Annotated in this window: 222 protein-coding genes, 3 tRNA genes, 4 rRNA genes, 1 other RNA gene, 1 pseudogene and 1 riboswitch (1 of these 232 running past the window's edge); of the genes and pseudogenes, 79 read left to right on the top strand and 152 right to left on the bottom strand. The window is 55.5% G+C overall.

The genetic code is table 11. The annotated features are described in order from the left end of the window. Positions 1-26 carry the 3' end of a pirin family protein gene (locus QOT07_RS22105; RefSeq protein WP_099062120.1) on the top strand. Its footprint begins 676 nt before the window's first position, so only the last 26 of its 702 coding nucleotides appear in the window; the start codon falls outside the window, past its left edge; its stop codon occupies positions 24-26. A gap of 58 nt (positions 27-84) precedes the next feature. On the opposite strand, the gene rnpB is transcribed toward QOT07_RS22105, so the two are convergent. Beyond that, positions 85-463, bottom strand: an RNA gene (rnpB, locus tag QOT07_RS22110) — RNase P RNA component class A. A 41-nt stretch (positions 464-504) separates the two neighbouring features. Next, positions 505-1368, bottom strand: a complete 864-nt coding sequence (rsmI, locus tag QOT07_RS22115; RefSeq protein ID WP_085119140.1) for a 16S rRNA (cytidine(1402)-2'-O)-methyltransferase — start codon at positions 1366-1368, stop codon at positions 505-507. Positions 1369-1430: 62 nt separating this feature from the next. On the opposite strand from rsmI, the gene QOT07_RS22120 reads away from it, so the two are divergent. From QOT07_RS22120 to dolP, 4 genes are read left to right on the top strand one after another with little or no spacing between them, the layout of a single operon-like run. Next, positions 1431-3461: a penicillin-binding protein activator gene (locus tag QOT07_RS22120; RefSeq protein ID WP_283603930.1), complete on the top strand. Its 2031-nt coding sequence runs from the start codon at positions 1431-1433 to the stop codon at positions 3459-3461. Next, the gene (locus tag QOT07_RS22125; protein ID WP_170925084.1) at positions 3458-3811 is read left to right on the top strand and encodes a YraN family protein; all 354 of its coding nucleotides are present in this window, start codon (positions 3458-3460) and stop codon (positions 3809-3811) included. The genes QOT07_RS22120 and QOT07_RS22125 overlap by 4 nt, the downstream gene beginning before the upstream one ends. Before the next feature lie 51 nt (positions 3812-3862). After that, complete coding sequence (diaA, locus tag QOT07_RS22130; protein ID WP_004948462.1) at positions 3863-4453, top strand: DnaA initiator-associating protein DiaA; 591 nt, start codon at positions 3863-3865, stop codon at positions 4451-4453. A 9-nt stretch (positions 4454-4462) separates the two neighbouring features. Beyond that, positions 4463-5038, top strand: coding sequence for a division/outer membrane stress-associated lipid-binding lipoprotein (dolP, locus tag QOT07_RS22135; protein WP_099062118.1), 576 nt, complete (start codon positions 4463-4465; stop codon positions 5036-5038). A 45-nt stretch (positions 5039-5083) separates the two neighbouring features. Here the strand turns inward: dolP and mtgA are convergent, their stop codons facing one another. The 4 genes from mtgA to mnmL all read right to left on the bottom strand — a co-directional run bounded on the left by mtgA (position 5084) and on the right by mnmL (position 10073). Continuing rightward, positions 5084-5815 carry a monofunctional biosynthetic peptidoglycan transglycosylase gene (mtgA, locus tag QOT07_RS22140; RefSeq protein ID WP_099062117.1) on the bottom strand — a complete coding sequence of 244 codons (732 nt, stop codon included), beginning with the start codon at positions 5813-5815 and terminating at the stop codon, positions 5084-5086. Then, entirely contained in the window at positions 5812-6465 is a 654-nt protein-coding gene (gene elbB, locus QOT07_RS22145) for an isoprenoid biosynthesis glyoxalase ElbB (protein ID WP_112347108.1), read from the bottom strand. The genes mtgA and elbB overlap by 4 nt, the downstream gene beginning before the upstream one ends. A 237-nt stretch (positions 6466-6702) precedes the next feature. Beyond that, on the bottom strand, positions 6703-9042 hold the full coding sequence (gene arcB / locus QOT07_RS22150) for an aerobic respiration two-component sensor histidine kinase ArcB (RefSeq protein ID WP_283603931.1): 2340 nt from the start codon (positions 9040-9042) through the stop codon (positions 6703-6705). A 92-nt stretch (positions 9043-9134) separates the two neighbouring features. Beyond that, positions 9135-10073 (bottom strand): tRNA modification radical SAM protein MnmL/YtqA, encoded by a 939-nt coding sequence (mnmL, locus tag QOT07_RS22155; RefSeq protein WP_099062114.1) that lies wholly within the window; start codon positions 10071-10073, stop codon positions 9135-9137. Positions 10074-10764: 691 nt separating this feature from the next. Between mnmL and gltB the strand changes: the two genes are divergently transcribed. Together gltB and QOT07_RS22165 are read left to right on the top strand one after the other, a co-directional pair. Beyond that, entirely contained in the window at positions 10765-15225 is a 4461-nt protein-coding gene (gltB, locus tag QOT07_RS22160) for a glutamate synthase large subunit (protein WP_207977355.1), read from the top strand. Between the two features lie 10 nt (positions 15226-15235). Then, positions 15236-16654, top strand: a complete 1419-nt coding sequence (locus QOT07_RS22165; protein WP_099062112.1) for a glutamate synthase small subunit — start codon at positions 15236-15238, stop codon at positions 16652-16654. Positions 16655-16772: 118 nt separating this feature from the next. Here QOT07_RS22165 and sspB read toward each other — a convergent pair whose 3' ends face one another. From sspB to zapE, 5 genes are all read right to left on the bottom strand, one after another. Then, positions 16773-17270: a ClpXP protease specificity-enhancing factor gene (gene sspB / locus QOT07_RS22170; protein WP_283603932.1), complete on the bottom strand. Its 498-nt coding sequence runs from the start codon at positions 17268-17270 to the stop codon at positions 16773-16775. Between the two features lie 5 nt (positions 17271-17275). Continuing rightward, a complete protein-coding gene (sspA, locus tag QOT07_RS22175; RefSeq protein WP_085119652.1) occupies positions 17276-17917 on the bottom strand; it encodes a stringent starvation protein SspA in 642 nt (213 codons plus the stop codon). A 459-nt stretch (positions 17918-18376) separates the two neighbouring features. After that, positions 18377-18769, bottom strand: coding sequence for a 30S ribosomal protein S9 (rpsI, locus tag QOT07_RS22180; protein WP_085119653.1), 393 nt, complete (start codon positions 18767-18769; stop codon positions 18377-18379). Positions 18770-18784: 15 nt separating this feature from the next. Then, positions 18785-19213 (bottom strand): 50S ribosomal protein L13, encoded by a 429-nt coding sequence (gene rplM, locus QOT07_RS22185; RefSeq protein WP_012147045.1) that lies wholly within the window; start codon positions 19211-19213, stop codon positions 18785-18787. Between the two features lie 276 nt (positions 19214-19489). After that, complete coding sequence (gene zapE, locus QOT07_RS22190; protein ID WP_283603933.1) at positions 19490-20617, bottom strand: cell division protein ZapE; 1128 nt, start codon at positions 20615-20617, stop codon at positions 19490-19492. 231 nt (positions 20618-20848) lie between these two features. Between zapE and zapG the strand changes: the two genes are divergently transcribed. From zapG to degS, 3 genes are all read left to right on the top strand, one after another. Beyond that, complete coding sequence (gene zapG / locus QOT07_RS22195; RefSeq protein WP_085119655.1) at positions 20849-21250, top strand: Z-ring associated protein ZapG; 402 nt, start codon at positions 20849-20851, stop codon at positions 21248-21250. A gap of 194 nt (positions 21251-21444) precedes the next feature. Then, positions 21445-22815, top strand: a complete 1371-nt coding sequence (degQ, locus tag QOT07_RS22200) for a serine endoprotease DegQ (RefSeq protein ID WP_099062109.1) — start codon at positions 21445-21447, stop codon at positions 22813-22815. Between the two features lie 96 nt (positions 22816-22911). After that, a complete protein-coding gene (degS, locus tag QOT07_RS22205) occupies positions 22912-23970 on the top strand; it encodes an outer membrane-stress sensor serine endopeptidase DegS (protein ID WP_099062108.1) in 1059 nt (352 codons plus the stop codon). A gap of 70 nt (positions 23971-24040) precedes the next feature. Here the strand turns inward: degS and murA are convergent, their stop codons facing one another. From murA to mlaF, 7 genes are all read right to left on the bottom strand, one after another. Continuing rightward, a complete protein-coding gene (gene murA / locus QOT07_RS22210; RefSeq protein ID WP_099062107.1) occupies positions 24041-25300 on the bottom strand; it encodes a UDP-N-acetylglucosamine 1-carboxyvinyltransferase in 1260 nt (419 codons plus the stop codon). Between the two features lie 55 nt (positions 25301-25355). Continuing rightward, the gene (gene ibaG, locus QOT07_RS22215) at positions 25356-25610 is read right to left on the bottom strand and encodes a BolA family iron metabolism protein IbaG (RefSeq protein WP_012147051.1); all 255 of its coding nucleotides are present in this window, start codon (positions 25608-25610) and stop codon (positions 25356-25358) included. Between the two features lie 140 nt (positions 25611-25750). Further along, entirely contained in the window at positions 25751-26053 is a 303-nt protein-coding gene (gene mlaB, locus QOT07_RS22220; RefSeq protein WP_099062106.1) for a lipid asymmetry maintenance protein MlaB, read from the bottom strand. Continuing rightward, a complete protein-coding gene (mlaC, locus tag QOT07_RS22225; protein ID WP_099062105.1) occupies positions 26053-26682 on the bottom strand; it encodes a phospholipid-binding protein MlaC in 630 nt (209 codons plus the stop codon). Before mlaC ends, mlaB begins: the two co-directional genes overlap by 1 nt. Before the next feature lie 14 nt (positions 26683-26696). After that, a complete protein-coding gene (mlaD, locus tag QOT07_RS22230; protein WP_112347120.1) occupies positions 26697-27230 on the bottom strand; it encodes an outer membrane lipid asymmetry maintenance protein MlaD in 534 nt (177 codons plus the stop codon). Between the two features lie 4 nt (positions 27231-27234). Next, positions 27235-28017: a lipid asymmetry maintenance ABC transporter permease subunit MlaE gene (gene mlaE, locus QOT07_RS22235; protein ID WP_099062103.1), complete on the bottom strand. Its 783-nt coding sequence runs from the start codon at positions 28015-28017 to the stop codon at positions 27235-27237. Positions 28018-28021: 4 nt separating this feature from the next. After that, positions 28022-28837 (bottom strand): phospholipid ABC transporter ATP-binding protein MlaF, encoded by an 816-nt coding sequence (gene mlaF, locus QOT07_RS22240; protein ID WP_099062102.1) that lies wholly within the window; start codon positions 28835-28837, stop codon positions 28022-28024. A 4-nt stretch (positions 28838-28841) separates the two neighbouring features. Here mlaF and QOT07_RS22245 point away from each other — a divergent pair, with 4 nt between their 5' ends. The 12 genes from QOT07_RS22245 (at position 28842) to npr (ending at position 37183) form a co-directional block, all read left to right on the top strand. After that, positions 28842-29120 (top strand): hypothetical protein, encoded by a 279-nt coding sequence (locus QOT07_RS22245; protein WP_157765416.1) that lies wholly within the window; start codon positions 28842-28844, stop codon positions 29118-29120. A 20-nt stretch (positions 29121-29140) separates the two neighbouring features. After that, positions 29141-30118 (top strand): calcium/sodium antiporter, encoded by a 978-nt coding sequence (locus tag QOT07_RS22250; RefSeq protein ID WP_099062101.1) that lies wholly within the window; start codon positions 29141-29143, stop codon positions 30116-30118. 16 nt (positions 30119-30134) lie between these two features. Beyond that, positions 30135-31121, top strand: coding sequence for an arabinose-5-phosphate isomerase KdsD (kdsD, locus tag QOT07_RS22255; RefSeq protein ID WP_085119664.1), 987 nt, complete (start codon positions 30135-30137; stop codon positions 31119-31121). Positions 31122-31138: 17 nt separating this feature from the next. After that, a complete protein-coding gene (kdsC, locus tag QOT07_RS22260; RefSeq protein WP_085119665.1) occupies positions 31139-31693 on the top strand; it encodes a 3-deoxy-manno-octulosonate-8-phosphatase KdsC in 555 nt (184 codons plus the stop codon). Beyond that, positions 31690-32268, top strand: a complete 579-nt coding sequence (gene lptC / locus QOT07_RS22265; protein ID WP_085119666.1) for an LPS export ABC transporter periplasmic protein LptC — start codon at positions 31690-31692, stop codon at positions 32266-32268. The genes kdsC and lptC overlap by 4 nt, the downstream gene beginning before the upstream one ends. Continuing rightward, positions 32237-32776, top strand: coding sequence for a lipopolysaccharide ABC transporter substrate-binding protein LptA (gene lptA, locus QOT07_RS22270; RefSeq protein WP_283603934.1), 540 nt, complete (start codon positions 32237-32239; stop codon positions 32774-32776). Before lptC ends, lptA begins: the two co-directional genes overlap by 32 nt. Positions 32777-32782: 6 nt before the next feature. Next, positions 32783-33508, top strand: a complete 726-nt coding sequence (gene lptB, locus QOT07_RS22275) for an LPS export ABC transporter ATP-binding protein (protein WP_085119668.1) — start codon at positions 32783-32785, stop codon at positions 33506-33508. A gap of 50 nt (positions 33509-33558) precedes the next feature. Beyond that, a complete protein-coding gene (rpoN, locus tag QOT07_RS22280) occupies positions 33559-34992 on the top strand; it encodes an RNA polymerase factor sigma-54 (RefSeq protein ID WP_283603935.1) in 1434 nt (477 codons plus the stop codon). 23 nt (positions 34993-35015) lie between these two features. Then, a complete protein-coding gene (hpf, locus tag QOT07_RS22285; protein ID WP_012147063.1) occupies positions 35016-35303 on the top strand; it encodes a ribosome hibernation promoting factor in 288 nt (95 codons plus the stop codon). A 163-nt stretch (positions 35304-35466) separates the two neighbouring features. Further along, entirely contained in the window at positions 35467-35928 is a 462-nt protein-coding gene (gene ptsN / locus QOT07_RS22290) for a PTS IIA-like nitrogen regulatory protein PtsN (RefSeq protein ID WP_099062098.1), read from the top strand. Positions 35929-36059: 131 nt separating this feature from the next. Next, positions 36060-36914: an RNase adapter RapZ gene (gene rapZ, locus QOT07_RS22295; protein WP_012147065.1), complete on the top strand. Its 855-nt coding sequence runs from the start codon at positions 36060-36062 to the stop codon at positions 36912-36914. Next, a complete protein-coding gene (gene npr / locus QOT07_RS22300) occupies positions 36911-37183 on the top strand; it encodes a PTS phosphocarrier protein NPr (protein WP_012147066.1) in 273 nt (90 codons plus the stop codon). The genes rapZ and npr overlap by 4 nt, the downstream gene beginning before the upstream one ends. 53 nt (positions 37184-37236) lie before the next feature. On the opposite strand, the gene QOT07_RS22305 is transcribed toward npr, so the two are convergent. The 10 genes from QOT07_RS22305 to QOT07_RS22350 all read right to left on the bottom strand — a co-directional run bounded on the left by QOT07_RS22305 (position 37237) and on the right by QOT07_RS22350 (position 46190). Further along, on the bottom strand, positions 37237-39153 hold the full coding sequence (locus QOT07_RS22305; protein ID WP_207977349.1) for a BglG family transcription antiterminator: 1917 nt from the start codon (positions 39151-39153) through the stop codon (positions 37237-37239). 51 nt (positions 39154-39204) lie between these two features. Beyond that, a complete protein-coding gene (locus tag QOT07_RS22310; protein ID WP_283603936.1) occupies positions 39205-40419 on the bottom strand; it encodes a lactonase family protein in 1215 nt (404 codons plus the stop codon). Positions 40420-40635: 216 nt separating this feature from the next. Further along, the gene (gene dagF / locus QOT07_RS22315; RefSeq protein WP_099062095.1) at positions 40636-41376 is read right to left on the bottom strand and encodes a 2-dehydro-3-deoxy-phosphogluconate aldolase; all 741 of its coding nucleotides are present in this window, start codon (positions 41374-41376) and stop codon (positions 40636-40638) included. Continuing rightward, a complete protein-coding gene (locus QOT07_RS22320; protein WP_283603937.1) occupies positions 41373-42491 on the bottom strand; it encodes a DgaE family pyridoxal phosphate-dependent ammonia lyase in 1119 nt (372 codons plus the stop codon). The genes dagF and QOT07_RS22320 overlap by 4 nt, the downstream gene beginning before the upstream one ends. Continuing rightward, positions 42475-43614, bottom strand: a complete 1140-nt coding sequence (locus QOT07_RS22325) for an amidohydrolase/deacetylase family metallohydrolase (RefSeq protein WP_283603938.1) — start codon at positions 43612-43614, stop codon at positions 42475-42477. Before QOT07_RS22325 ends, QOT07_RS22320 begins: the two co-directional genes overlap by 17 nt. A gap of 63 nt (positions 43615-43677) precedes the next feature. Further along, positions 43678-44328, bottom strand: coding sequence for a DUF4310 family protein (locus QOT07_RS22330; RefSeq protein WP_037416299.1), 651 nt, complete (start codon positions 44326-44328; stop codon positions 43678-43680). An 11-nt stretch (positions 44329-44339) separates the two neighbouring features. After that, positions 44340-45116: a DUF4311 domain-containing protein gene (locus QOT07_RS22335; protein WP_012147073.1), complete on the bottom strand. Its 777-nt coding sequence runs from the start codon at positions 45114-45116 to the stop codon at positions 44340-44342. Between the two features lie 30 nt (positions 45117-45146). Next, positions 45147-45443, bottom strand: coding sequence for a DUF4312 family protein (locus QOT07_RS22340; protein WP_099062091.1), 297 nt, complete (start codon positions 45441-45443; stop codon positions 45147-45149). Continuing rightward, positions 45443-45808 carry a glycine-rich SFCGS family protein gene (locus QOT07_RS22345; protein WP_012147075.1) on the bottom strand — a complete coding sequence of 122 codons (366 nt, stop codon included), beginning with the start codon at positions 45806-45808 and terminating at the stop codon, positions 45443-45445. The genes QOT07_RS22340 and QOT07_RS22345 overlap by 1 nt, the downstream gene beginning before the upstream one ends. A 34-nt stretch (positions 45809-45842) precedes the next feature. Continuing rightward, a complete protein-coding gene (locus QOT07_RS22350; RefSeq protein ID WP_099062090.1) occupies positions 45843-46190 on the bottom strand; it encodes a glycine dehydrogenase in 348 nt (115 codons plus the stop codon). A 426-nt stretch (positions 46191-46616) separates the two neighbouring features. On the opposite strand from QOT07_RS22350, the gene rnk reads away from it, so the two are divergent. Beyond that, positions 46617-47027 carry a nucleoside diphosphate kinase regulator gene (gene rnk / locus QOT07_RS22355; protein WP_085119679.1) on the top strand — a complete coding sequence of 137 codons (411 nt, stop codon included), beginning with the start codon at positions 46617-46619 and terminating at the stop codon, positions 47025-47027. A 43-nt stretch (positions 47028-47070) separates the two neighbouring features. On the opposite strand, the gene QOT07_RS22360 is transcribed toward rnk, so the two are convergent. The 3 genes from QOT07_RS22360 to QOT07_RS22370 are packed head-to-tail and all read right to left on the bottom strand — an operon-like array spanning position 47071 to position 50184. Further along, positions 47071-47859 (bottom strand): sulfite exporter TauE/SafE family protein, encoded by a 789-nt coding sequence (locus tag QOT07_RS22360; protein ID WP_099065074.1) that lies wholly within the window; start codon positions 47857-47859, stop codon positions 47071-47073. Continuing rightward, positions 47852-48733, bottom strand: a complete 882-nt coding sequence (locus tag QOT07_RS22365; RefSeq protein WP_283603939.1) for a formyltransferase family protein — start codon at positions 48731-48733, stop codon at positions 47852-47854. The genes QOT07_RS22360 and QOT07_RS22365 overlap by 8 nt, the downstream gene beginning before the upstream one ends. Beyond that, positions 48730-50184, bottom strand: coding sequence for an FAD/NAD(P)-binding protein (locus tag QOT07_RS22370; protein WP_219017069.1), 1455 nt, complete (start codon positions 50182-50184; stop codon positions 48730-48732). The genes QOT07_RS22365 and QOT07_RS22370 overlap by 4 nt, the downstream gene beginning before the upstream one ends. Positions 50185-50465: 281 nt before the next feature. Here QOT07_RS22370 and QOT07_RS22375 point away from each other — a divergent pair, with 281 nt between their 5' ends. Then, complete coding sequence (locus tag QOT07_RS22375) at positions 50466-51251, top strand: AraC family transcriptional regulator (RefSeq protein WP_262261885.1); 786 nt, start codon at positions 50466-50468, stop codon at positions 51249-51251. Here QOT07_RS22375 and cybC read toward each other — a convergent pair. The 4 genes from cybC to QOT07_RS22395 form a co-directional block, all read right to left on the bottom strand. After that, positions 51248-51634: a cytochrome b562 gene (gene cybC / locus QOT07_RS22380; RefSeq protein ID WP_085119680.1), complete on the bottom strand. Its 387-nt coding sequence runs from the start codon at positions 51632-51634 to the stop codon at positions 51248-51250. The genes QOT07_RS22375 and cybC overlap by 4 nt on opposite strands. 156 nt (positions 51635-51790) lie before the next feature. After that, positions 51791-53131, bottom strand: a complete 1341-nt coding sequence (gene pmbA, locus QOT07_RS22385; RefSeq protein ID WP_099065079.1) for a metalloprotease PmbA — start codon at positions 53129-53131, stop codon at positions 51791-51793. Positions 53132-53307: 176 nt separating this feature from the next. After that, the gene (locus QOT07_RS22390; protein WP_085119682.1) at positions 53308-53646 is read right to left on the bottom strand and encodes a helix-turn-helix domain-containing protein; all 339 of its coding nucleotides are present in this window, start codon (positions 53644-53646) and stop codon (positions 53308-53310) included. Next, entirely contained in the window at positions 53643-53993 is a 351-nt protein-coding gene (locus QOT07_RS22395; protein ID WP_219017070.1) for a type II toxin-antitoxin system RelE/ParE family toxin, read from the bottom strand. The genes QOT07_RS22390 and QOT07_RS22395 overlap by 4 nt, the downstream gene beginning before the upstream one ends. A gap of 188 nt (positions 53994-54181) precedes the next feature. Between QOT07_RS22395 and yjgA the strand changes: the two genes are divergently transcribed. Then, positions 54182-54730 carry a ribosome biogenesis factor YjgA gene (yjgA, locus tag QOT07_RS22400; RefSeq protein WP_085119683.1) on the top strand — a complete coding sequence of 183 codons (549 nt, stop codon included), beginning with the start codon at positions 54182-54184 and terminating at the stop codon, positions 54728-54730. A 30-nt stretch (positions 54731-54760) separates the two neighbouring features. On the opposite strand, the gene QOT07_RS22405 is transcribed toward yjgA, so the two are convergent. From QOT07_RS22405 to aaeX, 5 genes are all read right to left on the bottom strand, one after another. Continuing rightward, positions 54761-55060, bottom strand: coding sequence for a barstar family protein (locus QOT07_RS22405; protein ID WP_037416266.1), 300 nt, complete (start codon positions 55058-55060; stop codon positions 54761-54763). 5 nt (positions 55061-55065) lie between these two features. Next, positions 55066-55515: a ribonuclease gene (locus QOT07_RS22410; RefSeq protein ID WP_085119684.1), complete on the bottom strand. Its 450-nt coding sequence runs from the start codon at positions 55513-55515 to the stop codon at positions 55066-55068. Between the two features lie 243 nt (positions 55516-55758). Beyond that, entirely contained in the window at positions 55759-57726 is a 1968-nt protein-coding gene (aaeB, locus tag QOT07_RS22415) for a p-hydroxybenzoic acid efflux pump subunit AaeB (RefSeq protein ID WP_099065081.1), read from the bottom strand. Beyond that, the gene (gene aaeA / locus QOT07_RS22420) at positions 57726-58661 is read right to left on the bottom strand and encodes a p-hydroxybenzoic acid efflux pump subunit AaeA (protein WP_085119165.1); all 936 of its coding nucleotides are present in this window, start codon (positions 58659-58661) and stop codon (positions 57726-57728) included. Before aaeA ends, aaeB begins: the two co-directional genes overlap by 1 nt. Before the next feature lie 7 nt (positions 58662-58668). Further along, positions 58669-58872, bottom strand: coding sequence for a p-hydroxybenzoic acid efflux pump operon protein AaeX (aaeX, locus tag QOT07_RS22425; protein WP_012147087.1), 204 nt, complete (start codon positions 58870-58872; stop codon positions 58669-58671). 308 nt (positions 58873-59180) lie between these two features. Here aaeX and aaeR point away from each other — a divergent pair, with 308 nt between their 5' ends. Then, complete coding sequence (aaeR, locus tag QOT07_RS22430; protein ID WP_207977331.1) at positions 59181-60092, top strand: HTH-type transcriptional activator AaeR; 912 nt, start codon at positions 59181-59183, stop codon at positions 60090-60092. On the opposite strand, the gene QOT07_RS22435 is transcribed toward aaeR, so the two are convergent. Then, positions 60055-60432: a hypothetical protein gene (locus QOT07_RS22435; RefSeq protein WP_207977329.1), complete on the bottom strand. Its 378-nt coding sequence runs from the start codon at positions 60430-60432 to the stop codon at positions 60055-60057. The two genes, aaeR and QOT07_RS22435, sit on opposite strands and share 38 nt — an antisense overlap. Positions 60433-60434: 2 nt before the next feature. Next, on the bottom strand, positions 60435-60716 hold the full coding sequence (locus tag QOT07_RS22440) for a zinc ribbon domain-containing protein (RefSeq protein WP_085119170.1): 282 nt from the start codon (positions 60714-60716) through the stop codon (positions 60435-60437). Positions 60717-60924: 208 nt separating this feature from the next. Between QOT07_RS22440 and uriH the strand changes: the two genes are divergently transcribed. Beyond that, positions 60925-61869, top strand: coding sequence for a uridine-preferring nucleoside hydrolase UriH (uriH, locus tag QOT07_RS22445; RefSeq protein ID WP_207977325.1), 945 nt, complete (start codon positions 60925-60927; stop codon positions 61867-61869). An 80-nt stretch (positions 61870-61949) separates the two neighbouring features. Here uriH and QOT07_RS22450 read toward each other — a convergent pair whose 3' ends face one another. From QOT07_RS22450 to csrD, 14 genes and pseudogenes are all read right to left on the bottom strand, one after another. Continuing rightward, positions 61950-62627, bottom strand: a complete 678-nt coding sequence (locus QOT07_RS22450; protein WP_283603940.1) for a hypothetical protein — start codon at positions 62625-62627, stop codon at positions 61950-61952. 632 nt (positions 62628-63259) lie between these two features. Further along, positions 63260-63421, bottom strand: a pseudogene (locus QOT07_RS25915) (hemagglutinin repeat-containing protein); the annotation flags it as partial. Positions 63422-63798: 377 nt separating this feature from the next. Beyond that, positions 63799-64143, bottom strand: a complete 345-nt coding sequence (locus QOT07_RS22465; RefSeq protein WP_207977319.1) for an immunity 8 family protein — start codon at positions 64141-64143, stop codon at positions 63799-63801. Between the two features lie 2 nt (positions 64144-64145). Then, positions 64146-73709: a hemagglutinin repeat-containing protein gene (locus QOT07_RS22470; protein ID WP_283603943.1), complete on the bottom strand. Its 9564-nt coding sequence runs from the start codon at positions 73707-73709 to the stop codon at positions 64146-64148. A gap of 26 nt (positions 73710-73735) precedes the next feature. After that, complete coding sequence (locus tag QOT07_RS22475) at positions 73736-75409, bottom strand: ShlB/FhaC/HecB family hemolysin secretion/activation protein (protein WP_283603944.1); 1674 nt, start codon at positions 75407-75409, stop codon at positions 73736-73738. Positions 75410-75699: 290 nt separating this feature from the next. Then, a complete protein-coding gene (tldD, locus tag QOT07_RS22480; protein WP_099065514.1) occupies positions 75700-77145 on the bottom strand; it encodes a metalloprotease TldD in 1446 nt (481 codons plus the stop codon). Between the two features lie 7 nt (positions 77146-77152). Next, positions 77153-78013, bottom strand: coding sequence for a deaminated glutathione amidase (gene nit1, locus QOT07_RS22485; protein ID WP_099065513.1), 861 nt, complete (start codon positions 78011-78013; stop codon positions 77153-77155). Continuing rightward, positions 78010-81825 (bottom strand): AsmA2 domain-containing protein YhdP, encoded by a 3816-nt coding sequence (yhdP, locus tag QOT07_RS22490; RefSeq protein ID WP_283603945.1) that lies wholly within the window; start codon positions 81823-81825, stop codon positions 78010-78012. The genes nit1 and yhdP overlap by 4 nt, the downstream gene beginning before the upstream one ends. A gap of 104 nt (positions 81826-81929) precedes the next feature. Further along, positions 81930-83399: a ribonuclease G gene (gene rng, locus QOT07_RS22495; protein ID WP_012147102.1), complete on the bottom strand. Its 1470-nt coding sequence runs from the start codon at positions 83397-83399 to the stop codon at positions 81930-81932. Positions 83400-83437: 38 nt separating this feature from the next. After that, positions 83438-84022 carry a Maf family protein gene (locus QOT07_RS22500; protein WP_207977309.1) on the bottom strand — a complete coding sequence of 195 codons (585 nt, stop codon included), beginning with the start codon at positions 84020-84022 and terminating at the stop codon, positions 83438-83440. 137 nt (positions 84023-84159) lie between these two features. Beyond that, positions 84160-84648 carry a rod shape-determining protein MreD gene (gene mreD, locus QOT07_RS22505; RefSeq protein ID WP_012147104.1) on the bottom strand — a complete coding sequence of 163 codons (489 nt, stop codon included), beginning with the start codon at positions 84646-84648 and terminating at the stop codon, positions 84160-84162. Next, entirely contained in the window at positions 84645-85649 is a 1005-nt protein-coding gene (gene mreC, locus QOT07_RS22510) for a rod shape-determining protein MreC (RefSeq protein ID WP_099065510.1), read from the bottom strand. The genes mreD and mreC overlap by 4 nt, the downstream gene beginning before the upstream one ends. A 94-nt stretch (positions 85650-85743) precedes the next feature. Next, positions 85744-86787 (bottom strand): rod shape-determining protein MreB, encoded by a 1044-nt coding sequence (gene mreB / locus QOT07_RS22515; protein WP_085119693.1) that lies wholly within the window; start codon positions 86785-86787, stop codon positions 85744-85746. Between the two features lie 412 nt (positions 86788-87199). Continuing rightward, the gene (gene csrD / locus QOT07_RS22520; RefSeq protein ID WP_099065509.1) at positions 87200-89131 is read right to left on the bottom strand and encodes an RNase E specificity factor CsrD; all 1932 of its coding nucleotides are present in this window, start codon (positions 89129-89131) and stop codon (positions 87200-87202) included. A 286-nt stretch (positions 89132-89417) separates the two neighbouring features. Here csrD and acuI point away from each other — a divergent pair, with 286 nt between their 5' ends. The 13 genes from acuI to lpxP all read left to right on the top strand — a co-directional run bounded on the left by acuI (position 89418) and on the right by lpxP (position 101251). After that, complete coding sequence (gene acuI / locus QOT07_RS22525) at positions 89418-90395, top strand: acrylyl-CoA reductase (NADPH) (RefSeq protein ID WP_099065508.1); 978 nt, start codon at positions 89418-89420, stop codon at positions 90393-90395. Between the two features lie 123 nt (positions 90396-90518). Further along, a complete protein-coding gene (gene msrP / locus QOT07_RS22530; protein ID WP_099065507.1) occupies positions 90519-91520 on the top strand; it encodes a protein-methionine-sulfoxide reductase catalytic subunit MsrP in 1002 nt (333 codons plus the stop codon). After that, positions 91521-92120 carry a protein-methionine-sulfoxide reductase heme-binding subunit MsrQ gene (msrQ, locus tag QOT07_RS22535; protein ID WP_099065506.1) on the top strand — a complete coding sequence of 200 codons (600 nt, stop codon included), beginning with the start codon at positions 91521-91523 and terminating at the stop codon, positions 92118-92120. Positions 92121-92361: 241 nt separating this feature from the next. After that, a complete protein-coding gene (gene aroQ, locus QOT07_RS22540; protein WP_219017085.1) occupies positions 92362-92814 on the top strand; it encodes a type II 3-dehydroquinate dehydratase in 453 nt (150 codons plus the stop codon). 32 nt (positions 92815-92846) lie between these two features. Further along, complete coding sequence (gene accB / locus QOT07_RS22545; protein WP_099065505.1) at positions 92847-93311, top strand: acetyl-CoA carboxylase biotin carboxyl carrier protein; 465 nt, start codon at positions 92847-92849, stop codon at positions 93309-93311. A gap of 10 nt (positions 93312-93321) precedes the next feature. Beyond that, on the top strand, positions 93322-94671 hold the full coding sequence (gene accC, locus QOT07_RS22550) for an acetyl-CoA carboxylase biotin carboxylase subunit (protein WP_012147113.1): 1350 nt from the start codon (positions 93322-93324) through the stop codon (positions 94669-94671). 140 nt (positions 94672-94811) lie between these two features. Continuing rightward, entirely contained in the window at positions 94812-95054 is a 243-nt protein-coding gene (locus QOT07_RS22555) for a YhdT family protein (RefSeq protein ID WP_099065504.1), read from the top strand. Then, positions 95044-96489, top strand: coding sequence for a sodium/pantothenate symporter (gene panF, locus QOT07_RS22560; RefSeq protein ID WP_112347146.1), 1446 nt, complete (start codon positions 95044-95046; stop codon positions 96487-96489). Before QOT07_RS22555 ends, panF begins: the two co-directional genes overlap by 11 nt. Positions 96490-96501: 12 nt before the next feature. Further along, entirely contained in the window at positions 96502-97383 is an 882-nt protein-coding gene (gene prmA / locus QOT07_RS22565) for a 50S ribosomal protein L11 methyltransferase (RefSeq protein WP_099065502.1), read from the top strand. A gap of 186 nt (positions 97384-97569) precedes the next feature. After that, positions 97570-98304 carry a carbonic anhydrase gene (locus tag QOT07_RS22570; protein ID WP_219017086.1) on the top strand — a complete coding sequence of 245 codons (735 nt, stop codon included), beginning with the start codon at positions 97570-97572 and terminating at the stop codon, positions 98302-98304. Positions 98305-98690: 386 nt separating this feature from the next. Continuing rightward, positions 98691-99656, top strand: coding sequence for a tRNA dihydrouridine synthase DusB (gene dusB, locus QOT07_RS22575; protein ID WP_037410551.1), 966 nt, complete (start codon positions 98691-98693; stop codon positions 99654-99656). A 21-nt stretch (positions 99657-99677) separates the two neighbouring features. Continuing rightward, positions 99678-99974, top strand: a complete 297-nt coding sequence (gene fis / locus QOT07_RS22580) for a DNA-binding transcriptional regulator Fis (protein WP_000462905.1) — start codon at positions 99678-99680, stop codon at positions 99972-99974. Positions 99975-100330: 356 nt separating this feature from the next. Then, entirely contained in the window at positions 100331-101251 is a 921-nt protein-coding gene (gene lpxP / locus QOT07_RS22585) for a kdo(2)-lipid IV(A) palmitoleoyltransferase (RefSeq protein WP_219017087.1), read from the top strand. A 38-nt stretch (positions 101252-101289) separates the two neighbouring features. Here lpxP and QOT07_RS22590 read toward each other — a convergent pair whose 3' ends face one another. After that, positions 101290-102627 (bottom strand): IS4 family transposase, encoded by a 1338-nt coding sequence (locus tag QOT07_RS22590; protein WP_219017319.1) that lies wholly within the window; start codon positions 102625-102627, stop codon positions 101290-101292. A gap of 183 nt (positions 102628-102810) precedes the next feature. On the opposite strand from QOT07_RS22590, the gene QOT07_RS22595 reads away from it, so the two are divergent. Then, on the top strand, positions 102811-103509 hold the full coding sequence (locus QOT07_RS22595) for a CTP synthase C-terminal region-related (seleno)protein (RefSeq protein ID WP_430523285.1): 699 nt from the start codon (positions 102811-102813) through the stop codon (positions 103507-103509). A gap of 59 nt (positions 103510-103568) precedes the next feature. On the opposite strand, the gene QOT07_RS22600 is transcribed toward QOT07_RS22595, so the two are convergent. Together QOT07_RS22600 and QOT07_RS22605 are read right to left on the bottom strand one after the other, a co-directional pair. Continuing rightward, a complete protein-coding gene (locus QOT07_RS22600; RefSeq protein WP_207977301.1) occupies positions 103569-104258 on the bottom strand; it encodes an LrgB family protein in 690 nt (229 codons plus the stop codon). After that, on the bottom strand, positions 104251-104673 hold the full coding sequence (locus QOT07_RS22605; RefSeq protein ID WP_099063569.1) for a CidA/LrgA family protein: 423 nt from the start codon (positions 104671-104673) through the stop codon (positions 104251-104253). Before QOT07_RS22605 ends, QOT07_RS22600 begins: the two co-directional genes overlap by 8 nt. Before the next feature lie 138 nt (positions 104674-104811). Here QOT07_RS22605 and QOT07_RS22610 point away from each other — a divergent pair, with 138 nt between their 5' ends. Beyond that, positions 104812-105699 (top strand): LysR family transcriptional regulator, encoded by an 888-nt coding sequence (locus QOT07_RS22610; protein WP_099063570.1) that lies wholly within the window; start codon positions 104812-104814, stop codon positions 105697-105699. A 29-nt stretch (positions 105700-105728) separates the two neighbouring features. On the opposite strand, the gene QOT07_RS22615 is transcribed toward QOT07_RS22610, so the two are convergent. From QOT07_RS22615 to QOT07_RS22635, 5 genes are all read right to left on the bottom strand, one after another. Beyond that, positions 105729-107378, bottom strand: a complete 1650-nt coding sequence (locus QOT07_RS22615; RefSeq protein WP_099063571.1) for a Na+/H+ antiporter — start codon at positions 107376-107378, stop codon at positions 105729-105731. Between the two features lie 196 nt (positions 107379-107574). Next, positions 107575-108936, bottom strand: a complete 1362-nt coding sequence (locus QOT07_RS22620) for an NCS2 family permease (RefSeq protein WP_099063572.1) — start codon at positions 108934-108936, stop codon at positions 107575-107577. 336 nt (positions 108937-109272) lie between these two features. Then, entirely contained in the window at positions 109273-109680 is a 408-nt protein-coding gene (locus QOT07_RS22625; RefSeq protein ID WP_099063573.1) for a VOC family protein, read from the bottom strand. A gap of 47 nt (positions 109681-109727) precedes the next feature. After that, entirely contained in the window at positions 109728-110396 is a 669-nt protein-coding gene (locus QOT07_RS22630) for a glutathione S-transferase family protein (RefSeq protein ID WP_219017090.1), read from the bottom strand. Then, entirely contained in the window at positions 110393-110836 is a 444-nt protein-coding gene (locus QOT07_RS22635) for a lipocalin-like domain-containing protein (protein WP_283603946.1), read from the bottom strand. Before QOT07_RS22635 ends, QOT07_RS22630 begins: the two co-directional genes overlap by 4 nt. A gap of 211 nt (positions 110837-111047) precedes the next feature. On the opposite strand from QOT07_RS22635, the gene bhsA reads away from it, so the two are divergent. Then, positions 111048-111308, top strand: coding sequence for a multiple stress resistance protein BhsA (gene bhsA / locus QOT07_RS22640; protein WP_099063576.1), 261 nt, complete (start codon positions 111048-111050; stop codon positions 111306-111308). A gap of 56 nt (positions 111309-111364) precedes the next feature. Here bhsA and QOT07_RS22645 read toward each other — a convergent pair whose 3' ends face one another. Next, positions 111365-112282 (bottom strand): LysR family transcriptional regulator, encoded by a 918-nt coding sequence (locus tag QOT07_RS22645; RefSeq protein ID WP_207977294.1) that lies wholly within the window; start codon positions 112280-112282, stop codon positions 111365-111367. A gap of 129 nt (positions 112283-112411) precedes the next feature. Here QOT07_RS22645 and QOT07_RS22650 point away from each other — a divergent pair, with 129 nt between their 5' ends. Next, positions 112412-113161, top strand: a complete 750-nt coding sequence (locus QOT07_RS22650) for a 3-oxoacyl-ACP reductase family protein (protein ID WP_219017092.1) — start codon at positions 112412-112414, stop codon at positions 113159-113161. Positions 113162-113244: 83 nt separating this feature from the next. Next, positions 113245-114795, top strand: a complete 1551-nt coding sequence (locus QOT07_RS22655; protein ID WP_283603947.1) for an MltF family protein — start codon at positions 113245-113247, stop codon at positions 114793-114795. Between the two features lie 78 nt (positions 114796-114873). Here the strand turns inward: QOT07_RS22655 and ssb1 are convergent, their stop codons facing one another. Then, the gene (ssb1, locus tag QOT07_RS22660; protein WP_099063580.1) at positions 114874-115419 is read right to left on the bottom strand and encodes a single-stranded DNA-binding protein SSB1; all 546 of its coding nucleotides are present in this window, start codon (positions 115417-115419) and stop codon (positions 114874-114876) included. Positions 115420-115696: 277 nt separating this feature from the next. On the opposite strand from ssb1, the gene uvrA reads away from it, so the two are divergent. Both uvrA and QOT07_RS22670 read left to right on the top strand, forming a co-directional pair. Then, positions 115697-118528 (top strand): excinuclease ABC subunit UvrA, encoded by a 2832-nt coding sequence (gene uvrA, locus QOT07_RS22665; protein WP_099063581.1) that lies wholly within the window; start codon positions 115697-115699, stop codon positions 118526-118528. A 222-nt stretch (positions 118529-118750) separates the two neighbouring features. After that, on the top strand, positions 118751-119803 hold the full coding sequence (locus QOT07_RS22670; RefSeq protein WP_099063616.1) for an NAD(P)-dependent alcohol dehydrogenase: 1053 nt from the start codon (positions 118751-118753) through the stop codon (positions 119801-119803). 33 nt (positions 119804-119836) lie between these two features. On the opposite strand, the gene maa is transcribed toward QOT07_RS22670, so the two are convergent. From maa to QOT07_RS22695, 5 genes are all read right to left on the bottom strand, one after another. Next, positions 119837-120394 (bottom strand): maltose O-acetyltransferase, encoded by a 558-nt coding sequence (gene maa, locus QOT07_RS22675; RefSeq protein ID WP_272931549.1) that lies wholly within the window; start codon positions 120392-120394, stop codon positions 119837-119839. Between the two features lie 166 nt (positions 120395-120560). After that, positions 120561-120914: an MmcQ/YjbR family DNA-binding protein gene (locus QOT07_RS22680; RefSeq protein WP_012147137.1), complete on the bottom strand. Its 354-nt coding sequence runs from the start codon at positions 120912-120914 to the stop codon at positions 120561-120563. 4 nt (positions 120915-120918) lie between these two features. Next, entirely contained in the window at positions 120919-121335 is a 417-nt protein-coding gene (locus tag QOT07_RS22685; protein WP_017894193.1) for a secondary thiamine-phosphate synthase enzyme YjbQ, read from the bottom strand. Positions 121336-121470: 135 nt separating this feature from the next. Next, on the bottom strand, positions 121471-122664 hold the full coding sequence (locus tag QOT07_RS22690; protein ID WP_219017095.1) for an amino acid aminotransferase: 1194 nt from the start codon (positions 122662-122664) through the stop codon (positions 121471-121473). 81 nt (positions 122665-122745) lie between these two features. Next, complete coding sequence (locus QOT07_RS22695) at positions 122746-123213, bottom strand: Lrp/AsnC family transcriptional regulator (RefSeq protein WP_099063584.1); 468 nt, start codon at positions 123211-123213, stop codon at positions 122746-122748. A 214-nt stretch (positions 123214-123427) separates the two neighbouring features. Between QOT07_RS22695 and QOT07_RS22700 the strand changes: the two genes are divergently transcribed. Next, positions 123428-124195, top strand: coding sequence for a transporter substrate-binding domain-containing protein (locus QOT07_RS22700; protein ID WP_099063585.1), 768 nt, complete (start codon positions 123428-123430; stop codon positions 124193-124195). Positions 124196-124237: 42 nt separating this feature from the next. Here QOT07_RS22700 and alr read toward each other — a convergent pair whose 3' ends face one another. Both alr and dnaB read right to left on the bottom strand, forming a co-directional pair. Beyond that, the gene (alr, locus tag QOT07_RS22705; RefSeq protein WP_099063586.1) at positions 124238-125317 is read right to left on the bottom strand and encodes an alanine racemase; all 1080 of its coding nucleotides are present in this window, start codon (positions 125315-125317) and stop codon (positions 124238-124240) included. A gap of 17 nt (positions 125318-125334) precedes the next feature. After that, positions 125335-126759: a replicative DNA helicase gene (gene dnaB, locus QOT07_RS22710; protein WP_085119722.1), complete on the bottom strand. Its 1425-nt coding sequence runs from the start codon at positions 126757-126759 to the stop codon at positions 125335-125337. A 179-nt stretch (positions 126760-126938) separates the two neighbouring features. Between dnaB and QOT07_RS22715 the strand changes: the two genes are divergently transcribed. After that, complete coding sequence (locus QOT07_RS22715; protein WP_207977284.1) at positions 126939-127928, top strand: quinone oxidoreductase; 990 nt, start codon at positions 126939-126941, stop codon at positions 127926-127928. Positions 127929-128046: 118 nt separating this feature from the next. Further along, positions 128047-128478, top strand: coding sequence for a lysozyme inhibitor LprI family protein (locus tag QOT07_RS22720; protein ID WP_283603948.1), 432 nt, complete (start codon positions 128047-128049; stop codon positions 128476-128478). A gap of 314 nt (positions 128479-128792) precedes the next feature. On the opposite strand, the gene pspG is transcribed toward QOT07_RS22720, so the two are convergent. Together pspG and dusA are read right to left on the bottom strand one after the other, a co-directional pair. Then, positions 128793-129011: an envelope stress response protein PspG gene (gene pspG / locus QOT07_RS22725; protein ID WP_085119725.1), complete on the bottom strand. Its 219-nt coding sequence runs from the start codon at positions 129009-129011 to the stop codon at positions 128793-128795. Between the two features lie 158 nt (positions 129012-129169). Next, on the bottom strand, positions 129170-130180 hold the full coding sequence (gene dusA, locus QOT07_RS22730; protein ID WP_207977280.1) for a tRNA dihydrouridine(20/20a) synthase DusA: 1011 nt from the start codon (positions 130178-130180) through the stop codon (positions 129170-129172). A 205-nt stretch (positions 130181-130385) separates the two neighbouring features. Here dusA and QOT07_RS22735 point away from each other — a divergent pair, with 205 nt between their 5' ends. The 4 genes from QOT07_RS22735 to zur all read left to right on the top strand — a co-directional run bounded on the left by QOT07_RS22735 (position 130386) and on the right by zur (position 132898). Further along, entirely contained in the window at positions 130386-130919 is a 534-nt protein-coding gene (locus QOT07_RS22735) for a tetratricopeptide repeat protein (protein WP_099063591.1), read from the top strand. 37 nt (positions 130920-130956) lie between these two features. Next, positions 130957-131457 (top strand): RNA polymerase sigma factor, encoded by a 501-nt coding sequence (locus QOT07_RS22740; RefSeq protein WP_198404438.1) that lies wholly within the window; start codon positions 130957-130959, stop codon positions 131455-131457. Next, entirely contained in the window at positions 131454-132212 is a 759-nt protein-coding gene (locus QOT07_RS22745; protein ID WP_261416451.1) for an anti-sigma factor family protein, read from the top strand. Before QOT07_RS22740 ends, QOT07_RS22745 begins: the two co-directional genes overlap by 4 nt. 173 nt (positions 132213-132385) lie before the next feature. Next, entirely contained in the window at positions 132386-132898 is a 513-nt protein-coding gene (gene zur, locus QOT07_RS22750; protein WP_012147151.1) for a zinc uptake transcriptional repressor Zur, read from the top strand. A gap of 108 nt (positions 132899-133006) precedes the next feature. Here zur and QOT07_RS22755 read toward each other — a convergent pair whose 3' ends face one another. From QOT07_RS22755 to QOT07_RS22770, 4 genes are all read right to left on the bottom strand, one after another. Next, a complete protein-coding gene (locus QOT07_RS22755; protein WP_012147152.1) occupies positions 133007-133216 on the bottom strand; it encodes a CsbD family protein in 210 nt (69 codons plus the stop codon). A gap of 303 nt (positions 133217-133519) precedes the next feature. Further along, positions 133520-134866 carry an MATE family efflux transporter DinF gene (dinF, locus tag QOT07_RS22760; protein WP_283603949.1) on the bottom strand — a complete coding sequence of 449 codons (1347 nt, stop codon included), beginning with the start codon at positions 134864-134866 and terminating at the stop codon, positions 133520-133522. A 101-nt stretch (positions 134867-134967) separates the two neighbouring features. Then, positions 134968-135576 carry a transcriptional repressor LexA gene (gene lexA / locus QOT07_RS22765; RefSeq protein ID WP_012147154.1) on the bottom strand — a complete coding sequence of 203 codons (609 nt, stop codon included), beginning with the start codon at positions 135574-135576 and terminating at the stop codon, positions 134968-134970. A 121-nt stretch (positions 135577-135697) separates the two neighbouring features. Next, positions 135698-136066, bottom strand: coding sequence for a diacylglycerol kinase (locus tag QOT07_RS22770; protein ID WP_085119730.1), 369 nt, complete (start codon positions 136064-136066; stop codon positions 135698-135700). Between the two features lie 149 nt (positions 136067-136215). Here QOT07_RS22770 and plsB point away from each other — a divergent pair, with 149 nt between their 5' ends. Continuing rightward, positions 136216-138681 carry a glycerol-3-phosphate 1-O-acyltransferase PlsB gene (gene plsB / locus QOT07_RS22775; protein ID WP_283603950.1) on the top strand — a complete coding sequence of 822 codons (2466 nt, stop codon included), beginning with the start codon at positions 136216-136218 and terminating at the stop codon, positions 138679-138681. A 59-nt stretch (positions 138682-138740) separates the two neighbouring features. Here plsB and ubiA read toward each other — a convergent pair whose 3' ends face one another. Both ubiA and ubiC read right to left on the bottom strand, forming a co-directional pair. Then, on the bottom strand, positions 138741-139613 hold the full coding sequence (gene ubiA / locus QOT07_RS22780) for a 4-hydroxybenzoate octaprenyltransferase (RefSeq protein WP_112347176.1): 873 nt from the start codon (positions 139611-139613) through the stop codon (positions 138741-138743). Positions 139614-139630: 17 nt separating this feature from the next. Then, a complete protein-coding gene (ubiC, locus tag QOT07_RS22785) occupies positions 139631-140155 on the bottom strand; it encodes a chorismate lyase (RefSeq protein WP_283603951.1) in 525 nt (174 codons plus the stop codon). A gap of 396 nt (positions 140156-140551) precedes the next feature. On the opposite strand from ubiC, the gene QOT07_RS22790 reads away from it, so the two are divergent. From QOT07_RS22790 to QOT07_RS22800, 3 genes are read left to right on the top strand one after another with little or no spacing between them, the layout of a single operon-like run. Next, positions 140552-141934, top strand: coding sequence for an MFS transporter (locus tag QOT07_RS22790; RefSeq protein ID WP_283603952.1), 1383 nt, complete (start codon positions 140552-140554; stop codon positions 141932-141934). Between the two features lie 22 nt (positions 141935-141956). Further along, the gene (locus tag QOT07_RS22795; protein WP_207977271.1) at positions 141957-142958 is read left to right on the top strand and encodes a LacI family DNA-binding transcriptional regulator; all 1002 of its coding nucleotides are present in this window, start codon (positions 141957-141959) and stop codon (positions 142956-142958) included. A gap of 22 nt (positions 142959-142980) precedes the next feature. Beyond that, positions 142981-143964, top strand: a complete 984-nt coding sequence (locus QOT07_RS22800; protein WP_219017103.1) for a nucleoside hydrolase — start codon at positions 142981-142983, stop codon at positions 143962-143964. A 55-nt stretch (positions 143965-144019) separates the two neighbouring features. On the opposite strand, the gene malM is transcribed toward QOT07_RS22800, so the two are convergent. The 4 genes from malM to QOT07_RS25875 all read right to left on the bottom strand — a co-directional run bounded on the left by malM (position 144020) and on the right by QOT07_RS25875 (position 148422). Then, positions 144020-144928 carry a maltose operon protein MalM gene (gene malM, locus QOT07_RS22805; protein ID WP_283603953.1) on the bottom strand — a complete coding sequence of 303 codons (909 nt, stop codon included), beginning with the start codon at positions 144926-144928 and terminating at the stop codon, positions 144020-144022. A 95-nt stretch (positions 144929-145023) separates the two neighbouring features. Beyond that, positions 145024-146319, bottom strand: coding sequence for a maltoporin (locus QOT07_RS22810; protein WP_129936894.1), 1296 nt, complete (start codon positions 146317-146319; stop codon positions 145024-145026). 29 nt (positions 146320-146348) lie between these two features. Next, positions 146349-147458 carry a maltose/maltodextrin ABC transporter ATP-binding protein MalK gene (gene malK / locus QOT07_RS22815; RefSeq protein ID WP_099063603.1) on the bottom strand — a complete coding sequence of 370 codons (1110 nt, stop codon included), beginning with the start codon at positions 147456-147458 and terminating at the stop codon, positions 146349-146351. Next, positions 147451-148422 (bottom strand): alpha-amylase family glycosyl hydrolase, encoded by a 972-nt coding sequence (locus tag QOT07_RS25875; protein WP_346823274.1) that lies wholly within the window; start codon positions 148420-148422, stop codon positions 147451-147453. The genes malK and QOT07_RS25875 overlap by 8 nt, the downstream gene beginning before the upstream one ends. A 358-nt stretch (positions 148423-148780) precedes the next feature. Between QOT07_RS25875 and malE the strand changes: the two genes are divergently transcribed. The 3 genes from malE (at position 148781) to malG (ending at position 152517) form a co-directional block, all read left to right on the top strand. Continuing rightward, the gene (gene malE, locus QOT07_RS22830; RefSeq protein ID WP_037416088.1) at positions 148781-149974 is read left to right on the top strand and encodes a maltose/maltodextrin ABC transporter substrate-binding protein MalE; all 1194 of its coding nucleotides are present in this window, start codon (positions 148781-148783) and stop codon (positions 149972-149974) included. A gap of 63 nt (positions 149975-150037) precedes the next feature. Continuing rightward, positions 150038-151615, top strand: a complete 1578-nt coding sequence (gene malF, locus QOT07_RS22835; protein ID WP_099063605.1) for a maltose ABC transporter permease MalF — start codon at positions 150038-150040, stop codon at positions 151613-151615. An 11-nt stretch (positions 151616-151626) separates the two neighbouring features. Continuing rightward, the gene (gene malG, locus QOT07_RS22840; protein WP_112347184.1) at positions 151627-152517 is read left to right on the top strand and encodes a maltose ABC transporter permease MalG; all 891 of its coding nucleotides are present in this window, start codon (positions 151627-151629) and stop codon (positions 152515-152517) included. A gap of 89 nt (positions 152518-152606) precedes the next feature. On the opposite strand, the gene psiE is transcribed toward malG, so the two are convergent. After that, positions 152607-153014 carry a phosphate-starvation-inducible protein PsiE gene (gene psiE, locus QOT07_RS22845; protein WP_099063607.1) on the bottom strand — a complete coding sequence of 136 codons (408 nt, stop codon included), beginning with the start codon at positions 153012-153014 and terminating at the stop codon, positions 152607-152609. A gap of 225 nt (positions 153015-153239) precedes the next feature. Between psiE and QOT07_RS22850 the strand changes: the two genes are divergently transcribed. After that, entirely contained in the window at positions 153240-154676 is a 1437-nt protein-coding gene (locus tag QOT07_RS22850; RefSeq protein WP_283603954.1) for a capsule assembly Wzi family protein, read from the top strand. 62 nt (positions 154677-154738) lie between these two features. Here the strand turns inward: QOT07_RS22850 and pgi are convergent, their stop codons facing one another. Then, positions 154739-156385, bottom strand: a complete 1647-nt coding sequence (pgi, locus tag QOT07_RS22855; RefSeq protein WP_283603955.1) for a glucose-6-phosphate isomerase — start codon at positions 156383-156385, stop codon at positions 154739-154741. Positions 156386-156657: 272 nt separating this feature from the next. Between pgi and QOT07_RS22860 the strand changes: the two genes are divergently transcribed. The 5 genes from QOT07_RS22860 to QOT07_RS22880 all read left to right on the top strand — a co-directional run bounded on the left by QOT07_RS22860 (position 156658) and on the right by QOT07_RS22880 (position 168187). Next, the gene (locus QOT07_RS22860) at positions 156658-158466 is read left to right on the top strand and encodes a cation:proton antiporter (RefSeq protein ID WP_099063610.1); all 1809 of its coding nucleotides are present in this window, start codon (positions 156658-156660) and stop codon (positions 158464-158466) included. A gap of 52 nt (positions 158467-158518) precedes the next feature. Further along, positions 158519-158712: riboswitch (Lysine riboswitch) on the top strand. 108 nt (positions 158713-158820) lie between these two features. Then, positions 158821-160188, top strand: a complete 1368-nt coding sequence (gene lysC / locus QOT07_RS22865; protein WP_261428160.1) for a lysine-sensitive aspartokinase 3 — start codon at positions 158821-158823, stop codon at positions 160186-160188. A gap of 158 nt (positions 160189-160346) precedes the next feature. Then, on the top strand, positions 160347-161264 hold the full coding sequence (gene panS / locus QOT07_RS22870) for a ketopantoate/pantoate/pantothenate transporter PanS (protein WP_112347189.1): 918 nt from the start codon (positions 160347-160349) through the stop codon (positions 161262-161264). A gap of 385 nt (positions 161265-161649) precedes the next feature. Further along, positions 161650-163326 (top strand): ShlB/FhaC/HecB family hemolysin secretion/activation protein, encoded by a 1677-nt coding sequence (locus QOT07_RS22875; RefSeq protein ID WP_207977259.1) that lies wholly within the window; start codon positions 161650-161652, stop codon positions 163324-163326. Between the two features lie 49 nt (positions 163327-163375). Further along, positions 163376-168187: a hemagglutinin repeat-containing protein gene (locus QOT07_RS22880; protein WP_283603956.1), complete on the top strand. Its 4812-nt coding sequence runs from the start codon at positions 163376-163378 to the stop codon at positions 168185-168187. Between the two features lie 51 nt (positions 168188-168238). Here the strand turns inward: QOT07_RS22880 and QOT07_RS22885 are convergent, their stop codons facing one another. From QOT07_RS22885 to QOT07_RS22910, 6 genes are all read right to left on the bottom strand, one after another. Continuing rightward, a complete protein-coding gene (locus QOT07_RS22885; RefSeq protein WP_085119750.1) occupies positions 168239-169888 on the bottom strand; it encodes a Na/Pi cotransporter family protein in 1650 nt (549 codons plus the stop codon). A 127-nt stretch (positions 169889-170015) separates the two neighbouring features. Next, complete coding sequence (locus QOT07_RS22890) at positions 170016-171008, bottom strand: ABC transporter ATP-binding protein (protein WP_085119751.1); 993 nt, start codon at positions 171006-171008, stop codon at positions 170016-170018. 4 nt (positions 171009-171012) lie between these two features. Continuing rightward, positions 171013-171798, bottom strand: coding sequence for an ABC transporter permease (locus QOT07_RS22895; RefSeq protein WP_085119752.1), 786 nt, complete (start codon positions 171796-171798; stop codon positions 171013-171015). 17 nt (positions 171799-171815) lie between these two features. Then, positions 171816-172655 (bottom strand): ABC transporter permease, encoded by an 840-nt coding sequence (locus QOT07_RS22900; RefSeq protein ID WP_012147180.1) that lies wholly within the window; start codon positions 172653-172655, stop codon positions 171816-171818. A 9-nt stretch (positions 172656-172664) separates the two neighbouring features. Beyond that, positions 172665-173462, bottom strand: a complete 798-nt coding sequence (locus tag QOT07_RS22905) for an alkaline phosphatase family protein (protein ID WP_099065629.1) — start codon at positions 173460-173462, stop codon at positions 172665-172667. Positions 173463-173473: 11 nt separating this feature from the next. Beyond that, a complete protein-coding gene (locus tag QOT07_RS22910; RefSeq protein WP_099065628.1) occupies positions 173474-174535 on the bottom strand; it encodes an ABC transporter substrate-binding protein in 1062 nt (353 codons plus the stop codon). Between the two features lie 192 nt (positions 174536-174727). On the opposite strand from QOT07_RS22910, the gene QOT07_RS22915 reads away from it, so the two are divergent. Beyond that, entirely contained in the window at positions 174728-175438 is a 711-nt protein-coding gene (locus QOT07_RS22915; RefSeq protein ID WP_099065627.1) for a UTRA domain-containing protein, read from the top strand. A 36-nt stretch (positions 175439-175474) separates the two neighbouring features. Here the strand turns inward: QOT07_RS22915 and metH are convergent, their stop codons facing one another. Then, complete coding sequence (gene metH / locus QOT07_RS22920) at positions 175475-179170, bottom strand: methionine synthase (RefSeq protein WP_430523296.1); 3696 nt, start codon at positions 179168-179170, stop codon at positions 175475-175477. Between the two features lie 198 nt (positions 179171-179368). Here metH and iclR point away from each other — a divergent pair, with 198 nt between their 5' ends. The 5 genes from iclR to QOT07_RS22945 all read left to right on the top strand — a co-directional run bounded on the left by iclR (position 179369) and on the right by QOT07_RS22945 (position 184945). Next, positions 179369-180199 carry a glyoxylate bypass operon transcriptional repressor IclR gene (iclR, locus tag QOT07_RS22925; protein WP_099065625.1) on the top strand — a complete coding sequence of 277 codons (831 nt, stop codon included), beginning with the start codon at positions 179369-179371 and terminating at the stop codon, positions 180197-180199. Positions 180200-180448: 249 nt separating this feature from the next. Next, entirely contained in the window at positions 180449-180988 is a 540-nt protein-coding gene (gene gntK / locus QOT07_RS22930; protein ID WP_099065624.1) for a gluconokinase, read from the top strand. Further along, complete coding sequence (gntU, locus tag QOT07_RS22935) at positions 180985-182322, top strand: gluconate transporter (RefSeq protein ID WP_207977248.1); 1338 nt, start codon at positions 180985-180987, stop codon at positions 182320-182322. The genes gntK and gntU overlap by 4 nt, the downstream gene beginning before the upstream one ends. 110 nt (positions 182323-182432) lie before the next feature. Next, positions 182433-184247 (top strand): phosphogluconate dehydratase, encoded by a 1815-nt coding sequence (gene edd / locus QOT07_RS22940; RefSeq protein WP_283603958.1) that lies wholly within the window; start codon positions 182433-182435, stop codon positions 184245-184247. 56 nt (positions 184248-184303) lie between these two features. Then, the gene (locus QOT07_RS22945; RefSeq protein WP_283603959.1) at positions 184304-184945 is read left to right on the top strand and encodes a bifunctional 4-hydroxy-2-oxoglutarate aldolase/2-dehydro-3-deoxy-phosphogluconate aldolase; all 642 of its coding nucleotides are present in this window, start codon (positions 184304-184306) and stop codon (positions 184943-184945) included. Between the two features lie 30 nt (positions 184946-184975). Here QOT07_RS22945 and aceK read toward each other — a convergent pair whose 3' ends face one another. The 11 genes from aceK to QOT07_RS23000 form a co-directional block, all read right to left on the bottom strand. After that, positions 184976-186730 (bottom strand): bifunctional isocitrate dehydrogenase kinase/phosphatase, encoded by a 1755-nt coding sequence (gene aceK / locus QOT07_RS22950; protein ID WP_283603960.1) that lies wholly within the window; start codon positions 186728-186730, stop codon positions 184976-184978. A gap of 70 nt (positions 186731-186800) precedes the next feature. Beyond that, positions 186801-188108 carry an isocitrate lyase gene (gene aceA, locus QOT07_RS22955; protein ID WP_099065619.1) on the bottom strand — a complete coding sequence of 436 codons (1308 nt, stop codon included), beginning with the start codon at positions 188106-188108 and terminating at the stop codon, positions 186801-186803. Between the two features lie 46 nt (positions 188109-188154). Further along, positions 188155-189753, bottom strand: a complete 1599-nt coding sequence (aceB, locus tag QOT07_RS22960; protein WP_283603961.1) for a malate synthase A — start codon at positions 189751-189753, stop codon at positions 188155-188157. 387 nt (positions 189754-190140) lie between these two features. After that, positions 190141-191070 (bottom strand): homoserine O-acetyltransferase MetA, encoded by a 930-nt coding sequence (gene metA / locus QOT07_RS22965; protein WP_099065617.1) that lies wholly within the window; start codon positions 191068-191070, stop codon positions 190141-190143. A 376-nt stretch (positions 191071-191446) separates the two neighbouring features. After that, positions 191447-191562 (bottom strand): 5S ribosomal RNA (gene rrf / locus QOT07_RS22970). A gap of 50 nt (positions 191563-191612) precedes the next feature. Then, positions 191613-191688: transfer RNA gene (locus QOT07_RS22975), tRNA-Thr, on the bottom strand. Positions 191689-191701: 13 nt separating this feature from the next. Beyond that, positions 191702-191817, bottom strand: a 5S ribosomal RNA gene (gene rrf, locus QOT07_RS22980). 100 nt (positions 191818-191917) lie between these two features. Beyond that, a 23S ribosomal RNA gene (locus QOT07_RS22985) occupies positions 191918-194827 on the bottom strand. A 194-nt stretch (positions 194828-195021) separates the two neighbouring features. After that, positions 195022-195097 (bottom strand) — tRNA-Ala (locus QOT07_RS22990). Positions 195098-195222: 125 nt separating this feature from the next. After that, a tRNA-Ile gene (locus tag QOT07_RS22995) sits at positions 195223-195299 on the bottom strand. 102 nt (positions 195300-195401) lie between these two features. Further along, a 16S ribosomal RNA gene (locus tag QOT07_RS23000) occupies positions 195402-196944 on the bottom strand. Together the 16S, 23S and 5S rRNA genes with 3 tRNA genes alongside form the textbook arrangement of a ribosomal RNA operon. 537 nt (positions 196945-197481) lie before the next feature. Here QOT07_RS23000 and QOT07_RS23005 point away from each other — a divergent pair. Continuing rightward, positions 197482-198024: a gamma carbonic anhydrase family protein gene (locus QOT07_RS23005; protein ID WP_085119627.1), complete on the top strand. Its 543-nt coding sequence runs from the start codon at positions 197482-197484 to the stop codon at positions 198022-198024. 37 nt (positions 198025-198061) lie between these two features. On the opposite strand, the gene aroE is transcribed toward QOT07_RS23005, so the two are convergent. Genes aroE through dprA form a run of 5 tightly spaced genes read right to left on the bottom strand, consistent with a single transcriptional unit; the run spans position 198062 to position 201606 of the window. Further along, a complete protein-coding gene (aroE, locus tag QOT07_RS23010) occupies positions 198062-198880 on the bottom strand; it encodes a shikimate dehydrogenase (protein WP_099065726.1) in 819 nt (272 codons plus the stop codon). Positions 198881-198891: 11 nt separating this feature from the next. Beyond that, positions 198892-199461: an L-threonylcarbamoyladenylate synthase type 1 TsaC gene (gene tsaC, locus QOT07_RS23015; RefSeq protein WP_283603962.1), complete on the bottom strand. Its 570-nt coding sequence runs from the start codon at positions 199459-199461 to the stop codon at positions 198892-198894. 7 nt (positions 199462-199468) lie between these two features. Continuing rightward, the gene (locus QOT07_RS23020) at positions 199469-200014 is read right to left on the bottom strand and encodes a DNA topoisomerase family protein (RefSeq protein ID WP_099065716.1); all 546 of its coding nucleotides are present in this window, start codon (positions 200012-200014) and stop codon (positions 199469-199471) included. Positions 200015-200039: 25 nt separating this feature from the next. Next, positions 200040-200513 carry a DUF494 family protein Smg gene (gene smg / locus QOT07_RS23025; protein WP_012147203.1) on the bottom strand — a complete coding sequence of 158 codons (474 nt, stop codon included), beginning with the start codon at positions 200511-200513 and terminating at the stop codon, positions 200040-200042. After that, a complete protein-coding gene (dprA, locus tag QOT07_RS23030; protein ID WP_283603963.1) occupies positions 200485-201606 on the bottom strand; it encodes a DNA-protecting protein DprA in 1122 nt (373 codons plus the stop codon). The genes smg and dprA overlap by 29 nt, the downstream gene beginning before the upstream one ends. 133 nt (positions 201607-201739) lie before the next feature. Here dprA and def point away from each other — a divergent pair, with 133 nt between their 5' ends. The 5 genes from def to mscL all read left to right on the top strand — a co-directional run bounded on the left by def (position 201740) and on the right by mscL (position 206585). Then, the gene (def, locus tag QOT07_RS23035) at positions 201740-202249 is read left to right on the top strand and encodes a peptide deformylase (protein ID WP_085119631.1); all 510 of its coding nucleotides are present in this window, start codon (positions 201740-201742) and stop codon (positions 202247-202249) included. A 17-nt stretch (positions 202250-202266) separates the two neighbouring features. Then, on the top strand, positions 202267-203211 hold the full coding sequence (fmt, locus tag QOT07_RS23040; protein WP_283603964.1) for a methionyl-tRNA formyltransferase: 945 nt from the start codon (positions 202267-202269) through the stop codon (positions 203209-203211). Between the two features lie 73 nt (positions 203212-203284). After that, positions 203285-204574, top strand: a complete 1290-nt coding sequence (gene rsmB, locus QOT07_RS23045) for a 16S rRNA (cytosine(967)-C(5))-methyltransferase RsmB (protein ID WP_085119633.1) — start codon at positions 203285-203287, stop codon at positions 204572-204574. A gap of 77 nt (positions 204575-204651) precedes the next feature. Next, positions 204652-206028, top strand: coding sequence for a Trk system potassium transporter TrkA (gene trkA, locus QOT07_RS23050; RefSeq protein ID WP_099065720.1), 1377 nt, complete (start codon positions 204652-204654; stop codon positions 206026-206028). A gap of 140 nt (positions 206029-206168) precedes the next feature. Then, on the top strand, positions 206169-206585 hold the full coding sequence (mscL, locus tag QOT07_RS23055; RefSeq protein WP_085119635.1) for a large-conductance mechanosensitive channel protein MscL: 417 nt from the start codon (positions 206169-206171) through the stop codon (positions 206583-206585). Positions 206586-206642: 57 nt separating this feature from the next. Here the strand turns inward: mscL and QOT07_RS23060 are convergent, their stop codons facing one another. The 42 genes from QOT07_RS23060 to fkpA form a co-directional block, all read right to left on the bottom strand. Then, positions 206643-206849 carry an alternative ribosome-rescue factor A gene (locus QOT07_RS23060; protein ID WP_085119636.1) on the bottom strand — a complete coding sequence of 69 codons (207 nt, stop codon included), beginning with the start codon at positions 206847-206849 and terminating at the stop codon, positions 206643-206645. A gap of 84 nt (positions 206850-206933) precedes the next feature. Next, on the bottom strand, positions 206934-207365 hold the full coding sequence (gene zntR / locus QOT07_RS23065) for a Zn(2+)-responsive transcriptional regulator (RefSeq protein ID WP_099065721.1): 432 nt from the start codon (positions 207363-207365) through the stop codon (positions 206934-206936). Next, positions 207365-207739: a DnaJ family domain-containing protein gene (locus QOT07_RS23070; RefSeq protein ID WP_219017120.1), complete on the bottom strand. Its 375-nt coding sequence runs from the start codon at positions 207737-207739 to the stop codon at positions 207365-207367. Before QOT07_RS23070 ends, zntR begins: the two co-directional genes overlap by 1 nt. A gap of 147 nt (positions 207740-207886) precedes the next feature. After that, positions 207887-208276, bottom strand: a complete 390-nt coding sequence (rplQ, locus tag QOT07_RS23075) for a 50S ribosomal protein L17 (RefSeq protein WP_004929726.1) — start codon at positions 208274-208276, stop codon at positions 207887-207889. Between the two features lie 40 nt (positions 208277-208316). Continuing rightward, a complete protein-coding gene (locus tag QOT07_RS23080; protein ID WP_002919219.1) occupies positions 208317-209306 on the bottom strand; it encodes a DNA-directed RNA polymerase subunit alpha in 990 nt (329 codons plus the stop codon). A 25-nt stretch (positions 209307-209331) separates the two neighbouring features. After that, positions 209332-209952, bottom strand: coding sequence for a 30S ribosomal protein S4 (rpsD, locus tag QOT07_RS23085; protein ID WP_012147212.1), 621 nt, complete (start codon positions 209950-209952; stop codon positions 209332-209334). A gap of 30 nt (positions 209953-209982) precedes the next feature. After that, entirely contained in the window at positions 209983-210372 is a 390-nt protein-coding gene (gene rpsK / locus QOT07_RS23090) for a 30S ribosomal protein S11 (RefSeq protein WP_004951128.1), read from the bottom strand. 16 nt (positions 210373-210388) lie between these two features. Next, positions 210389-210745 carry a 30S ribosomal protein S13 gene (gene rpsM, locus QOT07_RS23095; protein ID WP_085119639.1) on the bottom strand — a complete coding sequence of 119 codons (357 nt, stop codon included), beginning with the start codon at positions 210743-210745 and terminating at the stop codon, positions 210389-210391. Between the two features lie 146 nt (positions 210746-210891). Continuing rightward, positions 210892-211008 carry a 50S ribosomal protein L36 gene (gene rpmJ / locus QOT07_RS23100; RefSeq protein WP_002227352.1) on the bottom strand — a complete coding sequence of 39 codons (117 nt, stop codon included), beginning with the start codon at positions 211006-211008 and terminating at the stop codon, positions 210892-210894. 32 nt (positions 211009-211040) lie between these two features. Further along, complete coding sequence (gene secY, locus QOT07_RS23105; RefSeq protein WP_004929740.1) at positions 211041-212372, bottom strand: preprotein translocase subunit SecY; 1332 nt, start codon at positions 212370-212372, stop codon at positions 211041-211043. A 7-nt stretch (positions 212373-212379) separates the two neighbouring features. Beyond that, positions 212380-212814: a 50S ribosomal protein L15 gene (gene rplO / locus QOT07_RS23110; protein ID WP_012147214.1), complete on the bottom strand. Its 435-nt coding sequence runs from the start codon at positions 212812-212814 to the stop codon at positions 212380-212382. 3 nt (positions 212815-212817) lie between these two features. Further along, positions 212818-212997 carry a 50S ribosomal protein L30 gene (gene rpmD, locus QOT07_RS23115; RefSeq protein WP_002213339.1) on the bottom strand — a complete coding sequence of 60 codons (180 nt, stop codon included), beginning with the start codon at positions 212995-212997 and terminating at the stop codon, positions 212818-212820. A gap of 2 nt (positions 212998-212999) precedes the next feature. Continuing rightward, on the bottom strand, positions 213000-213503 hold the full coding sequence (gene rpsE, locus QOT07_RS23120; RefSeq protein WP_004951140.1) for a 30S ribosomal protein S5: 504 nt from the start codon (positions 213501-213503) through the stop codon (positions 213000-213002). A gap of 14 nt (positions 213504-213517) precedes the next feature. Then, complete coding sequence (rplR, locus tag QOT07_RS23125) at positions 213518-213871, bottom strand: 50S ribosomal protein L18 (RefSeq protein WP_037425856.1); 354 nt, start codon at positions 213869-213871, stop codon at positions 213518-213520. 9 nt (positions 213872-213880) lie between these two features. Continuing rightward, on the bottom strand, positions 213881-214414 hold the full coding sequence (rplF, locus tag QOT07_RS23130) for a 50S ribosomal protein L6 (RefSeq protein ID WP_012147217.1): 534 nt from the start codon (positions 214412-214414) through the stop codon (positions 213881-213883). Positions 214415-214428: 14 nt separating this feature from the next. Further along, the gene (gene rpsH / locus QOT07_RS23135) at positions 214429-214821 is read right to left on the bottom strand and encodes a 30S ribosomal protein S8 (RefSeq protein ID WP_004951149.1); all 393 of its coding nucleotides are present in this window, start codon (positions 214819-214821) and stop codon (positions 214429-214431) included. Between the two features lie 30 nt (positions 214822-214851). Further along, entirely contained in the window at positions 214852-215157 is a 306-nt protein-coding gene (gene rpsN / locus QOT07_RS23140) for a 30S ribosomal protein S14 (protein WP_012147218.1), read from the bottom strand. A gap of 13 nt (positions 215158-215170) precedes the next feature. Beyond that, positions 215171-215710 carry a 50S ribosomal protein L5 gene (gene rplE / locus QOT07_RS23145; RefSeq protein ID WP_004951155.1) on the bottom strand — a complete coding sequence of 180 codons (540 nt, stop codon included), beginning with the start codon at positions 215708-215710 and terminating at the stop codon, positions 215171-215173. Positions 215711-215724: 14 nt separating this feature from the next. Next, entirely contained in the window at positions 215725-216039 is a 315-nt protein-coding gene (gene rplX / locus QOT07_RS23150; RefSeq protein ID WP_004951158.1) for a 50S ribosomal protein L24, read from the bottom strand. 10 nt (positions 216040-216049) lie between these two features. Then, positions 216050-216421 (bottom strand): 50S ribosomal protein L14, encoded by a 372-nt coding sequence (gene rplN, locus QOT07_RS23155; RefSeq protein ID WP_004951161.1) that lies wholly within the window; start codon positions 216419-216421, stop codon positions 216050-216052. A gap of 165 nt (positions 216422-216586) precedes the next feature. Then, entirely contained in the window at positions 216587-216841 is a 255-nt protein-coding gene (gene rpsQ, locus QOT07_RS23160; protein ID WP_012147219.1) for a 30S ribosomal protein S17, read from the bottom strand. Continuing rightward, on the bottom strand, positions 216842-217033 hold the full coding sequence (rpmC, locus tag QOT07_RS23165; RefSeq protein ID WP_004951169.1) for a 50S ribosomal protein L29: 192 nt from the start codon (positions 217031-217033) through the stop codon (positions 216842-216844). Then, the gene (gene rplP, locus QOT07_RS23170; RefSeq protein WP_004951171.1) at positions 217033-217443 is read right to left on the bottom strand and encodes a 50S ribosomal protein L16; all 411 of its coding nucleotides are present in this window, start codon (positions 217441-217443) and stop codon (positions 217033-217035) included. The genes rpmC and rplP overlap by 1 nt, the downstream gene beginning before the upstream one ends. 12 nt (positions 217444-217455) lie before the next feature. Continuing rightward, positions 217456-218154: a 30S ribosomal protein S3 gene (gene rpsC / locus QOT07_RS23175; RefSeq protein ID WP_012147220.1), complete on the bottom strand. Its 699-nt coding sequence runs from the start codon at positions 218152-218154 to the stop codon at positions 217456-217458. A gap of 17 nt (positions 218155-218171) precedes the next feature. After that, positions 218172-218504, bottom strand: a complete 333-nt coding sequence (gene rplV, locus QOT07_RS23180; protein WP_004391423.1) for a 50S ribosomal protein L22 — start codon at positions 218502-218504, stop codon at positions 218172-218174. Positions 218505-218518: 14 nt separating this feature from the next. After that, positions 218519-218797, bottom strand: coding sequence for a 30S ribosomal protein S19 (gene rpsS / locus QOT07_RS23185; RefSeq protein WP_004929772.1), 279 nt, complete (start codon positions 218795-218797; stop codon positions 218519-218521). Between the two features lie 14 nt (positions 218798-218811). Further along, positions 218812-219636, bottom strand: coding sequence for a 50S ribosomal protein L2 (gene rplB / locus QOT07_RS23190; RefSeq protein ID WP_099065724.1), 825 nt, complete (start codon positions 219634-219636; stop codon positions 218812-218814). An 18-nt stretch (positions 219637-219654) separates the two neighbouring features. Continuing rightward, entirely contained in the window at positions 219655-219957 is a 303-nt protein-coding gene (gene rplW, locus QOT07_RS23195; RefSeq protein ID WP_012147222.1) for a 50S ribosomal protein L23, read from the bottom strand. Further along, positions 219954-220559 carry a 50S ribosomal protein L4 gene (gene rplD, locus QOT07_RS23200; RefSeq protein WP_085119645.1) on the bottom strand — a complete coding sequence of 202 codons (606 nt, stop codon included), beginning with the start codon at positions 220557-220559 and terminating at the stop codon, positions 219954-219956. Before rplD ends, rplW begins: the two co-directional genes overlap by 4 nt. A 10-nt stretch (positions 220560-220569) precedes the next feature. Then, the gene (gene rplC, locus QOT07_RS23205) at positions 220570-221199 is read right to left on the bottom strand and encodes a 50S ribosomal protein L3 (RefSeq protein ID WP_085119646.1); all 630 of its coding nucleotides are present in this window, start codon (positions 221197-221199) and stop codon (positions 220570-220572) included. Between the two features lie 32 nt (positions 221200-221231). Beyond that, positions 221232-221543 (bottom strand): 30S ribosomal protein S10, encoded by a 312-nt coding sequence (gene rpsJ / locus QOT07_RS23210; protein WP_001181005.1) that lies wholly within the window; start codon positions 221541-221543, stop codon positions 221232-221234. Between the two features lie 406 nt (positions 221544-221949). Further along, positions 221950-222414 carry a bacterioferritin gene (gene bfr, locus QOT07_RS23215; RefSeq protein ID WP_099065725.1) on the bottom strand — a complete coding sequence of 155 codons (465 nt, stop codon included), beginning with the start codon at positions 222412-222414 and terminating at the stop codon, positions 221950-221952. A gap of 74 nt (positions 222415-222488) precedes the next feature. Beyond that, positions 222489-222683 carry a bacterioferritin-associated ferredoxin gene (bfd, locus tag QOT07_RS23220; RefSeq protein WP_017894251.1) on the bottom strand — a complete coding sequence of 65 codons (195 nt, stop codon included), beginning with the start codon at positions 222681-222683 and terminating at the stop codon, positions 222489-222491. Between the two features lie 132 nt (positions 222684-222815). Beyond that, positions 222816-224000: an elongation factor Tu gene (tuf, locus tag QOT07_RS23225; RefSeq protein ID WP_208718396.1), complete on the bottom strand. Its 1185-nt coding sequence runs from the start codon at positions 223998-224000 to the stop codon at positions 222816-222818. Between the two features lie 70 nt (positions 224001-224070). Continuing rightward, on the bottom strand, positions 224071-226185 hold the full coding sequence (fusA, locus tag QOT07_RS23230) for an elongation factor G (protein WP_085119770.1): 2115 nt from the start codon (positions 226183-226185) through the stop codon (positions 224071-224073). Positions 226186-226282: 97 nt separating this feature from the next. After that, on the bottom strand, positions 226283-226753 hold the full coding sequence (gene rpsG, locus QOT07_RS23235; RefSeq protein WP_012147229.1) for a 30S ribosomal protein S7: 471 nt from the start codon (positions 226751-226753) through the stop codon (positions 226283-226285). 96 nt (positions 226754-226849) lie between these two features. Beyond that, on the bottom strand, positions 226850-227224 hold the full coding sequence (rpsL, locus tag QOT07_RS23240; protein WP_025122329.1) for a 30S ribosomal protein S12: 375 nt from the start codon (positions 227222-227224) through the stop codon (positions 226850-226852). A 142-nt stretch (positions 227225-227366) separates the two neighbouring features. Then, a complete protein-coding gene (gene tusB / locus QOT07_RS23245) occupies positions 227367-227654 on the bottom strand; it encodes a sulfurtransferase complex subunit TusB (protein ID WP_099063558.1) in 288 nt (95 codons plus the stop codon). Positions 227655-227663: 9 nt separating this feature from the next. Then, positions 227664-228023 carry a sulfurtransferase complex subunit TusC gene (gene tusC, locus QOT07_RS23250; RefSeq protein ID WP_112349085.1) on the bottom strand — a complete coding sequence of 120 codons (360 nt, stop codon included), beginning with the start codon at positions 228021-228023 and terminating at the stop codon, positions 227664-227666. An 8-nt stretch (positions 228024-228031) separates the two neighbouring features. Further along, the gene (tusD, locus tag QOT07_RS23255) at positions 228032-228421 is read right to left on the bottom strand and encodes a sulfurtransferase complex subunit TusD (protein WP_099063556.1); all 390 of its coding nucleotides are present in this window, start codon (positions 228419-228421) and stop codon (positions 228032-228034) included. Next, entirely contained in the window at positions 228421-229143 is a 723-nt protein-coding gene (locus tag QOT07_RS23260) for a helix-turn-helix transcriptional regulator (protein WP_165366404.1), read from the bottom strand. The genes tusD and QOT07_RS23260 overlap by 1 nt, the downstream gene beginning before the upstream one ends. 394 nt (positions 229144-229537) lie before the next feature. Continuing rightward, positions 229538-230371 (bottom strand): FKBP-type peptidyl-prolyl cis-trans isomerase, encoded by an 834-nt coding sequence (gene fkpA, locus QOT07_RS23265; protein WP_099063554.1) that lies wholly within the window; start codon positions 230369-230371, stop codon positions 229538-229540. Positions 230372-230686 lie beyond the last annotated feature (315 nt).

The following is a 230686-nucleotide window of genomic DNA, read 5'->3' on the forward strand; positions in this document are numbered from 1 at the left end:
CACTGCTGATCGATTTGCCGGTGTAAGTCGGATCCAGAAAGGAAAAAACCCCGCGTAACTTGCGTTACGCGGGGTTTTCTTTATAGAGGGAGTTGACCGGTAAGCCGGGTTCTGTCGTGGACAGTCATTCCTCTAGGCCAGCAATCGCTCACTGGCTCAAGCAGCCTACCCGGGTTCAGTACGGGCCGTACCATGTGAACCCCTATTTGGCCTTGCTCCGGGTGGAGTTTACCGTGCCACGAACTGTTGCCAGTCGCGCGGTGCGCTCTTACCGCACCCTTTCACCCTTACCTGATCCCGCTTGCGCGGGCCATCGGCGGTTTGCTCTCTGTTGCACTAGTCGTAGGCTTGCGCCTCCCAGGCGTTACCTGGCACCCTGCCCTATGGAGCCCGGACTTTCCTCCCCTCCATCTGTCTCCCCCGAAAGGGACGGCAATGAAGCGGCGACTGTCTGGTCAACTCCGGCGCGGATAGTAGCGTTGCGCTCACGGCAGGTCAACCGCTTTACTGTTCTTGTTGCTCTAACGCGTATTTATACAACGCATTTTTCTTCACGCCGTGGATCTCCGCCGCCAGCGCCGCCGCCTTTTTCAACGGCAGCTCTTTTTGCAGCAACGCCAGGGTCCGCAGCGCTTCCAGCGGCAATGCATCGTCCTGCGCCTTATGACCTTCGACGATCAGCACCATTTCGCCACGACGACGGACTTCATCTTCCTGCACCCAGGCCAGCAGTTCGCCAACCGGCGCGCCGGTGATCGATTCCCAGGTTTTGGTCAGCTCACGCGCCAGCACCACATAACGTTGCGGCCCCCACACGGTGACCATGTCCTGCAAACTTTCCAGCAAACGGTGGGTTGATTCGTAGAAAATCAACGTACGCGGTTCCTCTGCCAGCGCCATCAGCGTATCCTTACGGCCCTTGGTTTTCGCCGGCAGGAACCCTTCGTAGCAGAAGCGGTCAGAAGCCAGACCTGCGGCACAGAGTGCCGTGGTTGCTGCACAAGCGCCCGGCAGCGGCACCACGCGGATGCCGGCTTCGCGGCAGCGGCGTACCAGGTGATAACCGGGATCGTTGATCAAAGGCGTACCGGCGTCGGAAACCAGCGCTATGCTCTGGCCTTCCTGCAGTTTCGCCAGCAGTTGATCGGCCTTTTGTTGTTCGTTATGGTCATGCAGCGCAAACAACCGCGCGCTAATCGCAAAGTGTTGCAACAGCAACCCGGTATGGCGCGTGTCTTCGGCCGCAATCAGATCAACGCTTTTCAGTACCTCTAACGCGCGGTGGGTAATATCCCCTAAATTGCCGATTGGGGTGGGCACCACATACAGCGTTGATGCAGAAATGACTGATTGTTGGTGTTGATTCATTGTTTCATCCGGGTTGCCGATTTAATATTGAGCATCTTGAAAAAAACATCACTGGATACAGTATGCTTTCCTCAACATTCGTTCGTACCAAAGCAGGGCGTTCAAAGCCTGTCCGACTTACCGCAGTGATCGCAGCAGCCCTTTTCCTTGCAGGCTGTCCGAGTCAGGCCCCGCAGACGCCGCCCGCCAATATACAGGACGAAGCGAGCGCCAGTTCCGATTACTATCTGCAGCAGCTGCAGCAAAGCAGCAATGATAACAAGGCTGACTGGCAATTACTTGCTATTCGCGCGTTGTTACGTGAAGGGAAACTGCCGCAGGCCAGTGAACAACTGAAGCAACTGCCGAAAAACCTCAGCAGCGTGCAGCAGGTGGAAAGCCAGTTGCTGACCGCAGAACTGCAGGTGGCAAACAAAAGCTACGTCAGCGCTCGCAGTACGCTGGGGCATCTGGATACCGGCTCACTGTCGGCCAACCAGTTGGTACGTTTCTATCAGGCGCAGATCGCCGCCAATCAGGGTAAACCCTCCCTGCCGCTGATCCGCGCTTACATTGCGCAAGAGCCGTTGCTGACCGGCAAGCCACATCAAACCAACCTGGACCAAACCTGGCAGTCGCTGCTGCAACTGACGACGCAGGACATGAACAGCCTGGTGATCAACGCTAATGAAAATGTGTTGCAGGGCTGGTTGGATCTGCTGCGTGTCTATCAGGACAACAAGCAGGATCCCGATCTGCTGAAGGCCGGGATTAAAGACTGGCAGAATCGCTATCCACAGAACCCGGCGGCGAAAACATTACCGACCCAGTTGAACCAGGTGCTGAACTTCACCCAGGCATCCACTTCAAAAATCGCACTGCTGCTGCCGCTGAATGGCCAGGCAAAAGTGTTTGCCGATGCGATCCAAAAAGGCTTTGAAGCAGCCAAGAACGGTGTGACCCCTTCGGCCCCGGTGCAGCAACAGCAATCACAGCCTGACAGCGCGCCAGTGCAGAGCGCAGATCCCGCGTCAGCAGACCAGAACGCCAACGGTGCAGTCAGCACCTCGGCGCCGGATGCTGCCCCGGTGACGGCTGCCCAGCCTGCTGCATCTTCCACTGCGCCGATTACTCCGCCGCAGGCCGCTAACGCGCAGATTAAAGTGTATGATACCTCCAGCCAACCGCTGGCCGCGTTGCTGACGCAGGCACAGCAGGATGGCGCAACCCTGGTAGTCGGCCCGTTGCTGAAAGAAAACGTCGATCAACTTGCCAGCAGTACTACCACGCTGAACGTGCTGGCGCTCAATCAGCCGGAAACGCCGAAAGATAACCCGAACATCTGTTACTTCGCGCTTTCACCGGAAAATGAAGCACGTGACGCCGCCCGCCACATTTGGGAACAACAGAAACGGCAGCCGCTGTTGCTGATCCCTCGCGGTGCCTTCGGCGACCGCGTTGCCAAAGCCTTTAACCAGGAGTGGCAGAGCCTGGGCGGACAGACCGTGCTGCAGCAGAACATTGGCTCCGCCAGTGAACTGCGCCAGATGGTCAACAGCGGTGGTATTCGCATGTCCGGGACGCCAATCTCCGCCGCACCGGCACCGCAGGCCGTGACCATTGCCGGGCTGACCATTCCGGCGCCGCCAAGCGATACGCCTGCAACCAGTGGTGGCAGCGTAGACTCGGTCTATATCGTCGCCACCCAGTCCCAGTTGACGCTGATCAAACCGATGATCGACATGGCCACCAACTCACGCAGCAAGCCGGCAATGTATGCCAGCTCACGCAGCTACCAGGCCGGGGCCGGTCCGGACTTCCGTCTGGAAATGGAAGGCCTGCAGTTCAGTGATATTCCGTTGTTGGCCGGTGCTAACCCGCAGTTGTTACAGCAGGCAAGCAGCCAGTTCCGCAACGATTATTCGCTGGTGCGTCTGTACGCAATGGGGATGGATGCCTGGACATTGTCCAACCACTTTGCTGAAATGCGCCAGTTGCCCGGTTTCCAGGTCTCCGGCACGACTGGCATGCTCACCGCCGCACCGGGCTGTGTGATCAACAGAAAACTGCCTTGGCTGCAATACCGTCAGGGCATGGTCGTTCCGGTCTCTTGAGTCAACGCGCCATAGGGGCGGGCTATGAGTTACAGGCCCGCCACTATCTGGAACGCGCCGGGCTCACCTTCTGCGCTGCCAATGTGGCGCTGCGCGGTGGTGAGCTCGATCTCATCATGCGCGATGGTCAAACCTGGGTGTTCGTTGAAGTCCGCTACCGCCGCAGCGATGCTTTTGGCGGTGCGGCGGCCAGCGTCACTTATCGCAAGCAGCAGAAGTTGCTGCATGCCGCCGCCGTTTGGCTGGCGGGACGCGGAGCCAGTTTTGACACATCGTCTTGCCGTTTTGATGTTTTGGCCATCACAGGTAGCCAGTTAGAATGGATACCCAACGCCTTCAATGCGGATTAATCGTGGTTTACCGGTGCAGACCGGCCCTTTGACTTAGTGGATTAATACAACGTGCTGGATAGAATTAAAGCCTGTTTTACCGAAAGCATCCAAACCCAGATTGCGGCGGCGGAGGCCTTGCCCGACGCCATCTCGCGTGCCGCGATGACGCTGGTTCAATCCTTACTTAACGGTAATAAAATTCTGTGCTGCGGCAACGGCACCTCGGCAGCCAACGCGCAGCATTTCGCCGCCAGCATGATCAACCGCTTTGAAACCGAGCGCCCAAGCTTGCCGGCCATTGCGCTAAATGCCGATAACGTGGTGCTGACGGCGATCACCAACGATCGGCTGCACGACGAAGTCTACGCCAAACAAGTGCGCGCGCTCGGCCATGCCGGCGACGTGTTGCTGGCAATTTCCACCCGCGGCAACAGCCGTGATATTGTGAAAGCGGTCGAAGCCGCGGTAACGCGCGACATGACGATTGTCGCGTTGACCGGTTACGACGGCGGTGAACTGGCCGGCTTGCTCGGTCAACAGGATGTAGAGATCCGCATCCCATCACACCGCAGTGCACGCATTCAGGAAATGCATATGCTTACCGTAAATTGCCTATGCGACCTGATAGATAGTACGTTGTTTCCCCACCAGGACGAATAAGGAACTGAGATGAAGCTGAAAGCCACATTTGCAGTGCTGTCCAGCGCCCTGCTGTTACAAGGCTGTATTGCAGGCGTTGTCGTTGGCAGCGCTGCCGTTGCCACCAAAACCGCCACTGACCCACGCAGCGTGGGCACTCAGGTAGACGATGGCACACTGGAAGCCCGGGTTGAAAACGCCCTAAGCAAAGATCAGCAGTTGAAGAAAGATGCCCGGGTGGTTGCGACCGCCTATCAGGGTAAAGTGCTGCTGACCGGCCAGGCGCCAAATACCGATCTGGCCGCCCGCGCCAAGCAGATCGCGATGGGTGTTGAAGGCACTACCGAAGTGTACAACGAGGTCCGTCAGGGGACGCCGGTCAGTCTGAGCACCGCGTCTTCCGACACCTGGATCACCACCAAGGTCCGTTCGCAATTGCTCACCAGCGATGCAGTGAAGTCGTCCAATGTGAAAGTCACCACCGAAAATGGTGAAGTGTTCCTGCTGGGTCTGGTCACGCAACAGGAAGCACAATCTGCGGCGCAGACAGCCAGCCAGGTGGGCGGTGTGAAACATGTCACCACCGCCTTTACCTACGTGAAATAGCAAGTGCTCAATCCTCCTCTCCCACGGGAGAGGGGAAAAGCTCACTCAATCCAGATTATGTTCTTTCAGAAACCCTTCCCCGCCCAACTGACGCATTTGACGCATGATCCACTGCTGCCGTTGTACCACGTAACCGGAAGGCGCATTGGCCTTGAAGCGGTGCGGGTTAGGTAATACCGCTGCCAGTAATGCAGCTTCTGACGCGGTCAGACGCTTGGCCGGTTTATTGAAAAAGCGCTGTGACGCTTCCTCCACGCCGAAAACACCGTCGCCGAATTCGACGATATTCAGGTATACCGTCAGGATCCGTCGCTTGGTCCACACCAGCTCAATCCCCGATGTCAGCCCGGCCTCCAGCCCCTTGCGCAGCCAACTGCGGCCATCCCACAGGAACAGGTTCTTTGCCGTTTGCTGGGACAGCGTAGAGGCGCCACGAATGCGCGTGGGCCGACGCTCATTGTGACTGAGCGCCTTTTCGATCGCCGCCACGTCAAAACCCCAGTGCTCCGGAAATTTCTGATCCTCCGCGGCCATCACCGCCAACGCCATCTGCGGGGAAATATCGTCCATCGACACCCAGTCGGAATGTGCCACATAGCCAAAATCGCCACTCAGCCAGGCGCCAAGCTGCCGTTCAACCATCACCGCAGAAAAAGGCACGGGCAGAAAAGCAAAGGCGACGATCCCCAGTAGCCACACGCCGACCAGCGTAATTAATCCGCGTTTCAGCCAAAACCAGGGCCGGGAAAAAATCGATTTGCCCGCAGATTTTCTCATTCAGTCAAATCCAGCACCCGTGAAACCAGCTTATCAATTCCGCTGGCCGCCTCACCGATCGATTTTGCCAGCATATAGGCCGGCGTGGTCACCACTTTGTTCTCAGCATCCACCACGATGTCATCAACCGGACAAATCACCGGCTCACCGCCCATGGCATCAATCACTTCACCCAGGTCGGGATCGTTGCCAATGGTCAGCCGCACTTGTTGATCCAACAGTTTCGGTAGCAACGCGGGGGCAATACACATGAAACCAATTGGTTTATTTGCCTTATGCATTTGCTGCGTTAACTTAGCCAAATCCTTATCAATCCAGCATTCCGCCCCTTCACTGGCGAAACTGCTGAGGTTCTTTGCCGCGCCAAAGCCACCGGGGACGATCAGGGCATCCAGTTGGCTGGCGTCGGCCTGTGAAAGCGGCTGGACTTTCCCTCTGGCAATGCGCGCAGACTCCACCAGAACATTGCGAAACTCTGGCACCTCATCACCGGATAAGTGATTAATAACATGAAGTTGAGGTTTATCAGGGGCAAAGCATACCGCCTGCGCCCCTGCCCGGTCCAACGCCAGCAGCGTCAGGACGGCCTCATGGATCTCCGTACCGTCATAAACCCCACAGCCGCTCAGCACTACGCCAACGTTTTTCATCACCCTTCCTCCTGTCGATACTGTCAACTGGTAAGTGCTCTGAGTTGACAAACACTAATCTACATCACACATTTTAATGAATCTTCTAACAAGAGCGCTTACATTTGCTATGTTGTTGGCTGTATGATGTTTAGGAATTCTCTACAACCTGCTCGACCAGAACATTAAAACCAATACGCAGGTTCACAATTTCCCTGGTGTTGGCGCAATATTCGCGCACCCCGGCCTAGGTCGGGGTCATTTTTTTTCAGCTTCCGCTACCCACTCACGCAGTACCTGCACATCGTTGCGCCACTCCAGCTTCAACTCATCAACCCAATCCTGCACGTTATCCCACCATGCCGGCAGCGTCGGGGTTTGAATTTGCTGTGCAATCTGTTGCAAATGACGCAGGCCAACCGAGCCGGCGGCACCTTTGATTTTATGCCCCTCTTCGGTGATGCCCTTCTGGTCGCGTGCCGTCATATTGGACTCCAGCACCGCCAGATAACCCGGCATCATCTGCTCAAACATCTCCAGGCTCTGATGAATCAACTGCGGCCCCACCAGGTCCATGTACTGTTCCAGCATGGTGGTATCCAGTAAAGACTCATTAATCTTCATCGTCTTTTGCTCCGTTTTCTTTGTGGTGTGAGAGGGTTGATGATCCCAGTAATGTTTTATCACCTTGGTCAGCGCCGGTACGGACAACGGCTTGCTCAGCACATCGTCCATTCCCGCGTCGAGGTACTCTTTTTTGTCTTTCAGCACGTTGGCGGTCAGTGCAACCAACGGCGGCAGCGCCTGCCCGGCATAGCGTTCACGCAGTATCCGGGCGATATCCAGCCCGGTCATGTCCGGCAACTGGATATCCAGCAGCACCAGATCGAACTCGTCCGGATCGAACATCGTCAGCGCATCCTGGCCGTTCATCGCCACTTCAACGCTGTTGCCCAGCTTCTCCAGCACCGAACGCGCCACAATCACGTTCAGCTCAATGTCTTCCACCAGCAGGATATGCAGCGCCGGCAATGGCAGCGCCTCTTCGACGGCGGTCTCACTTTCCGCTTCCTGTACCGCCGGTGCCTTGATGGATAAGGTAAAGCAAGAACCGTGCCCCTGTGCGCTGCTGACGGTGATATCGCCGCCCATGCTCTGCGCCAGACGCTTGGAAACCGCCAGCCCAATGCCCGTCCCGGTCGCCGGACGGCCGCCGTGCTGATCCTTCACCTGATAATACATGGCGAAGATTTTGTCCTGTTCATCCTGCGGAATGCCCATGCCGGAGTCTTCCACTTCAAACACCAGCCGATCCTGCTCTTCGCGCCGTACGCGCACCACAATCCGCCCCTGCGGGGTAAACTTCACCGCGTTGCCGATCAGGTTCCACAGAATCTGTCGCAGGCGGGTGCCGTCGGCGATGATTTGTTGCGGCAGCGGTTGTTGCGGCTCCATCACAAACTGCAGCCCTTTCGGCTGTACCAACAGGCCGGAGAGATTTTCCAGATCGGCCAGGAAGCCGGTGAAGTCTACAGGTTGGTTGTCGAGCTGCACTTTACGGCGCTCGAGCTTATCCATCTCGATAATGTCATTGAAGATATTACCCAGCGTGATGGCGCTGACATGGATGGTTTTGAGGTATTTCAGCTGTTCGTCGTTTAATTCGGTATCGAGCAGAATGCGACTCAGGCCGACGATGCCGTTAAGCGGCGTACGAAGCTCGTGGCTGATCGTTGAGATGAAGGTGGTCTTGTCCCTGCTGGCATTCTCCAGCGCGTCCTGGTAGCGCTTACGCTCGGTTATATCGCGACCAAAGCCCATCAGGCCGTGGCGTTTGCCCACGCGGTCGTAAAACGGCACCTTGCGCAGCTCAAAACAGGCCTTGCGGCCATCCGGGTAAACCAGCCACTGTTCATAGGTCAGTGAGACGTTGTGACGGAACACTTTCTCGTCGGTTTCGATCACCTTCTCGGCGATTTCCTGACCGTAGACGTCAAATGGCGTCAGGCCGATCAGCTGTTTTTCGCTTTTGCCGGTCAGCAGTTCCATCGCCCGGTTACAGCCGGAGAACTCTTTGTCTTCATTGCGGTAATAGACCAGATCCGGCGAAGCATCGAGGAAGGAACGCAACAGCGCCGACTGCTGACCCAGTTCAATCTGCGCCAGTTCACGCTGCTCCATCTCTCCCGTCAGCTTGTCCATCACCTGCTGACGCTCTTCTTCCGCCTTGATACGGTCGGCAATTTCCTGATTCAGTTGGCTGATGTTGTCCTTCAACTGCTGGTTAAGCTCCAGGTCGCGGTGGCGCATCTCTTCCAGCTTATCCACCAGCCGCGTCAGGCGCTGGCGTGACTCCTCAAGCTGTTCGACCACCACCGACAGAAAGTAGACCGCCCATGGCGTAATCAGCAGGCCGAAGAAGATGGAACGCACCACGTCGATGCTTTCTACTTCCCCGCGCAGCAGCATGGTGACCGCCATCTGTACCACCATCGCCAGCACCACCAGTGCCGATGCCAGCAGCAGCGAAAAGCGTACCAGCCCCAGTTTTACCATTAAATCAACGTAGTACTGGGCTAACACCCGGATTTGCTTCATAGCCGCTCCCATCAGACAGAATCTTGTAAATCATACCGTAAAACCCCGATGAGATAAGAAAGCAAACGCCGAAGTGTGGGAAAGATTGCAAATCAAAACAGTGCGCAAGGACGATATTGCTGCTTTTCTGTCAATGCACTGCCCTGACCGCCATGCTGTTGCAGATAGCCCCCCACCGCCTGCATGCCGTTCCAACGGTTTTCGCACCATAATGGTGCCAACAGCGTCGGCCGGCGCGCGCTGGCGGAGATACGGTGATATATCACCTCTTTCGGCGTATGGCGGATCATCTCACCGGCGCTGGCGGCATAATGCTCGAGCGACAGTTCTGGCAATCGCCCGGCCTGCCAGGCCCGCGCCAGGGTGCTGCCGGTCACGATATGCAGCGGGTGCAGCTTGATGCCGTCCACACCGCTGTCCACCACTTGCTTCAGGGTCGCCAGATGGTCGGCGGCCGTTTCCCCCGGCAGCCCGACAATCAGGTGGCTGCACACCTTCAGCCCGCGTTCACGTGCCAGCCGGGCGGTGTGCTGATAACAGGAGAAATCATGGCCGCGATTGATGCGTTTCAGAGTTTTATCGTGCGCCGTCTGTAGCCCCAGCTCCAGCCACACCTCATACCCCTGCTCAAGGTAACCCGCCAGCAGATCAAGCGCCGCGGGCGGTACGCAGTCCGGACGAGTCCCAACGCAGATGCCAACCATGTCGGCCTGCGACAAAGCCTGCTGATACATCTGTGCCAGCAGGCTCACTTCTGCATAAGTACTGGTGTAGGCCTGAAAGTAAGCCAGATAGCGCTTAGCGCGGTTGACCCTGACCGCCTGCAACGCCAACTGTTCGGCGATACTTTGCTGCTGCATCTGTTCATCGGCGAAAGAGGCCACATTGCAGAAGGTACAACCACCGCGCCCCAGAGTGCCATCGCGGTTCGGACAACTGAAACCGCCGTGCAGCGTGAGTTTATGGATCTTTTCACCATAGCGGCGCTGGAGATCGGCGCCAAACATATTGACTAATTGCGGCAACTGCATAATCTTGGAGATCTCTGTGCTCAAAGCCCGTGATGCTAATAAGAAACGGCTTTTCCCGCGATGACAGAGATCAACGCTTTCCCCGCAAGGCTTCACCAGGCATAACTATTCATTATAAATGCAAATAAAATCACTCAGGCCGAGATGAATTTTTCTTATTCTCGCGCAACCGTTCACGTCAATATGACAAAGCGATGAAAAATAGTTATAAACAACGAAAAAGATTAACTTATTAGAATAAAACTCCGACATTCACACCCGCACTAGCATGGTGCAGAGATTCAGGCATTGCACTATAGTGAGACAGCTCACATTTCTTCGGGGTTCACCACTCCCCTACGCAAGCTCAAAAATTGCAATAACATATTAAATATCAATTAATTGACCACAATAAATCCCATAAGAAACCCCCTTAGGCCTATAGTTGACCTGCGTATTCTTTCTCGCTAAGTTGGAAGTCCGCTGGAAGCTTTCTGGACGGGCAAACGTCTCGTCATATTTATGCAGTAATTTAAGACTCCCTCTTAAAACAAGTCATTTACCACTTGTGAGAACCGTCACGAGAGGCCATTAACGGAGGGCGGAAAAGCAGATCGGCGCTATTAACCTTGCTGATTGGACTTCTGCCTGAAGGGAAGCCCCCTCGTGAAAGGTTGTGAGAGTCACGCAGAGCCTGGGGAGGTTCACTGATATGTTGTACGATAAATCCCAAGAGCGGGACAACTGTGGTTTCGGCCTGATCGCCCACATAGAAGGCGAACCTAGCCATAAGGTGGTGCGTACTGCTATTCACGCGCTGGCCCGTATGCAGCACCGTGGCGCAATCCTTGCTGACGGCAAGACTGGCGACGGTTGCGGCCTGTTATTACAAAAGCCTGACCGCTTTTTCCGCATGGTGGCGGAAGAACGCAGCTGGCGTTTAGCCAAGAACTACGCCGTAGGCATGATGTTCCTCAGCCAGAATGAAGAGGAAGCACGTGCCAGCCGCCGCATTGTCGAAGAAGAACTGCAGAATGAAACGCTGTCAGTGGTCGGCTGGCGTGAAGTACCGACCAATCCGGACGTATTGGGTGAGATCGCCCTCTCTTCTTTGCCACGCATCGAACAGATCTTTGTTAACGCCCCGGCCGGTTGGCGTCCGCGCGATATGGAACGCCGCCTGTTTATCGCGCGTCGCCGTATCGAGAAGCGCGTCCAGGACGATAGCTTCTATGTCTGCAGTTTCTCAAACCTGGTAACGATCTATAAAGGCCTGTGCATGCCTGCGGATCTGCCACGTTTCTATCTTGATTTGGCGGACCTGCGTCTGGAATCGGCCATCTGCCTGTTCCATCAGCGTTTTTCCACCAACACCGTGCCGCGCTGGCCGCTGGCACAGCCGTTCCGCTATCTGGCGCACAACGGCGAGATCAACACCATCACCGGTAACCGCCAGTGGGCACGGGCCCGTACTTATAAATTCCAGACGCCGCTGATCCCGGATCTGCAGACTGCCGCGCCGTTCGTTAATGAAACCGGCTCCGACTCCAGCTCGCTGGATAACATGCTGGAACTGCTGCTGGCGGGCGGGATGGATCTGATCCGTGCCATGCGCCTGCTGGTGCCACCGGCCTGGCAGAACAACCCGGACATGGACACCGACCTGCGCGCCTTCTTCGACTTCAACTCGATGCACATGGAGCCGTGGGACGGCCCTGCCGGCATCGTGATGTCCGATGGCCGCTACGCCGCCTGTAACCTGGACCGTAACGGTCTGCGTCCGGCGCGCTACGTCATCACCAAAGACAAGCTGATTACCTGCGCCTCGGAAGTCGGGATCTGGGATTACCAGCCCGATGAGGTGGTAGAGAAAGGCCGCGTGGGCCCTGGCGAGCTGATGGTGATCGACACCCGCAGCGGCAGGATCCTGCACTCCGCCGAGACCGACAACGATCTGAAAAGCCGCCACCCGTATAAAGAGTGGATGGAAAAGAACGTCAAGCGTCTGGTGCCATTCGAAGACCTGCCGGCCGATCAGGTCGGTAGCCGCGAACTTGACGACTCGCAGCTCGAGACTTACCAGAAACAGTTCGGCTACAGCAGCGAAGAACTGGATCAGGTGATCCGCGTGCTGGGTGAAATTGGCCAGGAAGCCACTGGCTCAATGGGTGACGATACCCCGTTCGCCGTGCTCTCCAGTCGTCCGCGCATCATTTATGACTATTTCCGTCAGCAGTTCGCCCAGGTGACCAACCCACCGATCGATCCACTGCGTGAAGCGCATGTGATGTCACTGGCGACCAGCATCGGCCGCGAAATGAACGTGTTCTGCGAGGCCGAAGGTCAGGCGCACCGTTTAAGCTTCAAATCGCCGATCCTGCTGTACTCCGACTTCAAACAGCTCACCACACTGGAAGGCGAATATTATCGCGCCGACACGCTCGATCTGACCTTTGATCCGGCCAAGCAAGACCTGGAGCAGACCATTCGCGCCCTGTGCGACGAAGCGGAACGCAAAGTCCGCGACGGTGCCGTACTGTTGGTGCTGTCCGACCGCGCTATCTCCACTAGCCGTTTGCCGGTGCCTGCACCGATGGCCGTAGGCGCGATCCAGACCCGTCTGGTAGATAAGAACCTGCGTTGCGACGCCAACATTATCGTTGAAACCGCCAGCGCCCGCGATCCGCACCATTTCGCCGTGCTGCTGGGCTTCGGCGCGACGGCGGTCTACCCGTACCTGGCCTACGAAACCCTGGCCAAACTGGTAGATACCCAGGCGATCGACAAGAAATACCGTGAAGTGATGCTGAACTACCGTAACGGCATCAACAAAGGCCTGTACAAGATCATGTCCAAAATGGGCATCTCGACGATTGCTTCTTACCGCTGCGCCAAATTGTTCGAGGCCGTCGGTTTGCATCGAGATCTGTCCGATTTGTGTTTCCAGGGCGTGGTCAGCCGCATCGGCGGCGCCAGTTTCAGCGATATCCAACAGGATCTGCAGAACCTGTCCAAGCGCGCGTGGCTGAAACGCAAGCCGCTGGAACAGGGTGGGCTGCTGAAGTTTGTCCACGACGGCGAGTACCATGCGTACAACCCTGACGTGGTGAGCACGCTGCAAACCGCGGTTCACAGCGGCAAATACAGCGACTATCAAACTTACGCCAAACTGGTGAATGAACGTCCGGTGGCAATGCTGCGCGACCTGTTGGCCATTACGCCGAAGGGCACGCCAATTCCGGTCGATCAGGTTGAACCGGCCGAATCGCTGTTCAAACGTTTCGATACCGCAGCCATGTCTATCGGTGCACTGAGCCCGGAAGCGCATGAATCGCTGGCGATTGCCATGAACAGCCTCGGCGGCTTCTCCAACTCCGGTGAAGGCGGCGAAGATCCTGCGCGCTACGGCACCAACAAGGTGTCACGCATCAAGCAGGTGGCGTCCGGCCGTTTCGGCGTGACCCCGGCCTACCTGGTGAATGCCGATGTTATCCAGATTAAAGTGGCTCAAGGGGCCAAGCCGGGTGAAGGCGGTCAGTTGCCTGGCGATAAGGTAACCCCGTATATCGCCAAGCTGCGTTACTCGGTGCCGGGCGTGACCCTGATATCCCCACCGCCACACCATGACATCTACTCGATCGAAGATCTGGCACAGTTGATCTTCGACCTGAAACAGGTCAACCCGAAGGCGATGATTTCGGTGAAACTGGTTTCCGAACCGGGCGTCGGCACCATCGCCACCGGCGTGGCGAAAGCCTATGCCGACCTGATCACCATCGCCGGCTACGATGGCGGTACCGGTGCCAGCCCGCTGTCTTCGGTGAAATATGCCGGTTGTCCGTGGGAACTGGGCCTGGTGGAAACCCAGCAGGCGCTGGTGGCTAACGGCCTGCGTCATAAAATCCGCCTGCAGGTGGATGGCGGCCTGAAAACCGGCGTGGATATCGTCAAAGCGGCGATCCTCGGTGCAGAGAGCTTTGGCTTCGGCACCGGCCCTATGGTGGCGCTGGGTTGTAAATATCTGCGTATCTGTCACCTGAATAACTGCGCAACCGGCGTGGCAACTCAGGATGAAAAACTGCGCCGCGATCACTATCACGGCCTGCCGGAACGTGTGGTTAACTACTTCCAGTTTATCGCGCGTGAAACCCGCGAAATCATGGCGCAACTGGGTGTCAGCCAACTGGTCGATCTGATTGGTCGCACCGAGTTCCTGACCGAACTGGACGGTATTTCTGCCAAGCAGAACAAACTGGATCTGTCGCCGTTGCTGCAAACCGCTACGCCGCACCCAGGCAAGGCGCTGTACTGCACTGAAAGCAGCAACCCACCGTTCGACCAGGGGTTGATGAACAAAGATCTGCTGGCGCAGGCGGAACCGCATATCGAAGCCAAGCACAGTAAGGCTTTCTACTTCGATATCCGCAATACCGACCGCTCAGTGGGCGCTACCCTGTCCGGTGCCATCGCTACCGTGCATGGCGATCAGGGTATGGCAGCCGATCCGATCAAGGCGTACTTCTCCGGTACTGCAGGCCAGAGCTTCGGCGTCTGGAATGCGGGTGGGGTTGAACTGACCCTGACCGGCGACGCCAACGACTACGTCGGTAAAGGCATGGCCGGTGGCCGTATCGCCGTACGCCCACCGATTGGATCTGCATTCCGCAGCCACGAAGCCAGCATCATCGGTAACACCTGTTTGTACGGCGCTACCGGCGGCAAGCTGTTCGCCGCAGGCCGTGCCGGTGAGCGTTTCGCCGTGCGTAACTCCGGTGCCATCACCGTAGTCGAAGGCATCGGTGACAACGGTTGTGAATACATGACCGGCGGCATCGTCTGCGTGCTGGGGAAAACCGGCATCAACTTTGGTGCGGGCATGACCGGCGGCTTCGCCTACGTGCTGGATGAAGACGGCGAGTTCCGCAAACGTGTGAACCCGGAGCTGGTGGAAGTGTTGGATGTCGAACAACTGGCGATTCATGAAGAGCACCTGCGTGGCTTGATTACCGAGCACGTTCAGGCGACCGGTTCTTCGCGTGCGGAAGAGATTCTGGCTAACTGGCCGGAATGGGCGCCGAAGTTCGCTCTGGTCAAGCCGAAGTCCAGTGATGTCAAAGCATTGTTGGGTCACCGTAGTCGTTCCGCAGCCGAGCTGCGGGTTCAGGCGCAGTAAGAGGTCATTAATGAGTCAGAATGTTTATCAATTTATCGACCTGCAGCGCGTTGATCCGCCAAAGAAACCGCTCAAGATCCGTAAAATTGAGTTTGTAGAGATTTACGAGCCGTTTTCGGAAACTCAGGCGAAGTCGCAGGCGGACCGCTGTCTGTCTTGCGGTAACCCGTATTGCGAATGGAAATGCCCGGTTCACAACTACATCCCGAACTGGCTGAAGCTGGCGAACGAAGGCCGCATCATGGAAGCTGCGGACCTGGCGCACCAGACCAACAGCCTGCCGGAAGTGTGCGGCCGCGTTTGCCCACAGGATCGTCTGTGTGAAGGCTCCTGCACCCTGAACGACGAGTTCGGTGCGGTGACTATCGGTAACATCGAGCGCTATATCAGCGATAAAGCGATTGAGATGGGCTGGAAACCGGACATGTCCCACGTGCTGCCTACCGGCAAACGCGTAGCAGTGATCGGTGCTGGCCCTGCCGGCCTGGCCTGTGCCGACGTACTGACTCGCAACGGCGTGAAAGCGGTGGTTTACGATCGTCATCCGGAGATCGGTGGCCTGCTGACCTTCGGTATCCCGGCTTTCAAGCTGGAAAAAGAAGTAATGGTGAAACGCCGTGGCATCTTCAGCGAGATGGGCATTGAGTTCCAACTCAATACCGAAGTGGGCAAAGACATCACCATGGAGACGCTGCTGAGTGAGTATGACGCGGTGTTCCTCGGTGTCGGTACCTATCAGTCCATGCGCGGTGGCCTGGAGAATGAAGAAGCGCCGGGCGTCTATGACGCACTGCCGTTCCTGATCGCCAACACCAAGCAGCTGATGGGCTATCAAGCCGAGCAGCACGAGCCGTATATCAACATGGAAGGCAAACGCGTGGTGGTACTGGGCGGTGGTGATACCGCGATGGACTGCGTGCGTACCTCTGTCCGCCAGGGGGCAACCGACGTTATCTGTGCCTACCGCCGTGATGAAGCCAACATGCCAGGCTCCAAGCGTGAAGTGAAAAACGCGCGTGAGGAAGGGGTTGATTTCAAATTCAACCTGCAGCCGCTGAGCATCGAACTGAACAGCGCCGGTCGCGTGGCCGGTGTAAAAATGGTTCGTACCCAGTTGGGTGCACCGGATGCCAATGGCCGCCAAACGGCGGAGCAGGTACCGGGCTCCGAGCACATCATCGATGCCGATGCCGTGGTTCTGGCCTTTGGTTTCCGCCCGCATAAGATGGACTGGTTGGCCGCTCACGACGTTGAGCTCGACAAACAGGGCCGTATTGTGGCGCCGGAAAGCACCGATAATGCCTTCCAGACCAGCAACCCGAAGATCTTCGCCGGTGGCGATGCGGTGCGCGGTTCAGATCTGGTAGTGACCGCGATTGCCGAAGGCCGTAAAGCAGCCGATGGCATCATGAGCTACCTGGAAGTCTAAGCTCCTCAGCTTCCCCCCAAGGGCCCGCGGTTAACTCTGCCGGGCCCTTTGTTTTTTCCCGGGGCGCAGGCAATAAAAAAGGTCGCCAAAGCGACCTTTCGTGTTCACCACTGCGGGGTTATTTCACCACGCGCAGTGCCGGGCGACCACCACGTGGCGGCGGTGGTGGCTCATCATCCGGATCGTTACCTTCATCCAGATCAGGGCGATCACCATCAATTACCGACATCAGGCTTTCCGAAGGGATCGTCTCATTGTCCAAACCTTCAAACGTGCCTTCCGCTTCATAAGCGGCTTCCGGTTCGAACATGGTGTCTGCACCGTTTTCACGGGCATAAATTGCCAGCACCGCTGCCATTGGCACCAGGACCTCACGTGGCACACCACCGAAACGCGCGTTGAAATGCACTTCGTCGTTGCCTAATTCCAGGTTGCCTACTGCACGCGGCGCGATGTTCAGAACGATCTGGCCATCACGGGCGAATTCCATAGGTACCTGCACGTCAGGACGCGTCACATCCACCACCAGGTGCGGTGTCAACTGATTGTCCAGCAACCAGTCATAGAACGCCCGCAGCAGGTACGGACGGCGTGGAGTCATCTGAGACATATCCATAACGCTTAGCCCCGAGTCTGCAGGCGCATTTCGCGCTCGGGTTCGGTCAGGGAGGCCAGGAAGGCATCACGCTCGAACACGCGAGTCATGTAGCCTTTCAGCTCTTTGGAACCGGCACCGCTCAGTTCAATGCCCAACTGCGGCAAACGCCACAGCAGCGGCGCCAGGTAGCAATCTACCAGGCTGAACTCTTCGCTCATGAAGTACGGGGTCTGGCCAAAGATAGGGGCAATCGCCAGCAGTTCTTCGCGCAGTTGACGGCGTGCTGATTCAGCTTCCTGACCGTTGCTCTGCTCGATTTTGTACATCAGCGAATACCAGTTTTTCTCGATACGCAGCATCATCAAGCGGCTCTCACCGCGAGCAACCGGGTAGACCGGCATCAATGGTGGGTGCGGGAAGCGCTCATCAAGGTATTCCATGATGATACGGGATTCATACAGGGTCAGTTCGCGATCGACCAGGGTAGGCACCGTCTGGTACGGGTTGAGGTCAATCAGATCCTGCGGCAGGTTATCCAACTCAACCTGCTCAATCTCAACGCTGACACCTTTCTCCGCCAGTACGATACGTACTTGATGGCTAAAAATGTCGGTCGGGCCAGAGAACAGCGTCATTACCGAACGTTTGTTGGCAGCGACAGCCATGAAAACCTCCAAGTTATCTAGAAAATACTGCGAATAGCCAACTTCCCTTCATCTTTCACGGCGCAGCGGTGTTGGCTTCCCTTTCTCACCCCAGTCACTTAGCACGCTAAGCTCCAGGGGATTCGTTCGGTTGCCGCCTTGCCGCACCATGAAATCTATCGGGTATATCAGGCTGCTATCCTGAATGATCTTGACCGCAGGCCAGCAACTTGCAGCGAAACCTTAGGTCATAAAAACGGCCTCGGAGGTAGACTGATAACTGCTGCATGGCGAACAGGCGCAAAAGTGGATGATAGTTTACCAGATTTTGCTTGTTTTGTGGGGGCTGTACGGTGATTTCGTATTGAATTGTCTGATATACCAAAGATTTTAGTAGCGACAAGTTGATTTTCAGGCATAAAAAAACCCGGTGAAGCACCGGGTTTTTGGCGTAAATTCCACTGCCGAGGCAGTAAAAAATTAACGCTTGGAGAACTGCGGACGACGACGTGCTTTACGCAGGCCGACTTTCTTACGTTCTACCTTACGGGCGTCACGAGTAACGAAGCCAGCTTTACGCAATTCACCGCGCAGAGTCTCGTCGTACTCCATCAGTGCACGGGTGATACCGTGACGGATAGCGCCAGCCTGACCAGAGATACCACCACCTTTAACGGTGATGTACAGGTCAAATTTACCAACCATATCGGTCAGTTCCAACGGTTGACGAACTACCATGCGGGCAGTTTCGCGACCGAAGTACTGTTCCAGGGTACGCTGGTTAATTACGATGTTACCACTGCCCGGCTTGATGAAAACGCGAGCTGCGGAGCTTTTGCGGCGACCAGTGCCGTAGTATTGATTTTCAGCCATTGCCTATAATCCCGATTAGATGTCAAGAACTTGCGGTTGCTGTGCCGCGTGAGTGTGCTCGGTGCCCGCGTAAACTTTCAGTTTACGGAACATTGCACGACCCAACGGACCCTTTGGCAGCATGCCTTTAACCGCGATTTCAATCACACGCTCTGGATTGCGGGCAATCATCTCTTCAAAGGTCGCTTGCTTGATACCACCGACGTAGCCGGTGTGACGGTAATACACTTTGTCTGTACGCTTGTTGCCGGTTACAGCAACTTTTTCTGCGTTCAGAACGATGATGTAGTCACCGGTATCAACGTGCGGGGTGTATTCCGCTTTATGCTTGCCGCGCAGACGACGAGCCAGTTCAGTAGCGAGACGGCCTAAAGTTTTACCATCTGCATCAACAACGTACCAGTCGCGTTTTACGCTCTCTGGTTTAGCTGTAAAAGTTTTCATTAGAAAGCTTACCCAATAATTAGTTACACGTTGGTGAACACCCAAACGCTCGAAAACAGTTGAGGCTCACACGACCATACAAGTCCAGCAAACCTACCCCTTCGAATAGCCATTGCCGGCACTAAAAAGTTTTTGGGAAAAAAACTTTGTTGTAACGTGGGGTCGCAAGATTATAGAGAAGTCGCTCACAAAGATCGAACGCTTTTTGAATAGAAACGCAATTTAGCGCTAACGGCGGAAATGCGGGGACACCGGCGGTCGGGGTCCCCCTGGGCGTCACGGCAGATGCGGCAACTTCAGATACTCCTCGCTCTGCATTTCCTGCAGCCGCGACAGGCAGCGTTGGTACTCAAACTTCAGCCGTTCCCCCTGGTAGATATCGAACATCGACACTTCGGCGGCGATCACCAGCTTGACGTGACGTTCGTAAAATTCATCCACCAACGCCAGGAAGCGACGTGCAGTATTTTCCTTCAATGGGCCCATTACTCGCACATTATACAGGATCACACTGTGATACAGGCGCGACAATGCAATATAGTCCAACTGGCTACGCGCCTCTTCGCACAACGTGTGGAAATCTACCGCCAGTACGCCGTCTACCGCGCGGATCGCCTGCAACGGCCGGTGATTGATCTGCAATACCGGCGCCGACTCCCCTTCCTTGCCGGCCAGCTTCACAAACATCCGGTCCATGGTCTGCCGGGTCTGCTCATCAAGCGGCGTCAGGTACAAATGGGCCTGAGTCAAAGTGCGCAGGCGGTAATCAATGCCAGCGTCAACGTTCATCACGTCACAATACTGGTTAATCAGGTCGATCGCCGGCAGGAAACGCGCACGCTGCAGGCCGTTGCGGTACAGATCGTTCGGCGGAATATTGGAGGTCGCCACCAGCGTAATGCCACGGGCAAACAGCGCCTGCAACAAGGTTGCCAGCAGCATGGCGTCGGTAATATCGGAAACAAAGAATTCGTCGAAACACAGCACGTCGGTCTGCGCCTTGAAACCGTCAGCGATGATTTCAAGTGGGTTTTCCTGCCCCTGCAGCTCCGTCAGCTCTTCGTGCACCCGCAGCATAAAACGGTGGAAATGCAGACGCAGTTTGCGGTCCCCCGGCAGGCTGTGGAAGAACATATCCATCAGCCAGGTCTTGCCGCGGCCAACGCCGCCCCACATATATAAGCCCTGAGCCGGGCGCTGCTGAGCCGTTTCACTGCTCTTGCCCAGCCAACGGTTGAACTTGCCGCGCAGGCCACCGACCGACGCATTGACAGCAGGCGTCTGCTGCAATGCCTGATAGATATGATCCAGTTGAGTCACGGCCTGACATTGCACCGCATCGGCCTGATATTCTCCCGCATCCAGCACCTGCTGGTAGCGTGATAATGGTGATTGTGCCTGCATCTGTTCGATGTTCCCTAACAACGCTTAGAAATTATTTAGCCCATTTTCGCGGCAATTTTACGGGGCTTCTTGCCCTTATCGCTACAAATACCCACTCAGGGCGCTACTGAAAACCCTGAAGAAAACAGGTCATGGCTCATCAGGATTCCACTCGGACAAGGTTAACGGTTATAGTGGATATTATTAAGTGAAAAATCCCTGCGGAACAACGAAGTCAAAATAGGAGTCATCATGACCTGGGAGTATGCGCTGATTGGTTTGGTGGTCGGTATCGTCATTGGTGCGGTAGCGATGCGTTTTGGTAACCGTAAATTACGTCAACAACAAGTTTTGCAAAATGAGTTGGACAAGAGCAAAACCGACCTGGAAGAGTATCGCCAGGAGTTGGTCGGCCACTTTGCCCGTAGCGCTGAGCTGCTGGACAACATGGCACGCGACTATCGCCAGCTGTATCAGCACATGGCGAAAAGCTCCAACAACCTGCTACCGGACCTGCCAATGCAGGAAAACCCGTTCCGTTATCGCCTGAGCGAAGCCGAAGCGGATAACGATCAAACGCCGGTAGAGATGCCACGCGATTACTCTGAAGGCGCATCTGGCCTGCTGCGTGGCGAACGTCCGCGCCGCGACTAAACGCCGTTCTTCGCCCGTGGGCCAGTCCCACGGGTCTTTGCTTTCCCCGGTTTTTCTTCCCCACGCTGAGCTATTCTTAAAGCTGGCGCCTGAGTGAACTTTTCACGCAAATTCACGGTCTTATCCTTCACTATGGTAGTGCTGCTGCATTATCATCACCCTTTCACCGGCAGGTATTGAGAGAGTTATAATCAATGAATAAAAAGTCGTTAATTCTTAGTGCATTGGCAATGAGTATTGGCCTCACACTGACCTCCGTACCGGCAGCCACCGCGGCGATGCCCGTCGCCGTTCAGGGACAACCGCTGCCAAGCCTGGCACCGATGCTGGAAAAAGTCCTGCCCGCCGTCGTCAGCGTGCATGTTGAAGGCACACAGATACAGCGCCAGCAGGTTCCGGAGGAATTCAAACGCTTCTTCGGCCCTGATGCCCCAGGGCAGCAACAAAGCTCACGTCCGTTTGAAGGGTTGGGTTCTGGCGTCATCATCGATGCCGCCAAAGGCTATGTGTTGACCAACAACCACGTGATCAACAACGCCGACAAAATTAGCGTGCAGTTGAACGATGGCCGTGAAGTGGACGCCAAGCTACTCGGTCGTGACGAGCAATCCGATATCGCCCTGTTGCAGCTCAGCGACGTGAAAAATCTGACCGCGATTAAAATGGCGGACTCCGACCAACTGCGGGTCGGCGATTTTGCCGTGGCCGTCGGTAACCCGTTCGGCCTGGGTCAGACCGCGACTTCCGGCATTATTTCTGCGTTGGGCCGCAGCGGCCTGAACCTGGAAGGGCTGGAAAACTTCATTCAGACCGATGCTTCCATCAACCGCGGTAACTCCGGCGGCGCACTGGTTAACCTCAACGGTGAGCTGATCGGCATCAACACCGCCATTTTGGCGCCAAGCGGCGGCAACGTGGGCATCGGCTTTGCCATCCCAAGCAACATGGCGCAGAACCTCAGCCAACAGCTGATCGAGTTTGGCGAAGTCAAACGCGGCCTGCTGGGCATCAAAGGCAGTGAAATGACCGCCGATATGGCCAAGGCATTTAATACCGATACCCAACGCGGCGCCTTTGTCAGCGAAGTATTGCCTAAATCCGCCGCTGCCAAGGCGGGTATCAAGGCCGGTGACATTCTGGTTTCCGTCGACGGCAAGGCCGTCAGCAGCTTCGCGGAGCTGCGTGCCAAGGTGGGGACCACCGCGCCGGGCAAAATCATCAAGATCGGGTTGCTGCGCGACGGTAAGCCACAGGAAGTTTCCGTTACGCTGGATAACAGCGATGGTGCCTCCACCAATGCCGAAACGCTTTCTCCGGCCTTGCAGGGTGTTTCACTCAGCAACGGTGCCATTCCAAGCGGCGACAAGGGCGTGAAGATCGACAGAGTCGATAAAGGTTCTGTGGCTGCGCAGATCGGACTGCAGAAAGATGATGTGATCATTGGCATCAACCGCCAGCGTATTGAGAACATCACGGCGTTACGCAAGGTACTTGAAGCCAAACCCCCGGTGATGGCACTGAACATCGTGCGCGGCGGTGAAACCATTTATCTGCTGTTGCGTTAATCGGTAATTTGTTTAAAAACCGGGCTCGGTGACATACTGCGCCCGGTATTCTCATGTTATCCTCCGTGTATCTTTTACCTCACGTACTAAAACTCCATGTTTGCTAAGCTCTTGCGTTCCGTCGTTATTGGTCTAATCGTTGCCGGCCTGCTGCTGGCTGCGCTTCCCGTGCTACGTTCCTCCAATACCCTGTTCGCAGAAAAACATGACAGTACCCGTGACGAAACACCGGTCAGCTACAACAAAGCGGTACGCCGCGCTGCGCCTGCCGTCGTGAATATCTACAACCGCAATATAAATGGCACCACCAACGTTTTGTCGCTGGGTTCCGGGGTGATCATGAACGATCGCGGTTATATCCTGACCAATCGCCATGTGATCAAGGATGCGCAACAAATTACCGTGGTCGTCCAGGATGGCCGCCGCTATGAAGCCTTGTTGGTCGGCTCTGACAGCCTGACCGATCTGGCGGTGTTGAAAATAGATCCGGGCAACCTGCCGGTTATCCCAATCAATACCGCCCGTACCGCTCACGTGGGTGACGTCGTGCTGGCTATCGGCAACCCCTATAATCTCGGCCAGACGGTTACTCAGGGGATCCTCAGCGCCACCGGTCGTATCAGTATGAGCACCACCGGTCGCCAAACCTTCCTGCAGACCGATGCCTCGATTAACCGCGGCAATTCGGGTGGCGCGCTGGTCAACTCGCTGGGTGAGTTAATCGGTATCAATACCCTGACCTACGATAAAGTCACCGATGGGGAAACGCCGGAAGGTTTGGGCTTCGCTATTCCCATCGAGCTGGCTACCAAGATCATGGATAAACTGATCCGTGACGGCCGCGTCATTCGTGGTTATTTCGGTATTCAGGGTAAAGAAATTATTCCCCTGCGCTCGTCCAATTCCGGCATCGATCGCCTGCAGGGCATTATCGTGACCGAAATTACGCCGAACGGACCGGCAGGTAACGCCGGCTTCCATATCAACGACGTGATTATCAATGTCGACAACAAACCGGCAATATCGGTATTGGAGACCATGGATCAGGTGGCGGAGATCCGCCCCGGTACAGAAATTCCGGTGGTCGTACTGCGCGAGGGCAAACGCATCACGCTGAAGATGACGGTGGGTGAATTCCCGGAAGATAACAATTAAAAAGGGCCCGGCAAAGCCAGACCCTTCAATACTGCATTTCCGCCGGGGCAACACCCCGGCATCCAACAGATTATTCGCCTTTCACACGCTCGATATTCGCACCCAGCGCACGCAGCTTGTCTTCAATACACTCATAGCCACGGTCAATGTGATAGATACGATCGACTACGGTTACACCGTCAGCGATACAACCCGCAATCACCAGACTGGCTGAAGCGCGCAGATCGGTCGCCATCACCTGTGCACCGGACAGTTGCTCAACGCCGTGACAAATCACAGTGTTGCTCTCGATCTCGGCGTGTGCGCCCATGCGGATCAGTTCAGGCACATGCATGAAGCGGTTTTCGAAGATGGTCTCGGTGATCACACCGGTGCCTTCTGCGACCAGGTTCAGCAAGCTGAACTGGGCCTGCATATCGGTCGGGAACCCCGGATGCGGCGCAGTACGAATGGTCACCGCTTTCGGACGCTTGCCATGCATGTCCAGGCTGATCCAGTCTTCGCCTACTTCGATATCCGCACCGGCTTCACGCAGCTTGGCCAGCACCGCATCCAGCGTATCTGGACGAGTATCACGGCACATCACTTTACCACCGGAAACCGCGGCAGCGATCAGGAAGGTACCGGTCTCGATACGGTCCGGCAGCACGCGATAAACACCGCCGCCCAGGCGCTCAACGCCCTCGATGGTGATGCGGTCACTGCCTGCTCCGGTGATTTTCGCACCCAGCGTGTTAAGGAAGTTGGCGGTATCGACAATTTCCGGCTCGCGAGCCGCGTTCTCAATCACGGTGGTGCCGGTCGCCAGCGTTGCCGCACTCATGATGGTCACGGTAGCGCCAACGCTCACCTTGTCCATAACGATGTGTGCGCCCTTCAGGCGGCCGTCAACGGAAGCTTTAACATAGCCTTCTTCCAGTTTGATCTCAGCACCCAGCTGTTCCAGACCCGTGATGTGCAGATCGACCGGACGTGCCCCGATCGCACAGCCACCCGGCAGGGAAACCTGGCCACGGCCAAAGCGAGCGACCAGCGGCCCCAGTGCCCAGATAGAAGCACGCATGGTTTTCACCAGGTCATAGGGGGCGCAGAATTCATTCACACCGCTGGCGTCAACAAACACCGAGCCATTGCGTTCAATCTTGGTGCCTAACTGGTTGAGTAGCTTAATGGTGGTATCGATGTCCTTCAGCTTCGGGACATTCTGCAGCTCGACCGGCTCTTCCGCTAATAATGCGGCGAACAGGATCGGCAGGGCGGCATTTTTAGCCCCGGAAATAGCAACTTCACCGCTGAGGCGGGTCCGGCCCTGCACACGAAATTTATCCATTTGACTACTCTCTATTATCTAAACTGACGCTGCCCGCCCCGCTGGGCAAACAGCCTTAAAATCCGTTGAGTTTGCGGTCTCGCTGCCACTCTTCAGGGGTGTATGCCTTAATCGACAAGGCATGAATACGGTTGTCCGCAATGTATTCCATCAGCGGTGCATACACTGTCTGTTGTTTCTTGACGCGGCTCATGGCGGCAAACAGCTCACCGACCACAATCACCTGAAAATGGCTACCGTCGCCAGTAACATGTGCTTCATCCAGTGCCAATGCACGCATCAACACGTCTTTAATCTCGTTATTTTCCATAGTATCCAGTTCTGCATCAAAAGGATCATAATCAGCCTGACATCTTAGTGGAATCAGACGTTTTCTTAAACTAAAGAAAAAGCCCCTGTGTAACAGGGGCTTTCTGAGGCGAAACCGTCTATAGCCAGCCGAAAGTAGGGCTAACCAGCGGTATCAACAGGCATTATTGCTTGCAGGTTGTACAGCGTGATCAAGGTTTTCAGGCGATCGCTGACGCCAGAAATTTTTAATTCCACACCGCGCTGACGCTGCTGTTCACGCAGATGTACCAGCAATGCCAGCCCGGAAGAGTCCACACGCTGCAGTTGAGTAACGTCGAGGACGGTTTTATCCGCCAGCAACGTTTCCCGCTGTTCCCACAGCGGCAACAGAGTTTCCCGATCCAGTTCACCGCGCAGGATCAGGGTCTGCTGCTGCGATTCAAAGCTGAGGGCCGTGGTCATCAGTTTTTCTGATCCAGCGTGATTGGACGCTGCGCCGCTGCCTGTAGCTGTTTGGTCAGGCCGTCAATCCCTTGGGTACGCAGGGTAGATGCCCACTCGTTTTGCTTGGTGGTGATCATGCTGACGCCTTCGGCGATCATGTCATATGCCTGCCAGTAACCCGTCTTGCTGTTTTTGCGCCATTGGAAATCCAGACGCACCGGCGGACGACCGCCCTGATCAATGATGGTCACGCGAATGGCCACAATGTCGGCATTATCCAGCGGCTTTTCAGGTTCAATCTGGTAAGTCTGGCCGTGGTACATCGCCAGCGCCTGGCCGTAGGCCTGCTCCAGATAAGCCTGGAATGCGGTGAAGTAAGCTTCACGCTGTGCCGGCGTCGCGTCTTTGTAATAACGGCCCAACACCAGCGCACCGGCGTATTTGACCTGCACAAACGGCATCAGTTCCTGATGCACTACGGAACGCAGGTAGTTAGGATCCTGCTTGATCTTTGGCTGTTCGGTTTTCAGACGGGTGAAGGTCTTTTGAGCCGCGTCTTGCATCAGGCTATAAGGATTGGTTTGATCGACCGCATTCGCCAGCGGCGCAACCACCAGCAGAGCAACCATAAGTAAACGTTTAAACATGCAGGTTTCCTCTCTTAATGAATAGGGGCAGCAGGTTGCGGCGCAGCAGTCGCGTCGCCCGCTTTGGCTGCGTCATCCTGACCGCCGCTCTTATACAGGAACTGGCCGATCAGATCTTCCAGTACCATGGCTGATTTGGTGTCCTGAATAGTGCCGCCATCTTTCAAAATGGCGGTGCCCATATCCGGATCTTCAAAACCGACGTTCAGTGCCAGATATTGCTCCCCCAGCAGGCCGGAGGTGCGGATCGCCAGCGAGCTGGTGTCCGGGATCTGGTCGAATTTATCCTGGATGTCCAGGGCGACGCGCGGCGTATAGGTTTTAGGATCAAGCGAGATATCGGCCACCCGGCCTATCATTACCCCGCCGATCTTCACCGGTGAACGCGCTTTCAGACCGCCGATATTATCGAAGGTCGCGTAAATACGGTAGGTCGGTTCGTTACCAATCGACTTAATGTTCGCCACTTGCAGGCACAAAAACACGATGGCGCACAGCGCAATCAGCATAAATGCCCCAACCCAGATTTCACTCTTCTTCGTTTGCATCGAATCAATTCCCAAACATCAGTGCTGTCAGCACGAAATCCAATCCCAACACCGCCAGTGACGAATGTACCACGGTACGCGTTGTTGCCCGGCTAATCCCTTCAGAGGTCGGTACCGCATCATAGCCGTTGAAGATGGCAATCCAGGTCACGGTAATGGCAAAAACCACGCTCTTGATCAGGCAGTTGAGCAAGTCTTTTTTCCACTCTACCGCGCCCTGCATCGCCGACCAGAAGAAGCCGCTGTCAATGCCCTTCCAGTCCACGCCAACCACCGAGCCGCCCCAGATGCCCAGCGCGACAAAGATAAGCGTCAACAATGGCATACTGATCAAACCGGCCCAGAAACGCGGTGCGACAATACGTCGCAGCGGATCGACCGCCATCATTTCCAGGCTGGATATTTGCTCGGTCGCCTTCATCAGACCAATTTCGGCCGTCAGCGCGGAACCGGCTCGACCGGCAAACAACAGTGCGGTGACCACCGGGCCCAGTTCACGCAGCAGCGATAACGCCACCATCATGCCCAGACTGGCTTCGGCGCTGTAAGTGGTCAGCACCAGATAGCCCTGCAGGCCCAGCACCATGCCGATAAACACCCCGGAAACCATGATGATCAACAGCGACTGTACGCCCACACTGTGCATTTGCTTGAGCAACAGCGGCCACTGCTTACGCGGTTCAGGCCGCCCGACCAGCGCGTTGAACAACATCAATCCGGCGCGCCCAAAACTGGCGCTGGTGTTGATGCCACGGCGTCCTAACGACGCTAACGCCTGTAATAACATCAGCTTATTTACTCCCTAAACCTAACAGCTCGGCCTGATAATCGCCGGCCGGATAACGGAAAGGTACCGGCCCATCGGCAATACCATCCAGGAACTGGCGCACGCGCGCATCAGGATTGTTCTGTAATTCTTGCGCCGTGCCTTCGGCAATCACCCGATGATCGGCAACAATGTAAGCGTAGTCGGCGATGCTCAGCACCTCCGGTACGTCGTGCGAAACCACGATGCAGGTGATGCCCAGCGCGTGATTGAGCTCATCGATCAGCTTCACCAGCACGCCCATGGTGATCGGATCCTGGCCGACGAAAGGCTCATCGAACATGATCATCTCTGGGTCGAGCGCAATCGCCCGCGCCAACGCGGCACGCCGCGCCATACCGCCTGACAACTCATTGGGCATCAGCTCAGCCGCACCACGCAGCCCAACCGCCTCCAACTTCATCATCACCGTGCTACGCAGGATCGGTTCCGGCAAACGGCTGTGTTCACGCAGCGGATAAGCCACGTTTTCAAATACCGTCAGATCGGTAAACAGCGCGCCGGACTGGAACAGCATGCTCATTTTTTTGCGCGCTTCATACAGCTGATGGCGGGACAACGCGGGAATGTTATCGCCATCAAACCAGATCTCACCGCTGTCCGGTGCCAGCTGGCCGCCAATCAGACGCAGCAGCGTCGTTTTACCAATACCGGACGGCCCCATGATCGCTGTCACCTTGCCACGGGGAACCGTCAGGTTGATGTCTTCGAATATCAGTCGATCGCCGCGCGAGAAAGTCATGTCGCGAACTTCGACCAGATTCTCTGCCTTCTGGTGCATGTTAATGGATCCTTTACGGCTCATTTTTGCCAAATCTACCCGCGATGTTAAAGCAACGGGCGCAATGCGTCTCATCTTTACAAAAACTTACCGGCATTTCGCTACCAATGGTGCCATAGGTTTTACTTTTACGCGCCACCCGGTCAAAATTGGCGCCATAACGAAAAAAAACGAAAGTGTTCATATATTAGCCGGGAAATCCCGTTGCTGCGGCTTTAGCCTGCGCAACGGAGGGCAAAGCAAGATAGCCGAATTACGGCTTTTAACCAACGAACCGGGATAATTCCCAACAAAGGACCCTGCATGTTTCTCGCGATAGCTTTATTAATCGTTGGTTTATTTTTACTGGTATATGGTGCAGACCGCTTAGTTTACGGTGCTGCGGTCATTTCTCGTTCACTTGGTGTACCACCGCTGATTATCGGCATCACCATCGTCGGTATCGGCACCTCACTGCCGGAACTGTTTGTGTCGACCACCGCCGCGCTGAACGGGCAAATAGATATGGCGGTGGGGAACGTATTGGGTTCCAACATCACCAATATTTTACTGATCCTTGGCGTTGCCGCGTTGATCCACCCGCTGGCTGCGCGTTCCGAAGTATTGCGCCGCGAACTGCCGCTGATGTTGGCGGTCACAGTATTGTGCGGTTTTGTGCTGATGGACGGCACGCTGAGTCGGTTGGATGGCGTGGTGCTGTTGGCCGCCGCCGCCGTATTCATTCTGTTGATGTTGAAAATTGCCCGGCTGGCGCAGCGCGAAGGCAACGACAGCCTGACCGTGGAACAAATGGCCGAACTGCCGCAGGACAGCAGCAACACCGTGGCGGTGTTGTGGCTGGTGCTGGCCTTTATCATTCTGCCGCTGTCTTCCAAAATGGTGGTCGATAACGCCACGGTGATTGCGCACTATTTCGGCATGAGTGAGTTGGTGGTCGGTTTGACCATTATCGCTATCGGCACCAGCCTGCCGGAGCTGGCCACCTCCATTGCCGGGGCACTAAAGGGGGAGGATGATATGGCGATTGGTAATATCATCGGCTCCAACATTTTCAATACGGTGATCGTACTGGGCGTCCCCGCCCTGCTGTCTCCGGGCAGTGTCGATGGTGCCGCCTTCCACCGCGATTACTGGGTGATGCTGGCGGTCAGCATTGTGCTCAGCGCCCTGTGCATTGGGCGGAAACATCGTATCGGTCATCTGGCAGGCGCTCTGTTATTATGTGGTTTTATTGCGTATCTTGCGGTGCTGTTTTTTAACCCTTTCAATACTTTCGGCTAAACCGACGGGAATGAGCATGTCGAACATTCAGTTGCAACCAGGCTTTGATTTTCAGCAGGCAGGCAAAGAAGTGCTGCAGATTGAGCGTGACGGGCTGGCCCAGCTCGATCAATACATCAATGCAGACTTTACTCGCGCCTGTGAGTTGATCGCCGACTGCACCGGCAAAGTGGTGGTGATGGGCATGGGTAAATCCGGTCATATCGGCTGCAAGATTGCCGCCACCTTCGCCAGCACCGGCACGCCTTCGTTCTTTGTTCATCCTGCGGAAGCCAGCCACGGCGACCTCGGCATGGTGACCGCACAGGATATCGTGCTCGCCATCTCCAACTCGGGTGAGTCCAACGAAATTCAGGCGCTGATCCCGGTATTGAAACGCCAGCAAATCCCGTTGATCTGCATGACCAACAATCCGGAAAGTTCGATGGGCAAAGCGGCGGATATTCATCTGTGCATTAAAGTGCCGCAGGAAGCCTGCCCGCTTGGCCTGGCGCCGACCACCAGCACCACCGCTACCCTGGTGATGGGCGATGCGTTAGCCGTCGCCCTGCTGAAGGCCCGTGGTTTTACGCCGGAAGATTTTGCACTGTCGCACCCAGGTGGCGCGCTGGGCCGCCGACTGCTGCTACGCGTGAGCGACATCATGCACAGCGGCGATGAAATTCCCCATGTCAGTGCCGATGCTTCGCTACGTGATGCTCTGCTGGAAATCACCCGCAAAAATCTGGGCATGACGGTCATCTGTGACGATCTGATGAAGATCGCCGGTATCTTTACCGATGGTGACCTGCGGCGGATATTTGATATGGGTATCAATCTCAACGAAGCCAAGATTGTCGATGTCATGACGCTCGGCGGCGTGCGAGTGCGCCCGAACCTGCTGGCGGTAGACGCGCTGAACCTGATGCAGCAACGCCATATCACCGCAGTGCTGGTTGCCGATGGCGACCAATTGCTGGGTGTGGTACATATGCATGACATGCTGCGCGCCGGCGTCGTTTAATTATGGAAGAGAACTCAATGAGTCTGGTTGAAACCTGCTACGGGCCTGTAGAACAAGACGTCATGGCGCGTGCCGGCAAAATCCGCCTACTGATTTGTGATGTCGATGGCGTGCTGTCAGACGGCCTGATCTTCATGGGCAACAACGGCGAAGAGTTAAAAGCCTTCAACGTACGTGACGGTTACGGCATCCGCTGCCTGAAAACCTCGGATATTGAAGTGGCGATCATCACCGGCCGCTCTGCCAAGCTGCTGGAAGATCGGGCAAAGACCCTCGGTATTACCCACCTTTATCAGGGGCAATCCGATAAGCTTTTGGCCTTCCGCGAACTGTTGGATACACTGTCGCTAACGGCAGATCAGGTAGCCTATATTGGCGACGACCTGATTGACTGGCCGGTGATGGCGCAGGTTGGCCTGTCGGTTGCGGTGGCAGATGCACACCCGCTGCTGTTGCCACGCGCCCACTATATTACCCGCATTGCCGGCGGCCGCGGTGCGGTGCGCGAGCTGTGTGACATTATTCTTTTGGCTCAGAACAAGCTGGAGGACGCCAAAGGGCTGTCGATATGAGTAAAACCAAACTTTGGATCACCATCCTGCTGGCGGTGATCGCATTGGCGCTGATTGGCTGGAACATGACTGATGTCAATGACGATGCCGCGCCGGGACCGGCTAACAGCCAGGATCCGACTTATCAGAGCCAGCATACGGTCACCATAGTGTACAATCCGACCGGCAAGCTGAGCTACAAGCTGGTGGCGGAAGACGTCAAGTATTATACCGCCGATGAATTAAGCTGGTTTACCCAGCCGGTGATGACGCTGTTTGATGAAAACGCGGTGGCTACCTGGTCAGTTCGCGCCGATCGCGCCAAACTGACTAAAGACCGGATGCTGTATCTTTACGGCCATGTCGAGGTGAACAGCCTGACCACCACCTCACAGCTGGAAAAAATTAAAACGGACAATGCTCAGGTGAACCTGGTGACCCAGGATGTGGCTTCGGATGACGAAGTGACGCTCTACGGGACGAACTTCACCTCTAACGGCATGAAAATGCGTGGGAACCTGCGGGCCAAAACCGCTGAGTTGATTGATAAGGTTAAGACCAACTATGAAATTCAGAACCAACAAACAAAGCCGTAATCTGTTGATCGGCAGCTTGATTTTGGCCGCCAGCGCCCCAGCCTGGGCACTGAAGTCCGACTCCAACCAACCGGTGAGCATCGACTCGCTGAAACAGTCTCTGGATATGCAGAGCAACGTCAGCACCTTTACCGATAACGTGGTGATCAAGCAGGGCACTATCGATATCAAAGCGGACAAGGTGGTGGTGACCCGGCCGGACGGCGATCAGAACAAGACTTATATCGAAGCCTTTGGTAATCCGGTCACCTTCTATCAGATGCAAGACAGCGGCAAGCCGGTAAAAGGCCATGCGCAGAAAGTCCGTTACGATGTGGCGTCGCAGTTGGTGACCCTGACCGGGAACGCCTATCTGGAGCAGCTCGACAGCAACGTAAAAGGCGATCGCATCACCTATCTGGTGCAACAGCAGCAAATGCAGGCGTTCAGCGATAAAGGCAAACGCGTGACTACGGTTCTGGTACCGTCGCAGTTGCAAGACAAAAACGGGCAAAAGAAGAGTAACTAATCACCTATGGCTACACTCATCGCAGAAAACCTGGCGAAAGCCTACAAGGGCCGTAAAGTTGTTGAAGACGTCAGCCTGAAAGTGAAATCCGGCGAGATCGTCGGCCTGCTGGGGCCAAACGGCGCCGGCAAGACCACCACTTTCTACATGGTGGTAGGTATCGTTCAGCGTGATGCCGGACGTATCGTGATTGACGAAGAAGACATCAGTCTGCTGCCATTGCACGCCCGTGCGCGTCGTGGCATCGGCTATTTGCCGCAGGAAGCGTCGATCTTCCGCCGCCTCAGCGTGTATGACAACCTGATGGCCGTACTGGAGATCCGTGACGATCTCAGCAGTGAGCAGCGTGCAGACCGTGCGGTAGAGCTGATGGAAGAATTCCATATCACCCACCTGCGCGACAACCTGGGCCAGGCGCTGTCCGGTGGTGAACGCCGCCGCGTCGAGATCGCCCGTGCCCTGGCGGCTAACCCGAAATTCATCCTGTTGGATGAACCCTTCGCCGGGGTTGATCCGATTTCCGTTATCGACATTAAAAAAATTATCGAGCACTTGCGTGACAGCGGCCTGGGCGTGCTGATCACCGACCATAACGTGCGCGAAACGCTGGACGTGTGTGAACGCGCCTATATCGTCAGCCAGGGCAAACTGATTGCTCACGGCACGCCGGATGCTATTCTGGCCGATGAGCAGGTGAAACGCGTTTATCTGGGCGAAGAATTCCGCCTCTGAGTGCCAGCGCGTCCTGATGGACGACTGTTAACGGAAGTAGACTGAAGATTATGAAGCAAGGTTTGCAACTCAGGTTTAGCCAACAACTGGCCATGACCCCCCAGCTCCAGCAGGCTATCCGCCTGCTGCAGTTGTCCACGCTTGAGCTCCAGCAGGAGATACAGCTGGCGTTAGAGAGCAACCCATTGCTTGAACAGACCGATCTGCACGAAGAAGTCGACGCCAAAGAGACCGTCGAAACCGAAGGTTTGGATACCCGCGAGGCGCTGGAACAGAAGGACATGCCCGAAGAGCTGCCGCTGGACGCCACCTGGGATGAAATCTACACCGCCGGTACGCCATCCGGTACCCGTACCGATTACAGTGACGATGAACTGCCGGTGTATCAGGGCGAAACCACCCAGACCCTGCAGGACTACCTGATGTGGCAGGTGGATCTGACGCCGTTCTCCGATACCGATGCCGCTATCGCCACCTCGATCGTCGACGCCGTTGATGACACCGGCTATCTCACCGTGCCACTGGAAGACATTCTGGAGAGCATCGGTGACGAGAATGTGACAATGGACGAAGTCGAAGCGGTATTGAAGCGCGTACAGCGTTTTGATCCGGTTGGCGTCGCCGCGCGCGATCTGCGCGATTGTCTGCTGGTTCAGCTTTCCCAGTATGCCAAAGACACGCCATACCTGGCTGAAGCACGCCTGATCATCAGCGAACATCTGGACTTGCTGGCTAACCACGACTTTCGCAGTCTGATGCGAACAACCCGCTCAAAAGAAGATACACTGAAAGAAGCGATGCAGCTGATTCAGTCTCTCGATCCGCGTCCGGGCCAGTCGATCAATACCGGCGAATCCGAGTACGTGATCCCGGACGTGTTGGTGCGTAAGGTGCAAGATGTTTGGACGGTTGAGCTCAATAGCGACAGCATTCCACGCTTGAAGATCAACCAGAAGTACGCCGCAATGGGTAACAGCGCGCGTAACGACAGCGACGGCCAGTACATCCGCAGCAATCTGCAGGAAGCAAAATGGCTGATCAAAAGCCTGGAAAGCCGAAACGACACCCTGCTGAAAGTCTCACGCTGCATCGTCGAGCAGCAACAGGCGTTCTTTGAACAGGGTGCTGAATTTATGAAGCCCATGGTGTTGGCGGATATCGCCCAGGCCGTGGAGATGCATGAATCGACAATTTCACGCGTGACCACGCAGAAGTTTTTGCACAGTCCGCGCGGCATTTTCGAATTGAAATATTTCTTCTCCAGCCATGTGAATACCGACAGCGGAGGCGAAGCTTCCTCTACGGCGATCCGGGCAGTAGTGAAGAAAATGATCGCGGCGGAAAACCCCGCCAAACCGCTCAGCGACAGCAAGCTGGCTACCCTGCTCTCCGACCAGGGGATCATCGTGGCGCGGCGTACCGTCGCCAAGTACCGAGAGTCTTTGTCCATCCCGCCGTCCAACCAACGTAAACAGTTGGTTTGACCTCTATTGAGAAGGAAGACATTATGCAGCTCAACATTACCGGACACCACATCGAAATCACCGAACCTTTGCGTGAGTTCGTGAACACCAAGTTCGCTAAACTCGAACAGTATTTTGATCGCATAAATCAGGTGTATGTCGTTCTTAGTGTGGAAAAAGTGCAGCAGATTGCGGAAGCAACGGTGCACGTGAATGGAGGCGAGTTGCACGCCACCTCGGAAGACGAGAACATGTATGCCGCAATTGACAGCCTGATCGACAAGCTGGCACGTCAATTGAACAAACATAAAGACAAACTGAAACAACACTGACATTCTGGGCCGTTTCCGTCAGCGGGTACGGCTCAAACGTAGCCTCGGCCATCGGCGCGTTACCTGTATGGGTATCGCGCCGATAAGCCATCAAGGGTTAAACAAGGCGAAAAATCACCTCACAAGCCTCCTGCTTGCTGGTGTGGTTTTAAGTGAAGATGAGATGAACAACGAAACAATGCAATTAAGCTCGGTGTTAAACATCGAGTGCACCAGAAGTTCCGTCCATTGCACCAGCAAGAAACGGGCTTTGGAAATTATCAGCGAACTGGCCGCCAAGCAGCTCAACCTGTCACCACAGGTGGTGTTTGACGCGGTTCTCACCCGCGAGCGCATGGGCAGCACCGGTATCGGCAACGGTATCGCGATTCCCCACGGCAAACTGGAAGAGGACACACTGCGGGCCGTTGGCGTGTTTATCCGTCTCGACCAACCTATCGCCTTTGACGCCATTGATAACCAGCCGGTCGATCTGCTGTTCGCCTTACTGGTGCCGGCCGACCAATGTAAAACCCATTTGCATACCCTGTCGCTGGTCGCCAAGCGCCTGGCCGACAAAACCGTATGCCGCCGCCTGCGGGCAGCGCAAAGTGACGAAGAGCTTTACCAAATCATCACCGAGTAACGCCCGGCTGGCGTGACTTCCAGCCCGGATAACGATACTGTTTAGCCACGATGGATCCCGGTTCAGATCGGGATCATAAAGTTTCTAGCGGTGGCGATAAACGCCACTGAGATGCCAGGGGGAGTTGCCACATGGTGCTGATGATTGTCAGCGGCCGTTCCGGTTCAGGGAAATCCGTCGCCTTGCGGGCGTTGGAAGACATGGGTTTTTACTGCGTTGATAACCTGCCCGTGGTACTGCTGCCGCAGCTTGCCAATACGCTGGCGGAACGCAATAGCTCCGCTGCGGTAAGCATCGACGTGCGTAACATGCCGGAATCGCCGGAAGTGTTTGAATATGCGATGACCCAACTGCCGGACAGCTTTTCACCGCAGTTGCTGTTCCTCGACGCCGACCGTAATACGCTGATCCGCCGCTACAGTGATACTCGCCGTCTGCACCCGCTATCCAGCAAGAACCTGTCGCTGGAAAGCGCCATCGATGAAGAGAGCGACCTGCTTGAGCCACTGCGCTCCCGGGCCGATCTAATCATCGATACCTCGGAAATGTCGGTGCATGAGCTGGCCGAAATGCTGCGTACCCGCCTGTTGGGCAAACGCGAGCGCGAGCTGACCATGGTGTTCGAATCCTTCGGCTTTAAGCACGGCATCCCGATTGACGCCGACTACGTGTTCGACGTGCGTTTCCTGCCAAACCCACACTGGGATCCGAAACTGCGTCCGATGACCGGCCTGGATAAGCCCGTCGCCTCGTTCCTCGATCGCCACACTGAAGTGCATAACTTTATCTACCAGACCCGCAGCTATCTGGAACAGTGGTTGCCGATGCTGGAAACCAACAACCGCAGCTATCTGACGGTCGCCATTGGCTGTACCGGCGGTAAACATCGTTCAGTCTATGTAGCGGAACAGTTGGCCGACTACTTCCGCTCACGCGGCAAAAACGTGCAGTCACGCCACCGCACGCTGGAAAAACGCAAACAATGACGGTCAAGCAAACGGTTGAAATCAAAAATAAACTGGGCATGCACGCGCGCCCGGCGATGAAGCTGTTTGAGCTGGTGCAGAGCTTTGATGCCGAGGTGATGTTGCGCAATGACAGCGGCACCGAGGCCGAAGCCAGCAGCGTGATTGCGCTGCTGATGCTGGACTCCGCACAGGGCCGTCATATCGAAGTGGAAGCCACCGGCCCGGATGAAGCCAAGGCACTGGCCGCCGTGATCGAACTGATTAATTCTGGTTTTGACGAAGACTAACCGCCAGGGGCGCTGCATGCTGCGCCCTCTGACTTACACCCTATAATTCTCCACTAGATCCGGCTTAAACAGTCCAGCGCCACCGCTTTGAAACTGTCGAAATTATCACTGCCCAACAGGCGGCTCATCGAACGCTCGCGCACAAAGGTGACGAACAGCTCGTAAATCGCCATCGCCTCTTCGTAATCGCTCTTGCTGATCGCCAGCAGGAAAATCACATGGGCAACCTCGCCCTCTCCCCAGGCCACGCCCTGCGGCGCCAGCAGCGTCACTACCACGGTTTTTTTCGCCAGCAGCCCCAGTGAGTGCGGCAGTGCAATCCCTTCGCCCAGCAGGGTAGAGACAATCGCCTCGCGCTCCACCACCGACGGATAAAAATCATCGCCGACGTAGCCTTCACGTTCAAGCTGGCTGCACACCTTCTGGAACAATTGCGCCTGGGTCAGCGGCTCGTTGACCAGCATAAAATGCTCGGCGTCGAAGAATTTCTCCAGCATATAGGGCTTGGTACGATCCACCAGCACCAGCTTGCCCAGCTGTTCGAGCTGGTATTCGGTAGGGAACGGCGACATCACCACCACCGGCTTGTTCTTCTCGCTGACCCGCGCGTTGGAAATCACAAAGTCTTCGTCGATGTGGTTGAGCACCTCGTAATCACGCAGCGAAACGATGCGCGTCATCACCAGTTGCGGGTATTTACGTGCAATCTGCGCCTGGATCATACGTACCGTCGAGTTACCGGTATCGCACACCAGCATCACCTGCGGATGCCGTTCATAGCCGATGTTGTAATGCCGCTCCAGCCCAACGCCAATGTGCAGCACCAGATAGCCGATCTCGTTTTCGCTCAGGGTATAAGGCGTGTATTTCCCCCAGCTGGAGACCGCGGCCAGCGTCACGTCATAGGCCATCGGGTAGTGCTGTTTAATGTTCGCCAACAGCGGGTTAGGGATATTAATCTGGTACTTCACCCGGGTGATCATGGTCTTGATATGGGTCAGCAGATCGGCGCGCAGCTGCTTGTCGCCCTGCAGATTGTAGTTATAGTGCGCGTTGATATACGAAAGGATGTAATCCACCAGCGCTTCTTCGTCATCGGCATTGATCTCGGTCGGCTGTACCTCCTGCACCCGCCGCGCGGCGATATTCACCCGCAGATAGGCCTCCTCCGCCATCGACACCTCTTTGCCGCTGGCTTTGCGCAGCTCCCCCGCCAGCCAGGTCGATACCTTGCGCACCGCGTCATCGCCGTCCTCAACGTCAAAGTCCGGCAGCGGATAACCGTCGGTAATGCGCCGCAGCGCCACCGCACAGTAGAAAATCAGATATTGCTCGCCTTCGTCGGTCAGGCGGATGGCATATTGCGACAACAGTGGATGCAACAGCCCGGCAAAGTTCGCCACCTGCGGTTGCAGCAGGATCTCATTGTTGAGCAGCGGATTCTCGGTGTCGGCCAGGTGCAACTGGAATAACAGATCCGTCAGACAGGCGCGGATCGCCATCTCCGAACCAAATAGCTTCATGCCGTAGCGCGGTTTGGTTTCAATGGTCAACTGGTAGTGCGCCAGGCGCTCTCTCACCTCAGCCATGTCGTTTTGCAGCGTACCGCGGCTGACAAACCATTCATCGGCTAAATCTTCAAGCTTCAGAGAAAAGGCTGAGGTCAAAAAACGAATCAGCAGATAGTGCACCCGTTCCTGCGCACTGCGTGGCGTAGCGTGTTTTTTACGTTCCCGATGCTGCAGGGCGCTGAACAGCACGGCATCATCGACCTGCAGGCGATAGCCCGCCCCACGGCTATGCACAAAGTGGGCGCCGTATTTTTCCAGAATATCGTTCAGCGCGGTGATGTCGGCGCGCACGGTTCGGGTGGACACCGCAAAGCGCTTCGCCAGCTCATCCTGGGGCAAAGTCTCAGATTGCAGAGCATCGAACAGATAGGCCAAACGCGGGTAGGGAAATCGCACCATTCTCTTTCCGTCAATTAAGGTGCCCGCCTGGGGAATCAGGCGGGCAACGGGTTACTTCGCCACCGGCAAGAACACCATTTGCGAGGGGCTGCCCACCGGCGTATAGCCTTCAACAAAGCTGAGTTTGCCGCTGGCCTTGTCTACGCTGAAGCGGGTGACGTTATCGCTGCGTTGGTTCATTGCATAAAGATAATGTCCGTCCGGACTTAGCGTCAACGAGCGTGGATAATCGCCGCGAGTCCAGGTTTCCGCCACCGACTGCAATTCACCGTCACTGCCGACGCTGAACTGCGCGATGCTGTTATGCAGCCGGTTGGCAACATACAGATTTTTGCCGTCTTCGCTGAGAACCAGACCGGCAGCAAAGTTGGTGCCCTTATAGTCGGCAGGCAGCGAAGAGACGACATGTAACTGTTTCAGAGTACCTTTTTGGTTATCAAAACGGTAGCTGGTCAGCGTCGAGGCCTCTTCGTTCACCAGCAGCACAGTTTTACCGTCCGGATGGAATACAAAGTGACGCGGACCGGCACCCGCGGAAGACGCGGCGATCCACGGTGGATCGTTCGGCGTCAGCGTGCCGCTGGTATCGTCAAAGCGCCACTGGTAGATCCGATCCAGCCCCAGATCGGTGGAGAATACAAACTTGCCGCTCGGATCGCTGGTGATCATATGCGCATGCGGCCCATTGTGATCGCTGATAGCGAAACTGCCTTCCACCGCGCCTTCTGGCTTGCCGGCACCTGCCGGCCCCTGCTGTTGCTGCACCGAACTGGCGTTGCCCAGCTTGCCGTCGCTCTCGATCGGGAAGGCGGCCACGGTGCCGCTGACGTAGTTCGCTACCAGCAGATAACGGCCGTTTGGCGTAGGAGAAAGGTAAACCGGCCCCGCGCCTTGTGAATCGACCTGGTTCAGCTGCGTCAAATTGCCATCGGATGGATTGATACGGTAAGCGATAATGCCGCCGTGTTTAGTGCCGTTAAAATTTGCCACTTCGCTGGCGACATACAGCGTCTGGCCTTTGGCATCCACAGTGAGCTGCGCCGGATTGCCCTGTTTGCTGACCAGCGTTCTGGCGCTCAGCGCTCCGCTGGCTGGGTCAATCTGCACCCGGTAAATGCCTTCACCGTTGGGATTATAGGTACCGATATAAGCGAAATGAGATGACGTAGATTTCATTGCATCCTCAGCATGCAGCGCCGGGCTGGACATCGCCAGTAGCGCCAGGGTTAACGCGGTGCGTAGGGTTGGAGACTGCCAGTTTCGCATAGTTATCCTGATTATAGATAGCGGCGCGGTGTGTCCGCGCCTGTGGATACAGAGCCTCTCGCCTCCCTGCCTTACGTCATCCGATCTTTCCCTTCTTACTTGGTGCTGCAGTGTTGTTGGCTGCTAGCGCTTACCCCAGTCACTTACTCAAGTAAGCTCTTGGGGATGTACGCTCTGGCCGCCTAACTGCAACTCCAATTCATCGGGATAAACCCATTAGCCCACCAGCTTTTTGGTGATTGCCAGCAGGGTTTTGACATCCTGTGGGCGGGTATTGCCGGTAGCGGAATCGATGATTGAGCTGTAGATATGCGGGATCACCCGTTTCACACCGGCGGCCAGTGCGATCTCGACGATCGGCTCGAAGTTTTCCAGATCGATACCGCCGGTCGGCTCCAGCATAAAATCATGCTCGGCGCAGGCCTGGGCCACATACTGGTATTCTTCTTTGCATGCCAGCCCACCCATCGGGAAATACTTGATTGAGCTTCCGCCCATGTCTTTTAGCAGGGCGATGGCGGTTTCCACCGGCACAATGCCGTCTGGCGCAGCGGCGCTCAGTGGGCCCGTCGAGATCTTCACCCAGCCGACGCGGCCGGTAGGCGACACCAGACCGTTCACCACGCTGTCATTTTGCCCCAACAGCGCGCGGCTGGCCCCGACACCGGTAAACACCTGGTTCACGTGCTGTGGTTGCACCCGTTGGGAAATCAGGCTGACCATCGTCGATTGTTTCGGATCGCCCGCGCCCAATCCCACTGACAGCGCATTTTCAATCAGCCGTGCATAGTGCTGCATGTCAGCCACCGCACTGTCGACGTCCGGGTAGTTCTTGGAGAGAACGCCCACCAGCACATGCCCTTCCGCTGCCGAATAGATGTCCTGCGCATTGTCTTTCGAGCCGGCCAATACGTTGAGGCACACGCGATCGCGATAGTAGTTAGGTTGCAGCTTCATGCTTGTTTCTCCGTAAACAGATTTTTAATACAGGTGAAGACGGTCATCAGCTGTTGTTGGTCAACGCTGCGCACGTCCACTTCAATCTTGCCTTCGTTGGCCTTATAGCCACGGAAGTAGATGGCGATCTCGCCGGTTTTCAGCGCCTGCACAATGTCGTAGGTCGAACGCCCGAGCACCGCTTCGTCAAAGGTGATTTCCGCCCGCGCAATGTCGCGGCCGGCGCTGTCCCAGACGGTTTTGGCGCTGATGCCGGTCAGGGTGTTCAGACTGTCGATAAACGGCGTCATTCTTTCTACCATTTGCTGGCCGGTGGTTTTCTCCAGCGTCAGATAGCTTTCGATCGCCTGCGTCAGACCGAGGATGCCCTCTTTGCCGACCTTCATCGCCCGGCCGATGCCGCCGGATTGCAGCTTCACCCACTCAACGTATTGCTTCTTGCCAATCACCAACCCACTGGTTGGCCCTTCGATGGCTTTGGCGCCGCTGTAAACCACCAGGTCGGCCCCCATCTGGTAGTAGCACAGCAAATCTTCTTCCGCCGCGGCGTCGACGATCAATGGCAGGTTATGTTTGCGCGCCACCACCACCGCCTGTTCAACGGAAAGAATGCTTTTCTGCACGCAGTGGTGCGACTTGATGTAGAGAATAGCGGCGGTCTGCGGCGTAATGCAGGCTTCGAGCTGCTCGGCAGAACACTCGTTGGCGTAACCCGCTTCGACCACCTTGCCGCCCCCCAGCGCAACCATGGTGTCGACTGGCGCGCCAAAGTTAACGTTATGGCCACGCGGCAGCACAATCTCACGCGGAACGGTGATCGGCGTGGAATGCAGATTCACCAGCAGGTTGGCGTTGTCTTTGACGATCAGGGCCGCCACCGACTGGGCGATGCCCGCCGAGGCGCAGGAAACGATCACCGCATCTTCGACGTTCAGCAAATTAGCGATATAGGCACCGGTCTTGTCGACCAGATCCTTGATTTCAAAATAGTGATTCAGGCCGTAGTCAACGGCGTCAATGACGTCCTGCCGTGGCGTGGACACGCCGAGCATGGTCATACGACCGGAAGTGTTAATGACCTGCTTTAAATTATATTTTTCATAAATCGAAGACATGAGCGGCTTTCCCTTCATCGGTTAATAGGATTTCCCCGGCCACCACGGCGGCCAGCGGAACCAGCAACTGTTGGCCGGTGGCTGATTGCCCTTCTGAGTCGGCAAATACCTGCGGCCCCTGGCGGAGATCAAACAGGGTGAAATCGGCATCGCAGCCCACGTCGAGCCGGCCCTTGTTGACCAGGCGCAGCGCCGAGGCGGCGTTCTCAGTCACGCAGGCGATCACCTGCGGCAGCGACAGCCCAACGCTGAAGAATTTGGACATCACCGTCGCCAGGCTGTGTACCGGCCCGGCCATGCGGTTGCGGCAATAAATGTCGGAACTGATGGTATGCGGCAAAATGCCCAGCGCAATCGCCTGCCGGGCGACTTCAAAGCTGAAACTGGCGGTACCGTGACCAACGTCAAGCAACACACCACGCTTCAATGCACGCTGGATAGACTCACGCAGCGTGCCCGCCGGGGTCAGAATGCGGTTCGGTTTGCCGTTGTAGCAGTGGGTGATAATGTCGCCACGGGTCAGCAGATCGGCAATCTCGTCCAGATCCGGCGGGTTATTGCCGATATGCACCATCAGTGGCAATAGGTTGTTTTCCTGCTGGATCTCTTTGGCGAGTACCAGCGGCCGGGTGCCATTCTGCCCAACCACGCTGCTGCTCATACGCGCCTTGATGCCGATGATAAAACCCGGGTGCTCACCGATCGCCTGGCTGACTTTCTGCTTATCGATATCCGCCAGATCGGCCAGTTCGTTCTGCCGCAGCAGGCCAATACGTGAAATATTCAGGAAGGCGAAGACGTTGGTTTTGGCACTGCGTGTCAACGCATAAAACGCATCGATATCATCGGTGCCGGTGCTACCTGCGTCGACCACCGTGGTGACTCCGCAGGCGGTGCCGACCAAATCCGGTTGGTCGTGGTAAATCGGCGAAGAGGGGTAACAATGCACGTGGGAATCGATCCAACCCGCGCTCAGGTGGTGCTGACCCACCAGATCCCAGAGCCGATGAGCACTAACGTCGTCAGCCAACTGCCCTACCTCGGCAATCTTGCCATCCTGCACCGCCAAATCGACCAACCGGCCATCCGCCAGTCTGGCGCGTCTGATCACTAAGTCATACATACTGCATTACTCCTTTTCAAGCAGGGGAGCGGCGAACCGCTCCCCCGACAATCACAGTCGCATTTAAGCGATGGCTACCGGGAAAATAGCCCCTAACAGCATCGCCCCGAGGATCGCCCCGCCGGTGATTGGCTTATTCCAGATATAGAACAGCAGTGCGCCGAGCAGTGAACCAATGCCAATAGGGATCGAGGCGGTCATCGCAGACAGGATGATCAACGGCCCCAGGAAGCGACCGGAGGAGTTACCGGCCCCCATCATCACGTCCGCCCCGTAGGTGGAGTTGCTCTGATTGATGGTGAATTTACGCGCCAGAATGATCAGGTAGCCAATCGCCAGACCAATCACCAGACCCGTTATCAGCGAGGCAGCAAAGTTGGCGACCGGGAAGATAATCCCCGCCCCCAGCAGCAGTGCCGGCACCCCCAACCCTACACCGGTCTGGATCGCACCGCCGATGTCCAGGATCCCCACCAGCGAGCCTTCGATGATGCGCGCAAACAGGAAGCTGGCACCGAATGCCGCCACCGCGCCATAAACGCCGGTATCCATTCCTGCCCGCAGCATGGATACGAAGGCCACTTCGTTAAAGGCACCGATGCCGTACAGGTAGTACATGTGCGTCCCGGCGAACACGCCGGAAGAGAGCAGGCCAACAAAAATCGGGAATGACCAGTCGGCATACCAGAAGCCTTTTTGGGTTTGTTCTTCCATCATCCAGCTCCTTATTTACCGCTCAGGGTATTGTGAATGGCATCCAGCCAGCCCGGCACGCCGAGGCTGAAGGACTCGAGGACTTTCATGTCGAAGCCGCGGAAGAAACCGCTCAGCACGAACAACAGCACGATCACCGCCATCATGATCTTGGTGATTTTGTTCCAGCCACTCTCTTCCACGCCTTTACCGATCAGGATACCCAGCACCAGACCCGGTACGGCGTTACCCATGATCAACTGCGCCAGGCCGCCGAAGATGGTGCCCCAGAAGCCGGAGCGACGCCCGGCGTCGATCGCCGCCAGCCAGAAGATCACCGGCATCACGGTGTTCACCAGCAGGTTAGCGGCCGGTACCAACACTTTAATCGCCGTGACCTGCAGCGCAGCAGGCACTGCGGAGGCGGTGGTATTGAGGAAGGCCACCACCAGCATGCCGATAATGCCGCAGGCGATAGCCATTTTTTTCGGATCGTGCAGCGTTTGCGCCAGGTTGCGGTTTTTGACCATCAACGCCGCTGCCCCCCAATGTGGGATGATGCGGTGGTCAACGTCCTGCGTGAAGGCCCCCGCCGCCACGGAAGACGCCCAGGCGTTGAAGAAGAAGCCCAGACCGAATGAGAAATGGGAAGCCGGATCGCCCTCGCAGGAGTTCAGCTCGCCCAGGGTGCGGAAAGCGCCCATGCCCTGTGTGGTCGGAGCATGGAACATACGTGCGGCGCCGGCCCCTACGCCAACCCCCACCAGTCCGCCTATAATAAGCGACTTAAATAAGATGATTAAAAACATCAGTATACCCTTTGATTTATGCTAACGTTTTTATTTCGCGACGAAGACAACTTTTTCTGTATTGATGATTGTCACGTTCACGGTTATTTCCAGAGTAACGGAATAGTTCTTTCTTTCGCGCGGCAGAAAGAAGAACAGAAACTTTTCTTTTGTTATTTTCTCTTCCGCTTTTAATACGCTGACATCCTGCGGTTCAATACGCAGCAGAATATTACTGGTGGATTTTAATACCGCGCCCTGCACATTGGCCAAGGCGGAAGCAAAAGCTTTCGCTTTGCTGTCGCCCTTACCCTCCACCTTTACCGACGTTGTATATTGCTCTTTCATTACGGATTGCCGTGTTTTTTAACGTAGGCTTCAACCAGCCTCTGGCCCAGTTCTTCTTTATCCATAAAACCGAAACCTAACACGGTGCAGCCTTCGTTAATTGCCGTCACGCCCTCATCAATCGAGCGCATGCCGTATTTGGCTTTATAGCCGTATTTGGTCTGAGCGGTAATCGCACCAGCACCGCCGCTGCCGCAGAAAGAAATACCCAACTGCGCGCCTTCCGCTTTCATCACGTCGCCGAGCTTCATGTCTGCCGCTACGCCTGGGATCACAATGGCTTTTCCGCCTGCGTTTTCAATGCCCTGACCCACTTTCTGACCTTTACCCAAACGATCGCCAATCACTACGGTAATCTGACCCATGGTATTTCTCCTGATTAAATTAATTCGTTAACTGCTATTGGTTATTATCTTTTGCCACTTCAAAATGTACGGAAAGCAAATAAGCTTCTTCTATCGGTAGAGTGCTAAAGGGATCCACGACTCTTTCCGCCATTTTCATTGATTCCTCTGAGATTTCATCAAACAACGATTTATCCACCTCAGGCAAAGGCTCACCGGTTATTGAGCGTAGCACCATGGCACGAATATGCGATTCCAGCATCTGTTGCTGTACGGCATTGGTATAAATGCCTTCTGCGCTCAGCATCGCGGTAATATCAGCCAGTACCTGCTCGGTTATCGCCCCGGCCTGACTGATATCGGGTTGCTCACTATTTTCTCTCGCAGCAGATCCATCATTCACTTTTCAGTACCCCTAGATCCAAACATGATTCTGTCAATCGCATAGCGCATCACCTGAATAACCCGCCTTCTCTGATGCCTTTACCCTAACCCCGGGAAGATTTTCTGTGTAGCGTGTTTTTTTCCAGTTGGAAGTGGAAATTCAGTGACCGTCAGGGATCCATTTCGCAAAATAGGCATTTGCCAGATAATTCAATTAAATTACAAAAAGATAACACCACAAACTGTTTCCAGTTCGCGCAGCGGTGGTGAAAAGCTTCGTGATCGGGATCTCTTTCTTTTCCCCGCTTAACCGCCTACTATCGGTAAGACAATTCGACATCAACAACACCCCCCGCTCCTCTGGCGCGGGGGGTGTTGCTTTTGTGCTGTTTTTCCGAATTTATGGGCGCGTAACCTGCGCCCTTTGATTTGACTGGAGAGTGGAATGACCAAACCAACCATTACTATTAATGAGCTGGATGCGGAGCGCCTGGATGCGCTATTGGCACAACCGGCCTATGCCAACACCGATGTCGCCGCTGCGCTGAACATCGAACTGGATCGCGCCGAAATCCTGCCGCCGTCCCAGATCCCAGCCAGCGTGGTGACCATGAACAGCCGCGTGCGTTTCCGCGACCTGCATACGGCAGAAGAACACGTGCGTACGCTGGTTTACCCGGCTTCGCTGAAGGATAGCCACGAGCAGCTTTCGGTGATGGCGCCACTGGGCGCAGCGCTGCTGGGCATGCACATAGGTAACCAGATTACCTGGCAGTTGCCAAACGGTGAAGAAGCGCATATCGAAGTGCTGGAACTGTTGTACCAGCCGGAAGCGGCGGGTGAATACCACCGCTAAGTGGTTATCGGGGCGGTACCTTACCGCCCTTTCTGTCTGTGTCTTACAAGCTGATGGCGATCAAAACCAGGATCAACAGCAACACGTAAATTCTGGCATGCAGCCTGTCGTTGACCTTCGGCAACCACCTTTTGGCAAACAGGATCCCCGAAATACCTGCAGCCACCAGCAGCCCAAGAATGGTGAGATTGACATAGCCCAGGTATTGCGGCCCGGTCATTTCCTTCCAGCCCAATCCGACATACATCAATGCACCAATGACGGCGACCGGGATCGACAACGGATTGGCCGCGCTGACGCAATGCTTCATTTCATAGCCATGCCGACGCAATAAAGGCACCGTCAGCACACTTCCCCCCACGCCGAGCATGGTGGCAATCACCCCGATTAACGGCCCCCCGATCCACAGGGTCGCCTTTGACAGCACCGCACGAGCCGGCTTGACTAAAAAACCCTGTCTGAACAGGCAGTCTGCGATCGTCACCAGCATATAAATTACAAACAGCAGCCTAACCACTCCGTCTTCCAGCAAGCTGGAGGCAAAAGCCCCCAACGCAGCGCCAATGCCGATAAAATAGATCAGCGGGACGATGGTTTCACGCAGCAGGTTGCCGCTGCGCCAGTTGGTGAAGGTGGCATAGCCCGAATTCAGGATCATCACCGCCGTCGAGGTCGCCACCGCGATATGCATTGCCTGACCTGACTGCTCGCCCGAAGCGGCAACCAAATGATAAACAAAGGGCACCACCACAAAGCCACCGCCAAAACCGAACAAAATGGTGGTGATGCCGGTAATAAAACCGGCACCGAGGATGACCAGCGTCTCAATCATGGCTATACGCCCGAATGAAATCATCAAAACCGGCTGCGAACTGACCGGCCAACACATGGAATTCATCGCCGACAAACAACGCCAGGTAATGGCGGCGAATAGCATCATGGTCGACGAGTTCAATCCCCACCGCCTGTGCCTGTTCCAGGGTTTGTGCATCCGGGAACCCCCAATAACGGTAGTCGCCTTGCCGTTCCAGGGTTATCGGTTTCCGCTCACCCACCCGCATTAACTGATTCGCCAAAAAGGCGCCGGAACGGATCCCCAGCAGCAGCATATTTTCCAAAAATGAAAGGTCATAGCGCAGTTCTGCGGGCTGGCGAGCGATCACCGGGCCGGCATCCCATTGCTCATCCATCTCGTGCAACGTTAATGCGCAGCGTTCCTCACCGTTCATCATGGCGCGAAAGAGCGTCATGACGCCGCGATAATGCGGCAAATCCCCTGGATGCAGGTTCCACAGCAATTTACCGCGCTGGCTGAAAGCCCGTACATAATCGGCAGAAAACTTCTGATAACAGCGCAATGAAATCACCGCATCCATATTGCCCAAGCTGCTGATAAAGGCGCGGTCATTGATATCCGTAATACGATGCGCATTCACCCCGGCACCCGCCAGGAAAACCTGCGGTGCCTGATAAGCCCCCTGGCAAACATCGGTATGTCGGCTGGCAAAGGGAAAGACGAAGTCATTCAGCACCTGACGCTCATAAAGCCCCAGTTGCCGCACCGCCGGCTCCTGTAAACGACCCGACGCTTTCGCCAGCGGAAAATAAACCGTAAAAGTACACTCCTTGTTTAAGGCGCTAATAACATCCTGACATGCCAACCAGGAAAAAATATCGTTGCCAACAAATAGCGCTACGTTTTTCATACTGTTGCCTTCTTGGTATTAAATATGCTGTTATTGAAAACTATTTTACTGATATCCCGGGTTATGGATTCCATTGCCGAGGTATAAAAAAGATCGCCTTTCGCCGGAGCACCCAGAGAGTAAAGGTTTTGTTCATTGCCCTGTTCGTCCGGGATTTTTAGTGTCAGGGGATTACACTTCACGCCACCAAATATATTTTCTTGCACCAGGCCACCCTGCAACAAAGTGTCGTTTAACCGGTTTGGTTTCATTTGATAAGAAGGGGCCGTGCAATTAAGCAGATATTGGGTATGTACCGCCGTATTATGGCAAAAAGCTTTAAAACCTTGATCGTTCTTCTCGATATTGATCACACCGCCAAAAGCACGCAGCCGTTGGCATTCAAATGCAGTGATAATTTTATTGGCATTTTTTAATGGCATGGCGTGCCGGTTGCGCATCCAGGACGAATTATAGAAGCGCATAAATACCTGTCGATTATTTTCATCCATTTTTACCCAAGCCTCACATACTGCAGGATGGATAGCGGCCAGGTAGCTACAAATATGCTCACGGGCGAAGCGCGCCCGGCTCAGGCTTTCAGCCAGATCGCGATAACAATCCTTACCGGCCCCCATCGCCGACAGCACCGTCAGCCGCTCCGGACCTGGGTAGTATTGCTCCAGCGCCGCGTTAATCACATGAACCAACTGATGGGCGTCGATATAGCTATGGTCGGCGACGAAACGGACCAGCCGTTGCCTGAATGCGGGTGGCGGTGCGCGCATCAGTGCAGGCTGCACGCTGGGGAACAAGCCGGAACGCGACAAAGCGGATATATCACTCGCGCCCACCCGTTCAATCAGCTCGATAATCGCGTCTATCGCCGTCAGACTACAGCCAATCACACCGACTGCTGAAGCAGGGCTGATAGCCGGCAATTCCCGATTAGCCTGGTAGGCAATAACGCCATCAATCGGATACAGGCTTTCCGCTTCATTATGCCCCGAACACAACACTAACGCGTTCATCTGCTCCGCAGCGCCACCGGCGGTGGTCAACAAATACCCCCCGGAATGCGAGCCGATCGCTTCGACTTCAGCGGTAATAAAATTCAGCGTAACGTTGCTGTCAGCCGCCATAAACACCGACATATCACGAATAAAATCGAGATAATCTTTATAAACCCAGCGAGGCGGATAGCGGTCTTTACAGTAGCGAGGGAAATGCATCGAGATCCAATCAGAAAAGTGCGCACGGTCAAAAATATCCGCCGACATGTTCTCCGGCGTCATATTGAGGATATGGCTATCGAAGTCACTACTGTAAGCCATACCACCATTAAAGCCTTGCTTGTCATAAACCTTCAGCGAAAGATGCTTATTGCAATTATTAATCGACTTATTCTTAATAAAGTTATACGCAAAAGAAATACCCGCCGCTCCACCACCAATCACACCGATCTTATACATGAAATATCACCTTATAGTCACAGCATTAAAAGAATAACTATTGCTTCAGGTGTTGGAATAAACAGTCATTTATTCCTTATTAACTTCTTGTATTGCACAGGTGAGATAACCCACCCCGCCCCGGCGTTTAAAATAATGAGGGTTCAATCAACAATAAAATACCTCGCCACCAAGGCAGCGTTATTTTTCTGCCCTGATAGTAGAGTGATGGCGACTGGCTTGCTTTATATGAAAGGCCAACTATCATTGCGTTTCGGCCAAACTGCACAACGACAGGGTTTATGCGCAACGTACGTATTGATGACCTCGACCATGTGCCGAGGCCGGTGATTGCCATAGGGACCGACTACCCTTCAGGCCATCTGTTGCCCATGCACAGCCACAGGCGCGCTCAGCTACTCTATGGTGCCACCGGGGTGATGCACGTCTTTACCCTCCAGGGTAACTGGCTGGTGCCACCACAGCGGGCGGTGTGGCTGCCGCCACAGATGCCGCACGAGGTGAGAATGGTCGGCGTCACCACCCGCAGCCTGTACATTGAACCGACGGCGCTGCTGGCCTCTCAACCTCAGGTTTGTCAGGTGGTTAGCGTGACACCGCTGATGCGCCAACTGTTGATGGCGGCGGTCGATATGCCCCTCGAGTATCAGCAGCAAGGCCGGGATGGTGCGCTGGTCAGTTTGCTGTTACATGAGCTGGCCCAGTTGCAGTCCCTGCCGCTGCACATCCCGCTGCCTGCCGATCGACGACTGGGGGAACTGTGCCAGAGATTCCTGCAACAGCCCGACGCGCACGACTCACCGCAGGTGTGGGCTACACGCCTGTATATGAGTATCCGCAGCTTCAGCCGCTTGTTCCGGGATCAAACCGGCATGTCATTCTCACAATGGCGTCAGCGGGCCTGCGTGGTGTTGGCGCTGGCCCAATTGGCCGAAGGCCGTAGCGTTACGCAGGTGGCTCTGGAATTGGGTTATGAAAGCAGCGCGGCGTTTGCAACCATGTTTCGCCGCGTGCTGGGGCAGGCGCCGTCCTGCTATCTGGCTTCAGAACGGCGCGAAAGGGCTTAACGGAATTTCTTGTGGTTGGTGTCGCGAGTTTGCTTGAAGCCCTGCGCGACCTGTTTGGCTTCTGCCAGCTTGCCCTGGTTGGCCAGCGCCAGCGACTGATCGATCTGGCCGATCAACGTATCCAGTCCGTGGTGAAAATCTTTTATCTCTGGGCTATCGTTGGCTTTGTCTTCCATTTTCGGCGGCTTGCTTTGCTTGGCATCTACCGCCGCGGCGCGCATATTCTGCAGGCTTTGTTTGAGAGTATCCGTGGAATCGGTGCTCAGCACCTTTTTGTAATTGCCTGCGATGGTATCCATATCGTCGGCCAGATCGGCCGCGACCGCCAGTGTACTGGCACCCAGCAGCGCCAACGCCAACAGCGCTTTCAGTTTGTTCGACATGCTTGCTCACCTTCCGGTTATTGTTTTATTTGACCCAGCCTAACCATAGGCAAGGGCGCTGAAAACCGAAACCGAAGATTTGTAAGCAAGGTTAAAACAGGGGAAGGAAAGGAGAGAGATGCGGCTGGCAACCGAAGCGGCCAGCCGTAGCAGAGATTACTGACCGGCGATTTTCATGTCCGGCAACAATACGGAACCGCACTGGATATTGCTGCGGGTTTCGATATCGCTGCCCACGCTGACAATATTACGCAGCATGTCTTTCAGGTTACCGGCGATGGTGATCTCACTGACCGGATACTGGATCTCCCCATTTTCCACCCAGAAACCGGCAGCACCGCGTGAGTAGTCACCGGTAATGCCGCTGACACCCTGGCCCATCAGCTCGGTAACCACCAGGCCGGTACCCAACTGCTTGAGCATGCCGGCAAAGTCATTACCCTGCCCGGCAATACGCCAGTTGTGGATGCCGCCCGCATGGCCGGTGCTGTGCATGCCGAGCTTACGCGCCGCGTAGCTGGTCATCAGCCAGGTTTGCAGCACGCCATCTTTAACAATGTCACGCCGTTGGGTACGTACACCCTCGCTGTCGAACGGCGTGGAGGCCAGCCCTTTCAGCAGGTGCGGGTGCTCTTCGATGGTCAGCCAGTCCGGCAGGATCTGCTTGCCCAACGAATCCAGCAGAAAGGTCGATTTACGATAGACGCTGCTGCCGCTGATGGCACCAACCAGGTGGCCGAACAGACCGGTCGCCACTTCAGAGGCGAACAGGACCGGGGCGGTCATGGTCGACAGCTTGCGCGGTGCCAGACGCGACAAAGTGCGACGGGCACATTCCTGGCCCACCCATTCAGGGCTTTCCAGATCGCTCATGGCACGGCCGATGGTATAGGCGTAATCACGCTCCATATCACCGCCCTGCTCGGCAATCACACAGCTCGACAATGAATGTCGACTCGAGCAATAGCTTTGCAGCATGCCGTGGCTGTTGCCGAACACCTTGATACCGTAGTGGCTGTTAAAACTGCCGCCTTCAGTGTTGGTGATGCGTTTATCCGCCGCCAGTGACGCCTGTTCGGCGCGAGCAGCCAGTTCGATACCGCGATCGGCGTCCAGCTCTGCCGGGTGGAACAAGTCCAAATCCGGTGCTTCAAACGCCAACAGGTCTTTCTCTGCTGGACCGGCATGCGGATCCACCGAGGTATAGCGGGCGATATCCAGCGCCGCCTGCACGGTGCGGGCAATGGCATCCGGGCTGAGATCGGTAGAAGAAGCACTGCCTTTGCGTTGCTGATGATAGACGGTAATGCCCAACGCACCATCGCTGTTGAACTCAACGTTCTCCACCTCGCCGAAGCGGGTGCTGACGCTGATACCGGTTGATTTGGTCACGGCAACTTCTGCCGCATCGGAGCCGGCGCGCGCCAGTTCCAAAGCCTGTGAGACGGCCTGTTCCAGCGCCTTGCGCTGTTCTGCAACTTGAGTGACTACTTTCATCAATCTGCCATACTTAATCAGAAAATCGTTGAGAAAAGTGCCGTGGCGGCGTGGTTGCGCGCGGAGTCACGCGCAAAAATCATGAGATTTATGCTTTTGAGTCTAACAGGAACCGCGTGGAATTTCGCATAAAGCAATTGCAGGGGCATAGAAGGGTCGCTAAACCAGCAGGTTTGTCACTCAATGACCAACTTTACTGATTTGCCTATATTGGCAAGCATGTTGATCAATGCATCGAGAGTGAATTTGTCTGTTTTCTGATTTACCACGTCAGACACACGGGGCCGGGAAGTATGCAAATAGCGTGCGGCCTCCTCTTGCCTATACCCTTCACCTTCTATCCATGCACTGATTTCTCCCATCAGCTGTTTTTTAAGTGCAATAAGGTGTTCAATCTCTGCATTGGATTGCGCCTGCAGTTGCCCTGCCTCATCGGCAGCAAACCCCAGGTCAGCGAACACATTGCCACCTCGTGGCGTAACATGCCGGGAATGAGTATCAATAGGCTTGGTCATTTCTTTTTACCCCGCTCTTCTATTACAGCGTCATAACGCGTTTTGATAATCTGAATATCGTGCCGACTGGTTTTGGCTGTCTTCTTTTGAAAACTGTGCAAAACATAAATAACCTCATTGAACTTAGCCACGTAAACCACTCTGAATGCACCAGCAAAAGCATATAAGCGGATCTCGCAAACACCGGCACCGCATCCACTCATGGGCTTCCAATTGCCGGGTTCAACGCCTCTTTGTACTTTACTCAATTCAAACCCGGCAGCCTTTCGCGCGTCGGCCGGAAACGCTAATAGATCCACCAACGAGGATCCACGCCAATCAATGGCTTTTTCATTCTCATCGTCCATGAGCATCGCCTCCATTTGTATAAAATTTTATACTCACATACTGATAAAAACAACAAATCAAAAATAATTATCAGCTAATAAGGGCAATTTTTCGTCGCTTCGACAGCTATACTCAATCTGCTCTGGTGCGTAATTGGCGGGTTGCTGGACAACCTGTTAGGATTAGCCTCTTTTTAACGGAGCCTACCATGAACAAACAGCCTGAAGACTGGCTCGACGATGTCCCGGAGAACATTGACGAGGAAGATGACGAGATTATCTGGGTCAGTAAAAGTGAAATTAAACGTGATGCCGAAGCGCTGAAAGACCTGGGTGTCGAACTGGTCGAGCTGGGTAAGAACGCGCTGGAACGCATCCCGCTGGATGAAGATTTGCGCGCTGCGATTGAACTGGCGCAGAAGATCAAGAAAGAAGGCCGCCGTCGTCAGCTGCAACTGATTGGCAAGATGCTGCGTGCCCGCGACATAGAGCCGATTCAGACCGCGCTCGACAAGCTGAAGAACCGCCATAACCAACAGGTTTCGCTGTTCCACAAGCTGGAAGCGCTGCGTGACCGCCTGGTGGAAGAAGGCGATGATGCGATCCCGCCGATCCTGGCGCTGTATCCGGAAGCCGATCGTCAGCAGCTGCGCTCACTGGTGCGTAACGCACAGAAAGAGAAAGCCGCTAACAAGCCGCCGAAAGCTTACCGTCAAATATTCCAATACCTGCGCGATCTGGCCGAGACCGCCCAATGATCGCCGCCGTCACCACGGGATGAACTCGATTCATCCCCGGTGATGTGCAGGTTCACCGCTGCTTTCACGAATATTGAAACGCAGGCTGCCTTCCAGCTCTTCCTCCGCCTCTTCAAACAGCAGGATAATCGCGCCAAAGCGTCGTTTGCTGCGGGCGTTGAGATGGGTGAATTCTATCTCCACCGGCAAGCCGATGTCGGCAGTCACCACGTCCCACAGTGCGTCCAGATTGGCGCCAAACGCCTCATCCAGCGCAAACTTATGCGCAAAGTCGCGGTAAAACGCCGGCAAATCGTTAATCTGATTAAAATCGAACTCTACTTTTGCCATCAAGCTCACTCCACCCGAATGAAGTTTTTATAATGGTCACGCGTGACAAAAATCAGGCCATCGCTGGAATACAGCAAGCGATCGGCGCCGCGCCGGCCGCATTGATAATTGATATCCGCCTCGCGCCATACCCGACTGCGGGCCGTGGGCAATTGCCCTTCTCGGTTTGAGAAACGGTCGCCGCCAATCGCCTTGCCCGGCAGTACCGAACACAGATTACCGTTACGTGCATCCCATCCCTGCTCACGCGCCTGCTTCTTGGTGAGGTAATAGTCCGGCAACCGCTGATGCTGCTGCAGGTAGCTCACCACCCTTTTCTGCTGCGTCAGTTGGTCAATACTCTGACCTTCGGCCACCGCCGGCACGTTGGCAATCACTCGATCGTTACCGCGCAATGCGTTAAAACCGGCTATCACAACGGCGATAACTATCGCCACGAGGATCCGCTTGTTCATTGCTGTCCCTGATTTATGGCCTACAGGGGTGCATCAGCACCCATGCTGGTTGGATTTATAGATGAAAAGGATGAAGCAGAGATGACTGGCATGTAACGTTTTCACTTCAGGGAAACCGCGCCGAACAACCTGCATCACCCGTTCAAGCTAATCATGCCATTTTGCCGCGCGTCTGGCACTCAGTGCAACTCTGAAACAGGGCTATCTCAGGCAAGTATAGCCCCGGCAGGGGTATTTGAGGTATCAGTCAATCAACGCATGACGATAGCGGTGCAGCATGTCGGCCAGGCGTTTTACCGGCCCGGTGACGCTGAGCGGTGCCTGATAATCAACCAGCTTCTGCTGATAATCGTTCATTTCGCTCAACAGCCGATCGTAATAATAAGCACGTTTTACGTCGTTCTTCGCCGAGACCATATGGTCGGCGGTATTGCGGATCTGTTTATGGAACGCCGAAAGCTCCTCGCTGACCGGGATCTCCGCTCGCTGCATACGCTGGTGAGCAATGATCAGGTTCAGCGCCAGCCGGTACTTGGCGATATCGTTCGGGAACATCATCAGCAGTTGATTCAACTGCTGATACAGCGCGGGCAGGTGGTTTTGCTGACGACGTGAGGTCTTGGTGGTCAGCGCCGATACCGCACTGCCGACAAACTGGTTCAGCAGCGTACGACCGGTGCGTTCGCGAGAGTTATCACGGATCAGCAACAGCACCATCAGGCCCACGCAACTGCCGAGGAACTGGCCGAGCGCGCCATCGAGGAACTGTGTGACGTTGAACTCCATCGGGTTACTCAACACCAGAATATTGATGGTCCCCGCCAGCAAGCCGAGCGAACCCAACCGCCGTTTTTGCACTTCGATACCGATGAAAAACGCCAGCAGACCCAGGCTGAGGCACAGCAGTAAAATACTTTGCTGAGTCGCCGGCAGGATCACCATAAAGAACAGCGAGCCGACCGGGATCGCCGCCAACATACCCAGGATAAAGTCCATCGCCACCATACGTGGTGCCGGGGTACGCATCGCCAGCGAGGTGATCACCGCGATGATCACCATAAAACCGCTGCCGGAGGTCCAGCCGGTCCACAGCCACAGCAGGCTACCAAACGCCGTCGCCACAAAGGTGCGCAGGCCGTTAATCATCGCGTGGTGACCTTCCGCCGAGGTCGGTTTAACCACCACCTCACTGCTCAGCACACCCTCTTCAACCGCACTGATACTGCTGTTGGTGTGCACGCCTTTAGCCAGCAACAGGTAACGGGTAGCCGCCCCCACCCAACTGGTGATGGTCAGCAATGTTTCGTCGGTGCGGTTGGTGGTCAACACCTGCCGCAACAGCTTCATTCGTTTATGAATTTCCTGCGGCGTTGCCGCCGGGACCATCAGTAACTCACGGATATTTTCCTTCAGTGCATCCGGGTGGTTCAACAGGATTAAATAGGTTTCACAGGCCTGGGTTATCAGCGTCAGCGACAGCGTATGCATCGCCAGCACGCGCCGGTTTACTTTCTGCCAGCGTGATGACTCCATCATCAGGTGACTGCGCATGCCGTTCAGCGCAGTGGTGCTCTTCACCAGATTGCTCCAGGCACGGTCGATGTCTTCTTTCTCGGCGTTGCTGATGCACATCTGCATCAACAGGTACTGATCCACCAGCAGTTTATCCACCGCCCGGTCGATATCCTGTTTGATCGAACGTGGTGAGAACAGCAGGTCCGCCAGCACGGCGCTGACGATCCCCAGCACGATCTCGCTGCAGCGCTCAATGGCGAACTGCGGCGCTTCCAGCAGGTGAGATTCACTGCTGGCAACGGTCACGATAATGATCAGCGCGGTATAACCCGCCAAACCCCAGGCATAGGAGTTTTCAACTTTCACCAGAGAGGAAACCCAGGTGCAAAAACCGGCCCAAATGCAGCACAACAACAACATCACCACCGGTGCACGCGCCGTAGTGACGATAATCACGATGCCAACAAAACAGCCGATAAAGGTGCCGATAATACGCAGCCAGCCGCGATGGCGAATCGCACCGGAAAAAGGCTCGCCACCCGCCGCAAAGGCCGTGCCGGCGGCCACGATGGCAGCGGTCATTGCCGACCAGCGTGGGGTTTCCAGATTGAGATGGAAACCGACAAACAGGGCAAACACAATCGCGAAACTGAGCTTGAAGGCAAATCTCAGCCGGATAAAGGTTGGGTTATTCATTAACCGAACTCACGCAGCCGATGCATCAAACGCACAAAAGGCGAGCCGCTGTCGGTAGCACGATCGTTCTTGCCGGTGATCACCACCGTGGCGGTGGTCCCCGCCGGATACGGATGCAACTGGTCTTTGTCGTCCAACAGGATCTTCACCGGCACGCGCTGGGCCAGGCGTACCCACTCCAGGTTGCTGTCGATCGACGCCAGCCCTTTGCTGTTCACGGTGCTGCTGCTGTTGTTGACGGCGGCAGCCACGCTGTCGACGGTGCCGTGCATGATGCGATTGCTGCCCAGCGGGGTGATTTCTGCACGATCGCCCTTGTTCAGGCCATTCAGCTTGGTTTCTTCCAGGTAGGCCAGAATGTAGAAACTGTTTTTCTTCACCAGCGCCACGGCGACTGAACCCCGGGTGATATATTCACCGGCATGTACGTTCAGGTTGGTGATCCAGCCATCGGCCGGTGCGCGCACTGTGGTGCGTTCCAGATCCAATTTAGCCAGTTCACGGGTCGCCACTGCCTTCGCCAACTGATGCTCTACGGTTTGCAGCACGTTGTTAGCCTGGTCGATCTCTTCCTGCGACATTGCCTGCACACCGAGGCGCACACGGCGACCGGCTTCACGTCTCTTTTCCGCTGCCAGCGTCTGGTAATAGGCAACATCGGCGCTGGCTTCTGCCAGGGCCTGTTGGTAGCGCGGCTGGTCGATAACCAGCAGCACCTGCCCTTTCTTCACCAGTTGGTTGTCCACCAGAGGCACGTCGGTCAACAGGCCGGTGACGTCCGGGGCAATGGCCACCACGTCGGCGGTGAACTTGGCGTCACGCGTCCAGGGGGATTCTGTGTAGAACACCCAGGCTTTGAATATGGCGACGATCCCCAGCAGGACCAGAATCAGAGTGATCGCGATTCGGGTTATTTTTATTGAAAAATTTTTCACAGCGACCTCAAACGAAAAGACAGGTAATCAGATAGAACAAACAGCAGTACAGCGCGGTGTTAAACAGCGCTGGATGCCAGACAAAATCGTAAATCCCGGTGGGTTGCAGCAGGCGGCGCAGTAAAAAAAACAGCGCCAGCGAAAGCAGCAACTCAAAAAATATCGGGGGAAACGACAGTCCGAAAATGACCATAACCGGAAGCAAACTCATCAATTTTTCCTTATTGTTCACTGCACCGGGCTTTGAGACCTATATCCATTCACATTCTCTTTACATTTTAGCTGACGCGCACCACAAATTCCGGCCCAGGCAGGTCAGGAACCTGAAATAAGAGTAAACTCTGGAGCGTACATCCGCGATAGGGACTGCGAGGATACCGGAGGGATCGGCCATTATGGCGCTGCCGATCGCGCTCGCGCGTTGGTAAGGTCTTTCCACCCGACCGGTTTATATTAGCGTGCTTACTATCAACTCATCAACAATCTGTGATCTAAATCACTTTTAAGCCAGAGTGAATAATGGAAAGACTAAAACGGATGTCGGTATTCGCCAAAGTGGTTGAATGCGGGTCATTTACTGCGGCAGCGCGCCAATTGGATATGAGCGTTTCGTCTATCAGCCAGACCGTCTCCAAACTGGAGAATGAGCTGCAGGTCAAGCTGCTCAACCGCAGCACGCGCAGCATCGGCCTGACGGAGGCCGGAAAAATCTATTATCAGGGCTGTCGCCGCATGTTGCTGGAAGTCAGCGAAGTGCACGAGCAGCTGTATGCGTTTAATAATACACCGACCGGCACGCTGCGTATTGGCAGTTCCTCCACCATGGCACAAAACGTGCTGGCGACCATGACCGCCGATATGTTGAAAGAGTACCCTGGCCTGACGGTGAACCTGGTGACCGGCATCCCCGCCCCGGATCTGATTGCTGACGGGCTGGACGTAGTGATCCGTACCGGTGCGCTGCAGGATTCCAGCCTGTTCTCCAAACGCCTGGGTTCAATGCCGATGGTGGTGTGTGCCGCCAAAAGCTATCTCAGCCAGTACGGCACGCCACAAAAACCGAGCGACATGGTCAATTTTTCCTGGCTGGAATACAGCGTGCGACCAGATAGCGAATTCGAGCTGATCGCGCCGGAAGGCATCAGCACGCGCATCGCACCACAAGGGCGCTTTGTCACCAACGATTCACAGACAATGATCCGCTGGCTAAAAGCCGGGGCCGGTATCGCCTATGCGCCGCTGATGTGGGTGATCGAAGAGATCAAACGCGGAGAGATCGAGATCCTGTTCAAAAGCTATCATGCGGATCCTCGCCCGGTGTACGCGGTGTACACCGAGAAAGATAAACTGCCGCTCAAGGTACAGGTGTGTATCGATTACCTGACCGAGTACTTTAAGCGCGTGGGGGAAGTCTATCAGGGCTATCGCTGAGCAAAACACGGCGCGCCAAAGCGCCAAGTACCAGCAGTGCCAGCATGCCCAACCCCCAGATGAGCCAGACGGCATATCCCGCCCAGGTAAGCAGCAACGGGAAAGATCCCGCCAGCCAGCCGCCCAGTTGCTGCAACAGCGGCAGCCAACTGTCCAATAATGCCTGCGGCACCAGGCTGAGCCAGCCGGTAAGCTGCGGTGCCAACTGGGCCGAACCGCTCTGCGCCAGCTCCGTCAGCGCAGGCAACCAACCCAATATGCCAGAGACACCCCAGGCCAGCAGCGTCCACACTGCCATTGTCGCCAACAGTACTGCCACACTCCATCCACGCTTGGTCATGGCTATCCCCCGTTAGCGGCCTTGCCGCATTGCTGACAAAAACGGCTGCCCGGCGGCAAGGGTGCGGAACATCCGCTGCATTGTGCCGCTGCCGCCTCAAAAGGCTGACCGCAACGGTGGCAATAACGGGCACCGGGCTTGTTAGGTGCCTGACATTGCAGGCATTGCGGCCCCTGATCGCCATGCTGATTATAACGGTTGCCATGATGCCCACTACGGTGCCCCGCACGTTGATGCCCGCCACCAAAACCGCCTTGCCCCAAAAGCTTTTTCAACAAGCTCATCGCGCTTCTCCTTAGTGCTTTACGCCAGGTTGCAGAATAAACCCTGGAGTAAACTCCAGGGTAAAGCGCGCCAAGGGGGATTTACGTTTAATTACACCGCTAAATCAGCAACGCTTTGATGTGGTTAGCAAAAAGCATCTTCGGTCATTACCTCGCCCACCACCGGTGCGCTATGCTGCGGAGACCTCTCCCTGCATCAGGAATAACAATGAAAAAAATCATACTGGACTGTGACCCGGGACATGACGACGCGATCGCCATGCTGCTGGCCTGGGGTAACCCGCAGATCGATCTGCTGGCCGTGACCACCGTGGTGGGCAATCAAACGCTGGATAAGGTCACCCGCAACGCGCTGGCCGTCGCACGCATCGCCAATATCACCGGCGTACCCTTTGCCGCCGGCTGCCCGCGCCCGTTGGTACGACAAATAGAAGTCGCCCCTGATATCCATGGCGAGTCGGGCCTGGATGGCCCGGTGCTGCCGGAGCCGACATTAAAACTGGAACCCTCCCATGCGGTAGATCTGATCATCGACACCATCATGGCTCACCCGCCGGGCAGCGTGACGCTGGTGCCGACCGGCGGCCTGACCAACATCGCTATGGCGGTGCGCAAAGAACCACGCATTGCCGAACGAGTGAAAGAAGTGGTTTTGATGGGCGGCGGCTACCACGTGGGTAACTGGAGCGCGGTGGCAGAATTCAATATCAAGATCGATCCGGAAGCCGCGCACATCGTGTTCAATGAAAAGTGGCCACTGACCATGGTCGGGCTGGATCTGACCCATCAGGCTCTCGCCACGCCAGAAGTGTGCGCCCGCATCGCTGCTATCCCTACCGGGCCAGCCAGGTTTGTCGGCGAACTGCTCGAATTCTTCGGAAAAATGTATCAACAAGCGCAGGGCTTTAGCGCACCGCCGGTGCACGATCCTTGTGCGGTGGCTTATGTGATCGACCCCGACGTGATGACAGTGCGTAAAGTCCCGGTAGATATCGAACTGACCGGTACCCTGACGCTGGGCATGACGGTGGCCGATTTCCGCGCCGCACCGCCGCCGGACTGCCACACCCAGGTGGCGGTAAAGCTGGATCAGGATAAGTTCTGGGATTTGGTGGTGGATGCACTGGAGAGGATTGGGGAAGTGAAGGTTTAAGCTGCGGTTATTAAGGTGGTATTGATGGGCCGGGTGGCTTTTGGAGTCCCGCCCGGCCTGGTTTTATCGCGGAGGAGAAACTAGCGCTTTAGTAATGCGGTTAATTTCCCATCCAGCTGGCTCAGGCAGTTATCCATATATTCTGTAGTGACCTGTTTCACCATCGCATAATCACTGGCTTGCCACTGTGCCAACGATGCCGAACGCGGGGTTGGGCTGCATTTGAATTGGTCGAAGGCTGAGAACATGCTTCCCCCCTCCGGCCGCTTATAAAAGGTAACGGCGTAGCGCAGTTCGAATTGAGTATCACTTTTCGCCAGCTCTTGATAAACCAGCAACCACCTGGCGGGGGTGATGTTCAAATTATTCTTGTAACTGTAACCAGCACCGTTCTTTTGCAACCAGTCGGCGATAACAACCTTGGCCTTAGGCACCAAATAGCTTTTGGTCGGTTCTGGCAAAGTATCTACGCTGCTGCCTTTCAACGTATCCTTGCTGAAGGTACTGGCAGAAAGACCACCGGTAAGTGCAGATGTTAAAACCTGTAGCCCCACACCGACACCAGTATCGGTCTGCGTGACAATACGCAGCTTGGTATCAGCATATTGATTATTATTATTTTCAGGTAGAGCAAAGAAAGTCTTCACGCCAATACTACTGCCATTAGCGGCGGTGACCTTTTCTACATTATTGGTTGATGAACAGGCAGTTAATAACAGAAAACTGCTCACCATGGAAACACACAGAACTTTTTTCATTACTGCTCCTTGTTAGTAGTATTCCAACATCATGTTGGGTATTTATTGATATCATTTATCTTTAATATAAAGGCATTTATTTTCTTAATGATTAATCTTTAGTGATTAAATATTCACAAGATAAATATTATGATAATCATATTTTTAGATTATAACTCACGATATCGTCGTCCCCCAGAGTGAGTCGGTTACGGAGGCGAGATCTAGGGCTTAGAAGTAACAATGTCAACATTATCCTGGCTTGTTACTTATGGGCCAGCCCATATTAGCTTAGATTTTAATTTTTCAGGAACCATTTTAAATAACATCCTGATATAATCCACGTGCTGATTATAGTTTGGTGATATATCATCATTGCACTTTTCAAAATAATATTTCGCCTGGTAATTCAAAAACCATATATCATGCTCAGTTATACTAGTATCCATAAAGCTTTTAGGAAGACCATGTATAAGTTCCGTTTCTAAATAACATGATACATCCCTTGATTTCACCCTTGAATTTTGTGACTGAATACTCCTAACATAAGGTAGAACAAGTTCAAACATTTTTATGTAGACCTCTAACTTATTCATATTACTTACAAATCCTAACGCTTCTAAATAGTAACAGCACCCGCTGAAGCACTGTTATTTTTGGTTGGCCGCTTTCAGCCCATTGATATCACCCTGAGTGCGGATAACATCCATTGTCTGCCCAGCTATCTCGCCTATCAGCTGCGCCTGCTTCAGCCGGTTCTGCTCTTTTTCCTTATCGAATATCGGCCCGATATTACCGTTGCCGTTCTCGATATCCGAACCATCTCCGCATCCCAGGTTTCATTTCCACCTGTTTCACTAATAGACGAATTTGGTACAACAACCGACGGCGAAACAGACGCAGGAACAGCCAAAAAGTTATTCTCCACAAAAAATTTATCCGTTGTGAAGCTAACCAGCGAACAGAGTTTTTCCCAGTATACTCAGCCTGTGACAACCACTTTTCGTCAGTGCATTTTGACGCTGGCAACTTTTTGCCCCGGCGCGCTTTTCCAGCACGTTAGGCCATTTCCCCAACTCCGTTAAATAGCACCAACGTCACATCATGGCAGCGGTGTCAGCCGCTGCCATTACAGCTTTGGGGGATTTAGTGCATAGAGACAAGAACCCCGGCCAATAGCCGGGGCTCCCTGTTAAGGTTGATAATCTTCATATTCCCAGGCAAAGGCGCGGGAGAGCTTTTGAGCTATCTCCATCCAGTCACTGCCTTCGCACTGGTCGATGTAATCTGTGATGGTTTTGGTTATCTCATCCAAATCATATCTACGTACCAAAAGCGTGTGACGCATCAGTTCCGGCAACCACTGATGCTTACAGAGCCATTCTGGGGTGCAGATAAAAAGATCAAAGTTGTCTCCACCTAACGAATCAGAAGTACCTATCGTCAGGGTTAAAGTTATTGCTATTTCGTCAACCGCAGGTTGATAAGCAATGAATTCATGGTGAACACAATCAATATTTTTAAGTACTGCTTTCATTTTTAATCCAAAATATTCAGATGACCATTTCCAACTTTGACTGACTTACCTGACGAGTTGATTTCATAAGTTTCAAAGTTTGCTTGTGTACCCGTTGTAGCGAAAGGAGAGTCTTTAGCTGAAGGTGGCCGATACCCACGAGTTCCATCAGCGCTAATCCAACTACCCCCGCTAGTTTTTTTTGCTCCATCGCCTAGCCATATTTTACCTAGCCTATCAGCTTCAGCGCTGGATCCTTTCCCCATAGAGAAGTCTTTTTTACCTGATCCATCACCTTTAATAGCGATTTCCAGCCTCGGATCCTGCTTCGCAATATTGTTCAGATTTTGCTGTACCAGATCGTCTTTTAGCTTCGGGTAGGTGGCTATATTCTCCGCTCCACCGGTAGCTTTAGCTGCTGTTGATTCCGCCTTACTCGCATCAGATGCAACCGTTCCACCCGGCACCTTCTTACCGGGTAATATAATACCGGCAAGCATTCCACCTGTAGCTTCCAACGCTACCTGATTTCCCTGATACGCCTGTTTTACCGTGTCTGCTACCGCTGACCAGGTATCACTCTTCATCAAGGCTTTCAGAGTATCCGCGGCGGCCTGATTCTTACCTGACAGATCGCTTAATGCTTGGGTACAGTAGCTATCGCCCATTGCGCATGAGGTGAGAGCCATCGCCCCATCGGCACCATAATCCGCTGCGCCAAGCAACGCATCGCCTGAGTCTGCTGCCGCACCGATAACACTGTTAACGATGGACGATAGTGTACCTTCACCCAGCTTACCCCTGACCTGATCCTTCATATTTCCGGCAATCTGTTTAACAGATTCGCGGGCATGATCTCCCGACAGTGAGTTATTCTCCACCGCATTCTTAGCGGCTTGCGAACCTGTCACCACGCCTGCGCTGCTGTCGGCAGCAAGACCGCCCGCCAGCCCTGCGGCCAGTTGACTCAGCGCGCTCACCTGCTGTTTCTCGCTTTCTGTCAGCTCCGAGATTTTACGGCCCTGGAACATCTCACTCAGTATTACTCGCGCGACCAGTTCGCCACCGCCTGCACCCACCGCTCCGGCTACCGCTGACTGGTTGTTTAACTGCGCGGCTATCGCACCCAGCACCGCATGTGCCATCGCGTTGGCGGCTACGTTGTCATCACCAATACGCGCTTTGATTTCTCTCGCCAGATAAGGTGCCGTACCGCTCGCCAGAGCCCCGGCCAGATTGTTCCCCGCCAGAGCCTGCAATGCCCCCGTTACCGCCTGCGCGGCTCTTTGCATATCGCTGCCGGTGCCATAGCTTTCCATCGCCTTTTTATAGGCGTCACTGTTACGCAGCACCTTGACGTCTTTTTCAGTCGGATTGGCCGCTTTCGCCGCCTTCAGCCCATTGATATCACCCTGAGTGCGGATAACATCCATTGTCTGCCCGGCTATCTCGCCAATCAGCTGCGCCTGCTTCAGCCGGTTCTGCTCTTTCTCCTTGTCGAATATCGGCCCGATACTGCCATTGGCGTTCTCGGTATCCCGGCTGAGCTGATTAACATCCTGTTTTTGATTGGCCTGATCCCGAATGACCACGCTACCGCCCGACACCGCCGCCTGCGTGGTGCCTTCTGCGTGCCCTTTATTACCTGCACCGGAAAGGGCTGCGCCTGCCAGATTGGTCAGCAGATCTGACCCAACCGGGCCGCCGCTGCTGATACTCCCCCCCTGGTGTTCGGCCTTGAAATCCGCCTGATTATGGATATCGCTGAAGCCCAGTGTGCCGGTATCAAGACGGTTCTTATCCGCCGTGGCGGTGCTGGCAATGACTGCACCGTCCAACTGCGTATGTTCGCCAACCTTAACATCATAGCCGCCCTTGCCGGCAAACAGACCGGTTTGCTCCTGCACGCTGTCATAATTGCTGTGCAGTTTGTCACGGCTCATGCTCAGGCTGGCGGAGCCACCCGCACCGATGATGGCCACGCTGACACCGCCACTGACGCTGGTCTGCTTCGCGTCGTAGTTATCGCTATCCTGCTGGCTTTGCAACGTCAGGTTACGCCCGGCATCCACCTTCACCGTTTCGCCACTGGCCTGGGCCCCCGACAGCAGGGTGTCCCGGCCACTGTGCATCGACAGCGTACCGCCACTGTCTATCGTCGCTTCACTCCAGAACGTGCCATCGCCATGCTCGCTACCCTGGCTCTTGTTGGCATTGGCGAACACGCTCAATCCGGTCTGTTGTCCCACGCCAATACTGACGCCGATATTACCGCCGCTGCTCTTGTTGCTGCCCTCGGTCTTCTGCGTATTGGCGGCACCCAACAACAGCACATCCCGCTCGGCATTCAGGGTGGTGTCTCCCCCCGCTTTTAGCTGGCTGCCCACCACGGCAATATCGCCGCTGTCGGCCGTGTTGCCTTTGCCGGTAGCCGTCAACTGCAAGTTATTGCCGGCAGTGAGCGAGGAACCGGTAACGGCAGTTTGCTCCTGATGCTGCTTCGACGACGATTTCTGGGCACCCAGCGAGATACTGATGCCGACCATGCTGCCTTCTTCGGTATCGGTATTGCCAAGCGTTGCCTGTTGCCCTGCCTGAACCGCCTGCACGCCGGACAAGGCTGCTTTGGTACCCTGCAATGCCGCCAGTCGCCCGTCGGTCTCCTGCTTCGCCTGCTGGGCGGTGGTCACCGCACTGTTGATGGCGCTGCCTACCGTGCCAGACAAGGCAAGGCTCAGGCCGCTCTGCTTCTGCTCAAAAGTTTCATCACGACGGCGAATATCCTGGCCCGGATCGATCTGCACGCTATCTCCCGTCACCGACAGGTTCTTATCCGCAATCACGTCCGCGCCACCGATATGCGCCTTGCCGCCGGCCACGATATTCACGTCGCCACCGGTTGAACCTATGGTGCTGACGCTCTGGCTTTGGGTAGTGCCGTCTTCGTTCAACTGATGGCGGGAAGATTTGCTGCCGAAGGTCACACCGATGCCGCCGCCGCTGAACACGCCGCTGGTTTTTTTCTCGTTCAGTCGGTAGCTGGATTGTTCCTCGGTCGCCGCCACAATATCGACGTTATTGCCCGCCTGCAGGTTCACCTTGCCGTCACCGACTACCGTCGAGCCTTGCACCTTCAAGTCATTACCGGCGTTGAGCGAGACGTTGTTGCCGCTCAGCAGTGCACCTTTCTCGTGGGTGGCATAGTCCTCCTCCACCGTATGGGTGGTGGTTTTGGACATCAGTCCTTTTTTGACCTTGGTCTCTTCGAAGAAGCTGTAGTCGCTTTCAGTGGCGCTGTTCAGCGCGATATCACGCCCGGCGCTCACCGCCACGTCACCACCAGCCTGTGCCTGGGTGGCATTGAGGGTTGCGTCACGCCCGGCCTGAATGCGCGTGTCGCCGCCGCTGGCGATTTCCGTGCCCTGCTGGCGTATGGACTCATTCACCCGCTGTTGGCGGCCGCCGTGGCTTTCCTGATATTCCCGGCTTTGCTGGGTATTGAGGTTCACGTCACGCCCGGCACGGAGGCTGACGTCGTTGTCTGCCACCAGCGCAGCTGCCTGCGAGTTCAGGTCGCGACCAGCCTGCAACTGCAGATCCCCGCCGCTGGTGAGAGTGCTGCGCGTCGCACCGCTGCTGATGTGCTCACTGCCGTCGGTTTTCTGACGACTCCCCTGTTCGGCGGTTTGCAGATTGATGTCACGTCCGGCTTTTAATGCCGCATCGCCCTTGCTGCCGATTTGGCTGGCGGTCAGATTCAGATCCTGCCCGGCACTGACGTTTAACGGCCCACCCGCGCTGATGTCACTGGCCAGGCTGCCATGAGTTTCACTTTCTTTTAGCCCACCGCCCCAGCGGCCGCCGTCAGACTTATCGGCACGAGAGGTGTTATTGGCAAGCAGATTGACGTCGCCGCCCGCCTGCAGATCCATGGCACCACCAGAGGTAATTTTTGCCCCGGTAATATCGATATTGTTACCGGCCTGCATGTTCAATGTATCCCCGGCGCGGATCACGCCGGTATCACCGACCTCCGTGCGCGAACGCGTCAACGTCTGGCCCCCCTGGGTCCCGGTGGCATCCCACTGGCGGGCCTGGGTTGTGTTGATAATGCTGCCATCCTGGCTTGCAAGCTGGACACGCTGGCCGCTGATGGTTGAGCCGATATTGCTGATATCACCGATAGCACTCAACTTCAGCCCACCGGTAGCGTCGATCATCCCCTGATTAAGGTTGCTGATGTCCGCCTGGCTATTGACGTTCAGGCGCTCGCCGCCCTGCAGCGTGCTGCCGTCATTGCGGATGCTGCCGCCGTTCAGGTTAACCTTATTGCCGACAATCACGCTGCCGCTCAGTGGGGCGACGTCACCTTTGGCCAAATAGAGTTTGGGTGCCAGTACCGTCTGGCCGTTGACCGTCACCTTCTCCCACCAGACGATGCTGTGATCCAGCTGTGAAACCTGTGCCGGTGTCAGGCTGATGCCAAACTGCAGATTCAGGCCGCTCTGCGCCCGTGCCGCGTTGTCGATCAATTGCTGCATCTGTGCCAGTTCGGAACCGACGCCGTTAAGATAGCGCTGGCCGGTTTGGCTGAGCATCGCGTTGCTGATGTAACGGGTATCGAACGCCGCATCCCCGAGGAAGCGGTAGTCGTAATCTGGGTTTAATTTCAGGCGGTCGAGGAAATAGGCCGAACCGATAAACTGCTTTTCATCGGTGAAACGGCTGTCGCTTTCACGCGGGGCAACGCCCGGCTGTTGGCCCAGCATGGCGTAGAGATCGTTGAACAGGCTGCCGTCCAACTGGCCCAGGCCGTCCAGTTTGGGGTTGGTGGTGATAAGATAGGGGCTGCTCGGATCCTCAGTGACGACAAAGCGGCCATTGCCACCGCTTGGCAGTGGGTAATCTGACAAGTCTACGGCGTTATTGCCGAGCGTGCCGAGTGCCGCCTGCAGATTGTCTTTCCACTCCGGCGTGCCGAAAACGACGCTTTGATCCTTCGCCAACGCTTGCTGTTCTACGCCGCTGACGGCGTCAGGCTGCTGCAGGCTGTCCAACGTGGGTCGGGTCAGGGTATGGCTGAGGCTACCGGCGTTCGGGGTCAGCGTGGTATTGCTGATATCGTCGGTAAAGCTGGCATTGACTGCACCGCCAGCCTGAATAACCGAACGATAGACTCCGTCGTCGGTGCGTTCAGTGCGCACATCTCCGCTGGCTTTATAGTGGATATTCTTGTCGTCAATTTTCCCTTTGGCATAGTCATTGATTGCAGATACAGCAGATACCTTCGGCTTATTATCCGATCCCGGCAACGGCGGTTTTTGATAGGTATAGGTTTGATAGCGCGTTTCTGTACCCGCAGACCATGACTGGTTGTTCAGCTTGCTGCCGGTAAGTGCAATATCTCCATTGGCCAGAATATCGCTGGCCAGGTTATCCAGCGTGGTGGCATTCAGCGTCATGTTACGACCGGCGGCAATGCGTCCCGCGCCGCCATCACTGCTGACCGTTACTTTACTGGTCGACAGCGCCATCTCTTTGGTCGTGGCATACGGCGAGGCGTAGGTATACCTCTTGTACACTTCACGTGCAGCATCCCCCGCCATTTGACGCATGGTATCTACGGTGTAGTAGCCGTACTCGTCATCGTCAAAGAAGCTCAGCGGGATGCTGGCCGTGGCGCCGTTCAGCCAGTCGTATTTTTTGGTCAGATCCTCCTGCGTAACCGAGGTTTTTAGCCCATCACGCTGATTAAGCAGATGCGCGGTATTGATATGAATATCGCCGGTTTCGGTTTCTATGGTGCCGGAGGTGTTGACGATCTGGCTGTTGGCCTTGCCGTCGCCATCTTTCTGCATCCACAGGTCTTTGCCTGCCAGAATGTCGCCGCGCTGGTTGGTGATGCGATCCGCCAGTAGCTTCATATCGCCACCGGCGTACAACATGCCGCTGTTGATCAATTGGTTAGCGGCACTCAACAGCAGATCACCGGCGGTGCCGATAAAGCCGTTATTGCTGATGTCGCCACGGCTCAACAACTGCACCAATCCGCCCGACTGCAGGCTGGCATCGGCATTTTGCGTGATCCCGGCGGCTTCGAGGCGCATTTCGCCGCTACCGCCGCGCAAGGTGCCGGCGTTGGTTAATTGGCCGCCACTGCGCACATCGACACCCTGGCCCTGAGTGGTGCCTTGCAGCAGAATATCGCCGTCACTGGTCAGGGCCAGCGCTTTGCCAGCCGCCAGAGTGCCACTCTGGGTAAAGGCGTCCTTCAGCCTCAGCGTCATGTTGCCCAGTGCCACCAGTTGGCCGTACTGATTCAGCAGGCTGCTTGCCAGTGTCATATCGCCACCGCTCAACAGCTTGCCGCTCTTCTGGTTATCTACCTGCCGCGCTTTGAGACTCATCTGGCTCGTCGCCAGCAGCGTACCGCTGTTATCCAGGCTGTCCGCTTGCAGGATTAAATTACCGCCCTGCAGCGTCCCCTTATTATTCAGACTATCGAGTGTCAGCTGGTTATCGCCGGTGGTGCTCAATGTGCCGCTGTTATCCAAACGGGTACCGTTGAGCGTCAGGCTGTTGGCTTGCAGCCAGCCGCTGTTGGTCAGCGTCGGTGCTTTCAGGCTCAACGCGCCGCCAATCTTCAGGTTGCCGGAGTTGATCAACTGACGATCCAACTGCAGCACACTGCTACCATCGCCCTGCAGATGCCCGACGTTATTTAGCTCCGCCGCCTCCAGCCGCAAGGTTCCCAGACTGCGCAGGTTACCGCCTGCCAGGTTATTGAATACGCCGCTCAGCTTGGCCTCGAGGTTTTTTTGCCCCTGTAGCCTGCCGCTGTTGGTCAGGTCTGTGGCGTTCAATTTCAGTTCGTCGGCCTGTATATGACCCTGGTTGTCCAAAGACAGCGCCGTCAGATCCGCCTTGCCATTGGAGAAGATCTTACTACCCGCATCAGCAGTAAGACTACCGCTCAGATCCAGCAAGATCTCTTTGTCCGCCTGCAACGTGCCTTTATGATCCAGTTGCTGAGCCGTCAGCGTAATACTCCCGCTATCCCATAATCCGCTGTTATTCACCGTCGCCGCGTTGGCCGTGAGTTCACCGTCGCTAAGCAACTTGCCACCGATGGCGTTGTTCAGATCCTTTTGCAGCTGCAACACCAACTTTTGTATGCCAATCAGGTTGCCGCTGTTGGTCAGCGATTTGGCGGTAACGTGAGTGGTCGCACCTTGCGCTTCCCCCTGATTGCTGACGCTGTCCGCCGAAAGCGCTAACGCGCCTTCGCTCAGTATTTTACCGTCGTTGTTCAGCGTGGCTGCCGTCAGTTTCATCGGCCCGTCGCTCAGCAGTTGCCCGCTGTTTTTCAACGCCAGCCCAACCACGGCGGTTAAGCCGTTGTCGCCCAGCGCGCTGCCGGTGTTGTCCCAACGCTGCACGTCAATATCTACGGTCTTGCCTTGCAGCTTGCCGGCATTGTTTAGCTCGGTGCCCTGCAGCGTCAGTGTGCCACCGGCCAGCAACTGGCCCGCCAGGCGGTTTTGCAGATCTTTGCTGGTGATATTCGCGTTTTCCCACGCCTGCAGTCGCCCGCTGTTGTCCAGGCTGTCGGCATTAAGCTCGATGCCTTTGGCGACCATAACCCCCGAATTGATCAACGATGGCGTGGTGAGGGTTATTGTATTTTCCGCCTCAAACTTACCGGCGTTATTGAAGGTTTTGGTGAACGTCAGATCCAGCGACCTGGCGCCAATGTCACCGCTGTTATGCGCAGTGGCGGCAGAAAACTTCAAATCCCCCAGCGTGTTGAACACGCCGGCCAACTGCGCGTCTTGCGCAACCTTGAGCGTCATGTCCTGTTTGGACTGGGTGCGGGCGCCGGCGGTAGACAGCAGTTTTTGCGTTTCCAGCGTCAGACCTTGCTCACTGGAAAGCAGCCCGCCGAGTTGCGCGTCATCAGCGGTGAGGGTGATATTGCTGTCGCTCAACAATGATGAACCCAGCTCAGTCTTCAGCACGTCGGTGTGGTCCAGGGTAATACCCTGCTTGCCGTTGGCTTTTCCGGCCAACAAAAACTCGCCAGCCTGTACCGTTAACAAGCCATCAGCAGACAGTGAGCCACCGACATTAAGCTTGTCGCGCACCCGCAGATCGAGCTGCTGTTGGGAAGTGATCGTCCCCTGATTATCGACACCGTTGGCGGTGATGGTCTGCACACCGCCCGCTTTCAACTGCCCCGGGTTATTGAGTTGGGCACTGGTCAGGTTCTGCGTGCCCTGTGCCTGTATCAGACCGGAGTTGGTCAGGTTCTGTGTCTTGAGGCGGCTATCGTGATTGGCAGCCAGTTGGCCGCTGTTGGTCAGATGATGGGTCTGCAAGTGCAGATCGCGTCCGGCGGTCAGGGTACCCTGCCAGTTGCCGTCGCCGCTAAGCGTCAGGTCAATATCCCCTTCGGCCGTCAGGCTGCTGTTTTTATCACTGCTCAGGCTGGCGGCATTCAACTGCAAGCGGCCGTCCGTGTCGGCTTTGCCCGCCTGCAGTTTGCCTGCAGCGGTCAGGTTCATATCGCCTTTGGCGCTCAGCGTGGCCTGCTCCATAGCGATATCGCCACGGCTGTTCAGGGTAAGCGCCTGCTCCGCCTTATGCTTGCCGCTCAGCGTCATGCTCGCCGCCGTGGCATTCAGGTTGCGCTGTGCCAGCGTGTTGTTCAGCCGCAGTTGACCATTGGCCTCCAGTTGAATATCGCCTTCACGCGCGGTGAGATTGCCGAGGTTAACCCCCACCCCTTTTTCACTGGACACCAAATGAATACGATTGGCGTACATACCGCCCAGCGCACCGGTATCGATGGCGATTTTGGGAACTTCCCCCTGACCGGCGATCGCCGTGGCCTTGCCTGTCGCATCCACCCGATTGGCGCCGAGCGTAATGCTGAGATCTTTGGCATGCAGTTCCGCGTTGATCGCGGTAGCGCGAGCGATCAGGGCGAATTTGTCACTGTTGCCGGCATTCAGCCCCTTGCCCTGAATAGTGATCGCCCCCTGGGTCACTTCCAGCGCCTGCAGCTTGCCGTCGGCACCCAGCACCGGCTTGCCGGTGGTCAGCGTCGCGTTAGGGGTGTTGATAAAGCCGCAACCGTCGCAGGTGATGCCATAGGGGTTGGCGACCATGACGCTGGCCTGCTTGCCCGCCACCTCCAGGTAGCCCTGCAGCTGTGAAGGGTTGGGGGCCACCACTTCGTTGATGATGCCCTGCGCTTCCTTGCCGGCCTGCAGGTTGGGGTTGTTCTGAATCAGGCCGCCAAGCTGGCTCTGGTTGAGCTGACCGGTGGCGTTGTTGAGGATCATCCCCTCTTTGCCAACGTTGAAATCGTTGTATTTATTATGAGAAATACCGGCCTGATTCGGCGTGGCGATATTGACCACCGGCACGCCATTGGCGGCCTGATCGACCCGGGTATTACCCTCGGCCACGTTGATGCCTTCGGCCAGCGCCGGCAGCAGCGGCTGCCCGGCCAGCAAGATGCACAGGGTGTAGCTCAACAGACGCTGATGAGCTTTAAGCGGTTGATTATTTTGGCGCTTCATCCTTGAAACCTTCCTGTGCATTAGCGTTAAAGTACGATATTGACCCGGTAATAAACCGAGACCCGATCCGGTTTCAGCCAGTCGGGATAAGCCAGTGGCCAACCGAGGGTCAGTTGGCTGCTGAAGTAGCGGTTACGGCTGCCCAGCCCTACGGCACCGCCCCACAGCGTGCCGGAGGCGTTGGCGTCCAGCGTATCGTGATGCAGATAGCCGCCGTCCACCGCCGCCAGGGCGTTAATGCTGCCGAGGTAGGGCAGTGTCACCAGCGAGCGGTTCACCTCGTTACGCCAGTAGCCGCCCTTGTCGCCGGAAAGGTATTGCTCTTTGAAGCCGCGCACCGAGCTCTCGCCACCAATCGTCAGGCGTTCGCTGCCGTACAAACGGTGGTTGCTCCACTGACTGTATAAACTGGTGAGATAGGTCCACTCCTGCCCCAGCGGCAGGTAATAGCTGCCGGAAAGCGAAAGCTTGTGAAACTCGGCCCGAGGGGCTTCTTTGACTTTTCCGCTGTCATTTTCCGCGCCCAGCCACGGCACGCCACGGCTGTAGGCCGGGTTCAGGGTAGCGAAACCGCCCAGCAGTTTTTGGCTATGGCTGACGCCCAGCGTAACGCTGGTCAGTTTGCGGCTGCTGCTTTCCAGCCGGGTATCGTTGAGATAATTGCGATTGATACGGTGCGTCAGCCCGAGCGACATGCCGGTTTTCATTTCGCCGTCACGGAATAACACCCGCGAAACACCCAGCCGATGAGTCTGGCTGTCGCCACTGGATCGCCAGTCAAAACCCTGGTTATTGAGGGTGGTCAGGTAGTCGCTGTAGGAATAGTTGTAATCCAGCGTCCAGTAACCGTAAGGCAGGCTGACGCCGGTCTGCACGCTGCGCGCATTATGATCGTTGGCAAAATCACTGCTGCGCGCACCGGCGACAAACCATTGATCCGCCAGCCCCAGCAGGTTATTGCCGGTCAGCGATCCGTTGATCTGCCCGGTCCCGGTGCTTTTTTGCCCGCTGTTGTCGAACCCCAGCCCGAGCATCAGCGGAAACTCAGGTTTGGCGCTCAAATTGACCACCGAGAAGCCCGGTTGACTGCCTGGCAAGATTTCTATCTGCACCGGTTGCTGGCGCAGACGGTTAATCTGCTCCATACCCTGCTCGATATCACGCAAGTTAAGGATGTTGCCCTGCAGGCCCGGGAAGGCCATTTTCAGCATGCGATCGTCCTGCTGCTCCAACAGGATTTTCTCCAGTTTGCCTTCCAGCACCAGTAACCGCAGCTCGCCACGCGACAGATCCTGCTCGGTCAGAAATGCGCGGCTGGTGATATAGCCACGACTGATGTACCAGTCGGAAATCTGCTGCACCAGCGTTTGGATTTGCCCCAGATTCAGGCATTGCTGCAGATAATCTTGAGTAAGTTTGCGTTGCGCACTGGCGGGCAGATGATCCGCGCCTTCCAGCCGAATATGGTTGATGGTGAAGCAAGGGCCCCCCGCGTTGGCGCTGGGTGCCGGGGTTGCGGGCAAGGTCGGCGTCAGGCTGCGTTGCAATTCCTGCCGCTGCTGCTGGTTTTGCTCCAGCAAGTCACGCTGTTGTTGTTGGATAGTGTCGCGGTCCGCCGGGCTAAGCAGGTTAGCGCCGGTGGCGGAGGAAAATAAGAGGCACAGCAAAGCTGCCGAGAGCCGTTGAGTGACTGAATCCATTCAGAAGGTCATCCGTGTGTTTTTTCGGCATTTTAACGATAGAACGAGGGATGTAACAAGATGCGAACCATTAGCCGCGACCCGGATTTGGCCCTTCAGTTACGAACATTCCTAAAGCAGGCAGCGGAAAGTCACCTGGAAAGGGTAAATGTAGCTTATTGATTTTCTCTAACAGGGAAAAACAGTGAATCAGTCTTAATTTAAGCCAGATGGAGGGAATTTGCTGTTAATGCGATTAGCGCCGCAAAAAAGAGGCTAACAGGGGCCGTGAACCGGCCCCTGGAAAAGTATTACGCGGTACCACCCACGGTCAGGGTGTCCAGCTTCAGGGTCGGCTGGCCGACGCCCACCGGCAGGCTTTGCCCCTCTTTGCCACACACGCCGACGCCTTTATCCAGCGCCAGGTCGTTACCGACCATCGAAATCTGTTGCATCGCCTCAATGCCGGAGCCAATCAGCGTGGCGCCCTTCACCGGCTTGGTGATGCGGCCATTTTCGATCAGATAGGCTTCGGTGGTGGAGAACACAAATTTGCCAGAGGTGATGTCTACCTGGCCGCCGCCAAAGTTTGGCGCATACAGGCCGTATTCAACGCTGGCAATGATCTCTTCCGGCGTCGACTTGCCCGCCAGCATATAAGTGTTGGTCATGCGCGGCATCGGCAGGTGCGCATAAGACTCGCGGCGACCGTTGCCGGTCGGTGCAACGCCCATCAGACGCGCATTGAGCTTGTCCTGCATGTAGCCTTTCAGGATACCGTTCTCAATCAGCATGTTGTATTGGCCCGGCACGCCTTCGTCATCGATCGCCAGTGAACCACGACGCCCCTGCAGGGTGCCGTCATCCACCACGGTACAAAGCTCCGAGGCCACCAACTGGCCCATCTGGCCGCTGAATACCGAGGTACCGCGACGGTTGAAGTCGCCTTCCAGACCGTGGCCCACCGCTTCATGCAGCAGAACGCCAGGCCAGCCCGCGCCCAGCACCACCGGCATATTGCCGGCCGGGGCCGCCACCGCGGAAAGGTTAATCAATGCCATGCGCACCGCTTCTTTGGCGTAGGCATCGGCACGGACGTCGCCATCAGCGATTTCCAGGAAATAGTCATAGCCGAAACGGCCGCCGCCACCACTGGAACCGCGTTCACGCTTGCCGTCTTGTTCCACCAGCACGCTGACTGACAAACGAACCAGTGGGCGAACGTCCGCCGCCAGAGTGCCGTCGGTAGCCGCCACCAGGATCTGCTCGTACACACCGGTGATGCTGGCACTGACTTCCTGTACCCGCTTGTCGGCGGCACGCGCGACCTTGTCAACACGGTGCAACAGGGCGATTTTCTCTTCACGCGGCAGACTTTGCAGCGGATCAAGCAGGGGATACAGCGCCTTATGGCTGATTTCACCCAGGGTATGCACCTGACCATTGCCGATGTCACGCACAATGCTGCGCGCCGCATGGGCGCTTTGCTGCAAGGCGTTCAGGGTGATCTGATCGGCATAAGCGAAGCCGGTTTTCTCGCCGCTAACGGCACGCACCCCGACCCCCTGATCGATATTGTAGGAACCATCCTTGATGATGCCGTCTTCAATCACCCAGGCTTCGTGGTAGCTCGACTGAAAATAGAGATCGGCATAATCGAGGCGGCGTTCGGCCAGTTGCCCCAGGACGGAAAACAGATCCTGGTGGCTCAGCTTATTGGCAGCAAGTAACTGCTCACTGACAAACGTCAGACTCATAATTTTTTCACTCTTTAATGGAGGATTTTTTGTCAAACGGCGCCGTCAGCGACGTCTGGAATCGGTTATGTTGCAATACCGGCATCTGCTCGCGAATCGTTTTGAGCCCGGCAATATCGACCCGGACTTTCAATGCCGAGACCGCATCCGGGTTTTCGGCCAGTACCTTGCCCCAGGCGTCCACCGCCAGCGAATGGCCCCAGGTACGACGAGTCGGGCCATGGCTGCCAACCTGCGCCGGTGCCAGGATCACACACTGGTTTTCAATCGCCCTGGCGCGCAGCAGGATTTCCCAGTGCGCTTCGCCGGTCACGCGGGTAAAGGCCGCCGGTACGGAAATCAGTTCAGCACCCTGCGCTCGCAACGCCTGGAACAGCGCCGGGAAGCGCAGATCGTAGCAGATGGTCATGCCAAGCCGCCCGACCGGGGTATCCACCACCGTGAGTTGCTGGCCATGCTGATAGGTATCTGACTCTCGATAATGGCCGTGAGAGTCGTTAATGTCCACGTCAAACATGTGCAGCTTGTCGTAACGCCCACGGATCTCGCCCTGGTCGTCAAACAGCAGGCTGCTGGTGGTGATCAGCGCAGGGTTTTCACGGCTGACCAGCGGCATCGAGCCGATCAGCAGCCAGACGCCATAGCGCCGCGCCATCTCGCGCACCGCATTCTGCAGCGGTCCGTCGCCCTGGTGTTCCGCATGTTCACGATAAGCCGCGGAATTGGCGAACAGCAGGGCGTTCTCCGGCGTCATCACCAGTTTTACCCCGGCATTGAGCTGCTTAATCTGCTGTTCAATCTGGGCCAGGTTGTCACGCACCCGATCACCACTGCACAACTGTAACAACGCAACGTTAGCATTTCTCATGGCGCCTTCTTCTCCTTTGGCTTACGCAACACCTCATTGACCTTCGGCTGGTCCAGATCGCCACTGATATGGTAGCGAATCAGTGAGATCTTGTTCCACAGCGGCCCCAGCACCTGCGAGGCAGCAAACACCGCCGCGCCGACGATCGGATTAATCACGAATGCGGTGGCGACACCGACAGTGGTCGAAATAGCCGGTGCGACAACCGCTTCCATATCAATCCGTCGGCGTGCCAAATCGACCTGACCGCTCATGGCGATATCCGCCGCCAGTCCGTCAACCAATAGATTATCGGTATGCATTATGCCATCTTTCAGCCACGCGGTGCTGCGGATGGAGTCAAAGTAGAAACCTTTGCCGAAGGTATCGCTGAAATCGAACTGCAACTTACGTAACAAGGAGTCGACGCTGACCAAACGCAACAGCTGGCCAGCACGACCGCCGCCCATGCTGTCGATCTCTCCCTTGCCCATATTGACCTTCAGTGCACCGCTGAGGGTACTCATCTGCGGTTTCCACGGCGTGCCACGCCAGTACAGATCAAAATCAATGTCATAAGGCGCACCTTTCAACGGCGTGGTGATGCCGAAGAAAGCGGCGGTTTCGTCAATTTTGCCGCCCAGCAGCTTGCCTTTCAGCGAACTGCGCTCTTCCTGAGCGTTCTGTTTCCACAGGCCGCTGGCGGTCATGCGCCCTTTGCCGGTGTCGATCAAGCCATGCTCCAGGGTCAGGGTATCGCCCTGATTGGCCAGATCTGCCTCCACCTTGCCGAGGTTTTGCCCCATCACCCAGCACGACTTGCAGCGCAGCATCAACGACGGCCAGTCACGGAAGGAAACCTTATCTACCACCGCCAACGGGTTGGTTGCCGCGGTCGGGGTGCCCTTGCTGTCGCTAAACTGCGGATTGTAATAAAGATAGTTGATATCGGCACGCCACGGCCCACGTTCTGTCACCCGCAGGCTGCCGTCGACTTCCTCGCCTTTGGCGCTGATCAGGGTGCCACCGAGCTGTTGCTCCGCCGAGAGTGTCAGCTTGTGCCAGGCCTGTCCGCCCAGCAGTAACTGCGGCGTTTTCAGGGCTACGGTGGTCGGGAAGTTAAAACCACCCACCTTGCCCGAACCGCCACTTTGTTTCATCGCCGGTGCCATCAGGCCCAGCCACTTCTCACCGTCCAGCGCCGGCAAATTCAACGTCAGTGATTTACCGGCCGGTAACGGCGGGGTCCCACTGCCCTCGGTTTGCCATGCCGCGCGCGCCAGCGTCACCTGCTGTTTGGCGAAGGTCCATTCGCTGTTGAAATGATTTTGCTTGCCGGCGTTGCCAGTCAGCATGAACCCATTCAGGCCACCCTTCACTTTTACGCTCAACGGCAAGGACTCACCCGCCGGTTTATCTAACGGAGAAGGTAAGTGACTGCTTACTTTTTTGAGGTCAGCATCCACGCCAATGTCATAGCTGGCTGCGCCCTTATGCGGTAAGACAATGGCAACCTGACCCTGCCAGGGAGCACTGCCGCTAAGCGCATCGGCCACTTCCTGCGGGATACCCGGGAATTTGCCCGGCTGCCAGTCGGCCTTCAGGCCAACGTTGACCTTGTAGTCGCTTTTGCCTTCCAGGGTGGTGAAATTTACCGCGACCGGTTGCCCGAACCAGTTGGCCGACAACGTATCACTGCTCAGGTTGCCGTTATCGAAGCGGAACTTGCCGCTGACCCTTTGCAGCTCACTTTCAATCGGCTTCACCAACAGTGAATTGTTGTTCAGCGCCACCTCGCCCGTGGCGCGAACCAGCTCGCCGTTCAAGGGAATATCGAGGTGTAAGCGCCCACTGACATTACCGCCAATCTGCAGCTCATCCAGGGCCGCCCCCAGCGAATCGTGCAGCGGGGTTTGTTCGAAATAGTTATGGATTTCCGCGCCCTGGCCCGCCACGTCGGCATCAACCAGCAAACGTTCTTTCAGGTAGTCCGGAATAACGGCGGTGACATTCTTGCCGTCCACTTTGCCCAGTTTGGTCTGCGGGGCATTCATCCACAGCCCTTCGTTGGCAAAGTCGAGATCGATAGCCAGATCGGTCAGCGCCGGCCACTCCGGCTGGAACTGGAAGGTGGAGTGGCGCAGCGGAACAAACACTTCAAACTGGCCTTCGTGTTTGCGGTAAGGGAAATGCTGTGGGTCACCGTTGTAAAGCAGCGTGGCGTTATCCACCTGCCCGCCCTGAATGGCACCGCTGAGGTAATCCACCAGGTGCTTGCCCATCAGTGGTTCCGGGAAGTAACGCCAGGCGTCCGCCGCGTCATACAGGCGGATACCGGCCAGAATACTCAGCCACGGGTCACCTTTGGCCGGTTGCTGGTAGCGGAAATCACCGTTAACCCACAGTGATTTGGCCTTCACATCCAGATTTTTGCTCGCCAGTTCCCAGCCCTGATCGTTGTTCAACCAGGTCAGCGCACCACGCGCGCTGCTGACTTCCAGCGGAGCACGGAACATATCGCCGTACGGTAAGGTGCTGTCGTTGAGATCGAGCTGCAGGCGGCCATTCTCCACGCCACCGCTCAGTGCGCCAGAGAAGTGGTTAATCCCCGGCAGCAGTTTCCACGGCTGCCAGCTAACGTCCTGCCAACGGGCCTGGAAGCGGGTTTTTTCCGGCTGTTTCAGCGGGATATCTAATGCCAGCGCGTTGAGCCGGCCTTGCGGCTGCAAATCGTTCCAGCGATCAAGTACGTCCGGGCTGAGGAACGAGAAGGTCGGCAACAGCGCAGCCAGGCGTTCTAGCTGAATATTGGAGGCGCGCACGCGCAGTTCTTCCGTCTGCCCCGGCCCCATAAACTCGGTGTTTTCCGGCAACCACAATGCCGAAAGCTTACCCTGCGGCCAGGCCTGACCGTCGGTGGCCAGGTTTAACTGTGGCACTTCGACCTGCCAGCCGGTCCCCTGGCGGCTGAGCGTCAGCGCCAGATTGTCCACGTCCAGCCGGTGTGGCTGTTTCCCCACGTTCCAGTTGGCCGCGCCCTGCTTCAGCAACGCATTGCCACCGGCGATCTCACCGTTCTTGATTTGCAGCCAGGCCGCCAGGCTGAAATCGGCGCTTTCCAGACCGGTATTAATGCGCAACCAGCGGGTGAACCAGGGTTTCATGTCGATATTATCGGCCTGCATATAGACCGTACCCACATTCAATAAGCCCTGGTTATCACGCAGGTCCATACGCAGCTGTACCACGCCATGCTGGCCATTCAGCGTCGACAGGCTAATCTGCCCTTCGGCACGGTGGCGATCGCGGCCGTTAAGCCAGGTAAGCTGTGGGATCTCAAATTCGGCGCGCGCACCGGCGGGCGTAAGGAATGAAATGCGGCTGTCGCGCAGGTTGAAGTGATCCAACTGATGTAACAGTAAATCGCTGACTTTACCCGGCTCGATGGTGCTGCCCTGGTGCTCATCGCCACCCAGGGTAGTATTGAGATCAAACTGGAGTTGGTAAAAGGTGAGATCGCGGAATTGCCAGCGCCAGTGCAGCAGCGACTGCCACACATCCAGTGCCAGCGTAACGCGTTCAATACGCAGGTTGCTTTTAGGCAGCGTGGCGCGTACGTTGCGCATTTCCAGCTGCGGGCCGAAGGTTTCCCAACTTCCCTGCATAAAGTCGACCTGGACCGGTACGCCGGAGAGGCTTTCGACCTTGGCCAACAGTTGCGGGCGATAGTTGTTCAGTTCAGGCAGCGCCAAACGCAGCCCGCTGATCAGCAACGCCACGACGACAATCAGACTGGCGCCTGTAGCTAACAAAATCCCAGGCAGTCGCCTCACGCAGTTCTCCTTGCTTCCGCTGCCTGGCAACGGGAATATCTATGCATGGGGGGCCCAGCACGCTGAGCCCCACCCATACCGGACTTTGGTCGCCAACAGGCGAACTACATCATGACAACGTCAAACTGTTCCTGGCTGTACAAAGGTTCGATCTGCACCTTCACCTGTTTGCCAACAAAGATTTCCACTTCGGCCAGCGCATGGGACTCTTCGCTTTTCAGCGCCTCACCCACCGCCGCAGAGGCATAAACCAGGAAACGATCTGAATCATAAGCATGGTGCACGCGCACAATTTCACGCAAAATTTCGTAGCACACGGTTTCCACAGTTTTCAGAGTGCCGCGTCCATGACAGGTAGGACAATCATGACACAGCACATGTTCAATGCTTTCGCGTGTGCGTTTACGCGTCATTTCCACTAAGCCTAGCTGAGAGAAGCCGTTAATCGTGGTTTTTACCCGATCTTTACTCAGCGCCAGTTCCAGTGAATGCAACACCCGACGACGATGCTCGTCATTGTTCATATCAATGAAGTCAATGATGATAATGCCGCCCAGGTTGCGCAGCCGCAGTTGGCGGGCAATCGCCTGGGTCGCTTCGATATTGGTATTGAAGATGGTTTCGTCGAGATTACGATGGCCGACAAAGGCGCCGGTATTGATATCCACGGTGGTCATCGCCTCGGTCTGGTCGATGATCAGGTACCCGCCGGATTTCAGCTCAACCTTGCGCTCCAGCGCCCGCTGGATCTCGTTTTCGACGTCGTACAGGTCGAAGATCGGCTGGCTGCCGGTATACAGCTCCAGCTTGGCGGTAATATCCGGGATGTACTCACCGGTAAACTCCACCAGCAGATCGTGGGTCAGGCGCGAGTCGACGCGGATCCTGTCCAGCGCCGCACCGGCAAAGTCGCGCAGAATACGCTGCGCCAGTGCCAGCTCGCCGTACAGTTTGTATTTGGTCTGGTTGCGTTTTTTACGCTCCATCACCTTGGTCCACAGGCGTTTGAGGAAGGCGGCGTCTTGCGACAGCTCTTCTTCACCAATGCCTTCTGCCGCGGTGCGGATGATAAATCCACCCAGTTCATCGCAGTAACCGGCGACGGCTTTTTTCAGGCGATCGCGCTCGGCTTCACTTTCTATACGCTGCGAAACGCCAACGTGCGCTGCCCCCGGCATGAACACCAGGTAACGCGAAGGTAAAGTGATGTCGGTAGTCAGACGTGCGCCTTTGGTGCCCAGCGGATCTTTCACCACCTGCACCATCAGATCCTGCCCCTGGCGCACCAGTTCGGCAATATCGCGCACGTGGAAATTTTTCTGCTCATCACCGGCGACACATTCGGTGTGCGGCATGATATCGGAGGCGTGCAGGAAGGCCGCTTTGTCCAGGCCGATATCGACGAATGCCGCCTGCATACCCGGCAACACGCGACTGACGCGCCCTTTATAAATATTGCCGACGATGCCGCGCTTGGATTCGCGCTCGATATGGATCTCTTGCAGGATGCCGCCATCAATATAGGCAACCCGCGTTTCAGACGGTGTGATATTAACCAGTAGCTCAGCTGTCATGCCTTCTCCTCAGAGCCGGTCGATAATGGCAGCGCCCATCAACCGGTTCTTACATCACGTAATGCGACAAAATGACTGAGCAGCTCATGTGTTTCGACTAACGGCAAGCCCATCACCGCGTGATAACTCCCGGTTATCGTTCTGACGAAACAACCACCCTTTCCTTGAATTCCGTAGGCGCCCGCTTTATCCATCGGTTCGCCCGTTGCAATATAGTCGCAGATATCCTGCTGTGACAGGTTGCGGAATGTCACGTCTGTCACCACTAGCTGGCACAGAACGTCATGGCGATCGGCGATCGCCACCGCGGTCATCACCTGATGCTGTTTACCCGACAGCGCCGCCAGCATTTGGGCCGCATGCGCTTCGTTTTGCGGTTTTTCCAATACCCGACCATTGAGCACCACAATAGTGTCGGCGCCCAGCACCGGACAATCCTGTGGAGCCAGTGCCACGCCTGCTCTGGCCTTATCCTGCGCCAAACGACGCACATAGGCTTCGGCAGCTTCTCCTTCCTGCCGCTGTTCTTCGGTATCCGTCAGGATGATTTCAAACGTCACGCCCAACAGGGTCAGTAATTCACGTCGACGGGGAGAGCCGGAGGCCAGATAAAGCGAAGTCATTGATATACCCTTCATATTTCAAGCTGCAGCGGTGTTGGCTGCCCTCAATCAACCCAGTCACCTGGTTATCCAGGCTCCTGGGTATTCACTCAGTTGCCGCCTGGCCGCAACTCGAAATTTCTTGGGTATAAATACCCTTACTGTACGGCGAACTGACGGCGGATTTTGCGCATCAGCAGGAATAACCACGGCCACAAAATGCCGTTTACCACACTACTCCAGAACACCTCTGGGCGGAAAGAGACGTTGATCACTAAAAACTCGGCCCAGAACACCACAACGTCCATCGCCAGGGACAATAGCACCACGATCAGCGCCTGTTGCCAGAGGGCCATGTTGCGGAACAGTTGGAATTTGAACGCGACCAGATAGGCAATGATCCCCAGCGCCAGCGCTCGCACGCCCAGCGTCGAACCGAGGATCAGATCCATAATCAGCCCCAGCACAAAGCCGGTGCCGACGTTAACCCGGTGTGGCAGCGCCATCACCCAGTAGATCAGGATCAATGCCAGCCAGGAAGGTCTGAACATGTAGATCTGTTCCGGCCACGGCATGATTTGCAGCACCAGCGCCACCAGGAATGACAGCCAGATTATCCAGCGCCCATTACTGCGGTAGCGATTCATTGGGTGACTCCAGTGGCCGGTGCAGCGGTTGGGGGTACGGCAGCGCCGGTTGCCGGTGCCGGCAGAGGCATTGGCGGCCCCATAGAATCGGCCGGCGGCAGCACCTGCGGCATCATCTGCATCAGGCGCTCGTTGGCAACACGGTGCACTTCGTCCGGCGGCAACGGCATATCGCCATTACGGTCGGCACCCCACAGCAATAACAGGTAGCGCAAGCGCTGCAGGCCCGCCGTAGGGCGTGCCTGGATCACCGTGTAGGCACGCTGGTTATCCACTTTGACCGAGGACACTACCGCCACCGGATAACCTTCCGGGAAGCGACCACCCAGGCCGGAGGTAACCAGTACATCGCCCACGCGAATATCGGTATTGTTTGGCAGATGCTCAAGCTGTAAATCGTCGGCACAACCGCTGCCTGCGGCGATCACCCGGATATCGTTACGCAACACCTGGATCGGCAGTGCATGTGACGCATCGCAGATCAGCAGCACGCGGCTGGTGACCTTCGCCACCGCCACCACCTGACCGACCACGCCTTTATCACTGATGACCGGCTGACCTTCATAAACGCCGTTATCTGATCCTTTGTCGATCACTACCTGATCGCTGTAAGGATCGGAACCGGTCGAGATCACCTGGGTGACCATTTTGTGTTCGTCCTGGCGCAGCGGCGAGCCTAACAGCTCACGCAAACGGGCATTTTCCTGCTTGAATTGGCCAAGAAGAAGAACATCGCTGTTTTTCAGCAACAGTTCCTGTCGCAGAGCCCGGTTTTCCAGCTCCAGCTGTTGGCGGGTAGCCAGCGTTTCTGAAACGCTGTCCAAAACTTTGCGTGGCCCATTGGCCAGGAAATAGAAAGGGCTGACAGCCGTGTCCATGTAGTTACGTATTTTCACGAACGTACCGAGACGGCTATCGGCAACGATCAGGCAAATAGCCACAATCACTGCCAAAAAAAGTCGTAGTTGCAGGGAAGGTCCCCTGCTAAAAATCGGCTTCATAAATTATGCGTGTTCCTCGACAACAGAAAGAGGAACCGTACCTGATTTTCGCTTTGCGCATTCATCCGATACGATTCCTCCTTCCTGGGGCTGACTATTCTTCGCTGAACAAATCGCCGCCATGCATGTCGATCATTTCCAACGCCTTGCCGCCACCGCGAGCTACGCAGGTCAGCGGATCATCTGCCACGACGACCGGAATACCGGTTTCTTCCATCAGCAGGCGATCCAGGTTGCGCAGCAATGCGCCACCACCGGTCAACACCATGCCGCGTTCGGAAATGTCGGAAGCCAGTTCCGGCGGACACTGCTCCAGCGCTACCATCACCGCACTGACGATGCCGGTCAACGGCTCCTGCAGCGCTTCGAGGATTTCATTGGAGTTCAGGGTAAAGCCGCGCGGCACGCCCTCAGCCAGGTTACGGCCACGGACTTCGATTTCATGCACTTCATCGCCCGGATAAGCGGAACCGATGCCGTGTTTGATACGTTCGGCCGTCGCTTCACCAATCAGTGAGCCATAGTTACGACGCACATAATTAATGATGGCTTCGTCGAAACGGTCACCGCCGATACGCACGGAAGAAGAGTAAACCACACCGTTCAGTGAGATCACCGCGACTTCAGTAGTACCACCACCGATATCCACCACCATTGAACCGGTCGCTTCAGAAACCGGCAGGCCTGCACCGATTGCCGCAGCCATAGGTTCTTCGATCAGAAACACTTCACGCGCACCGGCCCCTTGGGCGGATTCGCGGATCGCACGACGTTCAACCTGAGTTGCGCCGACCGGCACACACACCAGCACGCGCGGGCTTGGCCGCATGAAGCTGTTGCTGTGAACCTGTTTGATAAAGTGCTGCAGCATTTTTTCAGTCACGAAGAAGTCGGCGATAACGCCGTCTTTCATCGGACGAATAGCCGCGATATTGCCGGGCGTACGCCCCAGCATTTGTTTAGCCTCATGACCCACGGCCGCAACGCTCTTGGGTGAACCGGCACGATCCTGGCGAATGGCAACCACCGAAGGTTCGTTCAGTACAATGCCTTGCCCTTTAACATAAATCAGGGTATTGGCGGTACCCAAGTCGATGGACAAGTCATTGGAAAACATGCCACGAAATTTCTTAAACATAACTAAAGGATAATCCTGCAAGCTGGGGGCGGAAAATAAAATCCGCCTACTTTACCAACCACACGAAGCAGCGACAAGGCGCAAAAACGTTCTACTTCGGTGAAAAATAGTCTGTATTGTTTCTGCTCGAATGCACGGAAATTGGATGAGGCCTGAATTCCCTGAACAAAGGCTCAGTTTACCACCCTGTCAGCGCACGAAACGGCGTAACACAGCTCATAAAATCTAACATATTCCCTGATTGCCGTTGGTGGTAAGCACCTACCAACGCTCAACAGAAAAGGACTGACAAGAGCCTATATCAAATAGGCGTCATTGTCGCAGGCAGTTTGGGGGTTATCCCAAAAAGACAGATAAAATAGCCCAGATGAATTGGCGCTCATTCTACGTCAATTTTTGCCCGGCATTCAGGTTAAACGCGATAACGACGCGAATATTTTTTGCGCCCTACGTCTATCGGTTCCGGCGACGCGAAAAAGTCGCCCTGCCCACCGAGGATCCCGCGATCTTTCAGCGTCTGCCATTCGTTGCGCGTCCGCACGCTGGCGGCAAAAACCTGGGTGCTGGTGCCTTCGCAGGCGCCCGTCAGGCTCTGAACAAACAGCTGATTTTCATCACGCCGGTCAATACTCCGCACCAAACCAGGATGGAGCTTAACCAGTTCCACCGGTAAGGACTTGATATAGGAGGTACTCACCACGGTTAACCCCGCCTGGGATACCACCAGACGACAGCCCAATCCTGAGAGTAATCTCAGCACCGGACGTAAACGGTCGATATGTTGACACACGTCTGCCTCTGCAAGTTCAATCAGAATTCGCCGACGATGACTTTTTTCACACTGAAGCAGGCTATCTCGCAGCCAGCGCTGGAAAGAACGCTGCAATAAAGAGTCTACGCACAGCGTAAATGCCAGCGTTTCTTCGGGCCACAGTGCCAATAAAGGAAGGATGCGGCTCAGATGCTGACGATCGTAACTTTCCGCCAACCCCAACTGCTGTACCAGCGGCATATATTCAGATGGCAGCAATTCCTGGGTACCGTCATAAATCCGGCTCATGATCTCACGGTGATGGACTTCTCCGTCCACCGTCACCGCCGGCTTCTGGTACAACCGCGGGCCACCCCGCGCCAACACCTGCTCCAACAGGGTGCGCCATTTGACGCTGCCGCGCCCTTTTTCCGGCACCTGGCTGTCGTAAACATACCAGCCGTTTTCCCCCTGCAGCGTGGCATGCCGCGTGGCCTGCTCTGCGTAATCAATCACCTGCTCGGTGGTTTGCCCGCTGCGGTATGCCACGATGCCGATATGCAAAAACGCTTCGCGATCGATAAGCGCGGTTGAAGGCAGGGCATCAATCGCGTGAACCAGCTGTGACGCGATACCGTCAGCTTCTTTCAACGTGCGGTGCGGTAACAGCACGGTGAAATCACTGTGGAAATAGCGCGCCAACAGCGCCGCCGGATAGCGCATCACGAAGGTCGACAACAGATTGACCAGTGAATACATCAGTTCCTGTACCGCACTGTTACCGTGGATTTCCCGCAGCGTGTCGAAATCGGGTAATCGCACCATCATGACGATGCCGTGCGAGCCTTCCTCTTCCAGTTGGGTGGTCAGTTGGTTATCAAAGAACAATCGGTTGTTCAGCCCGGTTTTGGCGTCCTGCGCGGCAAAGGCGCGGATCAGCGTATCGACCCGGCTGCGCTCCTCGCGCGCTTCCGTCAGATCCGCCAACAGACGATCGAGCGCACCGCTGACGTTCGCCGGCCATTCACGTACGTCGCCCTGCATCACGCTCTCCCGCTCGCCATTAAGAATGCGGCGGGCACGGCGCTCCAGCCTGTCCTCCCCATCAGCCTGCTCTCGCAGCCAACGTAAACTGAACAGCAGGATCACCACCATGATAACGATCGACAGCGTGACGGCCGCGGTGGATTGCAGAGAACGCACGTCGCTGGCGAAAGGGTCAATATAGGTAATGCGTAGCGAAGCGCCGGGATGCTGCATCAGCGGCAGTGAAACTTGCCGGTAGCCATTGAGTGACTCCCAGGGCTGCTTTAGCGTCGGCAGATTATAAGAAAGGAGATTGCTGTGGCTGGTATCCACGCTGACGGCCACGATCCCGAGTGGGCGCATCACCAGAGGAAGCCATTTTTCCTGCTCCTGCGGAGGTTCATGCAACATCGCCTGATCGAGCGAAGTCATCAGCGAGTCGAAGCGGCGCTCCAGTCGCTCCTGAGTGACGTAAAAGTAACTGTATGAACAGCCCATCAGCATCAAAAACATCGCCAAAGCAACCAGCAGGGTGATCAATGCAGAGAGCTTGGTGGTGAATCGCATCCCTGTGCCTTGTCCGTTATCGTTACGTGGATTTTCACCTTTGGTCGTATAAAGGCCCCGAATTCGCTCAAAAGAATCCAATACAACACCCTGATTTTTTAATGATTCACTGGCTTTGCCCTGACGATACTCGCCGACAACTCATGTCGCTCAAGCTACCAAGCATCGTCGACGAAGAAAACCTTCAATCACCCTTTTTTGTCTTTAATCAGGACATACAATTCTTATATGCATATAGTCAATTAAAGACAGATTCAGAAAATTAGCTAACGAGAGGAAGAGTGACATGCGTGCACTGTTATTGGAACAACAAGACGATCAAACTCTGGCTCAAGTCAAAGATATCAGCAGCGATCAACTGCCCGACGGCGATGTCACGGTAGACGTCAACTGGTCCAGCCTCAATTATAAAGACGCGTTGGCGATCACCGGCAAAGGCAAGATTGTACGCAACTTCCCGATGGTGCCAGGCATCGACTTCGCCGGTACCGTGCGCCACAGCCGTGACGATCGCTTTAAAGAAGGCCAGAGCGTGGTGCTTACCGGCTGGGGCGTGGGTGAAAACCATTGGGGCGGCCTGGCTGAACAGGCCCGTGTCTCCGGCGAATGGCTGGTGCCGCTGCCAAACGGGTTGGATGAACGCAAGGCGATGATCCTCGGCACCGCCGGTTTTACCGCCATGCTGTGCGTGATGGCGCTGGAAGAAGGGGGTGTGCGCCCGGATGACGGCGACATTTTGGTTACCGGCTCCAGCGGCGGCGTAGGCAGCACGGCGATCGCTATTCTGGCCGCGCTGGGCTATCACGTGACGGCAATCAGCGGCCGCGAAAGCAATACCGATTACCTGAAAGCGCTCGGTGCCAAAGAAGTGCTGTCGCGTAGCGGCTATCTCGAAGCCCCGCGCCCGCTGGAAAAACAACTGTGGGCCGGTGCAGTCGATACCGTCGGCGACACTATGCTGGCACGAGTGTTGGCGCAAATGAACTATAACGGTACCGTCGCTGCCTGCGGCCTGGCCGGTGGTTATCACCTGCCGACCACGGTGATGCCATTTATTCTGCGCAATGTACGCCTGCAAGGCGTGGACTCGGTGCACACCCCGCTGCATCGCCGTCAAACCGCCTGGGAACGCCTGGCCGGTATCCTGCCAGACAGCTTCTACCAGCAGGCCACCCAGGAAATCACGCTGGAACAGGCACCGGCCACCGCTGCCGCGCTGCTGGATAACAAAGTCACCGGCCGTACTCTGGTGAAAGTCCGCTAAGCCTGAACGCCCCCCAACAACGGGGGGCATGTCCCGTCTGCGAAATTTCATATTTTCCCGCCGTCTCTCGCATAAGGCCTGGTTTCACGCCATGCTTACTTCATATTCGCGGAGAAAAATAGCATGAGCAAACAACCTAAATTAACTGAGGCCGATGTCACGCCAGAGAGCGTGTTTTATCAACGGCGAAAAGTGTTGCAGGCGTTAGGCATCACCGCCGCGTCACTGGCCCTGCCGCTTAACGCACAGGCCGATTTGCTGTCATGGTTTAAAGGTCACGATCGGCCCAAGGCACCGCCGGGCAAACCGCTGGAATTCAGCAAGCCGGCAGCCTGGCAGGCCCAACTGGCCTTGACGCCGGAAGATAAGGTCACCGGCTACAACAACTTCTACGAGTTCGGTCTGGATAAGGCCGATCCGGCGGCCAATGCCGGCGGTTTGAAAACCGAAGGCTGGCAGGTGCGCATCGACGGCGAAGTCGCCAAACCGATCACGCTGGACATCGATGACTTAATCAAACGCTTCCCGCTGGAACAGCGCATTTACCGCATGCGTTGCGTCGAAGCCTGGTCGATGGTGGTGCCGTGGATTGGCTTTGAATTGGGTAAGCTGATCAAGCTGGCGGAACCGAACAGCAACGCGCGCTACGTCGCCTTCCAGACGCTGTACGATCCAGAACAGATGCCGGGCCAGAAAGACCGTTTTATCGGCGGCGGGCTGAAGTATCCCTATGTTGAAGGGCTACGTCTCGATGAGGCGATGAACCCGCTGGCGCTGCTGACCGTCGGCGTGTACGGCAAAACGTTGCCGCCGCAGAATGGTGCGCCGCTGCGCTTGATCACCCCATGGAAATACGGTTTTAAAGGCATCAAGTCGATCGTCCATATCAGTCTGGTGCGCGATCAGCCGCCGACCACCTGGAATCAGTCTGCGCCTAATGAATACGGTTTCTATGCCAATGTGAACCCGCATGTCGATCATCCACGCTGGTCGCAGGCCACCGAGCGCTTTATCGGCTCCGGCGGCATTCTGGATGTTAAACGCCAGCCAACGCTGCTGTTTAACGGCTATGCCGAACAGGTGGCCTCACTGTATCGCGGCCTGGATCTGCGGGAGAATTTCTAAGTGCGTTTGACTCCAACCCATATCAAATGGATCAAGGTCGCCATTTATCTGGCGGCATTTTTGCCTTTTCTCTGGCTGGTTCTGTCGGTGGATCAGGGCTGGTTTAGCGCCGATCCGGCCAAGGATATTCAGCATTTTACCGGCAGAATGACGCTGAAGCTGTTGTTGGCCACCTTAATGATCGCCCCGCTGGCACGCTATACCCGCCAGCCACTGCTGATTCGTTGCCGCCGCCTGGTGGGGCTCTGGTGTTTTGCCTGGGCCACGCTGCATCTGATAAGCTATTCGACGCTGGAATTGGGGCTAAGCAATATCGGTCTGCTGGGGCGCGAACTGGTCACCCGCCCTTACCTGACGCTCGGTATTATCAGTTGGCTGATCCTGTTGGCGCTGGCCGCGACCTCGACGCTGTGGGCGATGCGCAAACTGGGCGCCAAATGGCAAACGCTGCATAATTTGGTGTATCTGGTGGCGATCCTGGCACCGATTCATTACCTGTGGTCGGTCAAAACCTTTTCGCCACAACCCTTCATTTATGCCCTGCTGGCCGTCGTGCTGCTGGCACTGAGATACAAGAAATTCCGCAATTGGTGGCGTTAACAGGCGGAACTTTTCTGTGTTCTACCCCTCATAATGCGATAACAGCCTGGCCAGTTTGCGGGTTTAGGGTTGAATATCTTCGCTGATAAGACCAGTATTTAGCTGCGAATTGCTACGATATCGTTATAATGCCCGACCTTGTTCCTGTTCTCAGGGTGAATTTTCCCCTTAACAGGTGACAAATCGGTGACATCGGGTTATTTTCTACGATGATGGTTTTATTGCCGGAGATACCAGCACAATGGCGGATAAGTTTCACATTTTGCTTCTGAACGGCCCCAATCTGAATCTGCTGGGGACGCGTGAACCGGAGAAATACGGTAGCACGACGCTAACAGAGATTGTTAACGGATTGGAAAACCAGGCATCCGCACTGGATATTACCCTGAGCCATCTGCAGTCTAACGCCGAACATGCGCTCATCGACCGCATACACCAGGCGCGCGGCAATACAGATTTTATTCTGATCAACCCTGCCGCGTTCACGCATACCAGCGTGGCGCTGCGTGATGCATTGCTGGCGGTGCAGATCCCGTTTATCGAGGTCCACCTGTCCAACGTGCATGCCCGCGAGCCTTTCCGCCATCACTCCTACCTTTCCGATATTGCGGTGGGTGTGATTTGCGGCCTCGGCGCAGATGGCTACACATTTGCTTTACAGGCAGCGGTTAACCGTCTGTCGAAAACCCACTAATTGCTACGCAAAAAGAGTACGGAATCACACTCATGGATATTCGTAAAATCAAGAAACTGATCGAACTGGTTGAAGAATCAGGCATTTCTGAACTGGAAATCTCTGAAGGCGAAGAGTCGGTTCGCATCAGCCGTGCCGCTCCGGTACAGGCTTACCCAATGATGCCGCAGGCATACGCAATGCCGGCACAGCCGCAGCCAGCTCTGGCTACCGCCGTGGCTGCCGCGCCAGCTGAAGCCCCTGCAGCACCAGCGGCCATGAGTGGCCACATCGTCCGTTCCCCAATGGTTGGCACTTTCTACCGCACACCAAGCCCGGATGCGAAATCCTTCATCGAAGTTGGCCAGAAAGTGAATGCCGGCGACACGCTGTGCATCGTTGAAGCCATGAAAATGATGAACCAGATCGAAGCGGATAAATCCGGCGTGGTGAAAGCCATCCTGGTAGAGAACGGCCAACCGGTAGAATTTGACGAGCCACTGGTCGTCATCGAATAACGAGGCGAACATGCTTGATAAAATTGTTATCGCCAACCGTGGCGAGATCGCGCTTCGTATCCTGCGTGCTTGTAAAGAGCTGGGCATCAAAACCGTTGCCGTGCACTCCACAGCCGATCGCGATCTGAAACACGTACTGCTGGCTGACGAGACCGTGTGTATCGGTCCTGCGCCATCGGTAAAAAGCTATCTGAATATCCCGGCTATCATCTCTGCGGCGGAAATCACCGGCGCAGTGGCGATCCACCCGGGCTACGGCTTCTTGTCTGAGAACGCTGACTTCGCCGAGCAGATCGAACGCTCCGGCTTTATCTTCATTGGCCCGAAAGCCGAAACCATCCGCCTGATGGGCGACAAGGTTTCTGCCATCAACGCCATGAAGAAAGCCGGCGTGCCTTGCGTACCTGGTTCCGACGGCCCGCTGACCGATGACATGGATAAAAACCGTGCCTTCGCCAAGCGCATCGGTTACCCGGTGATCATCAAGGCATCTGGCGGCGGCGGCGGCCGTGGCATGCGCGTTGTGCGCAGCGACAAAGACCTCGAGCAATCCATTTCCATGACAAAAGCGGAAGCCAAAGCGGCTTTCAACAATGACATGGTTTACATGGAAAAATACCTGGAAAACCCACGCCATATCGAAATTCAGATTTTGGCCGACGGTCAGGGTAACGCCATCTATCTGGCCGAACGTGACTGCTCCATGCAGCGCCGCCACCAGAAAGTGGTTGAAGAGGCACCAGCACCAGGCATCACCAGCGAAATGCGCCGCTACATCGGCGAGCGCTGCTCGAAAGCCTGTGTTGAGATCGGTTACCGCGGTGCGGGGACTTTCGAGTTCCTGTACGAAAACGGCGAGTTCTATTTCATCGAAATGAACACCCGTATTCAGGTTGAACACCCGGTTACCGAAATGATCACCGGCGTGGATCTGATCAAAGAGCAGCTGCGTATCGCTGCCGGTCAACCGCTGTCGATCAAACAGGATGAAGTGAAGGTTCACGGCCACGCGGTGGAATGCCGTATCAACGCCGAAGACCCGAACACCTTCCTGCCAAGCCCAGGCAAGATCACCCGTTTCCATGCGCCAGGCGGTTTCGGCGTGCGTTGGGAATCTCATATTTACGCCGGTTATACCGTACCGCCGTACTATGATTCCATGATCGGCAAACTGATCACTTACGGTGAAAACCGTGACGTGGCAATTGCCCGCATGAAGAACGCCCTGGCTGAACTGATCATCGATGGCATCAAAACCAACGTTGAACTGCAGCAGCGGATCATGAGCGACGAAAACTTCCAGCACGGTGGCACCAACATCCACTATCTGGAGAAGAAGCTCGGTCTGCAGGAAACCTAAGGCAGGCTATTCGCATCGCCTGACAGAAGGCCGGTTAATCACCGGCCTTTTTCTTTTGTAACGACTTGGCAAAAGCCGGCCTTGCCGTAGAATTCCTTACCTTTGGCAAAACCATCACCGTAAACCTATGGGGAACACTGATGGAAACACGCTTTATTCAAGCCCACCGCGAAGCACGATGGGCGCTCGGTCTGACGCTGCTGTATCTGCTGGCCTGGTCGCTGGCGGCCTACCTGCCGGACAGTGGATCCGGTATTACCGGCCTGCCGCACTGGTTCGAAATGGCCTGTTTGCTGGTCCCGTTGTTGTTTATCGGCCTGTGCTGGCTGATGGTACGCGGCGTATTCCGTGATATTTCGCTGGAGGACGGCGATGCAAACTGAAGTCATTTTGCCGCTGGTTGCCTATCTGGTGCTGGTGTTTGGCTTGTCGGTCTACGCGTACAGCCGTCGTCAAACCGGCAACTTCCTCAGCGAATATTTCCTTGGCAGCCGCTCGATGGGCGGCTTCGTGCTGGCCATGACGCTGACCGCCACCTATATCAGTGCCAGTTCGTTTATCGGTGGCCCCGGTGCCGCCTATAAATACGGCCTGGGTTGGGTGCTATTGGCGATGATCCAACTGCCGGCGGTGTGGTTGTCGCTCGGTGTACTGGGCAAAAAATTCGCTATTCTGGCGCGCCGCTACAACGCCATCACCCTGAACGACATGCTGTACGGCCGTTACCAAAGCCGTCTGTTGGTCTGGCTGGCGAGTCTTAGCCTGCTGGTGGCGTTCCTGGGGGCCATGACGGTGCAGTTTATCGGCGGCGCACGCCTGCTGGAAACCGCCGCCGGTATCCCTTACGACACCGGTCTGCTGATCTTTGGCATCAGCATTGCGCTGTATACCGCCTTTGGCGGCTTTCGTGCCAGCGTGCTGAACGACGCCATGCAGGGCCTGGTGATGTTGATCGGCACCGTGCTGTTACTGGTTGCGGTGATCCACGCCGCCGGCGGTCTGCATAGCGCAGTGGACAAACTCCAGCAGATTGACCCGGCGCTGGTGTCACCACAGGGGGGTGAACAGATCCTCAGCCTGCCGTTTATGGCATCGTTTTGGATCCTGGTGTGCTTTGGTGTGATTGGCCTGCCGCATACGGCGGTGCGCTGCATCTCCTACAAAGACAGCAAGGCGGTACATCGCGGCATCATCCTCGGCACCATGGTGGTGGCGGTGCTGATGTTCGGCATGCATTTGGCCGGCGCGCTGGGCCGTGCGGTACTGCCGGATCTGAAGATCCCCGATCAGGTGATCCCAACGCTGATGATCACCGTGCTGCCGCCATATGCCGCCGGTATCTTCCTGGCTGCGCCGATGGCGGCAATCATGTCGACCATTAACGCCCAATTGCTGCAATCATCCGCCACTATTATTAAAGATCTCTACCTTGGCGTACGGCCGCAGCAAATGCAGAACGAACGCCTGATCAAACGCTTCTCCAGCCTGACCACGCTAATCCTTGGCTTATTGGTGCTGCTGGCGGCCTGGCGACCACCGGAAATGATCATCTGGCTGAATCTGCTGGCGTTCGGCGGCCTGGAAGCGGTGTTCCTGTGGCCACTGGTGCTGGGCCTGTACTGGGAACGCGCCAACGCGCAGGGAGCACTTAGCTCAATGGTGACGGGTGCGGTATGCTATACGCTATTGGCCAGCTTCAAGCTGCAGTTGGCGGGGTTGCACCCTATCGTGCCTTCACTGCTGTTTGGCCTGTTGGCATTTTATATCGGTAACGTCGTCGGCGAAAAACGTCGGACGGCGTCATCATTACCCTCTTAAAAGAGAATTGCTATGCCTTGGATCCAACTCAAACTGAACACCACCGGCAGCCAGGCAGAAGACCTGAGCGACGCACTGGTTGAAAGCGGTGCGGTCTCGGTGACCTTTCAGGACACCCACGACAATCCGGTGTTCGAACCGCTACCAGGTGAAACCCTACTGTGGGGCGATACCGATGTGATCGGCCTGTACGACGCCGAAACCGATATGGCTGAAGTGGTGGCCATGCTGGAACAGCATCCGCTGCTGGGCGCCGGTTTCCGCCACAAGATCGAACAGCTGGAAGATAAAGACTGGGAACGTGAGTGGATGGATAACTTCCACCCGATGCGCTTCGGCGAGCGTCTGTGGATCTGCCCAAGCTGGCGTGACGTGCCCGACCCAACCGCGGTCAACGTGATGCTCGACCCGGGCCTGGCGTTTGGTACCGGCACCCACCCAACGACGGCGTTGTGCCTGCAGTGGCTGGACGGCCTCGATCTGGCCGGTAAAACCATTATCGACTTCGGCTGCGGTTCCGGCATCCTGGCAATTGCCGCACTGAAACTCGGTGCAGCGCGCGCTATCGGCATCGATATCGATCCCCAGGCCATTCAGGCCAGCCGCGACAACGCGCAGCGTAACGGCGTTTCAGAGCGTCTGGAGCTGTATCTGCCAAAAGACCAACCGGCCGATCTGCTGGCCGACGTGGTGGTCGCCAACATCCTGGCCGGCCCATTGCGTGAGCTGGCACCGCTGATCGGTTGCCTGCCTAAATCCGGCGGCTATCTGGGCCTGTCCGGCGTGCTGGCGACCCAGGCCGCGAGCGTGGCGCAAGCCTATGAAGATAAATTCACGCTCGATCCGGTCGCAGAACGCGAAGAATGGTGCCGTATTACCGGTCAACGTAACTAATTCCATTTTTGCTTTGATAAAAACCACCGATAACTTAACAGGTTACGGTGGTTTTTTTTCGCCCCAAGATTTCACTGATTTATCCTGACAAAAAGCGAGCGTATTCTGCTGCAGGCGCGATCACCGCCGGTTTTTTTAGTCGCTGGCCGCCACAGAAGATTAACGTTGTTTAAATAAGGATTGGCAATGAAAGGGAAAATATTAGTCGCCGTTTTAATGGTCTCCTGCTTTTCGGCGGGTGCGGCAGAGCAAGCGCATTGGGGCTATGAAGGTCAGGAAGATCCGGCACACTGGGGCAAACTTTCCCCGGACTTTTCGCTGTGCGAAACCGGTAAAAACCAGTCACCGGTGAATATTAAGGGCGCGCTGAAAACCCAACACGACAAACTGAAACTCGCTTTCCAACCGGGCAAGCAACAGATCGTCAATAACGGCCATACCCTGCAGGTTAACGTTAGCGGCGGCAATACTTTAGTTCTGGATAACGACACTTTCACGCTGCAGCAATTTCACTTCCACGCCCCCAGCGAAAACGAAATTGATGGCAAGCAGTTCCCGCTGGAGGCGCACTTTGTCTATAAAGACCAGCAAGGTGAGTTGGCGGTGCTGGCTTTGATGTTCCAGCAAGGCAAAACCAATTCGCAACTGGCGCGGGCCTGGCAGCAGATACCGACAGCCGTCGGTCAGACTGCAGTACTGACTACACCGCTGGATATCAAAGCCCTGCTGCCAAAAAGGTTTAACTTCTATCGGTTCAGCGGTTCGTTGACCACTCCCCCCTGTTCTGAAGGCGTAAGCTGGATGGTACTGGATAAGCCCGTCAGCGCATCTGCCGAGCAGATCGCCCAATTCCGCACCGCAGTACAGCATGCGAACAATCGCCCGCTACAGCCGCTGAATGGCCGCGTTATCATCGACTAAGGCTATAGGGAAGACTTCACCGCCGGTGTCATGGCCGGTGGTGAACCAGACCGCTTTACACCAAAACCCTCACCACGCAGCTTCAACGTAATTGTGCCTATTCTCAACGGAATACCCTGATAAATGCCCTGAAATACTGTCAATATCCAGCTGAATCGAGACTCATTACAGATAAAATTCTGTTGTGTGGGGAATATTTTATTGCACGCAAATTAACCATATTTCGTCAACTCATTGTTAAATATATATAATATTTTTATAGATCCTGACGAGGTGCATTTTTATTGCCAAATAGCGCCTGATTGGTCAAAGTTTGGCCTTTCATCTCAACGCAAAAATGCGTAATATACGCGCCCTTGCGGACACAGTATGGTTACTCTTTGTCTATGCGCATTGGACACCACCAGCTTACAAATTGCTTGATTGCGGCCCCGATGGCCGGCATTACAGATCGCCCATTTAGAGCCCTATGTCATGCAATGGGTGCTGGGATGGCTGTATCCGAAATGCTCTCCTCCAATCCGGAGGTGTGGCGGACGGATAAGTCGCGTCTGCGTATGGTCCATAGTGATGAACCAGGGATCCGTTCCGTGCAGATTGCCGGATGTGATCCAGATGATATGGCCGCTGCGGCGCGTATTAACGTGGCCAGTGGCGCACAAATCATCGACATCAATATGGGTTGCCCGGCCAAGAAAGTGAACCGGAAGCTTGCAGGGTCTGCATTGTTGCAGTACCCGGATCTGGTTAAGCAGATCCTCCACGCGGTAGTTAACGCTGTGGATGTGCCGGTAACACTTAAGATTCGCACCGGCTGGGAACCAGAACACCGTAACTGTGTAGAGATTGCCCAACTGGCCGAAGACTGTGGTATACAGGCCCTGACGATTCATGGCCGAACCCGTGCCTGCCTGTTCAACGGCAACGCGGAGTACGACAGCATTCGGGCAGTTAAGCAGAGTGTTTCCATTCCGATTATCGCGAATGGCGACATTACTGACCCGCATAAAGCCAGAGCAGTGCTCGACTACACTGGGGCTGATGCCCTGATGATAGGCCGCGCTGCTCAGGGGAGACCCTGGATCTTCCGGGAAATCCAGCATTATCTGGACACTGGGGAACTGCTGCCCCCTCCGCCGCTTGGCGAGGTTAAGCGTTTGTTGATAGGGCATATTCGGGAATTGCACGGCTTTTACGGCCAAGGCAAGGGATTCCGGATTGCTCGTAAGCACGTATCCTGGTATCTCCAGGAGCACGCCCCGAATGACCAGTTTCGGCGCACATTCAACGCCATAGAGGATGCCAGCGAACAGCTGGAGGCGTTGGAGGCATATTTCGAAAATCTTGCGTAACAAAAAAGAGCTGACAGAACTATGTTCGAACAACGCGTAAATTCTGACGTACTGACCGTTTCTACCGTGAACTCACAGGACCAAGTGACTCAAAAGCCTCTGCGTGACTCGGTGAAACAAGCACTGAAGAACTATTTTGCTCAACTGAACGGTCAAGACGTTAACGATCTGTATGAGCTGGTATTGGCTGAAGTTGAACAGCCACTGTTGGACATGGTGATGCAATACACCCGTGGCAACCAGACCCGTGCCGCCCTGATGATGGGCATCAACCGTGGTACGCTGCGTAAGAAATTGAAAAAATACGGCATGAACTGATACTAGTCAGTTTGCATGTTGAAAAGGCGCAACCTCGCAAGAGGCGGCGCCTTTTTCTTATTGGGTCTTCTGCCAAAGTGATGTCAATGCGAATGAGAATATTCGCATGCCACGCCTCCTTATCAGGCCGTATTCTGTGTTACAATATACATTCCTGGAGCCGCCTTCGCGGGCCTACAGCATCCCTCCGAAGCCTGATAGCAGCGCGAACCGCCCTTCGAGTGTAAAGTTTTAGTCAATTATGGAATCTGGCTAAACGATAGTGATGTCTGGGTGTCTGAGTGGTCGTATCGCAATTGAGGGGATCCTTGTGCGTTACAGGTTGCTGCCCCTAATTAATGCATAAATGAGTTCATATGAAGCGTCCGCAAAAATTCAAAATGGCCCTGCTGCATCCGCGCTACTGGCTTACCTGGTTCGGCCTGGCCTTTCTGTTCTTACTGGTTCAACTCCCCTACCCGGTGCTGCACAAGCTCGGTATGTGGATGGGCCGCACCTCGATGCGATTCCTGAAGCGCCGGGTTTCCATTACTCGTCGTAACCTGGAACTGTGCTTCCCGGACATGGACGTGGCGCAGCGCGAACGCAAAGTGATAGGCAACTTCGAATCCCTCGGCATGGGCCTGCTGGAAACCGGTATGGCCTGGTTCTGGTCAGATAAACGCGTCAAACGCTGGTTCAACGTTTCCGGTATCAATCATCTGAAAGCAGCCCAGCAGAATCAACGCGGCGTGCTGGTGATTGGTGTGCACTTTATGTCGCTGGAATTGGGTGGCCGTGCCATGGGCCTGTGTCAGCCGATGATGGCGATGTACCGCCCGCACAACAATAAAGCAATGGAATGGGCACAAACCAAAGGCCGTATGCGTTCCAACAAGGCCATGCTCGATCGCAAAGACCTGCGCGGCATGGTTCAGGCTCTTAAGCGCGGTGAAGCCGTGTGGTTCGCTCCGGACCAAGACTACGGCCCACGTGGCAGCGTGTTTGCTCCGCTGTTCGCCGTCGATCAGGCCGCTACCACCAGCGGGACCTATATGCTGGCACGCCTGGCCAAGCCTGCGCTGGTGCCGGTGGTGCTGATCCGTCGCGAGAAAGGCCGTGGATATGATCTGCTGATCCAACCGGCACTGGAAAATTACCCTATCAGCGACGAGATCGCTGCCGCGGCTTACATGAATAAAGTGGTTGAGAAAGAGATCATGCGCGCGCCAGAGCAGTATATGTGGCTGCATCGTCGCTTCAAAACCCGGCCGGCCGGCGCCCCGTCGCTGTACTGAGCCCCCCAAACCGAGCCCGGCCAACGCCGCAATGCCGTTCACTTAAGTGGTGAGGCATAACGATTCACCGGATAACGGGTTTTTGATATCTTAACCGCCCTCGGCCTTGATGGTCGGGGGCGTTTTGTTATGAACATCGCCTCCAAACTCCCCCTCAGGTGCATCAGCCGTTTCGGTATCGTTCCGGGGGATACCGTATTACCCAGCACTATCAGTTCCGTCGCTATTACCCCAAAAGCAAATTTAAAACTCATCTCCGACGGCGCTCTTTTATACTGTTTTGCCGTCAGCGCCGCTTCCCGCCTGATAAGGTTGTAAGCCAGCAGCAACCCCCACACTTCCTGATGCAGCAACTCCACTTTGCGGCTTCTCAGCACCATCGCATTACTCTGCAGGCTGCTTTTGATATTGCGAAAACCCACTTCGATTTCCCATCGGGAATGATAAAGCTCCGCCACCGCTTTGGCCGGATAACGATCCGCAGGCAATGAAGTCAGCACGGTTTTCTCCACACCGCCGATATCGTAACTGACCGCCCGGGCATACCAGGACTCAGGAAGGGCCGGGTTTTGCTTTCGAGCCTGCGCAGAGACTTTCATTTTTAGCAGACGGTCGCCCGCTCCGTAGCTTTCCTGCACGTCTGCGACCATCCCTTTGCGGGCAGGCAGTAGCCAGTGGCGATTTTCGCCGCCATGGTTCACCCCTGTTAGTAAATCCGCACTAAAAAATAGCTTATCAAACAGGGTGATGGAGTTATCCGGTAACGCCTTAATCAGGTCATGCGCCAACCGGGTCTCGCTACACCGGTAAGGCCCGGTGACCGCATCCAGCAGAACATGACTGCTCAGGTTCATCAACGCCACCAGACGCATCACCGGAAAAGGACTCTGTCGGTCTGTAGAGGTGTTACTGGAACCAAAATGCGCACGAAGTTCCGGTTCATCGGGCGTACGCAGTTGTGCACCGTCGACGGCAAAGAGCTGCAATCCTCTCCAGTCATCTTTGGGATAGCGTTCAGTCCCCCAGGTTCGTGCTGTCTGGCGAAACAGCCATTCAACAGGGGCAGCACCGACACGCTGGCGTGCCTGTGTAATGGCGCTGCGTGCCAGAAGCTGCGTGCCGGCTTCGCCATCGGCACTGAGGTTAAGGCGGCGGACAATATCGGTAATGGGCTCATTACGAAAGAAGGCCATACAAACGACCATCCAGACCACCATGTCCCCGGGCAGGCGGCGGCGTCTGACGGTGGCATGGGTAGACAGAGAAAGGCAATGCTGGAGCCATTCAACAGGAAGATGTTCAGCAAAAATCTGCGCAGAAGGTGGCGGTAACAAAGGCTGGTCGCTAAAACTGAGCAGGTCATCGAGAAGTGGCATAAGAAAACGGCTCCCTGTAATGGAAGCCGTTATATTGCCGCAGATTAAGGATCGGTCAACCGATCCTTAACTGATCGGCATTGCGGCCAACGCCGGGCTTTTTTGTGCGCCGCGTTTAAAAAAACTGCGGATTGGCGTTCGGCTTTACTGTAATCTCCTTTTTTACCCGCGCAGGAAAAGGAAATGATGAAAGCTCAAGTTCGCATTGCTCTGGTCGGTGACTACAAACCCGAGGCCGTTTCTCACCAGGCCATCCCTATTGCTCTCCAGCTTACCGCCACACACCTTAACGTCGATATCCAATCTCACTGGCTGCCCACAGCAACCATTACTGCCCCCTCGGTACTGCAGAGCTATGATGCGATCTGGGTGGTACCCGGCAGCCCGTATAATCATGACGACGGTGTCTTTATGGCGATCCGCCATGCCCGTGAGCAGAACGTCCCCTTCCTCGGCTCCTGCGGTGGCTTCCAGTATGCGATTGTGGAATACGCCCGTAACGTCATGGGCTGGCACGATGCCGGACATGCGGAAACCGATAGCGGTGGCCGGTTGGTGATTGCTCCGCTAAGCTGTTCGCTGGTCGAAAAAAGCGGTGCCATTCTTTGCCAGCCGAATACGCTGGCCGCCCGTGTCTACGGCAAGCTGGAAACGCACGAAGGCTACCACTGTAACTTCGGCGTTAACCCGGAGTTTGTCGCCGCTCTACAGCAACATCCGCTGATTATCAGCGGGCATGACAGCGAAGGTGACGTGCGGTCAGTCGAATTGCCGGGGCACCGTTTTTACGCTGCCACGCTGTTCCAGTCTGAACGTGCGGCATTACGTAACGAGCTCTCCCCGTTGGTGGTAGAACTGATCAAGACCGCTGCAACGGCCTGACAAAGCGGATAATGAGGGCCATGTCGATATGGCCCTCCATCGGCAATACAACCGCAGGCTTACCACATCAGTTGCCCTATCAGTGGGGCGGCAATCACTGTGATAATCCCCGCCAACATCATCACCAGGCTGGAGACGACGCCTTCTTCCTGCCCCATCTCATAAGCTTTCGCGGTACCGGCACCGTGCGACGATGCCCCGAGCCCGGCACCTTTCGCCAGACTGCTGCGCACCGCCAACCGCAGGAACAACATGTCCCCCACCGCCATGCCGAACACCCCGGTGATCACCACGAACAGCGCCACCAGATCCGCCTGCCCACCCATCTGTTTGGCGGCTTCCAGTGCAAACGGCGTGGTGATGGATCGCACCGCCAGACTGCGTTGCACCTCTTCCGGCAGCGTCAGCAGGCGTGCCAGCCACACTGAGCTGTAAACCGCCACCAGCACCGCCGTCAACACCCCGGCGCTGAGCGACAGCCAATGGCGGCGAATGATATGCAGATTCTCGTACACCGGCACCGCGAAGGCGATAGTCGCCGGCCCCAACAGCCACAGCAACCAGTGCGTTTCGCCAATGTAATCCTGGTACGAGATATGGGTGACCACCAGCAACAGCACCAGGATCATCGGGGTCAGCACCAGTGGCATCAGCAGTAAGGTACGGCGGCGGCGGTAGAGTTTTTTATTGGCGAAGTACAGCGCCAGCGTCACCAGAAAGCAGGCGATGCCAAGGGTAAAATCATTCATCGCGCTGCTTTCGCCGCTGCAGCCAGACTTCCAGTCGATACACTCGATCGACCACCAAACCCGTCGCGCCCAACGTCAGCGTGGTACTGACCGCAATCACCAGGAAAATCTTCCAGCCTTCTACCATCAGCAACTGGGCATAGTTAACCACCGCCACTACCGCCGGGACGAAGAACAACAGCATCTCGGCCAGCAGCCAGCGAGAACCCGCCCTGACCCAGTTCAACGGCAGAATACGCAGCAAGATCAGCGCCAACAGCATTAACATGCCGATAATATTGGCGGGCAGCGGCAGATGAAACTGTTGCACCAGCCGATCGGCAATCAAAAATAACACCGCGTATAAGACAACCTGGATCGGCACCTGCAAGCGGGCCAGCAGAGAGGGAGCAGCATGGCGTAACGCCAGTAACATGAAAGATGACCTTAAACAAAAATTCACGGTTTACAGTATACGCAGCCAGGAAACCTCCCATGAAATGAATTAAAATTATCAACATCATGCCATCAGGGAATAATTTCCCGAGGGTATTGTCCCTGAGGAGAACCCAACGTGGATGTCCGCACTTTGCGCTACTTCGTCGAAGTAGTGCGGCAACAAAGCTTTACCCGCGCGGCCGAAAAATTGTTCGTCACCCAGCCGACCATCAGCAAGATGCTGCGTCATCTGGAAGAAGAGCTGGAGTGCACACTGCTGATCCGCGAAGGGCGCAAGCTGCACCTGACCGACAGTGGCCAGGCGGTGTACCAGCGCGGTCTGGCGATTATCGATGAGTTCCGCCAGCTGGAGGCAGAGCTGGAAGACATCAGTTCGGTAAAAAAAGGCGTGCTGCGGCTGGGTATCCCGCCGATGGTTGGCCGGCAGATTGCCGATTTGATCCGTCAGTTCCGCCAGACCTATCCCGGCATCGAGCTGAAAATCTCAGAGCTGGGCGGGCTGTCGGTTGAGCAGGCGGTGATGTCCGGTGAACTGGATCTGGCGATGACCATTCTGCCGGTCGATTCCGATCAACCGTTGACCTTCCTGCCATTACTCGCTCACCCGATGTGCGTGGTCACACCGCGCACATCCCACTGGTTGAACCGCACCAGCATCAATATCAATGAGTTGGCCAACTGGCCGATCCTGCTTTATAACGAAGACTTCGCGCTCTACAAGATGCTGATGAAAGCCTTCCGTCAGGCCGGTTTTGAACCACAGATAGCAGTGCGCAGCGGGCAATGGGATTTTCTGGCATCGATGGTGCAGGCCGGAGTCGGCATCGCCACCCTGCCGGAACCGGTCTGCCAATGGCTGGATAAGGAAAACCTGCTCTGGCTGCCGCTGGAGCCACGTATGGAATGGAAAGTCGGGTTGATCTGGCGCCAGGGCAGTTACCTGTCGCACAGCGCCCAGGCCTGGATAGCCTGCTGTCGCGACTACTGGCCGCCGGTGAAATGAACGGGGCCGCATCTGCGGCCCCGTGGATATTAGCCTTCGCGCTCTATCAACAGCGCTTCCAGCAGGTCGAGATCGTGCAACAGCTTTTGCAGCGTCTCGTTACTGATTTTCTGCGTGGCGCGCAGGTGATACAACTCACCACGTTCAGCACGCAGCGCCGTCAGGCGGAAGCGCCGCTCGAGGTTTTCCAGCATCAGCGCATTCTCGATATCGTCTTTGGTGGTGATACGCCGCCGTAGCGCCCCCACCACCCGCGAACTGATCTCTTTCAGCACCTGCGGATCGATATTCTCCTCGGTATCGACAGCCAGGCGTTCTTCCATTTTGTTGATACTTTCGATCGCCACCTCAGCCGCCATGGCAATCGCCATCCGCTCTTCACTCTTGCTGACGCTCTTGTCTGCCACCTGCACGCCGCGCAACAACAGCGGCAGCGCCATGACACCGGCAATCAGCGAAAGCAGGATCACCCCGGCGGCGATAAACACCAGCTGATAGCGCGCCGGGAAGGCGCTACCGTCACTCAGCAGCAGCGGAATAGACAGCACACCGGCCAGCGTAATCGCCCCACGCACCCCGGCGAACGACGCCACCCACAGTTCACGCGTGGTGAAATCACCAAACTGCAACGGCCGTTTTTTCATAAAGCGACGGCTGGCGTTTTTCATCAGCCACAGCCAGGTGAAACGTAATATCAATAACGCGCCGTAGATAATGGCGACATCGGCAAACAGGTACCAGGTCTGAATGGTCGGATCCAGTTCCGCCTGCAGGATGGAAGTTTCCAGGATCCCCGGCAGTTGCAGACCCAACATGATGAATACCATGCCGTTGAATACAAATTCCAGCATCGCCCAGACGCTGTTCGCACGCAGACGCATCGCCAGTGGTGCGTTGCGGATCACGCCGGACTGGCTGATGGTCATCCCCGCAGCGACCGCGGCCAGGATACCGGAGACGCCAATGTGTTCGGCAATCAGGTAAGAGGCAAACGGCAATAACAGCAGGAACACGATTTGTGTCGCCGGGTCGTCACCACTCCAGCGGCTCATTACGCGCAACGACTTACTGTAGAGCCAGGTGACCGCCACGCCAGCCAGCAGGCCACCGATCGCCACCTTAAGAAACTCGAGGGTCGCGCCACCCACGGTAAACACCATGGTGCCCATCGCCACCGCAATGGCAAATTTGAGTGAAACCAGACCGGACGCGTCGTTCATCAGCGCCTCGCCCTCCAGCACGCCCATGATCGGCTTCGGAATGCGCCCTTTACCGACGATACCGGACAGCGCCACGGCATCGGTGGGCGACAGTACCGCCGCCAGCGCAAACGCCGCGACCAGCGGGATCCCCGGCACCATGGCGTAAATCAGGTAACCCACGCCGACCACGGTAATCAGCACCAGCACCAGCGCCAGGCCAAGGATTTCACGGCCGTGGTGCAGGAATTCGCGGGTTGGGGTTTTCCAGCCATCGGCAAACAGCAACGGCGGAATAAACAGCACCAGGAACAGTTCGGGATCAAAATCGACGTGCAGCCCGAAATGTGGCCAGGCCAGCAGCGCCCCGATACCGATTTGCATTAACGGCAGCGGTACCTGGAACGGCAACATACGCGTCACCACCCCAGACAGGGAGACCACCAAAATTAAAATGAGGATTGTAAAAAAGATTTCCATGCTTTCCTTAGACTCTAGGGTTCAAACCACAACAGCACATAGCCGGAGTATGCCCCCGATAGTAGATCACTTTTTTTACAGCGGTTAAAGCTTGTTGTGCCATTCAAAATGCAGTATCGGCAGAAGGAGACTTATCTGAAGCAGAAATGGGGATAAAACATCCCCCGCCGAAGCGACGGGGGAAACGACAAACCGATTAGATTGCCCAACCGCCGGCATAGAACGCCACCAGGGCTACGGCGATCAGCACGGTGCCGATATTCAACCGACGCCATTCACCGGAGAAGATACGGCCAATCACCAGTGAGCTAAAGCCCAGCATGATGCCGGTGACGATATTACAGGTCAGTACGATAAACACCGCGCACAGCAGGCCGGACATCGCATCAACAAAGTCGTTGAAGTCCAGCTTGGTGACGTTGCTCAGCATCAGCAGGCCCACATACATCAGCGCCGGTGCGGTCGCGTAAATCGGCACCAGATAAGATAACGGTGACAGGAACAGGATCATCAGGAACAACAGACCGACCACGGTCGCAGTCAGGCCGGTTTTACCGCCTGCGGCAGTCCCTGCGGCAGATTCGATATACACCGCCGCCGGGGCGGCGCCCACCAGGCCGGAGAAAATGCTGCTCAGGGAGTCCGAAGTCAGCGCTTTGCCGCCGTTGATGATCTGCCCGTCTTTATCCAGCAGGTTGGCCTGACCGGCCACCGCGCGGATGGTGCCGGTGGCGTCAAATACTGCCGTCATCACCAGCGCCAGCACGCTCGGCAATACTACCGGCTGCAATGCCCCCATGATATCCAGGCTGAAGATCAGCGAATGGCCGTTGGCATCCGCCAGGCTTGGCATGGCAAACAGACCCTGATATTTCACCGCGGGGTCAAACACCAGGCCAATTACCGAAATGGCGATAATCACCAACAGGATACCGCCCGGCACGCGCAGTTTCTCCAGACCAAAAATCACCGCCAGCCCGAGCAGCGTCATCACCACCGGGAATGAAGTGAAGGCGCCCAGTGCCACCGGCAGGCCATCCAGTGGGTTCTTCACCACCAGGCCCACGCCGTTAGCGGCGATCAGCAACAGGAACAGACCGATACCAATGCCGGTACCGTGCGCCACGCCCATCGGCAGATTACGCAGGATCCAGGCGCGGATGCCGGTTATCGAGATAATGGTAAACAGCACGCCCATCAGGAATACCGCGCCCAACGCCACCGGAATGCTGATGTGTTGGCCCAGCACCAGGCTAAAGGCGGTGAAAGCCGTCAGTGAAATCGCACAGCCGATGGCCATCGGCAAATTCGCCCATAATCCCATCAGCAGCGAGCCCAGACCGGCGACCAGACAGGTGGCAACAAACACCGCCGTTGGCGGGAAACCGGCCTTGCCCAGCATGCTCGGCACCACGATCACCGAGTAAACCATCGCCAGGAAGGTGGTTAACCCTGCCACCACTTCCTGACGCACGCTGCTGCCACGCGCAGAAATATTAAAATAGCCATCAAGCCCGCCTTTTGGTTTAACGGCGTTATTCGCTTGAGAATTCGACATGTTGCTGTCCCCTGTGTTTCATTGCCAGCCCGTTTCAAAGGCTTGTTATTCCGCTCACGCCTGTTTTGTAGGGTATCGTTTGCTTTCCGGTACTTTACTCACGTCGCCAACTGGCGGCGCTCACAAAGGCAAACGATTAACTCTCAATGCGTGATGCGGGTGATTTGCGGTGGTTTATTCAAGGCAAACGATTATCCAGCCTTATATACCCTCTGATCAACCAAAGATCGCGGCAATTTATGCAGAAAAGTATTGGGATCCATCATTATCGAAAAGACGGTATTTGTCACATAGGTAAATCTGATGGGAAAGCCCCCCGAACGGAGGGCAAAAGGGTTACTGAGCCTGTGCAGCTTTTTCATCCATGTACATCAGTTCCCAGATATGACCGTCCAAATCCTGGAAACCGTGGCCGTACATAAAGCCGTAATCTTGTGGCTGGTTATAGGTGTTGCCCCCGGCGGCGATCGCCTTGCGCACCAGAGCGTCCACCGCGGCCCGATCGGGCTGCGACAGGCACAGCAAAACCTCGGTCGCCTTCCTGGCGTCGCTAATCGGATTCGGGGTGAACATTTTGAATTTGTCGTGGGTCAGCAGCATCACATAGATACTGTCGCTGACCACCATGCAGGCGGCGGTGTCATCGGTAAACTGTGGGTTGAAGCTAAAGCCCAACTGGGTGAAAAACGCCACCGATGCGGGCAGATCGCCCACCGGCAGGTTAACAAAAATTTGCGTAGCCATGGGCTACCTCCGATGAAGGTTGACCTCATCGAGTATAGCCCATTCCCTCAGCTCAGCAGGTCATAAGGCCCCCCCTGTTCAAGCGCCCGCTGGTAGGCCGGGCGTGTATGAATGCGCTGCAGATAACCGCGCAGCTTAGGGCAACCGTCCAATGCACCGCGTGCCGCCATTGCTTCCAGTGGGAAACTCATCTGGATATCCGCCGCGCTGAACTCGTTGCCGACAAACCAGGTACTTTTGTTCAGGTGCTGTTCCAGATAGTCGCAATGCGGCGCGATCTGCTTATCCAGATACTCCCGCTGTACCCCTTTGCCAATGGCCCCCGCCACCGGCCGCAACAACCAGGGGATCGGCGGTTGCCCCAGCCGGCTAAAGACCAGTTTCATCACCAGCAGCGGCATTAGCGAACCTTCGGCATAATGCAGCCAATATCGGAACTGCTGACGGGCGTGGTAGTCCGTCGGCATAAACTGCCCCTGTGCATCATAGGCTTCCTGCAGGTATTCAATAATGGCGCCGGACTCCGCCAGCGTCAGATCGCCATCGACGATTACCGGCGACTTGCCCAGCGGATGGATCTTCTTCAACTCCGGGGGTGCCAGCATGGTTTGCGGATCGCGCTGGTAGCGCTGCACCTGATAGGGCACATCCAACTCTTCCAAAAACCACAGGATGCGTTGCGAACGTGAGTTATTCAGATGGTGAACAGTGATCATAAGGTGGCTCCTATCCGCTGCCACACCAGTTCGCCGATCTGCACGCCGTTGCCAAGCTGTAGCGGTACAGTGCGAAGCTGGAGGCGATCGCCGGTGAAATGATAAAAACGCACCTGTCGGCTACCGATCCAATTGGGGAACGAGCTGCCTTCAACCTGGTGCACTATCCGCTGGTCGCTCTCATCCACCTGATAGCGACCAAAATAACAAATCATATTGATAAAAGCGGCGTGGGTTTCCTGCCCGGTGCCCTGCGCCAGATCGTCGGCGGCAAAGCGTGGCCGGGTGGCGCTGTAGAGCTGCGCCGCCATGGTGCCATTGGGCTCGTAGTTAATGCGACCCAACACCTGCTCGCCCAGCGGGTGATTGACCTTGCCGTCTTCCCCTTTGAACACAGAAGATACCAATGACCAGCTACCGATAAACACGTTGACTGACATGCCATTTGCTCCTTTAAGGATATTACTGCCCTAAAGGGTAGTGGCGAATTTTGCCGCACGCCAGCGGGAATAACTGCGCTCAAAAATAAGTCAATTTATTTGATGGAGATTATCAAAACTCTCCGATTTTCTATTCAATCGCTTCAGCCTATTATCTATCACATCGAGAGGGAACAACCTCTCACCTAAAAAATACCCTGAGGATTGAATCATGAAAAACATCAAAATTTTTGCTACTGCTCTGCTGCTAACTACCGCCTCTTTCGCCAGCGTTGCTGCCGATCAGCCGACTAACCAACCTGCGGCTAATGCCCAGAAAATCGGTGTGGTGTCCGTTAGCGGCGCTTCTAACCTGAGCGCACTGGAAACTGAACTGGCCAACAAAGCCGCAGCATCAGGCGCCAACTCTTACCGTATCATCTCCGCCGGTGGCCAGAACAAACTGTACGGCACCGCAGAAATCTTCAACTGATCGTCAGACAGTCAACTGACGGAAGAATGAAGCCCCGAAAGGGGCTTTTCTCGTTTCTAACGCGCGTCAAAGCGTGTCGCCAGCTTTTGCAGACGGAATTGTTCGGTGATGTAATCGACAAATACCCGAGTTTTGGTCGGCAGGAATTTGGTGGTGGGGAAGTACAGGCGCACGCTACCGCGATCGACATACCAGCCAGGCAAGACTCGCACCAGGCGACCACTCTCCAGATAAGGCAAGGCGTTCGGCATGCTGATCAGCGCAATGCCCAGCCCCATTTCGGCAGCCCGTGCCGCCGCTTCCGGCTCATTGACCGTCATTTTTATCGTCATGGTCGGCGCGCGCTGCTCGTTATCCGCATTGCGCAGCGGCAGATTACGGATGCGCCCGGTTTGCGGTGAGCGAATAAAAATACCCGCATGACTCGCCAACTGTTCCGGCTGCTGAAGCGGCGAATGTTGTTGCAGATACGCCGTCGAAGCCACCAGCACGCCGTGTGCCGGTGCCAGTTCGCGGGCGATCATCCCCTGCGCCAGCTCGATGCCGCCGCCGATTGCCGCGTCAAAATGCTCGCCAATCAGATCGACCTGACGATTATCAAAATGCCAGTCTGGAACAATCGCCGGATAATGGGCCAGGAAGTCCGGCAGCATCGGCAAGACAAAATGCAGGCCGAAAGCGGTGCCCATGCTGACCTTCAGTGTGCCCGCCGCGACCCCACCGCTACTGCTCAGGCCTTTCAAGGCGCACTGGATCGACAGCAATCCCCCGCTGACTTCCTGCAAAAAACGTTCACCCTCTTCGGTCAGGGTCAATTTGCGCGTATTGCGCTGGAATAGCCGCACCCCCACCAACGACTCCAGTTTGGTGACGTTCTTCCCCACCGCCGCAGAACTGATCCCCAGCTTGCGGCCGGCGGCAGAAAAACTGCCACTCTCTGCGCTACTGACAAAGCACTCCAGATGCCCGAGCATGATTTATCCCGTCGATTTCAAACCATTGGTTTAAGCTGATTATAGCTCTTTGTGGCTAGTTCCCAATCCGCGTTTCTCCGATACTGGACCGGTAGCTTTATTAACCTAATCCCACTCTGGAGAAACATCATGTCCGCAACTCTCTCTCTGCAAGGCAAAGTCGCATTCATTCAGGGCGGTTCACGCGGTATCGGTGCCGCCATCGCCAAACGCCTGGCGCGCGAAGGTGCCGCCGTGGCATTTACCTATGTCGCCTCTGCCGATAAAGCCAACGCACTGGTCAGCGAAATCACTTCTGCCGGCGGCAAGGCTTTGGCCATCAAGGCCGACAGTGCCGATGCCGCGGCTCTGCAGCAGGCGGTACGCCAGGCAGTAAACAGTCTGGGCAATCTGGATATTTTGGTGAACAACGCCGGTGTGCTGGCCATGGGCAGCACCGAAGAACTGCCGCTGGAAGATCTGGACCGTACGCTGGCGGTTAACGTACGCAGCGTGTTCGTCGCCAGCCAGGAAGCGGCGCGCCATATGAATGACGGTGGCCGCATCATCAATATTGGCAGCACCAACGCCGAACGTATGCCATTTGCCGGTGGCGCGGTGTATGCAATGAGCAAATCTGCGCTGGTCGGTCTGACCAAGGGTATGGCTCGCGATCTCGGCCCGCGCGGCATTACCGTCAATAACGTGCAGCCCGGCCCGGTAGATACCGATATGAACCCGGCCAACAGCGATTTTGCCGAGCAGTTGAAAGCGATGATGGCGATCAGCCGTTACGGCAAGGATGAAGAGATTGCCAGCTTCGTCGCCTACCTGGTTGGCCCTGAGGCAGGTTATATCACCGGTGCCAGCCTGAGCATTGACGGCGGCTTCTCGGCTTAATATTCCCAGATAGTTAAAAAGCCCCTCTCGGGGCTTTTTTAGTTTGACTACAATGAAAAGACGCACCATTCGGAGTGTCTTCCATGAATGCCTTCTCTTCTCAACGATTGCTAGTCGCCTGCCTGGCGTGTATCACGGCCCTGCTGTTCGTCAGTTCGGTGCATGCTGCTCCGGTGAAGGCAAAGCCGCCGGCGCAGGAGGAGCGAGAGGCACTGGAAGTCAAAATGGACGACATCATGCAGCCCTGGAAAGGAGATTTGCCCGGCATGCTCGATCGACGGGTGATCCGGGTGTTGACCACCTACAGCAAAACCTTTTTCTTCACCGTCAAGGGCACTCAGCGTGGCCTCACCCATGACATATTTATCGAGTTCGATCGCAACCTCAATCTCAAGTTGGCGAAGGATAAAAAGCTCAAACAACGCCATCTGAAGGTGCGCATCATCTTTGTGCCGGTAGCGCGCGATCAGCTACTCACGGCACTCAACGAAGGCAGAGGTGACATCGTTGCTGCCAACCTCACGGTCACTCCCGCACGTCAGGAACGGGTGGCCTTCACCACGCCTCTTTACCCGAAAGTTCAGGAACTGCTGCTCTCTGGCCCCGCGTCGCCGAAGGTAGAAAACCTGGAGCAACTCTCCGGCAAGACGGTGTTTGTGCGTTTTTCATCGAGCTATCACGAAAGCCTGCTGGCCCTTAACGCGCGCTTTGCCAAAGAGTCACTTCCGCTCATGACCCTGGAGGCGGCTCCTGAATCGCTCGAAGATGAAGACCTGATAGAGATGCTGAACGCCGGTCTGATCCCGCTGATCGTGGTCGATCGCCACAAGGCTCTGTTCTGGAAACAGGTTTTCCCCAAAATTCAGGTGCACGAAAATGTGGTGCTGCGTGACGATGCCAACATCGCCTGGGCCGTTCGCAAGGAGAGTCCGCAGTTGCTCGCCCTGCTTGATGACTTCGTCAAGGACAACCGCCAGGGCAGCAAATTGGGCAACACCCTCCTGCTGCGCTACCTGAAGAGCGCCAAATATGTCAAAAATGCGGCGGCAGAGAGAGAACGCAGCAAAATGCTGGCGCTGGTAGACATTTTCAGAAAATACGGCGACCAATATGATGTCGACTGGCTGCTGATGGTGGCTCAGGGTTATCAGGAGTCGCGCCTCAACCAGTCGGTCCGTAGCCGGGTCGGTGCCATCGGGGTGATGCAAGTGATGCCGAGCACCGGTAAGGAACTGAAAGTCGGTGACATCCGCAAGCTGGACCCCAATATCAATGCCGGGGTGAAATACATGCGCTGGATGATTGATCGCTACTACGCTGACGAACCTATGACCCCCCTCGACAAAGTGCTGTTCTCGTTTGCCTCCTACAACGCCGGACCGGCCCGTATCGCCCGTTTGCGAACCGAAAGCGAGAAGCGCGGTTTTAATCCCAATGTCTGGTTTGGCAACGTGGAATACCTGGCAGCCGAGCGGATCGGGGCCGAGACAGTGACCTATGTCAGTAACATCTATAAGTACTACATCGCCTATCGCCTCATCATGGACGAGCAGGGCCGCAAACAGCTGGCGATGGATAAAACCAGGAGTGCGCCGGCACCAGAAAAGGCCAAAGGCGCCCCCGTCGAGCCGTGACTCTGGCGTGAAAGCGCTATCCCTTAAATACAAAAAAGCCCCTTTCGGGGCTTTTTCATGGCTTCAGACAACCTGATATCAGAAAGGAATATCGTCGTCGAAGTCCATTGGTGGTTCGTTGCTGCTGGCTGCCGGCGCGTTGTTCTGCGCTGGGCGAGCCTGCTGGCCACCGCTGAACTGGTTGCCACCTTGTGGCTGCTGAGGTTGACCCCAACCGCCCTGGCCGCCCTGAGCACCGGAAGCCTGGCCGCCGCCTGCAGGTGCGCCGCCGCCTTGACGGCCGCCCAGCATCTGCATGGTGCCGCCAACGTTCACAACGATCTCAGTGGTGTATTTTTCTACGCCAGCCTGATCGGTCCATTTACGGGTCTGCAGAGCGCCCTCGATGTACACCTGGGAACCTTTACGCAGATATTCGCCCGCCACTTCAGCCAGCTTGCCGAACAGCACCACGCGGTGCCACTCGGTCTTTTCTTTCTGCTCGCCAGTCGCCTTGTCACGCCAGCTTTCGGAGGTTGCCAGGGTAATGTTGGCCACTGCGCCGCCATTCGGCATGTAACGGACTTCTGGGTCTTGGCCCAGATTCCCGACCAGAATTACTTTGTTTACGCCTCTGCTGGCCATGAGAACTCTCCTGATGATTGATTTTTACACAGTATAAACGAGTAAGTTTAACACGCTCAGCCCGAAACGACACCCGTGTTGATAACTGCGTATTGTATTCCAGAATTGTCCTTTCTATCGACTTGGTTGCATTCGTGTACTGGATATTCATTCAGGTTTTTTTGTGTCATAATTATGCGTTTCGTACTGGCTGTGCCGGTTTTTTGCGCGTTTGATCACAAAATCGCCCGTAAATCACCCAGACAGGCGCGGTGTATCATCAAGACGGGAAGTGTAAATGGACAATATCGAAGTTCGTGGTGCTCGAACCCATAATCTCAAAAACATCAACCTGATTATCCCGCGTGACAAGCTGATCGTCGTCACCGGTTTGTCCGGTTCAGGCAAGTCCTCGCTGGCCTTTGATACTCTGTATGCCGAAGGGCAGCGTCGCTACGTCGAGTCGCTCTCCGCCTATGCACGCCAGTTCCTTTCGCTGATGGAAAAACCGGATGTCGACCACATTGAAGGTCTGTCACCGGCAATCTCCATTGAGCAGAAATCGACCTCACATAACCCGCGATCCACGGTCGGTACCATCACCGAGATCCACGATTATCTGCGCCTGCTGTTTGCCCGCGTCGGTGAGCCACGCTGCCCGGAGCACCATGTGCCGCTGGCGGCGCAAACCGTCAGCCAGATGGTGGACAACGTGCTCAACCAGCCGGAAGGCAAACGCCTGATGCTGCTGGCCCCGGTGGTGAAAGACCGCAAGGGTGAGCACACCAAAACGCTGGAAAACCTGGCGACCCAGGGCTACATCCGTGCGCGTATCGACGGCGAAGTCTGCGATCTTTCCGATCCACCAAAGCTGGAGTTGCAGAAGAAGCACACCATCGAAGTGGTGGTCGATCGCTTCAAGGTCCGTGACGATCTGTCACAGCGCCTGGCGGAGTCCTTTGAGACTGCGCTGGAGCTGTCCGGCGGCACTGCGGTAGTGGCTGATATGGACGATACAAAAGCCGATGAGCTGCTGTTCTCCGCCAACTTTGCCTGCCCCATCTGCGGCTACAGCATGCGCGAACTGGAGCCACGGCTGTTCTCGTTCAACAACCCGGCCGGTGCCTGTCCGACCTGTGACGGCCTGGGGGTACAGCAGTTCTTCGATCCGGAGCGTGTGGTACAGAACCCCGAGCTTTCGCTGGCCGGCGGCGCGATCCGCGGCTGGGATCGCCGTAATTTCTATTACTTCCAGATGCTGCGTTCACTGGCAGAGCATTACGCATTCGACGTCGAAGCGCCGTTCAACAGCCTGGATGCCAACGTGCAGAAAGCGGTGCTGAGCGGCTCCGGCAAAGAAACCATCGAATTCAAATACATCAACGATCGCGGTGACACCACCGTGCGCCGCCATCCGTTCGAAGGCGTGTTGCACAACATGGAGCGCCGCTATAAAGAGACCGAATCGAGCGCGGTGCGTGAAGAGCTGGCGAAGTTTATCAGCAACCGTCCTTGCGCCTCGTGCCACGGCACCCGCCTGCGTGAAGAAGCGCGTAACGTGTTCGTTGAAGACACCACGCTGCCGGAAATCTCCGATCTGAGCATCGGCCACGCCATGACCTTCTTCCAGAACATGAAGCTCAGCGGCCAACGCGCCCAGATTGCCGAGAAAGTGTTGAAGGAAATTGGCGATCGCCTGAAGTTCCTGGTGAACGTCGGCCTGAACTACCTGTCACTGTCACGCTCGGCGGAAACCCTGTCCGGCGGTGAAGCACAGCGTATCCGTCTGGCCAGCCAGATTGGCGCCGGTTTGGTGGGCGTGATGTACGTACTGGACGAGCCGTCAATCGGCCTGCATCAGCGCGACAACGAACGCCTGTTGGAAACGTTGATCCATCTGCGCAACCTCGGTAACACGGTGATCGTGGTAGAGCATGACGAAGATGCCATCCGCGCCGCCGATCACGTGATCGACATCGGCCCCGGTGCTGGTGTACACGGCGGCCAGGTGGTGGCAGAAGGCACCGTCGAAGACATCATGGCGCAGCCGGAGTCACTGACCGGCCAGTTCCTCAGCGGCAAACGCGAGATTGCCATTCCTGAGCAGCGCGTGCCGGCCGATCCGACCAAGGTGCTGAAAGTGAGCGGTGCGCGTGGCAACAACCTGAAAGACGTGACGCTGACACTGCCGGTGGGGCTGTTTACCTGCATTACCGGGGTTTCCGGCTCGGGCAAGTCAACGCTGATCAACGACACGCTGTTCCCGATCGCCCAGCGCCAGCTCAACGGTGCCACCCTTGCCGAACCGGCCCCGTTCCGCGAAGTGACCGGCCTGGAGCATTTCGACAAGGTGATCGACATCGATCAAAGCCCGATCGGTCGTACTCCGCGATCTAACCCGGCGACCTACACCGGTATCTTCACCCCGGTGCGTGAACTGTTCGCCGGCGTACCCGAGTCGCGCAGCCGCGGCTACAACCCGGGTCGTTTCAGCTTTAACGTTAAGGGCGGCCGCTGCGAAGCCTGCCAGGGCGACGGTGTGATCAAGGTGGAAATGCACTTCCTGCCAGACATCTACGTGCCGTGCGACCAGTGCAAAGGCAAACGCTATAACCGTGAAACGCTGGAAGTGAAATACAAAGGCAAAAGCATTCACGAAGTGCTGGAGATGACCATCGAGGAAGCACGCGAATTCTTCGACGCAGTCCCGGCGTTGGCGCGCAAGCTGCAAACCTTGATGGAAGTCGGCCTGTCGTACATCCGTCTCGGCCAGTCGGCGACCACGCTGTCCGGCGGTGAGGCGCAGCGCGTCAAACTGGCCCGTGAGCTGTCAAAACGCGGGACCGGCCAAACGCTGTATATCCTGGATGAACCGACCACCGGTCTGCACTTCGCCGATATCCAGCAACTGCTGGCGGTGCTGCATCAACTGCGCGATCAGGGCAATACCATCGTGGTGATTGAGCACAACCTGGACGTGATTAAAACCGCGGACTGGATTGTCGACCTGGGGCCGGAAGGCGGCAGCGGCGGCGGCGAGATCCTGGTTGCCGGTACGCCGGAAACCGTGGCCAACTGTGAAGCTTCGCATACCGCACGCTTCCTCAAGCCGTTACTGAAGAAGAAATAATCCCTGCCCGGCGGGCCGTTCCTGTGACGGCCCGCGCTATTCCCTGTTTCGCTCAAATTGAACAGAAACAGGCAAGATTTAGACATTTTCAGGCATTTCCCTCCCCGCTCGCAGCTTTTATCATCAATGTTCCCTCTGTGGCCACCTGCTGTATTCAGGCCGCGTCTCACCGGCATCCTGCTGCCGGAAGCCATGCCCTACCTACTGATGACTGGAGTGACCATGAACATTACGCACGCCTATGCCGCGCACGACGCCAAGTCCGCGCTGGTTCCTTTTGATTACACGCCGCGCGTCCTGCGCGACCACGATGTACAAATCAACGTTCTGTTCTGTGGCGTTTGCCATTCTGACTTGCACCAGGCCCGCAACGAATGGAGCAACACGATTTTCCCGGTGGTGCCCGGCCACGAAATTGTTGGCCGCGTGAGCGCCGTCGGCAACCATGTTTCACGTTATCAGGTCGGCGATTTGGTCGGCGTGGGTTGCATGGTGGATTCCTGCCGTAGCTGTCCGAGCTGTGAGGAAGGGCTGGAGCAATACTGTGAAAACGGCTTTACCGGCACCTATAACGGTCAGGATCGGCAAACCGGCGCCATCACCTACGGTGGCTATTCAACCGCGATGGTGGTGGATCAGGACTTTGTACTGCGGGTGCCGGAAAATCTCGATCCGGCCGGTGTAGCACCGCTGCTGTGCGCCGGTATCACCACTTACTCCCCGTTGCGCCAATGGGGTGCCGGTCCCGGTAAAAAGGTCGGCATCGTGGGTCTCGGCGGGCTGGGGCATATGGGCGTCAAATTGGCCCGGGCGATGGGCGCACATGTGGTGCTGTTCACTACCTCTCAGTCCAAAGTGGAGGACGCCAAGCGCCTCGGAGCCCACGAAGTGGTGATCTCCCGCAACCCGGAAGAGATGGCGCAGCACACCAACAGCTTCGACTTTATTCTTAACACGGTGGCCGCCCAGCACGATCTGAACCCGTTCCTTAACCTGCTGCATCGCGACGGCACCCTGACGCTGGTCGGTGCGCCGGAACACGACCATCCATCACCGCAGGTGTTTAACCTGATTATGAAGCGCCGCCGCATCGCCGGTTCGCTGATTGGCGGTATTGCAGAGACCCAGGAGATGCTGGATTTCTGTGGTCAGCACGGCATTACCTCAGACATCGAACTGATCCCGATGCAGCAGATCAACCAAGCCTACGAACGGATGCTGAAAAGCGACGTAAAATACCGTTTCGTGGTGGATATCAACTCGCTGCGAGCCTAAGTCCCCGGGCGCCAGCACGGCGCCCGATTTTTTTTACAGCTGTTTAATCACCCGTGCCGGGTTACCACCGACCACGCAGTTGGCCGGAACGTCTTTAGTGACCACCGCACCGGATGCCACCACCACGTTATCCCCCAGAGTCACGCCCGGATTAATCACCGCCCGGCCGCCAATCCACACGTTATCGCCAATGTGCACCGCTTTGCCGAACTCCGCCCCGCCAACGCGGGTTTCCGCATCCAGCGGATGGGTAGCGGTATAGATATGCACTCCCGGTGCCAGCATGCAGTTATCACCGATATGCACTTCACACACGTCGAGGATCACGCAGTCAAAATTGGCGTAGAAGTTTTTACCCAGGAAAATGTTGTAGCCGTAATCGCAGCGGAACGTCGGCTCTATAGTTCCTCCCTGATACCGGCCCAGCAGCTCGGCCAACCCCTGTTTACGCAGGTCAGTCTCGTCCGGGGAAGAATGGTTGTAATGGTGTACCAACTGGCGTGCTCGTTTGCGCTCGCTGCGCAGTAACTCGTCACCGGCGTCATACAGCTCACCGGCAATCATCTTGCGTTTCTCTTCACTCATGGCCATCTGACGGCATCCTTTGGTCTGGTGGTTTATCGAGTATAAAAGCCTAGCCGTTTCCGGCAGACAATCAACGGGGAACGTTCCCATTATTGAGTCGCGATCACAATTTGGCCGACAAAAGAAAGGATGAGTCATGGGAAAAGGCAGGCGACACGCCTGCCCTCAATGCTTAAGCGCGCAGTTCCTGGCGCACGTGGTCAGGTAACCCTTCAAGCACCAGCTGATATGAACTGTCGATCAGGGTATAAAACTGCGAGTTCGGCAGGTTGCCGTCGAGAAACACCGTATTCCAGTGCGCTTTGTTCAGCCGCTCGCAGGCGACAATCTCCGGATGGTGTTCCCGCAGGCTTTCCGCCAGTTCCGGACTGGATTTTACCGCCAGCGCCGGTCGCCCTTGCACCTCGCACACCATGGCGAACATCACGTCGCCGACCTTGATCTGACTGGCCTGCCATTGGTTCTGGTCGCTCTGTTCCGCGCCCGGCTTCGCCATGCAGTATTCCAGCAGTGCTGTGTTATTCATTGGGTTATTCCCCCTGTAACGTGGCCACAACACGGCGTGAACCGCCGTGAATGCGGTGCTCCCCCAGCCAAATTCCCTGCCATGTGCCCAGCATCAGTCGCCCGTGACCGACAGGCAGCGTCAAGGACGTGCCCAACAGAGAGGATTTGATGTGTGCCGGCATGTCGTCCGGCCCTTCATAGTCGTGCTGATAGGGTGCGTTCTCTGGCACCTGACGCAAGAAATGCTGCTCCATGTCGGCTCGCACCGTAGGATCGCAGTTCTCGTTCAGCGTCAGCGAGGCCGAGGTATGTTGCAACAACAGATGCAACAGGCCAGTTTGCAGGCGGTGTAAGTGGGTTAGCTGGTCGGTAATCTCTTCGGTAACCAGATGAAAACCACGCGCTTTTGCGCTGAGGATTAGCGTTTGCTGATGCCACATGAGTGAGCGCCCCTCAATCAGTATATTCTCTATCCAGTTTGCGGCAACTCCGGCGGCAAACCGACAACAAAAAAGGGAGCGATATCGCTATCGCTCCCTTCGCATTACGATGAACGTTAATTCACCCTAACAATATTACTGCACTGCGGCAAACGCCTCGGCCACCTGGTGCACGTTGTTATGGTTCAGGCCGGCCATGCAAACACGACCGCTGTGGATCAGGTACACGCCGAACTCTTCACGCAGCCGATCAACCTGTGCCGCGCTGAAGCCGGTGTAGCTGAACATGCCGCGCTGTTCCAGCAGGTAATCGAAGTTACGCTGTGGCAGAGCAACTTTCAGCGCTTCCACCAGCGTTTTGCGCATCTCGAGGATGCGGGTGCGCATGGTTTCCACTTCTGCCAGCCACTGGGCTTTCAGTTGCGTATCGTTCAGCACCTTCGCCACCACCTGCGCACCGAAGTTCGGCGGGCTGGAATAGTTGCGACGTACCGTGGCCTTCAGTTGGCCCAGTACGCGCCCGGCCGCCTCTTCGCTTTCGCAAACCACCGACAGGCCGCCAACGCGTTCGCCATACAGCGAGAAGATTTTCGAGAACGAATTGCTCACCAGGCATGGCAGACCGGCGGCGGCGATAGAGCGAATGGCGTAAGCATCTTCATTAATGCCGCCGCCAAAGCCCTGATAGGCGATATCGAGGAACGGGATCAGTTCACGTTCAGCGATCACCTTGACCACTTCATCCCACTGAGCATTGGACAAGTCAGAGCCGGTCGGGTTATGGCAACACGGGTGCAGCAGCGCGATACTGTGCTTCGGCAGTTGTTTCAACGCGCTCAGCATGGCGTCAAACTTCACGCCCAGGCTTTCACTGTCGAAGTACGGATAGGTGTTCACCTTGAAGCCGGCACCGCCAAAGATGGCAATGTGGTTTTCCCAGGTCGGATCGCTGACCCACACCTGCGAATCCGGGAAGTAGCTTTTCAGGAAGTCGGCACCGACTTTCAGCGCGCCAGAACCGCCCACGGTCTGAATGGTGGCGATGCGGCCTTGTTGCAACATCGGGTGCTCGGCACCGAACAACAAGTGCTGAATGGCAGTACGGTAAGGCAGCAGGCCTTCCATCGGCAGGTATACTGACGCGCCGTGATCCACGCTATTCAGCTGCGCTTCCGCTGCGGCCACCGCTTTCATCTGCGGGATAATGCCCTGCTCATCATAGTAAAGGCCGATACTCAGGTTAACCTTGTGCGCACGGGGGTCTTTTTTGAATTTTTCCATCAGCGACAGGATCGGATCACCTGCATAGGCATCAACGTTCTGGAACACGGGTTGTTCTCCTGGATTATTGTGGGTCGGGCACAGCGTTATGTTCCTAATATAGACGGAAAACGGCGATCGGTTTTAGCTTTATCTCGCCACCGGCAGCAAACCATTTTCCTTGATTCGATTGAGCACCACCGCCGTTTTGATATGCGCCACGCTTTTGTGCCGCGAGAGCGTCTGGCTGATCAGGTCATCCAGCGCCGGCAGGTCCGCCACCGCCACCTTCAGCAGATAATCGGCATCGCCGGTAGTTTTATAGGCGTCAAGAATAGCGTCCACTTCTTCCAGCATCTGGTGGAAACTGTCGATCTGCTCCTGGCCGTGTTGGGTCAGGCTGACTTCTATCAGCCCCACCAGCCCCAGCCCAACGGCTTCCGGTGCCAGCCGTGCATGATAGCCGCGGATCAGCTGCGCCTGCTCCAGGCTGATGCGCCGCCGGGAACACTGGGAAGCCGACAGCCCCACCAGATCGCTCAGTTCCTGATTGGTCAGGCGACCATTGGCCTGTAACAGCGTCAGGATTTTCATATCAAAATCGTCAATGTTGTACATAGCCACCTGTAAACTGTGTTAATAAATGTTGACGTTACAGCCTATCAGTTTTTTGACTGTGGATACCCTTCCCCCGCCGAGGTTGTGAAGCGCACAGCAGCAATGCCGAACGTTTCCACCTGCTAATGGCATAAAAAGTGGGTAACTCGCGCAAGTCAGCAACAATGAACGGCTAAAGCGCGCATAAAACCACGAATGTATAAAAAGGACGCCGATGAAAAAGTTATTACCTCTCGCACTGCTGATAGCCGCCGGGAGCGCCAGCGCCCAATCGCACCTGGATAAGGTGATACAACAAGGCGCACTGGAAGTGTGCACCACCGGTGATTACAAGCCCTACACCTTCCTGAAAGAAGACGGCAGCTATGAAGGCATTGATATCGACATGGCGGAATCGCTGGCCAAGAGTCTGGGAGCCAAGGTGAAATGGGTGAAAACCAGTTGGAAAACCCTGACGCCGGATTTTGTTGCCGGTAAATGCGACATTGCCATGGGCGGTATTTCCGTCACGCTACAGCGGCAAAGGCAGGTGTTCTTCGCCGACATGCTGGATACCGACGGCAAGATCCCGCTGGTGCGCTGCACCGACGTGAAGAAATACCGCACCATCGACCAGATCAATAAACCCTCCGTGCGCCTGCTGGAGCCGGCGGGTGGTACCAATGAAGCCTTCGTGCATGCCTATCTGCCCAAAGCCAAGCTGACATTGACCCATGATAACGTGGGGATTTTCCAGCAGTTGGTCGACAAGAAAGCCGATGTGATGATCACCGACGCCTCCGAGGCGCTGTATCAGCAAAAACGTTATCCAAAGCTGTGCGCGGTTAATCCCAAAAAACCGATGCAGTACGGCGAGAAGGCCTACATGCTGCCGCGTGATGATTTGAGCTGGAAACTCTATGTGGATCAGTGGCTGCACCTGTCCAAAGCGACCGGTGAGTATCAGAGCATTATCGATCGGTGGTTGGCGGTAAAGAAGTAACGCGTTAATGATTGGGACCGGCAGGCGCCGGCCCCTCACAGACTATTCGCCGATGTATTCCATCGACACACGCTGCGTCAGTTTGGTAATCAGTTCATAAGCGCTGATGCCGGTGCAGTCGGCAATACGTTCAACCGGCAACGCCTGGCCCCACAGCACCACTTCATCGCCGACCTTGTCGGTAGCATCCGGCCCGAGATCGACCGACATCATGTCCATCGACACCCGACCCACGATCGGCACTTCACGGCCGTTAAGCCATACCGGTGTCCCCGTAGGTGCACTGCGCGGATAGCCGTCACCGTAACCCATGGCCACCACGCCCAAACGGGTATCGCCTGCGCTGATCCAGGTGCCGCCGTAGCCCACCGACTCACCGGCCTTGTGCTCGCGCACCGCGATCAGGTTGGATTTAAGCGTCATGGCCGGTTGCAGGTCGTACTGACAGCCTTTGGACCCTTCCATCGGCGAGACGCCGTACAGGATAATACCTGGACGTACCCATTCATTGTGCGCATCCGGCCACAGCAGGGTTCCCCCGGAGGCGGCGATCGAACGCTGCCCCGGTTTACCGGCGGCAAAGCTTTCAAAACACTGCATTTGTTTCAGCGTGGTATCAGACTCAGGTTCATCGGCGCGACTGAAGTGACTCATGATATTAACCGGCTGCACCACGTTACGGCAGGCGCTCAGACGTTGGTAGAACGCCTCGGCCTGTTCCGGACGCACGCCCAGGCGATGCATGCCGGTATCCAGCTTCATCCACACCGGTACCGGCCGCGCCAGCGTAGCCTGTTCCAGCGCTTCAAGCTGTTCAATGCTGTGTACCGCGGTTTCGATATTATTGGCTACCAATACCGGCAGATCTTCGGCGGAGAAAAAACCTTCCAGCATCAGGATCGGTTTGACGATGCCGCCGGAGCGCAGCATCAGCGCCTCGCCAATGCGCGCCACGCCGTAGCAGTCGGCGTCTTGCAGGGTGTGCGCTGTTTCCAGCAGGCCATGTCCATAAGCGTTTGCTTTCACAACGGCAATCAGGCGACTTTGTGGCGCCTGACGGCGCACCTGTTGCAGATTATGTCGCAGAGCGCGGCGGTCGATTACAGCGGTTGCCGCTTTCATTTCACTTCCTTAGCTGATTATTCGTCATCATATTGTGGTCCCGCGTAGTTATCGAAACGCGACCACTGGCCGTTAAAGGTCAGGCGTACGGAACCGATTGGACCGTTACGTTGCTTACCCAGAATAATTTCGGCAATCCCTTTCAGATCGCTGTTCTCGTGATAAACCTCATCACGGTAGATGAACATAATCAGGTCGGCATCCTGCTCGATGGAACCGGACTCACGCAGGTCGGAGTTGACCGGGCGCTTGTCGGCACGCTGCTCCAGGCTTCGGTTCAACTGCGACAGCGCCACCACCGGCACCTGCAGTTCTTTCGCCAGCGCCTTCAGCGAGCGAGAGATTTCGGCGATTTCCAGCGTACGGTTGTCGGACAAGGACGGCACGCGCATCAGCTGCAGGTAGTCGATCATAATCAGGCTCAGACCGTCATGCTCGCGGAAAATACGCCGCGCACGGGAGCGAACTTCGGTGGGTGTCAGGCCAGAGGAGTCATCAATGTACATATTGCGCTTCTCCAGCAGGATGCCCATGGTGCTGGAAATACGCGCCCAGTCCTCGTCATCAAGCTGGCCGGTACGGATGCGCGTTTGGTCTACGCGCGACAGCGACGCCAGCATACGCATCATGATCTGGTTGCCTGGCATCTCGAGGCTGAAGATCAGCACCGGTTTTTCCTGCGTCATCGCGGCGTGTTCACACAGGTTCATGGCGAAGGTGGTTTTACCCATCGAAGGACGGGCGGCGACGATGATCAGATCCGATTTCTGCAAACCGGCGGTTTTCTTATTGAGATCCTGGTAGCCGGTATCTACCCCGGTGACACCGTCGTGCGGCTGCTGATACAGCTGTTCGATACGCGCAACGGTATCTTCCAGGATGCGCTCGATGCCTTTCGGGCCTTCATCTTTACTGGCGCGGTTTTCCGCGATTTGGAACACCCGGGATTCGGCCAGATCGAGCAGATCCTCACTGCTGCGGCCCTGCGGATCGTAACCCGCATCGGCGATCTCATTAGCCACTGAGATCATTTCACGCACTACCGCACGTTCACGTACGATATCTGCATAAGCACCGATGTTGGCAGCACTTGGGGTGTTTTTCGATAATTCAGCCAGGTAAGCGAAACCGCCGACGGAATCCAGTTCTCCCCGCTGTTCCAATGATTCGGACAGGGTGATCAGATCGATCGGTCGACTCATTTCCAGCAGGCGCTGCATCTCGGTAAAGATCAGGCGGTGCGGGCGACTGAAGAAATCGTTGGAGACTACGCGTTCCGACACGTTGTCCCAGCGTTCGTTATCCAGCATCAAACCGCCCAACACGGACTGTTCCGCCTCCAGCGAATGTGGCGGCATCTTCAGCCCTTCCATCTGGCGATCTCGTGGGCGATCTCTGGCTTCGTCTGCGTTTGTTCTGTTGGTTGGTTTTTTTCCTGCCATGAAACGTATTCTTTATCCGGTGGCGAAGGGAGGATCCTGACGCGAGAGTATACGTGATTTTTATCTGTGATTCCTGCGCATAACCGATGCAAAAAAGGTATCAATCCGCAACAGGGCAAACTGGATCGTCGATGCTAAAACGCGTAGGGTGAAATCAGACTCCCACACGAGGTAATGAAATGGCAAAGCGCATCCAATTCTCCGCCACCGGCGGCCCGGAAGTATTGCAATACGTTGATTTTACCCCCGTAGACCCGGCAGCCGGTGAGGTACAGGTCGAGAACAAGGCGATCGGCATCAACTATATCGACACCTACGTCCGCAGCGGTCTGTACCCGCCCGCCAAGCTACCGAGTGGGTTGGGCACCGAAGCGGCCGGGGTGGTGATCAAGGTCGGTACCGGCGTCAGCGCGGTGAAACCGGGTGACCGGGTGGTATATGCCCAATCATCGCTTGGCGCTTACAGCGAAGTCCACAATGTTGCGGTAGAAAAAGTGGCGCTGTTGCCGCATAACCTGAGTTTTGAGCAGGGAGCGGCGTCCTTCCTTAAAGGGTTGACGGTGCATTATTTGCTGCGCCAGACCCATGAGGTACAGCCGGGCGAAGTGTTCCTGTTCCATGCCGCCGCGGGAGGTGTCGGGCTGATTGCCTGCCAGTGGGCCAAAGCGCTTGGGGCCAAACTGATCGGCAGCGTCGGCTCCGACGAAAAGGCGGAACTGGCAAAACACGCCGGCGCCTGGGCAACCATCAATTACCATAAGGAAGATATCGCCCAACGCGTGGCTGAACTGACACAGGGCGAGAAAGTCGGCGTAGTGTACGACTCGGTAGGCCAAAGTACCTGGCAGGCCTCACTCAACAGCCTGAAGCGCCGTGGCCTGATGGTCAGCTTCGGTAATGCCTCCGGCCCGGTCACCGGCGTCGATCTGGCGCTGCTTAACCAAAAAGGCTCGCTGTACGTCACCCGCCCTTCGCTTAACGGCTACATTACCAACCGGGCTGAGCTGCAGTATGCCAGCAATGAGCTATTTTCGTTGATTGGCAGCGGGGCTATCAAGGTCGACGTGAAGGAAGAGCAAAAGTTTGCGCTGGCCGATGCGCAACGTGCCCATCAGGTGCTGGAAAGCCGTAACACCAGCGGTTCAAGCCTGCTGATCCCCGGCCGCTAAGACAAATATCCTTACAAAACGAAGGCAGTATAACGTGCTGCGAAGCATCGAATAATTACCGCAAATGGAATATGATCCTCTGGTATTTAATGTTGATCAATAAGGAAATAAATCATAAATGAAACTGAAAATGCTGACCGCAGCACTGGTTTTCACCGCAGCTCCTGCTTTACTCTCCACAGCGCAGGCCGCCAGCCAGAACACCGAGAAAAACGCGTTGATGAAGTATCACTATTCCGCGGTTTATACGCAGTGTATGGACCAACAGGGTGGCAACACGCCTGGTGCAGCAGCCTGTATTGAAGCGGAATTAAAGCTTTGGGACACTCGCTTGAACAAATCCTACAAGGAATCTCTCAAGTTTAAAGCCGCACCAGAAGCCTGGCGTCAGGCGCAACGCGACTGGCTGAAGTTCAAAGACAGTCAGTGTATGGCATTGGTCGCGGCACCCCATGGTTCCGGCGATATGCTGGATTCTGCCATGTGTGAGCTGAATATGACCCTGGAACGCACGCTGCAGCTTGAAAGTGATACCTGGCCGGCAGCCTGATATCTCGGGATGGTGACCAATAGAAAAAGGCTCCTTACGGAGCCCTTTCTATTACTGCATTTGTAGGGGTAGAGCAGAGTCCGCCAGAGACAGGGGGTTGCTTGAGCAACACTCGTATTGGGTATTATTGTCTCTTGCGGTGATGAAATCGGTCGCATCGCTGCATCGACAAACATGCTAACAGCCCGGAAACGCAAAAAACACGGCTAATACGCCGCATTAGCATTTAAAACACCAAGCTGTGATCGCTGCCGCATTCAGAGCAAGTCTGTTGCGTGGATTTCAGCGTGACCGACTGATTGTTCGACAAAAAATCAGTAACGGCGTATTTGCGGTTTCTGCATCGAACGGTAGATCCAAACGACCACCACCGCCAAAATCAGCCACGGCAACAGCTTAATTACCATCGCAAACAGGCCGCCGATCAGCATAAACGCGGCTGCCACCAATAACGCGGCGAACACACCCAGCAGCGAAATCCCGGTCACCATCAGCATGACGACAAAACCGACCAGAAAGAAGAGTTCCAACATGATTTTGCTCCTTCGCAAAACAAAGTATCTGCTGAGCTATTACAAGAAGCGTGCCAACACGGCGTAAAAACTAAGTGATTGAAATTAAAAAAAAGGCACATCACATAACGCGACATGCCTGGTCAAAACAACTAACTTTTAGTCAGATTTTATCTCTGTTATGCCATCTCGGTACGCGGTAAGCGCACCAGGTCCAGTGCCTGCTCAACCACCCGGGCATCGGCCCCTGGCTTGTGGGCATTTTCGCTCAAATGTCGGCGCCACTGGCGCGCTCCCGGGATCCCCTGGAACAGGCCCAGAATATGACGGGTAATATGGCCCAAATAAGTGCCGTTCGACAGTTCACGTTCGATGTAAGGGTACAGCGACTCAATAATCGCCACGCTGTCCATCACGTCGGTCTGGCGGCCAAACAGTTCGCTGTCGACCCGCGCCAGAATACCTGGGTTCTGATAGGCTTCGCGCCCCATCATCACACCGTCCAGGTGCTGCAGGTGCTCCTTCGCCTCTTCCAGCGTTTTTACCCCGCCATTTATGGCCAGAGTCAACGTTGGAAAATCACGTTTAAGCTGATAGACGCGCGGATAGTCGAGCGGCGGCACTTCGCGGTTCTCTTTCGGACTCAGGCCAGACAGCCAGGCCTTGCGCGCATGAATGGTGAACATGTCGCACTCGCCACGCCCGGCCACGGTGGCAATAAAATCACACAGGAACTCGTAGCTGTCCTGGTCGTCGATGCCGATACGGGTTTTTACCGTCACCGGGATCGACACCACGTCACGCATCGCCTTGATGCAATCGGCAACCAGCGTTGCCTGCCCCATCAGACAGGCACCGAACATGCCATTCTGCACCCGATCGGACGGACAACCGACGTTGAGGTTAATCTCGTCGTAGCCGCGCTGCTCGGCTAGTTTGGCACAGTGTGCCAGGGCGGCCGGATCGCTGCCGCCCAATTGCAGCGCCACCGGATGTTCTTCTTCGCTGTAGGCCAGATAGTCACCCTTGCCGTGGATAATCGCGCCGGTGGTCACCATCTCGGTGTACAGCAGCGTTTCCTTGGTCAGCAGGCGGTGGAAGTAACGGCAATGACGATCGGTCCAGTCGAGCATCGGCGCGATGGAGAAACGATTGGCGGCGTATTTTGGGGCGTTGTTGTCTGTCGTCATGCTGGGCTACTGGCTACCTGATTCTGTCTGGTTTCAACGAACGGCATGCTGCCGCAAACGGCTATTATAACGACAATCGGCGGCATTGTGAAAACCGCCGTGCCGCCGGGTTAAAAAAGAACCTTAAAAAACGAATAAAAAAGCCCTGTCGGGTGTTCACTCGACAGGGGTGCAGCTCAGCACCCTTCCCAATGAGGAAACAACCATGAACAGTTTCGTGAAACGCCTGCTGTTGCCTGTGATTGCCGGTTCTTTGCTGTTTTCCGGGGCGGCCCTGGCGATGGGCGGTGACAGTAGCGGCCAGACCACGCCCACCTGCCCGAAAGGCCAGATATACGACACAAAAACCAAGACCTGCATGGTGGAAAAAAGCAGTATGATCGACGACAACGATCGGGCGAACTATGCCTATGCGCTGGCAAAAAGCGGTCGTTACCAAGAAGCGCTCGATATGCTCAATACCCTGAAGGATCCCAACACCGCCGTGGCGCTCAACTACCGGGGTTATGCTACCCGCAAGCTCGGCCGCACCGATGAAGGGATCGGCTACTATTTAAAATCAGTGGCGCTGGATCCGAAATACCCAAAAGTCCGTGAATATCTGGGCGAAGCCTATATGGTCAAGGGCCGTCAGGACCTGGCGAAAGAACAACTGAAGGTGATCCAATCGCTGTGTGGCACGGGCTGCGAAGAGTACCGCGATCTGGCTGCGGCCATCGATAACCACCCAGAATCATGATCTAGCCGAACCGGAGGCAAACATCAGTAGCGACGCGATCCGCAACGAAATAGGCCAGTATCTATCCCGCCTGTGGCGCTACGGCCTGGTGCTTTCCCACCGGCGGGATGTTGCCGACGATTTGGTGCAGGCCACCTGTGTGCGGGCGCTGGAGCGCGCCGCACAGTTTGCCGTGGGGACGCGTATGGACCGCTGGCTGTTTGCCATCCTTCACTCCATCTGGCTTAACGAGATCCGCGCCCAGCATATCCGCCAGGGGCAAGGTTTTGTCGACGTCGATGAACTGACCGGGGTAGAAAATAGCGAGGATCCGATTTGGGCTAATGAGGTGATGCAACGCGTGAACCGGCTGCCGGAAGCGCAGCGGAACACGCTGTTTCTGGTGTACGTGGAAGAGCTTTCCTACCGTGAGGCCGCCGAGGTGCTTGGCGTTCCCATTGGCACCATCATGAGCCGTCTGGCGGCGGCACGCCTGAGATTGGCAAACGACAGCGTGCTGCAAAGCCGCTCACCGCAGGCAAAAGGAGAACAATCATGAGTTCAACCTACAGCGCGGATGAACTGTTGGTCGCCTATCTGGATAATCAACTGGATCCACAACAGCGCCAGCTTCTGGAACAGCGCCTGGGCGGCGAACCGGCACTGGCCGAGCGTTTATCGTTACTGGCACGCAGCAACCTGCCCTTTAAGCAGGCATTTGATCCTTTGCTTGATGAAGCGCCGGTACAACGGCTGCGGACCGAAGGCCCCCTTACTGCCCCTGCAATGCAGCATGGTGTCAGCCGGCGTGGCCTGATAGCCGCCGCCGTCGGTTTTTTAGCACTGGGCATCGCAGGCGATCGCGCCTATTTACAACTCAATCAGCCAGAAGAGAACTGGCGCGGTTTGGTCGCCCAGTATATGGCGCTATACACACCTGAAACGCTGGCAGGCTACGATGACACGGCAACGCAGATCGCCCATCAGTTACAGCAAACCGGCGAGCGACTGGGTATCGCCCTCTCGGCACCGAAATTGATACTGAGCGGCGCCGAGTTGAAAAACGCCCGCGTGCTGGCTTACGACGATCGGCGTATCGCTCAATTGACCTGGCAGGATGCGCAGTATGGTGCGCTAGCATTGTGCATCATTCAGCAATCGGGCAAACCGCTGCCCGCAGAGAGCGAGCGCCGCCAGGGCATGAACGTAGTCTACTGGGCCGATGGCCGTCATGGCTTTATGCTGATTGGCCATAATCCCGCGCCGGACCTGGCCGCATTGGCGGGTCGCTTGCAACACTCACTCGCCAGCTAAGGATTGACTGCCTCCGACTTCAGCCGCCAAGTGTGAACATCATCACAATCCAGGCTGGCGGCAGGCGGTAAACCAGTCGATTAGTGCGCCATATCAGAGGAAAAGGGGCCGACTCTCGGCGATTCGGCTGAAGCATGGTAAAATCGGCTTTTTTACGTACCGGGAAATTTGCCATGAACTCAAGCACCCAGGAAAAGCTGCTGGCGCAGGCTGAACAACTCTGTCAGCAACGCAATGTGCGACTGACACCGCAGCGGCTGGAAGTGTTACGCCTGATGGCACAGCAGCCCGGTGCCATCAGCGCTTACGACCTGCTCGATCTGTTGCGCGTCGCCGAACCTCAGGCCAAACCGCCAACGGTGTACCGTGCGCTGGATTTCCTGCTGGAACAGGGGTTCATTCATCGGGTTGAGTCAGCCAACAGCTACGTGCTGTGCCATCACTTTGAACAACCGACGCATACTTCCGCGCTGTTTATCTGCGATCGCTGTGGTCAGGTGACCGAACGGACGACCGAAGGGGTCGAAGAGACGCTGCAAAAACTGGCGAAAGAGTCTGGTTTTGTCCTGCGTCACAACGTGGTGGAGGCCCATGGCCTGTGTGCGGGATGCGTTGAGGTAGAAGCCTGTGACAGCAAGCATGACTGTGGCGAACACGATCACAGCATTGCCATCAAGAAGAAATAGGTTGGGTTTTCAGGTACCTCCCTGTACCTGCGGCCATAGCGTCAAGGGGATAAAAACGCCAGGCCTTTAAAAGTAGCCTGTGGCCGCAATCCGCTGCGGCCCATCGCGTTACCAGCGATATTTGTTGTGGTCTTCCCAAGATTTCACTTCTTTCTCGGCCGCCTCTTTCTGGTAGCCGTAACGTTCCTGAATTTTACCAACAAGCTGTTCGCGTTTCCCTTCAATGACCGTCAGATCGTCATCGGTCAGCTTGCCCCATTGTTCCTTCACTTTCCCTTTAAACTGCTTCCAGTTACCGTCGGCTTGATCTTTGTTCATAACCTCTCCGTTACCTGTGATTAGTCAGTTTTAAAAACTCGTCGCTGGGCTTAACTGAGTAATAATGTTGGTCAATCGACCAGAACAAATGGAATACTTATTCCCATTCATTCCGCCAGCCACATGATTAACTATAGCCACAGATAGCGATAAAAAGGAAAAAGTCAGGATAAAAATTCGCCAAATAAATATAATTTAGTAAAAACCCCGACAGAACAGCAAGTAAGCGGAAACAATTTGGCTCAAGAAAATGTAACTTAATATGAATAAAAAACATAAATAAAATTAATGTTTAAATGCTTTTTATCGTGCCGAATCCGCTGCAAACCAGGTCCCATCCACTCTGTGGCGATGCCAAATCCAACCGAGTGCGATGCCACGCAGTGAAAGAAATACCGCCAGCGCCAGCCATAGCCCATGATTGCCCAGTACCGGTAGGGTAAACAGCGTCAGGCCATAACCAGCCGCCGCCACTGCCATGCTATTACGCATTTCTGCGCCGCGGGTGGCACCAATAAACATGCCGTCCAGCAAATAGCACCATACCCCCACCAATGGCAGCACCACCTGCCACGGCAAATAGTGGTTCGCCAGTGCGCGCAGCTCCGGTAAAGAGGTCAACGCCGCAATAATTTGTTGGCCGGTCACGGCATAGAGCAGGCCAAAGCCCAACGCCACCAGACAGGCCTGCCGGCAAGCCGCACGCCATACTTTACGCAGTTGGCTATCGTCACGGGCCCCATAGGCATGGCCCGAATGTGCTTCCACCGCGTAGGCAAAACCGTCGAGCGCGTAAGCCGTAAAGGTCAGCAAATTCATCAGTACCGCATTTACTGCGACCACCTCGCCGCCAAGCCGGGCACCGAAAATAGTCAGCGAGGCAAAACACAGTTGCAGCAACAATGAACGCAGCATAATGTCGCGATTCAATGCCAGCAGACGCCGCAGATTACCGCGCCAGGCCTGACGCAGCATCGGCACAGAAATACCGCGTATGCGCATCACTCGCCAGGATAGCCCTAACCCCAGCAGCAACGTGGCATATTCAGAGATGGCAGTCGCCGTCGCTGCACCCTGCACGTTCCAGCCCAGCCCCATCACCAGCCAGATATCCAATACGATATTCAGCAGATTGCCGACAATCAGCAGGATCACCGGCGCACGCACGTATTGCACGCCAAGCAGCCAACCCAGGATCACCATATTGGCCAGCGCCGCCGGGGCACTTAGCCAGCGGATCTCGAGGAATAAACGAGCCTGCTTCAGCACCGCCCCGTCACCACCGACGATTTTTAGCGCCAACTCAATCAGCGGATAGCGCAGCAGTACAATGGCCACCCCGGCCAACACGGCCAGCAGCAAGGGTTGCATAAAGGCACGCGCCAGCCCCTGCGGATTTTGCGCCCCCAGCGCCTGTGCGGTCAGTCCGGTGGTACTCATACGCAGGAACAACAGCAGCATAAACAGGAAACTGGTCGCCATGGAGCCCACCGCTACACCGCCCAAATAGGTCGGGCTATCGAGGTGGCCGATCACCGCGGTATCCACCAGCCCAAGCAATGGCACGGTGATATTGGAGAAAATCATGGGCAGCGCAAGGCGCCACAGGGCTTTATCGGTATCGCTGGTGAAGGCAGAAAGCAGGCGCATAGTGAAATGTTCCCGTGGCAGTGCGGTTTTAATCAGTCAGAAATGACATCGCCCCAGAGCTGGGGCGACTTAAATCAGAGGACGGTGTTCGAGCGTAGGGATTAAACCCAATCGCCGTTGCGGATCACACCGACCGCCAGACCTTCAATGGTGAAATTCTGCTGACGCAGATCGACCACAATCGGCTGGAATTCGCTGTTTTCCGGCAGCAGCTCAACCACGTTACCGTGTTTTTTCAGGCGCTTGACCGTGACTTCATCTTCAATGCGCGCCACGACGACCTGGCCATTACGCACGTCCTGGGTTTTATGCACCGCCAGCAGATCGCCGTCGAGAATACCGATGTCACGCATCGACATGCCGTTAACCCGCAGCAGGAAATCCGCACTTGGTTTGAACAGGGAAGGATCGACCTTGTAGTGCCCTTCGATATGCTGTTGCGCCAACAGCGGCTCACCGGCGGCTACGCGGCCAATCAGCGGTAAACCTTCTTCATCTTCCATCAGCAGGCGAATACCACGCGAAGCGCCGGAGATGATCTCGATGACGCCTTTACGCGCCAGCGCTTTCAGGTGTTCTTCTGCGGCATTTGGCGAACGGAACCCCAGACGCATGGCGATCTCGGCGCGCGTTGGCGGCATGCCAGTGGACGAAATATGATCGCGAATCAGATCATAGACCTCTTGCTGTCTGGTAGTTAGTGCTTTCATTCCGCCCCCTGTTTGTTTATACAGTCTTGCTGTGAGTATATACAGGTAAGTGCGGCTTGGGAACCGAAGAGTGAATAAAAATCAGGGATTAGCGACCCGCGTCGCAACAGAACTCCCCCACTCAGGCAAAGTGCTGCCACAGCACCGAACCCCAGACAAACAGCGCCAGAATAATCGCCAGCAAGACCGCCGCCGAGCCCATATCCTTTGCCCGGCCGGAGAGCTCATGATGTTCGGTGCCCACCCGGTCGACAATCGCTTCAATCGCGCTGTTCAGTATCTCGACGATCATCACCAGCAACACCGATCCGATCAGTAAAATGCGCGCTATCGCACCCACGTCCAGCCAAATCGCCAGTATGATAGCCAGCACCGTTGCCACCAATTCCTGGCGAAACGCCGCTTCGTGCTGCCAGGCGGCGGAAAAGCCTTTATAAGAGTAGCCGGCAGCTTTAATAATACGGGTCAGGCCGGTTGCTTGCTTTGTCATGTTTTTTAGTGCCTTTCGCAGAGGTAAGTCATAATTAAACAGTCTAAGCCAGGAAACGCTCCCGGCTCTCGGTTTTCCAACACCACAGATCTGCTACCCGGATTCTGGTATGCTTGCGGCGCATTGCTAACAAGAGGCTTCACGTTGTTATGTCAGGTTGGCGTAAAATTTATTATAAACTATTGAATTTACCACTCAAACTGTTGGTAAGAAGTAAGGTTATCCCTTCAGATCCGGTCACGGAGTTAGGGTTGGATCCCTCACGGCCGATTCTGTATGTTTTACCTTATAATTCCAAGGCGGATTTACTGACGCTGCGCACCCAGTGCCTGGCGCAAGATCTGCCCGATCCCCTCAATCCGCTGGAGATAGACGGTACCGTGCTGCCCAGCCACGTGTTTATTCACGACGGCCCGCGCGTATTCCGTTACTACACGCCGAAAGAAGAGTCGGTAAAACTGTTCCACGACTATCTGGATCTGCATCGCAGTAATCCGGAGCTCGACATTCAGATGTTGCCGGTCTCGGTGATGTTCGGCCGCTCTCCGGGGCGCGAAGGTCACGGCACCCCGCATCTGCGTCTGCTGAACGGCGTCCAGAAATTCTTCGCCGTGCTGTGGCTCGGCCGCGACAGCTTTGTCCGTTTCTCCAATACCGTTTCCCTGCGCCGCATGGCGACTGAACACGGTACGGACAAAATCATTGCGCAAAAACTGGCACGCGTGGCGCGCATGCACTTCTCGCGTCAGCGTCTGGCCGCCGTCGGTCCAAGCCTGCCGGCCCGTCAGGACCTGTTCAACAAGCTGTTGGCGTCCAAGGCGATCGAAAAAGCGGTCGAAGACGAGGCTCGCAGCAAGAAAATTTCCCACGAAAAAGCCCAGCAGAATGCCATAGCGCTGATGGAAGAGATCGCTGCCGACTTCTCTTACGAGACGGTGCGCCTTTCCGATCGCGTGCTGAGCTGGACCTGGAACCGCCTGTATCAAGGCATCAACGTCACTAACGCCGAACGCGTGCGTCAGTTGGCGCAGGACGGCCACGAGATTGTTTATGTGCCCTGCCACCGCAGCCACATGGACTACCTGCTGCTGTCCTACGTGTTGTATCACCAGGGTCTGGTGCCGCCGCACATTGCTGCCGGCATTAATCTCAACTTCTGGCCGGCCGGGCCGATCTTCCGCCGTCTGGGCGCTTTCTTTATCCGCCGTACTTTCAAAGGCAACAAGCTGTACTCGACGGTGTTCCGCGAATACCTCGGCGAGCTGTTTACCCGCGGTTACTCGGTGGAATATTTCGTCGAAGGCGGCCGTTCCCGTACCGGACGTTTGCTGGAGCCGAAGACCGGCACCCTGTCGATGACCATTCAGGCGATGCTGCGTGGCGGTACCCGCCCTATCACACTGGTGCCGATCTACATCGGTTACGAGCACGTGATGGAAGTGGGCACTTACGCCAAAGAGCTGCGTGGTGCGACCAAGGAAAAAGAGAGCCTGCTGCAGATGCTGCGCGGCCTGCGCAAGCTGCGCAATCTTGGCCAGGGTTACGTCAACTTCGGCGATCCGTTGCCGTTGACCACCTACCTGAACCAGAATGTGCCGCAGTGGCGTGAATCGATTGACCCGATCGAATCCCAGCGCCCAAGTTGGCTGACACCGACGGTCAACGATCTGGCGGCAAAAATCATGGTTCGCATCAACAATGCTGCCGCTGCCAACGCCATGAACCTGTGTTCCACGGCGCTGTTGGCCTCACGCCAGCGTTCGCTGACCCGTGAGCAGTTGCTTGAGCAGTTGGAATGCTATCTGCAACTGATGCGCAACGTGCCTTATGCCAGCGACGTTACCGTGCCAACCCAAACGCCGGATGAATTGCTCGACCACGCGCTGAACATGAACAAGTTCGAGGTGGAGAAGGATAACATCGGCGATATCATCATCCTGCCGCGCGAGCAGGCGGTGTTGATGACCTATTACCGTAACAATATCCATCACCTGCTGGTTCTGCCTTCGCTGATCGCCACTATCGTGATGCACCACCGCCGGGTATCGCGCGCCGAACTGCTACGGCAGATTGGTCTGATTTACCCGATGCTGAAGGCCGAGCTGTTCCTGCACAACGATAAGGAACAACTGCCGGAAGTGCTGCGACCGCTGATCGATGAAATGATCCGTCAGCAACTGATCTGCGACAAAGGCGACGATCTGGTGCTAAACCCAGCGCGTATCCGGCCGCTACAGCTGTTGGCCGCCGGTGTCCGTGAAACGCTGCAACGCTATGCCATCACCATGTCGATCCTCAGCGCTAATCCGAGCATCAACCGCGGTGCGCTGGAGAAAGAGAGCCGTATCATGGCCCAACGCCTGTCGGTACTGCACGGTATCAATGCGCCGGAGTTCTTTGACAAGGCGGTGTTCTCCACCCTGGTGGCGACGCTGCGTGAAGAAGGCTACATCAACGACATCGGCGATGCGGTCCGTGAGCACACCATGGAGGTGTACAACATGCTGAGCGATTTGATTACCCCGGAAATCAAGCTGACCATTGAAAGCGTCAGCATGCCGGCGGAAACCAACGCCCTGCCGGAGACGGCCGCAGTGGAAGTGAAAGAAGACTGATTCACTGATACTAAAACGAAAAAGGCACCCTCGGGTGCCTTTTTTATTGCTGTAAATCGTTAGCCCTGCCAGTAGCTCAACGCGATGCCGAGAAACAGCACCAGCCCAACGTAGTTGTTGTCCAGGAACGCTTTAAAGCAGGCGTCGCGTTCCCGGGTGGCGATCTGCTTTTGCTGATGGATAAACAAAGCGCCTGCCAGCAACAGCGACCAATAAAAAGCGCCGCTCATCTGCGTCAGATAGCCGACCCACAGCATCAACAGCAGCGTGGCGAACTGCAGCAAACCGACGATCAGTTTGTCGTAGCGGCCAAACAATATGGCGGTAGATTTAACGCCAATCTTCAGGTCATCGTCACGGTCAACCATGGCGTACAGCGTGTCGTAAGCCACGGTCCAGCAGATATTGGCCAGCAGCAACAGCCAGCAGCTCAGCGGCAGTGATTCGCTAACGGCGGCATAGGCCATCGGAATGCCCCAGCCAAACGCTGCGCCCAGCACAAACTGCGGCAGATGGGTGACCCGTTTCATGAACGGATAGGCCCATGCCAGCGCCAGCGCTGCCAATGACAGCCAGATAGTCATCGCATTCAGCGTCAATACCAGCCCAAACGAGATCAGCACCAGCACCACAAACAGGATCTTGGCCTCTTTCTCGCTCACCCGGCCACTCGGCATCGGCCGCCCGGCAGTCCGCTTTACGTGGCCATCTACGGCGCGATCGGCATAGTCATTCACCACACAACCGGCGGCACGCATCATGAAGACCCCGACCACAAACACCACCAGAACAGACAGCGACGGTACGCCCTTTCCCGCCAGCCACAGTGCCCACAACGTCGGCCATAGCAACAGTAAGGTGCCAATCGGCTTATCAATGCGCATCAGATGGCTATAAGCCTGCCATTTGCTTTGAATCACGCTTCCCTCCAAGGTATTTCCTCTCCTCATTATTCGGGGTCTACACGGCCCGCAGCGTACAGCGGTGAAGCCGGTAAAAACAGTTCGGTCAGCAACAGCGGCTTTCCCGCCAGTCGCAGGCGGGAGCGGCGCGCCCACAACGCATCTTGCCGACCCATATGAATATAATCGCGGGTCAGGTCATCGCTGCCGAACAGATAGCGGCCCAACGGCAATGTACCCAAATCCACCAGCGCCAGATCCGGGCCGGTCAGCGTTTCCTGCGGGATCACCGTGCGCCCCAACAGCCAGGGCTGGTTGTCGCCCAACAGCACCACTTCACGCAGCCAATAGCGCGGGCTGTCCGGCAGGTGTTCGGCCTCTTCACCCAGTTGCTCGCGGGTCAAAAAACATTCGCGCTGCGGCTCAACGTGCACCCGCCCGCAGTGGCGTTCAAAGCGACGCGTCATGGAACCGGGCTCCATCAGCCAGTCGCTGACGGCGGCGGGCACCGGAGGATGTTGCGCAGATAACCACTCCAGCGGCGGTAGGATCGAATCCCTATTGCCAAACATTGTTCTACTCCATGCCTGACGCCGCGCCCTGCGGCCGCGCCAGACCAGACAAACTGTTAACAGGCGCTCATTGTAACGCAGAAATTCAAAAGCGGCAGGCTGATTCGTGGGGTCACACGCAGCAAAATACGCGCCGAAAAAGCACCGCGATGTCATCTTTCTGCCATCTGTTTTCTTTACCTTCGTTCCCCGGAGCGATGGGAATTCTGTGATCTTCAGCAAACTTTCATCTCTGCAGCATTGTTTTATCTACGCGCGTAGATACCCTTGTACTGCAGCGTTGAATCGCCATCAGTCCGACACTTTGTCAGCAAACTTTCTTGCCGACACCAGGGAAACCATCTTTACCGCGATCACGCCATAGGTGTGGCGCAGACGAAAGAGGATATCAATGCCATGAGCGAAACAACGCTTGCAACCCCAAAGGCCACCGACGAAACGTTGGCGGCCGATGAACGTTTGGCCACCAAAGAAGGGCGCGGTCAATTCTGGCGCGCCACTTTCTCATGCTGGCTCGGTACGGCCATGGAGTATGTCGATTTCGCCCTGTATGGCCTGGCGGCCGGCATGGTATTCGGCGACGTGTTCTTCCCCGAGGCCACCCCCATGATGGCGCTGCTGGCCAGCTTCGCCACCTATTCCGTCGGTTTTATCGCCCGCCCTATCGGCGCATTGGTTTTCGGCTGGATTGGCGATCGTAAGGGCCGCCGCGTAGTGCTGCTCACCACGGTAGCGTTGATGGGCGCTTCTACCACGCTGATCGGGCTGATCCCCTCCTATGCACAAATCGGCGTCTGGGCTCCCATCTGCCTGGTGATCCTGCGTTTTGCTCAGGGCTTCGGGGCCGGGGCCGAGCTTTCCGGCGGTGCGGTGATGCTGGCGGAATACGCACCGGCCAAACGACGGGGACTGGTCGCCTCAATCATTGCGATCGGATCCAACAGCGGTACCCTGCTGGCCTCGCTGGTGTGGTTGTTGATCTTGCAGTTGGACAAAGCGGATCTGATCGCCTGGGGCTGGCGCATTCCGTTCCTCGCCAGCATCCTGATCGCTGGGGGTGCTTTGTACCTGCGCCGTCACGTGCGTGAAACGCCGGTGTTTGAACGCGAGCTACAGCAAAACCGTCAGCGGATGCTGGACAACACTCCCGTTGCCGCGGATAACCGCAGCTACCTGCAACGCACCAAAGCCTTCTGGATCATGCTCGGCCTGCGCATTGGCGAAAACGGCCCATCCTATCTGTGCCAGGGCTTTATCGTAGGCTACGTCGCCAAGGTGTTGATGGTGGATAAATCGGTGCCGGCGCTGGCGGTAATGATCGCCTCGCTTTGCGGCTTCCTGGTGATCCCCCTGGCGGGTTGGCTTTCCGATCGTTTCGGCCGCCGTATTACCTACCGCTGGTTCTGCCTGTTGCTGGTGTTGTACGCCTTCCCGGCGTTCTGGCTGCTCGATAGTCGCGAACCGGCGATAGTGATTTCGGTGATTGTGGTCGGCATGTGCATCGCATCGCTGGGGATTTTTGGCGTACAGGCCGCCTACGGCGTGGAGCTGTTCGGCGTCAAAAACCGCTACTCAAAAATGGCGTTTGCCAAGGAACTGGGTTCGATCCTCTCCGGCGGTACCGCACCGCTGATCGCGACCGCGCTGCTGGCCGGTTTCGGTCACTGGTGGCCTGTCGCCTGCTATTTTGTTGTAATGGCAGGCATTGGCTTAATCACTACCTTCTTTGCACCAGAAACCCGCGGCCGCGATCTTAACCTGCCGCAGGACGCGGTGTGATCAGGGCGCACAGGAACCCAACTTGGATAATCAATCCGCACGGCGCATCACCCGTGCCGACGTCGCCCGCGTAGCGGGCACCTCGGTTGCGGTCGTCAGCTACGTGATCAACAACGGCCCGCGTCCGGTGGCAGAAGCCACCCGTCTGCGGGTGCTGGCGGCGATCGAGCAAACCGGTTATCGGCCGAACGATATCGCCCGGGCATTGGCTTCCGGCAATACCCTCACCTATGGGTTAGTGGTGCCCGACATTTCCAACCCGTTTTTTGCCACGCTGGCACGGGCATTACAGCGCGAGGCGTTCAGTCATGGCCGCGTGCTGCTGTTAGGTGACGCCGGCGACGACCGGCAGCGCGAGCACGACCTGATTAACCACCTGCTGCGCCGTCAGGTTGATGGGCTGCTGTACACCAGTGTCGATCGCCATCCGTGGTTCGATCTGATCCGCGCCTCCGGTACCCCCTGCGTGATGATCGACACCATCGACAGCCATGCCGGCATCTGCGCCATTCGCGTCAATGAACGCGACGCCGCCTGCCAGGCCACACGCCACCTGTTGCAGCACGGCTACCGGGAACTCGGCATTTTTGTTGGCCCGCTGACCATGCTCAATGCACAGGATCGTCTGAACGGCTGGCGCGACGCCCTGCTCGAGGCCGGTATCACGCCGCGCGAAGAGTGGATTTTTGAAGCGCCCTATACCCGCCAGGGCGGCTATCAGGCCAGCCAGAAAATGCTGCAAGGGCCCCGTCCGCGAGCCATCTTCACCTCCAACGAGCAGCAGGCACTCGGCTGCCTGTCGGCGTTGGCGGAACATCAGCTGCGGGTGCCGGACGATCTGGCTATCATTTGCTTTAACGGCACTCAGCAATCCGAGTTCAGCGTACCGCCGCTCAGTGCGGTCGAACAGCCGATCGACGCCATGGCCAGGCAGGCCATCGCCATGCTGGCCGCCGGTGCCGCGCAGCCAGAGCTGCACGAGTTCGCCTTCCAGCTGCATATCCGCCGATCGTGCGGCTGCTAGTTTATTGATTCAGGTAACTGCTATGCGTTTGATTATTGATTGCGATCCCGGCAACGGCATTCCCGGTGCCAACGTTGACGACGGGCTGGCGCTGGCGCTGGCACTGGCGGCCAAACCGCAGCTCTCACTGGAGCTTGTCAGCATCGTGGCCGGCAATACGCCACGCGACGTCGGCTTTGCCGTGGCCAACCATCTGCTACAACAAACCGGTTATCAGGTACCTGTGGTGGCAGGCGCGGCGCGAGCATTGAATGAAGCGCCAGAGCCCTGGCGCACCCATCTGGATCGTGCGATTACCGATCCGCAGCTGGCGGCTCTGTGGCGTAATACACCTTATCCGCAAGCAGCAACGACACCAGCACCGAACGCCGCCGTCGCGATCGGCGAACTGATCTGCAATCACCCCGGCGAAATCACCCTGGCGGCGATCGGCCCGCTGACCAATATTGCCCATGCCCTGCAGCTGTACCCGCAGATGGCGCAGGCGGTGAAGGAAATCGTCATTATGGGGGGAGTGTTCAACGTCGAGGGCTACATCAAGGACACCAATTTCGGCCTGGATCCAGAGGCCGCACGGCAGGTACTGACCAGCGGTGCCAACATCACGCTCGCCCCGCTGGACGTCACCACGCAAACCATGCTGACCCAGGCAGACCTGCTACAGATGACCCAGCCGGACACGCCGCTGTGCCGCTACCTGCGGGCCACAACCCAGCCCTGGATCGACTATTCCCGCCATACCCGCCATCTGCCGGGTTGCTGGATCCATGATGCACTGGTCATCGCCTGGCTGCTGGAGCCGCAATTGGTCACTACCGAGGAGTATTTTGTCGATGTGGCGCTGGAAGGAGCCATGACGCGAGGCAGCTCCCGTCGCTGGCGACCGGAAAGTCTGCGCCTGACGGTCGGCATGCCGGAACCCGAAGGCCAACCAGTGCGGATAATGCAGCAGGTGGATAACGCGCGTCTGCTGGCGTTGATCGGCGAAACGCTAGCTCGCGAATGAAAAAAGGTGCGCCGGGGCGCACCAATCATCAAGCCAGCATCGGCAGCGTCGGGTACTACCCCTTGCCTTTCACGCTGCCAATAAACGTTTCACGCGCTGTGGTAGAACCCAGTTTTTCAGCCTCATTCATCAGTTTCAGCGCTTTATCGATATCGCCCGCCTTCACCGCCTGTTTGATGCCGTTGTTAAAGTAAGTTTCAGTGTCATTCAGCATCGGTTCCGCCGGTTTGGTCGGTGCCGGTGCCGGAGTCGGTGCAGCCGCAATCGCCGCGGTGGAACCCACCACCACTGGCGTCGCCGCCGGTGCCGGTTGCAGCATACCGATCATGATATTGCCGCTGCCCTGTTCAGCCGTCACTTTCAGTTTGATGGTGCCACTGGTGCTGTGGCTGGCAATCGGATCCGGAATATCCGGCACCGCGTTGCCCACGCCCTGCGCATAAGCCTTCGCCGGGTTAGTCAATTGGGTGGTTTTCGCCAGATCCTGACGGGTGGTGTACACCAGCAGATAAATTTGTTTCTGGCCGAGCGCCGGGGTCAGTTTCAACGTGCCCTCAAGGCGATCGGACGACATTGCCCCCGGAGGCTGATAAGGGAAGTAGCTGCTCGGGTAATAGGCGGCCGGACGCAGGTGCTCATCCAGCACCAGTACGCTCGGGGCGTAAATGGCGTTGTTCTTGCTGATGCTGCTCAGCGTGACTTCCAGCGAGCCGCGATCGGCCGGCAGCGTATAGGCGGCAATAGCGCCCTGAATGTCACCCTGATTAATTTGCGGGCTGACATTATCCAGTTTTACGTCCTGGCTGACCGGCGGTACCAGCGGTTGCCATGGCAGGCTTTGCAGCGTGCTGGCGCTAATAGCCGGAGCGATGGAAACATTGGCCGGTGTATCGGCATTGGCCACCAGTGGCGCGCCCACGGTAAGGGCCAGTGACAGGCAGAGTGACAGCAGATTCTTTTTCATTGTTATACCCCATGGTATCCGACGCGGCTCAGGCAAGAGAGACGGTGTCGGCGAATACAGGTTGGGGAGAGCACCTGGCTCTCCCCGTTATCTCATTACCACCAGATTTCCATCTGGGCGCCGAAGGTGACTTCATCGTCATTACCGCGGCTGAAGGTATGCATGCTGGTGTCGTTGTACGCGGTACCTGAGGTGTAACCGGTGCCGGAATCGCTGTTAGCGTAACCCCATTTCTCATCCCACTTGGCGTAGGTTGCAAATACGCGGATCGCCGGACGGGACCAGATGCTGTTGCCCGCCTGCCACTGTTGCGCCAGGGTGACTTTGTACTGGCCGTTGCGATCTCCGGTACGCTGAGATTTCACGTTGTCGTAACCGGCTTCCAGCAGGGTGCTCATGATTGGCGTCCATTTGTACATTGGGCGCACGCCCACGGTGTACCAGGTGGTGCCATTGTTGTTGTCGCGATCGATATCCTGGAACATGGCGACATACATCATCGCCCATTGATCGTTGAAGTCGATGGCGCCGTGATCCAGCACGCGGATCATCTTGCCGTTGTTGTCGATGGTGGAGCCCTGACTACGGCCGTTGTTCTGCGAAGTCATAGAATCGGTGGCGTACTGCAGCACAAACTTGTTGTAGCCGGTCAGGATGCTCTGGGTATGTTCCGCAGTCACCAACCAACCGTCTTTGCTGGCACCGTCAGCCAGGCTGTAGCCGTCCTGCGCGTTAGCCCGGCCGTAGTCCAGGCCCAGCTCCAGGGTACCGCCCGGGTTCAACTCCAGACCGGCCAAACGCACGTCGAAGGTGTCGTTGACGGTAGGGCGTTGGTCCAGTTCATTATCCAGATAACCGTAAGAACCGCCGGATTCGGAGTTACGGGTCACGGCAGCAGACAGCTTGCCGAAGCCCAGATCGATGTTTTCCAGACCCGCACCCGGGCCGGAGATATCCCAGTAGTAGAAGTCGATCATATGGACGTCATGACGCTGATAGAAACGCTTACCGGCCCACATATTGGCCCCCGGCAGCCATTCGATCAGGTTTTTACCCTGCACGTTCACTTCACGGAAGCCTGGCGTCACATCTTCCCAGTCAGAACGTTGTGAAACCGAGTAAGCCAGGTTGGTATCGAAGTAGAAGCTTTTGTCGCCTTCTTTCCACACTTCCTGACCCAGCTTCAGTTCGGCGTAAGTTTCACATTCGTTACCGAGACGGTATTTGCTGTCGGCGCCGGTGGCCTTGAAGCACTGTTGCTCACCACCGCTACCGGTCCAGCCAATGCCGGAACGGGCATAGCCTTTAAAATCAAGGGCCATTGCCTGAGTGGTGAGAACACCAGCGGCGATTGCCAGTGCCAGAGGAAGTTTGCGCAGAGTAGTCATCATTATTCTCCTGTTATACAGACTGTGATGCTTTAAACGCCCGGCTCCTGGTGCAGCCGTTTACATGCCGTACCGTCTTCACGGAACAGATGGCAGCGGTGAGGCGGCAGGCCGATAGCGAATGTTGCACCTTCTTCTACCAGCACCACGTCGTTCTGGCGGTAAACCAGGTTTTGACGAATTGCCGGGATTTGGATGTGGATTTGCGTCTCGTTGCCGAGTTGCTCCACCACCTGTACGTCACCGGTCAGACGAACTTCAGAGGCATCACCCGGCAACAGATGCTCGGGGCGAATGCCCAGCGACAGATTCGAGCCAACCTGTACCTCTGTGCCTTCGACCGGCAACCACACCAGTTGGCGGTTAGGCAGTTCGACCTGGACCTGTTGCGGTTCTGCGGCGGTCACTTTGACCGGCAGGAAATTCATTTTCGGTGACCCGATAAAACCGGCGACAAAGCGGTTGGCCGGATAGTGATACAACTCCAGCGGCTTGCCGATCTGGGCGACACGCCCGGCGTCCAGCACCACGATTTTGTCGGCCAGCGTCATCGCTTCAACCTGATCGTGGGTGACGTAAATCATGGTGCGCTGCAAACGCTTGTGCAGACGGGAGATCTCAATGCGCATCTGCACCCGTAGTGCGGCGTCGAGGTTGGACAGCGGTTCGTCGAGCAGGAACACGTCCGGCTCCGCCACCAGCGTACGGCCGATTGCCACCCGCTGACGCTGCCCACCGGACAGCGCTTTGGGCCGTCGGTCGAGCAGGTGAGCCAGCTGCAGCACTTCCGATACCTGATTCACCCGCTGGTTGATTTCCGCTTTTTTAGCCCCTGCCAGCTTCAGGCCAAACGACATGTTGTCGGCCACCGACAGGTGCGGATACAGCGCATAAGACTGGAATACCATGCCGATGCCGCGCTCGGACGGTGGCACCTCATTCATCCGTTTATCGCCGATCATCAGCTCACCGGAGGTAATGTCCTCCAGGCCGGCGATCATGCGCAGCAGCGTCGACTTGCCGCAGCCCGATGGCCCGACAAACACCACAAACTCACCGTCATCGATCGTCAGATTGACGTCCTTGGAAATCACAGTCTCGCCGAAAGCCTTATAAACGCTGCGCAATGTGACGCTAGCCATGCGTTACTCCCCTGCTTTCGCAGTTAACGTTTCGTGTAAAAATGGCGGACGCAAAACCCGCCAAAACCCATTGATGACCCTCTTGCTGCGCGCCGTGCTGCCATGCCAGTGGCAAGGTCGCCTCAGACGGCGCGGCCGCCTGAGTATAAGGCTGCAGGTTAATCAGCGCTTCAAGGCATTGATCCTGATGGGTAATAAGTAAGCGAACTACGCCATTACGCTGGCTGATGGCGCTCAGATCACCCTGTTGGATCACCGGCAAACGGCGCAGCGCCAACAGAGACTGGCAGTAACGTAAGGTCGAGTGGTTGTCATGCTGTTGGCGGCTGATGGCCAACGCGCGGTGTTCGATCGCCACCTGCTGATACCAGTGGATCTCACCGGCGGTCACTTGCTCCAGCGCTTCATGCCAGGGCATCGGCGTTTGTGCACCAAGCGGATCCTGCAAACCGGCCGCGTGCGGCAGACCCAGCTCCTCTCCCTGATACAGACAAATCGGCGCGGGCAGCATGGCCAGCAACGTCAAAAAAGCATCGGCGGAACGCAAGTTACCCTGCCCCCAGTGACTGACCACCCGAGGCTGGTCGGCATCACCAGTGCTCCACAGGCTGTCGGCCAGCGTGGCCCGGCGGGCATTCAATACCTCAACCAGCTTCTCCACGCTAAAAGGCACCACTTCCAGCGCCAATGGGCTGCGGAGGTACTGTTGCGGCGTTGCGGCGCGACGAATGTGGTTTGGCCCATCGCAGTACCACAGTGCCAGCCCCTGGGCGGCGACGGCGGCGTCATCTTGTGCCGCCAATGCCTGCGGCAATACCAGGCCGTCGATCGACAGCGTGCTCAGGTAGGGCAATGCCGCAATCATGCCGCGAGCGTCGCCTACACCGTCCCCGTTTCCATCGCGGAAACTGACCGGATGGATCCGGTACAGGGTTGGCTGAGTGGCGGTAGGCATTGGCGACATAAATCCGGTTCCTGCTGCATTGGGTGTTGAAAATCAATGTGGCCGATAGTGCGGTAAACCCCACAAAGGGTAATCATCCGTAACAGGATTTTTCATGGGGGAGGAGATGGGAGGATGAGAGAACGACTGCGGCGGTGAGAAGTTCCACGCTTAAGACAAATCTGTGATCTGCCTGGCAAAAATCGTCCCCCTATTTTGTGTCTGACACCACAGAATAGAGCGCAATGTTAACTGGATCACACTCCGCAGGCTTGGGGCGTAGAGGGGGGGAGGATGAGAATGTGTCGCTTTGTGACCCACTATTACCGCGAAACCTCTCTCCTTGATTTACGTGCCCATAAAAAAGAAGGATTGGATTATGACTCGCAGCTTTACCACCGCCCGCACACTGGTGCTTTCGGCTCTGACCACCCTGGTGCTTTCTTCTTCCGCCTTCGCCAAGATCGAGGAAGGGAAACTGGTTATCTGGATCAACGGCGATAAAGGCTATAACGGCCTGGCCGAAGTCGGCAAAAAATTTGAGAAAGACACCGGTATCAAAGTCACCATCGAGCATCCGGACAAGCTGGAAGAGAAATATCCGCAAGTGGCTGCCACCGGCGACGGCCCGGACATCATCTTCTGGGCCCATGACCGCTTTGGCGGCTACGCGCAGTCGGGCCTGCTGGCCGAGATCCATCCTTCCAAAGCTTTCCAGGACAAGCTGTTCCCGTTCACCTGGGACGCGGTGCGCTACGATGGCAAGCTGATTGGCTACCCGATCGCGGTAGAAGCACTGTCGCTGATTTATAACAAAGACCTGATCAAGCAGGCGCCAAAAACCTGGGAAGAGATCCCGGCGCTGGACAAAGAGCTGCGCGCCAAAGGCAAGAGCGCCATCATGTGGAACCTGCAAGAACCCTACTTCACCTGGCCGATTATCGCCGCCGACGGCGGTTATGCCTTCAAGTATGAGAACGGCAAGTACAACATCAAGGACGTAGGCGTGGCCAATGCCGGTTCACAGGCCGGGTTGCAGTTCATCGTCGATCTGGTGAAAAACAAACACATCAACGCCGATACCGATTATTCCATTGCCGAAGCCGCGTTCAACAAAGGCCAGACTGCGATGACCATCAATGGTCCCTGGGCCTGGTCCAACATCGAACAAAGCAAAATCAACTACGGCGTGACCCTGCTGCCAACCTTTAAAGGCAAGCCGTCCAAACCTTTCGTCGGCGTACTGACCGCCGGGATCAACGCCGCCAGCCCGAACAAAGAGCTGGCGACCGAATTCCTGGAAAACTACCTGCTGACCAACGAGGGGCTGGCGGACGTCAACAAGGACAAACCGCTGGGCGCAGTCGCGCTGAAGTCTTACCAGGAACAGTTGGCGAAAGATCCGAAGATTGCCGCCACCATGGAAAACTCACAGAACGGCGAAATCATGCCTAACATCCCGCAGATGAGCGCCTTCTGGTACGCCGAACGCAGTGCGGTGATCAACGCCGTCAGCGGCCGCCAGACGGTGAAAGCCGCACTGGATGACGTACAGACCCGCATTACCAAGTAACACACTACGTTGTGCGGGGTGCGGACCTGCGCCCCGCTGTAGCTCCACAGAAAGGAACGCCCTATGCAATTAGCTCACGCCGGGTCACCTGCGCGCAAAAAGTCGAAGTGGTGGCAGAGTGACATACTGAAATGGCTGGTCATCGGCCTGTTCAGCCTGGTTACCTGCTATCTGATTGTGTTGATGTATGCACAGGGTGAATACCTGTTTGCCATTCTGACGCTGATCTTGGTCAGCGCTGGGCTTTACGTCTTCGCCAACCGCCGTGCTTACGCCTGGCGCTACGTTTATCCGGGCATCGCCGGTATGGGGCTGTTTGTCCTGTTTCCGCTGATTTGTACCATTGCCATCGCCTTTACCAACTACAGCAGCACCAACCAGCTCACTTTTGAGCGCGCCCAGTCGGTGCTGATGCAGCGTCAATTCCAGACCGGCAAGACCTTTACCTTCGGCCTGTATCCGGCGGAAAACCAACGCTGGCGTCTGCAGCTAACCCACCCGGACAGCGGCCAACAGCTGATTTCCCAGCCTTTCAGCTTTGATGCCAATGCACCGCAAACGCTGAAGCTGGTTGAGGAAGGCAGCGAACCGACAGGCGAACGCGCCACGCTGCGGGTGATCACTCAAAACCGCCAGGCGCTGAGCCAACTGGTAGCCCAGTTACCGGACGGCGGTGAGCTGCGCATGAGTTCCCTGCGCCAGTTTTCCGGCACCACCCCGCTTTACGCACTGGATAAGGACAGCAACCTGCTGACCGACCAGCAAACCCATATTCAATACCGGCCTAACCCGGAGATTGGCTTCTATCAGGCGGTAAATGCCGACGGCAACTGGGCCAAAGAGACCCTCAGCCCAGGCTACACCGTGACTATCGGTGGGAAAAACTTCCTGCGCGTCCTGCAGGATGAAGGCATCAAGAAGCCGTTCGTGTCGATCTTTATCTGGACCATCGTGTTCTCGGTGATGACCGTGATCCTCACCGTGGCGGTAGGCATGGTGCTGGCCTGCGTGGTGCAGTGGGATGCGCTGAAAGGCAAAGCCATCTATCGCGTAATGCTGATACTGCCCTATGCGGTGCCGTCATTTATTTCGATTCTGATTTTCAAAGGCTTGTTCAACCAAAGTTTCGGTGAAATCAACATGATGCTCAGCCATCTGTTCGGCATCAAACCGGCCTGGTTCAGCGACCCCATCACCGCCAAGAGCATGATTTTGATCGTCAACACCTGGCTGGGCTACCCGTACATGATGATCCTGTGCATGGGGCTGTTAAAGGCGATCCCTGACGATTTGTACGAAGCTTCGGCAATGGACGGCGCTACCCCGATGCAGAACTTTTTCCGCATCACTCTGCCGCTGCTGATTAAGCCGCTAACGCCGCTGATGATTGCCAGCTTCGCCTTCAACTTTAATAACTTCGTGCTGATCCAACTGTTGACCAACGGCGGACCGGATATGATCGGGACTACCACACCGGCCGGTTATACCGACCTGCTGGTCAGCTATACCTACCGTATCGCGTTCGAAGGCGGCGGCGGACAGGACTTTGGGCTGGCGGCGGCAATTGCCACGCTGATCTTCCTGCTGGTGGGCGCCCTGGCGATCCTGAATCTGAAAGCCAGCAAGATGAACTTCGACTAGGGAGAAAAATAATGGCTATGGTCCAACCCAAATCCCAGCGCCTGCGCCTGTGGATGACCCATACTCTGATGCTGTGCTTTATCGCCCTGATCATGTTCCCGCTGCTGATGGTGATCACTATCTCGCTGCGATCTGGCAACTTCGCCACCGGCAGCCTGATACCGGAGCAAATTTCCTGGGATCACTGGCGCCTGGCGCTCGGCATGAGCGTGACGCACGCAGACGGCAGCGTGACCCCACCGCCGTTCCCGGTACTGTTGTGGCTGTGGAATTCGATCAAGATCGCGGTGATCACCGCCATCGGCATCGTTACGCTGTCTACCACCTGCGCCTACGCTTTTGCCCGCATGCGTTTTCGCGGTAAAAGCACGCTGCTGAAAAGCATGCTGATTTTCCAGATGTTCCCGGCGGTGTTGTCACTGGTGGCGCTGTACGCCCTGTTCGATCGCCTGGGCCAATACATCCCGTTTATCGGCCTGAATACCCACGGTGGGGTGATCTTCGCCTATATGGGCGGCATCGCGCTGCACGTCTGGACCATCAAAGGCTATTTCGAGACCATCGATAATTCGCTGGAGGAAGCCGCAGCGCTGGACGGTGCCAGCCCGTGGCAAGCCTTCCGTCTGGTGCTGTTGCCGTTGTCGGTGCCGATTCTGGCGGTGGTGTTTATTCTGTCGTTTATCGCCGCCATCACCGAAGTGCCGGTCGCCTCGCTGCTGTTACGTGACGTCAACAGCTACACGCTGGCGGTGGGCATGCAGCAATATCTCAATCCGCAAAACTACTTGTGGGGCGACTTTGCCGCTGCGGCAGTGCTGTCAGCTATTCCGATTACCGCCGTATTCCTGCTGGCACAGCGCTGGCTGGTTGGGGGCCTGACGGCCGGGGGGGTCAAGGGTTAAAGGGTTTTTGCCACTGTAATGCGTTTGCTGTACTTCGCTCTATACCTGTGTCTTCGGCGGCCCCTATGGGCCGCCATTTTTATGCCCATTTATTCTCTTTTTAAGCGGTCGGTATTGGCCAGATAAAGCGTCACCACCAGTAACAATATCGCGGCTGAATAAATTAGCGTATCAATTGGATTTTCATGATCCACAATGATCAAACGGATAATTGCGGTAATGCCGATATAAATAAAGTAACGCAGCGGAAAGTGATAACCCGACTCAAAATACTTCACAATCAAAGCGATAAACTCAAAGTAGAGGAAGTAAATCACAATCCCTTCAATCAGCAGATAGGACGTCGACTCCTCGTTGTTGACAAACAAGACTTTCGCCAAATGAATGGTTTCTTTAACCAAAAAGACGATCAGGATCGCTGCCAGCAGCAGCAGTCCAACATTCAACACCCGTTGCAACCCTTTGGCGATCGTCACCGAGCGGGAGGTTTTTGCCATAAATATTCCCCATCAATACCACTGTAGTTATCCGCGCATCCTAACATAGGCATTATCTTAAAAATTAATAACCGCACGGAGCCAGGAAAAAATTAATACTATTCATACTGTTATAAATAAATGTTTCATATGGATATATTTGTAGCAAATTGAAATGTCAACTATGATGGGTCATAGATCTTTACATAAAACAAACAACTCGAATTAACAAGGGAATATTTATTTATGCGCGCTAAACTTAACGGACTGGTCGCCGCAGGCCTGTTTACCTGTGCATTAAGCAGTCATGCCAGCGGATTGGTCACCCCTGATAATGATCTGCGTAATGACCTGGCCTGGCTGTCCGATCGCGGCGTCATCAACGTCAGCCTGTCGACCTGGCCGCTGAGTCAGGAAGAAATCACCTCCGTTATTTCCCTGGCCAAGCCGGTAACCAATACCGAGAAAAACGTCCTCGACCGCGTTCAACGCCGCGTCGGTGACTTAAAAGCCAATATTCGCGTCAGCGGCTACGCTGCCACCGACAAGCCGGGCACGCCGCAGGGCTTCGGTCAGAACCAATATGCAGACCAAAACCTGACCGTCGGTGCCGGTGCCAACGGCGAGTTCTGGGACGTGCGCGTCCAGGGATCGGTTGAGGGCGATCAACGCATCAGCGACGGCTCCAAATTCAACATGAATGGCTCCTACGGCGCAGTAAAAGTCTGGAACCAGTGGTTATCCTTCGGTGAAGTATCCCAATGGTGGGGGCCGGGCTATGACGGCAGCCTGATCCGTTCCGATGCCGCACGCCCGGTTGCCGGCTTTATGCTGCAGCGCGCCGACCAATCGCCGTTTGAAACCCCTTGGCTGTCGTGGATTGGCCGCTGGCAGTATCAACTTACTGCTGGCCAGTTGTCACAGTATTCTTCGGTACCACACACCAAACTGATCGGCGGTCGTTTGACCATGATGCCGACCAACTTCCTCGAGCTGGGTGCTTCGCGCATCATGCAATGGGGCGGTGAGGGTCGTCCGCAGTCCTGGAGCTCCTTCTGGGATGCGTTTTCAGGCAATGACAACGATGATTCCGGCCAGGGCAACGATCCGGGCAACCAGCTTGCCGGTTTCGACTTCAAGCTGAAAATGCAGCCGCTGATTGGCCTGCCGGTCAGTTTGTACGGTCAGTTGGTGGGTGAAGATGAAGCCGGCATGCTGCCGTCGCAAAACACCTATCTGCTGGGCCTGGAAGGTCACCCGGAATGGGGCCCAACCACCATCAACTGGTATATCGAAGGTGCTGATACCCGCGCCGACATGAACCGTAAAAACTATGTTTACACCCATTACACCTACAAAGGCGGCTACTACCAGCAAGGCTATCCGCTGGGTCATGCGATGGGTGGCGACGGGCAGATGCTGTCCGGCCGTGTAGAAATGGTCCTGGATGACGGCCAACGCTGGAGCACCCGTTTGGTGTACGCCAAAGTGAACCCGAACAGCCAGTCGATTAACCAGGCATTCCCGAAATCCGACACGCTGAAAGGCATTCAGTTGGGCTGGGGTTACAACTTCGATTCACAGGTCAAGTTTGACACCAGCCTGTGGTACACCGATAACAACGCCAGCACCGCCGACGACGTGGGCGCAGGCATCAGTTTCGAAGTGCCGATCAATCTGTAATCATTCAGACGTAAAAAAACCCGCCGCGGCGGGTTTTTTATTGGCATCAATTCAGGCGGTAATTAACGCCATGCTTTGAAGCGGTTGATCAGTGCATTGGTTGAGCTGTCATGGCTGCTGACTGCTTCGTCACCGGCCAGCTCCGGCAGGATACGGTTAGCCAGCTGTTTGCCCAGCTCCACGCCCCACTGATCGAAGGTGAAGATGTTCAGGATCGCGCCCTGGGTGAAGATCTTGTGTTCATACAGCGCAATCAGGCTGCCCAGGCTGAACGGGGTGATCTCACGCAGCAGGATGGAGTTGGTCGGACGGTTGCCTTCAAACACCTTGAATGGCGCCACGTGCTTGACCTCTTCCGGCGTTTTGCCCTGTGCAGCGAACTCTTCTTCTACCACGTCCAGCGACTTGCCGAACGCCAGCGCTTCGGTCTGCGCGAAGAAGTTCGACAGCAGTTTGGCGTGGTGGTCGCTCAGCGGGTTGTGGCTGATGGCCGGTGCGATAAAGTCGCAAGGCACCAGTTTGGTCCCCTGGTGAATCAACTGGTAAAACGCGTGCTGACCGTTGGTGCCTGGCTCGCCCCAGATGATCGGGCCGGTCTGGTAATCCACCGGGTTGCCGTTGCGATCGACATATTTACCGTTAGATTCCATGTTGCCCTGCTGGAAGTAAGCGGCAAAACGGTGCATGTACTGGTCGTATGGCAGGATAGCTTCGGTTTCTGCACCGAAGAAATTGTTATACCAGATGCCGATCAGCGCCAACAGCACCGGCAGGTTTTGCTCCGCCGGGGTTTGCGCGAAGTGTTTGTCCATCGCATGCGCGCCGCTCAGCAGCTGCTCGAAGTTCTCGTAACCCAGTGACAGTGCAATCGACAGACCAATCGCCGACCACAGGGAATAACGACCACCGACCCAGTCCCAGAACTCGAACATGTTGGCGGTATCGATACCGAACTCACCCACTGCCTTGCCGTTGGTAGACAATGCCGCGAAGTGTTTCGCTACGTGTTTTTGATCGCCGGCAGTGCTCAGGAACCAGTCGCGCGCGCTGTGGGCGTTGGTCATGGTTTCCTGGGTGGTGAAGGTTTTGGACGCCACCAGGAACAGGGTGGTTTCCGGGTTCAGCGGCTGCAGCGTTTCGGCGATATGGGTGCCGTCAACGTTGGAGACAAAATGCATATTCAGGTGGTTCTTGTAAGGGCGCAGCGCCTCGGTCGCCATATAAGGGCCGAGATCCGAACCACCAATACCGATGTTCACCACGTCGGTAATGGCCTTGCCGGTGTAACCTTTCCAGTCACCGCCAATCACGCGGTCACAGAACTGTTTCATTTTGGCCAGCACCGCGTTCACTTCCGGCATTACGTCTTTGCCGTCCACAATAATCGGGCTGTTGCTGCGGTTACGCAGGGCAACGTGCAGCACCGCACGGTCTTCGGTACGGTTAATTTTCTCACCGGCAAACATAGACTTGATCGCGCTTTGCAGATCGGTCTCTTTCGCCAGTGCCTGCAGCTTCTCCAGGGTCTCCGCGGTTATGCGGTTTTTAGAGTAGTCCACCAGCATCTGATCGTTGAAGGTGGAGGAGAACTTGGAGAAACGCTCACTGTCCTGAGCAAACAGATCGCTGATCTGCACATCTTTCATCTGTTCAAAATGTTGCTGCAGGGCTTGCCAAGCAGCGGTTTGACTAGGATTGATATTTTTCATAGCAACACTCTTAGGCTTGAGAATAAAGGTGACGTGGTTGTCCGATTGTAGCCTGTTCGACTGTGATTATGATCTCTTTTCTTGCGATAGGCGCTAACTGTCAAACGCCGCCGCATCGTTTCAGCTCTTCCCCTATACTTTTGGATAACAGCCTGTTATCAGGGTTAGTTAACTGTCACTAAACTGTGTCAGGTTATCACCACGTCATTGACGTAATTAGGCGAAGGATGCGCGGCCAGCAGGCTGCGCTTTGAAACACGAAGGACATGACTATGGAATTATCTGCCCCGTTGATGTTAGTGGTTATTGGCTTGAGTTCACTGCTGGCGCAGTGGTTGGCCTGGCTGTTGCGCCTGCCGGCCATTCTGCCGCTGTTGGTGTTTGGCGTGGTGTTGGGGCCGGTGGTGCATCTGGTTCAACCGGACGCGTTGTTTGGCGATCTGCTGTTCCCGCTGGTGTCGCTGTCTGTCGCCATTATTCTGTTTGAAGGAGCGCTGACGCTGCGGGTCGAGGAAATACGTGGCCTCGGTGGCGTGGTGCGCAACCTGGTGACCATCGGCATGCTGATGACCTTCCTGGTGATCGGCGTGGCCTGCTGGTGGCTACTGGACTTTCCGCCCGAGCTGGCCGCGCTGATCGGTGCAGTCACGGTGGTTACCGGCCCGACGGTCATCGCCCCGCTGATGCGAGTGGTACGGCCCAACGCCAATATCAACCAGGTGTTGCGCTGGGAAGGCATAGTGATCGACCCGGTCGGCGCTATCTTCACCCTGCTGGTGTTTGAATTTATCGTACTGAAACAACATTCCGAGTCTTACACCCACCTGTTCTACACGCTGGGGATCACCGCTGCCGTCGGCCTGGTGGCCGGTGCGCTGTTCGGTTACCTGCTGGGTCTGGCGCTGCGCCGCGTCTGGTTGCCGGGCTACCTGCAGAACCTGGCGGTGCTGGCGATCATGCTGACCGCTTTTGGCGTGTCCAACGCTATTGCCGACGAGTCCGGTCTGCTGACCGTCACGGTAATGGGTATCTGGCTGGCCAATATGCGCGATGTAGATACCAGCGACATACTGGCATTCAAGGAAGAGCTGTCGGCGATCCTGATTTCAGCGCTGTTTATCATTTTGGCGGCGCGGCTTGATATCCAGGCGCTGTGGAATATGGGCTGGCCACTGCTGGGTCTGTTGCTGGTGGTGCAGTTTATCGCCCGACCGCTGTGTATTGCGGTGTCGACCTGGCGCTCTTCCCTGCACTGGCGCGATCGGCTGCTGCTGTGCTGGATTTCGCCGCGCGGCATCGTCGCCGCGGCGGTCAGTTCGCTGTTCGCCCTGACCTTGCAGCGTAGTGGCTACCCGGGAGCCGATCGGCTGGTAACCGTGGTATTTGCCGTGATCATCGGTACCGTGGTGCTGCAAAGCCTGACCAGCAGCATGATGGCACGCTGGCTGCGGGTGCAGCAGCAAAAACCGCGCGGGGTGTTGATCGTCGGCGCCAACAGCGTGGCGCGTATGCTGGCGCAGGCGTTGATAAAAATGAATATCCCGGTGATCGTCACTGACAGCAGCTGGGAGTATTACCGTCAGGCGCGCATGGACGGTATCCCCGCCTATTATGGGCATGCTTACTCCGAGCATGCCGAGAACTACCTCGATCTCAGCGATACCGCGCAGGTGTTGGCGCTGTCGCCTAACCGCCATCAGAATGCGTTAGCGGTCTATCACTTCGGCCATATTTTTGGCGAAGGACAGGTATTCGCCATCCGCTCCGGTGCACCGTTGAAAGGCCGTGGCAACAGTGGGGAAAGCTCGCGCTTCCGTCGGCATGAAGTTTTGTTCAATCAAGAAGCCACCTACGGCCGGTTAAGCAGCCTGATCGCCCACGGTGCCACCATCAAGGCTACCAAGCTGAACGAAAACTTTGGCTGGCTGGAATATATTGAAAAAAATCAGGGTATTATTCCGTTATTTAGCCAACGGGAGGATGGCACTCTGCAACCCATTGGTACCGGTTTCGTCCCGGCGATGCCCTGTACGTTGATTGCGCTGGTGCAAGATGAAAATCCCTCAACGTCCGGACGTTGACAGCAGCGTGATTACCGGCTATTCCTAACAGCCTACTTGCGCACCCGGTGCGCAAGCCAGAAGAGGTGCGTCGCCCAGGTAGAGTGTCAGAGGAGCCGTTTTCCGATGACGGCACTTGAGGGGGAGCGACGCCGAGGTAAGGTGATGTACGGCATTCATCGTATCGACTACAGGGGCTGAATCCTCTGGGTTGTCACCAGGGATTGTCCGTAATGACAATCAGCAAGGTGGGGCGCTTCTGGGTGTATCGTAGCTTTAACCCCTACGCCTGCCCCCGTTTATCGCTCCTCCCTTGTGCCAAGGCTATGAAAAAAGCGCTCTCTGAATAGAGCCACCCTGACACGAGGTTTTTACATGAACCAAGCAGCACCCCAGAATTCCACCGTTGTCGCCAAATTCGGCGGCACCAGCGTTGCCGACTTTGAGGCCATGAACCGCAGCGCCGACGTCGTACTCTCTAATCCGGACGTACGCCTGGTGGTCTTGTCCGCTTCCGCGGGCGTCACCAACCTGTTGGTGGCTCTGGCCGAAGGCAGCGATGCCGACAAACGCCATTTCCAGCTCGATGAAATCCGTCGCATCCAATACGCCATCCTCGATCGCCTCGATAACCCGACGGTTATTCGCGATGAAATCGACCGCATGCTGGAAAACATCGCCATGCTGTCCGAAGCAGCTGCGCTGGCAACCTCAACGGCCTTGACCGACGAATTGGTCAGCCATGGTGAACTGATGTCTACCCTGCTGTTCGTTGAGATCCTCCGCACCCGCCAGGTACAGGCAGAGTGGTTTGACGTGCGTAAAGTGATGCACACCGACGACCACTTCGGCCGTGCTACACCAGACAACGCGGTGCTGAAACAACTGGCCCTGTCGCTACTCAAGCCACGCCTGCAAGAAGCGCTGGTGGTCACCCAGGGCTTTATCGGCAGCGAGCCGAAAGGCCGTACCACCACACTGGGCCGTGGCGGCAGCGATTACACCGCGGCACTGCTGGGCGAAGCGCTGAGCGTCAGTCGGGTGGATATCTGGACCGACGTACCAGGCATCTACACCACCGATCCACGCGTGGTCCCGTCAGCAAAACGCATCGATAGAATCACCTTCGAAGAAGCGGCAGAAATGGCCACCTTCGGCGCGAAAGTGCTGCATCCAGCCACCTTGCTACCGGCCGTGCGCAGTGATATTCCGGTGTTTGTCGGTTCAAGCAAAGATCCGGCCGCCGGGGGAACTTTGGTGTGTAACACCACCGAGAACCCGCCGCTGTTCCGTGCGCTGGCACTGCGCCGCAAGCAAACCCTGCTGACGCTGCACAGCCTCAACATGCTGCATGCCCGTGGCTTCCTGGCCGAAGTGTTCAACATTCTGGCCCGTCACAACATCTCGGTGGATCTGATCACCACATCCGAAGTCAGCGTAGCGCTGACCATGGACACCACCGGCTCTACCTCTACCGGCGGCAGCCTGCTGACCACCTCATTGCTGACCGAGCTGTCATCACTGTGCCGGGTAGAAGTCGAAGAAAATCTGGCGCTGGTGGCGTTGATCGGCAACAAACTTTCCCAGGCCTGCGGCGTGGGCAAAGAAGTGTTTGGCGTGCTCGACCCGTTCAATATCCGCATGATCTGTTACGGCGCCAGCAGCTATAACCTGTGCTTCCTGGTACCGGGCAACGACGCGGAACAAGTGGTACGTACCCTGCACCACAATCTGTTCGAATAATTCTAAAAATATATGCGCCAATAGGCGTATATCGTCGCCGTCAGTTTGGTCCCGGACAGCGCACAAGAACCGGAGCGTACTTAGAGTACGTGAGGATTCTGAGCACTGCCGGGTTCAAAATGGCAAGTAAGATAGCCTAGTGAAGGGAAACCACATTCATGCTGGCAATATTCACCCGATTATTCCCCCTATGGGCGGTGCTGCTCGCCGTCGCCGCCTACTTCACCCCCACCACCTTTACCGGTATCGGCCCCTATGTCAGCCCGTTGTTAATGCTGATCATGTTCGCCATGGGCGTCACGCTGCGGCTGGATGACTTCAGGCGCGTGCTGTCCCGCCCAGGCCCGGTGGCCGCAGGGATCTTTCTGCATTATCTGATCATGCCGCTGGCGGCCTGGCTGTTGGCGATGCTGTTCCACATGCCACCGGATCTTTCCGCAGGTATGGTCCTGGTGGGCAGCGTTGCCAGCGGTACGGCTTCCAACGTAATGATCTATCTGGCCAAAGGCGATGTGGCACTGTCAGTGACCATCTCGGCGGTCTCCACGCTGGTGGGCGTCTTCGCCACGCCGCTGCTGACCCGCCTGTATGTCGATACCGAGATCAGCGTCGATGTCATGGGCATGCTGCTGAGCATTCTGCAGATCGTAGTGATCCCGATTGGCCTGGGGTTGATCGTCCATCACACCTTTACCAAAACCGTCAAACGCATTGAGCCCATTCTGCCAGCGCTGTCGATGGTGTGCATTTTGGCGATCATCAGTGCCGTGGTGGCCGGTAGTCAAAGCCATATCGCCTCGGTCGGGCTGGTGGTGATCATCGCGGTGATCCTGCATAACGCCATCGGGCTGCTGAGCGGTTACTGGGGCGGCAAGCTGTTTGGCTTTGACGAATCGACCTGCCGCACGCTGGCCATTGAGGTCGGCATGCAGAACTCCGGGCTGGCGGCGACGCTGGGCAAAATTTACTTCTCACCGCTGGCCGCACTGCCGGGTGCCCTGTTCTCGGTGTGGCATAACCTGTCCGGCTCACTGCTGGCGGGTTACTGGTCCGGTCGGCCGATCAACAAAAAATAATTACACCCTGGGGCACAAATGACTGTGCCCCACCCCTTCTGCGAAATTTCGTATTTCCCACTGGTCGGATTGTCAGAATTACCCTCATCCTCTATTATCCCCCGACAAAATAAAAATTCAGATTCTTCCTATCCGTGCCGATAAAGTTTAAATGGCGGAGGAGTTAATTACTTTTTTTAGTTAATTAACTCAAGGGAGCTGAAAATTAAAACAAGCAGCCTAATTATTATTTAGATATACACCCACCGTCTTAATTTGCCTGTGGCAAGTCGAGATATCACGCAATGTGCTTGTCGCTCGCTATTTCGGGCCGGCCGCTGGCCGTCCGTATATTGACCTCATGGATTGAGCAGGCCGCCCCGGCGGCTTCTCATAATGGATTACAATGATTAAAAAAACCGCCGCTCTGGTGCTGCTGTTCAGCACCGCGATCCCTGCCGCTACCCTGCCGGAAATGGAGCATTTCTCGCCGATGGGCGAATCACGCCGCGCCTTGCAAGACGGTTCGCGTGAAGTGAATCAGCAGATCGAGCAACGACGCTACCAACAGCTTAAACAACAGCAATTACTGGCAGAACCCGAACCCGCGCCACCGGCACTACCACGTTCTGCCCAGTGCCTGCCCATCGGCGGCGTGTATCTGCAGGGCATCACTCTGCTGTCGGCGAAAGATTTGGCGGCACTCAGCGCATTGCCACAGCGTTGCATCAGCAGTAATGACATCAACCGTCTGACCCGCGAACTCACCCGTTTATATCTTGATAAAGGCTATATCACCGCCCGCGTACAGTTTATTCGCCCCAATGCCGAGGGCGAGTTGGGCCTGCGGGTCACCGAAGGATTTATCGAAAAAATAGAAGGGGGAGATCGCTGGGTTAACAGCCAGTTATTATTCCCAGGACTGGAAGGTCAGCCGCTGAAATTAACTCAGCTCGATCAGGGATTGGATCAGGCCAATCGTTTGCAATCGAATAAAACCCGATTGGATATATTGCCGGGTAACCAAACCGGCGGTTCTATTATTCGGTTGCACAACCAACATGCCAAACCCTGGTTGCTGTCTGCCACCCTGGACAATTATGGCCAGAAAAATACCGGCCAGTGGTTGGCGCGCAGCACGGCAACGCTGGACAGCCCGTTCGGCCTGTCGGACTTTGTCAGTCTGAACATCGCCGGTACGCTGAAGGATCCGTCACAGCGCTACAACCGCGCCTATACCCTGCTCTATTCCCTGCCCTATGGCGCTTTTACCTTCAGCGGCTTTGCCAGTTATTCGCAATACATGAACCGCCAGCAGTTGGTGTTCAACAGCTATAAGCTGCACGGTCAGACCCAGCAGTATGGTCTGCGCGGAGATTATGTGTTTTACCGCGATCGCGATCAGATCAACGCCCTGAGCGGCCAACTGACCCATAAGCGCATCAATAACTATTTCGAGAACGTACGTATCGGTCTCGGCAGCCCGACGCTCAGCCTGTTCGAACTGGGGGTTAACCACCTGCAGATCCTGCCTACCGGGTTGATCAGCGCCAACCTCAGCGTAGAGCAAGGATTGCCGTGGTTCGGTGCCGATCGCCACAGCGGTGCCGGTCTGCCTGATGCCCAATTCACCAAGGGCAAGCTGTTCACCAACCTCACTCAACGCTTCACCCTGGCCGGTTCCAGTTACCAGCTCAGCAACCTGCTGTACGGGCAATACAGCCGCGATCGGCTGCCCGGCGTGGAATGGCTCAGCCTGACCGACCGCAGCGCGATCCGCGGTTTCAGCCGCAGCACGCTGTCCGGCGATAACGGCTGGTATCTGCAAAATACCCTGTCCCGCAGCTTTAATCTGGGCCAAAGCACCCTCACCCCTCGCCTCGGCGGCGACGTCGGCCGAGTGCTGCCACGTGACAACCGACCTTCGGGCTGGCAAAGCAGCGCCGGACTGAGCGCCGGCGCCACCCTGCGTTATCAGCGCGCCATCATTGACGTCGAAGCCAGCCGAGGCTGGCTGCTGTCCAGTCATACCCTGCCGGACGACCCGATCCAGGTGCTGGCCCGCTTCTCGTACACCTTTTAGTCAGTTGTTTTTTTTGCAGTACCACACGGCGATATACGGAGATACATGGATGAAAAATAATAACTTCAGGCTTTCGGCGGCGGGCAAGTTGGCCGCTTCACTGGCGATCATTCTCGCCTCACTCGGCAACGGTTACGCCGGTGATATTGTGGCGGCCAACGGGGCTAACGGCCCCGGGGTTTCCACCGCCGGTAACGGCGCACAGGTGGTGAATATTGTCACACCGAATGACCACGGGCTGTCGCATAACCAGTATCAGGATTTCAACGTCAACCAGCCCGGCGCGGTGTTGAATAACTCACGCGAGTCCGGGCTGTCTCAGTTGGCCGGTCAGTTGGGCGCCAACCCGAACCTGAACAGCCAGGCGGCCAGCGTGATCCTCAACGAAGTGATCAGCCGTAATCCGTCGCTATTGCACGGCCAGCAGGAAATCTTCGGCATGGCGGCCGACTACGTGTTAGCCAACCCGAACGGCATCAGCTGTGACGGCTGCGGTTTTATCAATACCAGCCGCTCGTCACTGGTGGTGGGCAACCCGCTGGTGGAAAACGGTATACTGCAGGGCTACAGCACGCTGGGTAACCGCAACACCCTGAGCCTGAATGGCAAACTGAACGCCGATGGCATACTGGACTTGATTGCCCCGCGCATCGACAGCCGCGGCGAGGTGATCATCACTGACAAAAATGACAAGGCGGTGTCGGCTATCAACGCTGTCACCGGCAATAACCGCGTCTCGCGCGACGCGCAGGTGCTCAGCAGCCAACAACCCTTGAGTGCGCTGGACAGCTACTATCTTGGCAGCATGCAGGCCGGACGCATCAACATTATCAACACCGCAGCAGGCAGCGGCGTGAAGCTGGCGGGCAAGCTGCAGGGCAGCGACGAGATCCGGGTGAGGGCAGACAACATTCGTGCCGAAAGCCAGATTAGTGATGACAGCAGTAGCCGTAACAGCGGTGAGAACTACCAAAACTATCGCGGCGGCATCTACATCAACGACCGCAACACCAGCCAAAAGCTGACCCGCACCGAGCTTACGGGCAAAAATATCAGCCTGCTGGCCGATAACAGCAACCATCTGACCGCCACCGATATTCGCGGCGAAGAGGTTACTTTGCAGGGTGCCAGCCTGACGCTCGACGGCCAGCAACTGAAGCAAACTCAGGGCCATACCAACGACCAATGGTTCTACTCCTGGCAGTACGACGTCACCCGCGAGAATGAACAGCACCAGCAGGTCGGCAGCAGCGTCAGCGCCAGCAAAAATGCCACGCTGACCGCCACCGCGCAGGATGTGAGGCTGCTCGGTGCCACTGTCGGGGCCGGTAACTCGCTGAAAATTGAAGCCAAACGCGATGTACAGATCGCCGGGCTGGTTGAGCGGGAGAAAACCAGTGAACGCGGTTATCAGCGTAACCATACCTCCAGCCTGCGCACCGGCAGTTGGAACAACAGCAATGAAACCGAAAGCCTGAAGGCCAGCGATTTGCATGCCGGGGGGGATTTGACGCTGAGTGCCGGTAACCGTGTGCAGGCTCGGGGGGCAAAAGTGTATGCAGCGCGCGATCTGACAATCAATGCCAACGACCAGATCAACATCGACGTGCAGAAGACCGCCAACGCCAAATCGGTGCGTGACAATAAAACCTCATGGGGCGGCATCGGCGGCGGCGATAACAAAGACAACAGTCACCACCACGAAGTCAGCAACGCTTCCGACCTGACCGCCGATGGCACCCTGTGGCTGAACGGCAAACAGGGCGTAACCATTACCGGCAGCAAGGTCAAAGGCAGCCAGGGCGGTTTTGTTGAAGCCAGCGCCGGGGGCCTGCGGATTGATAACGCGCTCAGCACCAACGTCGACAAGATCAATGCCCGCACCGGTACCGCCTTTAACATTACCAGCAGTTCGCAAAAGTCCAACAACAGCCACCAGCAGTCCACCGCCAGTGAACTGGTTTCCGATACCAACCTGCAACTGGTCAGCAAACAGGATACCGACGTGGTGGGCAGCAAGGTAAGCAGCGCAGGCAAACTGGACATCCAGGCCGGTGGCAATCTCAATGTCAGCGCGGCTGAGCAGCAGCAACGTATTGACGAGCAGAAAACCGCACTGGCGATCAACGGCTATGCCAACGAGAAAGGTGATAAACAATACCGCGCCGGTTTACGCATAGAACATACCAGCGACAGCGAGAAAACTACCCGCAGCGAGCAACAGTCGTCGATGTTAAGCGGCGGCAGCGTGACGTTGAAGGCGGATAAAGACGTGACCTTCAGCGGCTCCAAACTGGTGACCACCCAGGGGGACGCCAGCGTCAGTGGCAACAACGTCGCCTTCCTGGCGGCTGACAACAAGACCACCAGCGACACCGAGCAAACCAAAGTCGGCGGTGGGTTCTATTACACTGGCGGCATCGATAAAGTCGGCTCGGGTATTGAAGGCGGTTACGAGAACAGCAAAACGCACTCGCAAAGCAGCAAGGCCGTCACCTCAGGCAGTGATATCAAAGGCAACCTGACGATTAGCGCCAATGACCAACTGACTCAGCAAGGTGCACAGCATCAGGTTGGCGGTAAATATCAGGAAAATGCCAACAGCGTGGCCCACCTGGCCGCCACGGACAGCGAAAGCAGCAATACCCGCAAAACCGACGTCGGCGTGGATATCGGTGCCAACGTTGATTACAGCGCCATCACCCGCCCGGTTGAACGCGCCGTGGGCAAAGCCGCCAAGCTGGACGCCAACGGCGTGATTAACGATATCGGCAGCATCGGTCTGCCAAACGTCGGGATCGACGTCGCTGCCAACGGCGGCAGCAGCGAAAACAGTAACAGCAGTTCGCAGGCCGTGGTCAGCACCATTAAGGCCGGGGAGATTGCGGTTAACGCTGACGGGGAACTGCAAGATCGCGGGACCCAATATCAAACCACTCAGGGTGCCGTAACGCTGAAGGCGGACAGCCACCGCAGTGAAGCGGCGGAAAATAGCCAACAGCAGAGCCAAAGCGATACCCGTGGCGGCGCCAGCGTGCGCGTTTACACCAATACCGGCAATGACCTGAACGTCGACGGCAAAGGAGAAGGCGGCAACAAACATAGCGCCAGCACCGGCAGCCAGGCCGTGACCGGCAGCATCACCGCCGCCAATGGCATCGACATCAACGTTAAGCAGGATGCGGTTTATCAGGGCACTTCACTGGATGCCGGCCAGGGTAAGGCTCAGGTGAAAGCCGAAGACGGCAACATCCGTTTCGAGCAGGCTACCGACCGCAGTCATGAGAGCCACAACGGTTTCAATGTCAAAGTGTCAGCCAAAGGTGGCTCCACCCCGGAGACCAAAAACTTCGGTGTTGGGCTGGGCGGCGATCGCAGCGTGGGGGAAAGCGACGGCAGCAGTGCACAGGTTAGTCACATCGGTGGGCAACAGGGCGTAGAACTGGAGGCCGGTCGTGGGCTGACGCTGCAAGGCAGCACGGTCACCAGCCAGGGCGACGTTACGCTGAAGGCAGGCGATAAGGTGGCGCTACAGGCAGCCGAGTCGCACCAGACGCGTAAGGACGATACGCTGTCAGGGAATATCGATATTGGCGGTAACAGCACCGACAGTGACAAAAAAAGCGCGGGCGGCATTTCCCTCGGCGGTGCATTTGACATCGCCAAGGTCGATGAATCTTCCACCACCCGGCAGGGCGGAAAAATCACCGGCGGTGGCGCAGTAAACATTACCGCCAAAGGCAGTGACGACCAGGCGTTACACCTGCAGGGGACCGAGGTTAAAGGCAACAGCGTCGCCCTGAATGCCGGACATGGCGGTGTAGTCTTGGAATCGGTGCAAAATCAGGAGCAGAAAAACAACTGGAACCTGGGGCTGAAGGCGAACGCCAAAGGCGGCCAATCCTTCAACAAGGACGCCAACGGCAAGGTTGATACCACCAGCGGCAGCGATACCCATACTCTGGGTGCCGGGGTAAAAGTCGGCGTCGACAAACTGCAAAAAACTACCCAGGGCAACAGCCTGATTAACGCCAACGAAGTGACGATCAACAGCGGTAAAGACGCCACCCTGGCCGGTGCCCGGATCGATGCCGAACGCGTACAGGGCAACGTCGATGGCAACCTGCACATCGAGAGCCGCAAAGACAGCGAAAGCAGCGTTAAGGTCAATGTGGACGTCGGTCTGAACCATACCAACGACCCGGCCAGCAGCATCACCTCCAAACTGTCGAAAGTGGGTACTCCGCGCTATGCCGGTAATGTGAAAGAAAAGCTGGAAGGGGGTATCAACAAGGTCGCTGACGCCACCACCGACAAGTACAACAGCGTGGCCCGTCGTCTTGATCCCAAACAGGACACCACCGGCGCGGTTAGCTTCAACAAGGCCGATAGCAAAGTGACCCTGCCGGAAACCCTGGTGGGTGAAAAAGAGCAGGCACCGCTGTGGGATCGCGGCGCTCGCTTCCTCGGTAACAAGTCCAAAGAGAGCCTGACCGGCCCCGCCGGGCTGCAGGGTCAGTTCAAGGTCAACGCCGACGTGGTCAATAACGATGCGGTTGGCGTGCAATCCGCCATCAGTGGGAAAAATGACGTGACGCTGAACGTGCAGGGCAGCACCCACCTGACCGGCGCTGAGATCCGCAGCCAACAAGGTGAGGTGACGCTGGGTAACGGCAAGCTGGAACAACAGGACGTGGCGGGCAGCCGTTATCAGGGTGGCGGTCACCTGGATGCGGCCGCCTCTGCCGGTGGACTGTTGGGGATCGCCGGTAAAAGCGTGGTGAATCTGGAGACACCGGTCGGCGGCTACGGCAATAGCCAGACTGCCGATGCCAAGGCGGGTGTTTTCTCAGGTAAATAACTGGCGGTAAATAATCAAAATCATGCCCCCGGTTCAGCCGGGGGCATTTTTTTACAGCGTGCTCGGCGTATCCTCCCACTCGCGCTCGTCATCCTTCTCATCCTGATCCAGCACGTTATATGCCACCGCGCAGAACAGCGAGTTCAGGCGTTTCATGTCCCCCAACAGCCCCAGATGCAGCGAGCTGGTTTCGATACTTTGCACGTTCTGTTGGTGTAAACGATCAACATGCGCATGCGCGTAACGGCGATCCAGAATACGGAAGCGATGCTTGGAACGTCGTAACCGCTTGGCGCTGGTGAGGTCGCCGGACAGGAACACCGACAGGCTCAGCCGCAGGTTGCCGATCAGTCGCTCATACAGCGTGTCCAGCTCCGCCAGCCCCTCGGCCGAAAACGCCCGCCGCGCCGCATGCGACTTCGATGCGATATCGCCGGTCATGCGTTCAATGATGTCCCCGGCCTGCTCCAGGTTGAGCGCCATTTCGATAATTTCTGCCCAGCGGCGCGAGTCTTCCTCGCCCAGATCCTCTTTCTGGATCTGCGCCAGATACAGCTTGATGGCGGTGTAGAGTACGTCGACGTCATCATCCAATCGACGCACCTCTTTATCCTGCCCGATCTTACCGTGCAGCACTTCGCGGTGCAGGATCATCATGTGTTCTACCACGTCACCCATGCGCAGGGTTTCACGCGCGGCATTGGCCAAAGCCAGCGTCGGCGTATCCAGTGCACTGGCATCCAGATGCCGTGGTCGCAGCCGGGGATCGTCAGCCGCCACGTCGGCGATCAACGCTTCACACAGCCGTGCCATCGGCCCGGCCAGAGGGATCAGCACCAGACAGCGGATCAGGTTGTAGAACACGTGAAAATAGATCACCAACTCTTCATTCTCACCGGGCAGCCGGGCCATCGCGTCTGCCAGATAAGAGACAAAGGGCAGCACCAGCACACAGCCGATCAGCTTGAACAACAGGCTGCCCAGAGCCACCCGACGGCCGGCGGCGTTCTGGCCGCTGGTGTTGATCACCGCCAGCAGGCCACTGCCAAGATTGGCGCCAATCACCAGACACAGCGCCACTTTCAGTGAGATCACGCCGGAAGCGGTCAGGGTGGCGGTCAACAACACCGCCGCCAGGCTGGAATAGCTGACAATGGCGAACAACGCGCCGGTCAGGGCATCCAGCATCACATCGCCGGTCAGTGAAGAGAACAGAACCTTCACTCCCGCGCCCTGGGTGATCGGCGTTGCGGCGGCGACGATCAGCTCCAGAGCCAGGACAATCAGCCCGAGGCCGATGCACACCCGGCCCATTTGCCCCACCCGGGTTTGCTTGCGGCTAAGAAACAGGAACACGCCGACCAGGATCAGCAGCGGTGATAGCCAGGAGAGATCAAAAGTCAGTATTCGCGCCATCAGCGCGGTACCCACGTCGGCGCCGAGCATGATCACCAGCGCAGGCGTCAGCCCCACCAGCCCTTGAGCAACGAAAGAGGTCACCAGCAGCGCGGTAGCGTTGCTGCTTTGCACCAGCGCGGTCACGCCGATGCCGGAGACGAACGCCAGCGGTTTTTTCTCCACGCTGTCGCTCAATACCCGACGCAGATTAGCGCCGTAAACCCGCATGATCCCGGTGCGCACGATGTGGGTACCCCACACCAACAGCGCCACCGCAGAAAGCAGATGAAGAAGGGTCAACACGGAAAATACGCTCCATAAACGCCAGCAAGGCAACCGTTCTGCCGGGCGTTAAAAGAGCAGAACAGCGGCAACGGGTTGCAGACTGCCGCTGAAGGGAAGGGAAATTCCGTTTGTCAGCGGGAAAATGTCATGCAACTTCCCGTAATGTAACAGTTTCTAAGTGTAGCCCAATTTCACTGCCGTCAGGCCGCAAATCTTCGACCGAACGGTTGAGCACATCGACCAGCAGCTCCACGCCACGGGCCTGAACCCGATAGCGCACCACGTTGCCCAACAGGCTGTGGCTGAGGATCACCGCGGCGATCCCCTGCCCGGCAGGCAGTAGGGTCATGGACTCCGGACGAACAGCTACCTTACCGCGGTAAGTGCTGCCGGTCAAAACCGTCGCCTGTTCGGCGCTCAGCAGGTTGTAGTTGCCGATAAACCCGGCGGCGAAAACGTCGGCCGGTTGGGTATACAGGGTTTCTGCATCGCCGCTTTGCACGATTTGTCCTTTATTCATCAGCACGATTCGATCCGACAGCGTCAAAGCTTCTTCCTGATCGTGGGTGACGAAGATGGCCGTCAGGTTCAGCTCACGCTGGATCCGACGGATCTGTTCGCGCAAATGTTTGCGGATCCGCGCATCCAGTGCCGAGAGCGGTTCATCAAGCAGCAGCAGACGTGGACGGGTCACCAACGATCGCGCCAGCGCCACCCGTTGGCACTGGCCACCGGACAGCTGGTGCGGATAACGCTTCGCCAGCTCGGTCAGTTCCACCAGCGCCAGCACCTCCTGCACCCGCTGTTGGATCTGCCCGGCCGCCAGCTTTTGCATTTTCAGGCCGAAGGCCACGTTGCCTTCCACCGTCATGTTCGGGAATAACGCATAGCTCTGAAACACCATGCCGATACCACGTTTTTGCGGGGGCACCGGCACCAGATCCTGGCCCTGCAGCAGGATCTGCCCACTGTCGACCGAAGTCAGCCCCGCCAGGCAGCGCAGCAACGTGGACTTGCCACAGCCGCTCGGCCCGAGCAGCGTGACAAACTCGCCCTCCTCGGCGGTGAAATCGATATCCTGAAACACCTGGGTCTGCCCATAGTGTTTGTTAAGGCGGGTGACATTGAGATAAGCCATCGGGTTAGCCCTTATTTTTATTCAGCAAGTTCGCCAACCAGGTGACGAGCAGCACCACGGCGAAATAAGAAATGACCAGTGCACTGGTGAAATGGCCGCTGCCGTTACGCATGTTGAACAGGTAAACCTGCAGCGTTTCGTACTGGCTGCCCACCAGCAGGTTGGCGAAGACAAATTCGCCAATCAGGAAAGAGAACGACAGCAGCACCGCGATCATCCCGCCTTTGCGCAGGTTCGGCAGCACCACCCACAATGCGGCTTTCCAGGTGCTGGCCCCCAGCAGATGCGCAGCATCCATCAGATCACGCAGGTTGATCGCCTGCATGTTGTTGCTGATGGCTCGGTAAATAAATGGCAGCGCGATGGAGAAATAACAGCCAATCAGGATCCATGGCGTGCCCAGCAGCGGCAGCGGATCGGCGGCGAACAGCTGCATCAGCCCGACCGCTGACACCACCGGCGGCACGGCGAACGGCAGCAGGATCAGCACGTTCATCACCGCATCCAGCTTGGGAAAATAGTAAGCAATTACAAACATCATCGGCAAAATCACCACCACCGCCAACACCAGAGTGCCGAAACAGATCAGCAGCGAGTGCCACAGCGCCAGCAGGAAGCGCGGATCGCTCCATAACGCCACCAGCCATTTCAGGGTAAAACCGTCCGGCAGGATGGTCGCGCCCCATTGGGTAGCCAGCGCATAAATCAGCGTCGCTGCCAGCGGTAACAGCAGGATCAGCAACAGCAGGCCGCTCACCACACGGTGATAACCGGTTTCAAAACGCGACATGGCCGCCCTCCGCAATATTATGAGCGAGCATTGAGGTAGCTCCTGCGTAACAGCCACTGATGGATCAGCGTGATAAACGCCATCATCGCTACCAGCAGCATCGCCAGCGCGCTGGCCAGATTCGGATCGAGGGAGATATCCCCCGCCACTAGCGCAGAAATACGTATCGGTATCACGTTGAAATTGCCGGTGGTCAGCGCATACACCGTGGCATAGGCACCCAATGCATTGGCCAACAGGATGACAAAGGTGCCCATCAGCGCCGGAGCCAGCACCGGCAGGCCGATATGCCGCCAATAGCGCCACGGGCTGGCGCCGAGCAGCGATGCCGATTCGCGCCAGTCTTCACGCAGCGCATCAAAGGCCGGGTACAGCAACAGCACCCCAAGCGGGATCTGGAAGTAGGTATAGAGCACGATCAGCCCGGTTTTGGAGTAAAGATTAAAGCTCTCCATCAGGCCGTACTTGCGCAGCAGCAAGGTCAGGCAGCCATTCAGCCCCAGCAGGATGACGAAGGCGAACGCCAGCGGTACCCCGGCGAAGTTGCTGGTCATGTTGGTAAACGACATCACAAAATCATGGAACCGAGTCTGGCCCAGCTGGCGCAGTGAGTAACTGCCCACCAGGGCAATCAACAGCCCATAGACGCTCGACCAGAGGGAAATCTCCAGCGAGAACTGAAACGCCTGCAGATAGAACGGCGAAGTCAGCACATCAACATAGTTGCCCAGCCCCCAGCCGCTGGTCTGGCTGAAAAAGCTGCTGACCGCAATCCACACCAGCGGCGCGATTTGAAACGCGCCGAACAGCAGGATGAACGGCAGCAGGCACAGCGCGGCAATCCACTTAGCTTTCATTATTCGCCCTTATGCCAACAACGCACGGCAACGCGGCTTGTCATGCGCCACCTGTAGCAGCTCGCACAGCGTGCCGCACAGGTCGGTTTGCTGCGGATTGGCGTCGCTTTGGCTGAATGCGCTACCGAAGACAAACAGCGGCACCTGACGCTCTTCCGGCAACACGCCACCGTGGCTGCGATCGTCATTCATCCCGTGATCGGCAGTGACCATCACCTGATAGCCGTCGGCCAACCAGTCGGCCAGATAGCGCGACAATACCCCGTCGGCATTGCGCGCCGAATTACGGTACTGCGGCGAAGACAGACCGAAGCGGTGCCCGGCGTCGTCAATATTCATCGGGTGGATCAGCAAGAAATCGGGCTGATGACGGCGGCGTAAACTTTCCGCGTCGTCAAACAGATGAGAGTCCGGGTAGCGGTCGTCATAATAAAAATGACCGTGCTGGATCGGCAGCCCGCTATCCTCGGTATGGCGATCGCGCGCGGCGTCGAACGGGGTACGGTTGTACAGCTCACTGAACCAATGATAGGCAGCCGCCGCGGTGGTTAACCCGGCGGCACGCGCATAGTGAAACACGCTCTGCTGATGCGAGAGGCGTGACACCTGGTTATGCACCACGCCGCTCTCCACCGGCGGCACACCGGTGAGGATACATTCATACAGCGGGCGGGAGAGCGAGGGGAGCTCGCTCTCCAACTGATACAACCGTCCGCGCCCTGCCGCACATTCGGCCTGCAGATAGCCCATGGCGTCATGCGCCACCTGATAGTTCAGACCGTCCAGCAGCACGAGGATCGTTTTCATAATGGTTTAACTCACTGCTGCATAAACATAATGACGTTTTCCTGCCACTGACGCGGCAGCGTTTTGGCGCTTTGTTCCCAGGCCGCCGGATCGGCGATTGGGTGGGCATTTTTATACTGTTCGGCCGGCAGCAGCTTGGCTTTGACGTCGTCCGGCAGCGTCAGATGTTCGGCACGGATTGGGCGGGCATAGCCACGCGCCAGGTTAATCTGGCCGGCATCAGAGAAGATGTATTCACGCGCCAGCTTGGCGGCATTCGGGTGCTTGGCGTATTTGTTGATGATGGTGGTGTAGCCGGAAGTGATTGAGCCGTCGGACGGGATCAGCACTTCAAAGCGGGTTTTGTCGATCTGGTCACGGTAGTTAAGCCCGTTAAAGTCCCAAACCACGCCGACCTGCACTTCGCCTTTTTCCAGCGAGGCGATCACCGGGTTACTCAGGCTCAAACGCCCGGCCTTGGCCAGCTTGCCGAAGAACTCCAGACCCGGCTTCAGGTTCTTTTCATTGCCGCCCATGGCGTAAGTCGCTGCCAGCACACCGCTGGCCGCCTGCGAAGCGGTCCCCACGTCACCGATAGTGACCTGATAAGTCCCTTTCAGCAGATCCGCCCAGCTGTGCGGGATCTCTTTCACCTGTTTCTTGTTGATAATGAAGGCAATGGTGCCGGTATAGGCCAGTGCCCAGTGGCCGTCCTTGTCTTTCGCCCAGTCAGGCACCTGATCCCAGGTGGATGGCTTGTACGGCTGGGTCACCCCTTTCTGTACCGCAATCGGGCCAAAGGCCGCACCTACATCACCAATATCCGCCGTAGCGTTGCTCTTTTCCGCGTCGAACTTGGCGATTTCCTGCGCCGAGCTCATGTCGGTATCGGCATGCTTCAGGCTGTACTTGGTCAACAGATCCTGCCAGGTGTCTTTCCAGTTGGCCCAGCTGTCCGGCATGCCGACGCTGTTAACTTCCCCTTCCTTCTTGGCAGCCTGTTCCAGCGCCGCGAGGTCGGAATCGGCAGCCCAGCTCATTTGGCTGGACAGGACAATGGCACTGGTTAACACAGAAGCGCACAAACGTTTCATAACTGATGCTCCGGGTGGTAGTGTGGAAGTGGCTGGACTAGTCCAGCAAGAACCAAGCCAATCTAACGGACGAATGTGATAATTATATGTCAGTGTAAAAAAGCAGCATTTTTATCGTATTTGGTGCGTCACAGGGCTGCCGTTGGTCTACCTTAACTGGGGCAAGAAGCACTGAAATGGGGCAACTGTTGCATGAGTGAAGGAACAACTACCGTGGCAACGATTTGCCAGACTCTGGCCAGCCGTATCGCCAACGGGGAATTCAGCGCCGATGGCAAACTGCCTTCTGAACGCGCCCTGAGTGAACAGTTTTCCACCACCCGCATTACGCTGCAGGAAGCGCTCGGTCAGTTGGAAGCGCAGGGGGTGATTTACCGTCAGGTCAGGCGCGGCTGGTTTATCTCGCCGCCCCGGCTGGTGTACAACCCGTTGCAGCGCAGCCATTTCCACGCCATGGCGCAGCAGCAGGGGCGTGATGCCCATACCGAAGTGATCGACACCGCTACCCTGCCGCTATACGGCGAGCTGTGCCAACGGTTGGTTTTGCCACCCGGCAGCGAGGTCTACCGCATTCGTCGGCTGCGTTATATCGATGGCCGCGCGGTGTTGTACTGTGAGCACTACCTCAATCCCGCCTACTTTGCCGGTATTCTGGACGAAGACTTAACCCAGTCGCTGACCGGTCTATATGCCGAACGCTACGGTATTCGCTATGGGCGAGTACGTTTCGATATGCTGCCGACCCTGCTGCCGCAGGAAGCAGCCGCAATGCTGAAAGTGACCTACGGCAGCCCGGCGCTATTTATTACCCGGGTTAACCGCGATCAGCACGATCGGGTGATTGATTGTGATTTGGAATATTGGCGTTACGACGCACTGCACATTGACGTGGAGGCACAATGACAGGGGCGCGGCCAGCGCGCCCCGAATGAAGGATGATCAGTCGGCGTCATAGCCGAGGTTAGGTGCCAGCCAGCGTTCAACCTCGCTGACGCTCATGCCTTTACGCGCCGCATAGTCTGCTACCTGATCGCGCTGGAGCTGCGCCACCGCAAAATACTTGCTCTGCGGATGGCTGAAGTACCAGCCGGACACTGCCGCCCCCGGCCACATGGCGAAGGACTCGGTCAACACCATGCCGGTATGGCGGTTAACATCCAGCAGGCGCCAGATCTCCGCTTTCTCGGTGTGCTCCGGACAGGCCGGATAGCCCGGTGCCGGACGGATGCCCTGATAGTTTTCGCGGATCAGTTCTTCATTGCTCAGGTTCTCTTCGGTCGCGAAGCCCCAGTGCAGCTTGCGCACCTGCTCATGCAGGTACTCGGCGAAAGCTTCCGCCAGACGGTCCGACAGCGCTTTGACCATGATTTTATTGTAATCATCGTGCTGCGCATCATAGGCTGCCGCCAGTTCATCCTCTTCCAGACCGCCGGTTACCGCGAAGGCACCGAAGTAGTCGGCCTTGCCGCTGCTTTTTGGCGCGACAAAGTCCGCCAGGCAGTAGTTCGGGAAGTCGGTTTTTTCGGTCTGCTGACGCAGGTGGCGGCTGACCACCAGCACCTCATCACGGTTCTCGTCGCGATATACCTCAACGTCGTCACCGACGCGGTTGGCCGGGAACAGGCCATAGACACCACGCGGGTTGAGACTGCCGTTGGCAGCCAGCAGGTCCAGCATCTGGTTGGCATCGGCGAACAGCCGTTTGGCCTCTTCCCCCACCACTTCATCTTCCAGAATGCGCGGATATTTACCCGCCAGTGACCAGGTCATAAAGAACGGCGTCCAGTCGATATAATGACGCAGCGTCTCAATGCCGGCCTCAACCGGATAAACACCCAACTGCTTTGGCACCGGCGGCTGGTAGTTTTCCCAGTCCAGCACCATGGCGTTATCACGGGCTTTCTGCAGGTCAACCGGCGGGGTACGCGGTTTTTTACGCGCGTGCTGGATACGCACGGTTTCATATTCTTTACGGGTACGCGCCACAAAGTCATCGCGTTGGGTGGCGGAAAGCAGTGCCGATACCACACCCACGGTGCGCGAGGCATTCTGTACGTAGGTGGTTGATCCGCTGTAGTTCTGCTCAATCTTCACCGCGGTATGGGCCTTGGAGGTCGTCGCGCCACCAATCAGCAACGGCAGGGTAAAGCCCTGACGCTCCATCTCTTTTGCCACGTTGACCATCTCATCCAGCGACGGGGTAATAAGCCCCGACAGGCCGATGATGTCCACGTTTTGCTCACGCGCGGTTCTGAGGATTTTCTCCGTCGGCACCATCACGCCCAAATCGACAATTTCGTAGTTGTTGCACTGCAGTACCACGCCAACGATGTTTTTGCCGATGTCGTGCACGTCGCCCTTCACCGTCGCCAGCAGGATTTTGCCTGCCGTAGAGCCTTTCTCTTTGCTGGCCTCGATGTACGGCTCCAGATAGGCCACCGCCTGCTTCATGACGCGGGCAGATTTCACCACCTGCGGCAGGAACATTTTGCCTTCGCCGAACAGGTCACCGACCACGTTCATCCCCGCCATCAGCGAGCCTTCGATCACTTCGATCGGACGAGCTACCTTTTGCCGGGCTTCTTCAGTATCCAGTTCGATAAACTCGGTAATGCCTTTGACCAGCGAATATTCCAGCCGCTTCTCGACCGGCCAGCCGCGCCATTCCGCCTGCTGTACCGCCACTTCGTTGTCTTTGCTGCCGCGGTATTTTTCCGCCAGTTCCAGCAGGCGCTCAGTGCTATCGTCACGACGGTTGAGGATCACATCCTCCACCGCCTCGCGCAGTTCGGCACTGAGATCGTCGTAGATCGCCAACTGCCCGGCGTTAACAATACCCATGTCCATGCCGTTACGGATCGCGTGATACAGGAACACCGCGTGGATCGCCTCACGCACCGGATCGTTGCCACGGAATGAAAACGAGACGTTGGATACGCCACCAGAGATCATCGCGTGCGGCAGGTGGGTTTTGATGTCGGCACAGGCTTCGATAAAGTCGACGGCATAATTGTTATGCTCATCGATACCGGTGGCGACGGCAAAAATATTCGGGTCAAAAATGATGTCTTCCGGCGGGAAGCCGACGCGCTCGGTCAGGATTTTATAGGCACGGCGACAAATCTCGAACTTGCGCTCGCGGGTATCCGCCTGGCCTGCCTCGTCAAATGCCATCACCACCACCGCAGCACCGTAGCGGCGCACCAGTTTGGCATGGTGGATAAAGGCCTCTTCACCCTCTTTCATCGAAATCGAGTTAACGATGCCTTTGCCCTGGATACACTTCAGGCCTTTCTCGATCACCGACCATTTGGAGGAGTCGATCATGATCGGCACGCGGGCAATATCCGGTTCACCGGCGATCAGGTTGAGGAAACGCACCATCGCCGCTTCGGCGTCGAGCATCCCCTCATCCATGTTGATGTCGATAATCTGTGCGCCGCTTTCCACCTGCTGGCGGGCAACGGCCAGCGCTTCGCTGTATTTTTCTTCTTTGATCAGTCGCTTAAAGCGGGCGGAACCGGTGACGTTGGTGCGCTCGCCCACGTTGACGAACAGCGTTTTGGCATCGATGTTCAACGGTTCAAGGCCGGCCAGACGGCAGGCGACCGGGATTTCAGGCAGTTGACGTGGCGGTACGCCCGCCACCGCTTTGACCATCGCGGCAATGTGTTCCGGCGTGGTGCCACAGCAGCCGCCGATAATATTCAGGAAGCCGGCATTCGCCCACTCGCCAACCTGTTTCGCCATCTCTTGCGCGTCCAGATCGTATTCGCCGAAGGCATTGGGCAAACCGGCGTTGGGGTGAGCAGTAACGTAGCTCTCCGAGATGCGCGACAGCTCAGAAACGTATTGGCGCAGTTCGTCCGGGCCCAGCGCACAGTTCAGACCAAAGCTCAACGGCTTGACGTGACGCATCGAGTTATAGAAGGCTTCGGTGGTTTGGCCGGACAGGGTTCGGCCGGAGGCGTCGGTGATGGTGCCGGAAATCATGATCGGCAGCGCAACGCCCAGGGCTTCAAATTCGGTTTCCACCGCGAAGGCGGCGGCTTTGGCGTTCAGGGTATCGAAGATGGTTTCGATCATGATCAGATCGACACCGCCTTCTACCAGTGCCCGCGTCGATTCGCGGTAGGCTTCCACCAGCTCATCGAAAGAAACATTACGGAACGCCGGATCGTTGACGTTCGGTGAAATAGAGGCGGTGCGGTTGGTCGGCCCCAGCACCCCGGCCACGTAACGCGGCTGCTCAGGCGTGCGTGCGGTCCATTCATCGGCGCAGGCTCGTGCCAGGCAGGCGGCCTGATAGTTAATCTCGGCGGACAGCGACTCCATATGGTAGTCGGCCATGGCGATAGGCGTGGAGTTGAAGGTATTGGTTTCGAGAATATCGGCCCCGGCTTCCAGGTAGCCGTAGTGAATGGCGGTAATCACTTCCGGCTTGGTCAACACCAACAGGTCGTTATTGCCTTTCAGATCGCTCTGCCAGTCGGCAAAACGTTCGCCACGAAAGTCGCTCTCTTCCAGACGATAGCTCTGGATCATGGTGCCCATGCCGCCGTCCAACACTAAAATTCGCTGCGCTAACTGCCGGCGCAGTTGTTCTACTCGATTTGTCACTGTAGCCCCTTCAATTACCGATCCAGCCCATCGCTCAATTGCTGCAAAAACCAACGAGCCATCCTAGCACAGGTTGTAGTGGCAAAGGGGCGAGCGCTAATTGAGAGTTTTTCAGGTTGCCGGACAACAGATCCGATGAGCTGATTGATGGCTTGCAATTCATACGTAAAAAACGAAAATGAATTCCATCATACGGAAAAAGGAATGTGAAATATGGTCACCCCTGCTCCTGCCAAACGCGGCAAAAAGCCCCGTGCTGCATCCCCGGCCGCCAGTGCGCCCACCGGCCAGGTGCAGTCGTTGACCCGTGGTCTGAAATTATTGGAATACATTGCCGAAGCGCAGGGTAACGTGGCACTGACCGATCTGGCCCAACAGGCCGGCTTGCCCAATTCCACCACCCACCGCCTGCTTACCACCATGCAACAGCAGGGATTCGTGCGTCAGGTGGGCGATCTGGGCCTGTGGACCATCGGCTCACATGCCTTTGTGGTCGGCAGCAGCTTCCTGCAGAGCCGCAACCTGCTGGCGATGGTGCACCCAACGCTGCGCCGCCTGATGGAAGAGTCCGGCGAGACGGTCAATCTGGCGGTGCTGGATACCAGCGAGTACCAGGCAATTATTATCGATCAGGTGCAGTGCACCGCGTTGATGCGCATGTCGGCACCGATCGGCGGCAAACTGCCGATGCACGCTTCCGGCGCCGGGAAAGCCTTTCTTTCCACCCTGTCGGATGAGCAGGTCACCAAACTGCTGCATAAAAAGGGCATGCAAACCTATACCCAGCATACCCTGACGCCGCACAACCTGAAGGAAGGTCTGGCGCAGATCCGCAAGCAGGGCTTTTCCTTTGACGATGAAGAGCATGCGCTCGGCCTGCGCTGCGTCGCGGCCTGCATCTTCGATGAGCACCGTGAAGCCTTCGCCGCTATCTCGATCTCCGGCCCGGTGTCACGCATTACCGACAACCGCGTGATTGAGCTGGGTGCGTTGGTGATCCACGCGGCGAAAGAGATCAGCCTGGAATATGGCGGCGTGCGTTAAGCATAGCCCTCTCTGGGGTGCAGTTTCTGCGCCCCGGCCTGTTTCGCCCTCTGCTGTTGTCAGCATGTAAAACGCTGTACCGATCCTGTTTATCCCGCCCAATAAAAACTTGAAGCCGATCACAGATAACGATCCTGCCTGCGAAAGCCCATTGCAACCGGCGAAACTTCCTTCGACAATGTTACCGATAACATGTTACCGGTAACAATTAGCGCAAGGTAACGCCACTTGTCGTTTTGGAGCTAAGCCATGACCAATAATCAAAACCGTATTTACGTCATTATGGGCGTTTCCGGCAGCGGTAAGTCCGCCGTGGCCGCCGCAGCGGCCCGCCAACTGTCCGCCGGGTTCCTCGACGGCGATTTTCTGCACCCGCGTAGCAATATCCTGAAAATGGCCGCCGGTGAACCGCTGAACGATGAAGACCGTGCCCCGTGGCTGGCTGCACTCAACGATGCCGCCTTCGCCATGCAACGCACCAATAATGTCTCGGTCATCGTCTGCTCAGCGCTGAAAAAACACTACCGCGATCGCCTGCGCGCCGGTAATGGCAACCTGTCGTTCATTTACCTGCACGGTGACTTCCCGGTGATCGAAGCCCGTCTGGCAGCACGTAACGGCCACTTCTTCAAACCGCAGATGCTGGTGACGCAGTTTGCCGCACTGGAACAACCGGGCGCAGACGAGAGCGATGTGATGTCTGTAGACATCAACCAACCGCTGGAAGGTGTGATCGCCGACACCGTTCGGCATATCCAGAGCTTCCTGCCACAGGACGTGTGCGCGTGAATACTGTAACGCTGGTCGGTACCGCAGTCGGCTCGGTTCTCTTACTGCTGTTTCTGGTGATGAAGGCGCGTATGCACGCCTTCGTTGCGTTAATGCTGGTGTCTATCGCTGCCGGGATCTTCTCCGGCATGCCGCTCGACCGCATCGCCGATACCATGCAAAAAGGTATGGGCGACACGCTGGGCTTCCTGGCCATCGTGGTGGCACTGGGGGCAATGTTCGGCAAGATACTGCACGAGGTCGGTGCACTGGATCAAATTGCGGCGCATTTGCTGAAACGTTTCGGCCAGAGCAAGGCTCATTACGCGCTCGGTATCGCCGGTTTGATCTGTGCCCTGCCGCTGTTCTTTGACGTGGCCGTAGTGCTGCTGATCGGCATCGTGTTTGCCGTGGCGCGCCGTACCGACGGCAACATCGTTAAGCTGGCCATTCCGCTGTTTGCCGGTGTCGCCGCCGCCGCTTCGTTCTTGCTACCGGGACCGGTACCGATGCTACTGGCGTCACAAATGAAGGCCGACTTCGGCTGGATGATCGCCATCGGCCTGGTCGCCGCGGTTCTCGGCATGCTGATTGCAGGCCCGTTGTACGGCAGCTTTATCAGCCGCTATGTGAACTGGCCGATGCCGGCGGATGAAAACGAACCGACGCTGAACACCGCCAACCTGCCGTCATTTGGCCTTAGCCTGGCGCTGGTACTCTGCCCACTGGTGCTGGTCGGCATGAAAACCATTGGTGCCCGCCTGGTCACGCCAGGCTCGCCGTTACAGCAGTGGCTGGAGTTTATTGGCCACCCGTTTATCGCCATTTTAGTCGCCTGTTTGATCGTGATTTATGGCCTGGCAAAACCACGCGGCATGACCAACGAGCAAACGCTGGCCATCTGTTCTGCGGCGGTCCAGCCCGCCGGGATCATCTTGCTGATGACCGGTGCCGGTGGCGTATTCAAACAGATCCTGGTGGATTCCGGCGTCGGCCCGGCACTGGGTGACGCCATGATCGGCACCGGTCTGCCGATCGCCGTCGCAGCCTTTGTATTGTCCGCCATGGTGCGGGTGATCCAGGGCTCCGCCACCGTGGCCTGTCTGACCACCGTCGGCCTGGTGCTGCCGGTGACCAGCCAACTGGGACTCGGCGGCGGGCAACTGGCCGCGCTGGCAATCTGTATTGCCGGTGGGTCTATCGTGCTCAGCCACGTCAATGACGCCGGCTTCTGGCTGTTCGGTAAATTTACCGGGGCCAATGAACTGCAAACGCTGAAAACCTGGACGGTGATGGAAACCATTCTGGGCAGCGTGGGCGGCATCATCGGCATGATCGCTTTCACCCTGTTTTAAAACACCATAACGACATAACAACGCCCCCGGCCTTTGCACATCAGGGCCGCAAACCACCACCGGGGGCACCGCCACAGGCGGCGTCTATAACAATAGCATGTGAGGAAGGTATGATTAATCCAACCCTATCCCGTGTCACACAACGCATCATCGACCGTTCCAAACACAGCCGTGCCGCCTATCTGGCACGCATTGAGGCGGCTCGTTCACAAACCGTACATCGTGCACAACTGGCCTGCGGCAACCTGGCGCACGGCTTCGCCGCCTGCCAACCGGATGACAAAACCGCGCTGAAAAACATGGTGCGCAGCGATATCGCCATCATAACCGCTTATAACGACATGTTGTCCGCCCACCAGCCCTACGAAAACTACCCGCAAAAGCTTAAACAGGCACTGCACGCGGTGGGTGCTGTCGGTCAGGTGGCCGGTGGTGTACCGGCCATGTGCGACGGTGTGACCCAGGGGCAGGACGGCATGGAGCTGTCGCTGATGAGCCGCGATGTGATTGCCATGTCCTCCGCCATCGGCCTGTCGCACAATATGTTCGACGGCGCATTGTTCCTCGGCATCTGCGACAAAATCGTCCCGGGCCTGGTGATGTCTGCCCTGTCCTTCGGCCACTTGCCGTCGCTGTTTGTGCCCGCCGGCCCGATGAGCAGCGGCTTGCCGAACAAAGAGAAAGTACGGGTACGCCAACTGTATGCCGAAGGCAAGGCTGACCGTCTGGCACTGCTGGAGGCCGAAGCCGCCTCCTATCACGGCATCGGCACCTGCACCTTCTACGGCACCGCCAACACCAACCAGATGGTGATGGAAGTGATGGGGCTGCATCTGCCGGGCGCTTCCTTCGTACATCCGGATACACCGCTGCGCGATGCGCTGACCGACGCCGCCGCCCGTCAGGTGACCCGCCTGACCGAGACTGCCGGCAACTATCTGCCGATCGGCCAACTGATGGATGAAAAAGTGGTGGTGAACGGCATCGTGGCGCTGCTGGCCACCGGCGGCTCCACCAACCTGACCATGCATATGGTGGCCATGGCTCGCGCCGCCGGTATCATTATCAACTGGGACGACTTCTCCGAGCTGTCGGACGCCGTGCCGCTGTTGTGCCGTATCTACCCGAACGGCCCGGCGGACATCAACCAATTCCAGGCATCTGGTGGCGTAGCCCTGGTGGTACGCGAACTGTTAAAGCACGGCCTGCTGCACGAAGACGTGCACACCGTGGCCGGTTTTGGCCTGGCGCGCTACACCCAGGAACCGTGGCTGGACAATGGCCAACTGGCCTGGCGTGAAGGGACGGAGACGTCGCTCGATGCCAAGGTGATCGCCAGCGTAAATGAGCCTTTCGAGCATCACGGCGGTACCAAAGTGTTGGCCGGTAACCTCGGCCGGGCGGTCATGAAAACCTCGGCGGTACCGACGGACAACCAGATTATCGAAGCGCCGGCAGTAGTATTTGAAAGTCAGCATGACATTGTTCCGGCGTTTGAAGCCGGCAAGCTGGATCGCGATTGTGTGGTGGTAGTGCGCTTCCAGGGACCACAGGCCAACGGCATGCCCGAACTGCACAAACTGATGCCACCACTGGGCGTACTGATGGACCGTGGATTTAAAGTGGCGCTGGTGACCGATGGCCGCCTGTCCGGCGCTTCCGGCAAGGTGCCTTCCGCCATCCACGTGACCCCGGAAGCCTACACCGGCGGCATGTTGGCCAAGGTGCAAAGCGGCGACCTGATCCGCGTGAACGGCCGCACTGGCGAGCTGGCATTATTGGTCGATGCCGAGCAGTTGGCCCAGCGTGCGCCTTACCAGCCCGACCTGAGCGCAGAACATATCGGCTGTGGCCGCGAACTGTTCGGTGCCTTGCGCAGCCAGCTTTCCGGGGCCGAACAGGGCGCCTGCTGTATTAAATTTTAACCGATAGCATGGCCGTGCAGCCCGAAGGCGGCGGCCATAACTGGAGAGAACCGTTAATGAAAAATTGGAAGACAAGCGCAGAACAGATCCTGATGGCCGGACCGGTAGTCCCGGTGATCGTCATCAACAAGCTGGAACATGCAGTCCCCTTAGCGAAAGCCCTGGTAGCCGGAGGCGTGCGGGTATTGGAAGTCACCCTGCGCACCGCCTGCGCGATGGACGCGATCCGCGCCATTGCCAAAGAAGTGCCCGATGCGATTATCGGCGCCGGTACCGTCATTAATCCACAGCAGTTGAAGGAAGTGACCGATGCCGGCGCTCAGTTTGCCATCAGCCCGGGCCTGACCGCCGATCTGCTGAAAGCAGCCACTGCTGGTTCAATCCCGTTAATTCCCGGTATCTGCACCGTGTCGGAACTGATGCTGGGCATGGATCACGGCCTGCGTGAGTTTAAGTTCTTCCCGGCGGAAGCCAACGGGGGCGTGAAAGCGCTGCAGGCTATCAGCGGCCCGTTCCCACAGGTGCGCTTCTGCCCAACCGGTGGCATTTCACCGAATAATTACCGTGACTATTTGGCGCTGAAAAGCGTGCTGTGCATCGGCGGCTCCTGGCTGGTACCGGCAGAGGCGCTGGAAAGCGGCGACTACGCACGCATCACCGAATTGGCGCGCGCCGCCGTTGCGGGGGCGAAAGCTTAATCGTATTGGGCGCGGTGATGAACTGCGCCCTTAAGCCGTGGCCGAGGTCGCAGGTAGCGCCGCCCCACTGCGCTGGCTGAAACGGCGTTTTTTACGGTAAGCAAACACGTCCTCCACATGCCCATCACGGATGCGCTGTTGCAACCCGCGCCAATAGTCGGCCTCGAACAGGTCGCGATGCATCTCTTCAAACACCTGTCGGATGCGCCGGTCGCCACACAAGAAATGCCTGAACTCCTCCGGAAACACATCATTGGGTGACACGCTATACCAGGGTTCGCTGGCCAACTCATCTTCCGGGTAGCGCGGCGGCGGAATATCGCGGAAGTTGACCTCGGTCATGTAGCAAATCTCATCGTAATCGTAGAACACCACTCGCCCGTGCCGGGTCACGCCGAAGTTCTTGAACAGCATGTCGCCGGGGAAAATATTGGCGGCGGCCAGTTGCTTGATCGCATTACCGTATTCTTCTATCGCGTCACGCATCTGTTGTTCATCAGCCTGCTCCAGATACAGATTCAGCGGCGTCATGCGGCGTTCCATATACAGATGCTTGATCGCGATGCGATCCCCCAGATCCTCCAGCTTGTCCGGCACCTCACGCTGCAGTTCCGCCAATAATTCCGGACTGAGACGCGCCTTGTCGACGACAAAATTTTCGTACTCCTGAGTATCCGCCATGCGCCCCACGCGATCGTGTTCCTTTACCAGTTGGTAGCACGCCATGACCTGCGCCTGCGTCACCTCTTTTTGCGGCGCAAACTCATCCTTGATCACCTTGAACACCCGATCGAACGACGGCAGGGTAAAGACCAGCATCACCATACCCTTGACCCCTGGCGCGATGATGAACTGCTCCTGCGAACCGCTCATAAACGTCAGGTACTCGCGGTAACATTCTGTTTTCCCGTGCTTCTGGCAGCCGATCGCCATATACAGCTCGGCGGTGGTTTTGCCCGGCAGGATTTCGCGCAGCCACTCGACCATCGCCGCTGGCAGGGGAGCGTAAACCATAAAATAAGAACGGGCGAAGCCGAACACGATGCTGGCCTCGGCCTTGCTGGTCAGACAGGTATCAATAAACAAAGCGCCGGAATCACTGTGGTGGATCGGCAACAGGAAAGGATAGACCCGGTCTGCCACTCGCAGCTTACCTACCAACCAGGCCGCTTTGTTACGGTAAAACAGCTCGTTGGCGATTTGGAACGTCGCTCCTGCCAACTGCTGCGCACTGAAGCTTTGCTGCAACGCCTGGGTGATGTAATCAATATCACGCGATAAGTTTTCCCACGGCAACCGCAGAGGCAAGTCGGTCAGCAGGTTGTACAGCATCGCCGAGACGTCGCCGTTGGCGGTGAAATCGCGTGACAGAGGACGCGGGATGTCGCGAAAGCGCCCTTCCGGCTGGGAGCTGAAAACGAACAGTTTTTCCGGCGTCAGATCGCGGTGCCGGAACAGCCGACAGTAGACGGAATTGAAGAAGCTTTCGGCGATCTCAAAGCGCGGGTACTCCGGCAGTAAATCGGTATACACCGCCTTCACCCGGCAGGGGAAATCCGCATCAAAATACTTTTGCCCGGTGATGCACTTCAGTTGCTCTACCACCAGGCCGACGTGGTGATCATACAGGTGGATACGCTTTTTCATCGCCTGCTGCACTGCCGGCCAGTCCGCCCGCTCAAAACGCTGCTGCGCACCGGCGGTCACCTCCAGGAAGCGGCCGTACTGTGCATCAAAGCCCTGCAGGATCGTCTGCGCAATCAACAGCTCCAGTTTTGCCGCCATCCTTACCTCCCGCCAGAAAATAGAGCCTGCATAAGCAGGCTCCGGGTTACCACTTGTCAGCGTTGCCGCCTCAGAACTGCTGTTCTTCCGTCGAACCGGTCAGCGCCGTCACCGATGAAGCACCGCCCTGAATAATGGTAGTCACCTTGTCGAAGTAACCGGTGCCCACTTCCTGCTGGTGTGAGGCAAAGGTGTAACCGCGTGCCACGGCGTCGAATTCCGGCTGCTGTACTTTCTCGACGTAGTGCTTCATGCCCTCACCCTGCGCATAGGCGTGCGCCAGGTCAAACATGTTGAACCACATGCTGTGAATACCTGCCAGCGTGATGAACTGGTATTTGTAGCCCATCGCCGACAGCTCTTCCTGGAAGCGAGCGATAGTCTGATCGTCCAGGTTCTTTTTCCAGTTGAATGACGGCGAGCAGTTGTAAGCCAGCAGTTTGCCCGGGAATTTGGCATGGATCGCATCGGCAAAGCGCTTGGCCGCCTGCAGATCCGGCGTGGAAGTCTCGCACCACACCAGGTCAGCGTACGGGCAATATGCCAGGCCACGGCTGATCGCCTGCTCAACACCAGCATGAGTGCGGAAGAAACCTTCGGCGGTGCGCTCACCGGAAACAAACTCGCGGTCGTAAGGATCGCAGTCAGAGGTCAGCAAATCGGCAGCATCGGCATCGGTACGCGCAATCACCAGCGTCGGCACACCAAGTACGTCGGCCGCCAAACGTGCAGCAACCAGCTTCTGGATCGCTTCCTGGGTTGGCACCAGCACTTTGCCGCCCATATGACCGCATTTTTTCACCGCCGCCAGTTGGTCTTCGAAGTGCACCCCGGCAGCACCGGCCTCAATCATCGCCTTCATCAGTTCGAAGGCATTCAGCACGCCGCCAAAGCCGGCTTCGGCATCGGCCACGATCGGCAGGAAGTAGTCGGTGTAGCCTTTGCTGCCCGGTTCAATTTTGTTAGCCCACTGGATCTGATCGGCGCGGCGGAAGGTATTGTTGATGCGCTCAACCACGCCCGGTACGGAATCAACCGGATACAGTGACTGGTCCGGGTACATCGCAGACGCGGTGTTGGCATCGGCCGCCACCTGCCAGCCGGACAGGTAAATCGCCTCGACGCCAGCCTTGGCCTGCTGCAACGCCTGACCGCCGGTCAGTGCCCCCAGGCTGTTGACATAACCTTTGCGTGATTTACCGTGCAGCAGTTCCCACAGTTTGGCGGCACCGTTCTGCGCCAGCGTGCAGACCGGGTTAACCGAACCGCGCAGATTAATCACGTCTTCCGCGCTGTACGGGCGGGTGACACCTTCCCAGCGGGCCGATTTCCATTCCTGTTCCAGCTGTTGGATCTGTTGAGCACGAGAGGTAGACATAATTTTTATCCTTTTCATAATGTAGGGTTAATGGTCAGGAACAGGTTCAGGCCAGCAGCTCATAGCCAGGTAAAGTCAGGAAATCGATTAATTCGTCTTGCGTAGTGATACGTTCCATCAGACGCGCGGCTTCTTCGAACCGGCCAGCGTTAAAGCGCGCCTCACCCAACTCTTCACGTACCACCAACATTTCTTCTTTCAACATCTGGCGAAACAGTGCCTTGGTGACCAGTTGGCCATCGCTCAGGCTCTTTTCGTGGTGGATCCACTGCCAGATAGAGGTTCGGGAAATCTCTGCCGTCGCCGCATCTTCCATCAGGCCGTAAATCGGCACGCAACCATTGCCGGAAATCCAGGCCTCGATGTATTGCACCGCCACGCGGATATTGGCCCGCATGCCTGCTTCGGTACGTTCACCGTCACAAGGTTCCAGCAGCTGCGCAGCACTGATTGGCGCGTCGTTTTCACGCAGCACTTCCAGTTGGTTGCGGCGCTCACCGAGTACCCGGCTGAACACTTCCATGACGGTATCCGCCAGGCCTGGATGTGCCACCCAGGTACCGTCGTGGCCGTTATTGGCTTCCAGCTCTTTATCCGCCCGGACCTTGTTCAGCACCCAGGCATTTTTCTCCGCGTCTTTGCTCGGGATAAACGCCGCCATACCGCCCATGGCAAAGGCACCGCGCTTATGGCAGGTCTTGATCAGCAAGCGGGAGTAGGCGCTAAGGAATGACTTGTCCATAGTGACCGACTGACGATCCGGCAATACGCGGTCGGCATGATTTTTCAGCGTCTTGATATAGCTGAAGATGTAATCCCAACGGCCGCAGTTCAAGCCGACGATGTGATCGCGCAAGTGGTAGAGGATCTCGTCCATCTGGAATACCGCCGGCAGCGTTTCGATCAGCACCGTGGCTTTGATGGTGCCACGTGGCAGGGAGAAACGATCTTCGGCAAAGCTGAAGACTTCGCTCCACCAGGCGGCTTCCTGCCAGGACTGAGTTTTCGGCAGGTAGAAATAAGGACCACTACCTTTGGCCAGCAATTGACGATAGTTATGGAAGAAATACAGCGCAAAATCGAACAGGCCGCCCGGGATTGCTTCCCCCTGCCATTGCACGTGCTTTTCCGGCAAATGCAGGCCGCGTACGCGAGCAATCAATACCGCTGGGTTCGGCTTCAGCTGATAAATCTTGCCGGCTTCATTGGTATAAGAGATGGTGCCGTTCACTGCATCATGCAGGTTGATTTGACCATCGATCACTTTGTCCCAGCTCGGCGCCAGTGAATCTTCGAAGTCCGCCATAAACACCTTCACATTGGCGTTCAGGGCGTTGATCACCATCTTGCGTTCAACCGGACCGGTGATTTCCACCCGGCGGTCGCGCAAATCCTCAGGTATGCCGCGGACAGACCACTCACCATTACGAATGGAAGCAGTTTCCGAAATGAAGTCTGGAAGTTCGCCTTGATCGATCTTCTGCTGCCAGCAGGCGCGCGCAGCCAATAGTTTGTTGCGCTGTGGAGTAAACTTACTCACCAGTTCCGCCAGGAATTCGACCGCGTCATCCGTCAACACCTGTCGCTCAGCAGCGGTGAAACCCTGCGTAAACGTTAACTCCGTGCCTACTATCTGTTGCGTCATTGTCTTGCTCCTTCCCATCGTTGCGCACCGCTGCCGCTAGCCAGCCCGGCGCATCTTTATCAAAAATCAGTGTGGATCAGGGCCGATAAAACGATCCTTAACTGGTCAGATCTCTTCTCTCTGGATCTAAGAATACCCAACTAAAAATAAAAATCAAAAACGATTTCCATTTTATTATAAAATATTTTATTAACCTTTTATTATCAATTGGTTAATAAAAACAACAATGAATACCAGTAAGGAAACCGGTTCCATAAACTGCCAAGAATTAATTTAAGTGATTGTTAGGAAATGACTTTTACTAGAATAGAGAAGAAAAGAAGGGATGCAGATGAGGGATAAGTGACGTCGGCGGCCTCGATTCAGCCGCCGATTGGGGTAAAAAGGTTACTCGAGAGTTGGGTTCATATGACGCAGATCGTATGGCGTGATTTGGTAAACATAGTAGTTGAGCCAGTTGGCAAACAACAGGTGGCCATGACTGCGCCAGGAGGCTTTTGGGGTGAGTTCGGGGTTATCATCGGGGAAGTAATTCAAGGGTACTACAGGATTAAGACCAGCCTCGTTATCGCGACAATACTCACCCGCCAACGTCAGCGCATCATACTCCGGGTGCCCGGTAACAAACGCCAGGCGCTTGTCTTTACTGGCGAACAAATAGGCCCCGGTCTGCTCTGATTCGGCCAGGATATCCAAATCCGTGTACTGGCGGATGATCTCCGTGGGGAAGTCCGCATAGCGTGAATGGGGAGCCAGGAAGGTCTCATCAAAACCGCGGGTCAGCAACGCGTGCTGTTGCAGTGTTTGATGCTGATAAACACCCGACAGTTTCACTTCACGGGTCATCTTCGGGATGCCGTACAGAATGTTTAATGCAGCCTGTACCGCCCAACAGACAAACAGCGTGGAGGTGACGTGGTTCTTGGCCCAATCAATCACCCGTTCAATCTGTGGCCAGTAGGCAACGTCGCAGAAATCAACCAGTCCCAACGGCGCCCCGGTGACAATCAAGCCATCAAAGTTCTCATCCTGAATGTCTTCAAAATCACAGTAGAAGTTGTTCAGATGCTCCGCCGGCGTGTTCTTCGACTCGCGGCTATCGATACGCAGCAGCTGGATATCAATTTGCAGCGAAGAGTTGGAAAGCAGACGTAAAAATTGGTTTTCCGTCTCGATCTTTTTTGGCATCAGGTTGAGGATCAGCACTTTCAACGGCCTGATTTCCTGTGTTTTTGCCCGAGAGGATGTCATCACAAAGACATTCTCATTGCGCAAGAAACTGACTGCAGGTAACTCATCAGGAACACGAATCGGCATTGCTTAACCCTCACACATCCATTTAAACGTTTAGACTTCTAGATGCCCGAAGATAGCGGTTTTTGGGCACAATGTCGAGTGTTCTACAGGAAGGTGAAAATGTTTCATTGCGCTGGTATAGGTGGAATTCATCCGTTTTTTAAAAACACAAAGCAAAAAGGCCATCCTTTCGGATGGCCTCTTGGCTTAATTGATGCTTGGCAGTGTCCTACAATACTCGTCTCATCCTGAGACTCACCCCTTTGGGGCCGCCGCAAGCGGCGTTAAAGCCCGTTCCCGACGGGCTTTTCGCATGTCCATACTCGAGTTGAACACCGAATAACAGAAAAAGTAAAAAGCCCCATGCTTTCGCATGGGGCTTCGTACTTTGTTTGATGCTTGGCAGTGTCCTACTCTCGCATGGGGAGACCCCACACTACCATCGGCGCTACGGCGTTTCACTTCTGAGTTCGGCATGGGGTCAGGTGGGACCACCGCGCTATTGCCGCCAAGCAAATTCTTTTAATTCTTTTCGCCGAACTTCTAAACCCACTTTAATAAAGTGGTGCTGATACCCAGAGTCGAACTGGGGACCTCACCCTTACCAAGGGTGCGCTCTACCAACTGAGCCATATCAGCACACTAATTTGATGCCTGGCAGTGTCCTACTCTCGCATGGGGAGACCCCACACTACCATCGGCGCTACGGCGTTTCACTTCTGAGTTCGGCATGGGGTCAGGTGGGACCACCGCGCTATTGCCGCCAGGCAAATTCTGTTTCATTCCAACCGCTACTACCCGTAGCCATCAGAACCAATCTCGGAACATTCGCTGAAAATCTGTCTCTCTAAAACACTTTTGGTGTTGTAAGGTTAAGTCTCACGGATCATTAGTACTGGTTAGCTCAATGCATCGCTGCACTTACACACCCAGCCTATCAACGTCTTAGTCTTAAACGTTCCTTCAGGGGGATCAAGTCCCCAGGGAAGACTCATCTCGAGGCAAGTTTCGCGCTTAGATGCTTTCAGCGCTTATCTTTTCCGCACTTAGCTACCGGGCAATGCCATTGGCATGACAACCCGAACACCAGTGGTGCGTTCACTCCGGTCCTCTCGTACTAGGAGCAACCCCTCTCAATCTTCCAACGCCCACGGCAGATAGGGACCGAACTGTCTCACGACGTTCTAAACCCAGCTCGCGTACCACTTTAAATGGCGAACAGCCATACCCTTGGGACCTACTTCAGCCCCAGGATGTGATGAGCCGACATCGAGGTGCCAAACACCGCCGTCGATATGAACTCTTGGGCGGTATCAGCCTGTTATCCCCGGAGTACCTTTTATCCGTTGAGCGATGGCCCTTCCATTCAGAACCACCGGATCACTAAGACCTACTTTCGTACCTGCTCGAGCCGTCACTCTCGCAGTCAAGCTAGCTTATGCCTTTGCACTAACCTCACGATGTCCGACCGTGATTAGCTAACCTTCGTGCTCCTCCGTTACTCTTTGGGAGGAGACCGCCCCAGTCAAACTACCCACCAGACACTGTCCTCACCCCAGATTATGGGGCCGAGTTAGAACATCAAACATTAAAGGGTGGTATTTCAAGGTTGGCTCCACGCAGACTGGCGTCCACGCTTCAAAGCCTCCCACCTATCCTACACATCAAGGCTCAATGTTCAGTGTCAAGCTATAGTAAAGGTTCACGGGGTCTTTCCGTCTTGCCGCGGGTACACTGCATCTTCACAGCGAGTTCAATTTCACTGAGTCTCGGGTGGAGACAGCCTGGCCATCATTACGCCATTCGTGCAGGTCGGAACTTACCCGACAAGGAATTTCGCTACCTTAGGACCGTTATAGTTACGGCCGCCGTTTACTGGGGCTTCGATCAAGAGCTTCGCCTTGCGGCTGACCCCATCAATTAACCTTCCAGCACCGGGCAGGCGTCACACCGTATACGTCCACTTTCGTGTTTGCACAGTGCTGTGTTTTTATTAAACAGTTGCAGCCAGCTGGTATCTGCGACTGGCTTCAGCTCCGAGAGCAAGTCTCTTCACCTACGCGCCAGCGTGCCTTCTCCCGAAGTTACGGCACCATTTTGCCTAGTTCCTTCACCCGAGTTCTCTCAAGCGCCTTGGTATTCTCTACCTGACCACCTGTGTCGGTTTGGGGTACGATTTGATGTTACCTGATGCTTAGAGGCTTTTCCTGGAAGCTTGGCATCAACTACTTCTGCACCGTAGTGCATCGTCATCACGCCTCAGGGTTGAATAAGTAACCGGATTTACCAAGTCACTCCCCCTACACGCTTAAACCGGGACAACCGTCGCCCGGCTAGCCTAGCCTTCTCCGTCCCCCCTTCGCAGTAACACCGAGTACAGGAATATTAACCTGTTTCCCATCGACTACGCCTTTCGGCCTCGCCTTAGGGGTCGACTCACCCTGCCCCGATTAACGTTGGACAGGAACCCTTGGTCTTCCGGCGAGCGGGTTTTTCACCCGCTTTATCGTTACTTATGTCAGCATTCGCACTTCTGATACCTCCAGCAACCCTCACAGGCCACCTTCAACGGCTTACAGAACGCTCCCCTACCCAACAACGCCTAAGCGTCGCTGCCGCAGCTTCGGTGCATGGTTTAGCCCCGTTACATCTTCCGCGCAGGCCGACTCGACCAGTGAGCTATTACGCTTTCTTTAAATGATGGCTGCTTCTAAGCCAACATCCTGGCTGTCTATGCCTTCCCACATCGTTTCCCACTTAACCATGACTTTGGGACCTTAGCTGGCGGTCTGGGTTGTTTCCCTCTTCACGACGGACGTTAGCACCCGCCGTGTGTCTCCCGTGATAACATTCTTCGGTATTCGGAGTTTGCATCGGTTTGGTAAGCCGGGATGGCCCCCTAGCCGAAACAGTGCTCTACCCCCGAAGATGAGTTCACGAGGCGCTACCTAAATAGCTTTCGGGGAGAACCAGCTATCTCCCGGTTTGATTGGCCTTTCACCCCCAGCCACAAGTCATCCGCTAATTTTTCAACATTAGTCGGTTCGGTCCTCCAGTTAGTGTTACCCAACCTTCAACCTGCCCATGGCTAGATCACCGGGTTTCGGGTCTATACCTTGCAACTATTCGCCCAGTTAAGACTCGGTTTCCCTACGGCTCCCCTATACGGTTAACCTTGCTACAAAATATAAGTCGCTGACCCATTATACAAAAGGTACGCAGTCACCCAACAAAGTAGGCTCCCACTGCTTGTACGTACACGGTTTCAGGTTCTATTTCACTCCCCTCGCCGGGGTTCTTTTCGCCTTTCCCTCACGGTACTGGTTCACTATCGGTCAGTCAGGAGTATTTAGCCTTGGAGGATGGTCCCCCCATATTCAGACAGGATGTCACGTGTCCCGCCCTACTCATCGAACTCACAATTAATGCATTTTAGTGTACGGGACTATCACCCTTTACTGTGCGACTTTCCAGACGCTTCCACTAACACAAGAACTGATTCAGGTTCTGGGCTCCTCCCCGTTCGCTCGCCGCTACTGGGGGAATCTCGGTTGATTTCTTTTCCTCGGGGTACTTAGATGTTTCAGTTCCCCCGGTTCGCCTCATACGACTATGTATTCATCGTATGATAGTGCAACGAATTGCACTGGGTTTCCCCATTCGGGTATCGCCGGTTATAACGGTTTATATCACCTTACCGACGCTTATCGCAGATTAACACGCCCTTCATCGCCTCTGACTGCCTAGGCATCCACCGTGTACGCTTAGTCACTTAACCTCACAACCCAAAAGTGTTTCCACCTTCGTGCTGCTACATTTGAGAGACTCTATGACAGGTTAATCCTTACTCCAATACGTCTACGGAGGAGTAAGTTTCAGCTGTCATGTTTCAATTTTCAGCTTGTTCCAGATTGTTAAAGAGCAAAATCTTAAACGTGATTCTTGCGAATCAGTTTTAAGATTTTTTTGATATGGTGGAGCTAAGCGGGATCGAACCGCTGACCTCCTGCGTGCAAGGCAGGCGCTCTCCCAGCTGAGCTATAGCCCCATATCAGAAAAGCATTTTTCTACACCCTGTCTACTACCTTCGCCAATTCGCTTCTAGTCAAAGCGAAGTCCTGCGACGTTTACTCACGTAAACAACCAGGGCGACAACGCAGGATAGGAGGGAATTGGTGGGTCTGAGTGGACTTGAACCACCGACCTCACCCTTATCAGGGGTGCGCTCTAACCACCTGAGCTACAGACCCGACAAGGTGCTTTAAGGCTTAACCGGGAAGATTAAACCTTATGCTCTCTTTCATTTCATCAGACAATCTGTGTGAGCACTACACGCAATCAATATCATTAGGTAAGGAGGTGATCCAACCGCAGGTTCCCCTACGGTTACCTTGTTACGACTTCACCCCAGTCATGAATCACAAAGTGGTAAGCGCCCTCCCGAAGGTTAAGCTACCTACTTCTTTTGCAACCCACTCCCATGGTGTGACGGGCGGTGTGTACAAGGCCCGGGAACGTATTCACCGTAGCATTCTGATCTACGATTACTAGCGATTCCGACTTCACGGAGTCGAGTTGCAGACTCCGATCCGGACTACGACGTACTTTATGAGGTCCGCTGGCTCTCGCGAGTTCGCTTCTCTTTGTATACGCCATTGTAGCACGTGTGTAGCCCTACTCGTAAGGGCCATGATGACTTGACGTCATCCCCACCTTCCTCCGGTTTATCACCGGCAGTCTCCTTTGAGTTCCCACCATGACGTGCTGGCAACAAAGGATAAGGGTTGCGCTCGTTGCGGGACTTAACCCAACATTTCACAACACGAGCTGACGACAGCCATGCAGCACCTGTCTCACAGTTCCCGAAGGCACTAAGGCATCTCTGCCGAATTCTGTGGATGTCAAGAGTAGGTAAGGTTCTTCGCGTTGCATCGAATTAAACCACATGCTCCACCGCTTGTGCGGGCCCCCGTCAATTCATTTGAGTTTTAACCTTGCGGCCGTACTCCCCAGGCGGTCGACTTAACGCGTTAGCTCCGGAAGCCACGCCTCAAGGGCACAACCTCCAAGTCGACATCGTTTACAGCGTGGACTACCAGGGTATCTAATCCTGTTTGCTCCCCACGCTTTCGCACCTGAGCGTCAGTCTTTGTCCAGGGGGCCGCCTTCGCCACCGGTATTCCTCCAGATCTCTACGCATTTCACCGCTACACCTGGAATTCTACCCCCCTCTACAAGACTCTAGCTTGCCAGTTTCAAATGCAGTTCCCACGTTAAGCGCGGGGATTTCACATCTGACTTAACAAACCGCCTGCGTGCGCTTTACGCCCAGTAATTCCGATTAACGCTTGCACCCTCCGTATTACCGCGGCTGCTGGCACGGAGTTAGCCGGTGCTTCTTCTGCGAGTAACGTCAATGCAATGTGCTATTAACACACTACCCTTCCTCCTCGCTGAAAGTGCTTTACAACCCGAAGGCCTTCTTCACACACGCGGCATGGCTGCATCAGGCTTGCGCCCATTGTGCAATATTCCCCACTGCTGCCTCCCGTAGGAGTCTGGACCGTGTCTCAGTTCCAGTGTGGCTGGTCATCCTCTCAGACCAGCTAGGGATCGTCGCCTAGGTGAGCCATTACCCCACCTACTAGCTAATCCCATCTGGGCACATCTGATGGCGTGAGGCCCGAAGGTCCCCCACTTTGGTCCGAAGACGTTATGCGGTATTAGCTACCGTTTCCAGTAGTTATCCCCCTCCATCAGGCAGTTTCCCAGACATTACTCACCCGTCCGCCGCTCGTCACCCAGAGAGCAAGCTCTCCTGTGCTACCGCTCGACTTGCATGTGTTAGGCCTGCCGCCAGCGTTCAATCTGAGCCATGATCAAACTCTTCAATTAAAAGCTTGATTTGCTTCAACTCGTGAAGCGATGCTCGAAAATAACTTTCGTAATAGTCGTTCTGTTGGACAAGCCAACGAAACAACGTATTGCTTGGTCACTCTTCAAGACTTGATATTTTTTCGAACCCGAAGGTTCTGGATATCGTCTTGTGGAGTGCCCACACAGATTGTCTGATAAATTGTTAAAGAGCAGTGAGTTAGCCGCCGTAGCTTGCTATCTCGAGGTGGCGTATATTACGCTTTCCTCTTTCAGAGTCAACCCCTAAATTTCAGGATTTTTTCTCTTCGAACCCCGGAGACTCTGTGAAGTTGTTCACATGTTCCGTGTCGATGGAGGCGCATTATAGGGATCCGAATTTTTTGCACAACCCCTTTCTTGATCTTTTCTTACTGTTTGCACACTTTTCAGCCCCTTCGAGTGGATCTTGCGCGATCAGGGCCGTTTTCCGCAGGATCCGTCACTTCAGTTGGTTGTAATTCCACCGCCAGCGTCTAGTATTGCCGGTAAATATGATCCCGACGTGAGGCTATTACCATGTCCGATGCAGTACGTTCTTATCTTCATTACTCTCCTAAACTGGGTCAACGCGTCATGATCGACCCTTCCAGCGTGGTGATCGGCAACGTTGAGCTGGCCGATGACGTCAGTATCTGGCCATTGGTTGCTATCCGCGGCGACGTGAACGCAGTAAAAATTGGTGCACGCAGCAATATTCAGGATGGCAGCGTGTTGCACGTGACCCATAAGTCTGAACATAACCCTGAAGGTTATCCGTTGCTGATCGGTGAAGACGTTACCGTTGGGCACAAAGCCATGTTGCACGGCTGCGCCATTGGCAATCGAGTACTGGTAGGAATGGGATCGATCCTGCTGGATGGTGCAGTAATAGAAGATGATGTAATGATTGGCGCCGGCAGCTTGGTCGCGCCGGGTAAACGACTGGCGAGCGGTTATCTTTATATGGGTAGCCCGGCACGCCAGGTTCGTCCACTGACCGCCGCCGAGCGAGAGGGGTTGCTTTACTCTTCTACTAACTATGTACGCTGGAAAGACGAATACTTGTCAGAAGATATCTGACAAGCGCCCGTTCCCTCACCGGAGAACGGGCCGGAATTTACGCGGCCAGTTCGTGACGCAGCTGACGCAATACCGGTTCGATCTCCGGCATTACACCATGCCACAACAGAAACGCATGCGCGGCCTGCCCCACCAGCATCCCTAAACCGTCGGCATATTCTGTGGCACCCTGTTGCTGCGCCCAGGCCAGGAAGGGTGTTAATCCTTGCTGATAAAACATGTCATAACAACGGGTATGGCCATTGACCGTACCAACCGGTAACGCCGGGATGTCACCACTGATACCGGATGCCGTTGCGTTAATCACTAGATCAAACTGTTGTTGATCGAGTTGATCCAGAGGCAACGCGGATATTTCACCCAGGTGCTGGAATACCTGCGCCAGTGTCTGCGCACGGCTAAAAGTACGGTTGGTGATCACCACTTCACAGCCAAAAGACAGTAGTGGCAAGATCACGCCGCGCGCCGCGCCACCCGCCCCCACCAGCAGGATACGATCCTTCGGTTGGATCAACCCCTGACGTTCAAGATCGGTCAGCAGGCCGATCCCATCGGTGTTGTCACCCAGTAACCCGCCGTCTGGCAGTATTTTCAAGGTATTTACCGCACCGGCCAGCGAGGCCCGTTGACTCAGTTCAGTCGCCGCCTCGTAGGCCTTCTCTTTAAAGGGAACCGTGACGTTCGCTCCCTGACCACCAGCCTGAATAAACGCCTGCAGAGTGGTTTCAAAACCGTCCAGCGGCGCCAGCACCGTACCATAAGGGTGTTCTATACCTGTTTGGGCGGCAAATAGCGCATGAATACGCGGTGATTTGCTGTGACCGATAGGGTTACCGAATACCGCAAACTTCTCCATGTACATGACCTCTAGCCTTGACGGATTTGCTTACCGGTCAGGACATCTCTGATTTCAGAAGGGTTAAGACGGCCACCGACGCTGCCGGCCAGCACCGGGAAAGCGGCACCAAACTGCTGCTGCACTTCATCGGCGCTGCGGCAAGGCTCTTGCCCGCTGAGATTGGCGCTGGTCGATACCAGCGGTTTGCCAAACTGCCGGCAAAGTTGCTGCACCAATGGGTGGTCGCTAACACGTACCGCCAACGAGTTGAAACGACCGGTTAGCAAGCGTGGCGTTTCCGGCCTGGCAGGAATTACCCAGGTCACCGGGCCCGGCCAACTGGCAAACATCGTGGCACGCTGCTGCTCACTCAGCACGGTGTCATCTATATAAGGTGTTAGCTGCGCATAATCGGCCGCAATCAGGATCAGTCCCTTTTCCCAGGGACGCTGTTTCAGTGCCAATAAGGCATTAACCGCCTGCTCGCTGTCGGGATCGCAACCCAGACCAAATACCGCCTCGGTCGGGTAGGCAATGACCTGGTGATTATACAGCGCGTCAATAATTGGCAGGAAGGTGGCAGTGGATTCTGAGTTCATGATGTCATTATTCTGTAGTGACTACGGGTTTCCCGCAAAGTTTACTGGCACAGCAAAGGGTTGGGCCTTTCGCCGTGCGCTTTTCCATCAGCAACGGATAGTGGCAGTACTCACACTCACCGGCGACGGGTTTAAAATTGAGAACAAACTGGCATTCAGGGTAGCGATCGCAAGAGTGGAACACCTTGCCATAGCGCGATTTGCGCTGCAGCAGTTTGCCCTGCTCGCACTGCGGACAGCTGATACTGGTTTCGTCCGGTTTGTCGATGACCTCGGTGTGGTCGCACTCCGGATAGTTGCTGCAAGCGATAAACATACCGTAACGGCCCTGACGCAAGGCCAGCGTCGCCTGGCATTTCGGGCATTCCTGCCCATCCAGCATTTTGACGATATGGCCATCGGCCTGCGCTTTCAACGGCCGGATATGTTGGCATTCAGGATAACGGGAACAGCCGAGGAAGGGGCCGTGACGACCACTGCGGATCACCAACTCGGCCCCGCATTCCGGACAGGGTTCATTTTGCCTGGCGGCAAAAATCGCTGCTTTTGTCATAACTTCTTCTATTCATGTTATCGGCTCAGTGCAGATAACCTTCGTTTACTTCAAACAACAGTTCTTCCATTTGCTGATAGGCACTTTCATATCCGGGGATATTAAACAGCACCATCAACACCACCCATTTCAGATCTTCGAGATCGAATTCCGTGTTATCCAAAGCCATAACACGATCGATAACCATTTCACGGGTTTCGAGGTTCAATACCTGAATCTGCTCCAGGAACAGGAGGAAACCACGGCAACTGGCATCCAAACGCACGCCTTCTTCTTCGGTGTAAATCCGCATTGCCAGCGGATCGGCATCCATAAAATACGGCGCATTTTCGCCTTCCTGCAGGTCGGCGAGTTTTTCAAGCCAATTCAACGCGTTGTAGATATCATCCCGATGAAACCCCGCCTGAGCGAGATCATCGGTCAGTTGATCCTGATCGACGCGCATCTCTGGTTCATTGTGGATATAAGTTTCAAACAAGTACATCAGTACGTCGAACATGGCCTGCCCTCCTTATTCGGACATAGCCGCCGGGTACAGCTGCGATCCACCCTGCTAACTCCAGATCGAGTAACTTGATTACCACCTCTGGCACAGGTTGGCCGGCACGTTCAGCGACGACGTCAACAGGTGTCACCTCATCTCCTACGTTAGCCAACACATCGGCAAATGGCAATTCAACTTCGGCTTCTGACGCACAAATAGTTGTATTTTCGTTCAGCGACAGCCAATGCAGGCCGCTTCCCAGTTGCTCAGCGATCTCTTTCGGCCCGGTAACCAGATAGGCCCCCTGCTGGATCAGCCAATGCGTACCTTCACTCATTGGGTTGCCCAGTGCCCCGGGTAAAGCAAAAACCTCACGCCCCTGTTCCAGAGCGTAACGGGCAGTAATCAGCGTTCCGCTGCGCAGGGAGGCTTCGATGACCACCACGCCCAGGCTTAATCCACTGATAATGCGATTACGGCGTGGAAAATGGTCAGGCATCGGCAGATCGGTGGCCAGATACTCAGAAACCAGTGCCCCGCCGCTTTCAACGATCTGTTCTGCCAAGCGTTGATGCCGGCGCGGATAGATGTTGGCCAGGCCACTGCCCAGAACGGCAACCGTGCCCCCTTCAGCAGCCAACGCTGCACGGTGGCAAATGCTGTCGATGCCAAGGGCCAGCCCGCTGGTGATGGTAAACCCACAGTGCACCAATCCGGTGGCAAAGTAATTGGCCCAGTGTTCACCGTAATGGCTGAACTGCCGACTGCCAACCATAGCGATTTGCGGCTGCTGCACGGCTGCCGGGTTACCTTTTACCAACAGCAGCAATGGAGCATCATCGATAGGGAGCAGTCGCTCCGGGTAGTCAGCCTCGCCATAGATCCACAACAGGTTTTCAGGCTGTTCCAACCAGGTAAGCGTAGCGGTCAGATAGCGTGGATCCGCCTGGCGAAACTGGGCCTGCTGCCGGTCATTCAACCCCAATTCCCGCAGCAAAGAATACGGCGGCCCACCGGCCGTCACCATTTGCCGTATTATCTGGCTGGCTTGTGCCGCACCCAGCCCGGTAACCCCGCGCATCCGTAAGCCCATTTCCCGTGCCTGCATCGCCTGTTCCCTCGCAGAAAATGGTGGTATTACCAATTCGAGCAATTGGTGCGCAATGCTGTCAATCAGGCTGGGAAATGTCTAGAATAGAAGCTAAACCTCGTTTATCACTCGGATACAGATCTCAAGATATATGTCAGTATTGCAGGTATTACATTACCCAGACGACCGGCTGCGCAAAGTCGCGGCCCCGGTTAAAGAAGTCAATGCGAATATCCAGCGCATCGTGGATGATATGTTTGAAACCATGTACGCAGAGGAAGGTATCGGCCTGGCTGCGACACAGGTGGATATCCATCAGCGCATTATCGTCATTGACGTTTCTGAGAACCGCGATCAGCGCCTGGTGCTGATCAACCCGGAACTGCTGGAAAAAGGCGGTGAAACCGGGATCGAGGAAGGTTGCCTTTCCATTCCCGAACAGCGTGCTTTAGTCCCGCGTGCCGCTACGGTGAAAATCAGAGCGCTGGATCGCGACGGCAAGCCTTTCGAGCTGGAAGCCGACGATCTGTTGGCCATCTGTATCCAGCACGAGATGGATCACCTGGTAGGCAAGCTGTTCGTCGATTACCTGTCGCCACTGAAGCGCCAGCGTATCCGTCAGAAACTGGAAAAAATGGCCAAGCTTAACGCCCGCGCCTAACCGATCAGGAAATCAACGTGTCTGACTCTTTACGGATTATTTTCGCCGGAACTCCAGACTTCGCAGCGCGTCATCTTGACGCGCTGTTGTCATCTGGGCACCAGATTGTCGGGGTTTTCACCCAACCCGACCGCCCTGCCGGTCGCGGCAACAAGCTGACACCCAGCCCGGTCAAGGTTCTGGCCGAGCAGCACCATTTGCCGGTGTTTCAGCCCAAATCACTGCGCCCGGAAGAAAACCAGCACCTGGTTGCCGATCTCAACGCCGATGTCATGGTAGTGGTGGCTTATGGTCTGATCCTGCCCAAAGCGGTGCTGGATATGCCGCGGCTCGGTTGCATCAACGTCCACGGTTCACTGCTGCCACGCTGGCGTGGTGCCGCACCGATCCAACGCTCTCTCTGGGCCGGCGATAACGAAACCGGCGTGACCATCATGCAAATGGACATAGGTTTGGACACTGGCGATATGATGCACAAGATCGCCTGCCCGATCGAAGCCGCTGACACCAGCGCCAGTCTGTACAACAAGCTGGCTCAGCTTGGCCCACAGGGTCTGCTGACCACGCTGCAGCAGATGGCTGAGGGTACGGCGAAACGTGAAGTGCAGGATGAATCGCTGGTTACCTACGCCGAAAAGCTGAGCAAGGAGGAAGCTCGCCTGGACTGGAGCCTGTCCGCCGCGCAACTTGAACGCTGTATTCGTTCCTTCAACCCGTGGCCAGTCAGTTACTTCACCATTGACGATCAACCGGTGAAGGTATGGCAGGCAACGGTGCTGGCACAGAACACGGACGCAGAACCTGGCACCATCATCCATGCCGACAAGCTCGGCATTCAGGTGGCGACCGCCGAGGGTATTCTTAACCTGACTCAACTGCAGCCGGCAGGCAAAAAGCCCATGTCAGCGCAGGATCTGCTGAACTCACGTCGTGAATGGTTTACACCGGGCAACCGGTTATAAACCGCCCCCACTGCCCGGCCGATAATCGCCGGGCTGTTTCTTTCTTAATGCCGATAGTTATCAGCTTTAGCCTATGAAAAATAATTACAATCTCCGCAGCATCGCTGCCAAAGCCATCGGCCAGGTGTTGGATCAGGGGCAGTCACTCAGTACTGTCCTGCCGTCACTGCAAAAGACCATTTCTGACAAGGACCGCGCTCTGCTGCAAGAACTGTGCTTCGGCACCCTGCGCGTGCTACCGCAGCTGGAATGGTGTATTCAACAATTAATGGCCAAGCCAATGACCGGCAAGCAGCGCACGCTGCACTATTTGCTGATGATCGGTTTATACCAACTGCTGTATACCCGTATTCCCGCTCACGCGGTGCTGGCGGAAACCGTGGAAGGCGCAGTAGCGCTGAAGCGCCCGCAGCTTAAAGGCCTGATCAACGGCGTACTGCGCCAGTTCCAACGTCAGCAGGAAGAATTGCTGCAACGTGCTGCCAATAATGACAGCCGCTATCTGCACCCAAGCTGGCTGTTGAAGCGTATCCAGCAGGCCTATCCCGCACAGTGGGAACAGATTATTGATGCCAATAATCAGAAGCCGCCAATGTGGCTGCGCGTTAACCGCTTGCATCACACTCGCGAAGCCTATTTACAGTTGATGGAACAGGCTGGTATCGCCGCCGAACCGCATGCCGTATATCGCGATGCCGTGCGTCTGCTCGCGCCATGCGCCGTTACCGATCTCCCAGGCTTTGCCGACGGCTGGGCCACCGTGCAGGATGCCTCTGCACAGGGCTGTGTCGATCTACTGGATCCGCAAGACGGGGAACAGATCCTCGATTTGTGCGCGGCTCCCGGCGGTAAAACCACCCACATTTTAGAAGCAGCTCCCAAAGCCCATGTGATGGCCGTCGATATCGATGAACAACGTCTGAGCCGGGTCAAAGAAAACCTGCAACGCCTGCGTTTACACGCCGAAGTGAAGCAGGGCGATGGTCGCACTCCGCAACAATGGTGCGGCGACAAGCAGTTCGATCGCATTTTGTTGGATGCCCCTTGCTCTGCCACCGGTGTGATCCGCCGTCACCCTGATATCAAATGGCTGCGCCGCGACCGTGACATCGCGGAACTGGCTGCACTGCAGGCCGAGATTATTGAGGCCATCTGGCCGCATCTCAAAAGCGGAGGCGTGATGGTGTATGCCACCTGCTCCATTCTGCCGGCAGAAAACGCAGAGCAGATTAGCGCCTTCCTTCAGCGTCATCCCGAGGCCCGTCTGGTTGAAACCGGCAATGAGCAACAGCCTGGCCGACAGAATCTTCCACATCCAGAGGATGGGGATGGCTTCTTTTACGCTAAGCTGATTAAAATGTAGCTGTTCAGTACTCTGGGCGCGGCTGTTGCGCCCTTTCAGATAATCTTCAGCGGTTTCAGTGTGAAGCAGAGAAGCGAATGAAAATAATTATTCTTGGCGCGGGTCAGGTTGGCGGGACACTGGCGGAAAACCTGGTGGGCGAAAATAACGATATTACCGTCGTGGATACCGACTCCGGCCGCCTGCGTCAGTTACAGGATAAGTTCGACCTGCGGGTTGTTCAGGGCTATGGCTCTCATCCACGCGTGCTGCGAGAAGCAGGAGCTGAAGATGCCGATATGCTGGTTGCCGTCACTAACTCAGACGAAACCAACATGATTGCCTGTCAGATTGCCTACTCGCTGTTTAATACCCCTAACCGAATCGCCCGCATCCGTGCGCCAGAATATATCCGTGAGTCAGAGAAGCTGTTTAATCCGGAAGCGGTGCCCATTGACCACCTGATCTCACCAGAACAGCTGGTTATCGATTACATCTATAAATTGATTGAGTACCCGGGCGCGCTGCAAGTAGTCAACTTTGCAGAAGGCAAGGTCAGCATCGCCGCAGTAAAAGCTTACTACGGTGGCCCGTTGGTGGGTAACGCTCTGTCTTCAATGCGTGAACATATGCCGCACATTGATACTCGCGTCGCTGCTATCTTCCGTCAGGATCGACCGATTCGCCCGCAGGGTTCCACTATTATTGAAGCCGGTGATGAAGTGTTCTTTGTTGCCGCCTCGCAGCACATCCGTGCGGTAATGAGTGAACTACAACGATTAGAAAAACCCTATAAGCGCATCATGATTGTCGGGGGAGGTAACGTCGGTGCTGGCCTGGCGCAACGGTTAGAGAAATCCTACAACGTGAAGCTGATTGAACGTAATCAGCAACGTGCCGCAGAACTGGCCGAGCAACTGCATGACACCATCGTATTTTATGGCGATGCCTCGGACCAGGAACTGCTGGCGGAAGAACATGTTGATCAGGTCGATGTCTTTATCGCTATCACCAATGACGACGAAGCAAACATTATGTCGGCTATGCTCGCCAAACGCATGGGCGCCAAAAAGGTCATGGTGTTGATTCAGCGTCGTGCCTATGTTGACCTGGTACAGGGTAGCGTCATCGACATTGCCATTTCCCCACAACAGGCAACCATTTCAGCGCTGTTGGGCCATGTAAGAAAAGCGGATATTGTCAGCGTTTCCTCACTCCGCCGCGGTGTCGCGGAAGCCATCGAAGCCATTGCGCACGGTGATGAGAGCACCTCAAAAGTAGTCGGTCGCACCGTTGAAAATATTAAATTGCCGCCGGGTACCACCATTGGCGCCATTGTGCGCGGTGATGACGTTATTATTGCCAACGGCAGCAGCAAAATTGAACAAGGCGATCATGTCATTATGTTTATAACCGACAAAAAGTTCGTTCCTGACGTTGAACGCCTGTTCCAACCAAGTCCATTCTTCTTGTAGAACAAATGTAGTAATAGATGGTCTATAATTGCGAAGTTGTTCTCTGCCATGGAAGGAGATAAAAGTTTTCGCTCCTTTTGTGGCAAAGGGAAATTGCTTTGTTAAACTTGAGTTATTAAATTCTGCAAGGGGTGCGTTCTATGAGTATGATGAAAGAGTTCCGCGAGTTTGCCATGCGTGGCAACGTGGTCGACTTGGCAGTAGGTGTGATTATTGGTGCGGCATTCGGTAAGATCGTATCGTCTTTCGTTGCAGATATCATTATGCCACCACTGGGCTTGCTGATTGGCGGCGTTGACTTCAAACAATTCCACCTGGTATTACGCGAAGCTCAGGGCGCGATTCCTGCAGTAGTAATGAACTACGGTTCATTCATCCAGACCATTTTCGATTTTGTGATTGTTGCCTTCGCTATTTTCCTGGCAATTAAATTAATGAATAAAGTGCGTCGTAAACAGGAAGAAGAGCCAGCAGCGCCTCCGGCACCGACCGCAGAAGAAAAACTGCTGACTGAAATTCGTGATTTACTGAGTCAACAGCAACAACCTAAACTGTAAAACAGTTTCTCCTCCGCGACTAAAAAGCCATCTTAATAAGATGGCTTTTTTAATGCCTTAAAACCAGAAGGCCAGTGGTAAATTATCGCTTGATAGTTTGCCACTGGCCTCCCAGTTTCCGCCTTTTGCATGTTTGTCTTTACGCCGGTAGCTGCCCTTGCCTTTGGTATTTTTCTCTACCCTTTGTCGGAATAACGGATCGTGCAACAGTGCCTCAATGGCATTGTCCTGTATCTGGCCTTTGGTATGACGGTATTTAGTCATGGTAATGCTCCTTGTTTATCTATGGATATAAATCGTGGCGATAATACTGCCGGCCGTATAAAAATTAAAGTGCTGATAGCCCATTCAGGCACCTTTTTTAGTTTTATCATCACTGGCACCTTGCTCAAGCGCCTCCAGGATGGAGCAATAATTGCTGGTATGTGCGCTACCGCAGCAGGCATCGCTAAGACGCTTTAGCGATTCACGCATCCGTGTTAGTTCTTTAAGCTTATTTTCAACATCACTGAGCCGCGCATCGACAATCGACTTCGATTCCCGACAGGTATGGTGCTCAGGATCAACACGGATCGACAACAGTTCGGCGATAGTTTCCAACGTGAAACCGAGCTGCTTGGCATAACGGATAAAACGCAGCCGCTGCAGGTCTTGATCGCTGTACAACCGATAACCGCCCTCGGTACGGATATTATGATCCATCATTCCCTGCTTCTCGTAATAACGCACGGTATCCGGCGTCACGTCAGCAAGCTTTGCCAGTTGGCCAATCTTAAGCATCACTCATCCTCCGATGAAAATTTGCCACTCAGTGCACGTTGATATTCACCATGCAAAAAATCAGTACTCATTCCTGCTTGTCGTAAACGGTGTTCCAGTAACGCCATTCGTTTGCCAAGTTCGGCATAGTCCGGATGCTCACTACCAATCCCTTGCAGCAAACGAGCTATATTCAAAGCCTCTTTGCGATCTTCTAACTCAGCGGGTAAATAGCCGGCGTTTTTAAGCAAGCGGAAGCCGGTACGCAATTCTGCAGGTACCGCACTGTCATCATCCAATTCAAGTGGCTGACCCTGGCCCGGTAAATTATCTAATTCCCCTTTGGCCTGCGCATCCAGGATATGACGTTCTGCCCATTGATCGAGTAACCACATAACATGATCTCTCAGTAGAGCTGATTAATAGCGTTAGCATAGCGGATAGGGACGGGGATCTTAAGTCAGGAAGGGAAAGAACGCACGTTTGGCTGATGATGGACGTAAAAAAACCGGGCAAGCCCGGTTTTTCCACGCGTCTACAGATTACTCTGCAGTTGCTACTTCTGCTTGAGACTCAGCACGATCAACCAGCTCGATGTATGCCATCGGCGCGTTGTCGCCTGCGCGGAAGCCACACTTCAGAATGCGAGTGTAACCACCGGCACGGCTCGCAAAACGCGGGCCTAGCTCGTTAAACAGTTTTGCCACGATCTCGTTATCACGAGTACGGGCGAATGCCAGACGACGATTAGCTACGCTGTCGGTCTTGGCAAGAGTAATCAGCGGCTCAACAACGCGACGCAGCTCTTTTGCTTTTGGCAAGGTCGTCTTGATGATCTCATGACGAACCAAAGAGCCGGCCATGTTACGGAACATAGCCTGGCGGTGGCTGCTGTTACGGTTCAGTTGACGACCACTCTTACGATGGCGCATGACCTTATCCTTCTCAGTAAAACCTTAACCTGTGATCCGGTTACTCGTCAGCAATGCTTGCCGGTGGCCAATTTTCCAGGCGCATGCCCAGAGATAGACCACGGGAGGCCAGCACGTCTTTAATCTCAGTAAGAGATTTTTTACCCAGGTTCGGCGTTTTCAGCAACTCAACCTCGGTACGCTGTACCAGATCACCGATGTAGTGGATAGCTTCTGCCTTAAGGCAGTTAGCAGAGCGGACAGTCAATTCCAGATCGTCAACAGGGCGCAGCAGAATCGGATCGAATTCTGGTTTCTCTTCTTTAACTTCTGGTTGACGAACATCACGTAAGTCAACAAAAGCTTCAAGTTGTTCAGCCAGGATGGTTGCCGCACGGCGGATCGCCTCTTCAGGATCGATCGTGCCATTGGTTTCCATTTCGATGACCAGCTTGTCCAGGTCAGTACGCTGTTCTACACGCGCTGCTTCAACATTGTAGGCAATACGCTCTACAGGGCTATAGCAGGCGTCAACCAACAGACGACCGATCGGGCGCTCATCTTCTTCCGAATGAATTCGGGCAGAAGCCGGCACATAACCACGACCACGTTGAACTTTGATACGCATGCTGATAGCAGCGTTTTCATCGGTCAGGTGGCAGATCACGTGCTGAGGCTTGACGATTTCGACATCACCATCATGGGTAATGTCGGCAGCGGTCACAGGGCCAATGCCAGATTTATTCAGGGTAAGGATAACTTCATCTTTCCCTTGAACTCTCACCGCCAGCCCTTTCAGGTTGAGCAGGATCTCCAGGATATCTTCCTGTACGCCTTCTTTGGTGCTGTACTCATGCAGTACACCATCAATCTCAACCTCGGTCACCGCGCAACCCGGCATAGACGAAAGCAGAATACGGCGCAGTGCATTGCCGAGAGTATGGCCAAAGCCACGCTCTAACGGCTCAAGGGTCACCTTGGCGTGCGTCGAACTGACTTGCTCGATATCTACCAGGCGCGGTTTTAGAAACTCTGTCACAGAACCCTGCATTGTGTCCTCTCTTTGGTACTAAGCCTTACTTGGAGTAAAGCTCGACGATCAGGTGTTCGTTAATGTCCGCAGACAGATCGGTACGTTCAGGCATACGCTTGAACACGCCTTCCATCTTAGCAGCATCAACTTCAAGCCAGGTCGGCTTTTCACGCTGCTCAGCCAGCTCCAGAGAAGCTTTAACACGAGATTGCTTTTTAGCCTTCTCGCGGATGCTGACTACGTCATTCGGAGATACCTGATAAGAAGCGATGTTAACAACGCGACCATTTACCATAATTGCTTTGTGGCTAACCAACTGACGTGACTCTGAACGAGTAGCGCCGAAGCCCATACGGTAAACAACGTTGTCCAAACGACCTTCCAGCAGTTGCAACAGGTTTGCACCGGTGTTGCCCTTCAGGCGTGCTGCTTCTTTGTAATAGTTACGGAATTGACGCTCCAGAACACCGTACATACGGCGAACTTTTTGCTTTTCACGTAACTGTACACCGTAGTCAGACAGACGCGGTTTACGCGCACCGTGTTGACCAGGCGGTTGCTCAATTTTACACTTGGTATCGATCGCGCGAACGCCAGACTTCAGGAACAAGTCTGTGCCCTCACGGCGGCTAAGCTTGAGCTTAGGACCCAAATATCTTGCCATTTTCTTTCTCCAACAAACCTAAAAGCAGCGTTATACGCGGCGCTTTTTCGGCGGACGACAACCGTTGTGAGGGATAGGAGTCACATCAGTAATATTAGTGATGCGGAAACCAGCGGCGTTCAGAGCACGAATAGTTGATTCGCGGCCTGGACCCGGTCCCTTAACCATAACTTCCAGATTCTTGATACCGTATTCTTTTACTGCGTCAGCACAACGTTCTGCTGCAACCTGAGCTGCAAACGGAGTTGACTTACGAGAACCACGGAAACCAGAACCACCGGCAGTTGCCCAACCCAATGCATTACCCTGACGATCGGTAATAGTTACAATGGTGTTGTTGAAAGAAGCATGGACATGAGCCACGCCGTCAGAGACTTGCTTTCTTACACGCTTACGTGTACGAACAGGTGCCTTTGCCATTATTCAATCACCCTGATTATTTCTTGATCGGTTTACGCGGACCCTTACGGGTACGTGCGTTGGTCTTCGTACGCTGACCGCGAACTGGCAGACCACGACGATGACGCAAACCACGGTATGTACCAAGATCCATCAGACGCTTGATGCTCAGGGTAACTTCACGACGCAAATCACCTTCTACGGTGAATTTGGCGACTGCTTCACGCAGCTGTTCGATTTGCTCTTCAGACAGCTCACTGATCTTAACACTTTCGGCAATACCCGTAGACGCACAGATAGACTGTGAGCGGGTTTTACCGATTCCGAAGATCGACGTTAAGGCGATTACGGTATGTTTATGATCAGGAATGTTAATGCCTGCTATACGGGCCACTATGCACTCCTACTATTTTATACGGCAACACCATTCTGAAAAGCCCGTTTTCAGGATACTCAAATAATGTTGCAGCTACATACAAAAGATTGGCTGGCTAATCTAGCCAGCTCAACCCAACTTTGCAAGAAAAATATGCGAGATAATCAGCCTTGACGCTGTTTATGCTTCGGCTCGGCGCTGCAAATCACACGAACGACACCGTTACGCTTAACGATTTTGCAGTTACGACATAATTTCTTGACGGAAGCACGAACTTTCATTTTTACTCTCCGTAACTTCTCAAACGAACCCGTTAGCGGTTATAGCCTTTCAGGTTTGCTTTCTTCAATGCAGACTCGTACTGACTTGACATCATCAGAGTTTGCACTTGAGCCATAAAGTCCATGATGACGACAACCACGATCAGTAGCGAGGTACCACCAAAGTAGAATGGTACTTTCATTGCATCACGCATGAACTCCGGGATCAGGCAGATGAAAGTAATGTACATCGCGCCCACCAGGGTTAAACGCGTCATTACTTTATCGATGTACTTCGCCGTTTGCTCTCCCGGACGAATTCCTGGTACGAAGGCACCGGACTTCTTCAGGTTATCTGCTGTCTCACGCGGGTTGAAAACCAACGCCGTGTAAAAGAAACAGAAGAAGATGATTGCAGACGCATAGAGTAACACATAAAGCGGTTGCCCTGGCTGCAAATACAGCGAAATCGTTGTCAGCCAGTTCCAACCGGTACCGCCCCCAAACCATGATGCAATCGTGGCCGGGAACAGAATAATGCTGGAAGCGAAGATTGCCGGGATAACCCCTGCCATATTCACTTTCAACGGTAAGTGTGTGCTCTGTGCTGCATAAACACGACGACCTTGTTGACGTTTCGCATAGTTAACGACGATACGACGTTGACCACGTTCGATGAAAACAACGAAGAAGGTTACTGCAAACACCAATACTGCAACCAACAGCAACAGGAGGAAGTGCAGGTCGCCTTGCCGGGCTTGCTCAATAGTATGGGCCACAGCCGGCGGGAGTCCCGCTACAATACCTGCAAAGATAATGATCGAGATACCGTTACCGATACCGCGTTCAGTAATCTGTTCACCCAGCCACATCAGGAACATTGTCCCGGTAACCAAGCTCACTACTGCAGTAAAGTAGAACGCAAAGCCTGGGTTTAACACCAGACCCTGCATACCAGGCATATTCGGCAGACCGGTAGCAATACCGATCGACTGGAATATGGCCAACACCAGCGTACCGTAACGGGTGTACTGACTAATCTTGCGACGGCCAGCCTCCCCTTCTTTCTTAATTTCTGCTAACGCTGGATGAACCACCGTTAACAGCTGGATAATGATCGACGCCGAAATATACGGCATGATCCCCAGAGCAAAGATAGAAGCACGGCTGAGGGCACCACCAGAGAACATGTTAAACATTTCAATGATAGTGCCTCTCTGCTGCTCGAGCAATTTGGCAAGCACAGTGGCATCGATACCAGGAATCGGAATAAAAGAGCCGATACGGAAGACAATCAGCGCGCCGATAACAAACAAAAGTCTGCGCTTCAGCTCGCCGAGTCCGCCTTTAGCACTTTGAAAATCTAATCCTGGTTGCTTAGCCATCTGCTACTTATTCCTCAATTTTACCGCCAGCAGCTTCGATAGCAGCACGAGCGCCTTTGGTGACACGCAGACCACGCAGGGTAACCGGACGAGCGATTTCGCCAGAAAGCATAACTTTCGCGAATTCGATCTGGACACCAACAACGTTAGCGGCTTTCAGCGTGTTCAGGTCGATTACGTCGCCTTCAACAAGAGCCAGTTCAGACAGACGAACTTCTGCCGTGATCATAGCTTTGCGAGAGGTGAAGCCGAATTTCGGCAAACGACGATATAAAGGCATCTGACCACCTTCAAAACCACGACGTACGCCACCGCCAGAACGTGAGTTCTGACCTTTGTGACCACGACCAGCGGTTTTACCCAGGCCAGAACCAATACCACGACCTACACGCTTAGGCGCATGCTTGGCACCTTCAGCCGGAGACAGAGTATTTAAACGCATCTGTTACTCCTCAACCTTAACCATGTAGGAAACCAAGTTGACCATACCACGTACAGCAGGAGTATCCTCACGCTCTACAGTATGACCAATACGACGCAGACCTAAACCGATCAGGGTTGCCTTGTGCTTTGGCAAACGGCCGATGCTGCTTTTTGTTTGAGTTACTTTAATAGTCTTTGCCATGGTTATTTCCCTAGAATTTCTTCGACGGACTTACCACGCTTAGCAGCGACCATTTCTGGGGATTTCATATCTTCCAAAGCAGCAATAGTTGCACGAACCACGTTAATCGGGTTAGTAGAACCATATGCTTTAGCTAATACGTTATGAACCCCTGCAACTTCCAGAACGGCGCGCATTGCACCACCGGCGATGATACCGGTACCTTCGGAAGCTGGTTGCATGAACACACGAGAACCCGTATGAGCACCTTTAACAGGGTGCTGCAGAGTACCGCTATTCAAAGCAACATTAATCATAGCGCGACGGGCTTTTTCCATCGCTTTCTGGATCGCTGCCGGAACTTCGCGTGCTTTGCCGTAGCCAAAACCAACGCGACCGTTACCATCACCAACTACTGTCAGTGCGGTAAAGCTGAAAATACGGCCACCTTTTACGGTTTTAGATACGCGGTTTACCGCGATCAGCTTTTCCTGCAGTTCGCCAGCTTGTTTTTCGATGTGAGCCATCTTAAACCTCTTCCTTAGAACTGAAGGCCAGCTTCACGGGCAGCATCTGCCAGTGCCTGGACTCGACCATGATATTGGAAACCGGAACGGTCAAAGGAGACTTTAGAGATCCCTTTTTCCAACGCGCGCTCAGCCAGAGCTTTACCTACGGCTGCTGCTGCGTCTTTGTTACCGGAATACTTCAATTGCTCTGTGATAGCTTTTTCTACAGTAGAAGCGGCTACCAGTACTTCAGAACCATTTGGAGCAATTACCTGTGCGTAAATGTGACGCGGGGTACGATGTACCACCAGGCGGGTTGCACCCAGTTCTTTGATCTTACGGCGTGCGCGGGTCGCACGACGGATACGAGCAGATTTCTTATCCATAGTGTTACCTTACTTCTTCTTAGCCTCTTTGGTACGCACGACTTCGTCGGCGTAACGGACACCCTTGCCTTTGTAAGGCTCAGGACGGCGGTAGGCACGCAGATCTGCAGCAACCTGGCCAATAACTTGTTTATCAGCGCCTTTCAGCACGATTTCAGTTTGGCTTGGGCATTCAGCAGTAATACCTGCTGGCAGCTGGTGATCGACCGGGTGAGAGAAGCCTAAGGCTAAATTCACCACGTTGCCTTTAACAGCAGCGCGATAACCAACACCTACCAGTTGAAGCTTCTTGGTGAAGCCTTCGGTAACACCAACGACCATTGCGTTCAGCAGAGCGCGCGTGGTACCCGCTTGGGCCCATGCGTTTGCAAAACCTTCGCGCGGAGCGAAAGTCAGTGCATTAGCTTCTTGCTTCACTTCAACGGCGTTGTGGACAGTACGAGTCAGCTCGCCGTTCTTACCCTTTATCGAAATAACCTGACCGTTGAGTTTTACCTCTACGCCGGCAGGAATGACGACGGGTGCTTTTGCAACACGAGACATTCTTTCCTCCCGAATTAAGCTACGTAGCAGATAATCTCGCCACCAAGACCTGCTTGGCGAGCTGCACGATCGGTCATAACACCTTTAGAGGTAGAAATAACAGCAATACCCAAACCAGCCATAACTTTTGGCAGCGCATCTTTTTTCTTGTAGATACGCAGACCTGGACGGCTGATTCGCTGAATGCTTTCTACCACTGCCTTGCCCTGGAAGTACTTCAGTACCAGTTCCAGAACAGGCTTGGTGTCGCCTTCGATTTTGAAATCTTCAATAAAACCTTCTTCCTTCAGCAGGTTGGCAATTGCCACTTTCAGCTTGGAGGAAGGCATGGTGACCGCAACTTTGTTCGCGGCTTGACCGTTACGGATACGGGTCAGCATATCCGCGATCGGATCTTGCATGCTCATCTGTCTTTACTCCCGTGATTCAATTGGTAATTACCAGCTAGCCTTTTTCAAGCCTGGTACTTCACCGCGCATAGCGGCTTCACGTAACTTGATACGGCTCAACCCGAATTTGCCCACATAACCATGTGGACGGCCAGTTTGGCGGCAGCGTTTACGCTGACGAGACGGGCTGGAATCACGCGGCAGAGTTTGCAGCTTGAGAACAGCATCCCAACGATCTTCGTCGGAAGAGTTCACACCAGAAATGATAGCTTTCAGTTCCTCGCGTTTAGCGCGGTACTTTTCAGCCAGTTTCACGCGAACGACTTCGCGTGCTTTCATTGATTGCTTAGCCATCAGTAACCCTGCCTTACTTACGGAACGGGAAGTTAAAAGCAGCCAACAGCGCGCGGCCTTCATCATCAGATTTCGCAGTAGTGGTAATGGTAATATCCAAACCACGAACGCGGTCGACTTTGTCATAGTCGATTTCTGGGAAGATGATTTGCTCACGCACACCCATGCTGTAGTTACCACGGCCATCGAATGACTTAGCGGACAAGCCACGGAAGTCACGGATACGTGGAACAGCAATGGAAATCAGTCGCTCAAAGAACTCCCACATGCGTTCGCCACGCAGAGTTACTTTACAGCCGATCGGATAGCCCTGGCGGATTTTGAAGCCTGCAACAGATTTGCGTGCTTTGGTGATGAACGGCTTTTGACCGGAGATTGCTGCCAGATCCGCTGCTGCATTATCCAGCAGTTTCTTGTCAGCGATCGCTTCACCAACACCCATATTCAGGGTGATCTTCTCGACCCGAGGGACTTGCATGACAGAGTTGTAATCAAACTGAGACATCAGTTGTTTGACTACCTCGTCTTTGTAGTAATCATGCAGTTTCGCCATCGTATTACTCCAAATTACTTGATAGTTTCGCTGTTAGATTTGAAGAAACGGACTTTTTTCCCGTCTTCGAATCTAAAGCCTACACGGTCAGCCTTACCGGTAGCCGCGTTGAAGAGAGCAATGTTAGAAACCTGAATTGCAGCTTCTTTTTCAACAATGCCACCTGGTTGGTTCAGGGCCGGGACCGGCTTCTGATGTTTCTTAACCAGGTTAATACCTTCAACAATGACCTTACCAGCAGACAGGACATTTTTTACTTTACCGCGTTTACCTTTGTCTTTCCCGGTAAGCACGATAATTTCGTCATCACGACGGATTTTCGCTGCCATGTTTCGCTCCTTAGAGTACTTCTGGTGCCAGAGAGATAATTTTCATGAACTTCTCATTACGCAGTTCACGAGTTACCGGCCCAAAAATACGCGTACCGATAGGTTGCTCGCTGTTATTGTTTAAAATAACGCATGCATTACCATCGAAGCGAATGACAGAACCGTCCGGGCGACGTACACCCTTCTTGGTGCGCACCACTACCGCCTTCAGCACATCGCCTTTCTTCACCTTACCGCGAGGAATTGCTTCCTTGATGGTAATTTTGATGACATCGCCAATGCCTGCGTAGCGACGGTGCGAGCCACCTAGAACCTTGATACACATTACGCGACGTGCACCGGAGTTGTCGGCCACGGTCAGCATAGTCTGTTCTTGGATCATGTTAGTGCTCCGCTAATGTCAACTACAACTTTAGGACCTATTACTAGATCGTTGAAAAGCCCCATAACCGAGGGCGCAGCATTATAACACCGCTTCCAAAGTATGGGTAGAAAAAATAAACGGCTCATTTTCTGAGCCGTTTATAAGTTAGAGCCAGCTACTCTATTACAGAATCGCTTTCTCTACAACGCGAACCAACGTCCAAGACTTAGTCTTAGACAGTGGACGGCATTCGCGGATTTCTACCACGTCACCGATACCACATTCGTTGTTCTCGTCATGTACGTGCAGCTTGGTCGTACGCTTGATGAATTTCCCGTAGATCGGGTGCTTCACCGTGCGCTCGATAGCAACAACCATGGATTTCTCCATTTTGTCACTAATAACACGACCCTGCAGAGTACGGTTAATATCAGTCATTTACACACCCGCCTTTTCAGTCAGTAAAGTCTTAACGCGTGCGACATTACGACGCACTTGTTTCAACAGGTGAGTTTGTTGCAGCTGGCCACTTGCCGCCTGCATGCGCAAGTTAAATTGCTCACGCAGCAGGTTGAGCAGCTCAGTGTTCAGCTCTTCAACGCTTTTTTCACGCAGCTCTTGTGCTTTCATTACATCACCGTCTTAGTTACAAAGGTGGTTTTGATCGGCAATTTAGCTGCAGCCAGCTTGAATGCCTCACGGGCGACCTCTTCTGGTACACCGTCCATTTCGTACAGGACTTTCCCAGGTTGGATCAGGGCAACCCAATATTCCACGTTACCCTTACCTTTACCCATACGCACTTCGAGCGGCTTCTCGGTAATTGGTTTGTCCGGGAATACACGGATCCAAATTTTACCTTGACGCTTAACTGCACGAGTCATTGCACGACGAGCTGCTTCGATTTGACGAGCAGTCAGACGGCCACGGCCAACAGCTTTCAGACCGAAAGTGCCGAAGCTAACATCCGTACCCTGCGCCAGACCACGGTTGCGGCCTTTGTGCATCTTACGGAATTTTGTACGCTTTGGTTGTAACATCAGCGACTCTCCTTACTTGCGGCCTTTACGCTGCTGCTTTTTAGGTTGAGCAGCCGGTTCCGGTTGTTCAACTGCAGCCATACCACCCAGGATCTCACCTTTGAAGATCCATACCTTAACGCCGATTACACCATAAGTGGTGTGCGCTTCAGATGTGTTGTAATCGATATCCGCACGCAGTGTATGCAACGGAACACGACCTTCACGGTACCATTCGGTACGCGCGATTTCAGCACCGCCAAGGCGGCCGCTTACTTCAACTTTGATACCTTTAGCGCCAAGACGCATTGCGTTCTGTACAGCACGCTTCATAGCACGGCGGAACATAACGCGACGTTCCAACTGTGAAGTGATGCTGTCAGCAACCAATTTAGCGTCAAGTTCCGGTTTACGGACTTCGGCGATGTTAATTTGCGCAGGAACGCCAGCGATGTTCGCTACGACCTTACGCAGTTTTTCGACATCTTCACCTTTCTTGCCGATAACGATGCCTGGACGAGCAGTGTGAATAGTCACACGGATGCTCTTCGCAGGACGCTCGATAACGATGCGAGAAACGGAAGCTTTCGCCAGTTCCTTAATCAGGAATTGACGAACTTTAAAGTCGCTGTCCAGGTTGTCAGCGAATTCTTTGGTATTCGCATACCAAGTAGAGTTCCAAGGTTTGACAATACCCAGGCGAATACCATTAGGATGTACTTTCTGACCCATTGCTAGTCTCCAGAGTCTCAGCGATCGGACACAACCACAGTAATGTGGCTGGTGCGCTTCAGGATGCGATCTGCACGACCTTTTGCACGCGGCATAATGCGCTTCATGCTTGGGCCTTCGTCTACGAAGATTTTCGTGACTTTCAGATCATCGATGTCAGCGCCATCGTTGTGTTCTGCGTTAGCAATGGCAGACTCCAGCACTTTCTTAACCAGACCAGCAGCTTTCTTGTTGGTGTAGGCCAGAGTTTCCAGAGCTTGCGACACTTTCTTACCGCGGATCAGGTCTGCAACAAGGCGGACCTTCTGTGCAGAAGAACGAGCGTGGCGATGTTTAGCGATAGTTTCCATCTCTTCCTCCTACCTTAGCGCTTTTTAGCTTTTTTATCAGCCGCATGGCCGCGATAAGTGCGAGTCGGCGCGAATTCACCCAGTTTGTGACCGACCATTTCATCGGAAACGAACACTGGTACGTGCTGACGACCATTATGGACAGCGATGGTCAAACCGATCATGTTAGGAAAGATCGTTGAACGACGGGACCAAGTGCGCAAAGGCTTCTTGTCACCGCTTTCCACCGCTTTCTCTACCTTCTTCAGCAAGTGCAGGTCAATAAAAGGACCTTTCTTGAGAGAACGTGGCATGGCTTATCCTCTAATTATTTTTTGCTACGGCGACGTACGATGAACTTATCAGTACGCTTGTTGCTACGGGTTTTCTTACCTTTGGTCTGAACGCCCCATGGTGTTACTGGGTGTTTACCAAAGTTTTTACCCTCACCACCACCGTGCGGGTGATCGACCGGGTTCATCGCCGTACCGCGAACGGTAGGACGAACACCACGCCAACGTGCAGCACCTGCTTTACCCAGAACGCGAAGCATATGTTCAGCGTTACCGACTTCACCTAAGGTGGCGCGGCAATCAACTGGAACTTTACGCATTTCGCCTGAGCGCAGACGCAGAGTTACGTAGGAACCATCACGTGCAACGATCTGAACGTAGGCACCAGCAGAGCGAGCGATTTGACCGCCTTTACCTGGTTTCATTTCTACGTTATGAACCGTTGAACCCACTGGGATGTTGCGCATTGGCAGGGCGTTACCTACCTTGATTGCAGCATCAACGCCAGATTGGATCTGGTCACCAGCTTTCAGGCCTTTCGGCGCCAGGATATAACGGCGTTCGCCGTCTTTGTACAGAACCAGCGCGATGTTCGCGGAACGGTTCGGATCGTATTCCAGACGCTCAACCACTGCAGCCACACCGTCTTTGTTGCGTTTGAAGTCAACCAGACGATAATGTTGCTTGTGGCCACCACCGATATGACGGGTGGTGATTCGGCCATTGTTGTTACGGCCACCGCTTTTGCTCAGTTTCTCAAGCAACGGGGCATGAGGTTTACCCTTGTGCAGCTCAGGGTTAACCACTTTAACAACGTGGCGACGACCCGGAGATGTAGGTTTACATTTAACAATTGCCATTGTTCTTACTCCTCCGACTTACTCTGCGCCGCCGATGAAGTCCAGATTCTGGCCTTCTTTCAGGGTGACGTAAGCTTTTTTCCAGTCGCTACGACGACCAACACGCTGACCGTGACGCTTCACTTTCCCTTTAACTACCAGGGTGTTAACGTCTTCGACTTCGACTTCAAACAGTTTCTGCACTGCAGCTTTAATTTCTGCTTTGGTCGCGTCTTTGGCAACTTTGAGTACGATGGTGTTAGTTTTTTCCATCGCAGCGGATGCTTTTTCAGATACGTGCGGTGCACGCAGCACTTTCAGCAGACGTTCTTCACGGATCATGCCAGCATCTCCTCAACTTGCTTCACAGCATCAGCAGTCATAACCACTTTGTCGAAGGCGATCAGGCTAACCGGGTCGATACCTGCTACATCGCGCACGTCAACCTTGTACAGGTTGCGAGCAGCCAGGAACAGATTCTCATCCAGTTCACCGGTCACGATCAGCACATCTTCCAGAGCCATATCTTTCAGTTTCTGTGCCAGCAGCTTAGTTTTAGGCGCTTCTACAGAGAACTTCTCGACAATGATCAGACGATCTTGACGTACCAGTTCGGACAGGATGCTTTTCAGCGCGCCGCGGTACATCTTTTTGTTTACTTTCTGACTGTGGTCCTGTGGCTTTGCAGCGAAGGTCACACCACCTGAACGCCAGATCGGGCTCTTTACAGAACCTGCTCGCGCACGGCCGGTACCTTTCTGGCGCCACGGTTTTTTACCGGAACCAGTCACTTCAGCGCGGGTCTTCTGAGCACGAGTACCTTGACGGGCACCTGCTGCATAAGCAACAACAACCTGGTGTACCAGCGCTTCGTTAAAGTCACGACCGAAGGTAGTTTCGGAAACAGTCAGCGCGCTTTGCGCGTCTTTCAATACTAATTCCATTGCTATCCCCTTACGCCTTCACAGCTGGTTTAACGATCAGGTTGCCACCGGTTGCGCCCGGTACAGCACCCTTAACCAGCAGCAGGTTGCGCTCAGCGTCAACACGTACTACGTCCAGGCTTTGAACGGTTACACGCTCGTCACCCAGGTGGCCAGCCATTTTCTTGCCTTTGAACACTTTGCCCGGAGTCTGGTTCTGACCGATAGAACCCGGAACGCGGTGAGACAAGGAGTTACCGTGGGTAGCGTCTTGGGTACGGAAGTTCCAGCGCTTTACAGTGCCGGCAAAACCTTTACCTTTAGAAGTACCGGTAACATCGACTTTTTTAACTTCAGCGAAGATTTCTACGCTGATGTTTTGACCTGCAGCAAACTCTTCACCTTCTGCAAGGCGGAATTCCCACAGACCACGGCCAGCTTCAACGCCAGCTTTAGCGAAATGGCCCGCTTCCGGCTTGGTTACGCGGTTAGCTTTTTTGCTACCGGTAGTAACCTGCACAGCACGGTACCCGTCGTTAGCCAGGTCTTTAACCTGAGTCACGCGGTTCGCTTCAATTTCAATCACGGTTACTGGGATAGAAACGCCATCTTCAGTGAAGATACGAGTCATACCCAATTTCTTACCGACTAAACCAATCATTGTTTCAACCTCTCAATCGCTCAATGACCTGATTAACCCAGGCTGATCTGCACGTCTACACCAGCAGCCAGATCCAGACGCATCAGAGCATCAACGGTTTTCTCGGTTGGCTCAACGATGTCAACCAGACGCTTGTGAGTGCGAATTTCGTACTGATCGCGCGCGTCTTTGTTAACGTGCGGAGAGATCAGAACGGTAAAGCGCTCTTTGCGAGTTGGCAGCGGGATCGGACCACGGACTTGCGCACCAGTGCGCTTAGCAGTCTCGACGATTTCCGCGGTTGATTGATCGATAAGACGATGATCAAACGCTTTCAGGCGGATACGGATTCTTTGGTTCTGCATGAGACCAGAGCTCCAATTATTTATAAACGTAAATAATTACTCCTCACACCCATTTCGATTGATGGGGGAGTGTAATCGTCAACATATAACCCCCATATCGGGAGTATTGTTCGAAAGGCAAAACAAACTTGCCAATCGACTGATTCGCTAAAATCAGGCTTACCAAGATTAGGTAAGCCCGCGCATTATACGCAAAACAGAGCGAGAAGCAAGGCGCAGATGGAAATATGCTCAGGATATCGACATTTATTGCAGGTTTATTTCTTGGACGGCAAATCGGTAAGTGATAAACAGGGGCATGCGAGGAATTTCGATACGGCGTTGTGCCTGCTCCCCCCGCCCTGCCAGAGAGAAAACCTGCCGGCTGGGGAGCGTATTTGTTAAATGAAAAACGGGTGCTAATCTGCTAGAGCTGGGCCTGTGCGTAGTTCTGAATCCCCAGGCGATCTATCAAATCCAGTTCGGTTTCCAACCAGTCGATATGCTCTTCTTCATCGGCCAGGATCTCTATCATCAAATCACGGCTGACATAGTCATGGATGGAATCGGCGTAAGCGATGCCTTCGCGAAGACTCTTGGCGCCATCCAACTCCAGGGCCAGATCGGAACGCAGCATTTCTTCAATATCCTCGCCAATATTCAACTTGCCGAGGTCCTGCAAATTCGGGATACCTTCCAAAAACAAAATACGCTCGATGTAACGATCGGCATGCTTCATTTCATCGATCGACTCGTGGTATTCCTTGTCATTGAGGCGAGTTAAACCCCAGTTTTTGAACATTCGGGCGTGCAGGAAATATTGATTGATGGCAACCAGCTCGTTACCGAGCAGTTTGTTGAGATGAGCAATGATCTTTTTATCGCCTTTCATAGGTAACTCCTCCTGGCCAGTTCTAAAAGTGTAGAAGCTGTAAGCCAAGAGTCAAAAAATAACCTTACCTTTAGTTAGGCAACTTCGTGCATATGAATAATGGTTCCGCTTTCCTCCACCATAATCTGTCTTGCCTGACGAATGCACTTACCACAATCGGTACCAATAGGCACAAGTTCACGCAGTTGTTTCATGGTATGCGGATTGTGCTGACGCACGGCCTTACGGATCGCTTTATCAGTCACGGCATTACACAGACATACATACATAGAGAGACTCACTTCTTAACCAATGTTGTAAGTCTAAATAAGAATGCTTTTTATTTCAATTAAGATTTGAGCGAATTGCATAAAAAAAGGGCACCGAAGTGCCCTCTTTTTGTGTCGAAAAATTATTCGCGATTAAGCGATAACTTTAGCAACAACACCAGCGCCAACAGTACGGCCGCCTTCACGGATTGCGAAACGCAAGCCTTGATCCATCGCGATTGGGTGGATCAGAGTAACAACCATGTTCACGTTGTCACCAGGCATTACCATCTCAACGCCTTCTGGCAGTTCGATGGTACCGGTCACGTCAGTTGTACGGAAGTAGAACTGTGGACGGTAGCCTTTGAAGAATGGAGTATGACGACCACCTTCTTCTTTGCTCAAGATGTACACTTCTGAATCGAACTGAGTGTGCGGCTTGATAGAACCTGGTTTAGCCAGTACCTGACCACGTTCGATGTCTTCACGCTTGATACCACGCAGCAGAACACCAACGTTCTCACCAGCACGGCCTTCGTCCAGCAGTTTGCGGAACATTTCAACGCCGGTACAGGTAGACTTAACGGTGTCTTTGATACCAACGATTTCAACTTCTTCGCCAACTTTAACGATACCGCGCTCAACACGACCGGTAACAACGGTACCACGACCGGAGATGGAGAAGACGTCTTCGATTGGCAGCAGGAACGGCAGGTCGATAGCACGTTCTGGTTCTGGGATGTAAGAATCCAGGTAGCCAGCCAATTCGATGATTTTAGCTTCCCACTCAGCTTCGCCTTCCAGTGCTTTCAGCGCTGAACCACGAACAACCGGCAGGTCATCACCAGGGAAGTCGTAAGCAGACAGAAGTTCACGAACTTCCATTTCTACCAGTTCCAGCAGCTCTTCATCATCAACCATGTCGCATTTGTTCATGAATACGATGATGAAAGGAACGCCAACCTGACGACCCAGCAGGATGTGCTCACGGGTCTGTGGCATAGGGCCATCAGTCGCAGCAACAACCAGGATAGCGCCGTCCATCTGAGCAGCACCGGTGATCATGTTTTTAACGTAGTCGGCGTGCCCTGGGCAGTCAACGTGCGCGTAGTGGCGAGACGGGGTGTCATACTCAACGTGAGAAGTGTTGATGGTGATACCACGAGCTTTTTCTTCTGGCGCGTTATCGATCTGGTCGAAAGCACGTGCAGAACCGCCGTAGGTTTTAGCCAGAACGGTGGTGATTGCTGCAGTCAGGGTAGTTTTACCGTGGTCAACGTGGCCGATAGTACCAACGTTAACGTGCGGTTTGGAACGTTCAAATTTTTCTTTAGACACGGCTATATTCCTTACTCTTATGCTCTCCCCTCATGGAGAGAGCACTGATCAATGTGTTAAACCCGAAAGCTTATTTACCACGGGCTTCAATAACGGCCTGAGCGACGTTGTTCGGCGCATCATCGTACTTCAGGAACTCCATGGAGTAAGAAGCACGGCCTTTGGTCAGAGAACGCAGTTGAGTTGCGTAACCGAACATCTCGGACAACGGAACTTCAGCGTGAATCTGAACGCCAGTAGCGTTGGATTCCTGACCTTTCAGTTGACCACGACGACGGCTAAGGTCACCGATGACGTCACCAGTGTTCTCTTCCGGCGTTTCAACTTCAACCTTCATGATTGGCTCAAGCAAAACAGGTTTCGCTTTCTTAAAGCCATCTTTAAAGGCGATAGAAGCGGCCAGTTTAAACGCCAATTCGGAGGAGTCAACATCATGGTAAGAACCGAAATGCAGACGCACACCGAGATCAACAACCGGGTAACCCGCCAGTGGACCAGACTTCAGCTGTTCCTGGAGGCCTTTATCAATGGCAGAGATGTATTCCGTTGGGATCACACCACCTTTAATGTCATTGACGAACTCGTAGCCTTTCGGATTAACGCCCGGCTCCAGTGGGTACATGTCGATTACAACATGACCATACTGACCACGACCACCAGACTGCTTGGCGTGTTTACCTTCGATATCGGTAACTTTCGAACGAATCGCTTCACGGTAAGCAACCTGAGGTTTGCCCACGTTAGCTTCAACGTTGAATTCACGACGCATACGGTCAACCAGGATGTCCAGGTGAAGTTCACCCATACCTGCGATGATAGTCTGACCTGATTCTTCGTCAGTCCATACGCGGAATGATGGATCTTCCTTCGCCAGACGGCCCAGAGCCAGACCCATTTTTTCCTGGTCAGCTTTGGTTTTTGGTTCAACGGCTACGGAGATTACCGGCTCAGGGAACTCCATGCGCTCCAGAATGATCACGTTGTTCGGATCACACAGAGTGTCACCGGTAGTCACGTCTTTCAGACCGATAGCAGCAGCGATGTCGCCTGCGCGAACTTCTTTGATCTCTTCACGCTTGTTAGCATGCATCTGAACGATACGGCCCAGACGTTCACGCTGAGATTTCACTGGGTTAAATACAGTGTCACCTGAGTTGACGAGACCGGAGTAAACACGGAAGAACGTCAGGTTACCCACGAATGGGTCAGTAGCGATTTTGAACGCCAGAGCAGAGAACGGCTCGGTGTCAGAAGAATGACGAACTGCTGGAGTGTCTTTACCGTCATCCAACATACCGTTGATAGCTTCAACGTCGGTTGGTGCTGGCAGATACTCAACAACAGCATCCAGCATTGCCTGTACGCCTTTGTTTTTAAACGCAGAGCCACAGGTAACCAGGATAATTTCATTGTTCAGAACGCGCTTACGCAGAGAAGTTTTGATTTCTTCTTCGGTCAGCTCTTCGCCACCAAAGAATTTCTCCATCAGCTCATCAGAGCCTTCAGCAGCGGCCTCAACCAGTTTCTGATGCCATTCTTCAGCCAGTTCTTGCATATCAGCCGGGATCTCTTCGTATTCGAAGGTCACGCCCTGATCGGCTTCGTTCCAGTTGATGGCTTTCATTTTCACCAGGTCAACAACACCGGTGAATTTCTCTTCCGCGCCAATAGCCAGCTGCAGAGGAACCGGAGTTGCGCCCAGACGTTGTTCAATCTGACCAACAACTTTCAGGAAGTTAGCACCCATGCGGTCCATTTTGTTAACGAACGCGATGCGTGGAACTTTGTATTTGTTAGCCTGACGCCATACGGTTTCAGACTGTGGCTGAACGCCACCAACAGCACAGTAAACCATTACCGCGCCATCAAGAACACGCATAGAACGTTCTACTTCGATGGTGAAGTCAACGTGTCCTGGGGTGTCGATGATGTTAATGTGGTGTGGTTCGAACTGCTTAGCCATACCAGACCAGAAACAGGTAGTCGCAGCGGACGTGATGGTAATACCACGTTCCTGCTCCTGCTCCATCCAGTCCATGGTAGCTGCGCCGTCGTGCACTTCACCGATTTTGTGGTTTACACCGGTGTAGAACAAAACACGTTCGGTAGTGGTCGTTTTACCGGCGTCGATGTGAGCGCTGATACCGATGTTACGATAGCGCTCAATGGGTGTTTTACGAGCCATTTGATTCCTCTATTGCCTTAGGCGTTCAAGTTCGGTTAACCCAAGCGGGTTGGCTTCTTGAAGCGCCCGCTTGGTTAGCATAACTACTGCGTGGCAATTACCAGCGGTAGTGGGCGAACGCCTTGTTGGCTTCTGCCATACGGTGAACGTCTTCACGTTTCTTAACAGCAGAACCTTTGTTCTCAACTGCATCAGAAAGTTCGTTCGCCAAGCGCAGAGCCATGGATTTATCACCGCGTTTACGAGCAGCATCAACGATCCAACGCATTGCCAGAGCATTACGACGGACCGGGCGGACTTCAACTGGTACCTGATAAGTAGAACCACCAACGCGGCGCGACTTAACTTCTACAGTCGGGCGAACGTTGTCGAGAGCGACTTCGAAAGCTTCCAGGTGATCTTTACCAGAACGCTGAGCCAGGGTCTCCAGCGCGGTATAGACGATTGCTTCTGCAGTAGATTTTTTACCGTCTACCATCAGGATGTTTACAAATTTGGCCAACAGTTCGGATCCGAACTTAGGATCTGGAAGGATTTTACGTTGGCCGATCACGCGACGACGTGGCATGGAAATACTCCGTTGTTAATTCAGGATTGTCCAAAACTCTACGAGTTTATTTTGACATTAAAGTGAAAATGTTTGGCCTTACTTAACGGAGAACCATTAAGCCTTTGGCTTCTTCACGCCGTACTTGGAACGAGATTGCTTACGGTCTTTAACACCGGAGCAGTCAAGTGCACCACGGACGGTGTGGTAACGCACACCTGGCAAGTCTTTTACACGACCGCCACGGATCAGGATCACGGAGTGTTCCTGCAGGTTATGACCTTCACCGCCGATGTAGGAGGTAACTTCAAAACCGTTAGTCAAACGCACACGGCATACTTTACGCAGTGCGGAGTTTGGTTTCTTAGGAGTGGTGGTATATACGCGAGTACATACGCCACGTTTCTGCGGGCAGGCTTCCAGCGCTGGAACGTTGCTTTTAGCAGCCTTCACAGAGCGTGGTTTGCGTACCAGCTGATTAATTGTTGCCATTAAAAAGCTCCTGGTTTTTGCTTCGCTTGTTGCTTCGTAAACATGTGATAAATCCCCCCGTATGCACTACTGGCAAAGTACGGGACGCAGAATTTTAGGGCTGAGTAGTAGATGTGTCAAGAAATATACAACAATACTCTCATCACCAAGACATTTGGCTGCGGTGTTTTTCGGTTAATTCAACGAAGTGATTATAGCCGATGACAGTGATCTTGTGCGAAAAATGACCAACCAGGCCTCTGGCCTCCAGGTCATCCTGCAGTGCATAAAGGGATATGGGGGCGTTGAGCAGCAATTCAAGATGCGCACTCCCGGCCAGGCCGGCCAGCACGCCATCCTGTAACAACAGCAGGTCATCGCCCGCTGCCGCCAGGCGCAGCAACGCAGGTAAATCGCATTGAGTGGGGGAACGGCCAAGGGTATACAGCATCAGGATTTCCTAAAAAGTCATCACCGCATCATAGCCGGCTAACTGTTGACGCAGCGCATCCGGTGCCAATACCTCGGCGTCCAGCACCCAGTCGGTCACCTGACTCAGACCGCGTTCCTGCAAGGATGCCTGGCACAGATAACACTGCTCAACGTCATACAACGGCAATACGCCAAAGGTGGCAATGTAATTGCGAGCCAGAATTTTTTCCGGTTGCTGCCCCGGCAATAGCTGCAACACGCCATCACCGATAAAAAACACGCCCAGATCTTCGCTCAGCGCCGAAGTGGCCAGTAACGCATCCAACCCTTCCCTGCCGCCGCTACTGCCGTGCGGAGCCTGGGTAAAAACAAAAGCGACTCGTTTCATAAATTCTCTTAGAACTGTACCAGGCGGTCACTGCTCAGCGCCGCCTCTGCCAGTGAACCTAACCCGCTGAGGATAAAACCCGGCTGCAGGTTTGCCGCAGCCAGCCCCTGCTGAGCCGCTTCCTGTTCATCGGTCACCCCACGTCGTAACGCAGCCGCCACGCAGACATTGAGCTCAACACGGTGTTGCTGTGCCAACTGCACCCAGCCGCGGACCAAATCGAACTCATCACCGGCGGGCGCCGTCAGTTGGTTGGCGTTAAACACCCCTTCACGGTAAAAAAACACGCTGGAGAGGCGGTGCCCTTTCGCCAGCAAAGCCTGAGCAAACTGGTAGGCACTGCTGGCCTGCTGGGTACCATACGCCGGCCCGGTGACCAAAAGGCAGTAATTCAGCATCAGCGGTCAGTTCCCACCAAATCGCCGCTTTTGAACTGGCGGATGTACAGATACACGGTGTGCTTGGAGATATTCAGACGATCCGCCACCTGGTTAATCGCATCCTTGATGTCAAAAATGCCTTTCTCGTAGAGGTTCAGCACCACCTGACGATTTTTGGCATTGTTGGAGACGTTACGATCGGCATTAACTTCCTCAATGGTGAACTCCAGCGTTTGAGCCACCAAGTCGTCAACGGAAGACGCAAAGTTAACCGAAGGAGCCACTTCCTGAGTTTCCGGCGGCATAAAGGTCTGCATCACCTGAGAGAAAGGCACGTCGAGGTTCATGTTAATACACAGCAGGCCGATCACCCGCTGATCGTGGTTGCGAATGGCGATAGTCACCGACTTCATCAGCACACCGCTCTTGGCGCGGGTAAAATAGGCTTGCGATACACTGCTGTCATTGCCGGCCATGTCATGCAACATGCGCAGCGCCAGGTCGGTGATCGGCGAACCGATTTGCCGCCCGGTATGCTCCCCGTTGGCAATACGTACCGCCGAGCATTTCAAATCTTCCAGTGCGTGCAGCACAATCTCACAGTGCCCGCCGATCAACATCGCCAGGCCATCAACCACGGCTTCGTAAGACTTCAGAATCTCATGATCCGTTTGGGTAAACGGACGTTCGTTCAGCAAATCAAGTTCGCTGGCTTCGCTGGATAAAAGCGAATTAGACATCGAAAATACCACCCTCAAAGATCGCCTGTGCCAGGGGGCGCAGCTAAAACTGCTCGTGCGGGCTTCTTCACTCCCCGGGATTGCTCAGGGTGTGCGAGCTGGCTGATATCAGTATGAAACAGCACGACATGCGTCCGCCGACCTTGACGGCCAGGAACAGTTTTAGGTACACGCCCTAAGGGGCAGGCGCATGACTTATAAGTCCGGATAATTAGTCTAGCAAAACAGCCAGAGTAAAGTCCTTGCGTTTGCGCGTGGTATTGACGTTAAGCCCGATGCCCGGCAGGCGTCAAGCAATCAGTGGAGGAGGAAGTGAAAGTTACGCCCGATTCGGCAGGCTGAAATGAACACCGCCGCGAAGAATGTTCGCGGCGGTGTGGGGACTCAGGCAAACTTACTGTGCTTTGGCATCAGCCGCTGCGTCAGCCGGTTTCTCAGCCTTGGCGTCTGCTTTCGGCGCGGCTTTCACATCCAGCAGCTCAACGTCGAACACCAGAGTGGAGTTAGCCGGGATACCCGGGACGCCAGTTTTACCGTAGGCCAGCGCCGGTGGGATAACCAGCTTGATTTTGCCGCCTTTCTTAATGTGTTTCAGGCCTTCAGTCCAGCCTGGGATCACGCCGTCCAGACGGAATGACAGTGGCTCGCCACGGGTGTACGAGTTATCAAACTCGGTACCGTCGGTCAGGGTGCCCTTGTAGTTCACCACAACGGTATCGCTGTCTTTAGGCGCAGCACCGGTACCTGGCTTCTCTACCTGATACAGCAGGCCAGACTCGGTTTTCTTCACGCCTTTCTCTTTAGCGAAGGTGTCACGGTACTTGGTGCCTTTCGCTTCGTTATCTTTCGCGTCCTGCTCCATCTTCGCCTGAGCAGAAGCCTTCACGCGCGCTTCAAAGCTCTGCAGGGTTTTTTCGATATCTGCGTCGTTCAGCTTGCTCTTGTTAGCGAAAGCGTCCTGAACGCCTGAGATCAACTGGTCTTTGTCCAGTTTAATACCCAGTTTTTCTTGCTCTTTCAGCGAGTTGTCCATGTAACGGCCCAGGGATGCACCCAGTGCGTAAGCCGCTTGCTCGTCGTCACTCTTGAACTTGCCAGTGCTTGGTGCCGCGTCGGCAGCTTTAGCCGCTTCTGCTGGTTTAGCTGCATCGGCAGCCATGACCTGGGTCGCATTCAAAGCAAAAGCCATGGTGGTTGCCAGAAGCGTGACTTTAAACAAAGATTTCATCCATTTCTCCAGTGTCTGAAGCGATGCCCCAAACAATCATTAAGTAAGATAACCGGGCTACTATAGCTGTCCGAAACAAAACAAAACAGTCACACAGGTAACCAATCGAGTCAAAGTGTGACTCCAGCTTTAAACAGAAGTTTCGTTTAATGTGCTACCCATATGATAAATCAGATTTTTCCACCATCTGACGCCCAACGGTAACAAATCCGCCCAAGGTAAGCGCTCTATTTTTCAGCACTTTACACAGTGCACCAACACGCTCGGTTATCGCCCCAACGGAACGGGGTGAAATAGCGCAGCGCAAAGCCGGCG

It is taken from the genome of Serratia proteamaculans (assembly GCF_949794035.1).
Classification (GTDB): domain Bacteria; phylum Pseudomonadota; class Gammaproteobacteria; order Enterobacterales; family Enterobacteriaceae; genus Serratia; species Serratia proteamaculans.

Excerpts from the sequence above, each read along its gene's own strand:
- rsmI (WP_085119140.1), bottom strand. The coding sequence starts at position 1,368 with ATGAATCAACACCAACAATCAGTCATTTCTGCATCAACGCTGTATGTG.
- QOT07_RS22120 (WP_283603930.1), top strand. The coding sequence starts at position 1,431 with ATGCTTTCCTCAACATTCGTTCGTACCAAAGCAGGGCGTTCAAAGCCT.
- dolP (WP_099062118.1), top strand. The coding sequence starts at position 4,463 with ATGAAGCTGAAAGCCACATTTGCAGTGCTGTCCAGCGCCCTGCTGTTA.
- mtgA (WP_099062117.1), bottom strand. The coding sequence starts at position 5,815 with ATGAGAAAATCTGCGGGCAAATCGATTTTTTCCCGGCCCTGGTTTTGG.
- elbB (WP_112347108.1), bottom strand. The coding sequence starts at position 6,465 with ATGAAAAACGTTGGCGTAGTGCTGAGCGGCTGTGGGGTTTATGACGGT.
- arcB (WP_283603931.1), bottom strand. The coding sequence starts at position 9,042 with ATGAAGCAAATCCGGGTGTTAGCCCAGTACTACGTTGATTTAATGGTA.
- mnmL (WP_099062114.1), bottom strand. The coding sequence starts at position 10,073 with ATGCAGTTGCCGCAATTAGTCAATATGTTTGGCGCCGATCTCCAGCGC.
- gltB (WP_207977355.1), top strand. The coding sequence starts at position 10,765 with ATGTTGTACGATAAATCCCAAGAGCGGGACAACTGTGGTTTCGGCCTG.
- QOT07_RS22165 (WP_099062112.1), top strand. The coding sequence starts at position 15,236 with ATGAGTCAGAATGTTTATCAATTTATCGACCTGCAGCGCGTTGATCCG.
- sspB (WP_283603932.1), bottom strand. The coding sequence starts at position 17,270 with ATGGATATGTCTCAGATGACTCCACGCCGTCCGTACCTGCTGCGGGCG.
- sspA (WP_085119652.1), bottom strand. The coding sequence starts at position 17,917 with ATGGCTGTCGCTGCCAACAAACGTTCGGTAATGACGCTGTTCTCTGGC.
- rpsI (WP_085119653.1), bottom strand. The coding sequence starts at position 18,769 with ATGGCTGAAAATCAATACTACGGCACTGGTCGCCGCAAAAGCTCCGCA.
- rplM (WP_012147045.1), bottom strand. The coding sequence starts at position 19,213 with ATGAAAACTTTTACAGCTAAACCAGAGAGCGTAAAACGCGACTGGTAC.
- zapE (WP_283603933.1), bottom strand. The coding sequence starts at position 20,617 with ATGCAGGCACAATCACCATTATCACGCTACCAGCAGGTGCTGGATGCG.
- zapG (WP_085119655.1), top strand. The coding sequence starts at position 20,849 with ATGACCTGGGAGTATGCGCTGATTGGTTTGGTGGTCGGTATCGTCATT.
- degQ (WP_099062109.1), top strand. The coding sequence starts at position 21,445 with ATGAATAAAAAGTCGTTAATTCTTAGTGCATTGGCAATGAGTATTGGC.
- degS (WP_099062108.1), top strand. The coding sequence starts at position 22,912 with ATGTTTGCTAAGCTCTTGCGTTCCGTCGTTATTGGTCTAATCGTTGCC.
- murA (WP_099062107.1), bottom strand. The coding sequence starts at position 25,300 with ATGGATAAATTTCGTGTGCAGGGCCGGACCCGCCTCAGCGGTGAAGTT.
- ibaG (WP_012147051.1), bottom strand. The coding sequence starts at position 25,610 with ATGGAAAATAACGAGATTAAAGACGTGTTGATGCGTGCATTGGCACTG.
- mlaB (WP_099062106.1), bottom strand. The coding sequence starts at position 26,053 with ATGACCACGGCCCTCAGCTTTGAATCGCAGCAGCAGACCCTGATCCTG.
- mlaC (WP_099062105.1), bottom strand. The coding sequence starts at position 26,682 with ATGTTTAAACGTTTACTTATGGTTGCTCTGCTGGTGGTTGCGCCGCTG.
- mlaD (WP_112347120.1), bottom strand. The coding sequence starts at position 27,230 with ATGCAAACGAAGAAGAGTGAAATCTGGGTTGGGGCATTTATGCTGATT.
- mlaE (WP_099062103.1), bottom strand. The coding sequence starts at position 28,017 with ATGTTATTACAGGCGTTAGCGTCGTTAGGACGCCGTGGCATCAACACC.
- mlaF (WP_099062102.1), bottom strand. The coding sequence starts at position 28,837 with ATGCACCAGAAGGCAGAGAATCTGGTCGAAGTTCGCGACATGACTTTC.
- QOT07_RS22245 (WP_157765416.1), top strand. The coding sequence starts at position 28,842 with ATGGATCCTTTACGGCTCATTTTTGCCAAATCTACCCGCGATGTTAAA.
- QOT07_RS22250 (WP_099062101.1), top strand. The coding sequence starts at position 29,141 with ATGTTTCTCGCGATAGCTTTATTAATCGTTGGTTTATTTTTACTGGTA.
- kdsD (WP_085119664.1), top strand. The coding sequence starts at position 30,135 with ATGTCGAACATTCAGTTGCAACCAGGCTTTGATTTTCAGCAGGCAGGC.
- kdsC (WP_085119665.1), top strand. The coding sequence starts at position 31,139 with ATGAGTCTGGTTGAAACCTGCTACGGGCCTGTAGAACAAGACGTCATG.
- lptC (WP_085119666.1), top strand. The coding sequence starts at position 31,690 with ATGAGTAAAACCAAACTTTGGATCACCATCCTGCTGGCGGTGATCGCA.
- lptA (WP_283603934.1), top strand. The coding sequence starts at position 32,237 with ATGAAATTCAGAACCAACAAACAAAGCCGTAATCTGTTGATCGGCAGC.
- lptB (WP_085119668.1), top strand. The coding sequence starts at position 32,783 with ATGGCTACACTCATCGCAGAAAACCTGGCGAAAGCCTACAAGGGCCGT.
- rpoN (WP_283603935.1), top strand. The coding sequence starts at position 33,559 with ATGAAGCAAGGTTTGCAACTCAGGTTTAGCCAACAACTGGCCATGACC.
- hpf (WP_012147063.1), top strand. The coding sequence starts at position 35,016 with ATGCAGCTCAACATTACCGGACACCACATCGAAATCACCGAACCTTTG.
- ptsN (WP_099062098.1), top strand. The coding sequence starts at position 35,467 with ATGAACAACGAAACAATGCAATTAAGCTCGGTGTTAAACATCGAGTGC.
- rapZ (WP_012147065.1), top strand. The coding sequence starts at position 36,060 with ATGGTGCTGATGATTGTCAGCGGCCGTTCCGGTTCAGGGAAATCCGTC.
- npr (WP_012147066.1), top strand. The coding sequence starts at position 36,911 with ATGACGGTCAAGCAAACGGTTGAAATCAAAAATAAACTGGGCATGCAC.
- QOT07_RS22305 (WP_207977349.1), bottom strand. The coding sequence starts at position 39,153 with ATGGTGCGATTTCCCTACCCGCGTTTGGCCTATCTGTTCGATGCTCTG.
- QOT07_RS22310 (WP_283603936.1), bottom strand. The coding sequence starts at position 40,419 with ATGCGAAACTGGCAGTCTCCAACCCTACGCACCGCGTTAACCCTGGCG.
- dagF (WP_099062095.1), bottom strand. The coding sequence starts at position 41,376 with ATGAAGCTGCAACCTAACTACTATCGCGATCGCGTGTGCCTCAACGTA.
- QOT07_RS22320 (WP_283603937.1), bottom strand. The coding sequence starts at position 42,491 with ATGTCTTCGATTTATGAAAAATATAATTTAAAGCAGGTCATTAACACT.
- QOT07_RS22325 (WP_283603938.1), bottom strand. The coding sequence starts at position 43,614 with ATGTATGACTTAGTGATCAGACGCGCCAGACTGGCGGATGGCCGGTTG.
- QOT07_RS22330 (WP_037416299.1), bottom strand. The coding sequence starts at position 44,328 with ATGGAAGAACAAACCCAAAAAGGCTTCTGGTATGCCGACTGGTCATTC.
- QOT07_RS22335 (WP_012147073.1), bottom strand. The coding sequence starts at position 45,116 with ATGTTTTTAATCATCTTATTTAAGTCGCTTATTATAGGCGGACTGGTG.
- QOT07_RS22340 (WP_099062091.1), bottom strand. The coding sequence starts at position 45,443 with ATGAAAGAGCAATATACAACGTCGGTAAAGGTGGAGGGTAAGGGCGAC.
- QOT07_RS22345 (WP_012147075.1), bottom strand. The coding sequence starts at position 45,808 with ATGGGTCAGATTACCGTAGTGATTGGCGATCGTTTGGGTAAAGGTCAG.
- rnk (WP_085119679.1), top strand. The coding sequence starts at position 46,617 with ATGACCAAACCAACCATTACTATTAATGAGCTGGATGCGGAGCGCCTG.
- QOT07_RS22360 (WP_099065074.1), bottom strand. The coding sequence starts at position 47,859 with ATGATTGAGACGCTGGTCATCCTCGGTGCCGGTTTTATTACCGGCATC.
- QOT07_RS22365 (WP_283603939.1), bottom strand. The coding sequence starts at position 48,733 with ATGAAAAACGTAGCGCTATTTGTTGGCAACGATATTTTTTCCTGGTTG.
- QOT07_RS22370 (WP_219017069.1), bottom strand. The coding sequence starts at position 50,184 with ATGTATAAGATCGGTGTGATTGGTGGTGGAGCGGCGGGTATTTCTTTT.
- QOT07_RS22375 (WP_262261885.1), top strand. The coding sequence starts at position 50,466 with ATGCGCAACGTACGTATTGATGACCTCGACCATGTGCCGAGGCCGGTG.
- cybC (WP_085119680.1), bottom strand. The coding sequence starts at position 51,634 with ATGTCGAACAAACTGAAAGCGCTGTTGGCGTTGGCGCTGCTGGGTGCC.
- pmbA (WP_099065079.1), bottom strand. The coding sequence starts at position 53,131 with ATGAAAGTAGTCACTCAAGTTGCAGAACAGCGCAAGGCGCTGGAACAG.
- QOT07_RS22390 (WP_085119682.1), bottom strand. The coding sequence starts at position 53,646 with ATGACCAAGCCTATTGATACTCATTCCCGGCATGTTACGCCACGAGGT.
- QOT07_RS22395 (WP_219017070.1), bottom strand. The coding sequence starts at position 53,993 with ATGGACGATGAGAATGAAAAAGCCATTGATTGGCGTGGATCCTCGTTG.
- yjgA (WP_085119683.1), top strand. The coding sequence starts at position 54,182 with ATGAACAAACAGCCTGAAGACTGGCTCGACGATGTCCCGGAGAACATT.
- QOT07_RS22405 (WP_037416266.1), bottom strand. The coding sequence starts at position 55,060 with ATGGCAAAAGTAGAGTTCGATTTTAATCAGATTAACGATTTGCCGGCG.
- QOT07_RS22410 (WP_085119684.1), bottom strand. The coding sequence starts at position 55,515 with ATGAACAAGCGGATCCTCGTGGCGATAGTTATCGCCGTTGTGATAGCC.
- aaeB (WP_099065081.1), bottom strand. The coding sequence starts at position 57,726 with ATGAATAACCCAACCTTTATCCGGCTGAGATTTGCCTTCAAGCTCAGT.
- aaeX (WP_012147087.1), bottom strand. The coding sequence starts at position 58,872 with ATGAGTTTGCTTCCGGTTATGGTCATTTTCGGACTGTCGTTTCCCCCG.
- aaeR (WP_207977331.1), top strand. The coding sequence starts at position 59,181 with ATGGAAAGACTAAAACGGATGTCGGTATTCGCCAAAGTGGTTGAATGC.
- QOT07_RS22435 (WP_207977329.1), bottom strand. The coding sequence starts at position 60,432 with ATGACCAAGCGTGGATGGAGTGTGGCAGTACTGTTGGCGACAATGGCA.
- QOT07_RS22440 (WP_085119170.1), bottom strand. The coding sequence starts at position 60,716 with ATGAGCTTGTTGAAAAAGCTTTTGGGGCAAGGCGGTTTTGGTGGCGGG.
- uriH (WP_207977325.1), top strand. The coding sequence starts at position 60,925 with ATGAAAAAAATCATACTGGACTGTGACCCGGGACATGACGACGCGATC.
- QOT07_RS22450 (WP_283603940.1), bottom strand. The coding sequence starts at position 62,627 with ATGAAAAAAGTTCTGTGTGTTTCCATGGTGAGCAGTTTTCTGTTATTA.
- QOT07_RS22465 (WP_207977319.1), bottom strand. The coding sequence starts at position 64,143 with ATGAAAGCAGTACTTAAAAATATTGATTGTGTTCACCATGAATTCATT.
- QOT07_RS22470 (WP_283603943.1), bottom strand. The coding sequence starts at position 73,709 with ATGAAGCGCCAAAATAATCAACCGCTTAAAGCTCATCAGCGTCTGTTG.
- QOT07_RS22475 (WP_283603944.1), bottom strand. The coding sequence starts at position 75,409 with ATGGATTCAGTCACTCAACGGCTCTCGGCAGCTTTGCTGTGCCTCTTA.
- tldD (WP_099065514.1), bottom strand. The coding sequence starts at position 77,145 with ATGAGTCTGACGTTTGTCAGTGAGCAGTTACTTGCTGCCAATAAGCTG.
- nit1 (WP_099065513.1), bottom strand. The coding sequence starts at position 78,013 with ATGAGAAATGCTAACGTTGCGTTGTTACAGTTGTGCAGTGGTGATCGG.
- rng (WP_012147102.1), bottom strand. The coding sequence starts at position 83,399 with ATGACAGCTGAGCTACTGGTTAATATCACACCGTCTGAAACGCGGGTT.
- QOT07_RS22500 (WP_207977309.1), bottom strand. The coding sequence starts at position 84,022 with ATGACTTCGCTTTATCTGGCCTCCGGCTCTCCCCGTCGACGTGAATTA.
- mreD (WP_012147104.1), bottom strand. The coding sequence starts at position 84,648 with ATGAATCGCTACCGCAGTAATGGGCGCTGGATAATCTGGCTGTCATTC.
- mreC (WP_099065510.1), bottom strand. The coding sequence starts at position 85,649 with ATGAAGCCGATTTTTAGCAGGGGACCTTCCCTGCAACTACGACTTTTT.
- mreB (WP_085119693.1), bottom strand. The coding sequence starts at position 86,787 with ATGTTTAAGAAATTTCGTGGCATGTTTTCCAATGACTTGTCCATCGAC.
- csrD (WP_099065509.1), bottom strand. The coding sequence starts at position 89,131 with ATGCGATTCACCACCAAGCTCTCTGCATTGATCACCCTGCTGGTTGCT.
- acuI (WP_099065508.1), top strand. The coding sequence starts at position 89,418 with ATGCGTGCACTGTTATTGGAACAACAAGACGATCAAACTCTGGCTCAA.
- msrP (WP_099065507.1), top strand. The coding sequence starts at position 90,519 with ATGAGCAAACAACCTAAATTAACTGAGGCCGATGTCACGCCAGAGAGC.
- aroQ (WP_219017085.1), top strand. The coding sequence starts at position 92,362 with ATGGCGGATAAGTTTCACATTTTGCTTCTGAACGGCCCCAATCTGAAT.
- accB (WP_099065505.1), top strand. The coding sequence starts at position 92,847 with ATGGATATTCGTAAAATCAAGAAACTGATCGAACTGGTTGAAGAATCA.
- accC (WP_012147113.1), top strand. The coding sequence starts at position 93,322 with ATGCTTGATAAAATTGTTATCGCCAACCGTGGCGAGATCGCGCTTCGT.
- QOT07_RS22555 (WP_099065504.1), top strand. The coding sequence starts at position 94,812 with ATGGAAACACGCTTTATTCAAGCCCACCGCGAAGCACGATGGGCGCTC.
- panF (WP_112347146.1), top strand. The coding sequence starts at position 95,044 with ATGCAAACTGAAGTCATTTTGCCGCTGGTTGCCTATCTGGTGCTGGTG.
- prmA (WP_099065502.1), top strand. The coding sequence starts at position 96,502 with ATGCCTTGGATCCAACTCAAACTGAACACCACCGGCAGCCAGGCAGAA.
- QOT07_RS22570 (WP_219017086.1), top strand. The coding sequence starts at position 97,570 with ATGAAAGGGAAAATATTAGTCGCCGTTTTAATGGTCTCCTGCTTTTCG.
- dusB (WP_037410551.1), top strand. The coding sequence starts at position 98,691 with ATGCGCATTGGACACCACCAGCTTACAAATTGCTTGATTGCGGCCCCG.
- fis (WP_000462905.1), top strand. The coding sequence starts at position 99,678 with ATGTTCGAACAACGCGTAAATTCTGACGTACTGACCGTTTCTACCGTG.
- lpxP (WP_219017087.1), top strand. The coding sequence starts at position 100,331 with ATGAAGCGTCCGCAAAAATTCAAAATGGCCCTGCTGCATCCGCGCTAC.
- QOT07_RS22590 (WP_219017319.1), bottom strand. The coding sequence starts at position 102,627 with ATGCCACTTCTCGATGACCTGCTCAGTTTTAGCGACCAGCCTTTGTTA.
- QOT07_RS22595 (WP_430523285.1), top strand. The coding sequence starts at position 102,811 with ATGATGAAAGCTCAAGTTCGCATTGCTCTGGTCGGTGACTACAAACCC.
- QOT07_RS22600 (WP_207977301.1), bottom strand. The coding sequence starts at position 104,258 with ATGAATGATTTTACCCTTGGCATCGCCTGCTTTCTGGTGACGCTGGCG.
- QOT07_RS22605 (WP_099063569.1), bottom strand. The coding sequence starts at position 104,673 with ATGTTACTGGCGTTACGCCATGCTGCTCCCTCTCTGCTGGCCCGCTTG.
- QOT07_RS22615 (WP_099063571.1), bottom strand. The coding sequence starts at position 107,378 with ATGGAAATCTTTTTTACAATCCTCATTTTAATTTTGGTGGTCTCCCTG.
- QOT07_RS22620 (WP_099063572.1), bottom strand. The coding sequence starts at position 108,936 with ATGTCGAATTCTCAAGCGAATAACGCCGTTAAACCAAAAGGCGGGCTT.
- QOT07_RS22625 (WP_099063573.1), bottom strand. The coding sequence starts at position 109,680 with ATGGCTACGCAAATTTTTGTTAACCTGCCGGTGGGCGATCTGCCCGCA.
- QOT07_RS22630 (WP_219017090.1), bottom strand. The coding sequence starts at position 110,396 with ATGATCACTGTTCACCATCTGAATAACTCACGTTCGCAACGCATCCTG.
- QOT07_RS22635 (WP_283603946.1), bottom strand. The coding sequence starts at position 110,836 with ATGTCAGTCAACGTGTTTATCGGTAGCTGGTCATTGGTATCTTCTGTG.
- bhsA (WP_099063576.1), top strand. The coding sequence starts at position 111,048 with ATGAAAAACATCAAAATTTTTGCTACTGCTCTGCTGCTAACTACCGCC.
- QOT07_RS22645 (WP_207977294.1), bottom strand. The coding sequence starts at position 112,282 with ATGCTCGGGCATCTGGAGTGCTTTGTCAGTAGCGCAGAGAGTGGCAGT.
- QOT07_RS22650 (WP_219017092.1), top strand. The coding sequence starts at position 112,412 with ATGTCCGCAACTCTCTCTCTGCAAGGCAAAGTCGCATTCATTCAGGGC.
- QOT07_RS22655 (WP_283603947.1), top strand. The coding sequence starts at position 113,245 with ATGAATGCCTTCTCTTCTCAACGATTGCTAGTCGCCTGCCTGGCGTGT.
- ssb1 (WP_099063580.1), bottom strand. The coding sequence starts at position 115,419 with ATGGCCAGCAGAGGCGTAAACAAAGTAATTCTGGTCGGGAATCTGGGC.
- uvrA (WP_099063581.1), top strand. The coding sequence starts at position 115,697 with ATGGACAATATCGAAGTTCGTGGTGCTCGAACCCATAATCTCAAAAAC.
- QOT07_RS22670 (WP_099063616.1), top strand. The coding sequence starts at position 118,751 with ATGAACATTACGCACGCCTATGCCGCGCACGACGCCAAGTCCGCGCTG.
- maa (WP_272931549.1), bottom strand. The coding sequence starts at position 120,394 with ATGGCCATGAGTGAAGAGAAACGCAAGATGATTGCCGGTGAGCTGTAT.
- QOT07_RS22680 (WP_012147137.1), bottom strand. The coding sequence starts at position 120,914 with ATGAATAACACAGCACTGCTGGAATACTGCATGGCGAAGCCGGGCGCG.
- QOT07_RS22685 (WP_017894193.1), bottom strand. The coding sequence starts at position 121,335 with ATGTGGCATCAGCAAACGCTAATCCTCAGCGCAAAAGCGCGTGGTTTT.
- QOT07_RS22695 (WP_099063584.1), bottom strand. The coding sequence starts at position 123,213 with ATGTACAACATTGACGATTTTGATATGAAAATCCTGACGCTGTTACAG.
- QOT07_RS22700 (WP_099063585.1), top strand. The coding sequence starts at position 123,428 with ATGAAAAAGTTATTACCTCTCGCACTGCTGATAGCCGCCGGGAGCGCC.
- alr (WP_099063586.1), bottom strand. The coding sequence starts at position 125,317 with ATGAAAGCGGCAACCGCTGTAATCGACCGCCGCGCTCTGCGACATAAT.
- dnaB (WP_085119722.1), bottom strand. The coding sequence starts at position 126,759 with ATGGCAGGAAAAAAACCAACCAACAGAACAAACGCAGACGAAGCCAGA.
- QOT07_RS22715 (WP_207977284.1), top strand. The coding sequence starts at position 126,939 with ATGGCAAAGCGCATCCAATTCTCCGCCACCGGCGGCCCGGAAGTATTG.
- QOT07_RS22720 (WP_283603948.1), top strand. The coding sequence starts at position 128,047 with ATGAAACTGAAAATGCTGACCGCAGCACTGGTTTTCACCGCAGCTCCT.
- pspG (WP_085119725.1), bottom strand. The coding sequence starts at position 129,011 with ATGTTGGAACTCTTCTTTCTGGTCGGTTTTGTCGTCATGCTGATGGTG.
- dusA (WP_207977280.1), bottom strand. The coding sequence starts at position 130,180 with ATGACGACAGACAACAACGCCCCAAAATACGCCGCCAATCGTTTCTCC.
- QOT07_RS22735 (WP_099063591.1), top strand. The coding sequence starts at position 130,386 with ATGAACAGTTTCGTGAAACGCCTGCTGTTGCCTGTGATTGCCGGTTCT.
- QOT07_RS22745 (WP_261416451.1), top strand. The coding sequence starts at position 131,454 with ATGAGTTCAACCTACAGCGCGGATGAACTGTTGGTCGCCTATCTGGAT.
- zur (WP_012147151.1), top strand. The coding sequence starts at position 132,386 with ATGAACTCAAGCACCCAGGAAAAGCTGCTGGCGCAGGCTGAACAACTC.
- QOT07_RS22755 (WP_012147152.1), bottom strand. The coding sequence starts at position 133,216 with ATGAACAAAGATCAAGCCGACGGTAACTGGAAGCAGTTTAAAGGGAAA.
- dinF (WP_283603949.1), bottom strand. The coding sequence starts at position 134,866 with ATGCGCCTGCTTTCTGCCTTCACCAGCGATACCGATAAAGCCCTGTGG.
- lexA (WP_012147154.1), bottom strand. The coding sequence starts at position 135,576 with ATGAAAGCACTAACTACCAGACAGCAAGAGGTCTATGATCTGATTCGC.
- QOT07_RS22770 (WP_085119730.1), bottom strand. The coding sequence starts at position 136,066 with ATGACAAAGCAAGCAACCGGCCTGACCCGTATTATTAAAGCTGCCGGC.
- plsB (WP_283603950.1), top strand. The coding sequence starts at position 136,216 with ATGTCAGGTTGGCGTAAAATTTATTATAAACTATTGAATTTACCACTC.
- ubiC (WP_283603951.1), bottom strand. The coding sequence starts at position 140,155 with ATGTTTGGCAATAGGGATTCGATCCTACCGCCGCTGGAGTGGTTATCT.
- QOT07_RS22790 (WP_283603952.1), top strand. The coding sequence starts at position 140,552 with ATGAGCGAAACAACGCTTGCAACCCCAAAGGCCACCGACGAAACGTTG.
- QOT07_RS22800 (WP_219017103.1), top strand. The coding sequence starts at position 142,981 with ATGCGTTTGATTATTGATTGCGATCCCGGCAACGGCATTCCCGGTGCC.
- malM (WP_283603953.1), bottom strand. The coding sequence starts at position 144,928 with ATGAAAAAGAATCTGCTGTCACTCTGCCTGTCACTGGCCCTTACCGTG.
- QOT07_RS22810 (WP_129936894.1), bottom strand. The coding sequence starts at position 146,319 with ATGATGACTACTCTGCGCAAACTTCCTCTGGCACTGGCAATCGCCGCT.
- malK (WP_099063603.1), bottom strand. The coding sequence starts at position 147,458 with ATGGCTAGCGTCACATTGCGCAGCGTTTATAAGGCTTTCGGCGAGACT.
- QOT07_RS25875 (WP_346823274.1), bottom strand. The coding sequence starts at position 148,422 with ATGTCGCCAATGCCTACCGCCACTCAGCCAACCCTGTACCGGATCCAT.
- malE (WP_037416088.1), top strand. The coding sequence starts at position 148,781 with ATGACTCGCAGCTTTACCACCGCCCGCACACTGGTGCTTTCGGCTCTG.
- malF (WP_099063605.1), top strand. The coding sequence starts at position 150,038 with ATGCAATTAGCTCACGCCGGGTCACCTGCGCGCAAAAAGTCGAAGTGG.
- malG (WP_112347184.1), top strand. The coding sequence starts at position 151,627 with ATGGCTATGGTCCAACCCAAATCCCAGCGCCTGCGCCTGTGGATGACC.
- psiE (WP_099063607.1), bottom strand. The coding sequence starts at position 153,014 with ATGGCAAAAACCTCCCGCTCGGTGACGATCGCCAAAGGGTTGCAACGG.
- QOT07_RS22850 (WP_283603954.1), top strand. The coding sequence starts at position 153,240 with ATGCGCGCTAAACTTAACGGACTGGTCGCCGCAGGCCTGTTTACCTGT.
- pgi (WP_283603955.1), bottom strand. The coding sequence starts at position 156,385 with ATGAAAAATATCAATCCTAGTCAAACCGCTGCTTGGCAAGCCCTGCAG.
- QOT07_RS22860 (WP_099063610.1), top strand. The coding sequence starts at position 156,658 with ATGGAATTATCTGCCCCGTTGATGTTAGTGGTTATTGGCTTGAGTTCA.
- lysC (WP_261428160.1), top strand. The coding sequence starts at position 158,821 with ATGAACCAAGCAGCACCCCAGAATTCCACCGTTGTCGCCAAATTCGGC.
- panS (WP_112347189.1), top strand. The coding sequence starts at position 160,347 with ATGCTGGCAATATTCACCCGATTATTCCCCCTATGGGCGGTGCTGCTC.
- QOT07_RS22875 (WP_207977259.1), top strand. The coding sequence starts at position 161,650 with ATGATTAAAAAAACCGCCGCTCTGGTGCTGCTGTTCAGCACCGCGATC.
- QOT07_RS22880 (WP_283603956.1), top strand. The coding sequence starts at position 163,376 with ATGAAAAATAATAACTTCAGGCTTTCGGCGGCGGGCAAGTTGGCCGCT.
- QOT07_RS22890 (WP_085119751.1), bottom strand. The coding sequence starts at position 171,008 with ATGGCTTATCTCAATGTCACCCGCCTTAACAAACACTATGGGCAGACC.
- QOT07_RS22895 (WP_085119752.1), bottom strand. The coding sequence starts at position 171,798 with ATGTCGCGTTTTGAAACCGGTTATCACCGTGTGGTGAGCGGCCTGCTG.
- QOT07_RS22900 (WP_012147180.1), bottom strand. The coding sequence starts at position 172,655 with ATGAAAGCTAAGTGGATTGCCGCGCTGTGCCTGCTGCCGTTCATCCTG.
- QOT07_RS22905 (WP_099065629.1), bottom strand. The coding sequence starts at position 173,462 with ATGAAAACGATCCTCGTGCTGCTGGACGGTCTGAACTATCAGGTGGCG.
- QOT07_RS22910 (WP_099065628.1), bottom strand. The coding sequence starts at position 174,535 with ATGAAACGTTTGTGCGCTTCTGTGTTAACCAGTGCCATTGTCCTGTCC.
- QOT07_RS22915 (WP_099065627.1), top strand. The coding sequence starts at position 174,728 with ATGAGTGAAGGAACAACTACCGTGGCAACGATTTGCCAGACTCTGGCC.
- iclR (WP_099065625.1), top strand. The coding sequence starts at position 179,369 with ATGGTCACCCCTGCTCCTGCCAAACGCGGCAAAAAGCCCCGTGCTGCA.
- gntK (WP_099065624.1), top strand. The coding sequence starts at position 180,449 with ATGACCAATAATCAAAACCGTATTTACGTCATTATGGGCGTTTCCGGC.
- edd (WP_283603958.1), top strand. The coding sequence starts at position 182,433 with ATGATTAATCCAACCCTATCCCGTGTCACACAACGCATCATCGACCGT.
- QOT07_RS22945 (WP_283603959.1), top strand. The coding sequence starts at position 184,304 with ATGAAAAATTGGAAGACAAGCGCAGAACAGATCCTGATGGCCGGACCG.
- aceK (WP_283603960.1), bottom strand. The coding sequence starts at position 186,730 with ATGGCGGCAAAACTGGAGCTGTTGATTGCGCAGACGATCCTGCAGGGC.
- aceA (WP_099065619.1), bottom strand. The coding sequence starts at position 188,108 with ATGTCTACCTCTCGTGCTCAACAGATCCAACAGCTGGAACAGGAATGG.
- aceB (WP_283603961.1), bottom strand. The coding sequence starts at position 189,753 with ATGACGCAACAGATAGTAGGCACGGAGTTAACGTTTACGCAGGGTTTC.
- metA (WP_099065617.1), bottom strand. The coding sequence starts at position 191,070 with ATGCCGATTCGTGTTCCTGATGAGTTACCTGCAGTCAGTTTCTTGCGC.
- QOT07_RS23005 (WP_085119627.1), top strand. The coding sequence starts at position 197,482 with ATGTCCGATGCAGTACGTTCTTATCTTCATTACTCTCCTAAACTGGGT.
- aroE (WP_099065726.1), bottom strand. The coding sequence starts at position 198,880 with ATGGAGAAGTTTGCGGTATTCGGTAACCCTATCGGTCACAGCAAATCA.
- tsaC (WP_283603962.1), bottom strand. The coding sequence starts at position 199,461 with ATGAACTCAGAATCCACTGCCACCTTCCTGCCAATTATTGACGCGCTG.
- QOT07_RS23020 (WP_099065716.1), bottom strand. The coding sequence starts at position 200,014 with ATGACAAAAGCAGCGATTTTTGCCGCCAGGCAAAATGAACCCTGTCCG.
- smg (WP_012147203.1), bottom strand. The coding sequence starts at position 200,513 with ATGTTCGACGTACTGATGTACTTGTTTGAAACTTATATCCACAATGAA.
- dprA (WP_283603963.1), bottom strand. The coding sequence starts at position 201,606 with ATGCAGGCACGGGAAATGGGCTTACGGATGCGCGGGGTTACCGGGCTG.
- def (WP_085119631.1), top strand. The coding sequence starts at position 201,740 with ATGTCAGTATTGCAGGTATTACATTACCCAGACGACCGGCTGCGCAAA.
- rsmB (WP_085119633.1), top strand. The coding sequence starts at position 203,285 with ATGAAAAATAATTACAATCTCCGCAGCATCGCTGCCAAAGCCATCGGC.
- trkA (WP_099065720.1), top strand. The coding sequence starts at position 204,652 with ATGAAAATAATTATTCTTGGCGCGGGTCAGGTTGGCGGGACACTGGCG.
- mscL (WP_085119635.1), top strand. The coding sequence starts at position 206,169 with ATGAGTATGATGAAAGAGTTCCGCGAGTTTGCCATGCGTGGCAACGTG.
- QOT07_RS23060 (WP_085119636.1), bottom strand. The coding sequence starts at position 206,849 with ATGACTAAATACCGTCATACCAAAGGCCAGATACAGGACAATGCCATT.
- zntR (WP_099065721.1), bottom strand. The coding sequence starts at position 207,365 with ATGCTTAAGATTGGCCAACTGGCAAAGCTTGCTGACGTGACGCCGGAT.
- QOT07_RS23070 (WP_219017120.1), bottom strand. The coding sequence starts at position 207,739 with ATGTGGTTACTCGATCAATGGGCAGAACGTCATATCCTGGATGCGCAG.
- rplQ (WP_004929726.1), bottom strand. The coding sequence starts at position 208,276 with ATGCGCCATCGTAAGAGTGGTCGTCAACTGAACCGTAACAGCAGCCAC.
- QOT07_RS23080 (WP_002919219.1), bottom strand. The coding sequence starts at position 209,306 with ATGCAGGGTTCTGTGACAGAGTTTCTAAAACCGCGCCTGGTAGATATC.
- rpsD (WP_012147212.1), bottom strand. The coding sequence starts at position 209,952 with ATGGCAAGATATTTGGGTCCTAAGCTCAAGCTTAGCCGCCGTGAGGGC.
- rpsK (WP_004951128.1), bottom strand. The coding sequence starts at position 210,372 with ATGGCAAAGGCACCTGTTCGTACACGTAAGCGTGTAAGAAAGCAAGTC.
- rpmJ (WP_002227352.1), bottom strand. The coding sequence starts at position 211,008 with ATGAAAGTTCGTGCTTCCGTCAAGAAATTATGTCGTAACTGCAAAATC.
- secY (WP_004929740.1), bottom strand. The coding sequence starts at position 212,372 with ATGGCTAAGCAACCAGGATTAGATTTTCAAAGTGCTAAAGGCGGACTC.
- rplO (WP_012147214.1), bottom strand. The coding sequence starts at position 212,814 with ATGCGTTTAAATACTCTGTCTCCGGCTGAAGGTGCCAAGCATGCGCCT.
- rpmD (WP_002213339.1), bottom strand. The coding sequence starts at position 212,997 with ATGGCAAAGACTATTAAAGTAACTCAAACAAAAAGCAGCATCGGCCGT.
- rpsE (WP_004951140.1), bottom strand. The coding sequence starts at position 213,503 with ATGGCTCACATCGAAAAACAAGCTGGCGAACTGCAGGAAAAGCTGATC.
- rplR (WP_037425856.1), bottom strand. The coding sequence starts at position 213,871 with ATGGATAAGAAATCTGCTCGTATCCGTCGTGCGACCCGCGCACGCCGT.
- rplF (WP_012147217.1), bottom strand. The coding sequence starts at position 214,414 with ATGTCTCGTGTTGCAAAAGCACCCGTCGTCATTCCTGCCGGCGTAGAG.
- rpsH (WP_004951149.1), bottom strand. The coding sequence starts at position 214,821 with ATGAGCATGCAAGATCCGATCGCGGATATGCTGACCCGTATCCGTAAC.
- rpsN (WP_012147218.1), bottom strand. The coding sequence starts at position 215,157 with ATGGCTAAGCAATCAATGAAAGCACGCGAAGTCGTTCGCGTGAAACTG.
- rplE (WP_004951155.1), bottom strand. The coding sequence starts at position 215,710 with ATGGCGAAACTGCATGATTACTACAAAGACGAGGTAGTCAAACAACTG.
- rplX (WP_004951158.1), bottom strand. The coding sequence starts at position 216,039 with ATGGCAGCGAAAATCCGTCGTGATGACGAAATTATCGTGCTTACCGGG.
- rplN (WP_004951161.1), bottom strand. The coding sequence starts at position 216,421 with ATGATCCAAGAACAGACTATGCTGACCGTGGCCGACAACTCCGGTGCA.
- rpsQ (WP_012147219.1), bottom strand. The coding sequence starts at position 216,841 with ATGACTGATATTAACCGTACTCTGCAGGGTCGTGTTATTAGTGACAAA.
- rpmC (WP_004951169.1), bottom strand. The coding sequence starts at position 217,033 with ATGAAAGCACAAGAGCTGCGTGAAAAAAGCGTTGAAGAGCTGAACACT.
- rplP (WP_004951171.1), bottom strand. The coding sequence starts at position 217,443 with ATGTTACAACCAAAGCGTACAAAATTCCGTAAGATGCACAAAGGCCGC.
- rpsC (WP_012147220.1), bottom strand. The coding sequence starts at position 218,154 with ATGGGTCAGAAAGTACATCCTAATGGTATTCGCCTGGGTATTGTCAAA.
- rplV (WP_004391423.1), bottom strand. The coding sequence starts at position 218,504 with ATGGAAACTATCGCTAAACATCGCCACGCTCGTTCTTCTGCACAGAAG.
- rpsS (WP_004929772.1), bottom strand. The coding sequence starts at position 218,797 with ATGCCACGTTCTCTCAAGAAAGGTCCTTTTATTGACCTGCACTTGCTG.
- rplB (WP_099065724.1), bottom strand. The coding sequence starts at position 219,636 with ATGGCAATTGTTAAATGTAAACCTACATCTCCGGGTCGTCGCCACGTT.
- rplW (WP_012147222.1), bottom strand. The coding sequence starts at position 219,957 with ATGATCCGTGAAGAACGTCTGCTGAAAGTGCTGCGTGCACCGCACGTA.
- rplD (WP_085119645.1), bottom strand. The coding sequence starts at position 220,559 with ATGGAATTAGTATTGAAAGACGCGCAAAGCGCGCTGACTGTTTCCGAA.
- rplC (WP_085119646.1), bottom strand. The coding sequence starts at position 221,199 with ATGATTGGTTTAGTCGGTAAGAAATTGGGTATGACTCGTATCTTCACT.
- rpsJ (WP_001181005.1), bottom strand. The coding sequence starts at position 221,543 with ATGCAGAACCAAAGAATCCGTATCCGCCTGAAAGCGTTTGATCATCGT.
- bfr (WP_099065725.1), bottom strand. The coding sequence starts at position 222,414 with ATGAAAGGCGATAAAAAGATCATTGCTCATCTCAACAAACTGCTCGGT.
- bfd (WP_017894251.1), bottom strand. The coding sequence starts at position 222,683 with ATGTATGTATGTCTGTGTAATGCCGTGACTGATAAAGCGATCCGTAAG.
- fusA (WP_085119770.1), bottom strand. The coding sequence starts at position 226,185 with ATGGCTCGTAAAACACCCATTGAGCGCTATCGTAACATCGGTATCAGC.
- rpsG (WP_012147229.1), bottom strand. The coding sequence starts at position 226,753 with ATGCCACGTCGTCGCGTGATCGGCCAACGTAAAATCCTTCCAGATCCT.
- rpsL (WP_025122329.1), bottom strand. The coding sequence starts at position 227,224 with ATGGCAACAATTAATCAGCTGGTACGCAAACCACGCTCTGTGAAGGCT.
- tusB (WP_099063558.1), bottom strand. The coding sequence starts at position 227,654 with ATGCTGTATACCCTTGGCCGTTCCCCCACTCAATGCGATTTACCTGCG.
- tusC (WP_112349085.1), bottom strand. The coding sequence starts at position 228,023 with ATGAAACGAGTCGCTTTTGTTTTTACCCAGGCTCCGCACGGCAGTAGC.
- tusD (WP_099063556.1), bottom strand. The coding sequence starts at position 228,421 with ATGCTGAATTACTGCCTTTTGGTCACCGGGCCGGCGTATGGTACCCAG.
- QOT07_RS23260 (WP_165366404.1), bottom strand. The coding sequence starts at position 229,143 with ATGTCTAATTCGCTTTTATCCAGCGAAGCCAGCGAACTTGATTTGCTG.
- fkpA (WP_099063554.1), bottom strand. The coding sequence starts at position 230,371 with ATGAAATCTTTGTTTAAAGTCACGCTTCTGGCAACCACCATGGCTTTT.